The following is a 219100-nucleotide window of genomic DNA, read 5'->3' as shown; positions in this document are numbered from 1 at the left end:
GGACCGGCCGCAGGCCTGACCTCGTGCAGCGAACGGGGCGCCGCTACTCGTGGCGCCCCGTTCGCTTGCCGTGCGCGGATTTCGCCTGCGCCGGACGTTCGTCGTGAATCCCGGGGACCATCGGCACTTCCGCGCGGGGCCGCGGGCGCACCACGATGCCTTCATCCCACAGGTCTCCAGGAGGGTCGCGATGAAGATCGACGAGCTGATCGAGAAGGCGAAGAGCTCGGCCGGTGCGAAGCTCGTGTACACCGAGCCCTACGAGAAGGACGGCATCACGGTGATCGCGGCGGCGAGCGTCGCCAGCGGCGCGGGCGGCGGCGACGGCGTCGACAAGGAGGGGCAGCACGGCGAGGGCGGCGGGTTCGGACTGACCGCCAAGCCGACCGGGGCCTACGTCATCAAGGACGGCACGCTGCGCTGGGAGCCCGCCATCGACGTCAACCGGTTGGTCGGCGTCGTGGGCGCGGTCGTCGTGGCCGTGTTGCTGTTCAGCTCGCGCATCGCGAAGGTCCACGCCCGCCGGGCCATCGCGCGGGCCGCGGCGGTGCCCGCGCCCTGACCGCTGGCCGGCGCGGTGCCGTCAGCGCACCACGGACGCCCCGGGCCGGGGCGCGTCGGCGTGCTCGCCGGTCTGGAGTTTGGCGGCGAGCACGGCCGCCTGGGTGCGGCGTTCCAGTCCGAGTTTGGCCAGCAGCCGGGAGACGTAGTTCTTGATGGTCTTCTCGGCGAGGAACATGCGCTGGGCGATCTGCGCGTTGGTCAGTCCTTCGCCGATGAGGTCGAGCAGGGTGCGCTCGCGGTCGGTGAGGCCGGCCAGCGGCCCGTGGTCGGCGGCGTTCGCCCGCAGTTTGGCCATCAGGGTCGACGCGGCACGCGTGTCGAGCAGGGAGCGGCCGGAGCCGACCTCGCGCACGGCCGACACCAGGTGCAGCCCGGCGATGTCCTTGATGGCGTAGCCGCCCGCGCCGGCGAGGATGGCGTTGAGCATGGCCTCCTCGTCGGTGTAGGAGGTCAGGATGAGGACGTTGAGCCCGGGGATCCGTGACCGCAGCTCACGGCAGAGTTCGATGCCGTTGCCGTCGGGCAGGCGCACGTCGAGCACCGCGACGTCGGGTTTGAGCGCGGGGATCCGGGCCATGGTCTGCGCGGCGGTGGCCGCTTCGCCGACGACCTCGAGTTCGGAGTCGGTGCCGAGCAGCTCGGCGACGCCGCGGCGGACGACCTCGTGGTCGTCGACCAGGAACACGGTGATCACGGCAGGACCCTTTCGCAGGTGACCTCCCCAACCTAGAGCCCACCGGACCTCGCGTGACCCGGCGGAAGTCACCTCCGGCGGGGACCAAGGTCACTTTCGCGTCTCACCACCTGCCCCGGTGCGTTCCCGGCGGTTGTTAACGGGCCGTTTTCCCCGGTCCGCCCGCAGCGCGGGGAGACTGGGCGGATGAGCACCGGAACCGGCTATGTGCTTGGGCACCACGATCCCGAGGTCGAGCGGCTCCTCCTGCAGGGGCGCCTCTACCGCGGCCACACCGAGCACGCCTTGCGCCAGGCCGGGCTCGAACCCGGCATGCGCGTCCTTGACGTCGGCTGCGGCCCGGGCGACGTGTCGATCGCCGCGGCGCACCTCGTCGGGCCCGCGGGGTCGGTGACCGGTGTCGACGCGCAGGCCTCGATCCTCGACCTCGCCGCGCAGCGGGCCGCCGGGGCCGGGCTGTCGAACGTCACATTCCGCCACGCCGCGATCGAGGAGCTGGACGCGCCCCGGCCGTTCGACGCGGTCATCGGCCGCCTGATCCTCATGCACCTGCCGGACCCGGCCGCCGCGCTGCGCCGGCTGGCCGGGCTGGTCCGGCCGGGCGGCCTGGTGTCCTTCCAGGACTTCGACGTCAGCGGCGCCCGCAGTGCCCCGGAGATCTCGCTGTTCGACCGGGTGCGGGACATCATCGTGCAGGCGTTCCGGGGTGCGGGCGCGACCACCGAGACGGGCACGGCGCTCCCGGGGCTCTTCCACGCGGCCGGCCTGCCCATGCCCGCCTTGACGATGGGCGCGTGCCTCGGCCCACTGTCCGATCCGGACATCCTGGGCTTCGTGATGGGCGTGTGGCGCGCCCTGTTGCCGGTGGCCGTCCAACTCGGACTGGACGTCGGCGACCTCGCCGACCTCGACCGCCTGCCCGCCCGGCTGGTCGCCGAGGCGACGGAAGCCGGCGCAATCGCGATCCTGCCGCCGCTGGTCAGCGCCTGGGCGCGGGTGCCAACCGTCTGAGCGTCAGGACAGGCCCAGCCGGCGCAGCGCTTCCGGCAGCCGGTTGAGCAACGGCTGCGGCGCCTGCCCGCCGAGCGTGGCGCGCAGGTACAGCCCGTCGCCCAGCAGTCCCACGATCTCGGCGGTGAGCGGATCGCCGACATGCCCGGCCAGCAGCTCCGACCACAGCCGGCCGACCTCGTTCATCGCGTCGGTGACCTTCGGCTCGCTGCCCAGCAGCCGCAGCGCGGCGATCGACGCGCGGTGGGCGGGCTTGGTCATGTCCGCGTCGGTCACCGAGGAGAGCAGGTAGTAGCGCACCACGCCCTCGGGCGCGGTGCGCGCGTACTCGACGTCCGCGGCCGTCAGCCGCAGCAGCCGGTCGAGGAGGCCGTCGAGCAGGGCGTCCTTCGACCCGAAGTGGTACAGCAGCCCGCCCTTCGACACCTTCGCGCGCGCGGCGACGGCGTCGAGCGTGACCGCGGCCGAACCGCTCTCGATGAGGATGTCCTGGTAGGCGTCGAGGATCTGTTCCCGCGCGGAGGGGCGTCCCATGACGCTTGACTATACCGTCCGGACGGTTTAGTTTCGATCCGAGGGGCAAACTGTACCGTCCGGACTGTTCAGAAAAGGATCGTGATCGTGATGGCCGGGGGACACCGGGACTGGGCCGCGCTGGGCGTGCTGGTCCTGCCGGTGCTGCTGATCAGCGTCGACATGACGGTGCTCGGGTTCGCGCTGCCGTACCTGAGCGAGGACCTCGGCCCGACCGGCGCCGAGCAGCTGTGGATCGTCGACATCTACTCGTTCGTGCTCGGCGGGCTGCTGGTGCTGATGGGCACGCTGGGGGACCGGATCGGGCGGCGCAGGCTGCTGCTGTCCGGCGCCGTCGCCTTCGGCGTCGCGTCCGTGGCCGCGGCGTTCGCGACCAGCCCGGGCATGCTCATCGCGGCGCGGGCGCTGCTCGGTGTCGGCGGGGCGACCCTGATGCCGTCGACGCTGGCGCTGATCCGGTCGATCTTCACGGACCCGGCGCGGCGGCGGACCGCGATCGCGGTGTGGGGCGCCGGGTTCTCCGGCGGGATGGCGCTCGGCCCGGTGCTGGGCGGCTGGCTGCTGGAGCACTTCTGGTGGGGCTCGGTGTTCCTGATCAACGTGCCGGTGATGGTGGTGCTGCTCGTCGCGGGGCCGTTCCTGCTGCCGGAGGCGCGCGACCCGCGGCCCGGCCGCTTCGACCCGCTGTCCGCCGTGCTGTCGCTGGCCGCGGTGCTGCCCGTGGTGTACGGCATCAAACGGTTCGCCGAGCACGGCGCCGATCCGCTCGCGGCCGGGAGCGTGCTGACCGGCGCGGCGTTCGCGGTGGTGTTCGTGCGGCGTCAGCGCGCCCTGCCGGATCCGATGCTGGACCTGGCGCTGTTCCGGGACCGCCGGTTCAGCGCGTCGGTGCTGACCAACATGCTCGGCGTGTTCGCGCTCGTCGGCCTGCTGTTCCTGGTGCCGCAGTACCTCCAGCTGGTGCTGGGGCTGCGGCCGATGACGGCGGCGCTGTGGCTGCTGCCGACGACGGTCACCGGGATCGTGGGCTCGTTCGCCGCCGCCCGGCTCGCCCGGCGCGTTCCGGTCCCGCGGCTGATCGGCGGCGGGCTGCTGGCCGCGGCGGCGGGTTTCGCGGCGCTGGTGACGCTCGGCGTCCACAGTGGACTGGCGATTCTGGTGGCCGGGATGGCGCTGGTCGGCTTTGGGGTGGCGCTGTCCGAGACGCTCACCAACGACCTCATCATCACCGCGGCGCCGCCCTCGCGTGCCGGTGCGGCGTCGGCGATTTCGGAGACGGGGTTCGAGCTGGGTGGCGCGCTCGGCACGGCGGTGCTGGGCAGCATCGCGGCGGCGGTCTACCGGGCCCGCGTGCCGGGCGACGCGGGGGAGACGGCACGCGAAACCCTCGGCGGCGCGGTCGCGGCGGCCGCCGGGCTGCCGCCCGCGCGGGCCGAGGCCCTGCTGGCCGCGGCCAGGGCGGCGTTCGTGCACGGCCTGCAGGTGAGTGCCGTGGCCGGGGCCGCGCTGCTCGCCTACACCGGGGTGCAGGCGCTGGTCCTGCTGCGGTCTAGAGGAACAGGCGCAGCACCCGCGCACGAGCCTCGCCGAGCAGCGGCTCCGCGCGGCTGACGAGGTCGCGCAGTTCGGCGGCCCGCTCGCCGCGCGGGGCGGTGTAGGTGGTCGCGGACCCGTGGGCGAACCAGTTGCTCAGGTCGTTGCGAGCGGTTTCCCGGAGCGGCTCGTCCGGGCCCAGCAGCAGGCGCAGGTCCAGGGCGAGGCGGGGCCAGGTGTCGCGCGCGGACAGCAACTGGAACGCGTTGCGCCTGCGGTGCCCGGGCTGGCCGGGATCGAGCATGCGGCGTAGCGCCGCCTCGTCGATCTCGGTGGCGCACCCGCGCAGCGCGAGCACCACCTGCCGGGCGACGCGCGGGGACGGGTCGGCGAGCAACGGCGCCAGGCGGTCGACCGGGACCACCCGCAGCCGCCGCAAGGCGCGGACGGTTTCGGCGCGCACCTTGGGCCGGGGATCGCCGAGCAGCGGCAGGAGCAGCGCCCCGTCGGCCTCGGTTCCCGTCTCGCCGAGGCCCGCGACCGCACCCGGGCTCGCCGCCGCGGTCACCAGCTTGCGGTAGTGCGGGGCCGGGTCCTCGCCCGCGCGGCGCAGGACGAACTGGGCGTACGCGCGGACCAGCGAAGCGGGGTCGGCCAGCGCCGGCAGCGCGTCAGCGGGGTCGCGGACCGCCCGGGCGCGCAGGGCGGCCGTGCCGCTGCTGCGGAGCAGGTGCAGCACCTCGGGGTCGGTGCTGCCGGCCAGGCGGGCCGCGCAGGCCAGCCGGATCTTCAGGTCCGCGTCCTGGAGCCCGGCCGTCAGCTCGCCGACGTCGGCGCGCCCCGAGGTGTAGACGGTCCGGCGGGTGAGCACGTCGGGGGAGGCGAGGGTGGCCGAGCGGACTTCGGGCGTCCGCAGCATGCCTTCGAGTGTCACGGCCAGCCACTCGCCCTGCGCGCGTGGCCGCAGCAGGCACGCGAACGGGAACAGGTCCACCGCGGTCATCGGGTCCCGGAAGAGGTGGCGGAGGCACTCCCGCCGGGCGCGCTCGCGCACCTGCGGCACCCAGTCCGCCGCGCGGATCGCCAGCACCGGCAGGGCGATCCGCTCGTCGAGCCGTGTCAGCGCGGCTTCGCGGAGGCGGCCGTCCCGGCCGAGCGCCCGGGCCAGCACGCCGCGGTGCCCCTGTGGGTGGCGCCGCGCGCCGTCGTCGACGGCGAGCCACAGGCGCGGGCTCGCCCCCGCCATCGCCGCGACCTCGGCGTCGGCGTTCCGCGCGGCACGCACCGCCGCGAGTCGCTCCGCCACCTCGTCCTGGTTGATCCGCACCCGGCGATCGTCGCGCCTGCGGGACCGTCCGCCAACCGGTTATCGCGTGGTGTGGGCCCCGCCGTTGACGTGCAGGGTCTGTCCCGTGATGTGCCGGGCGCCCTCGGAGGCGAGGAAGAACGTCGTCGCCGCGACGTCGTCCGGGTGGCCCGCCCGGCCGTTGTGCGTGGCCGCGATCAGGGCACTGCGCCGGTCCTCGCTGAGTTTTCCGTGGAAGAAACCGGTTTCCGCGATGTAGCCGGGCGCGATCAGGTTCGCCGTCACGCCCTTCGGCCCGACCTCCGACGACAGCCCGGCCGTCCACGCCGCCAGCGCCGCCTTCGCCGCGCCGTAGGAGGACGCGGCGTACTCCGCGCCGATCGAGCCGATGTTGATGATCGACCCGCCCGGTCGCAGCCGGTCCCGCACGGCGGTGGTGGTGAGCACGGCGCTGAGCAGATTGGCGTCCAGGTTCGCCCGCCACGCCCGCAGCACCTCGCCGAGGCCCTCGCCGGCCGGCGCGGTGAGGTCGGTGTTGCCGCCCGCCATGTTGACCAGCACGTCCAGCTCCGGCCCGAGCTCGTCGGCCATCCGCGCCACCTGCTCCGGATCGGTGGCGTCGCAGGTGATGGCCCGCGCGCCGATCTCGGCCGCGGCCCTGGCGAGCCGTTCGCCGTTGCGGCCGGTGACGACCACGGTGTCCCCGGCCGCGCGGAACCGGGCGGCGACCGCCCTGCCGATTCCGCTCCCGCCGCCGGTGACCAGCACGATCCGACCCACTGAGCATCTCCTCTCTGCTATGTTTAGCTCTAAACGTAGCGGAGGGAGGCAGGCCGTGTCGAACGACCCCGGCGCCGACGGCTACCCGATGGCGTCGATCCTGCGGTGGCCCGCGCACGACATCGCCGAGTCGTGGCGGCGCGAGCTGCCCGGCGTGCGCACCGAATCCATCGAGATCATCACGCCGGTGTGGCGGGTGGCGAAGCTCCTCGCCGACGACCGGCGGCGCACCCTGGCCGAACTCGGCGTCGATCCGTCCACACTGGACCTGCTGAGCGTGATCCGGCGCGCGGGCCCGCCGTACGAGCTGACCACCCGCGAGATCACCCGGCGCACGCTGGTCACCCCCGGGGCGGTGTCCCAGCGCGTGGCCCGCGCCGAGCGGGCCGGGCTCGTCGCACGGGCCCCCTCGTCGGCATCGCGCCGCGCGGTCGCCGTCCGGCTCACCAACGCCGGGCACCGCCTCATCGAAACCACCGTGCGCAGGCTGCTCGAACACGAGGCGGACCTGATCGGCGGGCTCGCCCCGGACGAGCGCCAAGCCCTCACCGGCCTGCTCGCGCGGCTGGAGCGGACACTCGCGCCGGAACCAGGGTGAGCGCGATCAGCACGGCGACGACCAGGAGCCCGGCACCCAGCGCGAGGCCGAACGCGTACCCGTCGACGGGGGTGCCGGATCTGCTGTGCGCGGCCGTGCCGAGCGCGGCCAGCCCGAGCGACGCCCCGATCTGCCGCGAACTGTTGAGCAGACCGGAGGCCGTGCCCGCCTCGCCCGGCGCGACACCGCCCGTGGCCACCGACACCACCGGCCCGAGGCACAGTCCGAAGCCGACACTCGTCACGATCGACGGGCCGAGGACATCGGCCAGGAACGACCCGTCGGCGCTCAGGAAGCCGAACCAGGCGAATCCCGCCGCGGTCAGCACCCCGCCGCCCGCCATCAGCGTCCGCGGCGCGAACCGGTTGCCGAGCTTGACGGCCAGCACCGACCCGGCGACCACCCCGAGCGCGAAGGGCAGGAACTGGACCCCGGCCGCCGCGGGCCCGGTCCCGAGCACCTGCTGCAGGTAGAGCGAGACGAAGTAGAACGCCGACGCCATCGCCGCGCCCAGGAGCAGGTTGTAGAGGTTCGCCCCGGCCACCGCACGGTTGGCGAGCAACCCGGGGCGCACCAGCGGATCGCGGGCTGTCGTCCGTTCGATGTGGACGAACGCGGCGAGCAGCGCGACGGCGAGCGCCAGCGTGACGAGCGTGACCGGCGAGGCCCATCCGTGCTGGTCGGTGCGCACGACGCCGAACACGAGCGTGGTCATGCCCGCGGTGGCCAGGACGGCGCCCAGCACGTCCGGCCTGCCGTCGCGGGCCGGGTGGTCGGCGGCGACGCCCCGCCGTGCCAGCACCAGCGCGACAACCGCCATCGGCGCGCTGACGAACATCACCCACCGCCAGCCCGCGTACTCGGTGAGGACGCCGCCGATGAGCACACCTAGCGCGCCGCCGGCGGCGTTCGTCGCGCTCCACACGCCGAAGGCCCGCACTCGTTCCGGTCCGGCGGGGAAGGTCGAGGTCAGCAGCGCCAGCGCGGCCGGGGCGGCCGCCGCGGCGCCGATGCCCTGCACGGCGCGTGCCGCGACCAGTTGACCGGGGTCCTGAGCGAAACCGCCTGCCAGCGAAGCGATGCCGAACACGGCGAGCCCGGTCAGCAGGACCCGCCTCCGGCCGTGCCGGTCGGCCAGCTTGCCGCCGAGCAGGAGCAGCCCGCCGAAGGTGAGCGCGTAGGCGTGGATCACCCAGGTCAGGCCCACCGCGGTGAAGCCGAGCGCCGCACCGATCCGCGGCAGCCCGACGTTCACCACCGACAGGTCCAGCGACACCGTGAACTGCACGACGGCCACCGCGGCGAGGGTGAGCCCCGCCCGGACAGCCGGCGCCGTCGATTCCGTCTTCGTCATGCCCCAGTCCTCCGGAGTTTTCGAACGCGTTCCGAAAGTAGCATCGGCGGGGTCCGGCTGTCGACCGCGGAGGAGGGCAGCATGATGGACCCGTGCCCCGACCCGATGCAGCGCGCGCCCGGACCGGGCGGCCACCGGTGACGTCCCGCGCGGAGATCCTGGCGGCCGCGCGGCGGCTCATCGACCGCGACGGCTGGGAGAAGCTGAGCGTCCGCAAGCTGGCCGCGGAACTGGGGATCGGGCCGACGACCCTGTACCACCACGTGCGGGACAAGGCGGACCTGCTGGTGCAGCTGCTCAACACCTACACCGGGCAGCTCGACCGGCCCCCGCTGCCCGACGACCCGCGGGAGCGGATCGTCGTGGCGGCCACGGTGATGCACGAGGCTCTCGCGGCGTGGCCGTGGGCCGCGGAGGTCGTCACCGTCGACGGGTTCGTCGGCCTGCTCGACGAACCGGCGCTGTGGATGGTCGAGACGATCGTGGGCGGCGCCGTCGACAGCGGATGCACGCACGCGCAGGCCGTCGGCGTCTTCCGCGGCATCTGGTACTACACGGCGGGCGAGGTCCTCGTCCGCGCCCGCTCCGCGCGCCGGGACGAACGGCCCACGCGCGACGGCGCCTTCCGCTTCGACCCGGCGGAGACGCCGCACCTGGCGGCGATCGGGGACCGCTGGCCGGAGCTGGCGGCACGCGACACCTACGCCGACGGCCTGCGCGCGCTCGTCGACGGCCTGCTCGACCGGCGGTGACGGCGCGGGGCCGGCCAGGGCCGGCCCCGGGCCGCGGGATCAGGCGGTGCCGGTGAACGTCCAGACCGCCGTCGAGCCGGGGCCGACCACCAGGTTCGACTGGCCGATCTGCTCGACGTGCCGCGGCACCGACCGGTTGAGCGTGAACACGACCTGCTTGAGGCCCGCCTGCTCGCGGGGCACCGCGTCGTAGCGGATGGTGGTGCCGCCGCCGCTGGCGATCACGCTGCCGTCGGCCAGGGTGACCACCTTGAAACCGCCCGCGGTCAGCAGCGGCACCGTGATCGCGAGGTCCTCCGGGGTGACCCCGATGCGGATCGCGGCGATGTCCCGCATCAGGTGGTCCTGGTAGCCGTCGGGCAGGTACCGCTCGCGGCTCACGTCGTCGGGCGTGGCGGCGGGCTCGGTGCCGCTGCGCGGATCGGCGAAGTACTCCGGCAGGTACTCCATCGCCCAGCCGTCGAACGCCTGGTACGCGGGCGCGGCGCGCACGGTGTCGAACCAGGGCACCGGGACGCCGTCGCCGAAGTCCCGGGTCTGCCGGTAGTCCACCGGGGTGATGCCCTGGTCCTGGAGGCGCTGCCGCACCTTGGCCAGGTCGCCGGCGCGCTCGCTGGACAGCGCGGTCCCCGCGGCGCCGAACAGGCCGTCGGAGCCGGGCAGGTCGCCGACGCCGAACAGTTCGAGGTAGGTCTCGCGCCCCTTCAGGTAGCGGCCGGTCCAGGTGATGCCGCCGCCGGTGGTGGTGCGGACCTCGAAGTTCGCGAACTCCCGCAGGTAGGCGGAGTGCTCGACGGCGTCCGCGGTCTGTCTGTCCAGCACGTCGTAGGCGTGGTTGTAGAACAGCAGCTGCGGCACGCGTCCGTCTTCGTCGGCCTGGGCGGCGGGCGCGGCCACGGCCGCCCCGGCGACAGCGAGGGTGAGTGCGGCGATCGTCCGCCGGAAACGCAGTTGTCGGATCATGGCGGGATTGAATCCCGACCGGTCAACCGGCACCGTGGTCTACACTGGTGATCGCGGCCCGCACAGTTCTGCCTCGGGCCGCGTTTCGTTGTCGGCCACCACGTGCCGCGACCGTGCCGGTCCGCGCCGGGCAGGACGACCCCCGACGTTCGGAGCCTTCCCCGTGACTTCTGCCCCTGTGTCCGCTTCCGCCGCGCCTTCCTTCGCCGCGCTCGGCGTGCCTCCGGTGCTGGTCGCCGCGCTGGCCGAGCGGGGCATCGACGCGCCGTTCCCGATCCAGGCGGCGACCCTGCCGCACTCGCTGGCCGGCCGGGACGTGCTCGGCCGGGGCCGCACCGGCTCCGGCAAGACCTACGCGTTCGCGCTCCCGGTGCTGACCCGGCTCGCCGCGAGCCGCGCGCCGCGCAGGCCGGGGCGGCCCCGCGCGCTGATCCTCGCGCCGACCCGCGAACTCGCCACCCAGATCGACGCGGCGCTGGCGCCGCTGGCCGAGGCGCTGTCGCTGCGCACCATGACCGTGTTCGGCGGGGTCGGCGCGGCGCCGCAGATCGCCGGGCTGCGCGCCGGGGTCGACGTGCTGGTCGCGTGCCCCGGCCGGCTCGCCGACCACCTCGCGAGCGGGCACGCGCACCTCGACGCCGTCGAGATCACCGTCCTCGACGAGGCCGACCACATGGCCGACCTCGGGTTCCTGCCACAGGTGAAGCGGCTGCTGGACCGCACACCGCGCGACGGTCAGCGGCTGTTGTTCTCGGCCACCCTGGACGCCGGGGTCGACGTGCTCGTGAAGCGGTTCCTCAGCGACCCGGTCACGCACAGCGTCGACTCCGCGCGCTCGCCGGTGGCGACGATGGAGCACCACGTGCTGCACGTCGAGCCGGACACGCGGCTGGACGTGCTGGTGGACCTGGCGGCCGCGCCCGGCCGGACGGTCGTGTTCACCCGCACCAAGCACCGGGCGAAGGCGCTGACGCGCAAGCTCGTCGCGGCGGGCGTGCCCGCGGTGGAGCTGCACGGCAACCTCGGCCAGACCGCGCGGACCCGCAACCTGGCCGCGTTCTCCGACGGCAGCGCGACCACGCTGGTGGCCACCGACATCGCCGCCCGCGGCATCCACGTGGACGACGTGGCGCGGGTCATCCACGCCGACCCGCCGGTCGAGCACAAGGCCTACCTGCACCGTTCCGGCCGCACCGCCCGAGCGGGCGCGGCGGGCGTGGTGATCACGCTGATGACCGACGACCAGATTTCGGACGTCCGCGCCCTGACCAGGAAGGCCGGGATCAGCCCGGTCACGACCCGGCTGGCGCCCGGGCACGAGCTGCTGAGCGAGCTCGCACCGGGCGACCGGGTCTTCCGCAAGCTCCCAGCGCGCAGCGGCGCGGGCGCGGCCGCGGGCCGGGGTGGTGCGGGTGCGTCGCGCCGGTCGGGCGCGGAGCCGCGGGAGAAGCGGGCCGGTGCGGCCGCGCGAGGTTCCGGTGGCGCCCGGCGCAAGCCGGGTGGGGACGTGCGGGAGCAGCCGGGCCGTGGTGAGGCGCGGCAGCGTCCGCGTGGTGACGGTCGGCAAGACCCGGGCGCGGGTGCCGCGCGTGGATCCGGAGGCCGGCGGAAACCGGACGTGCGGCAAGAGCCGGGCGGGTCTGGCGGTGCCGGTCGGCGCGAGCCGGATGTGCGGCAGCCGGGCCGTGGTGCGGGCGCGCGCAGGTCCGGCGGCAGCGCCCGGCAAGAGCCGGGAGCCCGGCAGCCGGGCGGCGAGCGGCAGCAGACGGACCGTGCGGGCGCCACCTCCGCACGGCGGTCGGGCGGGGCCGCGGCCTTCTCCGCGGGTGCCCGCACCGGCCGCCGCCGGGGTGGCTCCTCTCGCTGATCTGCGCTGGGAGCCAACCGCGCCGCGCGCGGGATGAACCAAGCCGGGGGTGCGCCTGGGGGAGTTGCCCCGGGCCCGACGCGTCCTGGGGCCCACTCGGGCGCGCCGCGCCCGAGTGGCCCCGTGCTGGTAGCCACGCCGCCCGGGCGCGGACCTGCGCCGGGCCGCAGCCCCGTCGTGCCCAGGCGCGGCCTGCATCGAGCGTCAAGCGCGCTGGGCTTGGGCGTGAACCCGCGCCAGTGCCTTGTAGTTCTCGGCATTCGCGCGCGTCCCCGCCTGTTCCTCGGCGGTGAGCGGGCGCCGGACCTTCGCCGGGAGTCCGGCGACCAGTGAGCCGGGCGGGATGTCCGCGCCCTCGAGCACCACCGCGCCCGCCGCGACGAGGCTGCCCGCTCCGATCCTCGCGCCGTTGAGCACCACCGCGCCCATCCCGATCAGGCAGTCGTCCTCGATGGTGCAGCCGTGCAGGACCGCGCGGTGCCCGACGCTCACTCCGGAGCCGATCGTGACGGGGAACCCGGGATCGGCGTGCACGATCGTGCCGTCCTGGATGTTGCTGCCCGCCCCGACGGTGATCGTGTCCAGGTCCGCGCGCAGCACGGCCGTGTACCAGACGCCGGCGCCCGCGGCGACGGTGACCGCGCCGGCGACCACCGCGCCCTGCGCGATCCACGCGCCCGCGTCGACGGACGGCTCCGTGCCGTCCACGGTGAGGTGTGCCATGGGTGTCCTTTCCCAACCTGTCTACTGTGGATCAGAGTGCGGACGGCAGGATCGCCGCCGTCCAGGCGAGCAGGGGCGCGCCCGCCACGACGAGCGCGCTGTAGGCGAGCATGCGGCGCTGGAAGACGCGCTTGTCGGGGACCTGGGCCTGCGCGAGCACGATGATCCCGTTGGTGGAGAACGGGCTCACGTCCACGACGGTGGAGCAGAAGCCGAGTGCGACGACGAACCCGGCGGCGCCGAGCTGCCCGAGGTCGAGCAACGGCACGGCCAGCGGAAGCGCGATCCCGAGGGTGCCGATGGACGAGCCGAACGCGGACACGATCGCCACGGCGAAGCACAGCAGCAGCGCGGCGAGCACCGGCGACCCGAGTGCCGCGGCCGCCTCGCCGAGCATCGCCAGGGTGCCGTTCTCCTTCAGCACCGCCATGTACGACAGCATCCCGCACACCAGCAGCACGGCGGGCCAGGCGACCTCGTCGGCCGACGGCTTGTGCCGGTCCGGGGCGAGCAGCAGCAGGACGGCGGCGATGACGAACGCCGCCAGCCCGACGTCGATCCCGAACGCCCCGGTGACCAGCAGCGCGAGCATGCCGGTCAGGGTGATCACCCGCAGCGGGGTGACCCGCGGCTCGGTGACGACGGTGGTCCGGGTCCGCGTGAGCGTGCCGGTGGACCCGCCACCGCCGGCCGGCTGGGCCGGTCCCGCCACGTCCTCGTCGCGGCCGAAGAGGTCGCGCCCGAGGACCGCGAACAGCACCGCGGCGATGAGCACGTTGAGCCCGAACGGCACGGCGAACAGCAGCAGCGGGCTGACGTCCAGGCCGGCGTCGTGCACCATGCCGGTGGTGAACGCGCCGTAGACGGTGATGGGGGAGAACGCGGCCGACAACGCGCCGTGGCTGAGCATCATGCCCATCAGCAGCGGGTTGATCCGGTAGCGGGCCGCGATCGGCATCGCGATGGGTGCGAGCATGCCGACCGCGAGCACCGACCCCAGCGACATGAGCACGGCGGCTAGCGCGAACATCAGCCACACCACCGCCCACCGCCGCCCGCGCACCAGCTTGAGCGATGCGGCGACGACGAGGTCGATCGTGCCGTTGACTTTCGCCACCCCGAACAGCAGCGTGATGCCGACGACGAGGACGAACGTGTCGCCGGGGAAGTACCCGGTGACGTCGTCGACGGAGATGCCGGAGATCGCGCCGACGACGAACGCGGCGACGAACGCGAGGATCCCCATGTTGACGGGCAGGACCGTGGCGAGGGTGAACACCGCCACGAGGACGAGGAGTGAAACGAACTGGACCATTGCGACCTGTTCCGGTCACGCACGCCCGCGGGGCGGGCCACGTCACCATTGACGAGGGACCAGGGGAACGACGCGGCCGGTCAGGCCGGTGCGGGGGCGCGGCGCAGCGCCTCCCGCACGGTGGCGACCGCAGTGGACAGCACGTCTTCGTCGATCCCGGTGGGGATCCCGTGGGCGTGCAGGTGGGCCACGAGATCCTCGGTGGCGATGTTGCCGTGGGCGCCCGGGGCGAACGGGCAGCCGCCGTAGCCGCCCGCGGCGCTGTCGAAGCGGGTGACGCCCGCCTCGATCGCGGCGTCCACTGTGCTCAGTGCCTGACCGTGCGCGTTGTGCAGGTGCAGGGAGAGTTCGACGTCGGGCAGTGCGTCGCGGACGTGCGCGAGCGAGGTCATGACCTGGTCCGGCGTGGCGGTGCCCAGCGTGTCGGCGAGCCCGATGCGGCGGATGCCCATCGCGGCGAACCGCCGGGTGACCGCGACCAGCCGGTCCGGGGCGACCGCGCCGTCGAACGGGCACACGAACGCGGTCGAAATGCCGGCCCGGAAAGCGGTTCCGGGGTGCTCGGCCACCGCGCGGGCCAGGTCGTCCAGCGCGGCGTCGCTGTCCCGGCCGGCGTTGGCGCGGCTGTGCCCGCTGCTGGCGGAGGCGACGACCAGCACGTCGCGGGCGCCCGCGACGACGGCGCGGCGCACGCCGCGGGCGTTCAGCGCGAGGAAGGTGTAGTGCACGGAGTCCTGGTGCGGCAGGGCGGCCACCAGGTCCTCCGCCCCGGCCATCTGCGGCACCTTGTCGGGGTTGACGAACGATCCGGCTTCCAGGTGCCGCAGGCCGGCGGCGACGAGCGCCTCCGCGATCGCGACCCGGTCGGCCACCGGCACCACGGCCGGCTCGTCCTGCAGGCCGTCGCGCAGCACCACGTCGGTGATGGTCACGCTCACCTCAGATCACCTTCCGCTCGCGATAGCCGGACAGGCGGTCGGCGCCGATGCCGAGCAGCCCGCCGAGCACGGCTTCGGTGTGTTCGCCCAGTTCCGGGCCCGCCCACCGGACGTCGCCGGGGGCGCCGGGCAGGCGCGGGACCACACCGGGGAAGCGGATCTCCTCGGGCTCGTCCTCGACCACGACCTTGAGGGGGCGCAGCATGTCCCGCGCGCGGTAGTGCTCGTCCGCGGCGATGGCCCGCGCGTCGTACACCGGCCCCGCAGGCACCCCGGCTTCGTTGAGGATCCGCACCGCCTCCGGCGCGGTGTGCGCGGAGGTCCACGCGGTGATGGCGGTGTCGAGTTCGTCTTCCCGGGCGGAGCGGGCGTCGCCGTCGGCGAGCGCCGGGTCCTCGGCCAGGTCCTGGCGGCCGACCGCGGTCATCAGGCGGCCGAACGCGCCGCTGGAGTTGCCCGCGATCATGACCGACTGCCCGTCGGCGGTGGGGTAGACGCCGCTGGGCACCACACCGGGCAGGTTCCCCGCGGTGCGTTCGCGCACCACGCCGTAGGCGTCGTAGTCCGGGATCAGCGACTCCATCATCATGAACACCGACTCGTAGAGCGCGACGTCGGCGACCCGCGGGCCGTCGTGGGGGAGACCGCGCGCCTTGCCCAGCAACAACATCAGCGCGCCGACGACGCCGTAGAGCCCGGCGGCGGCGTCGGCGATCGGCGCGGCCGGCCGCACCGGGGGACGGTCGGGGTGCCCGGTGACCTGCCGCAGCCCGCCGAAGGCTTCGGCGACGCCGCCGAACCCGGCGCGGTCGCGGTACGGGCCGGTCTGCCCGTAACCGGAGATGCGGACGACCACGAGGTCCGGGTTCACCGTGGTGAGGTCGGCCGGCCCGAGGCCCCAGCGTTCCAGCGTGCCGGGGCGGAAGTTCTCGACCACCACGTCGCACTGCCGCACCAGGTCCAGGACGAGCGCGCGGCCCTCGTCCTGCTTGAGGTCCAGCGTGACCGACTTCTTGTTGCGGGCGATGGTCCGGAACAGCATCGAGGTGCTGCCGCGGGTGCGGCGCCAGCCGCGCAGCTCGTCGCCGACGCCGGGCCGTTCGACCTTGATCACCTCGGCGCCGAAGTCGGCGAAGACGCGGGTGGCGAAGGGGGCGGCGATGAAGTTGCCGAGTTCGAGCACGCGGATGCCGGTCAGGGGAGCGTCGGCCACAACGCCTCCGTTCTCAAATAATGACTAGCACTGTCATTTATCGAGAAGGACCATAAGCCGCGAGAGCCCGGCGCCACAAGACCGGCGCGCAACTTCAGCGGTGGCGCAACGCCCTTTCCAGGGTTTCCGCGGCTGCGACCACGAGGTCGCCGTACTGCGCGCCTGGCCCGTCGTCGGACACCCGGAACACCGGGGCGGCCAGGCAGACCGCGGCGACCACGTCGCCGCGGTAGCGCACGGGCGCGCTGACCGAGCACAGGCCGGGGGTCCGCTCGGACACGCTCTCCACCCAGCCCCGCCCGGCGCCGGTGAGCGCCAGAGCTGCCGATCCCTTGTCCGACAACGGCAGCACCGTGCCCACGGGCACGGCGGCGCGGAGCTCGTGGGGCGACTCCTCGCTGGCCACGCACAGCCGGTCCTCACCGCGCAGCACCCACAGCTGGGCCGTCTCGCCGGTCTCGGCCCGCAGCCCGGTGAGCACCGGCGTCGCGGCGGCCGTCAGCGCGGACGAGGCGAACCGGGGGCCGATGTGGTGGCGGCCGTCGTCGTCGCGGTGCAGCAGGCCGTGCTTGACCATGGCGGACACCAGGCGGTGGGCGGTCGGCACCGACAGTCCCAGCGCGCGGGCGATCTCGCTGGCCCCCATCGGGTTCGCCTCGACCGCGTCCAGGATCGCGACCACCCGGTCCAGCACACCGACCCCGGTCGACACCGTCTCGCGCCGCTGCTCGTCGTCCGCCACGCCGACACCGTAGCGCCGCCGGTACGCGGTCGCCGCGGCGGCTCGCTGGACAAAGTGACCAGTGAAAGCGGCCCAACGCCGGGCAGAACGCGCACAATGATCAGCGTCGGGGGCGACACTTGCGCAGCTTCGGCGCCGCCACGCACCCTTCGGCCATGCACGAAGCTGATCTCCCCGCGCTCCACCGCCTGATGGTCGTGGCGCGCCGGCTCGACGAAGAGGCCATCGCGCTGCAGCGCCAGGGCGTGTTCCCCGCCTACGCGCCCGCCAAGGGCCAGGAGGCAGCGCAGGTCGGCAGCGCCGCCGCGCTCGACCTGACCCGCGACTTCGCCTTCCCCTGCTACCGCGAGCTCGGCGTCGCGGTGGCGATGGGCGTCGACCTCGTCGGCTACCTCGCGACCCACCTCAACGTGTGGCACGGCGGGCTCTACGACCCGAAGGCCTCCCGGCTGGCGCCGTTCAACGCCGTCGTCGGCGGCCCCGTCACCCACGCGGTCGGCTGGGCGATGGGCGCGAAGCTCGACGACACCGGCGGCGCGGCGATCACCTACTTCGGCGACGGCGCCAGCTCACAGGGCGACGTGCACGAGGCGATGAACTTCGCCGGAGTCTACCGGCTGCCGGTGGTCTTCTTCTGCCAGAACAACGGCTGGGCGATCTCGGTGCCGACAGCGGAGCAGGTGGCGGGCGGCTCGGTGGCGGCCCGCGCCGCCGGGTACGGCATCGAGGGCGTGCGCGTCGACGGCAACGACGTGGTCGCGGTGTTCGAGGCGACCCGCGCCGCGCTGGACCGCGCCCGCGACGGCGGCGGCCCGACCGTGATCGAGGCCATGACCTACCGGATGGGCCCGCACTCCACATCGGACGATCCCGGCCGTTACCGTACGCTGGAGGACGAGCGCGCATGGCTCGACCGGGACCCGCTGACCCGCGCGGCCGCGCTGCTGTCCGCCGACGAGGTCGCCGCGGCCGAGGAGCACGCCGCCACGGTGGTGAGCGGTGTCCGCGACGGCCTGCTGGCGCTGAAACCACCGCCCGCCGAGGAGCTGTTCTCGTTCGTCTACCGCGAGCCCACGACGGCCCTGCTGGAGCAGCAGCGGGTGTGGAAGGAGTCCCTCGATGCCTGAGTTCTCGTTGCAGCAGGCGCTGAACCTCGCCCTGCGCCACGCGTGCGAGGACGACGACCGGGTGCTGATCTTCGGCGAGGACGTCGGCACGCTCGGCGGGGTGTTCCGGGTGACCGACGGGCTGCGCGACAAGTTCGGCGAGCACCGCGTGTTCGACACCCCGCTCGCCGAGTCCGCGATCATGGGCATGGCGGTCGGGCTGGCGGTGGCCGGGTGGCGGCCGGTGCCGGAAATCCAGTTCGACGGCTTCAGCTACCCCGCGATCGACCAGATCGTCAACCAGGTCGCGCGCATGCACTACCGCAGCCGGGGCGTGCTGAACATGCCGATCACGTTGCGGCTGCCCAGCTTCGGCGGGATCAAGGCGCCCGAACACCACGGCGAAAGCCTGGAGGCGCTGTTCGCGCACGTGCCGGGCCTCAAGGTCGTCGCGCCCGCCACCCCGAGCGAGGGCTACCGCCTGCTGCGGCAGGCCATCGCCGATCCCGACCCGGTGATCTTCCTCGAACCCAAGTCCCGGTACTGGCACCGCGAGACGTTCGACCCCACCGAGCCGGCCGAGATGCCGCCGCCCGGCACCAGCCGCATCGCCCGGCCCGGCAAGCACGGCACCCTGGTCGCGTGGGGCGCGATGGTCGCCCGCTGCCTGCAGGCCGCCGAACTGGCCGCCGAGGACGGGGTCGAACTGGAAGTCCTCGACCTGCGCTGGCTCAAGCCGATCGACACCGACGGGCTCGCGCGGTCGGTGGCCCGCACCCGCCGCGCGGTCGTCGTGCACGAGGCGCCGCTGACCGCCGGGCTCGGCGCCGAGGTGTCCGCGCTGATCACCGAACGCTGCTTCGCCGACCTGCGCGCCCCCGTGCAGCGGGTCGCCGGGTTCGACGTGCCCTACCCGTCCGGCGCGCTGGAGGACGAGTACCTGCCCAGCGTCGACCGCATCCTGACCGCCGTGCAGACCACCCTGGAGTACCGCCGTGGCTGAAGTGACCTTCCCCCTGCCCGACCTCGGCGAGGGCCTGATCAGCGCCCGCGTGCTGGAGTGGCTCGTCGCCGAGGGCGACTGGGTCGAGCGCAACGCGCCGCTGGTCGAACTGGAGACCACCAAGTCCGCCGTCGAGATCCCCTCGCCCCAGTCCGGCCGCGTCACCCGGCTGCACGTCGGCGAGGACGAGGAACTCGCGGTCGGCGCGCCGCTGGTCACCTTCACCGTGGAGGACGCCGGGATCGTCGGCACCGTCCCGGAGGAGCGCAAGCCGCAGCGGCGCGTCCGCCTGACCCTGCCGGAGGACTGAGGCGTGTTCGCCACCGCCGCAGACGGCACCAAGATCTGGTTCGACCACGCGCCCGGGGCGCGGCCGGTGCTGCTGATCCACGGCTTCGCCTCGGACAGCGCCCGCACCTGGGAGCAGACCGGCTGGGTGCGGGCGCTGGCCGGGGCCGGGCACGTGGCCGTGGACCTGCGCGGGCACGGGCAGAGCGGCAAGCCGGCCTCCGGGTATGCGCCCGGCGGCCTGGCGCGGGACGTCCTCGCCGTGCTCGACGAGGCCGGGTTGTCCACTGTGGATGCCGTGACGTACTCGATGGGCGGTCTGGTCGGGTGGGAGCTGGCGCGGCTCGCCCCGGGACGGATCGGCCGGATGGTGCTCGGCGGCATCGGCGGGCGCCCCATCGCCCGCGAGTCGATGGAGCGCGTGCGCGAGGCGCTGTCCGGCGGCGACCTGGACGCCTGCGTCGACGGGATGGCCGGCCACCGGCTCGACGGCCCGCCGCCGGTGCCCGTGTTGTTCGCCGCCGGTGAGCAGGACGAGATCGCCGCGGACGCGCCGGAGTTCGCGGCGTCGCTGGGTGCGCCGTTCGTGTCGCTCGGACGGCGCACCCACTTCAACGCGGTGTCCAGCCGCAGGTTCAAGGACGCGGCGCTCGCGTTCCTCGCCCCTGCACGATGACCAGCGCCCCGAGGACGAGCACGGCGGCGCCGAGCACCCGCAGCCCGGTGTCCGCGCCGGACACGAACGCCGGGATCACCTGGTGGGCCGGGGCGCGGGTGAGCGCCTCGGCGACGGTGTGCGCGCCGCGCGCGTCCTCGGGGAGCGCGGCGCTGAACTGTGACGTGAGCACCGTGCCGATGACGGCGACGCCCAGTGCGCTGCCGAACTCGCGGGTGGTGGCCTGCAGCCCGGTCGCGACCCCGGCCTGCGCGGCGGGCAGCGAACCGGCGATCACCCCGGACAGCGTCGGCAGCGCCAGCGTCACGCCGATCCCGGTCACGACGAGCCAGGCCGCGTACAGCGTGTACGGGATGGCGGTGTCGCTCGTGGACAGTCCGAGGAGGCCGGCGCCGACGAAGGCGAACGCGAGCGCGGTCACGGCGGTGAGCCCGATCCGCGCCGTCAGCCGGCTGACGTGCCGCGCGCCCAAGATGATCGGCACGGTCAGCGGGATGACCCCGAGGCCGGTCCACAGCACGCCGAACCCCTTGCCGTACTGCAGGAACGACGCGTTGACGTAGAACAACGCGAACATGCCGAAGAAGATCGCCGTCATGCCCAGGCACGCGCTGCGCAGGCCGGCGATCCGGAACAGCCGGGGATCCAGCAGTGGGTGCCGGACCTTCAGCTCGACGACCGTCCACACCGCGAACAACACGGCGGAGCAGACGAACCCGCCGATCACCACTGGGCTGCCCCAGCCGGCCTCCGGGCCCTGCACGATGCCCAGCAGCAGCGCCACCGAAGCGGCGACCAGCAGCACCGCGCCCGGCACGTCGAGGCGGCGGTCGTGGCGCGCCGACACCGGCGCGATCCGGGCCACGAGCGCGGCCAGGACCACCGCGATCGGCACCGCGGCGGCGAACAGCCAGCGCCACGACCCGCCGGTCAGGATCGCGCCGCCGCCCGCGTTGCCGATCACCCCGCCGATGCCGGTCATCGACGCCCAGGCGGCGATGACCGGGCCCGTCCGGTCGGCCGGGACGGCATGCAGCAGCACGGCGAGGGTGTTGGGCAGCACGGCGGCCGCGCCGATCCCGGTGACCGCGCGCCCGGCGAGCAGGAGCGGGATGCCCGGCGCGATGGCGGAGAGCAGTCCGCCCGCCGCGAACAGGGCCAGGCCGGCGAGCAGCACGCCCTTGCGGCCGAAGCGGTCGCCCGCCGCGCCGCCGGGGATCACCAGGCAGGCGAAGAAGACGACGTAGGTGTCGACGATCCAGACCAGCGCCGAGGCCGACGGCCGCAGGGCGCTCGCGGCGAGCATCGGCACGGCCAGGTTGACCGCGGCGACCATGCCGACGACGAGGACGACGCACGCGCACATCACGGTGAGCAGACCCCGGTGCGAAACCCGGGTGAGAACTTGTGGCATGACACGGACGCTAGGGATTCGCGTGGGCTGCCTGCCACGCAACTTTGACAAGGAAACTTTGCGTACCATGCAACTGTGGCCGAGCAGCTCGATCTGAACCTGCTGCGGGTGTTCGACGCCCTCCTCCGGGAGGGCAGCGTGACGGCGGCGGCCGAGCGGCTGCACCTGTCCATCCCGGCCACCAGCCGCGCGCTCGGGAGGCTGCGGCGGGCGATGGACGACCCGATCCTGGTGCGCGCGGGCCGCGGGATGGCGCCGACGCCGTTCGCGCTCCGCACCGCGCCCCGGGTGCGGTCGCTTCTGGAGGAGGCGGCGGCGTTGATCAGCGCCGACCGCGAGGTGCGGCTCGCGGAGCTGGAACGGACCTTCACGATCCGCATCAACGACGGGGTGGCGGCCACACTGGCGGCGGCCGCGGTGGAGGCGGCGTCCGCGGTCGCGCCCGGGGTGACGCTCCGGTTCGTCGCGGAGGGCAGCGAGAGCGCCGAGGCCCTGCGCGACGGCTCGGTGGACCTGGACATCGGGGTGGCGGAGGCGGCGGCGCCGGACATCCGGACGGCCGTGCTGTACCGCGAACGGCTGGTCGGCATCGTGCGGGCGGACAGCCCGCTGGGGCGGCACCGCCGTCCGACGCTGGCCCAGCTGTGCCGTCACCCGCACGTGTCGGCGTCCCGCCGCGGCCGGGCGCGCGGGCCCCTCGACGAGCTGCTCGACGCCGCCGGACTGCGGCGGCACGTCGCCGCGGTGGTGCCGACCTTCGCGGTGGCCGCGTTGCTGGTTTCGTCGAGCGGCTACGTCGGGCTGGTGCCGCAGCGGCTGGCCGCCCAGTACGGCGGGGCGCTGGGCCTGCGGTGGTTCCCGGTCGCGGCGGAGTTGCCGGAGCTGGAGGTGCACCTGCAGTGGCACGCGCGGCTGGACGCCGACCCCGCGCACCGCTGGCTCCGCGGCACCATCCGGGACGCGGTCAACCGAACGTCAGCACCGGCTTGATCACCTCGGCCGCGACCGCACCGTTTCGCTTTCCTCGGACGGGAATTCCGTTCAGCCGTAGCGGGCGAAGCAGCGCCGCGCCGCGCGCAGCAGGCCGGCACGACGATCACCGGGAGGGGTGGCCATGGCCGGAGACTCCAGGCGGTCACCGCCGGGTCAGCCGGACCACCGGGTACTCGCGGTCGCTCTTGCGCTGGTACTTGTCGTAGCGCGGCTGCGCCGCGACGATGCGCTGCCACGCCCGGGCTCGGTCGGCCCCCTCGAGCCGCTGCGGCTTCACCGGCACCCGGTCCGGACCGGACAGCTCGATCGCCGCCCGGTCCGGGTGCGCCATCAGGTTCGCATACCAGTCCGGGTTCCGATTGCCGCCGCCGGAGGCGACGAGCAGCCAGTCGTCGCCGTCGGCGAACCAGGTCACCGGCCTCTCCCGAGGCTGCCCGCTGCGGCGGCCGGTGGTGTGCAGGATCAGGACCTCCATGCCCATCATCCGGCCGCCCTTGCGGCGGATGCGCGTGACGGTGCGGGCGTTCATGCGCCGCTGGAACCAGAGTGAGAGCTTGCTCGCCATGCCGGACAGTCAACCCCGCGGTGCGGGCCGGTGCTTCTCGATTCCTGACCGGTTCGCGGGCGCGACCAGCCCGGACTCGTAGGCGAGCACCACCAGTTGCGCGCGGTCGCGCGCGTGCAGCTTGGTCATCGCGCGGTTGACGTGCGTCTTCGCGGTCAGCGGGCTGATCACCATGCGCTCGGCGATCTCGTCGTTGGACAGTCCCTGCGCGACCAGCGCCACCGCCTCGCGCTCGCGGTTGGTCAGCTCGCCGAGGCCGGGGCCGGGGTGCAGCGGGCGGCTGACGTACCGGTCGATCAGCTTGCGGGTGATCGACGGGGCCAGCAGCGCGTCACCGCGGGCGGCGACCCGCACGGCGTGCAGGAAGTCCTCCGGCTGGATGTCCTTGACCAGGAACCCGGCGGCACCGGCGCGCAGCGCGTCGAACACGTACTCGTCCAGGCCGTAGTTGGTCAGGATGACCACGTGCACCGCCGCCAGCGCCGGGTCCGCGGCGATCCGGCGGGTGGCTTCGATGCCGTCCACGACCGGCATCTGGACGTCGACGAGCGCGATGTCCGGCACGTGCTCGCGGGCGAGCTCGACTCCGGCCGCGCCGTCGGCGGCCTCGGCCACCACCTCGATGTCGTCCTCGTTGTCCAGCAGCGCGCGGAACCCGCTGCGGATGAGCGGCTGGTCGTCCACCAGCAGAACGCGGATCACGGCACCCGCTCCACGGGCAGTTCGGCGTGGACGCGGAACCCGCCGTCGTCCCGGGGCGCGGCGACGAGGCGGCCGCCGAGCGCGGTGACCCGCTCCCGCATGCCGAGCAGCCCGACCCCGGGCGACGGCGGGGCGTCCACTGTGGCCGTTCCGTCGTCGTCCACGCGGATCTCGACCGCGCCGGGCCGGTATCCGATGTGGACCGACGCGCCGGCGGCGCGGGCGTGCCGGGCCACGTTGGTCAGCGATTCCTGGACGATCCGGTAGGCGGTGCGCTGCACGGCGGCGGGGATTTCGTCGCGTTCGCCGTCGATCGTCAGCGTCGTCTCCAGGCCGGTGGACCGCGCGCGCCGCACCAGTTCCGGGACGTCGTCCAGCCCGCGCGGCGGGCTGGTGTCGTCGTCGCGCAGCGCCTCCAGGGTCGCCCGCAGCTCGCGGGCCGCCTCCCGGCCGGCGTCGCGGATCGCCAGCAGCGATTCGGGCACCTCGTCGCCGCGCTTACGGGCGAGGTGCACGGCGACCTCGGCCTGCACCTTGATGACGGAGATCTGGTGGGTGAGCGAATCGTGCAGCTCGCGGGCGATGTGCAGGCGCTCCTCGTCGGCGCGGCGCCGCGCGGTCTCCTCCCTGGTGCGCTCGGCCTCGTCCGCCCGGCGCTCGGCCTGCCGCACCGCCTCGCCCGCCGCACCCGCGGCGACCAGCCACGCCAGCTGGAGCACGTCCCGGGAGTGGGCGAACGCCGCGCCGACGGTCTCCTCGTGCGAGATCAGCAGCACGAACGGCAGCGCGGCCAGCATGACCACGGTGGCGGCCACCGCGACGAGCCGCCGCCCGGCGCGGACGGCGGCGGACACCGCGAACAGGTAGGCCAGCGCCGGCACGTCGACCCCGATCGCCTGGGCGCCCAGCGCGCTCAGCCCGGCCGCCGCCAGCACGGCCACCGGCGCCCGGCGGTGCGCGGCCAGTGCCAGACCACCGGCGGCCAGCAGCGCGTAGCCCAGCGGGGCGAGAGCCGGGGCGGGCGCCGACAGCGCGGTCACCAGGAGGATCGCCGCCATCCCGGCGCCGATCGCCCAATCCCCGGCACGGATCGTCCCGCCCCCGGCGCGGATCGTCCCGTTGCCGGCGCGCATCATCCAGTTCCCGGCGCGGCTCATGCCCGAAACCCTAGCCGGATCGTGGCGCGGGCGAGTCCTGCGCGCGCAGCATCCCGCCACTACCGCGGGCGCAGTACTTCCGCTGTTCCTGCGGCGCCGGCGGCAGCGCGGATTGCCTGCGCCTGCCGGACGACCGGCGGCGTGATCCGGCGCAGGATCACGGTGTCGGAAAAACCGTTGCGGCAGAAGGAGTTCGCCATGATCGTCCAGTACACGCTCGCCCAGTCCGTCGACGCCGGAACGCTCACCACCGGACGGCTCGTCGGAGCAGTCGCCGCACTGGTGGCGCTGGCCGGGGTGGTCGCCGGAGCGCTCGCGGTGGCCCGGCACCGGCGGCGGGGCGCCACCGCGGCACTGGCCACCGGCGTGGCCGGCATGGCGGCCGGCGGGATCGTGGTGGCGATGGCCGAGGGCGGCCCGGGCACCGGGTACGGCATCGTCGGCGGGTTCGCGGCCCTGGCCATCGGGCTGGTCGCCGCCGCGCTGGGCGGGCTCGGGCTCGCCCGCGCCCGTGCCCGTGCCTGAAACCGGTCGCCCGGGCGGGCGGGCGCTGTTAGCTTGCGAAGCGTGGATCTCTTCTCACGCTCGTGGGCGGCGCTGCGGACCGCGGTCGCCGGACTCGCCGACGACGACCTCGCCCGTCCGTCCGGCTGCGCCGGCTGGCTGGTGCGGGACCTGGTGTGCCACCTGGTCATCGACGCGCAGGACGTGCTCATCACGCTCGTCACCCCGGCGGACGAGGAGCCGACCCGGGACGAGCTGACCTACTGGGAGGTCAGCGACGAGCCGCCGACCGGTGAGGACCCGCTCGACGCGCTGACCGTGCGGCTGGCCGCGGCCTACGGGGAGCCGTGGCTGCTGAAGTTCCACCTCGACGACGTCGGCTCCGCGGCCGGGCGCGCCGCGGAGCTGGCCGACCCGTCGACGCGGGTGCGGACGCGCGACCAGGTCCTCACCGTGGCCGCCTACCTGTCCACCTACGTCATGGAGTGGACGCTGCACCACCTCGACCTGGTGGCGCACCTGCCGTCCGTGGCCGGGCCGCCCGCGGAGGGCCTCGCCGCGTCACGCGAAATGCTGGAGAAGATCGCGGGGGCGCCGTTCCCCGAATCGTTCTCCGACACGGACGCGCTCCTGGTCGGCACCGGGCGGCGGGCTCCCACCGAGGCCGAGCGGGCGGCGCTGGGGCCGCTGGCCGCGCGACTCCCGTTCGTGCTCGGATGACGGCCGGGGTGATGCTGCCGCGGGATCTCGCGGCGGCGGAGATCGTGCCGTTCGCCCGGCGGGCCGAGGAACTCGGCTTCGGCGAGGTGTGGATCGTGGAGGACCTCGGCTTCCACGGCGGGATCGCGCAGGCGGCGACGGTGCTGGCGGTGACGTCCCGGATCCGCGTGGGGATCGGCATCCTGCCTGCCGGGGCGCGCAACGTCGCCTTCACCGCGATGGAACTGGCGACGCTGGCGCGGCTCCACCCCGGCCGGCTCGTCGCCGGCATCGGGCACGGGGTGCCGGGGTGGATGCGCCAGGTGGGGGCGTGGCCGGCGAGCCCGCTGACGTTGTTCGCCGAGTACGCGCGGGCGCTGACGGGGTTGCTGCGCGGGGAGCGGGTCCGGGCCGAGGGCCGGTACGTGCGGCTCGACGGCGCCGGACTGGAGACGGCTCCGGAGACCGTCCCGCCGGTGCTCGCCGGGGTGCGCGGCCCGAAGTCGCTCGCCGTGGCCGGGGCCGAGCTGGACGGCGTGATCCTGGCCGAACCGGCGCCCGCCGAGTACATCGCCGCGGCCCGGCGGATCCTGCCGCCGCAAGCGCGGGTAGTGGTGTTCGGGCACGCGGTGGTGGCCCCGGACGCCGAGGCGGCCCGCGCCCGGGTGCGGCCGCTGCTCGCCGCCATCGGGGATCCCGAGCTGTCCGCGCACGTGGACCCGCTGCCGTTCGCCGCCGAGCTGCGTGCGCTGCGTGCGCGGCACCAGGACGGCGACTCGTTCGCGGCGGCGTTGCCGGGGGAGTGGGTGGACGCGCTGACGCTGGCCGGTCCCGCGGACGCCGTGCGGCGGCGGATCGCCGGCCTCGGCGCGGACTCGGTGGTGCTGATCCCGGTGGGAGACGACCGCTTGGCCGCGCTCGACACGCTGGCGACGGCTCTCTGACAGCCCTTACGGCCGAATGGCGCTGCACTTCCCCGGCGCGCGCCGCTAGCGTGGGCAGGTCGCCGCATCGAAGGGGGAGATGGGCGTGCGCATCATCGTCGCCGGGGGTGGCATCGGCGGGCTGACCACCGCGCTCGCGCTCGTGCGGGCCGGGCTGGACGTGCGGGTCGTCGAGCGGGCCGCCGGGTTCGGGGAGATCGGCGCGGGTGTCCAGTTGGGACCGAACGCCACCAGGGTGCTGGACAGCCTCGGCCTCGGGGAAGCGTTGCGGGACACGGCCGTCGAACCGGTGGCCACTCGCTTCCTGCGCTGGGCGGACGATTCCGTCCTCACCGAGTGGCCGCTCGCCGGGCAGGTGCGCGCCCGGTTCGGCGCGCCCTACTACACGCTCTACCGCCCGGACCTCATCGCCGCGCTCGCCGCGGCGATCCCCGCGGGCACGGTGTCCTTCGGCCGTCAGGTGGCGGCCGTCGAGGACGGCCGGACGGTGCGCTTCGCCGACGGCGCCACCGAAACCGCGGACGTGGTGGTCGGCGCCGACGGCATCCACTCCGCCGTCCGCACCAGCACCGTGCCGGAAACCGCGCCGCGGTTCTCCGGCATGTGCGCCTACCGGGCCCTGCTGCCCAACGACACCGAGCCGGTCGTGCGGATCTGGCTCGGCCCGGGACGGCACCTCGTGGCCTACCCGGTCGGCCGCGGCGCCCGCCTGCTCAATGTCGTCTGCGTCGCGCCCGCCGACGACTGGCCGGACGAATCGTGGACCGCGCCGGGCGACGTGACACGCCTGCGCGAGCACTTCGACGGCTGGTCACCCGAGGTGCGCAAGATCCTCGACCGCGTCACCGAACCGGTCTACCGCTGGGGCCTGCACGACCGCGAACCGCTGCCCCGCTGGTCCACGCCGACGACCACGCTCGTCGGCGACGCGTGCCACCCGATGCTGCCGTTCCTGGCCCAGGGCGCCGCCCAGGCCATCGAGGACGCGGCGGTGCTCGCCGCATCCCTCGCCACGGCCGGGCCCGCGGAGGCCCTCCAGCGGTACGAGGCGCGGCGGCTCGACCGGACCGCCCGCATCCAGCGCCAGTCGTGGGGCAACAACGTCAGCTACCACCTGCCCGACGGCCCGGAGCAGGCCCGCCGCGACGAGGCGCTGGCCGGTGGCGCGATCATGAGCCTGGACGCGCTGAGCTGGCTCTTCGGGCACGACGTCCGCGTCGGGGACCGGCCCGGCGTGTGAGGACGCGGCGATGGAACTCCCCACCGCCGCCGTTCGCCCCGCTCGACCCGGCCGGCATCGACGAGGTGCTCACCCCGAGGAGAAGGCCGTCCGCTCCGCCGTGCGGCAGCTGTGCGCCGAGCGCATCGAACCGCACGTCGCGGGCTGGTCCGAACGCGGCCGCATCGACGACGTCCGCGGCCTGGCCAAGGAGCTGGGCGCGCTCGGCGTGCTCGGGATGCACCTGGAGGGCTACGGCTGCGCCGGCATGTCCGCCACCGAGTACGGCCTGGCCTGCCTGGAGCTGGAGGCGGCCGACTCCGGCATCCGCTGCCTGGTGTCGGTGCAGGGCTCGCTGGCGATGTTCACCCTGTGGCGGTGGGGGTCGGCGGAGCAGAAGGCCGGGCAGCACCCCGTCCGCGAGCAGCACCCCGTCCGCCTGCCCGCGGACGGGGTGCTGCCCGGCGTCACCGGCCTGAAAGGTCCGCTGAGCTGCCTAAACGAAGCCCGGTACGGGATCATCTGGGGCCCGCTCGGCGCTGGCCGCCGCGCTGTCTCACGCCGGCGACCGGGTCCAGTTCGGCCGTCCGATCGCCGGGTTCCAGCTGATCCAGCAGACGCTGCACCTCGGCCGCCGCGAGGACGCCGGTGAGCTGCGCCCGGAGCAGGTCAGCCTGGGCAAGCTCAACAACGCGCGGGAGGCGCTGGAGATCTGCCGCGCCGCGCGCACGATCCTCGGCGCGAACGGGATCTCCCTGGAGTACCCCGGTCATCCGGCACGCCAACAACCTCGAATCGGTGCTCACCCACGAGGGCACGGTCGAGATGCACACGCTGGTCGTCGGCCAGGCGATGACCGGGCAGGCCGCGTTCCGCTGGTCAGCCGGCCGCCGCGGTGATCGCGGCGATCACGGCGGGGCCGTCCAGCAGCACCGGGTCGTTGTGGTCCGCGCCGGGCACCTCGACCGCCCGCCCGCCGGCGGCCGCCGCGACGGCCCGGCTCTGCTCCGGCGGCACGATCGAGTCGGCGCCGCCGTAGACCACGGTGACCGGCGCGGGCACCCGCGCCACCTGGTCGGCGACCGGGAAGGTGTCCAGCAGCAACAGCCGCACCGGCAGGAACGGGTAGTGCCGCCGGGCGACCGCGGCGAGGTCGGTGAACGGCGAGCGCAGCACCAGCGCGGCAGGCGGGAAGTCCACGGCGAGCCCGGCCACCACCGCCGCGCCCAGGCTCTCGCCGAAGTAGACCAGCGGCACCCGCGCCTGCGCGGCCAGGAACTCGCGGGCCGCGCGCACGTCCAGCGCGAGCCCCGCCTCGGTCGGCGAGCCCGGGTTGCCGCCGTACCCGCGGTAGTCCAGCAGCAGGGTCGCCACACCCGCCGCGTGCAGGGCCCGGGCGAGCGGCGCGCGCAGCGACCGGTTGCCGGCGTTGCCCGGGGCCACCAGCACCGCCGCGCGCGGCGCGGCGACCGGGAAGTACCAGGAGGTGAGAGTCAGCCCGTCCGCGGTGCGCAGCGCGACGTCCCGGCCGCCCGGGAGGACCTCCGCCGCGGACGGGACCGGGCCGCCGGAGGGCAGGTAGATGAGCCTGCGCTGGAAGGCGAAGGCGCTGCCGAACACCACCGCCACGATGATGACGACCACCGCGGCGCCGATCAACAGCCGCCCGCGCACCACCCCATCATCCCCATGTGGCCGCAGTCACCGGCAGAATCGGGCCATCGTGTTAAAAAGGCTGCGAATATGATCGCGCGCTCCCCGACCGGGGTCGGCCACGGGGGAGCGCGACCAGGAGTACGTCGACGTACGACACCCGGCGTTCGTCGTCCAACCGTGGACGAGGTGATTCGATGCTGGTCGGAGTGCTGAAGGAGGCCACCCCCGGCGAAACCAGGGTGGCCGCGACGCCCGCGACGGTGGCTCAGCTGCTCAAGCTGGGGTACGAGGTCGTGGTGGAGCCGGGCGCCGGGGAGCTGGCGAGCTTCTCCGACGAGGCGTACGCCGAAGCCGGCGCCTCCATCGGGAACGCCGTGCAGGCGGAGATCGTCCTGGGGGTGAACGCGCCGGCCAAGGAGCAGCTGGACGCGATGAAGCCGGGCGCGACGCTGATCAGCCTGCTGGCCCCGGCCCTGAACAAGGAGCTGGTCGACGACCTGGCGAAGCGGCCCATCACCGCGATGGCGATGGACGCGGTGCCGCGGATCTCGCGGGCCCAGTCGCTGGACGTGCTGTCGTCGATGGCCAACATCGCCGGGTACCGCGCGGTGGTCGAGGCGGCGCACACGTTCGGCCGGTTCTTCACCGGGCAGGTCACCGCCGCGGGCAAGGTGCCCCCGGCGAAGGTCCTCGTCGTCGGCGCGGGCGTGGCCGGTCTGGCCGCGATCGGCGCGGCGGGCAGCCTGGGCGCGGTGGTGCGCGCGACCGACCCGCGGCCCGAGGTGGCCGACCAGGTCAAGTCGCTGGGCGGGGAGTACCTGTCCATCGAGGCGCCCGACGTCGAGGTGTCGGCGACCGGCTACGCCAAGGAGATGAGCGACGACTACAAGGCCCGCGAGCGGCAGCTCTACGAGGAGCAGTGCCGCGACGTGGACATCATCATCACCACCGCGCTCATCCCCGGGAAGCCGGCGCCGCGGATCATCACCGCCGACATGGTCGCCTCGATGCGGCCGGGCAGCGTGATCGTGGACATGGCCGCCGCCAACGGCGGCAACGTCGAGGGCACGGTCGCCGGCAAGGCCGTCACCACGGACAACGGGGTGACGATCCTCGGCTACACCGACCTGCCCGGCCGGTTGCCTGCGCAGTCGTCGCAGCTGTACGGCACGAACCTGGTCAACCTGATGAAGCTGGTGACGCCGGGCAAGGACGGCACGCCGGTGTTCGACCTGGAGGACATCGTCATCCGGTCGATGACCGTGGTCCGCGAGGGCGAGCTGCTGTGGCCGCCGCCCCCGGCGCCGGTGTCGGCCGCCCCGGCGCAGGCGGCGCCGAAGGCGGCCGCCAAGGAGCCGGAGCCGGAAAAGAAGAAGCTGTCCCCGGCAGCCCGGATCGGGCTGGTCGCGGTGGCGGGCGCCTTGCTGTTCCTGCTGGTCGCGGCGTCGCCGCCGGCGTTGCAGGGCCACCTGACGGTGTTCGCGATGGCGGTGGTGATCGGGTTCTACGTGATCGGGCACGTGCACCACGCGCTGCACACGCCGCTGATGTCGGTGACCAACGCGATCTCCGGGATCATCGTGGTCGGCGCGCTGTTGCAGGTCGGGCACGGCGGCGGGGCGGTGACCTGGCTGGCGTTCGCGGCGATCCTGCTCGCCTCGATCAACATCTTCGGCGGGTTCGCCGTCACCCGGCGCATGCTCTCGATGTTCTCCCGCAGCTGAGCCCGATCAGGAGACCTGAACTCATGACTCTCGACACGATCGCGCAGGCGGCCTACCTGGTCGCCGCGTTGTTGTTCATCCTGGCGCTGGCGGGGCTGTCCAAGCACGAGACCGCCAAGACCGGCAACGGGTTCGGCATCGCCGGCATGGTCGTCGCGCTGGCCGCGACCATCGCGCTGGCCGTGCACCGCGACATCTCCACCCTCGGCGTGGTGCTGCTGGTGGTGGCGGTGGTGCTCGGCGCCGCCGTGGGCCTGCAGCGCGCCCGCGTGGTGCAGATGACCGGCATGCCCGAGCTCATCGCGCTGCTGCACTCCTTCGTCGGTCTGGCCGCGGTGCTGGTCGGCTGGAACGGCTACCTGGAGGTCGAAGCGCACCCCGACGGGGCCGAGGCGCGGACGCTGGCGGCGCTCGGGCTGGGCGGGATCCACTCGGCCGAGGTGTTCATCGGCGTGTTCATCGGCGCGGTGACGTTCACCGGGTCGATCGTCGCGTTCCTGAAGCTGTCGGCGCGGATCAACTCCAAGCCGTTGATGCTGCCCGGCAAGAACTTCCTCAACCTCGGCGCGCTGGCGGTGTTCGTCGCGCTGACGGTGTGGTTCGTCATCGACCCGCAGCTGTGGTTGCTCGTCGTGGTCACCGCGGTGGCGCTCGCGCTGGGCTGGCACCTGGTCGCCTCGATCGGCGGCGGTGACATGCCGGTGGTGGTGTCCATGCTGAACAGCTACTCCGGCTGGGCGGCCGCCGCGAGCGGGTTCCTGCTGGAGAACAACCTGCTCATCGTCACCGGCGCGCTGGTCGGCTCCTCCGGTGCCTACCTGTCCTACATCATGTGCAAGGCGATGAACCGCTCGTTCATCTCGGTGATCGCGGGCGGGTTCGGAATCGAAGCCGGTCCGGCGGACGACACCGACTACGGCGAGCACAAGGAGATCACCGCCGACGGCGCGGCCGAACTGCTCGCCGACGCGAGCAGCGTGATCATCACCCCCGGCTACGGCATGGCGGTCGCGCAGGCCCAGCACGGCGTCGCCGAGCTGACCCGGCGGCTGCGAGAACGCGGCGTCGAGGTCCGGTTCGGCATCCACCCGGTCGCCGGCCGCCTGCCCGGGCACATGAACGTGCTGCTCGCCGAGGCCAAGGTGCCCTACGACATCGTGCTGGAGATGGACGAGATCAACGACGACTTCGCCGACACCGACGTCGTCCTCGTCATCGGCGCCAACGACACGGTGAACCCGGCCGCGGCCGAGGACCCCGGCTCGCCGATCGCCGGCATGCCGGTGCTGCGGGTGTGGGAGGCCCGCAACGTCGTGGTGTTCAAGCGGTCGATGTCCTCGGGCTACGCCGGCGTGCAGAACCCGCTCTTCTTCCGCGACAACTCCGCCATGCTGTTCGGCGACGCGAAGGAACGGGTCGAGGACCTGCTGCGGGCACTGCCCGCCCCGAGCGCGGCCGGGGCCAGGGCCCGCGCCGGGAGCTGAGGACGGCGAAAGCGCTTCCCCGGCGGACCCGCCGCGCGTGGTCCGCCGGGGAAACGGCAGGTAACAGATCAAGGCCGATCACCCGGTTGATCTACCCACCTGCTATGTTCGCGCTCCCCACCGTCGAGAACTCCACAAGGACAACGACATGGAAACCGAGAGCGACCAGCACGCTGCTTCAACCGACGTGATAAGCAGCGCGGCGCACGCCGCCCGCCTGGTCATGTTGGACACCATGGACGAGAAGATCCGGTACGCGTGCGAGACACTGGGTGAGCCGTCGACCTCCGACGTGCTGGCCTTCCTGGTGACCTACGGCGTGGTCACCAACCCCAAGCGCGAGCGTGCCGCGGTCGCGGAGAAGGTCGGCAAGTGGCGGGAGGAGCGCGGGCTCGGCGACACCGGGGACCTGCCGCGGCTGTCGGTGAAGATGCTGGCCGAGCTGGACGGCCGCAAGGAAGCCGACGCGGCTGCCGAGGCGGAGCCGCAGGGCGACGAGACCGACACGCCCACCGGGGAGATCACGGAGACCGCCGAGGCGGCCAAGCCGGCGAAGCGCAAGTCGCCGGAGGGGTCGCGCGGCTTCTACCTGGTGGCGTTCATGTCGCTGCTGGTCTCGGTGGACACCTCGTGGCGCTTCTTCGGGGAGAAGCTCGGGATCACCAACGTCTACGAGCGGGCCGCGATGTTCGCCGTGGTCGAGGTCGCGCTGATCGCGTGCGGGTTCGCGATGCGCGCCGAGATCCGCAGCCCCAAGGGCAAGCCGGGCCCGGCCCGGCTGATCCTGTGGGCGCTGTGCGCGGCATCCGGCTACATGGCCTTCGACCTGGCCGGCCCGGTGTCCGGCCTGGCGCGGGTCACGCTCGGCCCGGTCCTCGGTGTGGTCATGCTGCACCTGGCCCTGGGCATCGAGCTGCGGCACACCCGCGCCCGCGTCACCACCTGGTCGCGGGTCAGCCGTGAGCTCAAGGAGCGCTTCCTCTCCCGCCTCGGCCTCGGCGACGACGAGCGCGACGCCCTGGCCCGGACCCGGGACCGCGCGGCCCGCCGTGCCGCGCACCTGGCCCGCGCGTCCTGGTTCACGCCGTTCCGCAAGACCCGGCTGGACCGGGCCCTGCGGGCGGCCAACGCCGCGCACGACGACCGGATGCGCGCCCGGCTGATGGCGGAGCTGGCCGCGGTCCAGCACGCCGACGAGCTGCGCAGGCTGGACCTGGCCTCGCCGTGGTCGGACTCGCTGTCCAACAGCCTGAAGTTCCTCAAGCGCTGACAACTCGTCCCGTCCGGAAACGGCCGCGTGCCGCCACGAAATCGTGGCAGCACGCGGCCGTTCCGCTGTGGACGGTCAGCGCCCGGGGTGGTTCCGGCCCGGCTGCTCGGCCGCGCGGTGCCGGCCGGCCGCACGGAGGGGCCCGGCAGGTGGCCGACGTGCTCCGGACCGGACCTAGTCCGGAGTGGGCAGCCCGTGCGCCGCGAGCCAGGCGCTGGCCCGGCGGGGCGACGCGCGCGCCAGCCACGCGTCCTGGACGATCTCGGCCAGCTCGTCGTAGCCGAGCCGGCCGACGTCGGCCTCCCGCAGCAGCACCGACGGGTGCCCGCGGAAGTGGGGCGTGGTGAAGAACGGTGAGCGCTCGTCGGCGACGAGGGCCTCCTTGTCGGCCTCGGAGCCGACCCAGAACACGATCACGTCCGGGTAGCGCTCACCGGTCACCGGGTCGGCGGCGTCCGGGCGCGGGTTGCGGAAGAACACGAACGACCGGCCGCCGACCTGGTAGACGGGCCTGCCCCGGGTGCCTTCGACGCGCTGGACGTGCGGCATCGCCATGGCCAGGTCGTGCACGTCCTGGACCCGGGCGCGCCTGCCGGTCAGCCGACCGCCTCGTCGGTGGGCCCGAGGCCGGTCTCGTCGACCGACGACGTGCCCCCGCCGGCGAGGCGCTGCCGCAGCAGGGCCTTGCCCTGCTCGGCCCCCTTGCGGCTCTCGCCCTGCGCGCGGCGGAAGAACTCGGCCAGTTCGGTGTCGCCGTCCCGCTCGGCGTCGGCGATGTACTGCTCCAGGCGCAGCGCGTTGCTGAGGCAGGCCTCGACGAACCAGATGATGTTGTAATCCTTGTCCTGCGTGCCCGTGACGTGCCCGGTCTCGCTCGTCGACATCGGGTCCTCCTTCCGGGTTGACGGAAGTGGGTACCCACATCGAGCCCGGTCAAGCACGCTCCGGCCGATTTCCTCGCATCACCACCGCGGCGGTCGCCACCGGGCGGCGGCCACCTCGCGGATGACGCCGGCGATCTCGACCGGGTGCGACAGCATCACCAGGTGCGAGGAGTCGATCTACACGGTCGTCGTGCCGGCCCGCTGGTAGCCGAACCGCTCCACGTCCGGGCTGATCGATCTGTCCGAAGTGGACACCACGCCCCAGAGCGCCGGGACGTTCTCCTCGACCCCGGCCCCGGTGATCACCGCGCCGCCGTAGGAGTGGCCGACGAGCACGACCGGCCCGTCGATGGCGCGGACCACCGAGGCGAGGTAGGCGGCGTCGCCGGACAGGCTGCGGTTCGGCGCGGCCCGGACGCGCACGTCGAGGCCGGCGGCGAGCAGCTCGGGCACGACCCGGGCGAAGCTGGAGCCGTCGGCGAAGGCACAACGCCTGCCCGAAGCTCGGCGTGAGCGGGCGGCTGCGGGAGGTCGTCGGCGACCCGCCGTGAACCGGTCAGGAATCGAGAAGCGCAGGTCAGGGCGCGGCGAATACCGTTCCTGTCATGACCTCGATCAACACCATCACCCTGGAAGTGGCCGACACCGCGGCCGCCGAGCGCTTCTACACCGCCGCCTTCGGGCTCGGCTCCCGGCTCCGCCTGCGGGCCGCCCAGGAGCAGACCACCGGCTTCCGCGGTTTCACCCTCTCGCTCATCGTGTCCCAGCCCGCCGACGTGGAGCTGCTGTTCCAGTCCGCGGTGGACGCCGGCGCCACCGTCCTCAAGCCGGTCGCCAAGAACATGTGGGGCTGCGGCGGCGTCGTCCAGGCCCCGGACGGCACGATCTGGAAGATCGCCACCCCGGCGAAGAAGGACACCCGCCCCGCCTCCCGCGAGGTGCAGAACATCGTGTTGCTGCTGGGCGCGTCCGACGTGGCCGCGAGCCGCAAGTTCTACACCGACCACGGCTTCTCCGTGGCGAAGAGCTTCGCCCGCATGTACGTCGAGTTCGCCGCCGGGGAAGGCCCGATCAAGCTGGGCCTGTACCGCCGCCGCGCGTTGGCCAAGGACGCCGGGGTGCCCCCGGAGGGCAGCGGTGCGCACCGCATCGCGATCGGCGGTGACGGCGGCTCGTTCACCGACCCGGACGGGTTCGCCTGGGAGGCCACCACGTCCGCGGCGCTGTCCTGATGTGCCTGCACGAGCCGCCGGCGCACCTGCGGTCGGCGGCCGCCGGGGACGAGGCCCCTCAGCTCGCGGTCAGCGCGGTGACCAGTCCGGCCAGCCCGTCCACCCTCAGGTCGAACGAGTCGGACTCCGCGGGCGGGTCCCCGACCGGGCGGTGCACATAGGCGGTCCGCATGCCCACCGCCTGGGCGCCGCGCAGGTCCCAGGCGTGGGCGGCGACCATCAGCACCCGGTCCGGGGCGCAGCCGGCGACGTCGACGGCGTGCCGGTAGATCTCCGGCGCCGGCTTGTACGCCCGCACGTCGGCGCTGGACAGGGCCTGGTGCCAGCGCAACCCGGCGTGCGCGTTGAGCCGCAGCAGGGCGGCGTGGCTCGCGTTGGACAGGGCGAGCACGGGGAACCGCCGGGACAGCTGTTCGAGACCGGCGGCGGAGTCGGGCCAGGCGGGGTGCCGCTGTCCCGCGCCGGCCAGCCGGGCGATCACCGCTGGATCGCTGAGGCCCGCGCGGCCGGCCACCAGCCGGGCGGCTTCGGCGTCGAGGACCTCGGAGCCGGCGTAGGCGCGTTCGCCCCGCCCGATGCGCGCCTGCTCGGCCTCGATGTGCTCCTGCCACACGGCGAGGAGTTCGTCCCCGGCGGCCGGGGCCGCCTCGCGGATCGCCGCCCGCAGCCCGGACGGCTCGTCGACGAGCGTGCCGAGCACGTCGAAGACGACCACCTCGATGTCGTGGATGCCGGACACACTTCCCCCTCGTCACCAGTCGGCCTGGTGACGATCTTGCCCGTGCCGCGGGCGCCGGTCAAAACCGGCGGTCACTTCCGCACGCGGGCGAGGATCCGGTCGAGCGCGCGCCGCACCGCGTCCGGCATGCCGTCGCCGCGCAGGTCGTCGCGGAACTGCTCGTTCAGGCCGCCCGGCGTGGTGTGCCGGGCGGCCATCACGGTCAGCGAGTCCGGCCGTTCCAGCAGCGACCGGCCCAGCTCGCCGAAGACGTGCGTCACGAAGGCGTTCGCCGCGTCGTGGTCGACGCCCTGCCCGGCCATCCAGTCCACGACGGTCGCCAGGTAGTCCAGGTGCGCGGCGAACGTCGCGGTCGCGCCGAGGAACGTCTCCAGCGCCGCCTCGTCGCCGGGCACCAGCACACTGCCCACGCGCGTGAACAACTCGCGCGCCGCCGCGTTCTCCGGGTACACCACGGTCAGGCTGCGGCGCCGCGTGGCCTGGGGGAGCGGGATGGACCGGACCACCTCGCCTGCCGGCGCGGACCACGCCCGCAGCCGCTCCACCGGCACCCCGGACGTCGCGCTGACCAGCACGTGCTCCGGTCGGAAGGCCAGTTCCGCCAGCACTTCAGGCGCGACCGGCGCGGGCACCCCGAGCACGACCACCGGCGCGTGGTCCAGCACCTCCTGGTTGCTCGCGCACACCCGCACGTTCGGGAACCGCTCGGCGAGCGCGGCCGACACGGCGCGCCCGCGCGGCGACAGGAACACCTCCGGCGGATCCTCGCCCGTGCTCAGGCCCTCCACGATCGCGGCGGTGATCTCGCCCGCGCCCACGAACCCGTATCCCATCGTCAGACCGCCCGGAGATCCTCTTCGACCGCTGCCAGTTCGGCGGGGGTGCCCTGCACCTTGGGCCCGGTGAACCACGTGCGCGCCGAGGCGAACCACCACACCGCCGCGCCACCGAGCACGACGAGGAACGCGATCGGCGTGTAGTTGAACGTGCCGACCGTGACCGGGTAGGCCTGCGGCAGCATGAACAACACGAAGATGACCGCGACCCAAGCGGTCGCGACGACGCCGACCGGACGGCCCCACCGACCCAGGTGCCACGGTCCGCGCTCGAACTCCGTGCCCTTGCGCACCCGCAGGAACACCGGGATGACGTAGGCGACGTACAGCCCGACGGTCGCGATCGAGGTGACCGCGGCGTACGCGGTGGCGCTCCACAGGTAGGGCAGCGCGAGGACCAGCGCGCCGGCCGCGGCCAGCCACACCGAGTTCGTCGGTGTGCGGGTGCGCTTGTTGATGCGGTGCCACACGCGGGAACCCGGGATCGCGCCGTCCCGGGCGAACGCGTAGATCATCCGCGAGTTCGCCGTCACCGACGCCATCCCGCAGAACAGTTGCGCGCCGATCGCGATCAGCAGCAGGAACTTCCCGGTGGTCGCGCCCGCGGCGTCGAGGAAGATCTGCGCGGGCGGCACCCCGGTCGGCGAGTTGACCGCGCCGTCGTAGTCCTGGATCGCGAAGGTGAGGCCCAGCAACAGGATCCAGCCCGCGACGAGCGACACCAGGATCGAGTTGACGATCCCGCGCGGGCCCGCCGTCGCCGCGTTCTTCGTCTCCTCCGTCATGTGCGCCGAGGCGTCGTAGCCGGTGAGCGTGTACTGCGCGACCAGCAGCCCGAGCGCGAACACGTACGGCGCGAAACCCCAGCCGGTGTTGTTCACGAAGTGGCCGAACACGAACGACGCGGATTGGTGCTTCTCGGGCACGAACACCAGCACCCCGACGATCACCAGGACGCCGGCCAGGTGCCACCACACGCTGACGTTGTTCAGCACGGCCACCAGCCGCACGCCGAAGGTGTTCAGCAGCCCGTGCACCGCCAGGATGATCGCCAGCAGCAGGATCGTGTGCCCCGGCGTCGCGGCGAACCCGAACTGCAGGTCCAGGAACGCGTTGAGGAACAACGCGGCGCCGAAGTCGATGCCGGCGGTGACCGCGACCTGGCCGATGAGGTTGAACCACCCGGTGAACCACGACCAGGCCGCGGCCGAGCGCCGCGGCGCGAGCTTCGCCGCCCAGTAGTAGAGCCCGCCCGCGGTGGGATAGCTGGAGCACACCTCCGCCATACCGAGGCCGACGAGCACCACGAACACCCCGACCAGCGGCCAGCCCCAGACCATCGCGGCGGGACCGCCGGTGTCCAGGCCGAACCCGTAGAGCGTGAGGCACCCGGACAGGATCGAGATGATGGTGAAGGAGACGGCGAAGTTGGAGAACGCCGACATCGTCCGCCTGAGTTCCTGGGCGTAGCCGAGCTGGTGCAGCCGGGTGCTGTCGGAGTCCACGGGCTCACCTCGGTGTTCAGTTCACGGGTGCGGAAACGGTAGTGCTCACCCGCGCGGAGCGTCAAGGTCCACCCGGGTGTCCACAACGGACTCCGCTGCGCCGGTCGGCGGAACCTGGCGCAGCAGGCGGACGATCAGCACGGCCACGACGGCGAGCGCGGCGGCGCTGATCGCGGCGACCAGGTGCAGCCCGCCGGTGAACGCCTCGCGCGCCGGGGCGAGCAGCGCCGCGGCCAGGTCCGGGGGCAGGTCGCGGGCGGCGGTGACCGCGTCGGCGAGGCTTTCCCGCGCGGCGCCGGCGGCCCCGGCCGGAACGGTCGCCGGCGGGGTGAAGCGGCTGGTGTAGACCGCGGCGCCGATGCTGCCGAGCGCGGCGAGCCCGAACGCGAACCCGAACTGGCCGCTGGTCTCGTTGAGGGCGGCGGCGGAGCCCGCCTTCTCGGCCGGCGCGGAGCCCATGATCAGGCCGGTGCTCAGGGTGACCAGCGGGCCGGAGCCGAGGAAGATCAGCGCGAACCCGGTCGCCACGGTGCCCGGCCCCGACGCGGCGCCGGTCCGGGTGAGCACGATCAGCCCGCACACCGAGACCACCAGCCCGGCGCCGATCAGGTACGCGGGCCGGAACCGGCGCGCGAGCACCGGCGACACGACGAACGACACGGTGTTCGCGGCGATCGCGGGCATCATCCACAGCGCCGCGCCGAGCGGGGAGAGGCCTTCGACCAGTTGCAGGTCCTGGGTGATGAACAGCATCAGCGCGCCCATCAGCAGCGTGCCGGACATCATCGCGCCCAGCGCCGTGCTGAACGACCGGTTCGCGAACAGCCGCAGGTCCAGCAGCGGGTGCTCCAGGCGGCGTTGCCTGCGGGCGAACAGGACGGCGAACCCGATCCCGGCGGCCAGGCTCGCCAGCGGCAGCGGCCGCCAGCCGTCCTGGGCCAGTTCCTTGAGCCCGTGGATCGCCGGGATCACCGCGGCCAGCGACAACGCGACGCTGACCAGGTCCGGCTTCCCGGCGTCCGGGTCGCGGTACTCGGGCAGCAGGACCGGGCCCGCGACGAGCAGCACCGCCATCGCGGGCACGCCGAGCAGGAACACCGAGCCCCACCAGAAGTGCGCGAGCAGGGCGCCGCCGGCCACCGGGCCGATCACCGCCCCGGCCGAGAAGCACATGCCCCACAGCCCGATCGCCAGCCCCATCTGCCGCGGGTCGCGGAAGAGGGTGCGGATCAGCGACATCGTGGACGGCGCGAGGACGGCGCCGGCGACCCCGAGGACCGCGCGGGCCGCGATCAGCATCGCGGGGGTGGACGCGAAGGCGGCGGCGATCGAGGCGGCCCCGAACGCGGCCGCGCCGATGAGCAGCAGCTTCCGGCGGCCGATGCGGTCGCCGAGCGTGCCCATCGTGATGAGGAACCCGGCCATGAGGAAGCCATAGACGTCGGTGATCCAGAGCTGCTCGACGCTGCTCGCGCCCAGGTCGGCGGTCAGGTGCGGCAGGGCGAGCAGCAGGACGTAGACGTCGATGGAGACGAGCAGGGTGGGCAGGGCGAGCACGGCGAGCGCGAGCCACTCCCGCCGTCCGGCCTTCGCCGGGATCGCGTGGGTCATTCCAGGTCCTTCCGGTCCGCGGTGGTTTCCACGGACAGGTCGGAGCGGCCGCCCGGTTCTCGACATCCGGCGCGTGGCGGGTGGGGTTGGCTGTGTCCGGTGGCGGGCCACCCGGTGGGTGGCAGTGGGGTGGTGCGGGTGGTGTGTCCGGCGGGGCGGCCCGGCTGCCGGGGTCGGGGCGCCCCGCTGCCGGCTCGTCCGGATCCCGCGGATGATCGGTGGTCACTGCCGGGTGTGCGGGAGCCGCGGGGTCACGACATCCGGCGGGGTGGCGGGTTGGGGATCCCGTGTGTTGCCGCCCGGTGGGTGGCCTCGGTGGTGTGTCCGGCGGGGCGGCCCGGCTGCGGGGTCGCGGCGCCCGGCCTGCTGCCGGGTCGTCCGGGTCCCGCGCAGGCGGCGACTGCCGGGTGTGGGCGGCCGCCGGGGCCCCTGCTCCCCGGCGGCCGCCGCGCTCAGTTCGCCGCCACTTGCGCGAACCGCTGAGTTCTCGACACCCGGCGGCCGCGGCTTCGGGCTGGCTGGATCAGGTGTCGTGCCGCCCGGCGGGTGGCCGTCGGTGGTGCGGTGTCGCAGGTGGTGTGTCCGGCGGGGCGGCCCGGCTGCGGGGTCGCGGCGCCCGGCCTGGTGCCGGGTCGTCCGGGTCCCGCGCAGGTGGCGACTGCCGGGTGTGGGCGGCCGCCGGGCCCCTGCTCCCCGGCGGCCGCCCACGCTCAGTTCGCGGCCATCTGCGCGAACCGCCCGGTTCTCGACACCCGGCGGCCGCGGCTTCGGGCTGGCTGGATCCGGTGTCGTGCCGCCCGGCGGGTGGCCGTCGGTGGTGCGGCGTCGCAGGTGGTGTGTCCGGCGCGGCTGCGGGGTCGCGGCGACCGGCCTGCTGCCGGGTCGTCCGGGGCCCGCGCAGGTGGCGACTGCCGGGTGTGGGCGGCCGCCGGGGCCCTTGCTCCCCGGCGGCCGCCGCGCTCAGTTCGCGGCCACCTGCGCGAACCGCCGGGTGACGCGGGCGTCCGTGGACACCACGGGCGACTCCGTGCGCACCCAGCCCTCGCCGCCGAAGTAGCGCCGCACGATCTGCTCCGCCGTGCGGGTCGCCACGGCCTGGCTGGTCAGCGTCGGGTTGGGGCCGCCGAGCGCGTTGGCCAGCGCCGAGTTGTCGGCGACGAACAGGCGCCGCACCCAGCGGGCCTCGGCCGCGTCGTCCAGCACCGAGTCGCGTTCGGACAGTCCCATCCGCATCGACGAGTGGACGTGCAGGATCAGCGGCGGCCAGTCGATCCGGAACACCTTCCGCGCCCCGGCCGCGCGGACCACTTCGACCGCCTTGCGGGCCAGGAACTCCCGGTTCGCCACGGTGCGCGCCGAGCGCGCCCGCTGCCGCATCTCGACCTTCGCCACCGGCCCGTGCTCGTCCGCGGGCAGCGCCGACAGCGTCGCCCGGTTGTGCGGCTCGACGTCGTCGTCGGTCATGATCAGGATGTTGAACAACCGGTCCGCGCCGTGGGTCAGCACCTCCTTGAGCTCCTCGCCCATCAGCCGCCCGGTGGGGCCGTCCCACGGCCCCGTGAAACCGCGTCCGTTGCCGTACTGCCCGCGGATCCCGCTGTCGGAGAAGGTGAGCGCGAACTGCTGGATCGCCGGCGGCAGCCCGACGTTCATGATGCCGCCGCGGCCGGGGAAGTCCGCCCGCGCCGCCGACGCCGCGCCCTTGGTGGACCCGGTGTAGTCGTCGAACAGGCCGATCACCCAGTCGAAGTAGTGGTCGGTGTAGCCGCGGCCGACCCAGTCGTTGGGGTTGGGCAGCCCGCTGTTGAACCACAGCCGCGGGTTCTCGGTGCAGCCCGCGGACAGCACCACGACCCGGGCGTCCTCGGTGTGCTCCTCGCCCGTGGTGACCGAGCGCCACGACACCCCGGTCGCCACCGTCTCGCCGCCGCGCTGCTCGGACCGGATGCGGGTGACGAAGGCGTCGGTGACCAGCGAGACCGGCTTGCCGTGCGGCGACCACGCGTCGGCGGTCAGCGCCATCGGCATGTACGAGTTGTCCGCGGACCGCTTCGCCGCCATCGTGCGCGGCGCGCCCGCCGGGTGCTTGCAGCCCTGGAAGCAGTAGCCGCAGAAGGTGCAGCCGGTGGCCAGCGGCCACTGCACGCGCGGGTCGTCGTGCCCGCTGAACCGGCCCGCGGTGCCGCCCGGCGGCAGGATCGCGTTCTCCTGCGGCCGGTAGGAGTCGGCGGTCGTGGTCTTCGTGGTCTGCAGCGCCATGCCGAGCTTCTCGCAGCCGCGGAAGAACACCGACTCCTTGGTGCCCATCGCCGCGGTGTGCACCGGCAGGGTGGCCTCGACCCATTCGTAGTAGGGCACCAGGTCGGCGTAGGTGAACGGGAAGAGGTGCGCGGTGTCGTAGGCGGCCGCGTCGCTCCCGTCGTACCCGGCGAACACGCCCGGGTAGGCGCGCGGCGAGTTGCCGAAGTAGTGCTGCGTGGTGCCGCCGACCCCGGCCAGCTGCCACAACAGCGAGTTCTGCGGGGTCTCGCGGAACCACGCCGGCCGGGAGCGGTCCGCCGGTCCGAACCGCATGAACCCGGTGAGCGGGTTGTTCGCGTCGTTCTCGTAGTGGGTCCAGTCGGTCTCCGGGTCGGCGTACCCGCCCGCTTCGAGGACGAGCACGTCCAAGCCGCGGCCGGCCAGTTCCTTGGCGACCACCGAGCCGCCCGCCCCGGCGCCGATGACGATGACGTCACGCATCAGACGTTCTCCACCTTCGTGCGGCCCTGGTAGTACCCGAGGAAGTCGTCCCAGCCGTGCACCACGCCGTGCGGCTGGTAGCCGGACAGCTGCCAGCCGACCGGGCGGGCGCTGATCGTCTTCGTGGCCGGGTCGAACACCGCCCACTCGCAGCTGCTGCCGTACGCGGCGAACTCCAGCACCGCGCCGGCCACGAACTGCAGGACCCCGGACACCGAGGCGCGGAGCGGCTCGGGCAGGTTCGCGTCCAGCAGCGCGACGAGCCCGGCGTGCGGGCCTTCGAGCTGTTCGAAGACGCGGCACTTGTCGGCGTAGGACAGCCGCGCGAACGGGGAGAGGAACGCGCCGCCGAGCGCGAGCGGGTTCACCTCGGTGGCGACCAGGTTCAGCAGCATCGCGATCAGCGAGGACAGCGGCAGCGTGTCGTCGTTCTCCAGCAGCGTGCGCAGGGCCGTGTCCAGTGTCCGCACGCCGCTGAGCGGCAGGTCCAGCAGCGCGGACGGCAGTGGCGTGCCGGACAGCCCGGTGGCCAGGCTCTGGGTGAGCGGCGTGGCGAGCTGGTCCGGGAACGGGACGTACTCGTCGAGTGCCTTGATCAGGAAGTCGGTGGCCCTGGCCTCCAGCGCGCCCGGTTCGGTGCGTGGCGTGCCCTGGGCGCGGGAGTAGGCGTCCGGGCCCGGGCAGGTCATCACGACCAGCCCGTTGAGGGTGTCGCGCGCGAGTTCGGCGAGCACCGGGCGGAGGGCGGCGACCACGTCGGTCAGGCCCGCGGCGCGGACCGGTCGCGGTGCGGCCGTGGCGGTCCCGGGGAGCAGGCTCCCCGCGGCGACCGCGGCGCCCAGCACGCCGATCCTGGCCAGGAAGGCCCGGCGGCCGACGTCGTTGTCAGCGTGTGGCATCGATGTTCTCCTGTGGTGGGCGGCGCGTGCCCGGCGGCGGTGCCGGGATTGCGCCGGATGGCGCAATCCTCGGTGAACCGTTCACCGCAGCCCATGTCCCCGGCGACAACTCGTCACCGCGGGGTTTTGTGCCGGGGAACAAAGCGGGCGCATCTAAGCTGCCGGGGTGCCAACGGACAACTCGGGCATCGACGCCCTGGTCACCGCGCTGCTCGGCGAGCTCGACGACCTCGCCGACGCGGTTTCCGAACGCATCCGCCGCGAGGTCGTGCTCTACCAGGCCGGTGATCCGGTGCCTGCCGGGTCGCTGCGGCAGTCGGTGCGGGACAACGCCGAGCTGATCCTGCGGCAGTTCGTCAGCGAGCACGCGCCCGACCTGTCCGCGCCGTGGGCCACCGGACGCGAGCGAGCCCAGCAGGGTGCGCCGTTGCCGGAGGTGGTGCGGGCCTACCGCGTCGGGTTCGCGCACCTGTGGGACGCGCTCGTGGCCAAGGCGCGGGCGTCCGAGGTGGACGACCGGGTTCTGGTCGACTTCGCGGCGACGGTGTGGCGGCTGGTCGGGACCTACACCGACGCGATGGCCGACGCCTACCGGGACACCGCGTCGCAGATCATGCTGGAACGCGAGCACGAGCGGTCGATGCTGGTCGAGGCGCTGTTCACCGGTGTGCTCGGCAGCCAGGACACGCTGTGGGAGGCCGCGCAGACGCTGGGACTGCCGGTGGAGGGCTGCTTCGTGGTCGTGGCCGCCGAGAACCCGGAGCTGGGGAAACGCTCTCTGGTGGGCATCGAGCCGCGGCTGCGGGCGGGCGGGATCCGTTCGGCGTGGCGGCTCTCGCCCGAGGAGCACATCGGTGTGCTGGCGCTGCCGTACCCGTCGCTGGGGGAGCGGCTGCCGGACCTGCTGCGCGGCCGGGCCACCTCGCGGATCGGCCTCAGCCCCGCCTACCCGCACCTGCGGGAAACTCCGCGGGCGTTGCGGCTCGCGCGGCTGGCGCTGGGCACCCTGCCGCCCGGGCGGGCCGACGTCGCGCCCTGGGACGACGCGCCGGTGGCCGTGCTGATCGCCGCCGCGCCCGGGGAGGCCGAGCGGGTCGCGAGCACGGTGTTCGGCCCGCTGCTGGACCTGCCGACCGCCGACCGGAAGGTGCTGGTCGACACCCTCGACGCGTGGTTCGCCTGCGGCGGGTCCGCCGCGGAGGCGGGCAAGCGGCTCTACTGCCACGCCAACACGGTGCGCTACCGGTTGCGGCGGGTCGAAGGGCTCACCGGGCGCGGGCTAGGCGATCCGAAGGCGGTCGCCGAACTGGCGACGGCGCTGCAGGTCGTGCGGCTGCTGCCGGTGCGCGGCTGACGCTACGGTCGGGTGATGACCGATGACGCAGGCTCCCGTCCCGCGGCATGGCGGGACGGGTGGACCGAGGGGCCGGACCCGCTGTTCGGCGAGCCCGGGCAGCGGACCGGGAACTACCGGACCCTGACCTACGAGGTGACCGGGCGGATCGCCCGGATCACGTTCGACCGGCCGGAGCGGGGGAACGCGATCACCGCCGACACCCCGTTCGAACTGGCCGACGCGGTGGAACGCGCCGACCTCGACCCGGGTGTGCACGTGATCCTCGTTTCCGGGCGGGGCAAGGGTTTCTGCGGCGGCTACGACCTGTCGATCTTCGCCGAGCAGGGTGCGGCGCCGGAAGGCCAGGACCGCGCCGGGACCGTGCTGGACGCCGCCGCGCAGGCACGCAACCACGACCCGTCCCGGCAGTGGGACCCGATGGCCGACTACGCGCTGATGAGCCGGTTCAACCGCGGCTACGCCAGCCTGCTGCACGCGAACAAGCCGACGGTGGCGAAGCTGCACGGGTTCTGCGTGGCGGGCGGCACGGACATCGCGCTGCATTGCGACCTGATCGTGGCCGCCGACGACACCCGGATCGGCTACCCGCCCACCCGGGTGTGGGGCGTGCCCGCGACCGGGCTGTGGGCCCACCGGCTCGGCGACCAGCGCGCGAAGCGGCTGCTCTTCACCGGCGACCTCATCACCGGGCGGCAGGCCGCCGAGTGGGGGCTGGCGGTGGAGTCCGCGCCGGCGGACCGCCTGGACGAGGTGACCGAGGAGCTGGTCGCCAGGATCGCGCTGCTGCCGGTGAACCAGCTGATGATGGTGAAGCTCGCGCTGAACAGCGCGCTGACCACGCAAGGCATCCACAACTCGGCGATGATCAGCACCGTGTTCGACGGCATCTCCCGGCACACCCGCGAGGGCTACGCCTTCCAGGAGCGGGCGCGGAGTGAGGGTTTCCGCGCGGCGGTGCGGGAGCGGGACGAGCCGTTCGGGGATCAGAAGCGCGGGTGATCGAGCCGCCGGGCGCGCCGGTCGGTGACGGCGAGCCAGGCGATGGCGAAGGTGTCGCCCTCCGGGAGGCCCACCGCGACGTCGCCCGGACGCGGCGCGCCCGCGACCCACAACCGCCGACGGCGCAACAGTTCGGCCGCGACGTCCGGCGCGCAGTACTCGATGTGGAAGCGACCGCGCAGCCCGTCCGGGAACACCACCCACCCGGACACCGGCCCGTCGACGTCGGTGGCCATCGTCGCGGCGGTGATCGAGGTCCACGGCCCGGCCGCGAGCAGCCGCACCGCGCGCGCAACCCGGGCCCGCCACAGCGCCGCGGCCCCGACGGCGAGCAGGATCGGCGCCGCCAGCACCCACGGCAGAGCCCCGCCGACCAGGACGACGGCGGCACCTTCGAGCGCGACCCCCGCGGCGACGACGGCCGCGAACGCGACCGTGCGCAGACGCAGCCTCCGTTTCAGCGAGGACCGGGACGGGGTGCGGGTCGCGCGGGCGACCCTGAGGGTGGCGCGGGCGAACTCGTCACCCCCGGGCTGTCCGGCCAGGACCTTCCCGGGAGCGGCCGCGGTGACGTGGAGCGTGCCGGCGCGCTCGAACTCCCTGATCAGCTCGCGCGGGCTGTCGTGCAGCGTGAAATACGCCCGCGTGCCGTCCGGGAAGGTCACGGTTCCCGTCTCGCCGGAGCCGGCGTCGAACCGGGCGGGAAGCGCGGTTCGCGGACCGGCGAGCAGCCGGAGCGTCCGCACGGCCCGTCCCCAGCGCACCACCAGGACCACCACCAGGCCCACCGCGAGAGCGGCCACGAACGCGGCGTACAGCACGTCCGTCCCGTGCGGCGGGTGATCGATCAGTCCGATGAGGACGGCCACGACCCCGAGCAGCGCGAACGGGAGCGCGACGATCGTCCGGTTGCGGCTCGCCCGCACCCACGAGCGCGACCACGGCCGCGACTCCCACTCGCCGGTGACCCAGGACGGCACCCGCCGGACGAACACCAGCACCAGCGTCGCGGCGAAGCCCGCCGGAAGCCCCACCGCGGCGGTCGAATCCCACCCGCCGCCGGCCAGGTGCACCGCGGCGACCACGGCGAAGACCGCGAACAGCCACCACCGCGGACGCCACCCGCGTTCCTCCACCGTCTCCTCCACTCGTCTTCGCGCGCAGCCTAACCGGCCGCGCGCGGAGACGAGTGATCATTTTCCGCGGATCAGACCTCGGCCGACTCGACGTTCCGCGCCCTGGCCTTCGCGGGCCGGGTGCGCGGCCCGAAGATCGCCAGCACGACCGCGCCCACCATCCAGGTGCCCGCGATGAACAGGAACACCGCCTGGTACCCGCTGCCGTTGTACAGCGACGACACGATCAGCGGCCCCGCCGCGTTGGACAGCCGTCCGAGTCCGTACGACACGCCGGTGCCCAGGGAGCGGCCGCGCGTGTCGAACAGCTCCGGCGAGTACGCGTACCCGAGTGCGGTGTAGCCGCGCTCGAACAGGTTCACCAGGAACCCGAACACGACGATCAGCAGGGGGTTGAACGTCAGCCCGTAGCACAACCCGCACAGCGCGATGACCGTGCCGAACACCACCAGGCACCACTTGCGCTCGAACCGGTCGGTGACCAGTGCGGCCAGGTACGACCCGAGCGGCGCGCCGACCGTCGTGAGCGCCACGTAGAACACCGACTTCTCGACGCTGAAACCCTCCTTGGCCAGCAGCGTCGGCGCCCAGCTCGAATACCCGAAGAACCCGATGGTCTGCGTCACCCACAGGACGGTCAGCAGCAGCGTCGGCAGCAGGTACTTCTTGCGCAGCAGCAACCGCAACGGCGCCTTGGCCACCGGGGCCTCCTCGACCGGCGGCGCCGGCTCCGGCAGCGGGCCCTTCTCCGCGGCGACCTGCGCCTCGATCTCCCGCAGCACCGCGTCGGCCTTCGCGTGGTCGCCGCGGCTTTCGTACCAGCGCGGCGATTCCTTGAGGTGCCGCGTGAACAGCACCAGCAGCACGCCGAGCGCGCCCCACAGGTACACCAGCCGCCAGGACCAGTCGTTGATCGGCACCACGGCGCTCGCGATCAGGTTGGTCACCGGCGTGCCGCAGATGCCGATCACGATCGCGTAGGCCTGGTACTTGCCGCGGTTGGCCGCCGGGTAGAGCTCGTTGACGTAGATGACCGCGACGACCGTCATCGCCGACAGCCCCGCCGAGGTCAGGACGCGGAACACGCCCAGCGACACGATGTCCCAGGAGAACACGGCCGCGAACGAGAACACGCCGAACCACACGGTGGTCAGCAGCAGCGCGTTCCTGCGGCCCCAGCGGTCGGCGATCGTGCTCGCCACGATCGACCCGAAGAACATGCCCACGAACGACAGCGAGGTCACGTACGCGACCTGGTCGACGGTCACGCCCCACAGCTTGATCAGCTTGGGCGCGGTGGTCGCGAAGCTGTTGATGTCGGCGAACTCGAAGAAGTAGGCGAACGCGACCGCGAACAGGGTCATCTTGTGGAACCGGCCGATCGGCAGGCGGTTCAACCGGTTCAGCGCGTTGGCGTGCTGCATTGCATGCCTTTCCGGGGAAGGGGGAGGCTCAGGCGGTTTCGCCGGGCCAGTAGAGGCGCATCGGGTTGTCGACGAGCAGTTTCCGCTGCAGCGCGGCGGTTTCGGCGATCCGCGGGACGTGGTCGACGAGCAGACCGTCGTCGGGCATGTGGTCGGTGAGGTTGGGGTGCGGCCAGTCCGTGCCCCACAGCACGCGGTCCTCGAACTCGGTCACGACGCGGCGGGCGAAGGGCACCACGTCGGTGTAGGCGTGGCGTTCGCCGTGCAGCGCCGGGGGACCGGACACGCTCAGGCGCTCCGGACAGCTCACCTTCACCCACACGTCGTTGCGCTCGACGAACCGCAGGAACCGGCCGAACTCCGGGCCGTCCACGGGTTTTCGCACGTCCGGCCGTCCCATGTGGTCGACCACGAGCGGCGCGGGCAGCGACCCGAAGAAGTCCGCCAGCTCGGGCAGGTCGGCGGCCTCGAAGTAGAGCACCACGTGCCAGCCGAGCGGCGCGATCTTCCTGGCGATCGTGCTCAGCGCCTCGTGCGGGGCGGCGTCGACGAGCCGTCGCACGAAGTTGAACCGCACACCGCGCACGCCCGCCGCGTCCAGCTCGCGCAGCTCGGCGTCACTCACCTCGGGGCGGACGGTCGCGACCCCGCGGGCCCGCCCGCCGGAGGCCCGGACGGCGTCGACCATCGCGGAGTTGTCCGCGCCGTGACAGGTGGCCTGCACGATGACGTTGCGGCTGACGCCCAGGTGGTCGCGCAGCGCGAAGAGCTGCTCCTTACTCGCGTCGCAGGGCGTGTACTTGCGCTCCGGCGCGAACGGGAACTCCGCCTGCGGGCCGAACACGTGGCAGTGCGCGTCCACGGTGCCCGGCGGCAGCCGGAAGCGCGGGGTGGACGGGTCGGCGTGCCAGTCGAGCCAGCCCGGGGTCTTCGGCGCGGTCACCGGCCCTGGCCTTTCAGCAGCGCGTCCAGCCGGGGGTAGACCCGGCGGGCGTTGTGCTCCCTGATCGCGGCCCAGTCCTCTTCGGACAGGTTCGCGGCTTCGGCGTAGCGCCGGGTGTCGTCGAAGTGGTGGCCGGTGCGCGGGTCGACGCTGCGCACCGCGCCGATCATCTCCGAGGCGAACAGGATGTTGCGGGCCGGGACGACCTCGAAGAGCAGGTCCGACCCCGGCTGGTGGTAGACGCAGGTGTCGAAGAAGACGTTGTTCAGCACGTGCTCCTCCAGTTCCGGCTTGCCCAGCGCCATCGCCAGGCCGCGGAACCGGCCCCAGTGGTAGGGCACCGCGCCGCCGCCGTGCGGGATGACCAGCCGCAGCTGCGGGAAGTCGCGGAACAGGTCGCCCTGCACGAGCTGCATGAACGCGGTGGTGTCGGCGTTGAGGTAGTGCGCGCCGGTGGTGTGGAAGGCGGGGTTCACGCTCGTGCTCACGTGCACCATGGCCGGGATGTCGTATTCGACCATTTTCTCGTAGATCGGGTACCACGAGCGGTCGGTCAGCGGCGGGGCCGTCCAGTGGCCGCCGCTCGGGTCGGGGTTGAGGTTCAGTGCGACGGCGCCGTACTCCTCGACGCAGCGGGTGAGCTCCGGGATGCAGGTCACCGGGTCGACGCCGGGGGACTGGGGGAGCATCGCGGCCGGGACGAACCGCTCCGGGTACAGCGTGCTGACGCGGTAGCACAGCTCGTTGCAGATCGCGGCCCACTCGGCGGAGGTCTCGAACCCGCCGATGTGGTGGGCCATGAACGACGCACGCGGGGAGAAGATCGTGAGGTCGATGCCGCGCTCGTCCATCAGCCGCAGCTGGTTGGGCTCGATCGTCTCCCGCAGCTCGTCGTCGCTGATCCGCAGGCCGGCGCGGGCCGGCGCGGGGCCGGAGCCGTCCAGCGCGGCGATCTGCTGGTCGCGCCACGCCGCGAGGGCGGGCGGGGCGGTCGTGTAGTGGCCGTGGCAGTCGATGATCAAGGTCGTTCCTCGCACGTCGTCGTTCTCTGCCCAGCACACTAACGGTCGACGAAATTGTTCACAATCTCTCCGTCAAAATTGGTGCGACGGATCTGGCTCTTGTGGAGCGGGCACGGACTGGGTTACAGTGGGCCTTGATCTCCCGGATGCTGGCCGAGCCGCCCGCGGGATCGTCCTTCCTCTCTCTGCGACCCCCTCTCTCTGCGAACGCCGAGTCCGGGTCGTCCCGTTCCGGCGCTGTCCGCGCCGTCTTCCCTTGGGAGCACCACCATGCCCTGTCACGGCATTCTCGACATCCACGGCAAGAGCGCCACCCTCGGCGGCACCACTGTCCCCTTCGGACTCGTCCGGGCGCATGGCCTCCGGCGCGGCGACGAGATCCTGCTGGAGGGGCAGGAACTGATTTCCGTCAACGGCGCCGATCCCGGCGGCCGCCGTCCCGAGTTCGACCGGCTCACCCCGGTTCACCCGGACGAGCGGCTCGTGCTGGAGACCGGCCGCCACCAGCTCACCACCCGCGTGCTCGACCTCGCCGCGCCGATCGGCAAGGGACAGCGCGCGCTCGTCGTCGCGCCGCCGCGCACCGGGAAAACCTCTGTCCTGCAAGCGATCGCGCACGGCGTCGCCACCAACCACCCGGACGTGCGTGGGAGGAGCTGGCCGCGCCGCGCACGGCCGTGGCCGCGACCAGCGATGGTGAGGTGGTGTCGTTCTCCGCGCGCTCCCGGGATGACACGGGGGTGTTGCTGTGGCTGCACGCGCGGGAAGACCGCACCGCGGTCGACGTTCTACTGAGGCACGTCCTGGATGAGCTGCGTGAGCACCGGTGGTGGAGGCGTTCAGCTTTGCCACCGCCCTCGGGCTCGGCCTGGAGGCGCTGCCCGTGGGCACCGGCCGGTGACCGCGCGGCGCTGGTCGAGGCCGGGTTCGTCGGCACCGATCTGTGGCGGTCCATGAGGTGCCCGCTACCGAGCTCGGCGCTTCCGAAGTGACCTTGTTCGTCGACGATGACGAGCCTGGCGGTGAGCGGGATCGGACGCCGGCCAACCGGCTCTACGACGCCAGCGGGTTCATCGAGTACCAGATCCGCCGCCGCGATCCCGGGCCGGCCCTGTCCGCCGGGCAGAGCGGGGGACCTTCGGCCCTATGACGCCTCACCGGCCCGGGTGACGCTGAACTGCGGCAGGACTCCCCGACCCGAGGTCGCGGCATGGCGGAACGAGCCGGCACCACCACCAATCGCGGCGCCGGAGCGCTGGAACGCGCCGGACGGCGCTGTGCGGCGCACCCCTGGCGCGTGGTGGCGGTGTGGCTGCTCGTCCTGGTCGGCGCGACGGTGGCGAACGCGCTGGCGGGCGGCATCTACAGCGACGACTTCACGCTCCCCGGGTCCGAGTCCGGCCGTGGGCGCACCGTCCTCACCGAAAACGGCGTCGTCGGCGGGTCGACGACCGCCCGGGTGGTCTTCACCGTGGACACCGGCTCCGTGGGCACCAGCGAAGCCGCCATCGAGCAGTCCGCCGCTGCGGTGCGTGCCGTGCCGCACGTGGTTTCGGTGTCGGATCCGCTCTCCCCCGCGACCACCTCGCCCGACGGGCGTACCGCGTTCGCCACCGTGCAGTTCGACGACAAGCCGGCGAATCTGGGCGAGGACCTGGTCGACAACATCGACAACGCGACGAACCCGGCCCGCGCGGCGGGGGTCGGCGTCGACTATGCCGGCACCCTCGGCGAGGCGGCCGAATCGCACGCCGGTGACCTGCGCTCGGAACTGATCGGCATCGTCGTCGCGCTGCTGGTGTTGCTGGTCGCGTTCGGCAGCGTGCTGGCCGCCGGGCTGCCGGTTCTCACCTCGATCATCGGTGTCATCACGGGTCTTGGCCTGCTCGGGCTGCTCGCCGGCTGGGTCACGTTCGCGACGGCGTCACCCACGCTGGCGATCATGATCGGCCTCGGCGTCGGCATCGACTACGCGCTGTTCCTCACGACCCGGTTCCGCCAGCGCCTCCTCGACGGCGAGGACCCGGTGACGGCGGCCGGCCGCACGGTCGCCACCAGCGGGCGGTCCATCCTCATCGCCGCGACCACCGTGGTGATCGCCTTGATGGGCCTGTTCGCCGTCGGTGTCGCCTTCATCGGCAAACTCGGGCTCGCTGCCGCCATCACCGTCGTCGTGGCCGCCATCGCCGCCACCACCCTCGTCCCCGCGCTGTTGGGCCTGGCCGGACGCCGCATCGACCGCTGGCACGTGCGGCGTCCGGTGGCCGAGCAGTCCGCCGACGGATCCGAAAGCGCCTGGCACCGGTACGCGGTCCGGATCGACCGGCACCCGTGGTGGTACCTGTGCGGCGGCGTCCTGGTCGCGGGTGTGCTGGCGATCCCGGCGTTCTCCATGCAACTCGGGCACATCGACCAGGGCGCCGACCCCGGGGGGAGCACGACACGGCTGGCTTACGACGCGCTCGGCGCCGGGTTCGGTCCCGGTGTGAACGGGCAGTTCACCGTGGTCGTCATGCCCGGTGGAACCGTCTCCCGTGACACGCTGGCGGCATCGGTGCAGCAGGCGCTCGCGACGACCCCCGGCGTCGCCTCGGCCACTCCGCTCACGGCGAGCCCGGACGGTGCCGTCCTGTTGTCGACGGTCACGCCGACGACCGGGCCGCAGGACGCCGCGACCGATGAGCTGCTGACCAGGCTCCGGACGCAGACCCTGCCGCCGGTGCTGGCGGGATCGACCTCCTACGTCACCGGCATGACCGCGGGGCAGCTCGACTTCCGCGACGTGGTGGCCGCCAAGCTGCCGCTCATCATCGGCGTCGTGGTGGCAGCGGCGTTCGTGTTGCTGCTGCTGTCCTTCCGCAGCCCGGTGCTCGCCCTCAAGGCCGCGGTGCTGAACCTGCTGTCGATCGCCGCCTCCTACGGCGTCATCGTCGCGGTGTTCCAGTGGGACTGGCTCGGGTCCGTGTTCGGGGTGCCCGAGCCGGTGCCGATCGAGTCCTACGTGCCGATGATCATGTTCGCGATCGTGTTCGGGCTGTCCATGGACTACGAGGTGTTCCTGCTCTCGCGCGTCCACGAGGCGTGGCTGCGCACGCGGGACACCCACCGGAGCGTCGCCGACGGGCTCGCGGTCACCGCACGTGTGATCACCTCGGCCGCGCTGATCATGATCTGCGTCTTCTTCGCGTTCCTGACCTCACCGAACGTGGTCATCAAGATCCTCGCGCTGGGCCTCGGCGTGAGCGTGCTGATCGACGCCACGCTCATCCGCCTGGTCATCGTCCCGGCGGCGATGTTCCTGCTCGGCAAGTACAGCTGGTGGCTGCCCGGCTGGCTGGACCGCACCCTGCCCCACCTCGAACCGGAACCCGAACTCGAAGCGGCCCGGACCTGAGGTGTGCTGTGCGACGTCTTCGGAACCGACCCGCCCCAGCTCGATCAGTTCTGGACGAACGCGAGCAGAAAGCTCCGCTGAGTCCTCGTTGGTCTTGACGACCAGGACGGATTTGCGGCCTTCGAGGCCGTCGGCGAGGTAGCCGCGGAGCACCGGCAACGCCGAGCTCCGGCTCGACCGCGCCCTCGCCGGCCACCGCGTGTACCCGGCGATCGACCTGTTCGCGTCCGGCACCCGCCGCGACGAGCTCCTGCTGTCGCCCGCGGAGCTGACGGTGATGACGGAGGTCCGGCGCGCGCTGGCGGGCCAGGACCCCCGGCGCGCCACCGGGCAGTTCCTGGAGCAGCTCCGCACGACGCGATCGAACGCGGAGTTCGTCGCGCGGGCGTCGGCGACCCTGCCCGCGCCCGCGGCGGCCTGAGTGCGCCGGAAATAGGAGGAACTCCGGCGGGTCCGCCGCTACGCTCCGGCCCGTGAGCGCACTCTTCTGTGACCTCCCGCTGGCCGAGCGCATCGAACGCGCCGAAGCGCGGCGGATGGCCGAAGCGACCGAGAAGGCGCGGAAACGGCCCGGCTCGGCCGCGTTCGTGCTGCCCGTCGCCGGGGGAGTGGCGACGTTCGCCGAGGCCGGGTCGCCGTTGAACAAGGTCGCCGGTCTCGGGTTCGGCGGCGTGCCGGACGCGGAGTCCCTGGCGGGCGTCGAAAAGGCCTTCGCCGCGGTGGGCTGCCCGGTGCAGGTCGAGCTCGCGCACCTCGTCGATCCCGCGATCGGGGCGGCGCTCACTGCCCGCGGGTACCGGCTGGAGTCCTTCGAGAACGTGCTGGGCCGGGACCTACGGAGTGGACTGGACCGCGTCGCGCCGCCGGGCGTGGAGATCCGGCCGAGCGGCGACGACGAGTTCGCGGCCTGGCTCGACGTCGCGGCGGACGGCTTCGGCCACCCGGACGACCAGGATCCGCCGTCCGACCAGCAGTTCCCGCGCGAAGTCCTCGCGCGGGCGGTGCGCGACCTCGCCGGCGACGGCGTGCGGCGGTACACGGCGGTGTGCGACGGGGTCGTCGCCGGTGTGGCCAGCATGTGCGTGGTGGACGGCCTGGCCCAGTTCACCGGAGCCGCGACCCTGCCCGGCCACCGGCGGCGGGGCGTCCAGACCGCCCTGCTGTCCGCCCGGATCGCCGACGCGGCCGGGGCGGGCTGCGACCTCGCCGTCGTGACCACCCAGCCGGCGTCCCGATCGCAGCACAACGCGCAGCGGCAGGGGTTCGAGCTGCTGTACACCCGGGCGGTGCTGGGTAGGCTGCCCGCAGTTTCGTGAAGGGAACCGTCCAGGGCGAAGATGTTCGACTTGCTGCGCGACTTCCTGCGCGAGCAACCGAGTGGTGCGGTTCGACATCGACTCCCCGGACGTGACCGCCCTGCGCCATGATGCACCGAACCACGGCCCGATCGGCTGCGAACCGGACACCGTCCGTGCTCGCCACGACACTAACGTGGACCCTAACTTGATTTGTTCCAGACAAGTGCTCTAGGGTCTGCCGCGTGACGTCGGAGGACTTCGAGGCGCAGCTGCGGGCTGTCTCGTTGCGCGTGACCCGGCCCCGCCTGGCGGTGCTGTCCGCGCTGCGCGACAACCCGCACGTCGACACCGAGAAGGTGATCGAGCTGGTGCGTGCCGCCCTCCCGACCGTCTCGCACCAGGCCGTCTACGACGTCCTGCGGGCACTCACCGACGCCGGGCTGATCCGGCGCATCCAGCCGGCCGGCGCGAACGCCCGCTACGAGTCCCGGGTGGGCGACAACCACCACCACGTCGTCTGCCGCTCCTGCGGTGCGATCGCCGATGTCGACTGCACCGTCGGCCACGCCCCCTGTCTCACCGCCTCGGACGACCACGGCTTCGTGATCGACCAGGCGGAGGTCGTCTTTTGGGGCGTGTGCCCCGACTGCTCGGCCGCCGCAGTTCCCAACGAAACCGCCAGCTCGGAAGGCAAGTAGATGAGCGACACCCAGGACAACACCCCCTCGAGCGCGCAGGGGGTGGACAAGAAGGCGGCGGCCGGGTGCCCGGTCGCGCACGACTCGGTGACCTCGCACGGCAGCGAGAGCGAGAACCCGGCCATCGACTCGCCGACCCCGAAGTCGAGCGGGCGTCCGCGGACCAACCGCGACTGGTGGCCCAACCAGCTCGACCTGTCGGTGCTGCACGCCCACGACTCCAAGAGCAACCCGCTGGGCAAGGACTTCAACTACGCCAAGGAGTTCGCCAAGCTCGACGTCGACGCCCTCAAGCGCGACATCGAGGAGGTGCTCACCACCTCGCAGGACTGGTGGCCCGCCGACTTCGGCCACTACGGCGGCCTGATGATCCGCATGAGCTGGCACTCCGCGGGCACCTACCGCATCCACGACGGCCGCGGCGGCGCCGGTGACGGCGCGCAGCGCTTCGCCCCGCTGAACAGCTGGCCGGACAACGCCAACCTGGACAAGGCGCGCCGCCTGCTGTGGCCGGTCAAGCAGAAGTACGGCCAGAAGATCTCCTGGGCCGACCTGCTCGTGCTGGCGGGCAACGTGGCACTGGAGTCGATGGGCTTCAAGACCTTCGGCTTTGGCTTCGGCCGCGAGGACGTCTGGGAGACCGAAGAGGTCTACTGGGGCCCCGAGGACGACTGGCTGGGCGACGAGCGCTACGTGACCGACTCGGAGATGGTGCCCGAGCTCGGCGCCACCGAGATGGGCCTCATCTACGTCAACCCGGAGGGCCCGCGCGGCAGCGCCGACTACATGGCGGCGGCGCACTTCATCCGCGAGACCTTCGGCCGCATGGCGATGAACGACGAGGAGACCGTCGCCCTCATCGCCGGTGGTCACACCTTCGGCAAGACCCACGGCGCGGGCGTCGCCGACGACCACGTCGGCCCCGAGCCGGAGGCCGCCCCGCTGGAGGCGCAGGGCCTCGGCTGGCTGAGCACCCACGGCAGCGGCAAGGGCCCGGACACGATCACCAGTGGCCTCGAGGTGACGTGGACCGACAAGCCGACCCAGTGGAGCAACCGCTTCTTCGAGATCCTGTTCGGCTACGAGTGGGAGCTCACCACGAGCCCCGGCGGCGCCAAGCAGTACGTGGCGAAGGACGCTCCGGAGATCATCCCGGACCCCTACGACCCGAACAAGAAGCACAAGCCGACCATGCTGACCACGGACCTGGCGCTGCGGTTCGACCCGGTCTACGGCAAGATCTCGCGCCGGTTCCTGGAGAACCCGGACGAGTTCGCGCTGGCGTTCGCCAAGGCCTGGTACAAGCTGCTGCACCGCGACATGGGCCCGGTCACCCGCTACCTCGGCCCGTGGGTTCCGGAGCCGCAGCTGTGGCAGGACCCGGTGCCTGCCGTCGACCACGAGCTCGTGGGCGAGTCGGACATCGCCGCGCTGAAGGCGAAGGTCCTGGAGTCCGGCCTGACCACCCAGCAGCTGGTCACCACCGCGTGGGCGTCGGCGGCGAGCTTCCGCTCCACCGACAAGCGCGGTGGCGCGAACGGCGCCCGCATCCGGCTCGAGCCGCAGCGCAACTGGGAGGTCAACCAGCCCGAGCAGCTCGCGCCGGTGCTGGAGAAGCTCGAGGCCATCCAGCGCGAGTTCAACGAGGCGGGCGGCGCGAAGATCTCGCTGGCCGACCTGATCGTGCTGGCCGGCTCGGCCGCCGTCGAGAAGGCCGCGCGGGACGCGGGCGTCGAGGTGACCGTGCCGTTCCACCCGGGCCGCACGGACGCCAGCCAGGAGCAGACCGACGTCGAGTCGTTCAAGGTGCTGGAGCCGCGTGCCGACGGGTTCCGCAACTACCTGCGGGCCGGCGAGAAGCTCCAGCCGGAGGTGCTGCTGGTCGACCGCGCCTACATGCTGGACCTGACCGCGCCGGAGATGACCGTCCTGGTCGGCGGCCTGCGTGCGCTGGGCGCCAACTACGGCGGCGCCAAGCACGGTGTGCTCACCGAGCGTCCGGGCGTGCTCAGCAACGACTTCTTCACCAACCTGCTCGCGCCGGGCACCCGGTGGAAGGCGTCGGAGTCGGAGGAGAACGTCTACGAGATCCGCGACGTGGCGACCGACGAGCTGAAGTGGACGGCCACCCCGGTCGACCTGATCTTCGGCTCCAACTCGCAGCTGCGGGCCCTCTCGGAGGTCTACGCCAGCGACGACGCGCGCGAGAAGTTCGTCAACGACTTCGTCGCGGCCTGGACGAAGGTCATGGAACTGGACCGGTTCGACCTGGCCTGATCCAGTCTCCGCAAGGGCGAGCCCGGCTGATCCGCCTCGGATCGGCCGGGCTCGTCCCGTTGTGCCGAGGTTCGCCGGACCGGGCCGTGATGGGGGAGCCGGCCGAGGAGGCCGCCGCCGTCGCGCTGCCGGGCGGGCACGCCTCCAAGGCCGTGGTGATGGCGGCCCGCTGCGAGGCCGCCGAGTTGCCGGCCGGCCGGCTGGGGCTCGGCGCCGGGGTGCTCACCGCCCTGCGGCACGGGCTCGAGCGGTGGGGCGGCAGGGGCAACCGGCCGCGCTGGCCGCGTCCTGACCGGGCGGAGCCACGAGTATGTGCCGTTCGCGGGGCAGTCCGTCGGCCTGATCGGGGATGTCCGTCCCGCGGCACAGGTCGTCCGTGACGTGGTCAGCGAGGCTGAAACGATCCTGTCCGCGCCAGGGCGGGGCCGGGCGCTGCGGCCGGCCGTGGGAGCGACCGTGCCGTCCCGGTGACGCGTGCCAGGATCGACGGTCGCATCAGGGCGGACGGCGGGTCCAGGAACGCGCTCACCCGCATGAACTGCGCCGCCACCACCGGGTCCTCCTCGGCGGCGGTGAGCACCTTCGCCACGTACCGGTTGACCAGCCGCACGGGCAGCGGTCGCGGTGCCTCGACCTGCGGCAGCGTCAGGTCGCTGCCCACCGACAGCTTCCACGCCACGCCGATCGGTTTCGCCGCGGCGCGGAAGAACCGCCGGGCCAGGTGCCGATCGCCCTGGCGCAGGCAGTCCCGCAGCGCCAGCGCCTCCAGCGCGGCGACGGACATGCCCTGCCCGTAGATCGGGTTGAAGCTGCAGATCGCGTCGCCGAACACGAGCAGGCCGTCCGGGAAGCGGCGAAGCTTGTCGTAGCGGCGCCAGCGGCTCGCCGGGAAGGCGAAGGTGGCCACGTCGGACAGCGGCTCGGCCGTCCGCAGCGCCTCGATCAGGTGCGGGGGCGCGCACTGGGCGGCGAAGTCGACCATGGCGTCGTACTGGGGTGACGGGTGGTCACCGGCATAACCGGCGACGGTGAACAACCAGGTGTCGTCCTCGTAGGCGAACAGCGCCATGCCGTTGGGCCGCTCCGGGGTGGCGCCGACGACGACCAGCGTCTCCCGGACCGCGCCGGGCCGCAGCCGCACCAGGCGGCTGGTGTACCGCAGCTGCACCGGGACTTCGACCTCGGCCGGCCGCCGGTAGCCGAGGTCGGCCAGCCAGGCGGGCGTGCGCGCGCCGCGGCCGAGCGCGTCGACGACCAGGTCCGCGCTCAGGGTCTCCGCGGGGCTGCCCGGCGCCCGCCGCTGGAGGCGCACGCCGGTGACGCGGTCCCCGGCCGCGGTGGTGGTCAGGCCGCTCACGTCGCAGCCGTCACGAAGGTCAACAGTGGACAGTCGCCGGAGCCGGTTGCGCACGTGGGTCTCGAGGAACGGCCTGCTCGGCTGGTGCATCGGCGGCAGATCCATCTCCGGCGACAGCCGGTGCCCGCCGGGGGAGAAGTGCAACCGCGAGTAGTCGGTCAGCACCGTGCCGCCGTCGGCGACGAGCTCGCCGAGCAACCCGGGGAACAACTCCTCCACGATCTCCCCGCCGCGCGGCAGCAGCGCGTGGACGTGCCGGCCCTGCGGGATGCCGCGCCGGTGCGCCACCGTCTCGTCGAGGTGGTCCCGCTCGATCACCGTCACCCGGTCGTAGAACCCGGCGAGCACGCGAGCCGCGAGCAGCCCGCCCATCCCCGCGCCCAGCACCACCGCGTGCGTCCGCTCCTGCGTCGTCATCGTCCCGCGCCTCCTCCGTGGTCGCGCCCGTTTCGTCCGGCCAGCGTGACCGGACCGCCGGGGCGATGCATGGAGGAGAGGTGGGGAAAGTGTGGAGACTTGGCGGTGACCGTTGTCCACACCGGACTCGCCGAACTCGCGGGTTTGTTGTCCACGCGGTGCGGGCGCAACCTGGGGGAGCCCTCACGGCGAGGGCCGTGGACGGCCCCGTCGTCACCGTCCACGGCCCTCGCCCGCGGTCACTGGTACAGCGCCGCCTGGATCTTGGGGTCGTTGATGTTGCTCTTGTCGTACCAGTAGTACGCCGTGTCGATCCGCTTCGGCAGCTGCTCGCCGTTGATGGCCTTCAGCGAGGCGTCCACCAGCTGCCTGCCCATGTCCACCGGGTCCTGCGTCACGGCGCCCGCCATCAGGCCGCTGTTGATCGCGTCGATCTGGGCCTTCCCGGAGTCGAACCCGACGATCGTCAGGCCCTGCCGCCCGCTCTCCTGCACGCCCTTGATCACGCCGATCGCCGAGCCCTCGTTGGAGGCGTAGATCCCCTTCAGGTCCGGGTTGGCCGCGATGATCGACTTGGTGATGTTGGCCGACTCCAGCTGGTCGCCGCCGCCGTACTGGGGCGCGAGCACCGTGATGCCGGGCGCGTTCTTCGCCATCCAGTCCAGGAACCCGTCCCGCCGGTCCTTGCCGGACAGGCTGGTCTGGTCGTGCACCACGAGCGCGACCTTGCCCTGCCCGCCGATCTGCTCGGCCAGGTGCTTGGCCGCCTCCGCCGCCGCGGCCTTGTTGTCCGTCGCCACCGTGGTGACCGGGATGTCACTGTCCACACCGGAGTCGAACGCCACCACCGGGACGTTCTGCGCCATCGCCTGCTGGAGCAGGGGAGCGGCGGCGCGGGAGTCCAGCGCCGCGAACCCGAGCGCCTGCGGCGACTTGGCCAGCTCGTTGGTGAGCATGTTGACCTGCTGCTCGACGTCCTTCTCGGTGGCCGGGCCGACGAACGTCGTGCGCGCGCCCTTGGCGGCGGCCTCGTCCTCCGCGCCCTTCTTCACGGCCTGCCAGAACTGGTGCTGGAAGCCCTTCGACACGATGGCGATCAGCGGCCCGTTCCCGCCGCCCGCGGTGCCGCCGCCCTGGCCGCACGCGGTCATCGTCAGCGCCAGCACGGCGCCGGCGACCGCCGCGACGATCTTCTGCGTCCTCATCAAGAACTCCTTTGTTCTCTCAGGCTTCCCGTTTCCGGATCCGGTCGGTGTAGACGGCCACCAGGATCACGCAGCCGAGGATGACGTTCTGCCACTCCTGCGGGATCGACATGATCTGCAGCCCGTTGTTGAGCACCGAGATGATCAGCGCGCCGATCAGGGTGCCGATGATCGACCCCTTGCCGCCGGACAGCGACGTCCCGCCGATCACCACGGCGGCGATGGCCTGCAGCTCGTACCCCATGCCGGTCGCCGGCTGCGCGGAACCGAGCCGGGCGGAGATCATCACGCCGGCCAGGCCGGTGAACAGCCCGGCGAACGCGTAGATCCCGACCTTCCACTTACGGACGTCGATGCCGGACAGTGCGGTCGCTTCCTCGTTGCTGCCGATCGAGTAGGTGTAGCGGCCGAGCACGGTCTTGGTCAGCAGCACCCCGGCGATGATCGCGATCGCGGCGAGGATCAGCACCGCGTTGGGCACGTTGGGGATCAGGTTGCCCGCGGAGATCTCGATGTAGCCGGGCGAGTCGCTGAAGTAGATCGGCGTGCTGTGCGACAGCACCAGCGCCAGCCCCTCGGCGACCAGCATCATCGCCAGCGTCGCGATGAACGGCGGAATCTTCAGCAGCGCCACGTTGATCCCGTTGACCAGCCCCATCAGCCCGCCGAACAGGATCGCCAGCGGCACGCCGATGCCCAGCGGCAGTCCCGAGTTCACGATGAACACGCCGGACATCACCGCGCACAACGCCATGCCGGTGCCGATGGACAGGTCGATGCCGCCGGTGATGATGACGAACGTCGTGCCGATCGCGAGCGTCCCGATCACCACCGTGGAGAACAGGATCGCGATGAAGTTGCCGTAGGAGAAGAAGAACGGGCTGACGATCGAGAAGAACGCGTAGATCACGATGAGGCTGGCGAACGCCAGCAGCTGCTGCAGCCTGCTCCTGATCGCGCCGGTCACTCCGCCGGCCCGCTGCCGCTCCGTCACCGGAGCCTTCACCGTGGTCATGACCGACCTGCCTTCTCTTCGGGGGCGAGACCGAGCTCGGCGGCGTCGGCCGGGTTTTCGTCCGGCCGCAGGGTGGCGTAGTGCATGATGTTCTCCTGGGTCGCCTCGGCGGAGTCGAGCACGCGGGTCACGCGGCCTTCGCTCATCACCACGACGCGGTGGGACATGCGCAGGATCTCCGGGAGCTCCGAGGAGATCATGATGATCGACTTGCCCTGCCCGGTGAGTTCCCGCAGCAACTGGTAGATCTCCTCCTTCGCGCCGACGTCGATGCCGCGCGTCGGCTCGTCGAAGATGAGCACGTCGCAGTCCTTGGCCAGCCACTTGGCGATGACGACCTTCTGCTGGTTGCCGCCGGAGAGGTTCTTCGTGGTCTGGTCGAGCGACGGGGTCTTGATGCGCAGCGCGCCGATGTAGCGGTCGGCGGTCGCGCGCAGCGCGCCGTCGCGCACGAACCCGGCCCTGGTGAACTGCTCCCGCAGCGCGGACAACGCGATGTTGGCCTTGACGTCCTGGTCGAGCAGGAGGCCGAACCGCTTGCGGTCCTCCGACAGGTAGCCGATGCCGAGCTTGGCGGCGTCGGCCGGGTTGCCGATGCGGACCGGCTTGCCGTGCAGGGTGACCGTGCCCGCCTCGGCCTTGTCCGCGCCGACCAGCGCCCGCGCGACCTCGGTGCGGCCGGCGCCCATCAGCCCGGCGAACCCGAGGATCTCGCCCTGCCGCAGGTCGAACGACACGTCCTTGAGCAGGTCCCGGGTGCGCAGGCCCTCGACGCGCAGCACCACCTCGCGGTCCGCGCGCACGCCCTCCGGGCGGGCTTCGGTGTCGATGGCCCGGCCCACCATCAGCGCGATGATGTCCGGGGTGGCCGCGGTGGCGATGTCGAGCGTGTCGATGTATTCGCCGTCGCGGATCACGGTGACCCGGTCGGCGATGCGCTTGATCTCCTCCATGCGGTGGGAGATGTAGATGACGCCGGTGCCCGGCCGCACGAACCGGCGGATCAGCTCGTGCAGCGTCGCCACCTCGGCGTCGTTGAGCGCGGCGGTGGGCTCGTCCATGATCAGCACGCGCGGGTCGTAGGACAGCGCCTTGGCGATCTCCACCATCTGCTGGTTGGCCACGGTCAGCTCGGCGACCACGGCCCGCGGGTCCAGCCGCAGGTGCAGCCGGTCGAGCAGGCCGGCGGCGTCGGCGTTGAGCTTGCGCTCGTCGAGCAGCAGCCGGCCGCGGCGCGGTTCCCGGCCGATGAAGATGTTCTGCGCCACGGTCAGGTGCGGCACCAGGTTGAACTCTTGGTGGATGATGCTGATACCCAGCTCCAGCGCGTGCCGCGGCCCGGCGGGCTGGTAGGGCTCGCCGCCCAGCCGGAACCGGCCCGCGTCGGCGGTGTGGATGCCGGACAGCAGCTTCATCAGGGTGGACTTGCCCGCGCCGTTCTCGCCGACCAGCGCGAGCACCTCGCCGGAGCGCAGCTCCAGCCGCATGTCGTGCAGCGCGCGGACGCCGGGGAAGGTCTTGTCCACGCCTTCGACTTCCAGCAACGGTTCCGTCATCGTCGCGACCTCGCTCATCGCACCCGCTCCGGCGCCCCGTAGACCGCGCTCGCGGTCCCCGACAGCACCTGCGCCCGGTCCGGCGCGGGCAGTTCGCCGATCAACGCGGACAGGACCTCCCAGGCCCGGCCGTACCCGCCGTGCGGGACGGTCATCGGCCAGTCCCCGCCGTACATCAGCCGGTCGGGCCCGAACAGCTCGACCGCCGCCTCGACCGCGGGCCGCGCGGACCCGACGGTCAGCGGCTCGCCGGGCCGCTGCAGCCCGGAGAGCTTCGCGACCGTGTTCGGGTGCGCGGCCACGGCCCGCAGTGTGGTCAGCCAGTCGCGGAATTCGGCCGGGTCCGCGGGCGGCTTGCCGAGGTGGTCGACCACGATCGTCAGCTCCGGCAGGGCGGCCGCGAGGCCGGCGACCTGGCGCAGGTGCCGCGGCCAGGCGTCGGGGACGTCGAACGGCAGGCCGCGTTCGGCGAGCAGGGCCAGCGAGCGGCGCACCGCCGGCAGGTCGAGGAAGTCCGCGCGCGGGTCGTCGTGCACCAGGTGCCGCACGCCGCGGAACGCCGGGTGCCGCTGCCACCGGTCGAGCTGGCGCCGCGCGGTGTCCGGATCGTCCAGGCGGACCCAGCCGACCACGCCGGCGATCCAGTCGTGGGCGTCGGCCTGGGCGAGCATGAACTCGGTGTCGGCCTCGGAGTCCTCGGCCTGCACCAGGACGGCCGTGGCGATCCCGGCGGCGTCCAGTTCCCGCCGCGCCTGTCCGGCGGTGAAGGTCCGGTGCAGCGGGCTGCCGGGCGGCAGCCACGCGTAGCCGCCGACGGTGAGGTCCCACAGGTGCAGGTGGGTGTCCACGACGCGCTCGGTCATGTCCGGATCAGCCCCTTGTCCCGCAGAGTGGTCCACAGGTCGGCGGGCACGGCGGCCGCGAGCCGCCGGGCGTTCTGCCGCACCTCCGCCGGGGTGGCCGCGCCGGCGACCACCGCGCGCACCGCCGGGTCCCGCAGCGGGAAGTGCAGCGCGGCGGTGGGCAGGTCGACGCCGAACTCGGCGCAGATCGCGGCGATTTCCCGTGCGGTGTCGAGAACGTCCGGGGGAGCGGTGGCGTACTCGTAGCGGCCGGCGAGCTCGGGCGTGGCGAGCAGGCCCGAGTTGAACACGCTCGCGACCGCCACGCCGATCGACCGGGCGTGGCACTCGGGCAGCACGTCGTCCAGCGCGGACTGGTCGAGCAGCGTGAACCGGCCCGCGACCATGAGCAGGTCGACGGTGCCGGTGCGGGCGGCCGCGGCGAGCGCGGCGACCGATTTCGACCCCACGCCGATCGCCTGGACGGCGCCCTCGTCGCGCAGGGCGGCGAGCGCGGGCAGGCCGGACGCCAGCGCCGGTCCGAGGTCGTGCTCCTCCGGGTCGTGCAGGTAGACGATGTCGACGGAGTCCAGTCCGAGCCGGGTCAGCGAGTCGCCGAGGCTGCGCCGCACCCCGTCGCCGGAGAAGTCCCACACCCGGCGGTGGTCGGCCGGCACGGCGAAGTGGTTCGCCTCGTCGAGCCGGTTCGCGCCGTCCGGATCCGGCACCAGGAGCCGGCCGACCTTGGTGGACACCACGAACTCGGCGCGCGGCTTGCCGGCGAGGAAGGCGCCCAGCCGGCGTTCGGACAGGCCGAGGCCGTAGTGGGGGGCGGTGTCGAAGTGGCGGATCCCGCTGTCCCACGCGGCTTCCAGCACCGCGTGCGCCTGCTCGTCGCTCATCGGCGCGTACAGGTTGCCCAGGTTCGCGGCGCCGAGCGCGAACGGGCCCGGCACCTCAGCCATGGGCGTACTCCGCGAGCGAGGACGCGTGCATCTCGGTGCCCGCGCCGGGGGCCTTCGGTGCGAAGTAGCGTCCACTGTGGACGTCGACCGGGGTGACGAAGTGCTCGTGCAGGTGGTCGACGAACTCGATCATCCGGTCCTCGGTGGTCCCGGACACCGCGACGAAGTCGAACATCGCCAGGTGCTGCACCGCCTCGCACAGGCCGACCCCGCCGGCGTGCGGGCAGACCCGGACGCCGAACTTGGCGGCCAGCAATAGGATCGCGATGTTCTCGTTGACCCCGGCCACCCGGGTGGCGTCGAGTTGCAGCACCGACAGCGCCCCGGCCTGCAGGAGTTGTTTGAACAGCACCCGGTTGGCGCCGTGCTCACCGGTGGCGACCGGGATCGGCGCGACCGCCTTGGCGATGGCTGCGTGGCCGAGGATGTCGTCGGGGCTGGTGGGCTCCTCGATCCAGGCGAGGTCGAACGGGCGCAGCCGCTCGACCCAGGCGATCGCGTCGCCGACGTCCCAGCGCTGGTTGGCGTCCACCGCGATCCGCACGTCCGGGCCGCACACCTCGCGCGCGATCCGCAGGCGGCGCAGGTCCTCGTCGAGGTCGGCGCCCACCTTGAGCTTGATCTGGCGGAAGCCGTCGTCGACCGCCTCCCGGCACAGACGCGCGAGCTTGTCGTCGTCGTAGCCCAGCCACCCGGGCGTGGTGGTGTAGGCGGGGTAGCCCTGGCTGAGCAGCCGCGCTTCGCGTTCGGCGCGGCCGGGCTGGGCCGCGCGGAGGATCTCCAGCGCCTCGTCGCGGGTCAGCGCGTCGGTCAGGTACCGGAAGTCGAGCAGGTCGACGATCTCCTCCGGGGTGAGCGAGGACAGCAGCCGCCACAACGGTTTGCCCTCCCGTTTGGCGCGCAGGTCCCACAGCGCGTTGACGGCCGCGCCGATGGCCATGTGCATGATCCCCTTTTCGGGGCCGAGCCAGCGCAGCTGCGAATCGTGGACCAGTTCGCGCCACAGCCCGCCCAGGTCCGCGAGCGTGGCGTCCACGTCGCGGCCGAGGAGGTGGCCCTCCAGCGCCCGGAGCGCGGCGACCTGGACATCGTTGCCGCGGCCGATGGTGAAGACGAACCCGTGGCCCTCCAGGCCGTCGCCGGCGTCGGTGACCAGCCGCAGGTAGGCGGCCGAGTAGTCCGGGTCCGGGTTCATCGCGTCGGAGCCGTCGAGCGTCTGCGACGTCGGGAACCGGACGTCGTGCGTGTGCAGGGCGACGATGCGTGCCACGGACCCACTCCCTTGTACGCCTCGGTGACGAGGCCGACGATAGAGATCCGATGTCTCCGCCGTCAAGGCTCGCGCGTGGCCGGAAAGGTGGCCTAGGATCTTGGCGAGCTCGATGAAGAGATCCGACCAATACCGTGAGGAAGTGAACCGTGCACCTCGTCCGCCTCGGTCCCGTGGGCCAGGAACGACCCGCTGTCGTCGCCGGCGGCACGACCTACGACCTGACCGGGCTGACGGCCGACGTCGACGGCGCGTTCCTCGCCGGCGACGGGATGGCGGCGGCGCGGGCCGCTCTGGAGGCAGGCGGGTTGCCGGAGCTGCCGGACGCCGACACGCTGCGGGTGGGCGCGCCGATCGCGCGGCCCGGCGCGATCATCTGCATCGGGATGAACTACGCCGAGCACGCCGCCGAGTCGGGCTCGGCTCCGCCGGACGTGCCGATCATGTTCCTCAAGACGCCGAACACGCTGGCCGGTCCGCACGACCCGGTGACGATCCCGCCCGGCAGCGAGCGCACCGACTGGGAGGTCGAGCTCGGCGTGGTGATCGGCAAGCGGGCGCTGTACCTCGACTCGCCGTCGCAGAGTCTCGCGCACGTCGCCGGTTTCGTGCTCGGCAACGACGTCTCGGAGCGGCAGTACCAGCTCGTCGATTCCGGCGGGCAGTGGAGCAAGGGCAAGTGCGCGCCGGGGTTCAACCCGCTCGGGCCGTGGCTGGTGACGCCGGACGAGGTGGATCACACCGGGCTGCGGTTGCGCAGCTGGGTCAACGGCGAGCCGCGCCAGGACTCCACGACCGCGGACATGATCTTCGGGGTCGAGCACCTGGTGTGGCACCTGAGCCGGTACCTGGCGCTGGAACCGGGCGACGTGATCATGACGGGCACGCCGCAGGGCGTCGCGCTGTCCGGGAAGTACCCCTACCTGCGGCCGGGGGACGTGGTGGAGCTGGAGATCGACGGCCTGGGCAGGCAGCGTCAGGAGTTCGTCGCGGCGGAGGTGGCGTGATGGGCGAGTTCGACGGGCTCGTTGCCGCGGTCACCGGCGGGGCGTCGGGGATCGGCGCGGCGACCGTGGCGGCGCTGCGCGAGCGTGGCGCGCGGGTGGCGGCGCTGGACCTGACCGAGGTCGAAGACGGCGTGCGGGTCGACGTCACCGACGACGAGTCGGTGCGGCAGGGCATCTCCGCGGTGGTGGAGCGTTTCGGCGGGCTGGACATCGTGGTGAACAACGCGGGCATCGGGGCGCAGGGCACGGTCGCCGACAACGATGACGCGGAGTGGCTGCGGGTGCTGGACGTGAACCTGCTCGGGATGGTGCGGGTGAGCCGGGCGGCGCTGCCGCACCTGCGCCGGTCCCGCGCCGCGGCGATCGTGAATGTCGGCTCGATCGCGGCGACGGCCGGGTTGCCGCAGCGCGCGTTGTACAGCGCGTCGAAGGGCGCGGTGGCGGCGTTGACGCGGGCGATGGCCGCGGACCACCTGCGGGAGGGGATCCGGGTCAACTGCGTGCACCCGGGCACCGCCGACACGCCGTGGATCGGGCGGCTGCTCGAGCGGGCGGACGACCCCGAGGCGGAGCGCGCGGCGCTGCAGGCGCGGCAACCCCACGGGCGGCTCGTGTCCCCGGCGGAGGTGGCGCACGCGGTGGTCTACCTGGCGAGCCCGCTGGCGACGTCGACGGCCGGGGTGGGCGTGGCCGTGGACGGCGGGATGCAGGACCTGCGGCTGCGGCCGCGGTGAGTCCGGGGCCGACTTCGCCGCGCGTGCTCGCCGTGGGATTTCGCTGGTTTCGCAGGAACGCGGCGTTCTGGCCGTGTGTCTGGTGGCCGCGGTGAGTGCGTGCCGCTGCTGGGCGGCCCGCGTCCGGCAGGTCGGGGCCCGCACTCGGGCGGGCCGGTCCGCATCCCCCGCCCGCCCTCACTCCACCAAGGTCTGGCGCAGCCACTGCTCCACGCCGGCGATGTGGACGGTCGCGGCGGCGCGGGCCACGTCGGGTTGCCGGGCGGCCAGCGCGTGCAGGATGGCGCGGTGCTCGGCGAGCGTTCGCTCCGCCACGCCCTCCTGCGTGATGCCCCGCCACGTCCGCGCCCGCTGCGTGCGCCCGGACAGGCTTTCCAGCAGCGAGGCCAGCACGGAGTTGCCGCAGCCACCGGCGATGCGGCGGTGGAACTCCAGGTCGTTCTCCACCAGCTGGTCCACCGTGGGCCGGTCGCCGAGCGAGTCGAGCAGCTTCGCGAGGTCCTCGAGGTCGGAGTCGGGCATGTGCCGCGCCGCCATCTCGGTCACCGCGGGTTCGATGACGCGGCGGGCCTCCAGGAACTGCAGCACGGTGTCGTCGCGGTGGAAGTCCACCACGAAACCCATCGCGTCCATCAGCAGCGACGGCTCCAGGCTCGTCACGTACGTCCCGTCGCCGCGGCGCACGTCCAGCACATGGATCAGCGACAACGCGCGCACCGCCTCGCGCAGGGAATTGCGCGACAGGCCGAGCCGGTCGGCGAGGTCGGCCTCCCTGGGCAGGCGGTCGCCGGGGCGCAGCTCGCCGTCCACGATCATCTGCTTGATCGCCTCGATGGCGTCGTCGGTGACGGACATGCCGCTCAGCGTTCCTTCCCGGCCAGCTGCCCGGTGAGGCTCCACAGCAGCGGCAGCCCGTCGTCGGCGCCGGAGTAGTCGTCCGGCGTGGCGTGCAGCGGCCCGACCGTCTCCTGCCAGCGGACGTTGGCCGGGTGGTCCCGCAGCGCGTGCCGCATCCGCCGGTAGTCGTCGACCTCGACGAGGTGGAACAGGTGCGTGCCGTCGCGCCAGATGCGCCAGTTCCGGACGCCACTGCCGACGAGCGCGGCCGCCACATCGGAGGGGATGGACCGGTGCACGGCCTCGTAGTCCAGCTCCGAGCCCGGCTTCAGCTCCGTGTGCAGCGCGATCTCCGGCATACCCGCTCCTTGTCCACGACGTAGACGCAGGATACATCGGATCTTTCGTGGATCAGTGGAGGATGTTCACGGCCCGCGCGACGACCAGCACCACCAGCACGAGGGACACCACCGACTGGGCCAGCATGGTGAGCTTCGCCCACGGCTTCAGCGGCAGCACGTCGGTCGGGCTGAACGCGGTCGCGTTGGTGAACGCCAGGTACAGGTAGTCCACATAGGCGGGTTCCCAGTCGCGCGGTGCGAGCCCGGGGCTGGTCATCTGGGGGAACAGCAGGTCCGGGTACTCCTGGGTGCCCGCCGCCCGCGCGGCCGGGCCACCCCGGTCGAACTCCCAGTACCACAGCGAGAACACCACGACGTTGGTGAGGTAGACACCCGCCCCGGCGGCGAGCAGCGGCCCCGCCTGGTCGCCGATCGAGCCGTCGAGGATGTGGCCGACCAGCAGGACCGCCGAGCCGGCGTTGCCCGCGCTCACCACCAGCAGCAGGGACAACGCCACCTTGCGCGCGTGCCGGTGGTCGCCCGCCGCCCGGCCGGGGCCCAGCGCCACGAGCGTCAGCAACAGCAGCGCCGACAATCCCGGCAGCAACCAGCCCGGCTGGATCACCAGGCGGTCGGGGAGGAGCACCTGGACACCGATCACCGCGGCGATCGTGACCGCGGCAGGCCACCGGTGCGCCCCCGCGGTGGCGCGCCGCCACGCCGGCAGTTCACCGCTGTCGTGCGAACTCATGCGCGGATCATCCCCCACCCGCCCCGGCGGTTCCGGGTCAGCTCTCCAGTTCGGGCAGCTGCTGCGGCAGGCCGATGAGCGGCGCGAGCGGGTCGCCCGCCTCGGCGACGCGGTCGAGGACGGTGCGGACGGTCCAGCGGTCCGGGCGCAGATGCGGGTCGTCGAGCTCGTCCCAGGTGATGGGGACCGAGACCGGCGCGCCGGGCGCCGGGCGCGGGCTGAACGGGGCGACCAGCGTCTTGTTGATCGCGTTCTGGGTGTAGTCGAGGCGGGCCAGACCGCCGCGCTCGTTCTTGTGCCACCGCCAGCTGACCAGGTCCGGCAGCACGCGGCCGACGACCCGGGACAGGGTCTCGACCCAGTTGCGGGTGTCGGTGAAGGTGTAGCCGGGGGCGACCGGCACCCAGATCTGGATGCCGCGCTGCCCGGTGACCTTCGGCATGCCGCGCAGGTTCAGGTGGTCCAGCGCGGTGCGGTAGAGGCGGGCGAGTTCGACGATGTCGTCGAAGCCGGTGGTGGTGCCCGGGTCGATGTCGATCAGCGCCCAGGTGGGCTGGTGCACGTCGGGCAGCCGCGAGGTCCACGGGTGCAGCTCGACGCCGCCGAAGTTGGCCATCCACACCAGGGCGGGCACGCTGTCCAGCACCGCGTAGCACTGCGTCTCGCCGGGGTCGGCTTCGGTGTTGTGCCAGCGGTTGAGCCACTCCAGGGCGTGGCCGGGCACCTCCTTGTGCCAGAAGCCGGGCCGGTCCACGCCGTCGGGGTAGCGGTGCGCGTTGACCGGGCGGCCGGCGAGGTAGGGCAGCATGAACGGGGCGATCCGGGCGCTGTAGCGGATGAGGTCCCGTTTGGTCACCGGAGGTTCGCCGCCCGCGCCGGGGAACAGCACCTTGTCCAGGTTGGTGAGCTTGAGGCGGCGCCCCGCGATCGTCCAGGTGCCGGACTTGCCCAGGTCGTCGAGAGCGGCGAGCTCGTCGTCCGACGGGGGAGTCCACTGTGGAACGAGGGACACTTCGGCTTCGGCGGCGGGCACGTCGCTGCGCCACATCGCCGCCGGCGCGGCGGCGACCTCGTCGTTGGTTCGGCCGGACTTCACCGACCGGGGCAGCTCCTCGGGATCCCAGCCGGGCCGGGCGTCGTCGTCGTGCTTGTGGATCAGCAGCCACTGCTCCTTGCCCCGGCGTTCCGTGCGGACGAGGGCGAACCGGCCGGCGAGCTTCTCGCCGCGCAGGTCGAAGTGCAGCTCGCCGTCGTCGATCGCCCTGGCCGGGTCGGCGCCGTCGGCGGGCTCCCAGGTGCCCCGGTCCCACACGATGACGTCGCCGCCGCCGTACTGGCCCTTCGGGATGACGCCCTCGAAGTCGGCGTATTCGAGCGGATGGTCCTCGACGTGCACGGCGAGCTGCCGCACGCCAGGGTCCAGCGTCGGCCCCTTCGGCACCGCCCAGCTCGCGAGCACGCCGTCGACCTCCAGGCGGAAGTCGTAGTGGAGCCGCCGGGCGCGGTGCCGCTGCACGACGAACCGCCGGCCCGGCGCGCCGCCCGTCCCGGCCCCGGCAGGCTCAGCGGTGACCGAGAAGTCCCGCTTGGCCCGGTACGAGGCGAGCCGGTCGGTCTTCCGTCGGGCAGGGCTCACGTCAGGGTGAGTACCCAGACACGGCCGCGCCCATGCCCGGGCGCGCTGGGCTGCGCCGCAGCTACGTCCAGCGGGTGTGGCAAGGCCACCGTCTTCTGAGGCCGGGTCCGGCATTCGAAACGTATGACAGCGCTGCTCCGTGCGGATGAAAGTCCCTGCCGCGCGCTCGGAGTGGACCGCCCTGCGTCATCATATGAACGCTGATCAACGTCTTGCTCTGGAGGTCGTCGCCGGTGTCAGACGAGGCAGGCAGGATGCCTCGATATGTTGCTTCTCCCGATGTCGTTTCCGATATGGAGACGTTGGTGAGGGGCGCAGTTCGCACGCCTGCTATCGCGTCCGCGCTTGCGGAAGCCCGGTTGTCCGAGCACGTGATCGTGTCCGAGATGATCACCGACCCCTTTCTGGAGGTCCGTGCCCGTCAGCTCTACCGGAAGGTGCTGAGCCGGGCGGCGAAGTTGCGCGAACATGATGCGCGGAAGCCGGAATGGCGCGTCAGCGACTGGCGCCCCACGTACCTGCAGGTGGCCTGCCTCGCCGTGGCGCTCGCCTGGCCGGTGGCCGTCGCTCTCGTGGTGTTCAGCCTCGTCTTCTCGGCGCCGTGGTTGCTGCACGTCGTCACGGTGGTCGGGATGCTGCATTTTGATCCGGTGACCCGTCACTTCCTCAAGAGCGGCGTTCCGGAGTCGGTGTGGCAGCGCATGCAGTGGGGGCGGCAGCGGCGCTTGATGCGTTTGCGTCTTCCGATCTCGCGGGGGGAGTGGCGGCAAGCGGTCAGGGAGGAGGTGGTGCTTCCGGAGCTCCGGCTGAAGATCCACCAGCACCAACAGCTGAAATTCAGTCTCGACCTGCAAATTTTCGACGCATCGGGGCTCCGTTCCGCAGACGATCTGGCGTCGCTTGTGGAAACTGAGCCTGTTAAGCGGTTGATCGAGGAGCTGGAGCGTACCGACGAAGGGGCCATCGCTCTCGCCGGCCAGAGGGGAACCGGTAAGACGACTTTGCTCAGGGCGCTCGCGAAAGATCTGTTCCCGGACCCGAAGCCGCGCCTGACGGTGTCAGCTTCTGCTCCCGTCAACTATGACCCGAGAGACTTCGTGTTGCACTTGCACGCGGTGGTCTGCCGGTCGCTGCTGGACCGGCTGCGAGTGGGCGTCACCGGAGGTGGCGGCGACGAGACCGAGCAGCGGTGGCTCAAGCTCCGATTGCGGGAAAACCGTCGCGCGGCGTGGGTCGATCATTCCGGGCGGGCGGTTCGGAGGCTCGGATGGGTGCTCCTGTACCTGGCGGGCGCCAACATGGTGGACCCAGGCGGGCAGCTGGTTCTCGCCGAATACTTAGAACAGCTGCGCATCCCGATTGGGGTTCCTCGGCAGGATGTTTACGACTGGGCGGGGAGCTTGGCCCCCGAGCGGTTGGTGGCACTGGTGCTTGTCGCAATTGCAGGCGCGGTTGCCGCCAGTTGGGCGCTTGGCGCGCTGTTGCGTGTCGGCGGATGGGGCTTTCGCAGGCTGCTGCGGGGTCTGGCTGGGCGCCTACAGGTGACCTTTCGAGATTTCCGGCGGTCGGACTTGCTTGCCAGGTTCTTCACCTCGCTGGCTCGGGTCCTGTCCGTGTTGGGTCTGGATAGCCTCACACCCCGCTGGCGACCGGTGACCAAGAGGCGGCCGGTCGACTTCTCGCCGCAGTTCCTCCGGTTGGGAAGTGATCTTACGGCACTGCGACGCCTGGCACAGGAGCAGTTGCGACACGTGCGGTACCTGCAGACCCGTACGGCGGGTTGGTCGGGGAAGTTCAGCTCGGTGAAGGGGATTTCCCTTGGATTGGACCGCTCAGTGCAGGAAGCGGAGCAACCGCTCACCTATCCGGAAGTGGTTGATCGTTTCCGGAACTTCGCCAACCACGCGGGCTCGGTGCTGGTCCGCTCCAGGGCATTCGAGGGCATCACAATCGTGATCGACGAAGTGGACAAGGTCGCTGATGCTGAGACCGCGCACAAGTTTATCAACGACATCAAGGGCGTGTTTCTCGATGTCGAGCGCTGCGTGTTCATCGTGTCCGTGTCCGAGGATGCGCTGACCTCGTTCGAGCGACGCGGAGTGCCGGTACGGGATGCGATGGACAGCGCGTTTCACACGATGATTGCCATGACCCCGTTCGACATCCAGGACACGAAAAGCTGGTTGAGCCGTCGTGTGGTGGGACTTTCGCAACCGTACGTTGCGCTTTGTCATTGCTTGAGCGGTGGTGTTCCCCGCGAGCTCTATCGCGTGGCGCGCGCGGTTCTGCGGTTGTACCGGCGTGGCGAAGCGCGGCGATTGGGTGAAACTGCCCATTCGCTCGTGTGGGACGAAATCGAGCGGAAGATCGGTGCCTTTTCGCGCGCCGCCAGGGAGTCGGCAAGTGCCCATAAGGTTCACAAGTTCATCGTGGTGCTCGACGGGTGCCGTGGCCGAGCCGGCGTGTGGAAGTTGCTCGCAGCGTCGAAGCAGTTGCAGGAGATTGCGGAGGCGGATGAGGGTGACGGCGCTGATCTGCGGCGCGAAGCTGCGGCGTACCTCTACCTGTGCGCGACGCTCCTCGAGTACTTTTCCGACGATCTCGAAGAGTCACAGCATGGTGAGGATTGGCTGGATGAGAGTCATGGCCTGCCCAGGCTCGCGTCCGCTCGGACCGCGCTGGCCGTCTCGCCCGCGCTCGCTTGGCAGCACGTCGCGGCTTTCCGTCGGCATCACGAGATGGATACAGCGCCGGCCGGGTAGCGTGCCAGATCGGAAAAATTCACGCGCCGGCGGGGCGAGCATCGGCACTAGGAAGCGGCGCGCGATGTTCCCGCAGCTGCTCCTCGTCGTTCAGGTGGACGAGCAGGCTCGGGTTTGCTCAGGAACGATGCGGAGATCCGCACATCAGCTCCGTGACCAGCTCCGCGGCGCAGCTGGCCCGCCACGAAGCTCCGCACCGTCGCCATCGCGCGGCCGCCGTCGTTCGCGGTCGTCGCGCCGCGGCCACGGCCGCGCCACCGGGAGGATCCGCTCCGCGATCAGGACAGTGGCGCGGCGGAGGTGACCACCGGCTCCGCCGGCCGCAGCAGGCCGGGGCGCGCGGCGGCGAGCCCGCACACCAGCTCGGGCACGACCAGCAGGAGCAGCAGCCAGATCGAGGCGTGCCAGCCACCGGTCGCGGTGTGCAGCAGGCCGAAGGTCAGCGGGCCGGTGGCGGCGAGGAGGTAGCCGCCGGACTGGGCCATGCCGGACAGCCGCGCGGTGATCGCGGCCGTGGGGGACCGCAGGTTGAGGAGGGTGAGGGCGAGCGGGAACGCGCTGCCGGTGGCGATGCCGAACACCGCGGTCCACAGCCAGCCCGCCCCGGGCGCCAGCAGCAGGCCGCCGAGGCCGAGGACCATCAGCGCGGCCACCGCGAGGACGAGCGGGCGCTGGTCCCGCATCCGCGCGGCGACGACCGGCACGGCGAACCCGAGCGGGATGCCGATGACGATGATGACCGAGTTCATCGTGCCCGCGGTGGCGGCCGGGAACCCGTGCTCGCGCATGATCTGCGGCAGCCACGACGTCAGCGTGTAGAACATCAGCGACGCCATGCCCATGAAGACCATCACCGACCAGGCCAGCGGTTCGCGCAGCAGCGAGCCGGCGGCCTGCTGAACGGGTTCGGCCGTGCGCCGGCGGGTGAGCGGGCCCCACGCGAGCGCCGCGACGAGCGCCGGGACCGCCCACGCGACGAGCGCGAGCCGCCAGCCGCCCGCCTGCTCCAGCGGCACCGCCAGGCCCGCGGCGGCCGCGCCGCTGACCGACATCAGCATCATCGCCAGGCCGGTGAACGTGCCCGCGCGGCCGGGGAAGGCGTGCTTGACGACCGCGGGCACCAGCACGTTGCCGGTGGCGACCCCGGCTCCGGCCATCACGGTTCCGGCGAACAATGCCGCCCGGCCGGGGACCGCGCGCAGCAGGAGCCCGGCGGTGAGCACCACGAGCGCCGCGGTGATCGCCGCCTCGGTGCCGATCCGGCGGGCCAGCGCGGGCGCGAGCGCGGAGAAGAGGCCCACGCACAGCTCCGGCAGGGTGGTGAGCACGCTGACCTCGACGCCGGTGAGGCCGAACTCCTCCCGCAGCTCGCCGAGCACCGGCGGGACGCCGGTGATGGCCGCGCGCAGGTTGAGGGCCAGCAGCACCAGGCCGACCACCAGCCAGATCGCCCTCACCGGCGGGCGGACCAGCGGACGAGCGCGGCGGCGATTCCGGTCGCCACCACGGTTTCGGCGAACAACGACAGCCACACGGTGATCATGCGGGCACCTCCTGGTTCCAGCGTGCGTCGCCGGACCGGGTAGGTCCAGGTTGTGTTTCCGGACATGACCGTGAAGAATCAGCTACATGATTGACTTGCGGCGGCTTCACGTGCTCCGCGCGGTGGACCACTACGGCACCGTGCGGGCGGCGGCGGAGGCCCTGCACTTCACCCCGTCGGCCGCGTCGCAGCAGATCCGCCAGCTGGGGCGGGAGCTCGGGGTGGCGCTGCTCGAACCCCACGGCCGCCGGGTGCGGCTCACGCCGGCGGCGCAACGGCTCCTGGCGCACGCGGACGAGATCCAGGCGCGCTGGGAGGTGGCGGAGCGGGACCTGCGCGCCGACGACGACCAGCCCGCCGGGCTGCTGCGGCTGGCCGGGTTCCCGGGCGCGGTGAGCGCGCTGCTCGCCCCGGCCGCCGCCGCGCTCGCCGCCCGTCACCCGCGGCTGACCCCGCGGATCCGCGAGGCCGAGGCCGCGGACTGCTTCGACCTGCTGTTCGACGGCGACGCAGACCTGGCGGTGGTGGAGGCCAAACCGGACGAGCCGCCCCGCGACCGGGCCCGGTTCGACCAGCGGCCGTTGCTGGACGACCCGTTCGACCTGCTGGTCCCGGCGGGCCACCGGCTCGCGGCCCGGGAGCGGGTGGAGCTCGCCGAGGCCGCGGACGAGCCGTGGATCGTGCCCGGCGCGCCGTGCACGTGCCGCACCCACGTGCTCTCCGCCTGCGGCGCGGCCGGTTTCACCCCACCGGTCGCCCACGACGCGGTCAACTGGGAGGCGACGATCGCCCTGGTGGCGCACGGGCTGGGGGTGGCGCTGGTGCCGAGGCTGGCCCGGGTCCCGGAGACCGCCCCGGTGGTCCGGCTGACGTGCGCGGAGGAGCCGCGGCGGAAGATCCTGACGGTGACGCGGCCGGGCGCGCGCGGCGACGCCGCGGTGGCCGCAGCCCTGGCGGAGCTGGAGGGGTTGGTGCCGGCGCTGATCGCCGCGTGAAGGTGGGGTTCCCGGGTGACTTGCCGAGCGCGCGCGGCGACGCCGCGGTGGCCGCCGCGCTAGCTGAGCTGGAGCGGTTGGTGCCGGCGCTGATCGCCGCGTGAAGGTGGGGTTCCCGGGTGACTTGCCGAGCGCGCGCGAGCCGGGGCGGCTGGTGCCGTCGCGTTCTGGTCACCCAGTCGCCTGTCGTCGCACCATTTCGGTGATCCACACCGGTGCGTAGGGGGATGTGCAGTTCGGTGGGGTGGGGTAGTCCTTGAGCACCTCGAGGCGCTCGCCGATGCGAATGGCCCGGTCCCGGTGCTCCGGGTGGGAGATCCCGATTTGCGCCAGGCAGTGGTTGATCGCCTGCTGGAGGCGGTCGGGGCGGCTCGGCCTGGCTACCGCCCCGCGGTTTCATGCCGGGTTGGCCGCGGTGCCTTCCTGTCGTCGCACCATTTCGGTGATCCACACCGGTGCGTAGGGGGATGTGCAGTTCGGTGGGGTGGGGTAGTCCTTGAGCACCTCGAGGCGCTCGCCGATGCCGATGGCCCGGTCCCGGTGCGCCGCGTGGGAGATCCCGATCTGCGCCAGGCAGTGGTTCATCGCCCACTGGAGGCGGTCCGGGGCGTCCTTCATCTCCGCCTCGATGACCTCCAGCAGCTTCCCCAGGTCGAGCCCCTCGGGCCGCTTCGCGGCGCGGTCGGTCGTCAGCGCCCACCCGGCGCTCGCGACGACCGGGTCCGCGTCGGCGAGCCAGGCCAGCCGCAGGTCCTCCGCGTGCGGGCTCTTCTTCACCACGTAGTTCACGAGCCAGTCGTGCACCTTCGGCGCCCGCGCCTCGCGCAGCATCGTGTCCAGCTCGGCGCGCTCGAACGCCTTCGGGCGGCAGATCAGCAGCGCCAGCAGCCGCGCGGCGGTGTCGCCCGTCGCCCACAGCTCGCGCGCCAGGTCGTGCTGCGTCTTCAGCCGCTTGGCGATCGCGCGCAGCTTGCCCAGGTTCACACCGTGGTCGTCACCGTGCTTCTCGTTGACCGCCCGCGCCTTCGGGTCCTCCAGCGCGGCCAGCTCGGCCATCACCTCCGCCACCATCACGCCACCCTACCGGCGCTGGTACACCCGGCGGCCCGCGAACCACGTCTGCTCGGCCCGCGTGCCGGCCAGCTGGTCGGCGGGCACGGCGAACGGATCGCGGTCGAGCACCACGAAATCGGCCGACTTGCCCGCCACCAGCGAACCGGTGACGTCGTCGACGCCCATTGCGCGCGCCGCGCCCAGCGTGTACGCGTGCAGGGCCTCGTCGAGGGTGAGCGCCTGCTCCGGCCACAGCTCGCCGGGATACGTGCCCGTCGGGTCGGCCCGCGTCACCAGTCCCTGGATGCCCGGCCACGGGTCCGGCGAGGGCACCACCGGCCAGTCCGAGCCGCCGGCGATCAGCACCCCGGCGTCGACCAGGTTCCGGTTCGGGTGCAGCTTCTCCGCCCGCTCCCGCGGCACGCACGCGCAGATCGCGTCGAAGATGACGCCCGGGAACCACAGCGCGGGCGACAGGTCCGCGGTCACCCCGAGTTCGGCCAGGCGCGGCACGTCCTCCTCGGCGACGTACTGCCCGTGCGCGATGTGGAACTTCGCGTCATCGTGCCCGGCGGCGCGCACCGCGGCCACGGCGTCCAGCGTCATCCGCACCGACGCGTCCCCGGTGCAGTGGATCTTCGCCGACATGCCCTGCCCGGCCACCCGCAGCAGCCAGCCGGTCAGCTCGTCGGCGGTCATCGTGGTCTCGCCGCGCCAGGACGGCCCGTGCACGTCGTCGGGCAGGTACGGGCGCAGGAACGCGGCGGTCTTCGACGTCGGCACCCCGTCGAGGAAGATCTTGACGAAGTCCGGCCGGTGGTGGGCACTGCGGTAGTCCTCCCGCAGGTCGATGAGGTCCTGCCCGAGCGGGTGCGTGCCGAAGATCTGATCGTTGACCTGCAACGACGTCACCACCCAGGCGTCCAGCCGCCCGGTGTCGTCGAGGTGCCTGAGCGCCCGCAGCATCGGCAGCGACGCGGCGGCGTCCTGGAAGGCGGTGATCCCGAACGAGTGCAGGATCTCGATGCCCCGCAGGGAAGCCCGGGCGTCCTGCTCCACATCGGACGGCGCCGACGCCGCGTACGCCCGCTCGACCGGGATCAGGGCGGACTCGATGAGCAGCCCGCTGTCCGCCGAAATTCCCGCGCGTGCCAGCGCGGCGGAGGACACCCAGCGGTTGTGGCAGCTGTCGTCGCGCAGCAGCACCGGCCGTCCGCCGCAGGCCTCGTCGAGCGCAGCCAGAGCGTCCGGTGTGGACAACTTCGGGATGAGCGTGCTGCCCCACCCGCCGCCGACCACCCACCCGTCCGGCGGCAGCTCCGCCGACCACTTCCGGATGGCGCTCAGCAGGCCGGGCAGGTCCTCGGTGCCGTCGAACTGCAGCTCGAACAGGTCGGCGCGGCCTGCGGTCAGGTGGTGGTTGTGGACGTCGGCGAGCGCGGGCATCAGGAACGCGCCGCCGTGGTCGACGACGGAGTGATCACCGCCGTCGTGAGCCGACAGCAGCTCCTCGTCGCCGACGGCGGTGATCACCCCGTCGGTGACGACGAGGACCGAGGCTTGCGGCCGCGCCGGGTCGAGCGTGCGGATGCGGGCGTCGCGGTGGATCTGGACGGACACGGGAATTCCTCCACTCAGTCGCAGCAGTGTGATCCGCGGGCCCGCGGCACGTCGAGGGCGGGGTTGCGGTCGAAGAACCCGACCGGTTTGAGCTTGAAGCCGGTGTAGTCGACCGGCATGATCGGCCAGTCCTCCGGGCGGGGGAAGTGCGTGAGGCCGAAGGTGTGCCACACGACGAGGTCCTGCCCGTCGAGGTCGCGGTCACCGGCCACGTAGGCGGGCAGCCCGGCGCCACCGGGGTGCTGGTTGACGAAGTCGCCTGCCGCGTAGCGCTGCGCGGGGTCGTAGCGGGTGACCCAGAGGTGCTTGGTGGCGAACGTGGCGCGGGCATGGATGGACGACGCGTCGTCGGCGAGCAGTTCCGGGTTGCCTTCCGGGACGAGTGCGTAGGCGACGGGGTCGCCGAGGCGGTTGCGGGACTCCGGGTTGGTGATGTGCCAGACCCGGCCGCGCCGGTTGTCGGCGAGCCGCTGCGCTTCGGATTCCTTCCGCAGCGGCGTCTTGCGGAGCGTGAAGGCGTTGCCGCGCGGGTTGTCCGGCCCGATCGGCACCCGCTCCACGTCGACCTCTTCGACCAGGTTCGACGGCCCGTCCACGGCCATGTCCAGCCGCGCGCTGAACAGGTGCTGGTGGTACGGGGCGCCGAGGCCGGGCGCGAGTTCGGAGGCGTAGGGGTAGCCCTTGCCGGGGTAGGCGGAGGTGAACACGACGCCGGTGGCCTTGGCCTCGCACTCGATCGTGCCGTCCAGGTAGAGGTACCAGTAGAAGCCGTAGTCGTAGTTGCCGATCGTGGTGAAGAACGAGATCACCATGCGGCGCTGGCGGCGGGTCTCCGCCGAGCCCGCCCACAGGTCGGTGTGCTTCCAGAGGATCCCGTAGTCCTCCTCGTGCAGGCAGATCGCGTTGGGCAGCACGCGGGGGTGGCCGAACTCGTCGGCGATCACCGCGTCCAGGTAGGTGATCTCACCGAGGCAGTCGCAGCCGAGTTCGAGCGCGTTGGCGTAGCGGCCGATGAGGTACTCGCCGGTGTCGAAGTAGTTCTGCCACGAGCGGACGGGGGAGGGGTCGGCGTAGGGCACGACCATTTCCGAGATCGAGGCCCGGTGCACGATCGGCCGGTCCCGGTCGCCGTCGCGGAACGAGATCTCGTGCAGGACAAGGCCTTCGCGGGCGTCGAAGCCGATCCGCAGCGACCAGTTCTCCCACCGCAGCAGGTGCCCGTCGAGGGTGAAGCTGGGACCGTCCGGTTGCGTGATCTCCAGTGGCTTCTGGGAGGTCCGAAGTGGACCGGTGACGGCGGGGTCGTCGAAGTTGCCCGGTTCGGCCGGGATCGGCACCGGGCCGAGGTCGATCACCCGGGTGACCTCGCGGGCCAGGACGTCGACGAACCCGACGAGCCCGTCGACCGGGTGCGCCCACGCGTGGTCCCCAGGGTGTTCCTGCACGAACGCCAGGCCGCGGAGGATGCGCCGCCCGGTCTCCTCCGGGTAGTCGAACACCCCGGCCGACAGCGGCGCGACCCGCACCTTCGCCACGTCCAGGTCGCGGGCGGCCAGCGCCGCCAGCCACCGCTCGTCCTTGGCGAGCACCTCCTCGACCAGGGCGAACTCCTCGTCCAGCACGGGCAGCTGCCCGTCCACGGCCGGGTCGAGGGCGCGCCGCGCGACGACGGACTCCGCGGTGAGCGACACCAGCACGTCCTGGCCGCCGGTGACGTCGTGCAGGAGGACCCGCGCCACGCGCTCGGACCGGTCGGTGTCCTTGGCGGGTTCTTCGAGGCCCAGGTAGACGACCCGGGCGCTGTCCGGGAAGAGGCCGGCGTCGGCGAGGACGCGGCGGGCGGTGGTGATCTCGTCGGCCGTCAACGGGTCGAGCGGGTGCGGAGGCATCGTCGGGCTCCTTTTTTCTCCACTTGTAGACGAAAGGGTGAGGCATCGTCGCCGCGAACGCAAGAGCCCGTTACCGTGAAGGCATGCCGAAGCAGGTCGACCACGCCCAGCGCCGCGCGGAGATCGCCAACGCCGCGTGGCGGGTGATCGCCGAGCGGGGCATCGACGCGGCCACCATGCGGGCCATCGCCGACGAGATGGGCATGGCCAACGGCGCGCTCAAGCACTACTTCCCCGGCAAGAACGCCGTCATCCGCACGGCCTTCACCCGCGTGGTCGACAACACCGACGCCCGCGTGCGGGACCGGCTCGGCGACGCGACCGGGCTGGCCGCGCTGCGCGTGTTCTGCCACGAGGTCATGCCGGTCGAGGACGTCACCCGGCAGGAGGCCCGCGTCGTGCTGCCGTTCTGGCAGCGCGCGCTCGCCGACGCCGAACTGGAGTCGGTCTACGACGCCGCGATGGCCGCCTGGCGCGAGCGGATCGGCGGGTTCCTCCGCGACGCGCGCGCCGCGGGCGAGGTCCGTACGCCCGTGCCGGACGAGGTCGTCGTCGAACAGTTGCTCGCCATGCTCAACGGCGTGCAGGCGCTGGCGCTGCTCACCCCCGGCACGACCACGCCGGACCTGCAGCGCCGGATGATCGACGCCTTCCTGGACGGCCTGGCGTAGGGGAATCCTTCAGCGGGCGAAGGGAAACACCCAATGTCGCCCGGAACCGCCCGTGATTAGCGTTTTCCAGCAACGCTGGCGAAATCACGGGAGGCGTTCGTGCCGTTGGACGAAGACCTGTTGCCCGAAGCGCGGAAATCCTATCGTTACCAGTGGTACGTGGTGGCGATCTGCATGCTCGCCTACGTCTTCTCGTTCGTCGACCGGCAGATCCTGTCGCTGATGATCGAGCCGATCAAGCGCGACCTGCACCTGTCCGACACGCAGTTCAGCCTGCTCAACGGGCTGGCGTTCTCGCTGCTCTACTCGGTGATGGGCCTGCCCATCGCGATACTGGCCGACAAGCGCTCCCGGCCCCTGATCATCTCGATCGGGGTCGCGTTCTGGAGCCTGGCGACCGCGGCCTCCGGCCTGGCGAAGAACTTCGTGCACCTGTTCCTCGCGCGGATCGGCGTCGGCGTCGGGGAGGCCGCGCTGTCGCCCGCAGCGTATTCCATGTTCAGCGACATGTTCCCGAAGAGCAAGCTCGGCCGCGCCTACGGCATCTATTCGCTCGGGTCGTTCATCGGCGGGGCCGCCGCGTTCATCATCGGCGGGTACGTCATCAACCTGCTGAAGTCGGTGGACGCGGTCACGTTGCCGCTGCTCGGCGAGGTGCGCGCGTGGCAGCTGACCTTCCTGATCGTCGGTCTGCCCGGGATCGTCCTGGCGCTGCTGGTGTTCTTCACGGTCCGCGATCCCCGTCGCCGCGGGCTCCGGCGCGACGCCGACGGCGGCGTGCAGAAGGTCGCCCTGCGCCACGTGATCGGGTTCCTGTGGCGGCATCGCCGCACGTTCGCCGCGCACTACCTGGGGTTCTCGCTCTACGCGCTGGTGCTGCTGGGGATGATGGCCTGGACGCCGGCGTTCTACATCCGCGCGTTCTCACTCACCTCCACCCAGGCCGGTTACCTGCTCGGCGTGGTGGTGCTGGTGGCCAACGGCAGCGGCGTGCTCTTCGGCGGCTGGCTGGTCGACCGGCTGGCGCGGCGCGGCCACACCGACGCGGCCATGCGGGCCGGGGTGATCGGCGCGCTGGGCATGACCGTCCCGGTCGTCGCGTTCACCCAGGTCGGTCAGCTGTGGTTGTCGCTGGCGCTGCTGGCCGTGGCGATGTTCTTCGCGTCCTTCCCGATGCCGGCCTCGACCGCCGCGATGCAGGTGCTCAGCCCCAACCAGATGCGGGCCCAGGTGTCGGCGATCTTCCTGCTGATCTCGAACCTGATCGGGCTCGCGCTGGGCACCACGCTCGTCGCGCTCGTCACCGACCGGGTGTTCGGCGACCCGAAGATGGTCGGCTCGTCACTGTCCATTGTCTACGGTCTCGCGTCCGTGCTCACGGTGCTGCTGCTGTGGCGCGGGTGCAGGCACTTCCGGCGCAGCGTCGCGGCGGAACGCGCGTCCGGGGAACGGGCCGCACAACCGGAAGGAGTCAGCTGAATGAGGATCGCAGTGCTGGGCGGTGGCCACGGGTGCTGGGCCGCGGCCGCGGAACTGACCGAGAACGGGCACGACGTGCGGTGGTGGCGGCGCGACGCCGCCGCGCACCAGGCTCTCCGTGACGCCGGTGCGATGACCGTCCGCGACCACCGCGGCACCCGGCAGGTGCGGGTGGGCGAGCTGGTCACCGACCTCGCCGAGGCGGTGCGCGACGCCGCCCTGATCGTCGTCCCACTGCCAGCGACAACGCACGCCGACCTGGCCGCACGGCTCGCCCCGCTGCTCACCGACGGCCAGGTGGTGTTCCTGCCGCCGGGCACGCTCGGGTCGGTCCTGTTCGGCAAGGCGCTGGCGGAGGCGGGCAACCCGGCCGACGTCGCGTTCGCCGAGACCGGCACGCTGCCCTACCTGGCCCGGCGGCACGGCGCCACCGAGGTGGTGGTCAGCGGGTACGCGACCCGCCTGCCCACCGGGGTGTTCCCGGCGCGGCTGGCGGCCAAGGCGTTCGACGTGCTGCGCGCGGCCTACCCGAGCGTCGAGGAGAGCGAGGACGGGCTCAGCGGGGCCCTGATGAACGCCGGCCCGGTGATCCACCCGCCACTGATCCTGATGAACGCCGGGCCGCTGGAGCACTTCGAGGCGTGGGACATCCACAACGAGGGCACCCAGCCCGCGATCCGCCGGGTCACCGACGCGCTGGACGGCGAGCGCATCGCTGTGCGGGAGGCACTGGGCTACGGCGCGCCGCACTTCCCGCTCGCCGACCACTACGCCACCGACGGCGCCGAGTGGATGTACGGCCGGGCCGCGCACGAGAAGCTCACCGACTCCGGCGACTGGCGGGAGAAGATCGACCTGCTGACCCACCGCTACATGCTGGAGGACACGCGGCTGGGCCTGTCACTGCTGGTGTCGGTGGGCCGCTGGGCCGGGGTGCCGACGCCGGTCGCGGCCGGGCTGCTGAGCATCGCCTCCGCGGTCACCGGGCGGGACCTCTACGCGGAGGGCCGGACGCTGGAGAGCCTCGGGCTGGCGGACCTTTCCCGGCCGGAGCTGACGCGACTGCTGCGGGAGGGTTTCACCTCGTGAGCGACGAGATCGCCGTCGTCGGGGCCGGCCGCATGGGGGAGGGCATCGCGCTCACCTGCCTCGCGGCCGGCTTTCCCGTTGTGCTGGCCGACGTCAAGGACCGCACCGACGAGGAACGGCGCGCCTACGCCGACCGGGTCCGCGCCCGGCTCGGGTCCGGAGTGACCATGTGCGGGCGGGAAACGGGCGCGCTGGCCGGCGCCTCGGTGGTGTTCGAGGCCGTGCCTGAGGTGCTGGAGATCAAGCGGGAGGCGCTGGCCTGGGTCTGCGACGAGGTCGCCGCGGACGCGGTGATCGCCTCGACCACGTCGACGTTCCTGGTCACCGAGATCGCCGCACTGGTCGACCGGCCGGAACGGGCGGTCAACGCGCACTGGCTCAACCCGGCGGACGTGATGCCGCTGGTCGAGGTCAGCCGGAGCGACGAGACCGACCCGGCCGCGGTGTCCCGCCTGACCGGCCTGCTGGAGCGCCTCGGCAAGATCCCGGTGGTGTGCGGGCCCGCGGCCGGCTACATCGTGCCGCGGTTGCAGGCGCTGGTGATGAACGAGGCGGCCCGCATGGTCGAGGAGGGCGTGGCGAGCGCCGCCGACATCGACCTCGCCGTGCGCGCCGGGCTCGGCCCCCGGTTTTCGGTGCTCGGCCCGCTGGAGTTCATCGACTGGGGCGGTGGCGACATCCTCTACTACGCCTCCCGCTACCTGGCCGCCCAGCTCGGCGACCGGTTCCGGCATCCGGATGTCATCGAGGAGAACATGGCGGCGGGCCGCCGCGGTCTGCAGGACGGGGTCGGCTTCTACACCTTCGACCCGGACGGCGTCGCCGCCTACCGCGCGGCGCGGATGCGGGAGTTCGCCGAGCTGTTCCGCCTGCGGGAGCCGGAGCTCCGGGCCGGCACGCCGGTGCCGGCCCGGTCCCCGTCAGGACGCGAGGGCCACCGCGGCGGTCGACCGTCGCCGCTGCACGAGGGCGACCACCAGCCCGAGGGCGAACACCGCCGCGACGGACGCCAGTAACGCCGCGGCGGTCGCGCCCGAACCGCCGGTGAGCGTGCCGAAGTTGACGATCAGCAGCACGATCCCCGCCAGGATCAGGACCGCGGCCAGCGCCGGTGAGTACCGCGTGTGCCACGTGGACTCACCGCGCCGGTCGCGGCGGAACCAGGCGAGCACCGACACGCTGGTCAGCACGTACAGCACCAGCAGCCCGACGACGGACACCCCACCGAACCACGAGAACAACGTCAGCACCGGGTCCATGCCCCGCGCCGCGAACGGGACCACCAGCGCGGCCGCGACCACCGTCGAGGCCACGCCGGCGAGGTAGGGCGAGCCGTGCCGGTTGGTCCACGCGAGGCGGCGCGGCAGGACCGTGTTCTCCGCCAGCGAGTGCAGGTACCGGTTGATGGCGTTGTGGAACGCGAGAATCCCGGCGAGCAGCGACGTGGCGAGGATGATCCCGACCGCGTGCGCCGCCCAGCCGCCCAGCGTCGCCTGGATCGCGCCGGCGACCAGACCGCTCGCCTCACCCGCCCCGACCGCCTGGCCCGCGGCGTCCACAACGGACCCGGAGCCGTAGAAGCTGACGACCATCCAGGCCACGAAGGCGAAGAACACCGCCACGACCGCCACCGCGAGGTAGGTGGCCCGGGGGATGGTGCGGCGCGGATCGCGGGCCTCCGGCGCGTACAGGGCCGTCGACTCGAACCCGAACATCGACGCGACGGCGAAGGTGAACGCCACCCCGGGTGCCCCGGAGGCGACCGCGGAGGGGCCGAACGTCGCGCCGAAGTCCAGGCCCTGCGGACCGCCGCCGCGGGCGAAGGTGATCACCGCGAACACCAGCAGGATGCCCATCTCCAGGCCGACCAGGCAGGCCAGGGCGCGGGCGCCGATCTCGATGTTCAGCCAGGCCCACGCCATGACGAGCACCATGGTCACCAGGCCGCACGCCCACCACGGCACGGAGATCCCGGCGTAGGCGGCGAGCAGGCCCGACACGGTCGCGCCGTAGAGGCCGTACATGGCGGCCTGGACGGTGCAGTAGGCGAACAGGGCGACGAAGGCGGACGCGGTGCCGGTCGTCGTGCCGAGGCCGCGGCCGATGTAGGTGTAGAAGGCACCGCCGTCGGTCACGTGCCTGCTCATCGTGATGTAGCCGACGGCGAACAACGCCATGACCACTCCGACGAGCAGGAACGTGGCCGGGGCGGCCGGGCCGTTGCCGAGGGTGATCGCGATCGGCAGCGCGCCCGCGATCCCGGTGAGCGGCGACTGCGCCGACAGCACGAAGAAGACGATCGCCGCGACGCCGAGCGAACCCCGGCGCAGGGCGGTCCCGTGATCCGGTGTGGGGAGAGACATCGTTGTCCTTCCGTGGTTTTCCGGTCAGAGCGGGGAGACGGCGGATTCGGGCATGTGGCCGGCGGTGATCTCGACGCCGGAGAGTGCGCGGGCGAACGCGGTGAACTCGGGGATGTCGCCGGCGCCGGCGTTGGCCTTCTCGGCCGCCTCCTCGGTCCGGTAGATCCACACGTCGGTCCAGGAGCCGTCCTCGCCGCGGCTCAGCGCGGGCACGGACAGCAGGTCCGGATGGGCGTCCCGCACGGCCAGGATCGCGGCCGAGCGCAACGCGACGAGACGGTCCTCGGGCAGGTCCGTGCGGTAGTGGACGAACTCGACGAAGTAGGGCACGGGGGTGTTCCTCTCTGTTGTGGACGGGGTCAGCGGGTGAGCAGCCGGCGGGCGACGGTAAGGCCGGTTTCGATGGCGCCGTCGACGAAGCCGGCCCAGCCGGTCGCGTAACCGCTGCCCGCGAAGTGCAGCGGGCCCTGCGGGCGGCGGAACTCCTCCAGCGCGCGGAGCTGGCCGGGGGCGAGCATCGGCCAGGTTTCGCCGGCGAACTCGTCGGCGACCCAGTCGTGCCCGTCGGCGGCGACGACCTCCAGGTCCGGCCGCCACAACGCGAGGGCCTTGGCCACCGCTTCGGTGTCGTCCGGCCGCAGCGCCGACGCGCGCGGGCCGAACGCGACCAGCAGGGTGTCGCCGTCCACGGTGTACTCGGTCTGGCCGAACGTGAGCGGCGAATCCGGGCCGGCGAACACGATGAACGGCTCGACCTCGCCGCGGACGCGGATCCACGTCTTCATCCCCGTCGACGCCTGCCCGGCGCGGGCCGCGTCCCGCAGGACCGCGGGCAGGCCGGGCTCGAACTCGATCGAGGGAAGGATGTTCTGCGGCAGGGTCACCACGACGTCGCCGGCTTCGAAGGTCTCGCCCGACGCGGTTTCCACGGCGACGCCGGTGTTCGTGCGGCGGACCTTCGTGACGACCGTGCCGAGCCGGATGTCGGCGTCGGTGTCGGCGGCGATCGCGTCGGCGAGTGCCTTGGTGCCGTGCGCGAACTTGAACGTCGCGCACGTCTCGAACATCAGCGGCCAGCTGCCCGAGGCCGCCGCGCACCACCGCAGCGCCTGGGTGAGCGCACCGTCTTCCGGCGGGCTGTTGAAGTTCAGCGCCCACATGCCCGCCAGGAGTTCCCGGTCGGCGGGCGGCAGGCCGAGCGCGTCGATCCGGTCGGTGACGGACTGCCGGTCGAGCGCGTGCAGGGCGTCCGGATCGGGGCGCCGGAACGGTTCCCACGGCCACTCGAACCACTCGCGGCTGTCGGCGAGGAACGCCTGCATCCCCGGGTCGAACCGCGCGAACAGCTCGTCCGCGCTGCCTTCGTGAGCCTGTCCGCCGACTTGCCAGTAGGCGCGGGCGGGGACCGGGCTGCGGGTCAGTTCCAGCTGGTACCGGGAGATCTCGGCCCACACGTGGGGCTGGGTCCAGTGCACCCAGGTGCCGCCGAGTTCGAGCGGGCGGCCCAGCCGCTCGGCGGTCCAGGTGCGGCCACCGATCCGGTCGCGGGCTTCCAGGACGGTGACCGTCGTGCCGCGGTGGGTGAGTTCGCGGGCGGCCGTGAGGCCCGCGAACCCGGCTCCGACCACGACGACATCGGCGCGTTCAGGCATGAGGGAATCCCTTGCGGAAGGAGAGGTCGACGCCGCCGGTGGCAGGCGTCCGGGGTGTGCCCAACTGTGACCCGGCCCGCTGGATTAGTCAAGTGGCTAATTTGGCGGCCGGTACCATTCCGACGGTGACGAACGAGACGGCGGGTGCGTCCCGCGGGCGGGCGCGGCCGCACGGCACGGGCCGGGAGGCCCTGCTGGAGGCGGCGGTGCGGGTCGTGGCGCGCCAGGGGCTCCGGCAGCTCACCTACCGCTCGGTCGCGAAGGAGGCCGGTGTCAACCACGGGCTGGTGACCCACTACTTCGGCAGCATCGACGAGCTGACCGCCCAGGCCCTGCGGCGGTCCCTGGACAGCAGCGTGCCGTCGGTGACCCCCGAGCCGGGCTCGGGCAGGCTCGACCTGCTCGGCGACGGCCTCGCCGAGTTCGTCGCCGAGCAGCCCGAGACCCAGGCGTTCCAGTACGAGCTGACGCTGGAGTCGCGGCGCCGCCCCGAGCTCGCCCCGCAGGTCCGCGAGCTCTACGACGGCTACCGCGCGGCCATCCGCGCCGAGCTCGCCGCCGCCGGGCTGGACGATGAGGGCCTGGCCGCGCTGGTGTTCGCGGCCCTGGACGGCCTGGTCTTCCAGCAGATCTGCGGGGTCGACGAGCTGCCGACCGAACGGGTCCTCGACACCCTGCGCCACGTGCTCACGCGCCTGCGGCCGGAGAGCTGACCGTCACCGGGCCGGCTCCGGCACCGCCGCGTTCCGGCGGCGCGCCCGCACCGGCGCGGTTTCGGGCAGGCAGAGCAGGCACACCAGTGACAGCCCCAGCAGCGCGGCCAGGTAGAAGCCGACGTTGAGCGCGTCCCCGGTGCCTGCGACGATCCGGTTGGCGATCATCGGCGAGATGCCGCCGCCCAGCACGGCGCCGATGTGGTAGCCCACGCCCACCCCGGACTGGCGCTGCTCGCGCGGGAACAGCTCGGAGAAGAACGTGTACATCGGTCCGAAGAGGACACCGGTGGCGCAGAACCCGATGATCACGGCGGTGTTGACCGCGGTGACCGTGCCCGCCGAGCTGAGCGGGAACATCAGCAGCGCCGAGCCCAGCGACAGGACGACACCGGCCAGCATCACCGGTTTGCGGCCGAGCCGGTCGGACAGCCACGCCGCGCCCACGTTGCACAGCGCGTGGCAGACAAGGGCGATCATCGAGCCGTTGACGATGGGCTGGCGGGGCAGACCCAGGCCCTCCGGGGCGCGGGCCGTCGCGTAGGACAGCATGAACGTCGCCAGCGCGAACGTGCTCGCGGTGAGCCCGATGTTGACACCCGCGACCAGCGCGAGCCGCCGCCAGTTCGCCTTCACGACCGCCAGCAGCGGCGCCTTCTCCCGGGCGCCCTCGTGCTCGGCCATCTCCCGGAACACCGGGCTCTCCGCGACGCCCTTGCGGATCCACAGCCCGACCACGAGCACCAGGCCGCCGGCGAGGAACGGGATGCGCCAGCCCCAGCCGGTGACGTCCTCGTCGGGGAGCAGCAGCACCAGCGTGAAGGCCAGGTTGGCGAGGATCGTGCCGACCGGCGAGCCGATCGCGACGAAGGACCCGTACAGGCCGCGGCGCCGCTGCGGGGCGTGCTCGATCGCCAGCACGGCGGCGCTGGAGTTCTCGCCGCCCCTGGCCAGTCCGTGGCACAACCGCAGCAGCACCAGCAGGACGGGGGCCGCGACGCCGACGGCCGCGTAGGTCGGCAGCACGCCCATGCCCAGCGTCGCCAGGCCCATCAGCACGAACGCGCCGAACAGGGCCGTCTTGCGGCCGCGGCGGTCGCCGAGCCAGCCGAAGACGGCGCCGCCCAGCGGGGCCGCGACGAAGCCGATCGCGAACGTCGCGAGGCTCATGAACGTGCCGAACCACGCGTCGCCGGTGGCGAAGAACACCTGGCCGAACACCAGGGCGGCGGCGGTTCCGTAGATCTGGAAGTCGTACAGCTCCAGCGAAGTGCCGACAGCGGCGGCCACTCCGATGCGCGGTAGGCTGGGCTGAGCGGGACCCTGTGTGGTCATCGACCGTCCTCATCGTCCGTGGTGGTTCCCGTTACGGTAGGAAGCGCCCGCCGCGGCTCCCAGTCGCAAATCCCGCAGCCGCATAGGGGAAACCTGCAGCGCGCTTGACAAGGTTCGCGCCGGTGACAGATGGTGTTCGGCATCGCGCCTCCCGCTCGGAGAAGGAGAATCCCGTTGACCGACACCGCTCTCGAAGCACTCGCCCGGCGGGTCGAGGTGCTCGAGGCCGAAGCCGAAATCCGCCGGCTACAGGCTCGTTACATGTTCCTGTGCGACACGCCGCTGCCCGAGTACGGGATCTCCGACGACGCGAAGCGCATCGAGCTGATCCTGGAGCTCTACACCGAAGACGCGGTGTGGGAGGGCGTCGGCGAGTACTACGACGGCCAGTTCGGGCGGGCCGAGGGCAAGCAGGCCATCCGGGAGCACTTCGAGCGGTTCTGGGGCGAGAAGCGGGATCCCGCGCTGCTGTTGAACGCGCACTACCTGACGTCGGAGCAGATCCACGTGCACGGCGGCACCGCGGACGGGCAGTGGATCCACATGCAGCCGTGGCTGTTCTCGGACGGCAGCGCGCTGTTGCGGTCCAGCCGCCTGAACAACGCGTTCCGGAAGGAGGACGGCGGCTGGCGGATCACCCGCACCCGCACGGAGAACGTGTTCGTGGCGCCGCTGCCGGACCACTTCGCCGGCGACCACCCGTCGGTGTCGGTACTGATGAAGCCATGACCGACGCGGTGGTGCACATCGTCGACGACGACGAGGGCCTGCGGCAGTCGCTGGCGTTCCTGCTGGAGAGCGTCGGGATCCAGGCGCTGACCTACCCCGACGCGCCCGCCTTCCTGGCCGAGTTCGACCCGGACGAGCCCGCGGTGGTGATCGTCGACGTGCGGATGCCCGGCATGAGCGGGTTCCAGCTGCAGGAGGAACTGACCGCCCGCGGCTACCCGGCGCCGGTCGTGTTCTGCTCCGCGCACGGCGACATCCCGATGTCGGTGCGCGCCATGACCCGCGGCGCCGTGGATTTCCTGGAGAAACCGTACGAGCCGCAGCGGATCCTGGAAGTGGTGCAGCGGCAGCAGCAGGACGCATGCCGGCGGTTCACCCGCGAGGCGGCGCGCCGGGCGGTGGAGGCGCGTCTGGCGCAGCTGACCCAGCGGGAACGCGAGGTGCTGCGGCTGGTGGTCGAAGGGGTGTCGAGCCAGATGGCGGCGAACCGCCTGGGCACGAGCGTGAAGACGATCGACGTGCACCGGGCGCGGATCAAGGCGAAGACCGGGGCGGAGAGCCTGGGCGCGCTGGTGCACGACATCCTCACGCACCGCGTGGTGGTGTGAGGGTTTTCTGCGGGTCGTGTGTGGAGCCTGCGGGCTCACTACTGAGTGCGGCTCGCCGGTCTGGCGGGCCGCACTGCATTCCGGCGGTGCGTGGTGCCGGGCGGATCGCGCCCCGGGTTTACCGAGCGGGTCGCGCTGCCTCCCGGCGGGAGGTCCTTTGTGGAGCCCGCGCGCCCACCGACGAGCGCGCGATCACTCCGCCAATGCGCGTTCCACCCAGCAAGCCGTTGTCAGCAGTCCGGTCTCCTCCTGCGCCCGGCCGATCAGTTGCACCCCCAGCGGCAGCCCGTCCTCAGTGGACAAGCCCGGCACGGCCACCTGCGGAACACCCAGCGCCTGCCACGGCCGGCTCAGCACCGGGTCTCCCGTGCCGGCCAGGCCCTCCGGTGGGGGACCGGGCGCCGCGGGGCCGAGGATCGCGTCGTAGGAACCCAGGAAATCCGACACCGCCGACGCGGCCGACCGCACGAACTCCCGCGCCCGTCGGTACTCCGCCTCCGGGGTGCGGGCGCCCGTCTGCAGCAGGTTCGCCAGCGGCGCGCTCAACTCCGCCACCCGCGCCAGCTCGGCGGCCCGTTCGCGCGCCGCCTCGTACGCCATCACCACCGGGTGCGCCGCGGTCAGCTCCGCGATCAGCCGCTCGTCCGGGAACGCCTCCACCACGGCGCCCGCGGTCACCAGGCGGTCCCTCGCAACCGCCAGCGCCGCACGCATCGCGGGCCCGGCGATGCCCGTCCACAGCAGCAGCCGCGGGGGACGGGCGGGCAGTCCGGCCGCGTCCGGCGAACCGGTCAGCGCCGCGTGAGCCAGCGCCAGATCCGACACCCGCGCGGTGTAGAAGCCGTGGCTGTCCAGGCTCGGGCTCAGCCCGGTGACCCCGTCGACCGGGAACCGGCCGTGGCTCAGCACCATCGCCGCGACCCCGCAGAACGACGCCGGCCGGATCACCGAACCGGCGGTCTGCGACCCGAGTGCGAGCGGCACCTGCCCCGACGCGACCGCCGCCGCCGAGCCGCTCGACGACCCACCCGGCGTGTGGCCCGGCGCGCTCGGGTTGTCCGTCGGGCCGGGGGAGAAGAACGCGAACTCCGTGGTCACCGTCTTGCCGACCGGCACCGCGCCCGCCCGCCGCCACGCCGTCACGATCGCGGCGTCGGCCGCGGCGGGCGGGCTGCCCGCGCGCAGGCCGGATCCGCACCGGGTGGGCAGGCCGGCCACGTCGATGATGTCCTTCACCCCGAGCGGCACCCCGCCGAGCGGGCCGCCCGCGACCGGCTCCGGCCACGCCAGCTCCACCCACGCCCGCAGCGCCGGCTCCGTCTCGGCGATGCGCTCGCGGGACCGCCGCAGCGCCCCGCCCGCCGAGCCGGTCACCAGCTCACGCAGGGACCACGGCGCGCGCAGCGGGTTCACGCGTCCTCCCAGGCGGCGTCGGCGACCCAGAAATCCATCCCGCTCTCACTCACGCCGTGCCGCCACTCCGAGGTCCGGCGCAACGTCGGCTCGACCTTCCTCGTCACCGCGTCCGCCGCCTCCGGGCCGTCGTCGGGCACCTGCCAGTGCACCCAGTTCAGCTCGCGCCCCTCGGCGTCGTGCACGAACAGGTCCACGTGCCGCCAGCCGTAGCCGTGCGTGTCGTTGTAGCAGGTCAGCGTCATCCGCTCCATGGCCGCTCTCCTACGCCGCAGTGGTGCCGAGGCTGTGGAACCGGCGCTGGAAGTACACCAGCGCCGCGGGGTCGTCCCCGGTGATCACGGTGTCCACCTCGACGAACAGCACCGAGTGCGACCCCGACGCCTGCTCGGCGACGACGGTGCCGACCACCGAGGCGCACGCCCCGGTGAGCACCGGCACCCCGTGCGTCGCCAGGTCCCACCGCCCGTCGGTGAACCGCTCCGCGGTGGGCACACCGGTGGCGCCCGCGAAGTGCAGCGCCAGGTCCTCCTGGCCGGCGCCCAGCACGTTCACCGCCAGCCTGCCGTTGCCGACCAGCACGTCGTGCGAGCGGGCGGTGCGGTTCACGCAGACCAGCACGGTCGGCGGCGAGTCGGTCACCGAACAGGCCGCGCTCACGGTCATGCCGGCGCGGCCACGGGGACCGTCGGTGGTGATGACGGTGACCGCCGCCGAGAGGTTGGCCATCGCGGCGCGGAACTCGGTCTGCTGCCGGGTCAGCTCGGGCACGATTCCTCCAAACGATCGCCGAACAGCTCGAACGTACGCGCGCGGCGGGGCCGCCGGGAAGTGAGAGTTCTTCCCGCCCCGGTAAGGGTTTTCCTTACGTCCCAGCTGTTTCCGCGAGAGGCAGGGCGAACCCGAACCGCGAGCCCGCGCCGTCGCGGGGCTCGGCCCAGATGCGGCCGTGCTGGCGCGTGATGATCCGGTGCGACAGCGCCAGGCCGATGCCGCTGCCGTGCTCCTTCGAGGTGAACGACTCGGCGAACGGGTCCCGCGGCAGGCCCCGTCCCCAGTCCTCCACCGTCAGCACGCCCTCCCCGCCCTCGGCGCGCGTGGTCAGCACGATCTCGCGGCGTTCCGGGCCGAAGGCCGCCACCTCGTCGATGGCGTTGAAGCAGAAGTTGAGGACCACCTGCCCGGTCAGCACCCGTTCGCACCGCACCGGCACCGGACCGGGCGGCTCGCGGACCACCACGTCGACGCCGGCCGCGTCCGCCCGCAGCCGCACGAAGTACAGGCATTCGGTGACGATCTCGGCGAGGTCGGCCACCTGGCGCACGTGCTCGAGGTGCCCGACGAACGCGCGCAGGGCCGCGACGATGGCGCTCGCGCGGTCGATCTGCCGGACCGCGCTGTCGATGCCGAACCGCACCTGCTCCGCGGCCGTCCCGGACGCGTGCCGCGCGGCGCCGCCGAGGAAGTTCGCCGCCGCCGCGAGCGGCTGGCCCAGCTCGTGCGCGATCGCCATCGCCATGTCGCCCATCGCGTTGTAGCGCGCCAGGTAGTTCTCCTGCTGCAGCTCGCGTTCCCGGCGGAGGTCCGCCTGCACGCGGCCGGACACGTCGTGCAGGATCATCAGCAACGCGTCCCCGCCGGTCTCCTGGAGCCGTTCGAGGCTGCCCTCCAGCCACACCGGCTCGTCGGCGCCGGTGAGCGCGAGCTGCACCGTGGTCACCGGATCGGCCCGCTCCAGTACCTCCGGCCAGGACGCCGGGCGGCCGGCCAGCCGCAGCGTGCCGTACCCCGACAGCGGGCCGAGCGGCTGCCCGCTGTCCGCGCCGATCACCTTCAGCGCCGTGTCGGTGGCGAACCGCAGCACGCCGTCGCGGTCCAGCATCAGCGCGATCGTGGACGTGCGGTGCGCCAGCGCGTCCATGTAGGACGCGGTGCGCCGCAGCTCCTGCTCGATCTCCTGCTCCCGCTCGATGTCGCGGAACTGCACCATCACCGCGGGCCCCTGCGCGAGTTCCACGCGGATCGCGATGGCCTCGGTCGGGATCACCCGTCCCGTGCGGGACCGGTAGTGCCACTCGATGCTGTTCGTGCCCTTCTCCACCGCGTCCTGCAGCCACGCGCGGCCGATCACGCGGTCGTACTGGCGCGCGGTGCTGCTCATGTGGTTCGCCTTGAGCGGACGCAGCTCGGCCACGCTCCACTCGAGCATCTCGCACGCCGCCGGGTTGGCCCACAGGATGTTCTTCGTCGCCGCGTCGTGCACCAGCACGCACATGCGGCTGGCGTTGAGCATGGCCACGAAGTCCTCGGTGACCAGTTCGGGCGCGCGTGGATCCACCTGCATCCCGCCAGCGTAAGCCGGGCGCGCCCGGCGCGCGCTGAAGGAATCCCCTACCCGGTGCCAGGAACCACCAATTCCGCGCGGCGGCCCCGCCTGCCTACCGTCGGTGGGCAACCCGCGAGTAGGAGGAGGCGCGATGGTGCACACCCCGCAGGGCGCCGGGTTCGACGACGTCCTGGCCGAGCTCGCGCAGCGGCGGCAGGAGTTCCGCGAGCAGCGCTACGTGCCGAAGGACTTCGTCGCACGGCTCAAGCAGATCGGGATCTACCGGGCGGCGACGCCGGGCAAGTTCGGCGGGCAGCCGCTGCCGCCCGCCGAGTTCCTCGACACCATCGAGCGGATCTCGGTCGTCGACGGTTCCACCGGCTGGGTCGCGAGCTTCGGCTCCGCGCAGGTCTACCTGGCCGCGCTGCCGCTGGACACCCAGGCCGAGCTGTACCGCGACGGCCCGGACGTGGCCTTCGCCGGCGCGTTGTTCCCGATGCAGCGCGCCGCCGCCACCGAGCGCGGCTACCTGGTCGACGGGCACTGGAAGTTCGCCAGCGGCTGCATGGGCGCCGACCTGATCGGCGTCGGCCTGCCCGGCGACGAGGACTCCGGCGGCAAGCCGCGCACCGCGGTCCTGCGGCCGGACCAGGTCGAGATCGTCCAGGACTGGGACGTCGTGGGCATGCGGGCCACCGGCTCGTTCGACATCGTCGTGCGCGGGGTCGAGGTGCCCCGCGAGTGGACCTTCATCCGCGGCGGCGCGCCGACCGTGGACGAGCCGCTGTACCACTACCCGACGATCGCCTACGCCTCCCAGGTCCTCGCCGTGGTCGGCGCGGGCGTGGCGCGGGCGGCCCTGGACCACGCGAAGCAGGTCGGCGGCGGCTACACCGGTGTGACCGGCGCGCCGAAGCTCGCCGACCGGGCCTACTACCGCACCGAGGTCGCCCGCGCCGAGGCGGACCTGAGCTCGGCCCGCGCCTGGTTCTACGACCTGAGCGACCAGGTGTGGCAGCACGTGCTGCGCGGCGACACCGCCACCGACGAGCACAACGCCCGGCTGCGGCTGGCCTCCGCGCACCTGGCCCGCGTGGCCTCCGGCGTGGTGGACCGGCTGGTCGAGATCTCCGGCACCGCCCCGATCTACACCGAGCACCCGCTGCGTGACCTGGCCGGCGACGCGCTGGTGCCCAAGCAGCACGCCTTCCTCGGGCCGGCGATCTTCGACTCCGCCGGGGCCGTCCTCATGGGACTGCCGCCCACCAGCCCCGGCTTCCGCTGACCCGACCACCACCGACGAGGAGGACCGAGATGAGCGCGACGCCCCTGCGCGTGCTGTTCTGCATCGGCATCAACCAGAACTTCTTCGACCTGCCTGCCGACGGCATCACGCCGGGGCACGTGTGGCAGGCCTTCGTGTCCATGATGGACGGCATCAAGGCCTTGCCGGGCGTGGACTTCATCGGCGACATCGACGACGACTCGCACATGGTCGGCCCCTCCGACGGCTGGCCGTGGACCGCCTACATCCTCGCCGACGTGGACACGGCCGAGACCGTCAAGGCCGCCTGCAACCTGTTCCGCACCACCCCGGTCGGCGACGGCGGCGCGAAGCTGTGGCGCTTCGCCAAGGTCGAAGCCCGCATCGGCCGCGCGCTGACGGTGCGCGAAGACGTCGAGCTGCCCGGCTAGGAGAGGACACCATGACCGAGAACATCTTCGCCGACGCGCCCGCGGACCTCGTGCTCGCCGACCGCGTCGCCGGCCGCCTCTACACCGACCCGGAGATCTTCGAGCAGGAGATGACGAGGATCTTCGAGCGCACCTGGGTGTGGGTCGCGCACGAAAGCGAGCTGCCCGGGCCGGGCACCTTCAAGTCCACCTACGTCGGCCGCCAGCCGGTGATCGTGTCGCGGGACCGCAAGGGCGCCCTGCACACGCTGCTCAACCGCTGCCGCCACCGCGGCGCGAGCCTGTGCGAGAAGCCGCGGGGCAAGGCCAACGGGTTCACCTGCCCGTACCACGCGTGGTCCTACGGCCTGGACGGCACGCTGCGCGGCATCCCGTACCCGGACGGGTACGAGGGCGTGGCGGACAAGAAGGACCTGTCGCTGCGCAAGCTGCGCACCGAGTCCTACGGCGGCATGGTGTTCGCCACGTTCGACGAGGGCATCGAGCCGCTGGCGGACTTCCTCGGCGACGCGAAGCTGTGGCTGGACCGGTTCATGAAGCAGGGCGGCGGCTACCCGATCAAGGTGCTGGGCAAGCACCAGTTCCGGTTCCGCGGCAACTGGAAGATCCAGCTCGAGAACACCACCGACGGCTACCACTTCCCGATCGTGCACCGGTCGTGGATGGCGTCGGTGGACGCCGAGACCGCGGACATGATGTCGTTCATGACCGACCCGGCGGCGATCACGCACGCGCTGGGCAACGGCCACAGCGTCATGCAGATGGTGCCCGAGCACTCCGATCTCGACGCCGACGACGGCAGCGAACCGCTGCAGGCCCGCTTCGACCACGTCGTGGCGGAGCTGTCCAAGACGCTCGACGACGCGGCCGTGCGCAAGCTGGTCCGCGCCATGCACGGCACCGGGTTCAACCTCAACCTGTTCCCGAACGTGTCGATGTCGGCGGCGTTCTTCCGCGTCCTGCGGCCGATCTCGGTCGACGAGACGCTGATCGAGCACATCGCGATCGGCCCGGACGGGCCGCCCGAGCTGGACGTCGTCAACCGCGAGCGGCTGCGCATCCACGAGCACTTCCAGGGACCGTTCGGGTTCGGCACCCCGGACGACGCCGAGGGCTGGGACCGCGTGCAGCGTGGCGCCCAGGCCGCGCCGGACATGCCGATCCTGGTCAACCGCGGGCTCGGCAGGGAGAAGGACGACGAGCACGGCTGGCCGACCGCCCACGTGACCGACGAGACCGGGATGCGCGCCGCCTACCGGATGTGGAAGCAGATGATGAGCGATGACTGACACGATCACCGTCCCGCTGACCGACGTCCGGGTGGCAAGGGCGGTCGAGCTGGTCTGGCGGGAGGCCGAGCTGCTCGACCGCAAGGACTACCTGGTGTGGCAGGAGCTCTACACCGACGACGCCCGCTACATCGTGCCGATCGACCCCGACACCGAGGACTTCCCGGGCACGCTCAACATGATCTACGACGACGCGCGGATGCGGGCCATGCGCGTGACCCGCATGACCGAGGGCTACGCCATCGCCGCCGTCGACGCGGCCCGCACCGTGCGCACCGTGTCCCGGTTCGTGCCGGAGACCGTGACCGACACCGAGGTCGTGCTGCGGTCGGCGCAGGTGCTGATCGCCTACAAGCGCGGGCGGCACGACATCTGGGCCGCCGACGTGCGCCACCGCGTCCGGCTGTCGGACTCCGGCGACCGCATCGCCGAGAAGGTCGTGCGGCTGGTGGACAGCGAGGACGCCGTGCCCGCCGCGGGGTTCCTGCTGTGAGCGCGCAGACCGCGGTCGTCACCGGCGGCGCGCACGGTCTCGGCGAGGCGATCGTGCGGCGCCTGCACGCCGACGGCTACCGCGTCGCGATCGCCGACCTCGACGGGGCCGCCGCCGAGGCGCTGGCCAAGGAACTGGGCGAGGCCAAGGGGTACGCCGTCGACGTCGCCGACCGCGCGGCCGTGGACGGCCTGCTCGCCGCTGTGCTGGCCGACTTCGGATCGGTGCACGTGCTGGTCAACAACGCCGCCCGCACGCAGGCGAAGAAGCTGATGGACATCACCGCCGACGAGCTGGACGCCGTGCTGAAGGTGAACCTCGGCGGCACGTTCTCCGCCTGCCAGGTCTTCGGCGCGCACTTCGCCGCGCAGGGCTACGGCCGGATCGTGAACATGGCCTCGCTCGCCGGGCAGAACGGCGGCACCGCGACCGGCGGGCACTACGCGTCCTCCAAGGGCGCGGTCCTGTCCGCCACCAAGGTGTTCGCCCGCGAACTCGCGCCGCACGGGGTGACGGTCAACGCGGTGTCGCCCGGCCCGCAGGACAGCCCGATGGTGCGGTCCATTGTGGACGACGTCGACGGGCTCGCCCGGAGCATCCCGGTCGGCAGGCTCGGCGACCCGGCGTTCATCGCCCGGATGGTCGCCCTGCTCGCCTCGCCCGGGGCCGCCTCCGTCACCGGCGCCTGCTGGGATGCCAACGGCGGGCTCTACCTGCGCTGAACCCGAGGGAGGGACGATGACGAGAACTGTGGTCCGCGTCGCGGAGGTCAGGCAGGAGGCCGCCGGGATCCGCAGCCTGCGCCTGGTCCGCGACGACGGCGCCCCGCTGGGACCGTACGAGGCCGGCGCGCACGTCGACGTCGTCGGCCCGACCGGCCTGGTGCGGCAGTACTCGCTGTGCTCGCCGCCGCACGAGGCTTCGTCGCTGCTGATCGCGGTGAAGAAGGAAGCCGCGTCGCGGGGCGGTTCCGAGGCGCTGCACACCGTCGGGGCCGGGGACACGCTGGAGATCGGCGAGCCCCGCAACCTGCTGCGCGTCGCCGACGGCGCCCGCCACGTCCTGGTGGCGGGCGGCGTCGGCGTCACCCCGCTGCTGAGCCTGGCCTACGAACTGGACCGGCGGGGCGCGGAGTTCGAACTGCACTACTTCGCCCGCGCCCGGGAGCAGGCCGCGTTCGCCGGCCTGCTGGAGCGCGAGTTCGGCGACCGCGTGCACCTGCGGTTCGGCGTGCCGCGCGCCGAGCAGCCGACGATCCTCAAGGAGGTCGCGGCCGGGCTGACCTCGGACGCGCAGGTGTACACGTGCGGGCCGGAGGGGTTCATGGCGCAGGTCGGCGCGGTCTTCGCGCCCGTCGTCGGTGAGTCGCGCGTGCACGTGGAGCATTTCGTCGCGGCGGAGGTCGACACCAGCGGCGACCGGCCGTTCACCGTCGAGCTGGACACCGGCGAGGTGTTCGAGGTGCCCGCGGACAAGTCGATCCTCGCCGTGCTCGGGGAGAACGGCATCGAGGTCTTCAAGTCCTGCGAGGAGGGCATCTGCGGGTCCTGCGTCTCCGGGGTGCTGGAGGGCGTGCCGGAGCACCGGGACAGCTGCCTGTCGGCCGCGGACAAGGCCGCCGGGGACCAGATGGCGCTGTGCGTCTCCCGCGCCAGGACGGCCCGGTTGAAGATCGAGCTGTACTGAGCGCCGGCGCGCGTCAGGAAGCGCTTTCGGCGACGAGGTCGATCGCGGTCGCGGTGACGCGCAGCAGCGAGGGACGCAGCTCGGGCGCCTGCTGTCCGGCCGCCCGCACCTCCTGGGCGAGCCGGTCGGCGTCGGCGGTGCCGGACCGGGTGATCCACAGGTCGTCCGGGCAGAGGATCGCGACCGTCAGCTCGTCCCAGCCGTGGATGCCGGACATCCGCTCGTGGAAGTCGGGCAGCATGACCGCGCCTGCCGCGCCGAAGCCGTCCGGACGGTGCATCCGGATCAGCCGCCCGGTCTCGGTGACGGCCTCCTCCAGGACCAGGCCGTCCTTGACCGAGTCCAGCGCGGTGGTGACGATCCCGGTGAAGTCCGCCTCGCCGTCGAGGTGGTTGTTGAGCACGTGCCGCATCCCCACCGTGCCGTGCGGCGTCAGCGCGGTGTAGGCGAACGTGGCGAACAGGTCGCGCCCGGCCACCGGCAGCCACGGCATCGTCTGCCGCACCACGTCGCTGCCGCCGAGGGATCCGCTGCGCAGCACCGGGAGCAGCTCGCCGCCCGCCTGCTTCTCCCTGGCGCGGCGGGCTTCCGCCGCCAGCTCCTCGGCCTCCTCGGCGCGCAGGATCTCGTCGAGCACCTGCTGCGCCTTCGCCAGCGCTGCGTCCCAGCCCGCCGGCTCCGGCCGTTCGAAGATGAACTGCAGCCCGGCGTCGGCGAAGGTCTCGTCGAGGAACCTGCGGTCCGCGGCGGAGGGCTCCCAGTAGGCGGCGATGCGGGTGACCCGGGCGGCCTCGGCGCCGTGCTCGGCCACGACGCGCTGCCAGGCGCGCCGGTAGCCGTCCTCGTCCCGCGCGCCGACCGGCTCGGTGAAGAACTCGTCGGCCGAACCGAGCGTGAACGAGATGGGGTTGGTGGTGGGGTCACCGAGATCCACGGAAGATGTCTCCTGCCGCTACGACGATGTGTGCGGATCAAGGAAACACCACGCTGTCAAGCCGCCGATCAGGGCTGCCGGTCACCCTGTTCGGTGAGCTGCCGGACCGCTTCGTTGATCGCGGCGTGCCGGGCCGTGCGCACCGCCGTGCGCAACGGGCGCAGGGCGTCGGCGCGGCGCACCGCGGCCGACGACGACAACGCGCCACCCGGCTCGTCGATCTCCGCGATCGCCAGGATCGCGCCCACCTCGTCGGCGCGCTGCAGCACCCGCAGCGCCCGCCCGGGTGTCCCGGCAGGCCAGTTCAGGCGCGGCCGCGCCCGCAGCTTCGCCGCCAGCTCGGCCCGCACGCCCGGCCGGTCCCGCGCGACGTCCAGCGCCTGCAGCGCGCCCGCGGAATCGCGGATCGCGTCGGTCAGGCCGTGTTCCGCCTCGTTCAGCGCCACGTAGTCCGGGCTCAGCGGCACCGCGACCTTGTGGACCGACCAGCGCACCAGCCCCTCGGCGATCGGGACCGGCACCAGCCCGAACCCCAGCCCGGGCAGCAGCACGGCCTCACCGGCCCGCATCGCGGCCTCGGTGAACGGCCCGCCGCCGCCGAGGCCCCGCGGGTCGCCGGGCGCGGGCAGCACCAGCCGGGCCGGGCCGGCGCCGTGCGCGCGCAACGCGGCGAGCAGCTGGACGGGCGTGCCGGGGAAGTCACCGGCGAGCGGGAGGTCGAGCGTCACCGCGGCTTCGGCGTCCGCGGCCACCACCTCGTGGGCCTCGCCCCACGCCAGGAGCGCGTCGAGGACGTCGTCGGACGCGGCGGCGCCGGACAGCCACGCCGAGGCCCACACGGTGAGGGTCGCACTGGGACAGCACACGGCGATCCAGAATACGGCACCCGGACGCTGGAGTTGCTCCACGTCGACGACACCGCGGGACGTGCGTAGCGTCGTAGTCGTGACACCCGCACCCGAGAACCTCCCGCGCACCGCGGGAGCACTGCGCGCGGCCGGGCACCTGCCGCGCAGCATCAAGACCGAGATCCACGACAACCTCCTCGCCGCGCTGCGCGAGGGCCGGAACCCGTGGCCGGGGATCGTCGGGTTCGACCGGACGGTGCTGCCCCAGTTCGAACGCGCCCTGCTGGCCGGGCACGACGTCGTGCTGCTCGGCGAGCGCGGCCAGGGCAAGACGCGCCTGCTGCGCACGCTGGCCGGCCTGCTCGACGAGTGGACCCCCGTGATCGAGGGCTCCGAGCTGGCCGAGCACCCGCTGGAGCCGATCACCCCGGCCTCGCGCCGCCGCGCCGCCGAACTGGGCGACGACCTGCCGGTGGCCTGGCTGCACCGCGATCAGCGCTACACCGAGAAGCTGGCCACACCGGACACGTCGGTCGGCGACCTGATCGGCGACGTCGACCCGGTGAAGGTGGCCGAGGGCCGCAGCCTGGGCGACCCGGAGACCATCCACTTCGGACTCGTGCCGCGCGCGCACCGCGGCATCGTGGCGATCAACGAGCTGCCCGACCTCGCCGAGCGGATCCAGGTCGCGCTGCTCAACGTGATGGAGGAGCGCGACATCCAGATCCGCGGCTACACGCTGCGGCTGCCGCTGGACGTGCTGCTCGTCGCCACCGCCAACCCCGAGGACTACACCAACCGCGGCCGGATCATCACGCCGCTCAAGGACCGCTTCGGCGCCGAGATCCGCACCCACTACCCGCTGACCGTGGCCGCCGAGGTGGACGTGGTGCGCCAGGAGGCGAACCTGGTCGCCGAGGTCGGCGAGCCGCTGCTGGAGGTGCTGGCCCGGTTCGTGCGCAACCTGCGCGAGTCCACCGTGATCGACCAGCGCTCGGGCGTGTCGGCCCGGTTCGCGGTGGCGGCGGCGGAGACCGTCGCCGCGGCGGCGCTGCGCCGGGCCGCGCTGACCGGCGAGCACCCGGCCGTGGCGCGCCCGGTCGACCTGGAGGCCGTGCCCGCCGTGCTGCGCGGCAAGATCGAGTTCGAGCCGGGCGAGGAGGGGCGCGAGACCGAGCACCTGGTGCACCTGCTGCGCCGCGCGGTCGCCGAGACCGCCCGCGAGCGCTTCGGCGGGCTCAACCTGCGCCCGCTGGTCGAGGCGGTGTCCAACGGGCACCTGGTCGCCACCGGCGAGCGCGTGCCGGGCGCGGACCTGCTCGCCGCGCTGCCCGAGCTGCCGGTGCTGCACGAGGTCGCCCAGCGCGCCGGCGTGTCGGCCACCGACGAGCCGGGACGCATCGCGGCGGCCGTCGAGCTGGCACTGGAGTCGCTGTACCTGGCCCGGCAGCTGGCCAAGGACTCCGACGACGCGACCACGGTGTACGGGCCGTGAGCACCGCACCCGAGGGCTGGTCCTACGGCCCGTGGCACGAGGGCCCCGACCCGCTCGCCCCGCCGATCGACCTGCGCGAGGCGCTCGACGAGATCGGCCGCGAGGTCATGGACGGCGCGTCGCCGCGGTCGGCGCTGGAGGAGCTGCTGCGCCGCGGCACCCGCAACACGCGCGGGCTCGACGAGATGACCCGGCGGGTGTGGCAGCGCCGCGCCGAGATCCAGCGGCGCCACCGCCTCGACGGCACGCTGCAGGAGGTGCGGCGCCTGCTCGACGAGGCACTGGACGCCGAGAAGCGGGCGCTGTTCCCCGATCCGTCCGACGACGCCCGCTTCGCCGAGGCGCAGCTCGACGCGCTGCCGCCGGGCACGGCCGCCGCCGTGCGCGAGCTGTCGGAGTACCCGTGGCGGTCCGAGGAGGGCCGGGACAAGTACGACCAGATCCGGGACCTGCTCGGCCGGGAGATGCTCGACGCGCGGTTCGAGGGCATGAAGCAGGCGCTGCAGAGCACCAGCCAGGAGGACGTCGAGCGCGTTCACCAGATGCTGGCTGACCTGAACGCGCTGCTCGACGCCCACGCTCGCGGCGTGGACGACATCGACGAGCGGTTCGACGAGTTCATGCGCCGCCACGGCGAGTTCTTCCCGGAGAACCCGCGCGACGTGGACGAGCTCGTCGACGCGCTGGCCGCGCGGGCGGCCGCCGCGCAGCGGATGCTGAACTCGATGTCGGCCGAGCAGCGGGCGGAGCTGGCCGAGCTGGCGCAGCAGGCGTTCGGCGACCCGCGGATCGGGCAGCAGCTGGCCGGCCTGGACGCGCGGCTGCAGGCGATGCGGCCGGGGGAGGACTGGACGTCCTCGGCGCGGTTCCGCGGCCAGGACCCGCTGGGGCTGGGCGAGGGCGCGCAGGCGATGCAGGACCTCGCGGAGCTGGACGCCCTGGCCGAGCAGCTGGCCCAGTCCTACCCGGGCGCGCGGCTGGAGGACATCGACCTGGAGGCGCTGGAACGCCAGCTCGGCCCGGACGCCGGGGTCGACGCGCGGCGGCTGTCCGAGCTGGAGCGGGAGCTGCGGTCGCAGGGCCTGTTCGAGCGCGCGCCGGACGGTTCGCTGCGGCTGACCCCGAAGGCGTTGCGGCGCCTGGGGGAGACCGCGCTGTCGGACATCGTGCACTCGCTGCGCGGCAAGACCGGCGAGCGGCAGACGGAGTCGGCGGGCGCGGCGGGCGAGCCGACCGGGGCGAGCCGGCCGTGGCAGTTCGGCGACCGGGAACCGTGGGAGGTGTCCCGCACGGTGCGCAACGCGGTGCTGCGGACGGCCTCGACGGGCGGCGGCGCGGTGCGGCTGGACGTGTCCGACGTGGAGGTGGTGGAGACCGAGCTGCGGTCGCGGGCCGCGGTGGCGCTGCTGGTGGACACGTCGTGGTCGATGGTGTCGGAGGGCCGCTGGCTGCCGATGAAGCGCACCGCGCTGGCGTTGCACCAGCTCATTTCCACGCGCTTCCGCAACGACGCGCTGCAGCTGATCACCTTCGGCCGGTACGCGGCGTCGGTGGAGCTGCCGGAGCTGGTCGGGCTGGAGGGGGTGTGGGAGCAGGGCACCAACGCGCACCACGCGCTGCTGCTGGCGGGCCGCCACCTGCGACGGCACCCGGACGCCCAGCCGGTGGTGCTGATGGTGACCGACGGCGAGCCGACCGCCCACCTGGAACCGGACGGCACCGCCGAGTTCGACTACCCGCCGCAGCCTCGCACCCTGGTCAAGACGCTGTCCGAAGTGGACCGCCTGGCGAAGATGGGCGCCTCGGTGTCGGTGTTCCGCCTCGGCGACGACCCGCGGCTGGCGGCGTTCGTGGACCTGATCGCGCGGCGCTCCGGCGGGCGTGTCGTGGCGCCCGAGGTGGACGGCCTGGGCGCCGCGGTGATCAGCGACTACCTCCGCACCCGGCGGCGCTAGCGCGGTTCGCGCCTGTTCCGGCGGTCGGCAGGGCAAGTGGCCCGGGCCGGGTGGCGCGGGCACGGACCCGCTTGCCGGCTGCCGGGGGCCGGTGCTCGCGCGCGACTGGCGGCGCTGGTCACGCCTTGGCGGGACGATCGCCCCCTCTAGCGGTGCCCGATCCGCATTCCCGGGCGGCGGCGGTGCACGGTCAGGTACGACAGGCCCTCCGGGCCCGCCTCGATCGCCCGTGCCTGCCCGTGCGCCAGCCACACCAGCGAGCCCGGGCCGACGTCGAGGGTGTCGTCGCCGGTGGTCAGCTTCCCGGCGCCGGTCACGACCACCAGCAGCAGGTCGAGGTCCGGCTCGGCGTGGGTGCCGATCCGCTCGCCGGCGGGCAGGTGCACCAGGTTCGCGTCGAGCTGGCGGCCCTCCTCGCGCAGCCGCCACAGGATGCCCGGCGCGCCGCCGCCCGCCGCGGCGATCTCCTGGATGTTCGCCGGGAGGGTCTCGCTCGGGCCGTGCCGGTGTGCCGTGGTGCGCAATCCAACCCCGCCCTGTTAGTACGAAAAATCCTTGGATAAATTCAGGACCAGGATAACCCGCGCGCAGGGGAGGCCACGATGACGCACCACGTGCCGGGACGCCGCGCCGAGGTGCTGCGCGCGATCCGGGAGACGGGGCCGGTGGGTGTGGCCGAGCTGGCCGGGCGGCTCGGGCTGCACCCGAACAGCGTGCGCTTCCACCTGGACCAGCTGGTGGCCGACGGGCTGGTCGAGCGGGCGCCGGGCCACGCGCGCGGCCCGGGACGGCCTGCCGCCGAGTACCGGGTGCCGCCGGTGGCGGCGCGGGGCCAGGACCGCCGCTACGAGGTGCTGGCCGAGATCCTGCTGACCGGCGGCACCGGCGACCCGGAGACGGCGGGCACCGCGTGGGGCCGCCGTCTCACCGCCCGTCCGGAGACGCCCGCGCAGGTGGTGCGCCTGCTCGACGAGCTGGGCTTCGAGCCCGAACAGGCCGCCGACCCGCACCGGATCCGCCTGCGGCACTGCCCGTTCCTGGAGCTGGCGTCCCGCCACCGCGACGCGGTCTGCTCGGTGCACCTCGGCATGCTGAACGGCGCCCTCGCGGACGGCCCCCTCCGCGCGAGGCGCCTGCTGCCCTTCGCCGACCCGGACGCATGCGTGGTCGAGCTGGAAGCGGCCGATGGCTGAGCCGACCGCACGCGCGACCCGCCCGCCCAGTGCCGACACCAAAACCCCCGCGGGTGCCGGTCGCTGGTCGGGCTGCGCGGGCGAGCCGCCTGGCCTGCGCCGAACCGGACGCCCTGTCCCGAACCGCCCCAGCGCCGAGTCGAGCCCCCGCGCGGGACTGCAGGCGGCCGATGCCGCACCGGGTGACCCGCGCGCACTCCCCGGCGTGCGCGGAACCGGCCCTCTGCGTCGAATCGAGCCCCTCGCCGAGGTGGTGGCGGCCGATGCCGGACCCGGCGCCCCGTGAACCCCGACCCCGAACTGGAGGTTGTCGATGGCTGAACTCGCCGGTGGTGTCACCTGCCTCTGGCTGGGCATGGTGCTCGGGATCTCGTTCCTCGAGGCGCCGCTGAAGTTCCGCGCTCCCGGCGTGACCGTGCCGCTCGGGCTGGGCATCGGGCGCATCGTCTTCCGCGCGCTCAACCGCGCCGAGGTGGTGCTCGCGGTGCTCGTCGCGGCCGGGGTCGCCCTGTCGGACGTCCGGTGGCCGGTGTACCTGGCCGGCGCCGTCGCCGCGGTCGTGCTCGCCGTGCAGCTCGCCGTGGTCCGGCCGCCGCTGAACCGCCGCTCCGACCGTGTCCTCGCCGGCGAAGACGTCCCGCGGTCCCGGGCGCACGTCGTCTACGTCGTGCTCGAGGCCGTCAAGGTGCTCGCCCTCGTCGCGCTGGGCGGCCTGCTCCTCACCGGGGGATGACCGCGATCCGGGCGCCCCGCCCGGGCACCATCGTGATGTGCCGCGGCTTCGAGTGCTCGCCGCGGGCGCGGTCCGGCTCCACCGCGAACCGGGTCAGCACCGCCCGCAGCACGATCGTCGCCTCCAGCAGCGAGAACCCGGCGCCCAGGCAGCGCCGCACGCCGCCGCCGAACGGGAACCACGTGCCCGACGCCGGGCCGCCGTCGAGGAACCGCTCAGGCCGGAACGCCGCCGGGTCCTCGTGGTGCGCCGCATCGCCCTGGACCAGCGCGATCGAGGGCATCACCGTGTAGCCGGCCGGAATCCGGTAGCCGCCGATCTCGATGTCGCGCGTCAGCCGCCGCGCCACCTCGGAGATCACCGGGTGCTGCCGCATCGCCTCCTTGGCCACCGCCTCCAGGTACTTCTCGTCCCCGGCGTCGGCGGCCTCGATCGCGCGCCGCTGCCGCGCCGGATCGCGCGCCAGCTCGTGGAACGACCAGGCCAGCGCGGTCGCGGTGGTCTCGTGCCCGGCCAGCAGCAGGGTGATCAGCTGGTCCCGCAGCTCCGCGTCGGAGAGCCGGTCGTCCTCGGCGGGCACCGTCAGCAGGCGGGACAGCACGTCGCCGCGGCCGTCGAGGTCGTCGGCCTTGCGGCGGTCGGCGATCTCGGCGTAGAGCAGCTCGTCCACCCGGTCCTGCGCGAGGCTGTAGCGCCGCCACGGGCCGAACCGGCGCAGCTTCGCGTTGTGCCAGCCGAACAGCTCGAGCACCCCGATGTCGACGATCCGGGTGAGCAGGGCGCGCAGCTCGTCCAGCCGCGGCCCCTCGGCGACGCCGAACACCACGCGCAGGATGATCTCCAGCGTCAGCGCCTGCATGCGCTCGTGCGAGCGGAACACCCGGCCGGGCGTCCAGCTCGCGACCTCGGCCTCGGCCAGCTCGGTGATCATCTCCCGGTAGCCGCGCAGCGCCGCGCCGTGGAAGGCGGGCATCAGCAGCTTGCGGGCGCGCAGGTGCACGTCCTCGTCGGTCAGCAGCACCGAGTGCGGGCCCATCAGCGGCTTGAGGATGACGTTGCCCTCACCGGCGTGGAACACGTCGGCCGGTCCGCTGAACACCGCCTTGATGTGCTCGACGTCCGCCAGCTGCACCACGTGCCGCTCGGGGTACAGGTTTAGCCGCACGAGGTCGCCGTAGCGGCGCCGCAGCAGCGGCATCAGCACGTGCCGGAAGTTGCCGAAGAGGACCGTCTGCACGCCCGCCGGGAGCCTCGGGCCCGGCGGCAGCGGCAGCGTGCTCGTCCGGGACGGGGTTTCGACGCTCATCGCGACCTCCTCGACGTGACCGGTGCCTCATTTATACGCACGTGTAACTCGGGTGTCCAGCTAGGGTTCCGGTGTGGGACACCGGGAAGAGCTGCTCGCCGCGGCGCGGCGGCTGCTGGAGGAGAAGGGGTACGCGCACATCACGGCGCGGGACCTGGTCGCGGCGTCGGACACCAACCTGCACTCGATCGGGTACCACTTCGGGTCCAAGGCGGGCCTGCTCAACGCCGCGATCGGCGAGGTGTTCGAGGAGTGGACCGACAAGCTGGCCTCGATCGCGATGGCCGAGCCCGCCGTGCCGCCGATCGAGCGCGGGCGGCGCGCGTGGGCTGCGATGCTGGACAGCCTGCCCGCCAGCCGGGCGCTGCTGCTGTCCTACGTCGAGGCGCTGGCGCAGGCCGAGCGGACGGAGTCGCTGCGGGAGCAGTTCGCCGAGCAGTACCGGCGTTGCCGCGCGAAGGTCGCCGAGCTGGTCGCGCGGTCACTGGCGGACGGCACCACGGCCGACGACCCGCGGTGCCAGGCGGTGGCCAGCTTCGTGATCGCGATCTGCGACGGGCTGGCCGTGCAGTGGCTGCTCGACCCGGACGGGGCGCCGACGTCGGAGCAGCTCACGGCCGGCCTGGAGGCGATGTGGGCCGCCTCGTTCCCGGGCGCCTGACTCACCCGATGCGGTCACGCGCCGCGCGATGACCCGGAAGTGGATCTACGGTCCGAGACGTGGCAGCGAAAACGATCTTCCGGTTGGTGGCGGTGGTGACGGCCCTCGTGGCCGGGTTCGCGCCCGCGGTGGCCTCGGCGCAGCCCGCGGCGCAGATCGCCGGGTTCGACATCAGCGCCTCGCAGGGGGTGCCCGACTTCGCCGCCGCCAAGGCCGCGGGCGCGGGTTTCGTGTTCGTCAAGGACACCGCGGGTGTCGGGTACGTGAACCCGAACTTCCTGGCGCAGTTCCGCGGCGCGAAGGCGGCGGGGCTGTACCGGTCGGCCTACCACTACGCGCGCCCGGACAAGACCGGCGGCGCCGAGCAGGCCGCGTACCTGCACACCCACGACGGCAAGTGGTTCGCCGACGGCATGACCCTGCCGCCGACGCTGGACCTGGAGGACACCCCGAACACCCCCGCCTGCTACGCGAAATCGCCGGCGGACATGGTCGCCTGGATCCGCGACTTCAGCACCGAGCTGAAGCGGCGCACCGGGCACACGCCGATCATCTACACGACGAACCGGTGGTGGAAGGCGTGCACGGCCGACAGCACCGCGTTCGCCGCCGACCACGTCCTCTGGCTGGCCCGCTACAACACCACGATGGGCGAGGTGCCCGGCGGCTGGACGGCGAAGTTCTGGCAGTCCGCCGTCGCCGGCCCGCTGCCCGGCAACCAGGACACGTTCTTCGGCACGATCGACGAACTGCGGTCGCTGACCGCTTCGTGACGCGAAACGTTCCCACCGGGCGGGACGGTTCACCGGAACGCCACTTAGGGTTGGGGTATGAAGACTTGGTCCTCGGTACCCCTGCCCTACGTGCCGGGCACGCCACGCGCGCTGCGGTTGTACGACACGGCCACCGGGCAGGTGCGTCCCACCACGCCGGGCAAGACGGCGCGCATGTACGTCTGCGGCATCACTCCGTACGACGCCACGCACCTCGGTCACGCGGCGACCTACCTCGCGTTCGACCTGGTCAACCGGGTGTGGCGGGATAGCGGGCACACGGTGCACTACGTGCAGAACGTGACCGACATCGACGACCCGCTGCTGGAGCGCGCCGAACGGGACCAGGACGACTGGGTGGTCCTCGGCCTGCGGGAGACCGCCCTGTTCCGCGAGGACATGGAGGCGCTGCGGGTGCTGCCGCCGAAGCAGTTCGTCGGCGCGGTGGAGAGCATCCCGGAGATCGTCGAGGTCATCTCGAAGCTGCTCGCGCACGGCGCGGCCTACCGCGCCGCCGACCCGGAGTACCCGGACATCTACTTCGACCGCTCGGTCACCGGCCGCTTCGGCTACGAGTCGAACTACGACGGCGAAACCATGGCGAAGTTCTTCGCCGAGCGCGGCGGCGACCCGGACCGCCCCGGCAAGCGCGACCCGCTGGACGCGCTGCTGTGGCGCGCCGCCCGGCCGGGTGAGCCGTCCTGGGAGTCCGAGCTGGGCCCCGGACGCCCTGGCTGGCACATCGAGTGCAGTGCGATCGCGGTCAACCGGCTCGGCATGGGCTTCGACGTGCAGGGCGGCGGCTCGGACCTGATCTTCCCGCACCACGAGTACAGCGCCGCGCACGCCGAGGCGCTGTCCGGCGAGCACCCGTTCGCCCGCCACTACGTGCACAGCGGCATGATCGGCCTGGACGGCGAGAAGATGTCCAAGTCGCGCGGCAACCTCGTGTTCGTGTCGCGGTTGCGCGCCGACGGCGTGGACCCGAACGCGATCCGGCTCGCCCTGTTCGCCGGCCACTACCGCAGCGACCGCTCGTGGACCGACGACCTGCTCACCACCGCCCAGCAGCGGCTGGCGCGGTGGCGGGAGGCCGCGGCGCTGCCGGCCGGGCCGGAGGCCGACGACACCGTCGCCCGCCTGCGCGACCACCTGGCCGACGACCTCGACACGGTCAACGCGATGCGGGCGATCGACGCGTGGGCCGACGAGGCGCTGCGGCAGGGCGGGCGCGACACGGGCGCGCCCGGCCTGATCCGCGTCGCGGTCGACGCGCTGCTGGGCGTCGAGCTCTGATCGGCGTATAACGACCTATACGGTGTGGCCCTGTTCCAGTCGCAGGGTCGCACCGTCCCACTCCCGGCGCAGCCACCGGTCGTGGCTGGCGAGGACGACGGCGCCGGGCGCCGAGCCCAGCGCGTCGAACAGCTCCTCGGCGAGCGTGAGCGAGATGTGGTTCGTCGGCTCGTCGAGCAGCAGCAGGTCCGGTGGCCGGGCGATCAGGATCGCGAGCGCGAGCCGCCGCCGCTGCCCGACCGACAGCAGCCCGGCCGGCCGGTCGAGGTCCCGCGGCGCGATCAGGCCGAGGTCGGTCAGCGCGGGGGAGTCCGGGCCGGCCGCCTCGGCGTAGAGCCGGCGCGGCGTCCGCGCCGGATCGGGCAGGGTCACGTCCTGCGCGAGCATCCCGGTGCACAGGCCCTTCCGGCGTTGCACCGCCTGCCGGGCCAGCCCGCCGGCGAGCACGGTGAGCAGCGTCGACTTGCCCGCGCCGTTGCCGCCGGTGACCAGGAGCCGCGCCGACGCCGTGAGGTCCAGTTCGGACAGTTCCAGCCGTCCCGGCACGTGGATCCCGCGGGCGGAGAGGATCAGCTCGTCCTCGCCCGCCGGTGCGGTGAGCGCGCCCGCGAACCGCAGTGGCAGCGGGGGTTTGCGGACCTGGTTGGCGGTGAGCTCGTCGAGCCGCTGCTGCGCGTTGCGGACCCGCCGGGAGATCTGCTTCTGCACCCGGCCGGTCTTGAAGTCGTATAGCGTCTTCGCGTTGTCCCTCGGCGGCCGGTCGTGGGCGACGGCGCGCGCGGTGACCGCGACCGACTCCTTCAGCCGCCTCAGCTCGGCCTGCTCCTCGGCGTGGCGCTGCTCCCACCGGGCGCGTTCGGTGCGCTTGTGCGCCAGGTAGTCCCGGTAGGCGCCGCCGTAGCGGGCCGGCCCGCCGAGCGCGGGATCGAGGTCGACGATCGCCGTGCACACCGCGTCCAGGAAGACCCGGTCGTGCGAGGCGAGCACCACCGTCCCGGACAGCCCGGTGAGGTGGCGTTCGAGGAACTCCATCGCCGGGTCGTCGAGGTGGTTGGTCGGCTCGTCGAGCAGCAGCGTGGCCGGCTGCCGGATGAGCAGCGCGGCCAGCCCGAGCCGGGACCGCTGGCCGCCGGACAGCTCGCCGACCGGCCGGTCGATCCCGCCGAGCCCGAGGCCGTCCAGGACGACCGCGGCACGGCGGTCGGCGTCCCAGATGTCGTGTGCCTGGGCCCATTCCAACGCCTCGCCGTAGTCGGCGAGGACCGCCTCCGACGGATCGGCCGAGACCGCCTCGGCGAGCCGGTCCAGGCGCCGCGCCGCGCGGCGGATGCCGGCCAGCGCGTCCTCGACGACCGCCGAGAGCGGGGTGTGGGCGGGGTAGGGGAGTTCCTGGTGCAGGAACCCCACGTCGGGTCCGGTGTGGACGGTGCCGCCGTGCGGGATCTCGGCGCCCGCCAGGAGTTTCAGCAGCGTGGACTTGCCCGCCCCGTTCTCGCCGACCAGGCCGACCCGCTGGCCGGGGTCGGCGGCGAAGTCGAAGCGGTCGAACAGGACGCGGTAGCCGTAGGAGAAGGACAGCTCGTGAACGCGCAAAGACATGGGACATCACCGGCCGGAGTGCGATGGCGGAACCCGCCGGGCCACCTGGCCTCGGACGCGGGTCGGTCGGGATGTCAGTTCTTCATGGTGCTCCCAGGCTAGCGCGGGAGGGCAACTTGTTTTCCGGCTCGAGATGTGAAAGAGTCCTTTCGAAAGCTTCCTTTCACGTTGGGAGTGCCGATGGCCGCCGAACTGCCGCCGCGACGGCGGGTCCGGGACGCGGAGCTGATGCGGGCGCTGGCGCACCCGCTGCGGTCGGAGCTGCTGAGCTACCTGATGGCCGTCGGGCCGCGGACCGCGACGGAGTGCGCGGAGGCGGTGGACTCGACGGCGTCGAACTGCAGCTGGCACCTGCGGCAACTGGCGCAGTGGGGGCTGGTGGAGCGCGTGGAGGCAGCCGATGGGCGGGAGCGGCCGTGGCGGGCCACGCCGGTCGGGCTGGACTTCGGCGAGTTCGCGACCGACCCGGGGGTGCAGACGGCGCAACTGGCCGCGGCGGGAGCGCGGATCGCCGAGGACGGCGTGCTGGGGCAGCGGTTCCTGGACACGATCGGCTCGTTCGACCGCGAGTGGCAGGAGGCGTCGGCGATCAACACCTATGCCCTGCGGGTGACGCCGGCCGAACTGGCGGCCCTGACCGAGGCGATCGACGAGCTGGTGCGGCCCTACGTGGCGACCATCCGGACCGGGGCGCCGGAGGGAGCGCGGCCGGTCCAGGCGAGCTGGCGGGCATACCCGCGCGTCGAGGCGAACGGGAAGCCGAGTGAGTAGCGCCGGGGCTGCGCGCCCGCGCCGCGGCGCCGACAAGCCCGGCACCGGAGGTGGGCACGCACGCGAGTGGCTGGACTGCCGACGCGGCCCGGCCATCGGCCGGCGAGCCTCCAAGGGCGCGCCCAGCGCCCCGCCACTCGCGAGCAGCATCCCGCGCGGGGTGTGCGTCGTTCCGCGACGCGCGAACAGCAGCCCCCCGCCACGCGCGGGCAGCATCCCGCCTGGCGCGCCCACCGTCCGGCACCCGCGAGCAACGTCCCGCGCGGGGTGCGCATCGTTCCGCGACGCGCGAACAGCAGCCCCCGCCACGCGCGCTCGCCATCCCGCACCGCGCGAACAGCAGATCCGGTGACCGGCGCGAAGCACGCGAGGGAGGAGCGATCATGCCCGGCCCCCTGAGAACCCCCGCCTTCGCGCGTCTCTGGGCCGCCGGGATGTGCGCCGAGACCGCGGAGTGGATGCTGCAGGTCGCGCTGCCGCTGCACATCTTCGCGCTCACCGGCTCGCCCGCGGCGACCGCCGCCACCATGGTCGCCGGGGTGCTGCCCGCCGTCGTGCTCAGCCCGGTCGCCGGGGTGCTCGCCGATCGCCGGAACCGGCGCGCCCTGCTCGCCGCGGTGTGCGCAGGCCAAGCGGTCGTCGCGGTGCCGCTGCTCAGCAGCAGCCTTCCGGTGATCTACCTCGTCATGGCTCTGCAGTCCGGTCTCGCGGCGGTGTTCGAGCCCGCCCGCAGCGCGCTCGTCCCCGTGCTGGCCCCCGGGCAGACGACCGCCGCCAACGGGGCGCTCGGCGTCGGCACCTGCGTCGCCCGGCTCGGGGGCAGCGCACTCGGCGGGGTGCTGCTCGGCTTCGCCGGCCTCGGCGCCGTCGTCGTCGCGTACACCGCCGCCCTCGTGGCCGCGATCGGCTTCCTCGCGCCCCGCTTCGCCGAACCCCGGCCCACGCGCCGGGCCCCGGCGGTCCGGGCCTGGCTCGACGGGCTCGCCGACATCCGCCGCGACCACCGGCTCCGGCTGGTGATCTTCATGACCGCCCTGATGTCCGTGGGGCAGGGGATGTTCGTCGTCCTGTTCGTCCTCTTCGTCAGCGGCCCGCTCGGCCAGGGCGAAGCCGAAACCGGGCTGCTGCGCGGTGTCCAGGCCATCGGCGGGCTCGCCGCGGGCCTCGCCCTCGCCACGATCGCCCGCAACGCCGCCCCCGCGCGGCTGCTCGGCTGGGGCACCGTCGCGTTCGGCCTCACCGCCGCCGTCATCTGGAACGCTCCGGCGCTGACCAGCGCATTCGGCGTCTACATCGGACTGTTCATCGCCGTCGGCGTCCCGGTCGTCGTGCTCAATGCCGGGCTGCTCTCGGTCGTCCAGACCGTCAGCCCGCCCGGCAGCACCGGCCGCGTGCTCAGCACCGGCTTCGCCGTGCAGGCACTGGCCCAGGTCGCCGGCATGCTCGGCGCAGGCGCACTCGTCGGCCCGCTCGGCCTGACCCCGCTGCTGAACTTCCAGGCCGCGCTCAACCTCGTCGCCGGCGCGCTCGGGGTCGCCGTGCTGGTGCGGCGGATGACTACGGTGGACCCGTGCCCCACCTCTACGCCACCAGCGACCTCCACGTCACCCACAACGGCAACGCGCCGCTGATCGACGAAGTCCGCCCGGACTCCCCGGAGGACTGGCTGCTGGTCGCCGGTGACGTCGCCGAGAAGATCGACGCGGTCACCACCACGCTGGCCACCCTCAAACAGCGCTTCGCCGAGGTGGTGTGGGTGCCCGGAAACCACGAACTGTGGACCGTCCCGCGCGACGGCGACGAACTGCGCGGCGAGGCCCGCTACCGGCATCTCGTCGAGCGCTGCCGCGAAATCGGCGTCCGCACCCCGGAGGACGACTACCTGGTCTGGCCCCACGCGGACCGGCCGCTCACCATCGCCCCGCTGTTCCTGCTCTACGACTACAGCTGGCGCACCCCGCAGGCCGAGGACGCGTCCCTGGCCGAGGCGCTCGACCAGGCCCGCGAGGCCGGAGTGGTGTGCACCGACGAGTTCTACCTGCACCCCGACCCGTTCCCCACCCGCCAGGACTGGTGCGCCGACCGGCTCAAGCACAGCGAGCAGCGCCTGGACGCCATCCCCGCCGACCACGGCACGGTCCTGATGTCGCACTGGCCGCTGCACCGCCACCCGACCGCGCCCCTGCGCTGGCCGGAGTTCGCGCTGTGGTGCGGCACCACCCGCACCGAGGACTGGCACCTGCGCTACCGTGCCGAGGTCGCCGTGTTCGGGCACCTGCACATCCCGCGCACCACCTGGGCCGACGGCGTCCGCTTCGAAGAGGTGTCGCTCGGCTACCCGCGCGAATGGCGCAAACGCGCCCGCGGCCCGGTCCCGCTACGCCGCATCCTCTGACCTCGGCCGCAACGCCAGCAGCGGCACCGTCGCGGCCAGCACCCCGGCAGCGACGAGGAAGCTCAGCGCCGGGCTGGTGTGGTAGAGCGCGGTGAACACGGCCGGGGAGGCGGACATGCCGAGGAACCGCAGCGCCGTGACCACCGAGATCGCGCCGCTGCGCCCGTTGCCCTCCCCGGCGAGCACCGTCGCGTTGATCCCGACCAGCACCAGCTGGCCGCACACCCCCCCGACCGCCCACGCGACCGTCACCGCGGGCAGCGACGGGAACAGCCCGATCGAGGCCATCGCCGCCGCGCCCAGCAGCAGCCCGGCGGCCAGCGCCACCCGCGGCCCGAACCGGTCCGATGCCGCGCCCACCAGCCGCGCGGCGACGAACCCGGCGATCCCGTAGGCCGTCAGCACCAGCCCGCGCACGCCCGGCGTCAGCGCGAACAGGTCGTCGACCCGGAACGCCACCAGGAACGGCAGACCGGCCAGGCACGCCCAGGCCAGGAACACCACGCCGCCGGCCCACAGCACGACCGGACGCCACGCGTCCCGCAACCGCGACTCCCGCTCGGCCCCCGGGTCGTCCGGCGGCAGCGGGCTCGCCGCCAGCACCAGCGCGACCACGGCGATCCCGGCGAACGCCCACCGCCAGTCGCCCTCCGCGGCCAGCCCGCCGACCAGCGGCGCGGACGTCTGCCCGAGCGCCTGCATCGCCCCGAACGTGCCGAGCGCCCGGCCGAGCCGGTCCGCCGGGGTGATCGCCGCGAGCTTGGTCAGCAGCAGCGGCGTGGTGAACGCGTTGGCCACGCCCTGCAGCCCGCGGGTGACCTGGAACAGCCAGAACCACGGCGCGAGCGCCGCCAGCGCCGCCGCCAGGACGTAGCCGGCGTAGGCGATCCGGATCGTGCGCACCGGGCCCCAGCGTGCGCCGTAGGTTCCCGACACGAGCATGACCAGCGCGAACGGCAGCAGGTAGGCCGTCAGCGACGACGCCGCGGCGCCCGGCGACACGCCGAAACTCGCCGACAGCTCGGGCAGCATCGACGACACCACCCCGGCCCCGAACGGTCCGAGGAGGCCACCGACGTAGAGCGCGGCGCGGGCGGGCCGCCCGCTCACCGGCCTGCCGGTCCAGGTCCCTCCGCGCCCGGACGGCGCCGCCGCAGGTAACGCTCGAACTCGGCGGCGATCTTCTCGCCGCTGGACTCCTCCAGGGTGATCGCGGTCTCCGCGTCGCCGCGCTCCTCCAGGGACCGGACGTACTCGGCGATCTCCTCGTCCTCCTCGGCCATCTCGCTGACCGTCTGCTGCCACTCCTCGGCCTGCTCGGGCAGCGCGCCCAGCGGGACCTCGACGTCCAGGACGTCCTCGAGCTTGTGCAGCAGCGCCAGCGTCGCCTTCGGCGAGGGCGGGTGGGACACGTAGTGCGGCACCGCGGCCCAGATGGAGATCGCCGGGATGCCCGCCTGCACGCACGCGTCCTGCAGGATGCCGACGATGCCCGTCGGGCCCTGGTAGCGGCTGCGCTCCAGCCCGAACCGGGCCGCGGCCTCCGGGTCGTAGGCGGTGCCGGTGACCGGGACCGGGCGGGTGTGGGCGGTGTCGGCCAGCAGCGCGCCGAGCGTGACGACCGTGGTCACCCCCAGGTCCTCGATGTGGCCGAGCAGCTCGCGGCAGAAGGCGCGCCACCGCATGTTCGGCTCGGGGCCGGTCACCAGCACGATGTCCTGGTCGTAGCCGGGCGGGTGGCAGATCGCCAGTCGCGTGGTCGGCCATTCCACCCTGCGGGTGACACCGTCCACCATCCGGACCGTCGGGCGGCTGACCTGGAAGTCGTAGTAGTCGTCCGGCTCGAGCTCGGCGAGCGGCTTGGCGTCCCAGCTCAGCTGGAGGTGCTCCAGGGCCGTGCTGGCCGCGTCACCTGCGTCGTTCCAGCCTTCGAAGGCCAGGATCATCACCCGGTCCCTGGCCGTGGTGTCCTCCGAGTCCGGGGGCTCGGGCTGTGGGATCGCGTCGGCTGGGTCACTCACCCACCCAGCCTACGACCCGGCGGGCGGTGACGAGACCGTAGCCTGGTGTCATGTCCGGTCGTTTCTCGTCACCGCTGCTGGACGCCCTCGCCGCCCGTGTGGTCGTGGCGGACGGGGCGATGGGCACGGCGCTGCAGGCGCACGAGCTGTCCCTGGACGACTTCGCGGGGCTGGAAGGCTGCAACGAGATCCTGAACGTGACCCGCCCGGACGTGGTGCGGGGCATCCACCGCACCTACCTGGAGGCCGGCGCGGACGCGGTGGAGACGAACACCTTCGGCGCGAACCTGGCCAACCTGGGGGAGTACGGGATCGCCGACCGCATTGCCGAGCTGGCCGAGGCGGGGGCGCGGCTGGCGCGGGAGACCGCCGACGAGCACGCGACGCCGGACCGCCCGCGGTTCGTGCTGGGCTCGGTCGGCCCGGGCACCAAGCTGCCCACGCTCGGCCACGCGCCGTACGCGCGGCTGCGGGACGCCTACGTCGAGCAGGTCACCGGCCTGCTGCACGGCGGGGTGGACGCGGTGCTGGTGGAGACGTCGCAGGACCTGCTGCAGACCAAGGCGGCGATCCTGGGCGCGCGCCGGGCGATGCGCGCCGTGGGCCGCGAGGTGCCGGTGATCGCCTCGATCACGGTGGAGACCACCGGCACGATGCTGCTGGGCACCGAGGTCGCCGCCGCGCTGGCCGCGCTGGAGCCGCTGGGCATCGACGTGATCGGCCTGAACTGCGCGACCGGCCCGGCGGAGATGAGCGAGCACCTGCGGACGCTGTCGAAGTCGGCGCGGGTGCCGCTGTCGGTGATGCCCAACGCCGGCCTGCCCGAGCTGGGCCCGGACGGCGCGGTGTACCCGCTGTCGCCGGAAGGGCTGGCCGAGGCGCTGTCCGGGTTCGTGCGCGAGTTCGGCGTCGGCCTGGTCGGCGGCTGCTGCGGCACCACCGGCGAGCACATCCGCCAGCTCGCCGAGGCGGTGCGGGACGCCGAGCGCGCGCCCCGCCGTCCGCGGCACGAGCCCGGCGTGTCCTCGCTGTACCAGGCGGTGCCGTTCGAGCAGGACGCGTCGGTGCTGATGGTGGGGGAGCGCACCAACGCCAACGGCTCCAAGAAGTTCCGCGAGGCCATGCTCGAAGGCCGCTACGAGGACTGCGTGGAGATCGCCCGCGAGCAGACCCGGGACGGCGCGCACCTGCTGGACCTGTGCGTGGACTACGTCGGCCGGGACGGCGCGGCGGACATGGCCGAGCTGGCCGGGCGGCTGGCGACGGCGTCGACGCTGCCGATCATGCTCGACTCCACCGAGCCCGCGGTGCTCCAGGCCGGCCTGGAACGGCTGGGCGGCCGGTGCGTGGTCAACAGCGTCAACTACGAGGACGGTGACGGCCCGGACTCGCGCTTCCAGAAGATCATGCGGCTGGTGTCCGAGCACGGCGCCGCGGTCGTGGTGATGTGCATCGACGAGGAGGGCCAGGCCCGCACCGCCGAGTGGAAGGTCCGCGTCGCCACCCGCACGATCGAGGACCTGGTCACCAACTGGGGCATGCGCGTCTCCGACATCATCGTCGACTGCCTGACCTTCCCGATCACCACCGGGCAGGAGGAGACCCGCCGCGACGCGCTGGAGACGATCGAGGCGATCCGCGAGCTCAAGCGCCGCTACCCGGAGGTGCAGACGACGCTGGGCATCTCCAACGTCTCCTTCGGGCTCAACGCCGCCGCGCGCCAGGTGCTCAACTCGGTGTTCCTGCACGAGTGTGTCGAAGCCGGGCTGACCACGGCGATCGTGCACGCGTCGAAGATCCTGCCGATGGCGCGGATCCCGGACGAGCAGCGGGAGGTCGCGCTCGACCTGGTCTACGACCGCCGCCGGGAGGGCTACGATCCGCTGCAGAAGCTGATGTCGCTGTTCGAGGGCGTCTCGGCCGCGTCGAGCCGGGCCTCGCGCGCCGAGGAGCTGGCCGCGCTGCCGCTGTTCGAGCGGCTGGAGCGGCGGATCGTCGACGGCGAGCGCACCGGGCTGGAGGCCGACCTCGACGCCGCGCTGGCGGAGAAGCCGGCGCTGGACATCGTCAACGACACCCTGCTGTCCGGCATGAAGACCGTGGGCGAGCTGTTCGGGTCCGGCCAGATGCAGCTGCCGTTCGTGCTGCAGTCGGCCGAGGTCATGAAGACCGCGGTGGCTTACCTCGAACCCCACATCGAAGAGCAGAGTCAAGGCGACATCCAGACCAAGGGGAAGATCGTCCTGGCCACGGTCAAGGGCGACGTGCACGACATCGGCAAGAACCTGGTCGACATCATCCTGTCGAACAACGGTTACGACGTGATCAACTTGGGTATCAAGCAGCCCGTCAACGCGATCCTGGACGCGGCGGACGAACACGGCGCGGACGCGATCGGCATGTCCGGGCTGCTGGTGAAGTCCACGGTGATCATGAAGGAGAACCTGGAGGAGATGAACTCCCGCGGCGTCGCCCAGCGCTGGCCCGTCCTGCTCGGCGGCGCGGCACTGACCCGCACCTACGTGGAGAACGACCTCGCCGAGCTCTACCAGGGCGACGTCCGCTACGCGCGGGACGCGTTCGAGGGCCTGCGGCTGATGGACACGATCATGGCGGCCAAGCACGGCCGGGCGCCGGAGATCAGCGCGGAGGAGGCGGCGAAGAGAGCGGAGCGCAAGGCCCGCCGCGAGCGGTCCCTGCGCATCGCCGAAGCCCGCAAGTCCGCCCGAGAGCCGGAGGCCCCCATTCCCGCCCGTTCCGATGTCGCGACCGACGTGCCCGTGCCCGTGCCGCCCTTCTGGGGCACCCGGGTGGTGAAGGGCATCCCGGTCGCCGAGTACGCCGCACTGCTCGACGAGCGGGCCACCTTCCTCGGCCAGTGGGGCCTGCGCGGCGCCCGCGGCGGACAGGGGCCCAGCTACGAGCAGCTGGTGGAGACCGAAGGGCGCCCACGGCTGCGGTACTGGCTGGACCGGCTGGCCACCGACGGGGTCCTGCAGCACGCTGCCGTGGTGTACGGCTACTTCCCCGCCGTGGCCGAGGGCAACGACCTGGTGGTGCTGGCCGAGGCGCACGCCGACGCGCCCGAGCGGGCCCGGTTCACCTTCCCGAGGCAGACCCGCGACCGCTACCTGTGCCTGGCCGACTTCTTCCGGCCCCGCGCCACCGGCGAGGTCGACGTGCTGCCGCTGACCCTGGTCACCATGGGGCAGCCGATCGCCGACTACGCCAACGAGCTGTTCGCCAACGACGCCTACCGCGACTACCTGGAGGTCCACGGCCTCGGCGTGCAGCTCACCGAGGCGCTGGCCGAGTACTGGCACCGCCGCGTGCGGCAGGAGCTGCACTTCACCAGCGGCCGCGCGGTCGCCGACGAGGACCCGCGCTCGGTCGAGGACTTCTTCAAACTGGGCTACCGCGGCGCCCGCTTCTCCCTCGGCTACGGCGCCTGCCCGAACCTGGAGGACCGCGCGACCATCGTGGAGCTGCTCGACGCGGAACGGATCGGCGTGAAGCTGTCCGAGGAGTTCCAGCTGCACCCCGAGCAGTCCACCGACGCGATCGTGGCCCACCACCCCGAGGCCAAGTACTTCAACACCTGAGCAGAGGGAGAACCACTTGACGGACGGCCTTGCTGCCGTGCTCTGGGACATGGACGGCACGCTCGTCGACTCGGAGAAGCTGTGGGACGTCGCGCTCTACGAGTGCGCGGAGTGGCTGGGCGGGACGCTCACCACCGAGCAGCGGCTCACGCTCGTCGGGTCCAACATGGACGCCACGGCGGGCTTCCTGCTGACGGCGACCGGCCACGAGCCGACCGCCGCGGCGGTCGCGGAGACCGGCGCGTGGATCCGCGACCGGACGGCGAACCTGTTCGCCGACGAGCTGCCGTGGCGGCCCGGCGCCCGCGAAGCGCTGACCGCGGTGCGCCGCGCCGGGGTGCCCTCGGCGCTGGTCACCTCCACCGAGCGGTCGCTGACCGAGCTGGCGCTGGACACCATCGGGCGGGAGTTCTTCGACGTCACCGTCTGCGGTGACGAGGTGGACGGGCTCAACAAGCCGCACCCCGAGCCGTACCTGCGTGCGGCGCGGCTGCTCGGCGCGGACCCGGCACGCTGCGTGGCCGTCGAGGACTCCCCGCCGGGCGCCGCGTCGGCCGCCGCCGCGGGGTGCGTCGTGCTCGTGGTGCCCAACGACGTGTCCGTCGAAGCGGGCCCGCGCCGGGTGTTCCGCACCTCGCTGACCGGGGTGGACGCGGACACGCTGCGCGGCCTGGTGTGACGTCGCCGTCAGCAGCGGCGGCCCGGATCGCCCCCGTGGCGGGCCGGATGGAAGGATCTACAGACCGTGAAGACCTTCGACGAGCTGTTCGCCGAGCTCACCGAGCGGGCCCGCAACCGACCCGAGGGATCGGGCACCGTGGAGGCGCTGGACGCCGGCGTGCATGCCCAGGGCAAGAAGGTGCTCGAGGAGGCCGGTGAGGTCTGGATCGCCGCCGAGCACGAGTCCGACGACCGGCTGGCCGAGGAGATCTCCCAGCTGCTGTACCGGGTTCAGGTGCTGATGCTCGGGCGCGGGCTGACCACCGAGGACGTGTACCGCTACCTGTAGCGGGGCCGAGAACGATTGAGGAGTGAGGGCATGCTGCGGGTTGCGGTGCCGAACAAGGGAGCGCTGGCCGGGCCGGCGTCGGAGATGCTCGGCGAGGCCGGTTACCGCCAGCGGCATGAGCAGCGCGACCTGACCGTGCTCGACCCGAACAACGAGGTCGAGTTCTTCTTCCTGCGCCCCAAGGACATCCCGATCTACGTCGGCTCCGGCGAGCTGGACCTCGGCATCACCGGCCGCGACCTGGCGCTGGACTCCGGCGCCCCGGTCGAGGAGGTGCTGGCGCTGGGCTTCGGCGGCTCCACCTTCCGCTACGCCGCCCCGGCCGGGCAGGACTGGAAGCCGGCCGACCTGCAGGGCAAGCGGCTGGCCACCTCCTACCCGAAGCTGGTGCGCGACGACCTCGCCCGGCAGGGCGTGGAGGCCGAGGTGATCCGGCTCGACGGCGCGGTGGAGATCTCGATCCAGCTCGGCGTGGCCGACGCGATCGCCGACGTGGTCGGCTCCGGGCGGACCCTGCGGCAGCACAACCTGGTCGCGTTCGGCGACCCGATCTGCGTGTCCGAGGCGGTGCTGGTGCAACGCGCCGGCAGCGACGCGCAGAAGGCGAAGTCGCAGCTGACCGCCCGGCTGCAGGGCGTGGTGTTCGCGCAGCAGTACATGATGCTCGACTACGACTGCCCGCGGACCCTGCTGGACAAGGCGGTCGCGATCACGCCGGGCCTGGAGTCGCCGACGGTCGCGCCGCTGGCCGACCCGGATTGGGTCGCGGTGCGGGCGATGGTGCCGCGCAAGAAGGTCAACCAGATCATGGACGAGCTGGCCGAGGTGGGTGCGAAGGCGGTGCTCGCCTCCGACATCCGCTCCTGCCGGCTTTGACCGGCGGTGTCCTGCCGGCGTTCGCGCCGATCTGGGCACTGACCGGACTGGGGTACCTGCTCGGCCGGTTCCGCGTGCTCGGCGAGGGCGCCGAGGCGGCGCTGACGAAGTACGTCTTCGTCGTCGCGATGCCCGCGGTGCTGTTCACCACCATGCAGGACACCCCGCTGACCGCCCTGCTGAACCCGGGCGTGCTCGCGTTCCTGATCGGCACCGTCGTGGTGGGCGCGATCGGGTTCGCGCTGGGCAAGTGGGTGTTCCGGCGCAAGCTGTCGGAGTGGGCGGTCAGCGGGATGGCCTCCTGCTACGCCAACGCCGGCAACCTGGGCATCCCGGTCCTGCTGCAGCTGTTCGGGGACTCCGCGTTCGTCGTGGTGATGATCCTGTTGCAGACGCTGGTGCTGATGCCGTCGCTGCTGGCGCTGCTGGAGGCCGACGCGCGGGAGCCGGGCCGCTCGCGGTGGCGGACGCTGCTGATGCTGCCGGTGCGCACCCCGGTGATCGCCGCGTCGCTGGCCGGGGTGCTGTTCCGGGCGAGCGGACTGCACCTGCCGCACCTGGTGGCGCAGCCGCTGCACCTGCTCGCCTCCGCCGGGGTGGGCACCGCGCTGCTGGTGCTGGGCATGTCCCTCACCTCCGGCGGCGCGCGGGACCCGATGGGGACGCGGCGGGCCGAGATGGCGGCGGTGGTCGGGCTGAAGCTGTTCGCCCAGCCCGCGATCACCCTCGGCGTCGGCCTGCTGCTCGGCGTGCCGCACCCGGCGCTGATGATCGCGACGGTGTGCGCGGGGCTGCCGACCGCGCAGAACATCTTCATCGCGACCAGCCAGTACGCCCTGGACAGCCGGTTCGTGCGGGACTGCGTGCTCGTGTCCACCCTGGTGTCGATGGGGTCGCTGTCCCTGGTGTCCTGGCTGGTCGGCGAGTTCCTCTAGGGCTCCAGATCCAGGGCGGCGGCGAAGGTGCCGTCCATGTGGAACGGTGTGGACTGGTGCTGGTGCGCGATCAGCCACCGGCCGTCGTCGCGGCGCAGGCAGACCGTCGACCGGAACCACAGGGTGAACGGCTCGTCGTGGCCGGCGGGGAGCGCGGACATGCGGTTGAGGCTGTGGGCGAAGGCCAGCTCGCCGTCGACGGTGGCGCGCAGGTCGCGGACCTCGTAGTCCACCGGGCCGTCGAACCCGGCGAACCAGCCGCGCAGGTTGTCCGGGTCGCGCATCTCGGCCGCGTCGTGGGCCAGCGGCGGGGCGAGGGTGAACGCGACGATCTCCGGCGCGTAGCGGGCGACGACCGCGTCCGCGTCGCCGGCCCGGATGGCGGCCGCCTGCTCCTCGATCACCGCGTGGATCTCGTTCGTGCTGGTCATCGTCGTCCTCCCGGCTAGGGTGTGTGCTTCCACCGGTGACGTCGAGACCGCGGGCCCGGTCTCGACATCCCGGGTGAGGAGTCCGGGAGGGCAGATGAAGTTCCTGGTGCTGATCTACCGCAACGCGGCGTCGCAGGCGGTGTGGGAAAGCCTGGCCGACGACGAGAAACGGCAGGGGCTCAAAGCGTACGAGGCGCTGGACCGCGACCTGGCGGAGTCGGGGGAGCTGGTGACCTCGGCGTCGCTGGCGCCGCCGGAGACGGGTAAGCGGGTCCTGGTCTCCGACGGGCAGGTCGTGGCGGGGGACGGGCCGTTCGCCGAGGTCAAGGAGCAGCTGGCCGGGTTCTACGTGCTGGACTGCGGGAGCCTGGAGCGGGCCGTGGAGTGGGCGGCGCGGATCCCGGAGGCGGGGCTCGGCCTGGTCGAGGTGCGCCCCACGCAGGACCTGAGCGTCTTCCTGCCGTGAACGAGGTGCTGCGCGAACTGGCGCCGCAGGTGCTCGCCGCGCTGGTGCGCCGCTACGGCGACTTCGACCTGTGCGAGGACGCGGTGCAGGAGGCGCTGCTCGCGGCCGCGACGCAGTGGCCGGCCCAGGGGATGCCCGACAACCCCAAGGGCTGGCTGATCACCACCGCGTCCCGGCGGCGGATCGAGCTGTGGCGGTCGGAGGCCGCGCGCCGCCGCCGGGAGGAGAACGTCGCGCTGATGACGCCACCGGACCCGGCGCCGGTGCCCGCGGTGGACGACACGCTCACCCTGCTCATGCTGTGCTGCCACCCGTCGCTGACCCCGGCGTCGCAGGTGGCGCTGGCGCTGCGGGCGGTCGGCGGGCTCACCACCGCCGAGATCGCGCGGGCCTACCTGGTGCCGGAATCCACGATCGCGCAACGCATCAGCCGCGCGAAACAGCGGATCAAGGCTGCCGGCGCCCGGTTCCGGCCACCCGCGCCGGAGGAGTACGGCAGGCGACTGGCCGCCGTGCTCAACGTGCTGTACCTGGTCTTCACCGAGGGGCACACGGCGAGTTCGGGGGAGTCGTTGCAGCGCGTGGACCTGACCGCCGAGGCGATCCGCCTGGCCCGGCAGCTGCATGCCCGGCTGCCCGCCGAGGGGGAGGTGACGGGCCTGCTCGCCCTGATGCTCCTGACCGACGCGCGCCGCGCCGCCCGCACCGGCCCCGGTGGTGTACTGGTCCCGCTCGCCGAACAGGACCGGTCGCGGTGGGACCGGGCGATGATCGACGAGGGCACGGCGCTGGTGACGCGGGCGCTGACGACCGCGCCGGTGGGCGCGTACCAGTTGCAGGCCGCGATCGCCGCCGTGCACGGGCAGGCCGGGCGCGCGGAGGACACCGACTGGCGCGAGATCGCCGGGCTGTACGAGCTGCTGGCGGCCGTGGCGCCCGGCCCGATGGTGACGCTGAACCGTGTCGTGGCGGTGGCCGAAGTGGACGGTCCGGAGGCCGGCTTGCGGGAGCTGGCGGTGGCAGCGGAGGACCCGGCGCTGGCCGGGCACCACCGCGTGGACGCGGTGCGGGCGCACCTCCTGGAGCGCACCGGCGATCTCCCCGCGGCGGCGGAGGCATACGACCGCGCCGCGCGGGGCACGTTGAGCGTGCCGGAGCGGCGGTACCTGGAGGCGCGTGCCCGCCGCTGCGCCTCGGGAAGTGTATAACGTCCTATACCGCGCGGCTTGGGCGCGCACCGCTGCCGATGCCGATCCGTCGGCTGTGGACCGTGTTGCCGCCGCTCATCGCCCCGGTTAGGCAGCCAGCGCATCGAGGATGGCGCGGAGCTCGAGGTAGCTCGCCGCGACGCCGTCGGTGTTGCCGAGCCGGTGGCGCTCCAGCCGCACCGCGCCGAGGTGCCGGGCGCGGTAGACCAGCGCCCGCCAGCGGGCCTGCGCAGTGTCCGCCGGCCGCCCGTAACCCACCCAGAACGCGTCCCGGACCGGATCGGGCCGCGACGCGGCGTACAGGCTCCAGTCGGCGGCGGGATCACCCCAGGATGCCCGGTCGTGGTCGAGCACGCCGTCGATCAGCGGCTCCGGCGCGCCAGGGGAGAGGAGCACGTTGGCGGTCCACAGGTCGCCGTGCAGCAGCCGGGGCTCGGTGATCTCGTCGAGCACCACACGGCGTTGCTCGGCCAGCCGGGCGACGGCCAGCACGTCCGAGGCGTCGAGACCGGCGTCGGTGAGGTCCGCGGCGGTGTCCGCGAAGTACGCCAGCACCGCCTCGCTCCACGTGGCGAACGCCGGGCCGGCGACCGGGCCGAAGGCGGGGCCCCGCACCTCGTGCACGGTCCGTGCCAGCGCGCCGAGGCCGCGGTAGAAGGCGGTCCACTGTGGACGTCGGTACGAGCGGAGCCCCTGCGGCGCCGGGATCCCGGGGAGGAAGGTCTGGAACACGTAGTCGCGCCCGGCGATGTCCCGCGTCCAGTCCGCGAACAACGTCCGGGGCATCAGGCGCGCGATCGGCGCGAAGAACGGCAGGCTCACGTGCTCGTTGCGCATCAGCTCCCGCTCGATGCGGAACTGCCGCCCGGGTTCCGGCGCCACCCGCAGGACCACCGTCTCCCGAGAGGGCAACTCCACCCGGTAGGTCGTGTTGTACAGACCACCGCCGAGCTCCACCGCGGACACCGCCGGCGCCCCCAACGCGCGCTCGGTCATCGCGACGATCTCGCCGGCGGAAAGCGGTTGCTGGAACGACCCGGCAGGACGCCCGATCGACCGCGGCTCCACTAGTCGCGGGGGCGTTTGGGCATGAGGTCGTACAGCTTCTTCCGCGCGCCGTTGTCGTTCTCGTTGCGGGTCTGCGCCACCTGGGTGATGAAGTCCTCGAACACGAAGTCGTCCTCGGCGGGGATCGGGGCCGCGGGCTGCTGCCGCGCCAGGTGCCCGTCCAGCACCGCCGCGATCTCGCGGAACGCGAACGCCTGGGTGGTCTCCGGCGCGAACGTCGTGACCGGCATGCCGTGCGCGGCGGCCTCGTTCATCACCACCCCGAGCGGCACGTGCGCCAGCAGCGGGTACCCGAACTGCTTGAGCTCCTCCAGCGCCGCCACCGCGTACCCCGACATCGGCCGCCGGTACAGGCCGGGCACCACCCCGAAATACGGGATCGGCGGGCGGTTCAGCGCGGTCTGCACGTAGTACAGCTGGTCGTTGAGCAGCCGCAGCGCCCGGATGCTGGTGCGGTCCGGCTGCACTGGCACCAGGATGCCGTGCGTCGCCGCGAGGGCGTTGTTCGTCAGCACGTCCAGGGCGGGCGGGCAGTCGATGATGACGTGGTCGTAGTTGGCGAACTGCACGACCCGCGCCAGCTGCCAGCCCGGCACCCGGAACTGGTCGAGCCTGCGCACCAGGTCGAACATGCCGGGCGAGGTCGGGATCACGTCGAACGCGCCGCCGGGGCCGATGTTGCTGCGCCGGTGCGGCACGATCAGCTCCTCGACCGGCCCCTTCCACATCTTGGTGAGCGCCTTGGCCAGGCTCGGCGCCTGCGGGGGCACCTCCTCCAGGCCCAGCATCTCCGTGGTCGCGTGACCCTGCGGGTCGAGGTCGATCAGCAGCACCCGGCGGCCGCGTTCGGCCAGCGCCGCGGCGGCCCCGACGCTCAGCGCCGTCTTGCCGACGCCGCCCTTCTGGTTGACCACCGAGGTGATCTGCACTCGAGCGCTCCCAGGTCAGTCGGTTCTGGCCGCAGAGTAGTGGATCTCGTGCGGCTCGCGGGGGACGGTCACGCCCGTCAGCGTGTCCGCACCATCAGCGCCTGCGCGCCGTGGCCCACCTGGCCCCGTACGTCGGACAGCGTGCTGGTGGCCGTGCCCACCCCGGACGGCCCGACCAGCGTGCGCGCGTCCAGCGCGATCCACTCGCCGACCGGAGCGCGCCGCAGGTGCACGGTCAGCTCGCTGTTGATGAACCACCACTTCGCCGGGTCCAGGAAGTTCGACGCCCCGTTGCCGGTGTCGGCGACCGCGAACAGCCGCTGCAGCGGCGTCGGCTTCTCCCCGGCCACCAGCTCGACCCGCTGCCTGCCCCACACCCACGCGGGGCCCGGCTCCGCGGGCGACCCCGCGATGACCCGCCACTCCATCGCGCCCAGGTAGCCGCCGCGGCCCCACGTGTCGGGCCAGGACGCCGGACGGCAGTCCTCCGGGGACGGTGGCGCCGGCTCCTCGGTGGCCACGTCCGTGGTGTCGGCCTCGGCGATCCGCCACGCGGAGGCCCGCGCGACCGCCCGCGTGCCGTCGTGCAGTTCCGCGCCGAGCAGCTCGACCGACCGCCCCGGACGCTCCACCCAGGACCGTAGTGACAGCTCGGTCAGCGGCGCCGGGCCGAGGATCTCCACGGTGACCCGCGCCAGCAGCCCCGGCCGGTCGGCGGCCAGGTTCTCCAGCGCGCGGGCGAGCAGCGCCGACGGCGGCCCGAAGTGCTGCGCCTCCGGCGTCCACGGCCCGGCCGTGTGCTCGGTCGGCTGGTAGCGGTCGCCGCCCAGCGGCAGGTAGAAAGCGTTCTCCGTCATTCTCAGTCCGCCCACGTCAGTCAGCACGGTCCAATGCTGTTTCCACACCCGGGTCCGGCTCCGGCCAGCCCGGGTACTCCGGTGGCGTGCCGCCGAACGACGGGCACAGCGACTGGTGCGCGCACCAGTCGCAGAGCCGGCTGGGGCTCGGCCGGAAGTCGCCGGTCTTGCCCGCCTTGAGGATCGCCTGCCAGATCGCCTCCAGCGTGCGCTCGAACCGGCGCAGCTCGGCCTCGTCCGGGGCGTAGGCGAGCGACTGGCCGTCGGTGAGGTACATGAGCTTCAGCTGGCGCGGCACCACGCCACGCAGCCGCCACAGCACCACGGCGTAGAACTTCATCTGGAACATCGCCTTGGCCTCGCCGATCTCGCGGGGCGCGGCGCCGGTCTTGTAGTCCACCACGCGGATCTCGCCGGTGGGCGCGACGTCCAGCCGGTCGACGTACCCGCGCAGCCGGACGCCCGACTCGAGCTCCAGCTCGACGTGCAGCTCGCACGCCTCGGGGTCGAACCGGCGCGGGTCCTCCAGCTGGAAGTAGCTGTCCAGCAGCTTGGTGGCCGACTCCAGCCAGCCCTGCACGTCCTCGCCGTCGAACAACTCGGCCCACTCCGGGTTGTCGGCCGACAGTTCGCTCCAGGTGGGCGCGAGCAGTTCGCGGGCGCGATCGGGTTCGCGGTCGGTCTTCGGCAGCGCGAACAGCCGCTCCAGCACCGAGTGCACGAGCGTGCCGCGCAGCTGCGCCTTCGTCGGCACCTCCGGCAGCCGGTCGACCGCCCGGAAGCGGTAGAGCAGCGGGCACTGTTTGAAGTCGCTGGCCCGCGAAGGGGACAGCGCGGGGCGGCGCACGCCGAGCTGGGGATCCGTGGTCGCCGTCTGAGCCATACCCCGCACCCTAAACGAGGGGTCCGACAAGATCGCGACGCCGCGCGCCGCGGCGGGTCACGGCCGTCTGACACCACACGCTCTACCCTGTCCGGCATGGCCGCGACCGGCGAGCACGGAGGAAACCAGCCGAGGCGGGTGCTGACCACCGCCGACGGCGGCCTGCTGCTGTTCCGGGTGCAGGACGTGCCGGTGCTGCTCGCCCCGTCCTGGTGGATCGGCTCGCTGGTGGTGGTCGTGCTCTACCAGCCGCTCGTCGACCGGCTCCTGCCCGGCGCGACCGCGGCCACGTCGTGGGCGCTGGCCGCGGCGTTCGCCGTGCTGCTCGGCCTGTCGGTGTTGGCCCACGAGCTGGGCCACTGCGTGGTGGCGCTGCGGATGGGGATCCCGGTGCGGCGGCTGCGGCTGTTTCTGCTCGGCGGTCTGTCCGAAGTGGCCCGCACCCCGCGACGGCCGGGGCAGGAGGGGCTGATCGCCGCCGCGGGACCGGTCGTGTCCGTGCTGCTCGCGGCGTTCTGCGGCCTGCTGATGTTCGCCGTGCCGCCGGACGGCGCGGTGTGGCTGCTGGTCGCCGAGTGCGCCGTGGCCAACCTCGCGGTCGGCGTGTTCAACCTGCTCCCCGGCCTGCCGCTGGACGGCGGGCGCATGCTGCGCGCCGGGGTGTGGGCGGTCACCGGGCGGCGGGCCAGCGGCACGCGCGCGGCCGTGGTGGGCGGCGGGATCGTCGCGGCCGGGCTGTTGGTGTGGGCGATGGTCGGCATGGTCTCCGGCAGCGAGGACCGCTGGCTGCGGCTGGGTGTCTGCGTGGTCACCGCGTGGTTCGTCGCCGCAGGCGCCGCGTCCGAACTGGCCGCCGACGCCAATCGCGGCTGGCCGGAGGGGCTCGCGGTCACCGAGCTGACCCGGCCGGTGCTGCAGCTGCCCGCGGAGAGCCCGGTGTCGGACGCGCTCGCGGCCGCCGCGGGCAGGGGAGTGGTGCTGGTGCGCGCGGACGGCGTCGCGGCCGGCCTGCTCGACGAGGGCGCCGCCGAGCGGCTCGCGGAGACCTCGCCGCAGGCACCGGCGGAGCTCGCCGCGGAGCCGATCCGCGCCGAGACCGTGCTGCTCGCCTCCGAGCCGGGGGAGGAGATCGCCGAGCGGGTGCGCGAGACCGCCGCGTGGCAGTTCCTCGTGGTCGACGACGAGGGCCGCCCGGCCGGGGTGCTGCGCCGCGAGGACCTGCGCTCGGCGCTGTCGGCCCGCCGCGTCCGCTGACCGGCGGGTCTGCGAAGATCGAGCGCTGCGATCGCGCGAGTTTCGAGGAGTCAATCAAGTGCAGGTGAGCGGGCCGTTCCGCCCGGGCGACAGGGTGCGTCTGACCGATCCGAAGGGGCGGAACTACACGCTGGTGCTCGCCGAGGGGGAGGAGTACCACACCCACCGCGGCGCGCTGAAGCACGACGACCTGATCGGCAAGCCGGAGGGCTCGGTGATCACGTCCGTCGGCGGCACCGCCTACCTGGCGCTGCGGCCACGGCTGGCGGACTACGTGCTGTCCATGCCGCGCGGCGCGCAGGTGATCTACCCCAAGGACGCGGCGCAGATCGTGATGTGGGGCGACATCTTCCCGGGCGCGCGGGTGCTGGAGGCGGGCGCCGGGTCCGGCGCGCTGACCTGCTCCCTGCTGCGCGCGGTGGGCCCGGAGGGCAGCGTGCTGTCCTACGAGGTGCGCGAGGACCACGCCGAGCACGCGGTCAAGAACGTGGAGCGGTTCTTCCGCGAGCGGCCGTCGAACTGGACGCTCAAGGTCGACGACCTGAAAAATCACGAGGGCGAGGTCGACCGGGTCATCCTGGACATGCTGGCGCCGTGGGAGGTGCTCGACACCGTCCACCGCAGCCTCGTCCCCGGCGGGGTGCTGGTCGTGTACGTGGCGACGGTGACCCAGCTGTCGCGCGTCACCGAGGCGCTGCGGGAGATGCAGGGCTGGACCGAGCCCGAGTCGTGGGAGAGCCTCGTGCGGCCCTGGCACGTGGTGGGCCTGGCGGTGCGCCCGGAACACCGGATGGTCGGGCACACCGCCTTCCTGCTCACCACGCGCCGGCTGGCCGACGGGGTGACCCCGCCGCGGCCGCAGCGCAGGCCGAGCCGCGGCTGAGGTCCTCCGTCAGTTGGTCCGGTCGCCCAGGTAGCACCACACGCCGCCCTCGTTGGCGAGGCCGAGCTCGAAGTCGTTGGTGCCGCCGGGGCCGACCGCGTGCACCGGGACGTAGGCGGTGTCGCCGGAGACGTCCGGGCTGCCGGTCACGGTGACGGTGATGCCGGACGGGATGTCCGGCACCGACTGCGGGCGGCTCGCGCACACCATCGACTGGATGGTCGCCTTGTCCCCGGTGCTGTACGCGGTGGCGATCGCCTGCGCGGTCTCCTCCGGCGTGGACTTCCCGCCCGGCGCGGCGGTGCCCTTCGGCGCAGAGGTCGACGTCGGCGTGCGCGAGCTGCTGGGCGCCTTCTCGCTGGAGCTCGCCGGCGGCGCGGCGCTCGTGCTGGGGGCGGCGGAGTTGTTGTTGTCGTCGCCACCGGTCAGCAGCAGGATGGCGGCGACCGCGCCGCCGATGACGACCACCGCGGCGATCGCGATGCCGACGATCAGGCCGGTCTTCTTCTTCGGCGGCTCCCCGCCCGGCCCGCCCGGGAACTGCTGCGTCGCGTAGGAGTCGGCGTAGGGGTTCTGGCCGAACTGCTGCGTGCCGCCGGGGAACCCGGGCGGCGGCGTCTGCGGGTAGCCGGGCTGCCCGCCCTGCGGGTACCCGGGCTGCTGCGGCCCGCCCTGGGGCTGCTGCCCGGGCTGCTGGGGGTAGCCGCCGCCCGGCTGCTGCCCGTAGGGGCCCGGCTGGCCCTGCTGCCCGTAGGGGCCTTGCTGCCCGTAGGGCCCGGGCTGTTGCGGCGGGTAGGTCATGATCGGGTTACCCCTTCTCGGATGGGTGGGCTCAGGACTCGTCGACGCACCAGTTCGACCCCTGTCGTTTCAGCGGCATCTTCGCATTCTGCTGGTCGCCGTTGTAACGCAGCGCGACCGGCACCTTGGCGGTGTCGCCGGTGATCTCGGCCGGGCCGGAGATGGTGGCCTGCAGCTCGGTGGCCGCGTCCCACTGGGACTGCAGCGCGGACACCTCGCTGTCGGTGGCGCCGCCGCAGGTCAGCGCGGCGTACCGGCTGGCGCTGCGGGCGTTCATGGCGTCCACGACCTGCTGGGCGACGCTGTCCGCGCCGCCCGTGGCGCCACCGCCCGCGGCGGTGGAAGCGGACGAGCGGGACGACCGGGACGACGGCGCGGTGGCGGTCGAGGAGTTCGCGCGCCCCGTGGGGCTCGCGGCGGACGAGGAGCCCGCGGCGGCCGTGGTGGTGCCGTGGTCCTCCTCGTTGCCGCCGAGCGTGAGCACCAGCGTGACGGCCACGCCGGCGACCACCACCACAGCTGCCCCGATGGCGGCGATCAGGCCGGTCTTCTTCTTCCTCGGCGGCTCACCGCCAGGACCGCCGAAGCCGCCGGCACCGAAGCCGCTGGTAGCGGGGCCGGGAGCGCCGAACTGCTGCGTCGCGCCGGGAAATCCGGGCGGCGGCGTCTGCGGATGTGGGTGCTGGGGGTGGTGCTGCGGCGCGCCCTGCGGGGAGCCGGGCTGCCGCGGTCCGCCCTGCGGGTGTCCGGGCTGCTGCCCGAACGGGCCCGGCTGTCCGTAGGGGCCTCGCGGGCCCTGCGGCCCGTGGGGCCCGGGCTGGCCCGGGCCGTGCGGCGGGTAGGTCATGGACGGCCGTCTCCTCGTTCACGTCGGGTGTCTGCCTGCCTTCGACGCGCCGAAGCGGCATCCGGTTTCTCCCCGGACGCGAACCGGGGCTGCAACGCGAGCGATCGTAGCCCCGATATCGGACAACTCGATCTTGGCCGCCCGGCGTGGCGGCCCGCGATCCGGTGCGGCGACGTGAAAACCGCCCGGGTTTGAAGAAGGAGGAGAAGGGGAAGACGCCCTGTGAATGTCCTGTAAAGCCTTGGTTGGGTGGTCGTGACATGAGTGAATCGCTCACCGCCCGGATGGCCGCTTTTGGTGGCCGGGTGGCTACTGTCCGTAGTTTTTCGAGCGGTTCGCCGACCGCCCGCCGGGACGCCTGTGTAACGGTTCCGTCCGGGTTCGTGATGCGACGCGCCGATCCTGTGATGCGGATAGGGCTTTTCATGTCGGTGATCGCCGGTACCGTGGGTTAAAAGCACTCCGAGGAGGTGCCGACATGCAACACGACCTTCCCGGAGGTCGGCACGAGGACGCCGACCCTTCAGAGATCAGTGGAGCTGGAACGACGCCGGACGAGCAGGCGCGGCAGGTCCGCTTCCTGGAAGAGGAAGTGGCTCTGCTGCGGCGGAAACTAACCGAATCACCCCGTCAGAACCGTGTGCTGGAACAGCGCCTCGCCGAGGCGTCGGAACGAGTCGCCCAGCTCACGGAGCGGAACAACAAGCTCGTGGAGACCCTCCGCGAGGCGCGGGGACAGCTCCTCGCGCTGCGCGAAGAGGTCGACCGGCTCGCCCAGCCCCCCAGCGGGTACGGCGTGTTCGTCGCCGCGTACGAGGACAACACCGTCGACGTGTTCACGGCGGGCCGCAAGATGCGGGTGTCCGTCTCGCCCGCGGTGGAGGTGGACTCCCTCCAGCGCGGTCAGGCGCTCCGGCTGAACGAGGCCCTGACCGTCGTCGAGGCCGGCGACTTCGAGCTGACCGGCGAGGTCTGCTCGCTGCGCGAGGTCCTGACGCCGGCCACGGAGGGTGGCAGCGCCCGCGCTCTCGTCGTCGGTCACGCCGACGAGGAGCGGGTGGTCTGGCTCTCCGATCCGCTGGCGGCGCAGACGCTCAAGCCGGGCGACTCGCTGCTGGTGGACTCGAAGGCGGGCTACGCCTACGAGCGCGTGCCGAAGGCCGAGGTCGAGGACCTCGTGCTGGAGGAGGTCCCGGACGTCCGGTACGAGGACATCGGTGGTCTCGGACGGCAGATCGAGCAGATCCGCGACGCGGTGGAACTCCCGTTCCTGCACGCCGACCTCTACCGGGAGTACGAGCTGCGGCCGCCCAAGGGCGTCCTGCTCTACGGCCCGCCCGGTTGCGGTAAGACGCTGATCGCGAAGGCGGTCGCCAACTCGCTGGCCAAGAAGGTGGCCGAGGCGCGCGGGGACGGCGACTCGAAGGACGCCAAGTCCTACTTCCTCAACATCAAGGGCCCGGAGCTGCTCAACAAGTTCGTCGGCGAGACCGAGCGGAGCATCCGCCTGATCTTCCAGCGGGCTCGGGAGAAGGCCTCCGACGGCACGCCCGTGATCGTGTTCTTCGACGAGATGGAGTCGATCTTCCGCACCCGCGGCAGCGGCGTCTCCTCGGACGTGGAGACCACGATCGTGCCGCAGCTGCTGGCCGAGATCGACGGTGTCGAGGGGCTGGAGAACGTCATCGTCATCGGCGCCTCCAACCGCGAGGACATGATCGACCCGGCGATCCTGCGGCCGGGCCGGCTGGACGTGAAGATCAAGATCGAGCGGCCGGACGCCGAGGGTGCGAAGGACATCTTCTCCAAGTACCTGACGCCGGGGCTGCCGATCCACGCCGACGACCTCGCCGAGTTCGGCGGGGACGCGCAGGCCACGATCGACGCGATGATCCAGAACACCGTCGAGCGGATGTACGAGGAGACGGACGAGAACCGGTTCCTCGAGGTCACCTACGCCAACGGCGACAAGGAGGTCCTGTACTTCCGCGACTTCAACTCGGGCGCGATGATCCAGAACATCGTGGACCGGGCGAAGAAGGCGGCGATCAAGTCGGTGCTGGAGACCAAGCAGCCCGGTCTGCGGGTGCAGCACCTGCTCGACGCGATCGTCGACGAGTTCGCGGAGAACGAGGACCTGCCCAACACCACCAACCCGGACGACTGGGCCCGGATCTCGGGCAAGAAGGGCGAGCGGATCGTCTACATCCGCACGCTGGTCACCGGGAAGAACCAGGAGTCCGGCCGCGTCATCGACACGGCCACGAACACCGGCCAGTACCTGTAACCGCAGGCGCGAGCCAGGGGAGGCCGCCGATCCGTCCGGGTCGGCGGCCTCCGCCGTGTCAGGGCGTCCTGGGCCGGGCGGCCCTGATCCCGGCGAGTGCGGCGAGGGTGAGACCGGCGAGCACGACGAGCGCGCAGATGATCATCGCCACCACGTTCGGGCCCTCGCAGGACACGGAATCGGCTGTGCAGCTGCGGAACGGCCCGCCCTGCCCGCTGGAGTCGTACCGCCCGGCCGAGAACACGAACATCAGCAGCGCTCCCGCGTGCACGGGCGTGAAGAGGACCGTCACGGCGAGCGCGGCCGCCGCGCCGCGGAGCCGGCGGATGATCTTGTCGGGCACGTGGTGAAGACGCTCCGCGGCGGCTCCGGTTGCCCGGCGTGTCGTCCCCCGACTGCCGTATAACGACCTATACTGCGCGCCATGACCGAGCCCGCGGCCGAAATCCGCGCCCCGATCACCGAAGCCGACGTCCTGGCCTGGCTCGAGGAGACCGCGCAGGCGGTCCGCGCGCACGCCGTCCCGCCGGAGGAGCTGATCCGGCTGCTGGGGGAGTTGCGGCGCGCGTCGGCGGCCTGCGCCGACGCGTCGGACTGGGTGCTGCTGGCGGCGCGGGAGGAGGGGGCCAGCCTGCGTCAGATCGCGCCGGTCTTCGGCAAGGGCTACGTGCGGGCGCCCGCGGCGCGGCTGGAGAAGCTGCACCGGCAGGCGCTGAACTCCGAGCAGTGGCTGGAGATCCTCCGGCAACGAGCATCAGGCGTATAACGACCTATACGCGACGGCTTTCGACGAAAAACCGCCGGTGGCCCGCTCCGCGGGCACCCCGGAAAACCCGCACGGAAAGGACAGTCCCCTGCGAATCGGACTCGGCCTGGCGGCCCTCGGGCGGCCCGCCTACATCAACCTCGGCCGGAGCAGCGAGCTCCCGGTCCGGCGGGACGTGCGGACGATGCGCGAGGCGACGTTCGCGGTCCTCGACGCGGCGTACGCGGCCGGTGTGCGCTGGATCGACGTCGCCCGCTCCTACGGCCGGGCCGAGGAGTTCCTCGCCGGGTGGCTGGCCGAACGCGGCCACGGCGACCTCACCGTGTCCAGCAAGTGGGGCTACACCTACGTCGGCGGGTGGCGCATGGACGCGACGATGCATGAGGTGAAGGAGCACTCGGCGGGCGTGTTCTCCCGTCAGTGGACCGAAAGCCGTTCCTTGCTCGGCAACGCCATCAACCTCTACCAGGTGCACTCGCTCACCGTGGACAGCCCGCTGTTCACCGACGAGGCGCTGCAGCGGGCGCTGGCGGCGCTCAGCGACGACGGCGTGCGCGTCGGGTTCTCCACGTCCGGGCCGCGGCAGGCCGAGGTGATCCGGCGGGCGTTCGAGCTGGAAGTGGCCGGGCGGCCGGTGTTCTCGGCCGTGCAGTCGACCTGGAACCTGCTCGAACCGTCGGCGGGTCCCGCGCTCGCGGAGGCGCACGCGGCCGGGAACCTGGTGCTGGTCAAGGAAACCCTCGCCAACGGCAGGCTGGTGGTCAACCCGCCGCCCGCGATCACCCGCCTGGCGCGACGCTACGGAGTCGGCGCGGACGCCGTCGCGATCGCCGCGGTGCTGGCCCAGCCGTGGGCGGACACGGTCCTCATCGGCCCGTCCAGTCCGCAGCAGCTGGCCGCCAACCTCGCTGCCAACGGCGTCGACCTGCCACGGGGCGAACTGGCGGCGCTGCGGCCGCTGGCCGAGCCGCCGGAACGGTACTGGGATCGGCGATCCTCGCTGCAGTGGCAGTGAAGGCTTCGACTAATCTCAGCGCCCACAACGCATACTGAAGGGAACGTCACCGTGCGTCATGGAGGGATGGTGGTCCTGGCCGCGGTCGTGCTGACCGGGCTCACCGGGTGCGCGGATCGCCCGAACGACCTGGAGACCTACTACGACAAGCCGGCGGACGGGACGACGACGCCGGTGATGACGCCGTCGGCCTCGCCGAGCGTCTCGGTCGGCCAGGCGGCGGCGAACACCCCGGTGAACCACATCGCCGAGGACGTGGCGGCGGCGGTGCTCACCAAGAGCGACCTGTCGGGGGAGGGTGTGCGGGAGGCGGCGGCCCGCGCTGCCAACGGATCCTGCTTCGACGCCGTGCCCGCCGGGGACCCGCGTGGCTCGACCTGGCTCTACAACAGCGGTTCCTCGCTGACGCAGCAGGTCACCGGCTACCTCGACCGCACCGCGGCCGAGGTGCTGGCGCAGGTCGACTGCGACGGTACGGCGCTGACGGTCACCCGCCCGGCGGGCGCGGAGGCCGCGCGCGCCTGGTGTGACGGCACCACCTGCACGTTGCTGCTGGCCGGCGGGCACGTGCTGTCCGGCCTGCAGGTCACCGCGAGCACGCAGAACCGGGCCGCGGAAGCGGTGAAGGGCCTGGCGTCGCTGGCCGCCGGGAAGCTGCCGCGGAGCTGACGCCGGGCCCGGAAAGCGCTACCCGCGGCGGAACCACTCGCGGATCGCGTGCCTGCCGTCGGGCACGAAAGGGCTTTCCGGGTCGTCTGCGAAGGCCCGCAGCTCGTCCAGGGACATCCACCGGCCGGAGACGATTTCCTCCGGCTGGTGGACGACCGGTCCGTCCCACCGGGTCTCGTAGGCGAAGTAGTGGCAGCGCAGCGGCGGCTGGTCGAACGTGAACGTGAACAGGGGTCGCAGGGGCACGCCGCGCACGCCCAGTTCCTCGGCGAGCTCCCGTTCCGCACCCTCGGCGGGGGTTTCGCCCGCGGCGACCACGCCACCCGCCCAGCAGTCGTGCAGCCCGGGGAAGACGTCCTTGTCCGGCGAGCGCCGGTGCACGTACACGCGGGAGCCGTCCCCGGAGCGCACCAGCACCAGCGTCGCGGCGTGCCAGAGCCCCTGTTCGCGCATGTCGGCGCGGCGCACCCGGCCCACGACCGCGCCCGCGGCGTCGTAGTGGGCGACCATTTCCTCAGCACTGCTCACCATCCCCGACAGCATGGCAGAACCAGGTGCTTTACCTGGTCGCAACCGGTGGCCCACTCACCGTTGCCGCCCGCGACCCGTAGGCTTGGGACATGCGGCGGATCATGGGAACCGAAGTCGAGTACGGCATCGCCGTGCCGGGCGACGCGACGGCCAACCCGGTACTGACATCGACGCAGGTCGTGCTGGCCTACGCGGCGGCGGCGGACATCCCGCGGGCGCGCCGCGCGCGGTGGGACTACGAGGTGGAGTCGCCGCTGCGCGACGCCCGTGGGTTCGACCTGGCAGGGCCCGGCGGGCCGGGGCACGACCCGGACGTGGAGGACCTCGGCGCGGCCAACGTCATCCTGACCAACGGCGCCCGGCTCTACGTCGACCACGCGCACCCGGAGTACTCGGCGCCCGAGGTGACCAACCCGCGGGACGGGGTCATCTGGGACAAGGCGGGCGAGCGGGTGATGGAGGAGGCCGCGATGCGGGCGGCCACCGTGCCCGGGCAGCCGGTGCTGCAGCTGTACAAGAACAACGTGGACGGCAAGGGCGCCAGCTACGGCACCCACGAGAACTACCTGATGGCCCGGTCGACGCCGTTCACCTCGGTGATCGCGGGGCTGACGCCGTTCTTCGTGTCGCGGCAGGTGGTCACCGGCTCGGGCCGGGTGGGCATCGGCCCGCAGGGCGAGGAGGCCGGCTTCCAGCTGTCGCAGCGCTCGGACTACATCGAGGTCGAGGTCGGCCTGGAGACGACGCTGAAGCGGGGGATCATCAACACCCGCGACGAGCCGCACGCGGACGCGGACAAGTACCGGCGGCTGCACGTCATCATCGGCGACGCGAACATGGCCGAGTACTCGACGTACCTGAAGCTGGGCACGACGGCGCTGGTGCTGGACATGATCGAGGCCGGTCAGCGGTTCGACGACCTGAAGCTGGACGAGCCGGTGCGGGCGGTGCACCAGATCAGCCACGACCCGACGCTGAAGACGAAGGTGGGGGTGGCGGGCGGCCGCAAGTACACCGGCCTCGACCTGCAGTTCGCCTACCACGAGCTGGCGGCGGCGCACCTGGAGCGCACGGGCGGGGACGCGACGTCCAAGGAGGTGCTGCGGGTCTGGGGCGAGATCCTGGACGCGCTGGCGCGGGACCCGGCGGAGTGCGCGGACCGGCTGGACTGGCCTGCGAAGCTGCGGCTGCTGGAGGGGTACCGGCAGCGGGACAACCTGGGGTGGGCCGCGCCGCGGCTGCACCTGGTGGACCTGCAGTACTCGGACGTGCGGCTGCAGAAGGGCCTGTACAACCGCCTGGTGGCGCGTGGCTCGATGAAGCGGCTGGTCACCGAGGAGGAGGTGCAGGCGGCGATCACGAATCCGCCGGAGGACACGCGCGCCTACTTCCGCGGGCGGGCGCTGGAGAAGTACGCGACGTCGATCGCGGCCGCGTCGTGGGACTCGGTGATTTTCGACGTGGGCAAGGAGTCGCTGGTCAGGATCCCGACACTGGAGCCGCTGCGGGGCACGAAGGCGCACGTCGGGCGGCTGCTGGACGAGTCGGAAACGGCCGAGGAACTGGTCGAGGCGCTGACGGGTTCCGACTGACCGCAGCGGGAAAACCACCGATTGTCGTGGTCTCTGGGTAGGCTAGGGACAAGACTCACCGGGAGGCGAGATGGCTCAGGAGAAGATCGAGAAGCACGGTGGCGGCGGCTCCGACGACGAGGTCGAGGGTGGTGCCCCGGCCGGCCAGGAACGCCGCGAGAAGCTGGGTGAGGACGTCGACACGATCCTGGACGAGATCGACGACGTGCTCGAGGAGAACGCCGAGGACTTCGTGCGCGCCTACGTGCAAAAGGGCGGCGAGTAACCGCTCACCCGCGGCCACTAGGGTGGTCGCACCGAGTAGCTTGTAGTGCCGGCTGTCGCGCTTCCGCGGGTGTTGTGCCCGCGGGAGCGCCACACTTCGTCGATGGGAACCACGAGCACGTATGGAACACACCTCGGGCCCCACGGGCTCCGCGCTGCCCGCTGCCTTCTTCTCGAGCACGACGTCGTCGTTCGCCGAGTTCCTCCGCATGCAGGCGCCTGACCTGCTGCCGGGTCGCCGGCAGCTGCCCAATTCCGGTGCGGGTGAGCTGGACGCGCCGCACGGCACCACGATCGTGGCCGTGTCGTTCTCCGGCGGTGTGCTGATCGCCGGTGACCGGCGGGCGACGTCGGGGAACCTGATCGCGTCCCGGGACATGGAGAAGGTGCACGTCACCGACGGTTATTCCGCGGTGGGCATCGCGGGCAGCGCCGGGATCGCGCTGGAGCTGGTGCGGCTCTACGCGGTCGAGCTGGCGCACTACGAGAAGATCGAGGGCGTTCCGCTGTCGCTGGACGGCAAGACGAACAAGCTCGCGACCATGGTGAAGGGCAACCTGGACGTGGCGATGGCCGGTCTGGCGGCGCTGCCGTTGTTCGTGGGCTACGACATCGAGGCCGACGACCCGAAGCGGGCCGGGCGGATCGTGTCCTACGACGTGACCGGTGGCCGGTACGAGGAGCGCGCGGGCTACCACGCGATCGGGTCGGGGTCGCTGTTCGCGAAGTCGGCGCTGAAGAAGCTGTACGACCCGGAGGCCGACGAGGAGACCGCGGTGCGCACCGCGGTGGAGTCGCTGTACGACGCGGCCGACGACGACAGCGCGACGGGCGGGCCGGACCTGGTGCGCCGGATCTTCCCGACGCTGGTGACGATCACCGCCGAGCGTGGCGCGGTGCGGCTGCCGGACGAGCAGGCCGCCGCGGTGGCGGAGGCGGTCGTCGCGGGCCGGGCCGAGCAGGCCACCCACGGCCGGACCTGATCCGCGCGGTCGCCGTAGCCGAACTTCCCTTCCTTCGAGCATTCTTGGAGCCTCACCGTGACGATGCCGCTGTACGCCTCTCCTGAGCAGTTGATGCGTGAGCGCTCGGAGCTCGCGCGCAAGGGCATCGCGCGCGGCCGGAGCGTGGTCGTGCTGAAGTACCGCAGCGGGGTGCTGTTCGTGGCGGAGAACCCGTCGACGACGCTGCACAAGATCTCCGAGATCTACGACCGGATCGGCTTCGCGGCGGTCGGCCGGTACAGCGAGTACGAGAACCTGCGGGTGGCCGGCATCCGGCACGCGGACCTGAAGGGTTACCAGTACGACCGCCGGGACGTGACGGCGCGTGCGCTGGCGAACGCGTACGCGGCGACGCTGGGCAGCATCTTCACCGAGCAGCTGAAGCCGTACGAGGTGGAGCTGTGCGTGGCGGAGGTGGGGTCGGTTCCGGAGGAGGACCAGCTGTTCCGGCTGACCTACGACGGTTCGATCTTCGACGAGCCGCGGTACGTCGTGACCGGTGGCCAGACGGAGCCGGTGGCGAACAAGCTGAAGGAGATCTACGAGGACGGCCTGGAGCTGCGGGACGCGCTGAAGGTGGCGTTGGACGCGCTGCGGGCGGTCAGCAACAACGGGGACAGCGCGCCGTTGAAGCTGGAGGTCGCGGTGCTGGACCGGGAGCGGCCGGGGCGCAAGTTCCGGCGGATCCAGGGTGCGGCGCTGGACGCGTTGCTGCCGGAGCAGCCGGCCGCCTCCGCCGGGGAGGCGGAGGAGAAGCCGGAGGACGGCGAGACGCCGCCGGCGAGCTGAGCTCGGGTGAGGGGGCCCTCGGACTTCGGTCCGGGGGCCTTTCGCGTTTCCGGACGGTGTGCGGGCCGCTGCGCCGCGCAGTGTCGCCGGGGGTGGCCCGGGGGCACGGGGGCGTCGTGAATGCGGCCCGCGGCCTCGGGTGGACCACGCTGGTCATAGCGGCTGCGCAGGCTTGGCGTGCCGGGTGCCGGGTGTGGTGCGGGCGGTGCGGGCTCGGTTTCTCCGGGTGCGGTGGCGGCGGTGCAGCCGCGGTCCGGCGTAGCGCGATGGCGGGCGGTGGGCGCGCGATGGAGCCGGTCAGGGGCGCCAGTGGGCGGGCCGGTCGAGCCCCTCGGGGAGGCGGGTCGTGCCGTCGCCCTGGGCGGCGTTCACCTGGGCCTGTGTGAGGAACAGGCTGCCGGTGAGGTCCGCGCCCGCGAGGTCGGCCCCGCGGAAGTCCGCGCCGATGAGGTCGGCCTGGCGCAGGTCGGCGCGGCGGAGGTCCGCTCCGATCAGGTAGGCGCCACGCAGGTTGGCGGCCCGCAGGTCGGCGCCGCGGAGTTTGGCGCCGATCAGGTCGGCTCCGCGGCGGTTCTTGCCGCGCTTGCCGCGGACCAGTTCGCTCGCGCGCAGCAGCAGGGCGCTCACCCGCTCGCGGTGGCCGGCGACGTCGAGCCGGACCAGGTCGGCGGGGTCGCTCCCGGCCATGCGGTCGGTCTCCTCGAGCGCGGCCCGCAGGTCGTCGTGGACGGGGTGAGCGGCGGGCAGGGCCAGGGCCTGGGTGAGGTGGAAGAGCAGCTCGTGCAGTTGCCGCATCACGGGGAAGGCGGCGAACATGGCCTCGCGGGTTTCCGGTGCCCGGCGCCAGTCGCGGCCGCCGAAGGTCTCCTGGGAGATGCGCTGCCCGGCGCCGAAGCAGTCGAAGACGGTGCAGCCGGTGAAACCCTCGTCGCGCAGGCGGGCGTGGATGCCGCAGCGGAAGTCGCCGAGCAGGTTGCGGCACGGGGTGCCCGCGTCCTTGTCCACGGCGAAGTCCGCGGAGGCGGCGAAAGGCAGCGCCACGCAGCACAGGCCGAAGCAGTTCGCGCAGTCGGCTCGCAGCGCGTTGCCGGTCACGGTTTCGGATCACCCCTGTCGCAGTCCGGAACGACTCTATCGGGTGGCCCGGACCACAACGTGGGAAACCCCTGGTGACAGCCCTGTCCTCGGTGGCTTGGCACGTGGTGCGACGATCGCCCGGCGTGTCGCCGCCCGAACGGCGCACCGCGCCGGGGCCAAAAGCGCCTAGCATTGAGAGATGCAGCGGCGGATTTTTGGCATCGAGACCGAGTTCGGCGTCACCTGCACGTTCCACGGGCAGCGCCGGCTCTCGCCCGATGAGGTGGCGCGCTACCTGTTCCGGCGGGTCGTGTCGTGGGGGCGCTCGTCCAACGTCTTCCTGTCCAACGGCTCCCGGCTCTACCTGGACGTGGGATCGCACCCCGAGTACGCGACGGCCGAGTGCGACGACCTGGTGCAGCTCGTCACGCACGACAAGGCCGGTGAGCGGATCCTCGAGGACCTGCTGGTCGACGCGGAGCGGCGGCTGGCCGACGAGGGCATCGGCGGGGACATCTTCCTGTTCAAGAACAACACCGACTCGGCGGGCAACTCCTACGGCTGTCACGAGAACTACCTGGTGACGCGCGCGGGCGAGTTCTCGCGGATCGCGGACGTGCTGCTGCCGTTCCTGGTGACCCGTCAGCTGATCTGCGGCGCGGGGAAGGTGCTGCAGACGCCGCGGGGCGCGGTGTACTGCCTGTCGCAGCGGGCCGAGCACATCTGGGAGGGCGTCTCCAGCGCCACGACCCGATCGCGGCCGATCATCAACACGCGGGACGAGCCGCACGCCGACGCGGAGCGGTACCGGCGGCTGCACGTCATCGTGGGTGACTCGAACATGGCGGAGCCGACGACGCTGCTGAAGATCGGCACGGCGAACCTGGTGCTCGAGATGATCGAGCAGGGTGTGCAGTTCCGGGACTTCACGCTGGACAACCCGATCCGGGCGATCCGGGAGATCAGCCACGACCTGACGGGGCGGCGCCCGGTGCGGCTGGCAGGTGGGCGGGAGGCCTCGGCGCTGGACATCCAGCGCGAGTACTACGGGCGCGCGGTGCAGCACGTGCAGGCCAACGACTCGGGCCCGACGGCGCAGCGGGTGGTGGAGCTGTGGGGCCGCGCGCTGGACGCGGTGGAGCAGCAGGACTTCAGCAAGATCGACACCGAGATCGACTGGGCGATCAAGCACCGGCTGGTGGAGCGGTACCGGGCGAAGCACAACCTGGACCTGTCCAGCCCGCGGGTGGCGCAGCTGGATTTGGCCTACCACGACATCCGGCGCGGGCGGGGCCTGTTCGACCTGTTGCAGCGCAAGGGTCTGGTGCGGCGGATCACCGACGACGGGGAGATCGAGCTGGCCAAGGACACGCCGCCGCAGACGACGCGGGCGAAGCTGCGGGGCGATTTCATCGCCGCCGCGCAGGCCGCCGGGCGGGACTTCACGGTCGACTGGGTGCACCTCAAGCTCAACGACCAGGCGCAGCGGACCGTGTTGTGCAAGGACCCGTTCCGCGCCGTGGACGAGCGCGTCGACCGGCTGATCAGCTCGCTGTGACCGGGTTCGAGCAGGCGTGGCGGTCCTGGCACGCCGAGCGGGAGCGGGCGCTCGCGGAGCCGCACGGGTGGCTGAGCATCACGGCGCGGCACTGGCTGACGCCCGAGCCGCAGCGGTTCGACGGAATCCCGGGCACGTGGCACGAGGACGGTGACGCCGCGGTCGTGGTGGTGGATCCGGACGAGGAGTTCGGGGTGTCCGGCACGACGCGGTTCGAGCTGGTCAACAGCGGGCCGGGCGAGATGGTCAAGGCCGGTGACCGGGTCGTCGAGGTGGCGCGGCGCAGCGGGTACCTGCTGCGGTTGCGGGATCCGGCGGCGCCGGTGCGGGCGGCGTTCCGCGGGGTGCCTGCGTACGAGCCGGATCCGGCGTGGGTGCTGCCCGGCCGGTTCGAGCCGTACGACGAGCCGCGGCCGGTGACGGTCGGGGCGGTCGTGGAAGGACTGTCGCATGTGTACTCCTCGCCCGGCGTGCTGCGGTTCGCCCACCGGGGCGAGGAGTTCGCGCTGACCGCGTTCAACGGCAAGGGCGGCGCGGCGTTCTCGGTGCTGTTCACGGACGCGACGTCGGGGGTGACGACGTACGCCGCGAACCGCAGCCTGTCGGTCGCCGGGCCGGACGCGGACGGGCGGGTGGAGCTGGACTTCAACCGGGCCGTGAACCTGCCGTGCGCGTTCATCGACCTCGCGACCTGCCCGCTGCCCCCACCGGAGAACCGGTTGCCGTTCCCGGTGGAGGCGGGCGAGCAGATCCCGTGGGAGCGCCGTTAAGGCACCGCGGCGGGTTGCTTCGGCGACTCGCTGACGCCGATCCGCTCGTGCAGGCGGCGTAGCGGTTCCGGGGCCCACCAGGCGTAGCGGCCGAGCAGCCGCATGCCCGCGGGCAGCAGGACGCCGCGCACGAGGGTCGCGTCGATGAGGATCGCCAGGCCGGTGCCGATCCCGAACATCTGGATGAAGCTCACGCCGCTGGTGCCGAAGGCGAACACGCTGACCGCGAGCAGCAGCGCGGCGGCCGAGACGATGCGCCCGGTGCGGGACAGCCCGTGCACCACCGCTTCGCGCGGGCCGAGTCCGTGGTCGTGGGCTTCCTTGATGCGGCTGACGACGAACACCTCGTAGTCCATGGACAGCCCGAACGCGATGCAGAACAACAGCATCAGCATGCTGGTGTCGAGCGGCAGCGGGGTGAAGCCGAGGAACCCGGCGGCGACGCCCTCCTGGAAGACCAGCACCATCACGCCCATCGTGGCGGACAGGCTGAGCAGGTTGAACAGCAGCGCGCGCAGCGGCTGCAGCACGCTGCCGGTGAACAGGAACAGCAGGATGAACGTGGTGACGGCGATCAGGCCGGCCGCGAGGGGGAGCCTGCTGCCGATGGCGTCCTTGCTGTCCACCAGCGCGGCCGCGTCGCCGCCGACCGCGACGTCCAGCCCGGGCGGCGCGGGCAGCGCGCGGACCTCGGCGACGACGGTTTCGGCTTCGGCGGACCGGGAGTCGGCGGTGGTGACGACGGACAGCTTCTGCGCGGTGGGCGCCGCGAGAGCGGGGTCGGCCGGGCCGTCGGCGCGTCCCTGGCTGAATCCGCCCGCGCTGGAGGACACGTGCGCCACGCCGTCCAGTTCGGACAGCCGGCCGGCATATCCGGCGATCGTGGAGGCGTCGGGTGCGCCGAGCGCGATGACCTCGATGGCGCGGCTGTCGTTGGCCGGGTAGTGCGCGCGCAGCTCGTCGCCGACGACGCGGCTGGACGCGGTGTCCGGCAGGACTCGTTCGTCGGGGGTGCCGAACTGGACGCCGAGCAGGGGAGTGGCGGCCGCGACGAGCACGACGAGCACCGGGACGGCGGCCAGCGCGGGCCGTTTCATCGCGAAGGCGGCCACCCGGCCCCAGAACGCGGACACCGTGCTCGGGGCGCGGCCGCGGGCCCAGGGCAGGCGGGCGGCGTTCACCCGCGGCCCGAGGACGGTCAGCAACGCGGGCAGCACGACCACCGCGGCGAGCATGGCGATCACGATGACGCCGATGCCGGCGTAGGCGAAGGAGCGCAGGAAGTACTGGGGGAACAGCAGCAGCGCGGCGAGCGCGACGGCGACGGTGGCGGCGCTGAAGCTGATCGTGCGCCCGGCGCTGGCCACGGTGCGGATCACGGCGGTGCGGGTGTCCGCGCCGGTGGCGAGTTCCTCCCGGAACCGGCTGACCATGAGCAGGGCGTAGTCGATGCCGAGGCCGAGCCCGAGCGCGGTGGTCAGGTTGATCGCGAACACCGACACGTCGGTCAGCGAGCCGAACACCGACAGCTCGGCGAACGTGCCCAGCACCGCGATGCCGCCGACGACCAGGGGGAGCAGGGCGGCGACGACGCCGCCGAAGACGAGGAACAGCAGGACGAGGATGATCGGCACCGCGATCATCTCGGCGACCAGCAGGTCGCGGCTGACCTGGTCGTTGATGTCGAGCCCGACGACCGCGCCGCCGCCCGCGGTGACGGTGACCGGGCCGTCCTCGCCCTGGTAGCGGTCCACGACGGCCTCGACCGCGTCGGCGGAGGTGTCGGCGGGCTGGGTGACGATCAGCGCGGAGCGGCCGTCGTCGGCGCGCAGCGGCGGGGCGCCGGTGGTCCAGTAGGAGGTGACCGACTCCAGGGCCGGATCGGCGGCGAGGCGTTCGGTCAGGGCGGCGCCCGCGGCGCGGGTGGCGGGGTCGTCGACGGTGCCGTCGCGGGCCTGGACGAGGAACAGCAGGTTGTCCTCGCCGCCGAAGTGCTGTTCGGCGAGGGCTGTGGCGCGGCTGGAGTCGGAGCCGGGGTCGTCGAACCCCTGGGACTGGAGCTTGCCGAACGCGGTCATGCCGAGGACGGCGGCGCCGGCGAGGAGGACGCCGGCGACGACGAGGACGAGCCGTGCGTGGTCGGCGGCGAACCGGCCGAGCCGAGCGAACATGGGATCCCCTCGAATGTTGACGGGCGCAAACTTGACACCCGTCAACTTGCCACCGATGTGCACGGGTGTCAACATCGGGCTGTGAGCTCCTCAGTGTCCGTTCGAACCGGCTACCACCACGGCGACCTCCGCAACGCCCTCATCCACGCCGCCGCCGAACTCGCCCAGGCCGGCGGGCCGTCGTCAGTGACCATCCGGGCGGCCGCACGGGCCGTCGGCGTCACCCCGACCGCCGCCTACCGGCACTTCGCCGGGCACGAGGAGCTGCTGGAGGCGGTCAAGACGCGGGCGATGGAACTGCTGACCGCGGCGATGAACGAGGCGCTGGACCGGCTGGACCAGGCCGACGACCCGGCCGAACGCGGGCTGAGCCGCCTGGCCGCGATCGGGCGCGGGTACTTCACGTTCGCGCTCGCCGAGCCCGGGTTGTTCCGCACCGCGTTCACCGGCGGGATCTCGCCGATGCCGCCGCTGTCCGACGTCGAGGAGTCCAACCCGTTCCGCAAGCTGGTCGACGCCGTCGACGACCTGGCCGCCGCCGGGTACCTGCCCCCGCAGCGCCGCCCGATGGCCGAGTTCGCCGCGTGGGCCTCGGTGCACGGCCTGGCGATGCTGCACCTGGACGGCCCGCTGTCGGCCACCTCGCGCGAGGCCCGCGAACTCGCGCTCGAGCGCACGATCGAGATCATCGCCGAGGGCCTCGGCGGGGTGGCGCTCCCGGACCACCTGAGAAAGACACTGAGCCGCGTAGCCCGCGGCGGTTGAGCCCGCGTAGGCCTGCCCCGGCCACATCTCCGGCGGCGGAAAACCGCGTCTCGCCGCGGTGTGGGTGGGTATCTCGTGAAGATCCCGGGCGCGCCGGGGTGGACCTCGGCGACTCGATCACCAGTGCGAGCTACTGTGGTCGGGTGTCCACCGCCCGCGCCGAGCGCCTGGTCAATCTGGTGCTCGCTCTGCTGTCGACCCGGCAGTACCTCACCGCTGACCGGATCCGCGGGATCGTGCCCGGATACGCCGACGCCGCGAGCGACGAGGCCTTCTCCCGCATGTTCGAACGGGACAAGACCGAGCTGCGTGAACTGGGGATCCCGCTGGAGACCGGCCGCAACTCGGCCTTCGACCCGGCCGACGGATACCGCATCGCCCGTCGCGACTACGAGCTCGGCGAGATCGAGCTGGCCCCGGACGAGGCAGCGGCCGTCGGGCTCGCGGTCCGGCTCTGGGACTCGCCCGAGATGACCGGGCAGGCCCAGGGCGCGCTGGTCAAGCTGCGTGCCGCCGGGGTCGACGTCGACCACACCGAGCCCCCGGTCGTGGAGTCCCGCGTCCGCGCCGAGCCCGCCTTCACCCCGCTGGTCGCCGCCGTGCAGGCCCGCCAGGCCGTCCAGTTCTCCTACCGCCGCTCCGGCTCGGCGGAACGCCTCACCCGCACCCTCGAACCGTGGGGCGTGGTGTCCTGGCGCGCCCGCTGGTACGTCGTGGGCCACGACCGCGACCGCGGCGCGCCGCGGTGCTTCCGGCTCTCCCGCATCGTCGGCGACGTGCGCGCCGTCGGCCGCCCGGGGGAGGTCCAGCGCCCGGACAACGTCAACCTGCTGGAACTGATCGCGGGCACCGGCGACCCCGACCCCTCGCCCGTCACCACCGCCAAGCTGTGGATCGCCGACCAGCGCGCCGCCGGCGTGCGCCGCCGGGCCCGCCTCACCGGGCGGCTCACCGTCGACGGCGTCGAAGGCGACCTCGCCGAGATCGACCTGTACTTCCCGGAGAGCGCCGCCGACTGGATCGCCGGGCACGGGCCGGACGTGCTGGTGCTCGAACCGGACGTGCTGGCCAAAGCGGTGCGCGGCCGTCTGGAGTCCGTGCTCCACCACGAGGTGCGCCGATGAGCGGCTCCACCGACCGGATGCCCCGGCTCCTCGCGCTCGTGCCCTACCTGCTCGCCCGCCCGGGCATCCGCATCGAGGACGCGGCCCGCGACTTCGGCGTCACCGCCCGCCAGCTGCGGCGCGACCTGGAGCTGCTGTGGATGTGCGGGCTGCCCGGCTACGGCCCTGGCGACCTGATCGACCTGTCCTTCGAGGGCGACACCGTGACGGTCACCTTCGACGCGGGCATGAACCGGCCGCTGCGCCTGACCGGCGGGGAGGCCACCGCGCTGCTGGTCGCGCTGCGCGCGGTCGCCGAGACCCCCGGCGTGGTCGACACCGACGCGGTGCACCGCGCCATCGCCAAGATCGAGGCCGCCGCCGGGCAGGCCCAGCCCTCCGGCGTCGTGGTCGGGCTCGCCGTGCGGGAGGGTGAGAAGACCGCCGCCACCCGCCGCGTCGTGCAGAACGCGCTGCGCGCCGGGCGGGCACTGCGGATCCGCTACTACACCGCCTCCCGGGACCAGATCACCGAGCGCACCGTCGACCCGATGCGGCTGCTGATCGTGCAGGCCGTCGGATACCTGGAGGCCTGGTGCCGTCGCGCCGAGGGCGTCCGGCTGTTCCGGCTGGACCGCATCGACGAGGTCGAGGTCCTCGACGAGCGCGCCGCGCCACCCCCGACCGCGCGGCCCACCGACATCTCCGACGGCGTGTTCCGTGCCCGGCCCGGCCAGCCGGAGGCGCAGCTGGTGCTGGAGCCGGACGCGCGCTGGGTCGCCGAGTACTACCCGTGCGAGGAGCTGGCCGAGCTCGACGGCGGGCGGCTGCGGGTGCGCATGCGCTACGGCGACGAGTCGTGGATGGTGCGGCTGGTGCTCGGACTGGGCGGTGACGCGCGCGTGGAAAGCCCGCCCGAGCTGGCCGAAGCCGTCCGTAGCCGGGCCGCCGCCGCGCTGGAAAGGGCACGTCACCTCCCGGCCACCTTGGGCCAGTAGGGTGACGCCGTGTCGTACCTGCCGAGCATTCTGCTCGCCGCCGTGGGCCTCCTGGCTCTGATTCTTGTCCTGATCCGGACATTCGGGGTCTTGCGCCGCTTCCGCAAGGCATCGAGCATGGTTACGGCGAGTGTCACCGACCGCACCGGGCTGTTGAAGGCCCGGACGGCCGGTCTGCGCGTCGCGCTCGAGCAACGGCGGCGTCCCGCCCCTGAGCAAGTAGAGTTGGTCACTAGCAAGGAAGGAGGCCACTGATGCTGAACGGGTTGCAGCCGTGGCACTTGATCATCCTGGTGCTCGTCGTGGTCCTGCTGTTCGGCGCGAAGCGCCTGCCGGATGCCGCACGGTCCATCGGCAAGTCCATGAAGATCTTCAAGGCCGAGACCAAGGACCTCCGTGAGGACGGCAAGGCCGAGGAGCCCGAGAAGAAGCAGATCGCGGCCTCCGAGACGACGCCTTCCGCGGCCGACGACCAGGTCGCGCAGCTGCAGAAGCAGCTCGACGAGCTGAAGCGGCAGCAGGCGGCGGACAAGGCCGACCAGGCTCACAAGCACGCCAGCTGAGGCGAGGACGGAGCCTGTCGTGGCGGACTCCGCCCCCAAGAGCCGGAGGGACCGGCGGCGCAAGCGCAGCCGCCGGCTCAACCCCGACGGCACGATGACGCTCATCGAGCACATCTACGAGTTCCGGCGCCGCCTGGGCTGGGCCCTGCTCGCCGTGCTCGCCGGCGGGATCTTCGGCTTCATCTGGTTCAACACCAGGATGGGTCCGGTCCCGTCGCTCGGGTCGATCATCAACGACCCGTACTGTGCCATCCCGGCCGACCGGCGGCTCGGCAGCACCGAGGGCTGCTACCTGCTGCAGACGGTGCCGTTCGAGGCGTTCATGATCCAGCTGAAGGTCGGTCTCGCCGGGGGCGCGGTGCTGACCTCCCCGCTGTGGCTGTACCAGCTGTGGGCGTTCATCGCCCCCGGCCTGTACACCAAGGAGCGCAAGTACGCGCTCACCTTCGTCGGCTGCGCGAGCGTGCTGTTCGCCGGTGGCGCCGTCCTGGCCTACCTGCTCATCCCGCACGCCCTGCAGCTGCTGATGGGCTTCGGCAGCGACTTCTTCATCACCGGCCTCACCGGCGACAAGTACATCTCGTTCGTGCTGTCGCTGCTGATCATCTTCGGGGTCAGCTTCGAGCTGCCGCTGCTGCTGGTGATGCTGAACTTCGTGGGCGTGCTCAAGTACGCCCAGCTGAAGAAGTGGCGCCGGGGGATCATCTTCCTGGTGTTCGTCTTCGCCGCGTTCGCCACGCCCGGGTCGGACCCGTTCTCGATGCTGGCGCTGGCCGGCGCGCTGACCGTGCTCGCCGAGCTGGCCATCCAGATCGCGCGGGTGCACGACAAGCGCAAGTACCGCGGCAGCGAGAGCGAGGAGTGGGCCGGCCTGTCCGACGACGAGGCCGCGCCGTTCGACTACACCCCGAGCAGCATCGACGAACCCCCCGCGAAGCCCAAGACCGAGGACGTGACCTAGCCGGTCCACCTCGCCCATGGGTATCCGTGCGGCCCTGGCCGTCCACCCCGACACCGGCCGCGGTGCGGCGGCCAGGATCGCCGGCACCGTGGCCGCTCGTCTGCGTGCCGGGGTGGATCGGCTGGAGCTGCTCGGCACCGCGGCCCCGGACAGCCTCCCGGACGGGCTCGACGCGCTGGTCGTCCTCGGCGGCGACGGGGCCGTGCACCACGCCGTCCAGTACTGCGCCGCCACCGGCACCCCGCTCGGGATCATCCCCGCCGGCACCGGCAACGACCTCGCCCGCGGGCTCGGCATCCCCCTCGACCCGCTCCAGGCCGCCGACGCCGTCGTGACCGCCCTGCGCGAACGCCGCCACCGCGCCGTCGACCTCGGCCACCTCGACGGCACCTGGTTCGCCACCGTCCTGTGCACCGGCTTCGACGCCGCCGTCAACGCCCGCGCCGCCCGCCTGCGCTGGCCGTCCGGGCCGCGCCGCTACGACGTCGCCGTGCTCGCCGAACTCGCCGCGTTCCGGGCCCGCCCGGTCACCCTCACCACCGACGGTGCACGCCACCACCTCGACGCCACCCTCGTCGCCGTCGGCAACACCCCCTACTATGGCGCCGGCATGCGGATCTGCCCGCACGCCGACCCCGCCGACGGGCTCTTCGACATCACCGTCGTCGGCCACGCCACGCGCGCCGACCTGCTGCGGATCATGCCCGGCCTGCGCCACGGCCGACACCTGCGCCACCCCGCGGTGCGCACCCTGCGCGCCCGCGAGGTGCGGATCGAGGCCACCGGCTGGCCCCTCTGCGCCGACGGCGAGATGCTCCCCGGCGGCGCGGTCACCGCCCGCTGCGCCCGCGGCGCGCTCACCATCCTGGGCTGACACCCACCGCATGCGTCCCGCACACCGCATGTGACACCCTGACAAGGTGGCCCCACGCCCTTCCGTGTCGCCGGCCGAGGCCTACCAGGCTTCCAAGCGCCGCGCCCAGTACCCCCAGCTGACCCGCTTCGCCGACGAGGCGGAGTTCGGCTTCGACGACTTCCAGATCCGCGGCTGCCGCGCGCTGGAGGACGGCCACGGCGTGCTCGTGTGCGCGCCAACCGGCGCGGGCAAGACCGTGGTCGGCGAGTTCGCCGTGCACCTCGCGCTCGCCGAGGGCCGCAAGTGCTTCTACACCACGCCCATCAAGGCGCTGTCCAACCAGAAGTACGGCGACCTCGTGCAGCGGTACGGCGCCGACACCGTCGGCCTGCTCACCGGGGACACCGCGATCAACGGCAACGCCCAGATCGTCGTGATGACCACCGAGGTCCTGCGCAACATGCTGTACGCGGGCTCGTCGGCCATCAACGACCTCGGCTACGTCGTGATGGACGAGATCCACTACCTCGCCGACCGGTTCCGCGGCGCGGTGTGGGAAGAGGTCATCCTGCACCTGCCCGAGTACGTGCGGGTCGTGGGCCTGTCCGCCACCGTCAGCAACGCCGAGGAGTTCGGCGAATGGCTGGTCACCGTGCGCGGCGACACCACGGTCGTGGTCGACGAGCACCGGCCCGTGCCGCTGTGGCAGCACATGATGGTCGGCAACCGGCTGCTCGACCTGTTCGCCGACGACGGCTCCGACGGCGAGCTGCGCATGAACCCGGGCCTGCTGCGGCGCGTGGAAGAGGTCGGCCGCATGCACGCCCCCGCGGCGCTGCGGCGGGGCCGGGGCGGGCGCACCTACTCGCGCGGCCCCCGGTTCCGGCCGCCGTCCCGGGTGGACATGATCACCCGCCTGGACGCCGCCGGGCTGCTCCCGGCGATCGTGTTCATCTTCTCCCGCGCCGGCTGCGACGCCGCCGTGAGCCAGGTGACCCGCTCCGGGCTGCGCCTGAACACCCCCGAAGAAGCCGCCGAGGTGCGCCGCATCGTCGACACGCGCACCAAGGACCTGCCCGAAGGCGACCTGGGCGTGCTCGGCTACTGGGAATGGCGCGAGGCGCTGGAGAACGGCATCGCCGGGCACCACGCCGGGCTGCTGCCCGCGTTCAAGGAAACCGTCGAGGAACTGTTCGTGCGCGGCCTGGTCAAGGTCGTGTTCGCCACCGAAACCCTCGCGCTGGGCATCAACATGCCCGCCCGCACCGTGGTACTCGAACGGCTCGTCAAGTACAACGGCGAGGCCCACGTCGACCTCACCCCGGGCGAGTACACGCAGCTCACCGGCCGCGCCGGGCGCCGCGGCATCGACGTCGAGGGCCACGCCGTCGTGGTGTGGCAGCCCGGGGTCGACCCGAAGGCCGTCGCCGGGCTGGCCTCGACCCGCACCTACCCGCTGCGGTCGTCGTTCCGGCCCGGCTACAACATGGCGATCAACCTGGTCGCCCAGCTCGGCCACGAACAGGCCCGCGAACTGCTGGAACAGTCCTTCGCCCAGTTCCAGGCCGACCGCTCCGTCGTCGGGTTGTCCCGCCGCATCGAGAAGAACCGCGAGGCGCTCAAGGGCTACGCCGAGGCCGTCAGCGGCGACTTCGACGCGATGCTCGACTACGTGCAGCTGCGCAAGAAGATCTCCGACCGGGAGAAGGCGCTGGCCAGGCAGAACACCGCCGCCCGCCGCGCCGACACCGCGGTGTCGCTGGAGAAGCTGCGCAAGGGCGACGTCATCGCCGTCCCCGCCGGGCGGCGCGCCGGGCTCGCCGTGGTGATCGACCCCGGTCTGGACCCCGTGCGCGAGCCGCGCCCGGTCGTGGTGACCGAGGACCGGTGGTCCGGACCGCTGTCGCTGTCGGACTTCTCCGCGCCGGTGGAGCCGCTGGGCCGGATCAAGCTGCCCAAGCACGTCGAACTGCGCTCGCCCAAGACCCGCCGCGACATCGCCTCCCACCTGCGCGACTCCGGGATTTCCCTGCCCGGCCGCCAGAAACGGCGGTCCGGGGCCAATGAGGACGGTGAACTGGCCGCGCTGCGCCGCGCCCTGCGTGCCCACCCCTGCCACGGGCTGGCCGAGCGCGAGGCCAACATCCGCTGGGTCGAGCGGTACCACCGGCTCGCCGGGGAAACCGAGCAGCTGGAACGTCGCGTCGCCGCCACCACCCACTCGCTGGCGCGGGCGTTCGACCGCATCCGGGCGCTGCTGGCCGAACGCGGCTACCTCGCCGAGGGCGAGGACCGCGTCACCGAGCACGGCGCCCGCCTGGCCCGCCTCTACAGCGAATCCGACCTGCTGGCCGCCGAGTGCATCCGCCACGGCGTCTGGGAAGGACTGACCCCGCCCGAGCTGGCCGCCGTGGTTTCCACGCTCGTGTTCGAGGCCCGCCGCGACTCGCCCGGCGAGCCGCGGCTGCCCGCGGGCGGGGTGCCCAAGGCGTGGCAGGAGACCGCGAAGATCTGGACCGACCTCGCCGAGGACGAACGCCGCCACCGCCTGGACCGCACCCGCGAACCCGACGCCGGGTTCGCCTGGCCGGTGTACCGGTGGGCGCGCGGCGAATCCCTCGAAAAGGTGCTCACCGCCGCCGACGCCAACGGGCAGGAACTGTCCGCGGGGGACTTCGTGCGCTGGTCCCGGCAGGTGGTCGACCTGCTGGACCAGATCAAGACGGTCCTCGGCAAGGCCGATCCGGTCGGCGACGCCGCCGCGCAGGCCGTCAAGGCGCTGCGGCGCGGGGTCGTCGCGGCGGGTGCCGAGTAGCGCGGCCCACCCTGCGTTGTGGTTGGATCGCGCTGAGCGAGGACGATCAGGGGAGGCAGGCAGCATGAGCACGCCCTACGGCGGCACCGACCCGCAGCAGCAGTGGAGCCAGCCCGGGTACGGGCAGCAACCCGGCCAGCCGCAGCAGTACGCCCAGCAACCCCAGTACGGGCAGGCGCCGGGCTACGGCCAGCCGCAGCCGGGACAGTTCCAGCCCGCGCAACCCCAATCCGCACAGCCGCAGTACGGGCAGCAGTACCCGGGCCAGGCCGCGCCCCAATACGCCGGACAGCAGTACGCCGGACAGCAGTACCCGGGGCAGCAGCACGGCGCGCCGGGCGGCTACGGGCAGCAGCAGCCGGCGAAGAAGGGCGGCAAGGGGCTGCTGATCGGGCTGGGTGCGGCGGTCGTGGTGGTGGCCGCGTTCTGCGTCACCGCGTTCCTCGCGCCCGGGTTCCTCAAGACCACCGTGCTGAGCCAGAGCGCGGTGCAGGACGGCGTCAAGCAGGTCCTCATCGGCAACTACCAGCTCACCGAAGTCGGCGACGTGCAGTGCCCCGCCGACCAGGAGGTCAAGTCCGGCGCCACGTTCGACTGCTCCGCGGTCGTCAACGGCCAGGGCAAGACCGTCACGGTGACGATCAAGGACGACGCCGCCAACTACGAGGTCGCCTACCCCCGGTAATTGGCTGGCGTGCGGCCGCACCGTCGGGAACGATCGCGTCGTGAGTGACTACACCGTGCGCACGCTGCGGCCCGACGAGCACCGCGCCGCCGTCGACCTGTTCCGGTCCACCCTCCACGTCGCCGCCACCACCGACGAGACGTGGAAGATCGTCGAACGCGCGCAGCAACCCGGCCGCACGCTGGGCGCCTTCGACACGGAGCTGATCGGCACCGCCCGCTCGTTCGACGCCGAGATCACCCTGCCCGGCGGCGCCCGGGCCGGGGCAGCGGGGGTCACCGGCGTCGGTGTCCGTCCCGACCGGACCCGCCGCGGTGTCCTCACCGAGCTCATGCGCGCCCAGCTCACCGACATCGCCTCCCGCGGCCTGCCCTTCGCGGCGCTGCGCGCCAGTGAAGGCGTCATCTACAACCGGTTCGGCTACGGCGTCACCACGCGCAGCCGCGGCTACGAGATCGACCGGCGCCGCGCCGCGCTCCGCCCCGACGTCCCCGCCGGTGGTCAGGTCGAGCTGTGGCCGCTGGACACCGCGCTGGAGCGGCTGCCCGGCCTGTACGCGGCGCTGCCGCACACCCGCCCCGGCATGATGACCCGCCCGCCGTACTGGTGGCCGGGCTGGGAACGGCACGCCCGCGAAGCCACCAGCCCCGTCCTGACCGCCGTGCACCACGGCGAAGACGGCCCCGACGGCTACGTCGTCTACAGCGTCGAACGCAAGCACTGGAACGACCCGGCGGTGCTGGAGGTCATCAGCCTGCACACCGGCACCGACGAGGCGTTCAACGGGCTGTGGCGCTACCTGCTCGGCGTCGACCTCGTCGACACCCTGCGCGCCGACGAACGCCCGGTGGACGAGCCGGTCGAGCTGCTGTTCACCGACATCCGCGCGGTGAAGGACACCGGCGGCGGGGACGAGCTGTGGCTGCGGCTGGTCGACGTGCCCGCCGCGCTCGCCGCCCGCGCCTACGAGGGCGAACCGGTCGTGCTGGAGGTCGTCGACCCGGTGCTGAACGCCAATACCGGGCGCTACCAGGTGTCCCCGGACGGCGTCCGCCGCACCGACGCCGCCGCCGACCTGCGAATCGGGGTGGACGCGCTGGCCATGATCTACCTCGGCGCCTGGCGGCCCTCGCAGCTGGCCGCGGCCGGGCGGATCCAGCCGGCGAACCCGGCGGCGCTGGAGCGGGCCGACCGGCTCTTCGCCACGCCCGTTCCCGCGTGGTGTGGTACACACTTCTGAGAAGCTCGTTCCGGGGGTGATTGGTGCGGACCACGGTGGCGCTCGCCTGCGCCGCGCTCCTGCTGTCCGGATGCGACAGTGCCCCGGAGCGCCCCGCACCGACCACCCCGCCACCGGTTACCACGTCGTCGCCCACGACAGCGGCGAGCCTCACCCCGGTGCGGCGGGTGTTCGACGCCGCGCAGGTGCAGGACGGCGTCCGGCGGGTGCTCACCGAGTCCTACCTGATCGGCGGCGTCGGCGAGGTGTCCTGCCCGGCCGGTGAGGACGTCGTCGCCGGACACATCTTCGAGTGCACAGTGGACATCGCGGGCGAGAAGGAGAAGGTGACGATCACGGTGCGGGACGCGGCGGGCGGCTACGAGGTCTCCCAACCGGAACCATGACCGGCTTCGAAATCCGGCCGCTGGCGGCGGGGGAGGAGCGGGCGGCGTTCGAGCTGCTCGGCCGGACCCTGCACGTCACCGTCACCGACGAGCTGTGGACGCGCCGCGCGGCATCGTTCCCCGCCGAGCGGCGATTCGGCGCGTTCACGGGCGGGGCACCGGTGGGCGTCGCGGGCTCCTTCGCGACCGGCTCGCCGTGCCCGGCGGGAAAGCGCTTCCCGCCGCCGCCGTGGACGGCGTCGGAGTGCGCGCCGACCACACCCGCCGCGGCATCCTCACCGCGCTGATGGCCGCCCAGCTCGCCGACTGCGCCCGCCGCGGCGACGTGCTGGCCGTCCTGCACGCCAGCGAGGCCACCATCTACGGGCGCTTCGGCTACGGCATGTCCAGCCGGAGCCAGAACCTGCGCGTCACGCGGGCGGCCTTCCGCGCCGACGCCCCGCCCGGCGGGACGGTGCGGCTGCTCGGCACCGCCGAGGCGCAGGAGCTGGTTCCCCGCCTGTACGCGGAGATGGGGCTGCACCGGGCGGGGATGATCGAGCGGCCCGAGGTGTGGTGGTCCTACGCGCGGGACCGGCTGATCGGCGAGCACCAGGTCGCCGTCCACACCGGACCGCACGGCGACGACGGTTTCGTGCTCTACCGCACCGAGGACCTGCGCACCTTCGACCAGCCGAACCTCGGCGCCGCGCTCACGGTCCGCGACCTGCACGCGACGGGCGCCGCGGCGCTGGCCGGGCTGTGGCGGTTCCTGCTGCGGGTCGACCTGGTCTCCGAGGTCCGCGCCCCCGGGCGGCCGCTGGACGACCCGCTCCCCGCGATGCTCACCGACCCGCGCGCGTGCGCGGTGACCGGCGTGGACGACCAGCTGTGGCTGCGGCTGCTCGACGTGCCGGCCGCGCTCGCCGCCCGCGCGTGGGGACCGGGTGCACCGGTGGTGATCGAGGTGACCGACCCGCAGCTGCCCGCCAACACCGGCCGCTACCGCATCACCTCCGGCGGCGCCGAACCCACCACCGCGGCCGCGGACCTGCGGACCGGCCCGGAGACGCTGGCGATGCTCTACCTCGGCGACCGCGTGCCCAGCGCACTCGCCGCCGCGGGCCGGCTCGACGTGGTGAACCCCAGAGCGCTGCCGCGCGCGGACAGCCTGTTCGCCACCGGGGTTCCGCCGTGGTGCGGCACCCCGTTCTGACGTTTCGGGATCCGGCGTGCCGCTAAGGTTGCGCTCGATGACTCAACGACGTGTGACGCGGGGCAGGATCGTCCTGGCGGTGGTGGTCGTGCTCGTCGCGGCCGGCGTGGTTGTCACGATCAAGACGCTCAGCGGTGGCCTGCCCGACCGGGTGTACAAACTGGAGACGGCCTGTGGCGGCACCACCTACGAGGATGCCGCGCCCTACACCGGTCCAGGGCCCCACCCCGTCGCGATCTTCATGCCCACTGAGTTCGGGGAGCTCTTCGTGGTCGGACCCGACATGCCGGACCGATCCGACTGGGCGGCGGCGAACCCGGAAGACCTCGCCGCGGTGCAACTGGTGGCCTGCGGCACCGTCGAGAGCGAGCGGCGATCCGCGGACCTGGTGTGCGGTGGGTACGGCGCCATGGTGGGCCGGTCGACCGCGGTTCCGATGGCACGAGCGACCTACCGGATCCGGGTGTACGAACTGCGCACTCATCGCGAGCTGCGCTCCGTCCTCGTCGAGGGCGAGGACACCCACTGTCCGTTGTCCATCAGCGACCCCCCGGCGGAGCGGCTCCTCAGCGAACTCACGGCTGCCCAGTGGCAGCCCGTGCTGGCCGACCTGGTGGAAGCGGCGGCCAGGTAGAAGACCCGCACGCTGTTGTGCCGGCGCAGCAGCTCACGACCGCGACGCGATGAGCGCCTCGACGCCGTCCAGGATGCGGGCCAGCCCGAACTCGAACGCCTGCGGGTCGGACGGCGCCTGGTAGGCCTCGCCGGCGGCGGAGCCCACGCGGGCGGCCACCGGGAAACGCTCGGGATCGAAGATCTTCTCCAGCAGCGGCGCGTAGGACTCCCACCACTGGACGTCGCTCTGGCCGCTGCGCCGCGCCGCCTGCTCGGCCTCGACCACGCCGCGCATGGCGGCGTGCACGAACCCCAGCACCAGCGTGAGGACCTGGTCCATCTCGATGTCGGTGAGCCCGGTGCCCTCCAGGGCACGCAGTTCGTAGTCGTACTTGGCGATCACGTTCGGGCCCATCGGCGGGCGGCTCGTGGCGACCTGCAGCAGCCACGGGTGCCGCCGGTACACCGCGGCGTTCTCGCGCGCGATCTGCGCCAGCCTGCCCCGCCAGCCGCCGGGCACCTCGGCCGGGCGGGCGGTCTCGCCGACCACCGCGTCGACCATCAGGTCCAGCAGTTCCGCCTTGCCGGGCACGTAGGTGTAGAGCGACATCGTGCCGGCGCCCAGTTCCTCGGCGACCTTCCGCATCGACAGCGCGGCCAGGCCGGCGGTGTCGGCGAGCTTGATCGCGACGCGGGTGATCTCCTCGACGGTGAACCGGGCCTTCGGCCCCTTCGACGGCGGCTCCTGCAGCCCCCAGAGGAGCTCGAGGCTGCGTTTCGGATCGCCACTCGCGCTGAATTCGGTCATCTCGGGGCCCATTCTGCCGGTAACGAACTCCGTACGCTGTACGATAGATTGTCCGTACGGCATACGGAGTAGAAGGAGGGGCGTGTTGACCAGCGAAAACGCCGTGGTCGCGGAGGGACTGCGCAAGCGCTACGGCGACAAGACCGTGCTCGCCGACCTGAACCTGACCGTGCCCGCCGGGACCGTGTTCGGCCTGCTCGGCCCCAACGGCGCGGGCAAGACCACCTGCGTGCGCATCCTGGCCACGCTGCTGCGGCCCGACGCCGGGACGGTCCTGGTCGCGGGGTTCGACGCGCGCCGCCAGGCCGCGCAGGTCCGCTACCGGATCGGGCTGGTCGGGCAGCACGCGGCGGTGGACGAGGTGCTGTCCGGGCGGCAGAACCTGGAGATGTTCGGCCGGCTCTACCACCTCGGCGCGCGCCGGGCGCGGCAGCGGGCCGACGAGCTGCTGGCCCGGATGGGGCTGGGCGACGCGGGGGAGAAGCCGGTGAAGCAGTACTCCGGCGGCATGCGGCGGCGGCTCGACCTCGCCGCCGGGCTGCTGCGCTCGCCCGAGGTGCTGTTCCTCGACGAGCCCACCACCGGCCTGGACCCGCGCGGCCGCAGCGAGGTGTGGGCCGCGGTGCGGGAACTCGTCGCCGACGGCACCACCGTGCTGCTCACCACGCAGTACCTGGACGAGGCCGACCAGCTCGCCGGGCGCATCGCCGTGCTCGACCACGGCGGGATCGTCGACGAGGGCACCCCGGCCCAGCTGAAGTCCCGCATCGGCGGCGACCGGGTCGAGGTGGTCCTGCGGGACGCGGCCGACGTGCCCGCTGCGGCGGCGCTGGCGAGCCGGGTCACCGGAGCGGCGGCCGACCTGACCGACGGCGGGCTGAGCGTGCCGGTGTCCGACCGGGTGCGCGACCTGACCGGGCTCGCCGCGGCCTACGACGAGGCCGGCATCGGCATCGCCGACCTCACCCTGCGCCGCCCCACGCTCGACGAGGTGTTCCTGAAGCTGACCGCACGCGAGGAGGTGCCGGCATGACCACCCTGCGCTGGACGATCGCCGACGGCTGGACCATGACCCGCCGGGAGCTGGCGCACTGGGCGCGACAGCCCGCGGCCGTGATCGTGTCGCTGCTGTTCCCGGTCCTGATGCTGGTGATGTTCGGGTACCTGTTCGGCGGCGCGATGGCCGCCCCCGGCGACTACCGCGAGTTCCTGCTGCCCGGGATGTTCGTGCTGGCCATGGCGTTCGGCATCGAGACCACCTTCACCGGCATCGCCACCGACGTCGCCCGCGGCTCGACCGACCGGTTCCGCTCGCTGCCGATGGCGGCGTCCGCGCCGGTCACCGGCCGCGCGGTGGCCGACCTGCTCAACTCGGTGGCCGGGCTGGTCGTGCTCGCCGCGTGCGGGCTCGCCACCGGGTGGCGCTGGCACAACGGGCTCGGCGCGGCGCTGGCCGCGTTCGGGCTGCTGGTGCTGCTGCGGTTCGCGCTGCTGTGGCTGGGCCTCTACCTCGGACTCGTCGCGAAGGGCCCGGAAAGCGTGGTGGCGCTGCAGATCCTGGTGTGGCCGCTGGGTTTCCTGTCCAACGTGTTCGTCTCACCCGGCACGATGCCCGGCTGGCTCGGCGCGATCGCCGACGCGAACCCGCTGTCGGCGACCGCCGCCGCGACGCGGGAGCTGTTCGGCAACCCGGGGTGGGACAGCGGCGGCTGGTTCGCCGAGCACGCGCTGCTGCTGGCGGTGCTGTGGCCGGCGGCGATGATCGCGGTGTTCCTGCCGCTGTCGGTGCGCCGCTACCGGCGGCTGAGCCGCTAGGACAGGTACTCGCCCGCCCGGGCGCCGAGGACGTTGAGCAGCGCGAGCGACTCGGCGTCCGGGGAGCCCGGCGGCGCGCTGTAGAGCACCAGGTGCTGGTCGCGGTCGGTGAGCGCGAGCGAGTCGCAGTCGACGGTGAGCTCCCCGACCACCGGGTGGCGGAAGGTCTTCGTGAGCGCGGGCACGGCCCGCACGTCGTGCCGCTCCCACAGCCGCGCGAACTCCGGGCTGCCGTCACACAGGTCGCCGACCAGCCCGCTCACCGCGGGATCGGCCGGGTAGCGGGCGAGGGTCGCGCGCAGCTGCATGACGACGTGCTGCCGGAACTCCGCCTCATGGGTGATTCCGTACAGCGGGCCCTCGTCCGCCGGGCGGAGGAACGCGCGGCGCGCGAGGTTGCGCTCGGCCGGGGCGAGGGCGCCGAAGTCCTCCATCAGCGCGGCCGCGAGGTCGTTCCAGGCCAGCACCTCGAACGCGGCGGAGGTCACGATCGCCGCCGTGTCCGGCAGCCGGCCGATCAACGCGCGGATGCTCGGGCGCACGTCGCGCGGGTGCAGGCCGTCGCGGGTGGGCGCGGTGCCTGCGAGGACATGCAGGTGGGCGGACTCGGCGTCGGTGAGCCGCAGCGCCTCCGCGATCCCGGCGAGGACCTCACCCGAGGGTCGCGGCGCGCGGCCCTGCTCCAGCCGGACGTAGTACTCGGTCGAGATGTGAGCCAGCACCGCCACCTCCTCCCGCCGCAGCCCCGGCGTCCGGCGCCGCGGCCCGGAAGGGAGGCCCACGTCCTCCGGCCGGAGCCGCTCGCGGCGGCTGCGGAGGAACGCGCCCAGTTCCTTCTTGTCCACACCCCGAGTGTGCCCGCCCCGCGGCGGCGGATCCTGGTACTGCTTGTGCCTGCATCCGGTGCCGTCGACGGGCCGACACTGCGCTCATGACGACCGACATCGCACCCATCGGCCTGCTCACCGGCAAGGTCGTGTTCATCACCGGCGCCAGCCGCGGCATCGGCGAGGCCGCGGCCAGGCTGTTCGCCCGCGAAGGCGCCGCCGTCGTGCTCGCCGCCCGCGGCGCCGAGGCCCTGGACCGCATCGTCGGCGAGATCCGCGCCGGCGGCGGCACCGCCGACGCCGTGCCACTCGACCTCGCCGACCGCGCCGGCATCCGCGCCGCGGTCGCCCGGGCCGGCGAGCTGCACGGACGACTGGACGGCGCCTTCAACAACGGCGCCGCCATCCAGCGCAGTCCCGGCCCGCTCGACACCACCAGCGACGAGGACATCGACGAGCAGTTCGCGGTGAACTTCCGCGCGCACTGGACCGCCATGACCGCGCAGGCCGAGCTCATGCGCGGCAACGGTGGCGGGGCGATCGTCAACACCTCCAGCATCGGCAGCCGCCGCGCCAACCCCGCCCTGCCCGCCTACGGCGCGATGAAACGCGCCCTCAACAGCATCACCGAGACCGCGGCCGTGACCTGGGCCCGCGACGGCATCCGGGTCAACGGCATCACCCCCGCCGGCACGGTCACGCAGATGATGCAGACGTGGGAGGAGGCCAGCCCCGGCATCATCGAACGGGCCACGGCGTCCATCCCGCTCGGCCGGATGGCCGAGCCGCGCGAGGTCGCCGAGGTGGCCGCGTGGCTGCTCAGCGACCGCGCCTCGATGGTGACCGGCGCGATCGTGCCGGTGGACGGCGGCGCCGGCGCCTGACGAGTGGAATGCCGGCCCCGCCCCCAGGCGGGGCCGGCTCACCTCCGACCCTAGAACCCGCCGGCCCGCCGGTCTTCTCCGTTCTTGCGCTCCTACGCCGCGCGCAGCGCCTCGCGGAAACCGACCTTCGCGCCGGTGCGCAGGACGGCGTTGCGGTAGATCCGCGCCGACAGCCACACCAGCACCGGGATCAGCGCCACGACCAGGGCGACCGAGAGGATCGCCTCCCACGGCGCCACCCCGCCCATCGCCAGGCGCATCGGCATCAGCGTCGGCGCGAACACCGGGATCACCGACAGCAGCGCCACCAGCCCGCTGCCCGGGTCGCTCGGCAGCACCGAAATCCCCACCACGTACCCGGCGATGACGAAGAACAGCGCCGGTGTGACCGCGCCGCCCACGTCCTCCTGCCGGGACACCAGCGCGCCCAGCCCGGCGAACACGATCGAGTACATCAGGAACCCCAGCAGGTACCACACGATCAGCCACACCACGGTGCCCGCCGCGGCCGACACCGAAATCGTCAGCACGTCGGTGGCCAGTCCCGCGACGATCCCGACCACCCCGATCAGGACCATCTGGATCAGCCCGACCGCGCCGATGCCCAGCACCTTCCCAGCCATCAGCTGCCACGGCCGCACCGTCGCCAGCAGCAGTTCGACGACGCGGCTGGTCTTCTCCTCGACCACGCCCTGCGCCACCGACTGCCCGTTGAGCAGCAGTGACATGTAGATCAGGATGCCGGCGACGATCCCGAGCACCAGTTGCTGGCTGTTGTAGGGGTAGGGCTGCTCCATCGGCGACACCTCGACCCCGGCGCCCGACACCGCCGCGTTGACCTGCGCCGGATCGCCGCCGAGCGCGGTGATCTGCTGGTTGAGCGCGAGCTGCCCGGCCAGCACGTTCAGCGCGGTGCGCAGGTTCTCGTCGAGGTCCTTCTTCACCACGACCTGCACCCGCGAGCCGTCACCGACCAGCAGGGCGTCCAGGTCGCCGTCGCTCACCTGGGCGCGCCCCGCGGCCTCGTCGGGCAGCGTGCGCACCTCGACGGTCTCGCCGACCGCCTGCCCGGCCGCCTGCAGCGGCGCGGCCAGCGCCGACGTCGGCCCGGTGACGCCGACCGTGGCGTCCGCGCCGCTGCCGCCGCCGATCAGCTTCATCACGACCGCGAACCCGACGATCACCACCAGCAGCGCCAGCGTGCTCAGCCGGTAGGCCTTGGACCGCAACCGGATGCCGATCTCGCGTGACGCGACGAGCGAAACGCCCGTCCAGCCGTCCCGGTTCACGCCGCCACCTCCTCGGTCGTCACGACGTGCCGGAACAGCTCGGTCAGCGACTGCCGCCGCCGCGCGAACTCGTGCACCGGCCCGCTCGCCAGCGCCGCGCGCAGCACCGCCTGGTCGTCGGCGCCGTCGGCCAGTTCCAGCTCGGTGCGGCCGTCCTCCTGCCGGACCACCGACACCCCGGGCAGCCCGTCCGCCCAGCCGGGCGCCGCGGCCGGCGCCTCCACCAGCAGCCGCACCGTCGAGCCTGCCTGCAGTTCGCCGACCGTGCCGCAGGCGACCATCCGCCCGTCCCGCACGATGCCGATCCGGTCGCACAACCGCTCGACCAGGTCCAGCTGGTGGCTGGAGAACACCACCGGCACGCCCTCGGCGGCCTTCTCGCGCAGCACCTGGCTCATCACGTCGACCGCGACCGGGTCCAGCCCGGAGAACGGCTCGTCGAGCACCAGGATCGCCGGGTCGTGCACCAGCGCGGCGGCCAGCTGCACCCGCTGCTGGTTGCCCAGGCTCAGCTTCTGCACCTCGTCGTCGAGGCGGGCGGCGACCCCGAGCCGCTCGGTCCAGTTCGCCACCGACCGGCGCGCCTCCGCGGCCGGCATGCCGTGCAGCCGCGCCAGGTAGACCAGCTGCTCGCCGACCTTCATCTTCGGGTAGAGCCCGCGTTCCTCGGGCATGTAGCCGATGTGCCGCCGGGTCTCCAGCGTCACCGGCGCGCCGTCCCAGCGCACCTGCCCGTCGTCGGCCGCCAGGACCCCCAGCACGATCCGCATCGTCGTGGTCTTGCCCGCGCCGTTGCTGCCCACGAACCCGAACAGCTCCCCGGCGCGCACGTCGAACGTCATGTCCGACAACGCGAGCCGCTCGCCGTACCGCTTCGTCAGGCCGTCGATCTCCAGTTGCCTGTCCGCCACCGTGCCCCCCTTCCGTGTAGCGCTGAAAAAGTGATATCACTATGCTACATTGATGCCATCGAGGCAAGGAACTGAGGGGAGCGGTCATGGAAACCGTCGTGGACATGCCGGCGCCGCAGACGCGGGAACGCCTGGTGCGCGCGGTCAACGGGTTCGTGATGCTGGGCGTCGCGGTGGTGCTGGTGGCGGGCGGGGTCGTGCTGCTGGCCACCGGCGACGGCTCGGCCGGCATGCTCGCCGGGGGCGTGGTCGCCGCGCTCGCCGGGCTCGTGCTCCTCGGCGGGCTGACCCCGGTCGCGCCGGGCGAGGCGCGGGTGGTGCAGCTGCTCGGCCGCTACGTGGGGACGCTGCGCACCACCGGGTTGCAGTGGGTCAACCCGTTCACCCAGCGGCGCAAAGTCTCCACGCGCATCCGCAACCACGAGACCGGGGTGGCGAAGGTCAACGAGGCCGACGGCAACCCGATCGAGATCGCGGCGGTCGTGGTGTGGCAGGTCGCCGACACCGCGCAGGCCGTGTTCGAGGTCGACGACTTCGTCGAGTTCGTGGCCATCCAGAGCGAGACCGCGGTCCGGCACATCGCCAACGCCTACCCCTACGACAACGCCGACACCGCCCGCTTGTCGTTGCGGGACAACGCCGACGAGATCACCGAGAAGCTGTCCGCGGAGATCGCCACGCGCGTCGCCTCGGCCGGTGTGAAGATCATCGAATCCCGCATCACCCACCTGGCCTACGCCCCGGAGATCGCGCAGGCGATGCTGCGGCGCCAGCAGGCCGGGGCCGTGGTGGCCGCGCGCCAGCGCATCGTGGAAGGCGCGGTCGGCATGGTGGAGATGGCGCTGGACCGGCTCGCCCGGCACGAGGTCGTCGAGCTCGACGAGGAACGCAAGGCCACGATGGTGAGCAACCTGCTCGTGGTGCTCGTCGGCGACCGCGACGCGCAGCCGGTCGTCAACACCGGGACCCTGTACCAGTAGATGCCGGCCGAACGGAAGAAGATCCTGCTGCGGCTCGACCCGGCCGTGCACGACGCGCTGGCGCGCTGGGCGGGTGAAGAGCTGCGCAGCACCAACGCGCAGATCGAGTTCCTGCTGCGCAAGGCACTCGCGGACGCCGGGCGGCTGCCCCGCGAGGTGGGCCGCATGCGCCCGCGGGGACGCCCGAAGAAGGGGGACGAGGATGGACAAGCCTGACTCGCTGGCCGCGCGGCTCTTCCTGCTGGCCTACGACACGGACAAGAAACGCCTGACGTCGCGGTCCGAACTGGGCTACGCCCTGCGGGCCGCGGCGCTGGCCGACCTGGTGCTCGGCGGCTTCCTCGTCGACGACGGCGGCAAGGCGGCTCCGGCCGCGCCCGCGCCCGGGCTGGACCCGGTGCTCGACCTGGTCCTGCTGGAGATCGGCGACAGCGCGCCCCGGTCGTGGCGGCGGTGGGTGTCCCGCCGCGCCAGCCGGATAGTGCCCCTGGTGCGGGAGCACCTGGCCGCCGAGCAGGTGATCAAGGTCGACTCGCGGCGCGTGCTCGGCCTGTTCCCGGTGCACCGGGTGACGCTGCGCCGGCCGCACGAAACCAAGCGGCTGGCCGAAGAGGTGCGGCGCACCGTGCGCGGCGGGCAGCCGGCCTACCGGGTGGATCCACGCCTCGGCGCGCTGTGCGCCCTGGCCGGCACCGCCGAACTGCGCACGGTCTTCACCCGCGCCGAACGGCGCCAGTACAAGGGGCGGCTGGCCGAGCTGGGCCGCCCGGTGGAGCCGGTGGTGAAAGCGCTGCGGAAGACGATCCAGTCCCAGCGCGCGGCGGCCGCCTCCGGCGGCTGACCGCCGCGGCCGCCGCGCTGGGCTCGGAGAGCGCGGCGGCCCGGTGGTTGAGCCGCGGCAGCCCGCCACCCAGCCGGGTGCCAGGCCGGGTCAGCGGGCGTTCGCGGTGAGCGCCTTGACCAGGCGGGTCGCCGAGCTGCCCAGATTCCACCGTTCGGCCAGCTCCAGCACCCGGTCCGGGTCCGCGGGCGAGGCGGGCACCGCGTCGGAACCGGACAGCGACACCGGCGCGTCGGCGGCGACCTTGACCACCGTGGGCGCCGCCCGCAGGTACTCCTCGGCCTCGGCGAGCCGCTGCCGCGTCTTCTGCGGCACGTCCTTGCTGCCCGCGGTGGCCGCGGCGATCAGCCCGTCGAGCGAACCGAACTGGGTGATCAGCTTCGCCGCGGTCTTCTCGCCGATCCCGGCCACCCCCGGCAGCCCGTCGGACGGGTCGCCGCGCAGCACGGCCATCTCCGCGTACGCCTGCCCGGCACCCTCCACCGGCACGCCGTAGCGCTCGGCGATCTCCGGCGGCCCCAGCACCTCGGCCTTCGCCCAGCCCTTGCCCACGTAGACCACCGACGCCGGGGTCGGCTCGGTGCGCACCAGCTGGAACAGGTCCCGGTCGCCGGTGATCACCTCCACCGGGTCGGTCTTCTCCCGCGCGGTCAGGGCCCCGATCACGTCGTCGGCCTCGTACCCGGCGGCCTCGGCGGTGGCGAACCCGAACGCCTGCAGCACTTCCAGGATGATCGGCACCTGCGGGGTGAGCGTGTCCGGCACCTCCTCCGCGTTCGCGTCGGCGTCGGCCACCCGGTGCGCCTTGTAGCTGGGCAGCAGGTCGGTGCGGAACTTCGGGCGCCAGTCCGCGTCCAGGCACGCGACGAGCCGCGTCGGGCGCCGGTCGGTGACGATCCGGGCCAGCGTGTCGGTGAACCCGCGCACCGCGTTGACCGGCGTCCCGTCCGGCGCGGTCATCGACTCGGGCAGCGCGTGGAACGAGCGGAAGTACAGGCTCGCGGAATCCAGCAGGGCAAGTGTCACGGACCACAGCCTGCCAGACGCGGTCCCGGCCGGGGCCAGATACGCTGCGTGGCATGTCGTCCCGCTCACCCGAGATCCCAGCACCCGCCCCGGAAACCCTGCGCGCCCGCCTGGAGCGGGCCCGCGCGGCCACCGCCGACGCCGGCGCCGACGCCCTGCTCATCGCGCCGGGCTCGGACCTGCGGTACCTGCTCGGCGAGGCCGGTGGCTCCTTCGAGCGGCTGACGACCCTCGTGGTGCCGGCCGAGGGCACCCCGGCGCTGGTCGTGCCGAAGCTGGAGGCCCCCGGCTACGCGGCGGTGCCCACCGGCGAGCTGGGCGTCGAGGTGGTCACCTGGGTCGACGGCGAGGACCCCTACCGCATGGTCGCCGACCGGCTCGGCAAGCCCGGCCGCGTCGCGGTCAGCGACGGGCTCATCGCGCTGCACGTGCTCGCGTTCCGCGCCGCGCTCGGCTCCGCCGAGCAGACGCTGGCCGGCCCGGTGATCCGCGAGCTGCGGATGCGCAAGGACGCCGCCGAGATCGACGCGCTGCGCCGCGCCGGCGCCGCCATCGACCGGGTGCACGCCCGCATCGCCGAGTGGCTGCGCCCCGGCCGCACCGAGGCCGAGGTGGGCGCCGACATCGCCGCCGCGATCGTCGAGGAGGGGCACCTGCACGCCGACTTCGTGATCGTCGGCTCCGGCCCCAACGGCGCCAGCCCGCACCACGACGTGTCCGGCCGGGTCATCGAGCGCGGCGACGTGGTGGTGGTCGACATCGGCGGCCCGATCCCCGAGGGCTACAACTCCGACTCCACCCGCACCTACGCGGTGGGCGAGCCGCGCGACGCCGACGTGGCCGAGACCTACGCCGTGCTGCAGCGCGCGCAGCAGGCCGCGGTCGAGGCGGTGCGGCCGGGCGTCACCGCCCAGTCCGTCGACGCCGCGGCGCGCGAGATCATCGCCGACGCCGGGTACGGGGAGTTCTTCATCCACCGCACCGGGCACGGCATCGGGCTCGACGTGCACGAGGAGCCCTACATCGTGGCGGGCAACGACCTGGCCCTGGAGCCGGGGATGGCGTTCAGCGTCGAGCCGGGCATCTACCAGCCGAGCCGGTGGGGCGCCCGCATCGAGGACATCGTCGTGGTCACCGCCGACGGCGTCGAAGCACTCAACCAGCGCCCGCACGAGCTCGTCGTGCTCGACTCGTGAGCGGGCCGCTGGAGCCGCTGGACCAGGCGATCGCGCGGGAGCTGGCCGGCGACGGCCGCTGCTCCTTCACCGACCTGGCCGAGCGGGTGGGGCTATCGGTGTCGGCGGTGCACCAGCGCGTGCGGCGGCTGGAGCAGCGCGGCGTGATCCAGGGGTACGTGGCGCGGCTGGACAGCGAGCAGATCGGGCTGCCGCTGACCGCGCTGATCTCGCTGACCCCCAACGATCCGGCCGCGCCGGACGACTACCCGCAGCGCATCGAGCACATCCGGGAGATCGAGTCGTGTTACTCGGTCGCCGGCGACGAGTCCTACATCCTGCTGGTGCGCGTGGCGTCGCCGCGGGACCTGGAGGACCTGCTGCGCCGGATCCGGGAGGCGGCGAAGGTGTCGACGCGGACGACCGTGGTGCTGTCCACGCCGTTCGAGGGCCGTCCGCCGACGGTGTGACAAACGCCGGGCGAAGGGTACGATAAAAGGTATGGCAACTCGTAAGGTCACGCTCTCGCTCGACACGGCGGCGATCGAGTACGCCGAGCGCGCGGCGAAGGCGCACGGCATCTCGTTGTCGGCGTGGCTGTCCCGCGCCGCCCGGCGCGAGGCCGTCCGCACCGGCTACCGCGCCCCGGCCCGGCACGACGCGGAGGCGCTGGCCGCGGCCGACGAGGCGGAACTGGCCGCGGCGGAGAAGGACCTGGGTGCGTAAAGGCGAGATCTGGGCGTACAAGCCGCCCACCCAGCCGTCCCGGGAACGCACGGTGCTGCTGCTGTCCTCCGACGGCGTCAACGAGTCGGAACGCCCCTGGCTCATCGGCACCGAACTGCTGGAAGAGGACCCGCAGGACATCCTCGGCGTCGCGCTGGACAGCCGGTTCTGGATCTCCACGCTGTTCCTGACCCGCCTCTACCGCGGGTGGCTCGTGGAACGGATCGCCGAGATCGACCAGCAGACGCAGGAGCAGGTGGACATCGCGCTGCGCGCGGCGCTCGATCTCTGAGCAGCGCTACCCGGCGGTGACGGTGGCCGCCGGGTGGAGGTTGCCGTCCTGGCCCTTCAGGCACGCCGCCGCCGGGCCGGACGTCGCCAGGAACTCGGTCAGGCAGCGGCCGAACTGGGCGTGCCCGTTCGCGTTAGGGTGGAACGATTCCTGAATGGCATGACTCGCGCGGTCGGCGTCGGCGAGGTCGTTGAGCTGCAGCGTCAGCCGGCTGAACCACTCCGTCGACGGGTCGGCCCCGCCGCTGCACGCCTCGTGCCCCAGCCCGGCGCGGGACAGGTCCAGGAACCGCGCCCCGGCCTGCGCCGCCGCCGAGGCCAGCCCGCGGGACAGCACCGGCACGCCCTCGTTGACCACCCACTGCAGGTCCTCGGTGCGGAACGGGCACCCGTTGAGGTTCTGCAGGTTCGCCGGGATCCCCGGCCCGATCGGCGCCGCGTAGGACTGGAGCACCAGCTGGTAGTCCTCCGGCTCGTACCCGGCGCGGGCGAGCACCGTCTTGATGTCGCCGAGCGCGCTCACCACTTTCGGCACCATCGCGTCGATCCGCTGCTGCCAGGTCGGCGCGATCGTGGTGCGGCAGGGCGCGTTGCCGGAGATGAACCACGCCTGGAAGCACTGCGAGATCAGCTGCGAGAAACGCGGGTCGTCGTTGGCGCCCACCGCGACCACGACCGCCGCGACCCGGTGGGTCTTCACCAGTTCCGCCAGCTGCCCGGCCTGGGACGGCTCGGTCCACTGCCTGGTGTCGCCCAGCCCGACCTGCGCGGCGGGGGCGCCGGAGCAGGCGAGGTTGACCTTCTCCACGATGCCCGGCACGTCGGTCTTCTCCACCGTCGCGTTGGGGGAGCGGTGGCACCAGTCCCCGTTGGCGCCGTTGGTGTCGGCGGTGTAACTGCCCGCGCCCTCACCGGACAGCGTGCTGTCGCCCATGGACACGATCGTCAGCGGACCGGTGCCGGGCGGGCCGGGGCGCTCGATGGGGCCGGGTGGCGTGCTCGGTCCCGTGAACACGAAGATCCCCACCAGCACCAGGACGAAGAGCAGAACGCCCCCGCCGATCCACCACCGAAACCGTCGCACCGGTGGCAGTTTAGAGAAGCCCGGCCGAAGCCCTTGTGAACCCGGCCCCCGGTGATCGTCCCGCCGCTACCGTGAAAGTGACCACCGAGGGGGCGAGGTGCCGACGGGACCGAGCGCTTGGGCGGTGGCCGTGCCCGCCGCGGTCGCCGGGGCCGCCCTGATGGGCCTGGCCAGTGCCGCGCAGGCGCGCGCCACCAAACAGGTCGAGACCGCCCGCACACTCGACCCGGCGCTGCTGTCCCGCCTCGCGCGCCGTCCGCTGTGGCTGGCCGGGATGGCGGCGACGGTCGCCGGCCTGCTGCTGCAACTGGTCGCACTGGCGTTCGCGCCGCTGCTGGTGGTGCAGCCCCTGCTGGTGACATCGCTGATCTTCGCCGGGTTCTTCGCCGACCGGCTGGCCGACCGCCGCCCGGACGCCGTGCTCGGCGCCGGCTCGCTGATGTGCGTGTGCGGGCTGGCCGCGGTGCTGCTGCTGGCACGCCCGGGCGAGGAGAGCACGACGTTCGTCCGCGGCCCGGCACCGGTGGTGCTGGCGCTGACCCTGGCCGCGCTGACCGTGCTGGGGCTCGCGGTGTCGGTGCTGGCGCCCGGCGCGCTGCGGGTCCTCGGGCTCGCCGTCGCCACCGGCGTGCTCTACGGCGTCACCGCCGGGCTGATGAAGGTCGTGGCCGGGCAGGCGCGGGACGGCCTCGCCGCACCGTTCACCCACCCGGTGCTGTACGTGGGGTGCGTGGTCGGGCCGCTGGGGTTCCTGCTCAGCCAGAACACCTTCCAGCGCGGCGAGTTCCTCACCCCGGCGCTGGCCGTGATCACCGCGCTGGACCCGCTCGTCGGTGTCGCCATCGGCGTGTGGTGGCTCGGCGAGAGCGTGACCGCCGACCCGGCCGCGCTCGCCGGCGCCGGCCTGGCCGGTCTCGTCGTGATCGCCGGCATCGTCGTGCTGTCCGCCAGGGCGGCGCGCCTGACTCCACGGGAGGTCCGGTGAAACAGGTGCTCGTGGTGTCCGCGACGATGGGCGAAGGGCACAACGCGACCGGCCGCGCCCTCGCCGAGGCCGTGCACCGGCTGTGGCCCAGTGCGGAAATCCGCTGGCTCGACGCCCTCGACGTGATGGGTCCCGGCGTCGGCCCGCTGTTCCGGCAGATCTACGTCACCAACGTGCGCCGCACGCCGTGGCTGTACGAGTTCTTCTACGCGGCGCTGTGGCGCTCCCGCTGGTTCGCCGCCGCCTGCAAGCGCTTCACGGGCGCCTGGTGCGGCCGCCGCCTGGCGCGGGTCGTCGGGGAACCGGACCTGGTGCTGTCCACCTACCCACTGGGCACCGCAGGCCTGGAGTGGCTGCGCCGCCGCGGCCTGCTGCGCGCCCCGGTGGGCGCGTGGATCTCCGACTTCGCGCCGCACCCGTTCTGGGTGTGCGGGCGGATCGACCGCAACCTCGTCATGCACCCGGTCGCGATCCCGCCCGCCGTGCGGTGCGTGCCCGACGCGCCCGTCGCGGTGTCCGCGCCGCCGGTGCGCGGCGAGTTCCGGCCCGGCGACCGTAACGCCGCGCGCCGCAGGCTGGGGCTGCCGCCGGATACGTTCGTGGCCTTGGTGTCCTGCGGTTCGCTCGGGTTCGGCCAGGTCTCCTCCGCCGCCCGCGAACTGCTCGCCGCAGACCCCTCGGTGGTGCCCGTGGTGGTGTGCGGCCGCAACGAGCGCCTGGCGCGGTCACTGCGGCGGCTCGCCGACCCGCGCCTGCGCGTGCTCGCCTGGACCGACGAAATGGCCGCCTGGACCGTCGCCGCCGACGTGGTGGTCACCAATGCCGGCGGCGCCACCGGGCTGGAAGCGCTGGCCTGCGGCCGTCCCGTGCTGATGCACCGGCCGATCGCCGCGCACGGCCGAGCGAACGCCCGTCTCATGGCCGAAGCCGGGCTCGCGGTCGTGTGCGAGGCCGACGGCGAACTCGCGGCGGCGGTCCGGCGGATGCTCGACACCCCGGAACTGCGGAAGTCGATGGCCGAGTCCGCGGCCCGGCACCTGGAGTCCGCCGGCGACCTCGGCTCCGCGCTACGCGCGCTCGCGGCGGTGTGACCCCAGGAAGTGGTCCAGCACCATCGACGCGCCGATGCCGAACATCCACACGTCCTTGGCGATCGCGACGCCCTGCTCGGTGGGCTGGATCGAGCCCTCCTGCCGCAGGCCCGGCGTGCGCGCGTACAGGCCGAGCAGCCCGGCCGAGAACGCGGTGAGGCCGGCGCCTGCCACCAGCGGCGGCACCGCCGGGATCAGCAGCATCGCGCCCAGCGCGATCTCGCCGGCCGACAGCGCCCGGACGAACTTCTCCGGCGGCACGCGCTTCACCGGCGGGTACGTGCCCGCGGCGAACCCGTGCAGCTGCGCCGTCGTCGTCTCGTCGGCCTTCCGCTTGGCCAAGCCCGAGTTCAGGACGAAGGCCCCGGTCACCAGCCGGACCGGGATGTGCCACGCCTCGATCCGAACCCAGCGTGCCCGACGTCTCGTGCGCATCGCTCACCTCCGTTGGTGATTGCTGTCCAAGCCCAACCTACGCGCTTGCCAGAACCAGGCGGGCCGTCACATCCTGGAGGTTTCCGGGCAGCGCGGAGGTGCGAACGGCCGGTGCTGCCCACACCGGAGGTGGTCGCGACGTGACCGAAGTGCTGTTCCCGATGCTGTCGGAGAAGGACCCGGACGCCGAGGGTGTGGTGGCGACCTGGTTCGTGCAGGACGGCGAGCGCGTCGCCGAGGGCGACCTGCTCGCGGAGGTCGCCGTGGACAAGGTCGACGTCGAGATCTCCTCGCCCGCCGCCGGGGTCGTGCGGCTGCTGGCCAAGGAGGGCGACGCCCTCGTGCAGGGCGCGCTGATCGCCCGCGTCGAGTGAACGGGTTTCCGGTGCCACCCGATCGGGAAGACCGGACGATGCGGTGCAGGTTCTGCGACACCCCGCCCGCGGCCGGTGAGCGCCGCGTCCCCGGGCCGGCCGGCCCGATCTGCGCGCGCTGCGTGGAAACCGGTCTCGGTCTCGTCCGCGACGGACAGCCGCGCACCAGCCGCGGCGGCACCGACCTGGAACGGCTGCGGAGCGGGGGAGAGCCGTGCGAGTTCTGCGACCGCACCGACCGGCGCACCTTCCTCGGCTTCACCCGCAGCCTCCCGCGCATGCGGTGCGCCCAGACGGGCGCCGTGATCTGCGACGACTGCCTCGACCGCAGCGGCAACCTGCTCAACCAGGCGCTGCGCCACGTGTGAGGAACCCGCTGGGCGCGGACCCGGTCTCGCGGCGGAACATCACGGCGAACGCGGCCGGCGTGTCGTACCCGAGCGCCGAGGCCACCGCCGTCACGGTGGCGCCGGCGGCGAGCAGCCGGATCGCGTGCAGGGCGCAGGCGCGCTGGCGCCACCGCTGGTAGGTCAGCCCGGTCTCGGCGCGGAAGAGCCGGTTGAGGGTGCGCTCGGACAGGTGCAGGCGGGCCGCCCACGCAGACAGCGGCACATGCACGTCCGGGCGCCGGTGGAAATCCAGGCACAGCGCGCGTAGCCGGGCGTGGCGGGGCAACGGCAGGTCGAACGGCAGCGGGGCGAGGGCCTGGATCTCGTGCCGGATCAGCTCCATCACCGCGGCGTCGCGCCCGTGCCGCGGGTACTCCGGTTCGGCGTCGACGGCGGCGCGCAGCAGTTCCCGCAGCAGCGGTGAGACCGCGACGACCCGGCAGCGGGTGGGGAACCACGGCACCGCCGCGGGTTCGAGGTAGAGGCTGCGGGTGCTGACGCCGCGCATCAGGACCTGGTGGCGAGTCCGCGGCGGGATGAGGACCGCGCGGTCGGCGGGCACGGTCCAGGTGCCGTCGGCGGTTTCCACCTCCATCAGCCCGGTCGCGCCGTGCAGGAACTGGGCGCGCCGGTGCTCGTGGAACTCCAGCAGGTGGTCCGGCGGGTAGTCGGTGCCGATCGCCAGCACGTCCCGGTCGAGGCCGTCGACGTCGGCGAGGGGAACGTTGCGCACCTGTCGGATTCTCGATGACCGGTGGCGGTTCGTCGAATGCCCGCCACCGCGGCCGGGTCCTAGCGTGCCGGACGTGGTGTCCTTCTCCGTCCTGCTCGCGTTCGGCTGCCTCACCGGCGTGACCACCGTGTTGTTCGGCTTCGGCGGCGGCTTCCTCACGGTGCCCGTGGTGTTCGCCGTGACCGGGCAGATGCATGTCGCGGTCGCGACCTCGGCGGCGGTGATGGTGGTCAACTCATTGGCCGCCACGCTCGCCCAGGCCAGGGCGGGCCGCCTGCGCCGGGACCGAGTGTGGCCGCTGGCCGGGTTCATCGCGGCCGGCGCGGCGCTCGGCGCGCTGACCACGACCCGCCTGCCGGAACCCATCCTGCACGCCGCGTTCGTCGCCTACCTGCTGATCACGATCGCGGATTGCTTGCTGCGCAGCGGATTCCTCGACCGCGGCGCCGGTCCCGGCGGGCTGGGCCCGGTCGCCCGCACGGCAGGCGGGGTCGGGATCGGCGTGGTCGCCAGCGCGCTCGGCGTCGGCGGGAGCGTGCTGACCGTGCCCCTGTTGCGGCGCAGCGGCCTGCCGATGACCGAGGCGACCGCGATCGCGAACCCGCTCAGCGCGCCGGTCGCCGTCGTCGCCACGGTGGTCTACGCCGTGTCGGCGGACGGCCCCACCGGGTACGTCGACGTCGCCGCCGCGGGCCTGCTGCTCGCCGGTTCGCTGCCCGCGATCGCGATCACCCGCCGCGTGACCGGCCGGATCCCGGACCGCGTGCACGCCATCGCCTACGTGGCGCTGCTGGTGGCCGTGACGATCGCGGTGATCGTCACGGCCTGAGCGCTCAGCCCCGCGCCGTCCACCAGGCGCGGCCCTGTTCGGGCAGCGTGGAGATCGGGTCGTAGAACGGGTAGCGGCGGCGCAGCGCCTCGGGGTCGTCGTGTTCGATTCCGGTGCGGTAGTTCTTCGTCCAGTAGGAGATGCCGCGCTCGCGGTCGTACTCGGCGACCTGGTGCACCCAGCGCTTCCCGACGTAGGGCACGTCGCACACGATGCGGGGCGTCGCGTAGCCCGGGAGGTAGCCCATGATCGCGTGCTGCAGCTCCTGCGCCTCCCACACCGCCAGCCGCCAGTGCTCGGCGTTGGGGATCATGTCGCACAGGTAGAAGTAGTACGGCAGGATGTTCGCCTCGCCCTGCAGCGCGAAGCACAGGTCCAGCAGCGCGGCCGGGGTCGCGTTCACCCCGCGCATCAGCACCCCCTGGTTGCGCACGTCCCGCACCCCGACCTCCAGCGCGGTCCGCGCCGCCTCGGCGACGAGCGGCGTCACCGACTGGACGTGGTTGACGTGCGTGTGGATCGCCAGGTTCACCCCGCGCCGCCGCGCCGTGCCCGCCACCCGCTCCAGCCCCTCGACGATCTTGGGCTGCAGCCAGTGCTGCGGCAGCCCGGCCAGCGCCTTGGTCGCCAGCCGGATGTCACGCACCGTCTCGATGTCCAGCAGTCGCATCAGGAACGACTCCAGCTGGTGCCACGGCACGTTCGCCACGTCCCCGCCGGAGACCACCACGTCCCGCACGCCCGGCGTGCGGCGCAGGTAATCGATCATCGCGTCCTGGCGGTCCACCGGCTTGAGGTCCAGCTTGTGCTTGACCACCTGCTCGGTCGAGTTGCCCACCAGGTCCATCCGGGTGCAGTGGCCGCAGTACTGGGGGCAGGTCGACAGCAGCTCGGCCAGCACCTTGGTGGGGTAGCGGTGGGTCAGGCCCTCCACCACCCACATCTCGGCCTCGTGCAGCGAGTCGCGCGCCGAGTGCGGGTGGCTGGGCCACTCCGGGTCGCGGTCGCTGCGCACCGGCAGCATGTAGCGGCGGACGGGGTCGGCGTAGAACGCCTCGGTCGAGTCCACCGTCATCGTGTTGAGCATCTGCGGCGGCACCAGCATCGACATCGTCGCCAGCTCGCGCTGGTCGGCGGCCAGGTCGTCGTAGAACCGCTCCTCGACCAGGTCCCCGAGCACCGCGCGCAGCTGCTTGATGTTGCGCACGCAGTGCACGCGCTGCCACTGGGCGTCCCGCCACTGCGCCTCGGTCACCTCCCGCCACCCGGGGAACCGGCGCCAGTCCGGTTCGGCCAGCTCGGTGCGGCGGTAGGCGTAGGGCTGCTCGGCGACATCGGTGTCGGCGGGGGAGACTTCCTGGATCGCAGTCATCTCTGCTCCTCGTCGGCGCTGTGGCGTCAAAACTTCCGGTGAAAGTGACAATACGACGTAAAAGCTTTCGTCGCGACCCATCGTGCACACTCGACACCGTGACCGACGACAGCACCACGCTCCTGCTGGGCGGGCGGATCCATTCGCCCAGCAACCCCGACGCCACCGCGATGGCGGTCAAGGACGGCACCATCGTCTGGATCGGCCAGGACGGCCCCGGCCGCGCCCTGCACCCGGACGCCCGCGTCGAAGACCTCGACGGCGCGTTCGTCGCCCCCGGCTTCGTCGACGCCCACGTGCACGCCACCGCCACCGGCCTCCACCTGGCCGGAGTCGACCTCGGCGGGATCACCGACGCCGCCGGCCTGCTCGCCGCGATCCGCGCCGCCGCCCGCCCCGGCGAGGTCCTGATCGCCCACGGCTGGGACGAGACCACCTGGACCGCGGACCGGCTGCCCAGCCGCGCCGAGATCGACGAAGCCGCCGCAGGGGTCCCCGTCTACCTCAGCCGCGTCGACGTCCACTCCGCCCTGGTTTCCACCGCGCTGGTCGAACTCGCCCCCGCCGCCCCCGCCGCCCGCGACGCCGCAGGCTGGTCCCCGGACGGGCCGCTGACCCGCGACGCGCACCACCACGTCCGCGCCGCCGTGCGCGCCGCGCTCACCCGCGAGCAACGCCGCCGCGCCCAGGAGGCCTTCCTCCGCCTGGCCGCCGCCCGCGGCATCGTCAGCGTCCACGAATGCGCCGGGCCCGACATCTCCGGCGAGGACGACCTCGCCGACCTCCTCGCCCTCGCCGCCGAACCCGGCCATCCCGAGGTGATCGGCTACTGGGGTGAGCTCGACGCCGTCGACACCGCCCGCCGCCTCGGCGCACGCGGCCTGGCCGGCGACCTGTTCGCCGACGGCGCGCTGGGCTCCCACACCGCCGCCCTGCACGAGCCCTACCTCGACGAACCCGGCTCCACCGGCGCCCGCTACCTCGACGCCGACACCATCGCCGGGCACCTGATCGCCTGCACCGAAGCCGGACTGCAGGCCGGATTCCACGTCATCGGCGACGCCGCCGTGGCCGAGGTCGTGCGCGGCTTCGAGCTCGCCGAGAAGACCGTCGGGCAGCGGGCGCTGGCCGGTGGCCGCCACCGCCTCGAGCACCTCGAAATGATCGACGCCGAGCAGGCCAAGGCGCTGGCCGGCTGGGGCGTCACCGGCTCCATGCAGCCCCAGTTCGACGCCCTGTGGGGCGGGACGGCGGGCATGTACGCCCAGCGGCTGGGCCCCGGGCGCGCCGCGGCCATGAACCCGTTCGCGATGCTCGCCGCCGAGGGGGTCCTGCTCGCGTTCGGCTCCGACTGCCCGGTCACCCCGCTGCAGCCCTGGGACAGCGTCCGCGCGGCCGTCCACCACCGCACGCCCGGCTCCGGCCTGTCCGCGCGCGCCGCCTTCACCGCCCACACCCGGGGCGGCCACCGCGCGGCGGGCGTCAACGACGGCCTCACCGGCAGCCTGGTGCCCGGCGCACCCGCGCACTACGCCGTCTGGGACGCCGCCGACCTCGTCGTCGCCGCGCCGGACTCCCGGGTCCAGCGCTGGTCCACCGACCCGCGCTCGCGCGTCCCCGCGCTGCCGCCGCTCGACCCGGACGCTCCGCTGCCCACCTGCCTGCGCACGGTCCGGGGCGGTGAGGTGCTCTACGACGCGTTCACCTCCGCGGCCTAGAGTTCATCGCGTGGCAGCACCAGTGGCCGAGTCCGCCGAGCCGTCGGCACCCACCCAGAAGAAGCGGCAGTGGCGGCCTTGGCTGCTGCGCCTCGCGCTCGCCGCGGCGTCGGGGTTCGTGTTCTACCTCGCCTTCGCGCCCCGCGACCTGTGGTGGCTCGCGCCGCTGGGCTTCGCCGGTCTAGGTCTGGCGCTGCGCGGGCGGCGGTTCTGGGGCGGCCTCGGCTACGGCTTCACGTTCGGGCTCGGCCTGTACCTGCCGCTGCTGTTCTGGCTGCAGGACTTCCTCGGCCGCGGCTTCGGCCCCGCACCGTGGGTCGCGTTGTCCGCCGCGCTGGCCGCCTACCTCGGGCTCGCCGCCGCCCTCTGCACCGTCGTCGCCCGCCTGCCCGGCGCTCCGGTGTGGATGGCGGCGGTGATCATCGCCAGCGAGACCCCGCGCAGCTGGTGGCCCTTCGGCGGGTTCCCGTGGGGCCGCGTCGCGTTCAGCCAGCCCGAGGGGGCGTTCACCCCGCTCGCCTCGATCGGCGGCGCGCCGCTGACCGGGTTCGCCGTCGTGCTCACCGGGTTCGGGCTGGCCGCGCTGCTCGCGCACGCCGCCCGCCGCGACCGGCGCGCGCTCCGCCTGCCCGTGATCGCCACGGTCGTCCCGGTGATCGCCGGGCTCGCGCTGTGGCCCACGATCGGCACCGGCGCCCAGGCCGGCAGCCGCACGGTGGCCACGGTGCAGGGCAACGCGCCCGACGTCGGCCTCGACCTGATCAACGAGTCGGCCACCCTGCGCGCCAACCACCTCGCCCAGAGCGAGGTCCTGCGCGCGGCGATCCGCTCCGGCGCCGTGCCCACGCCGGACCTCATCGCGTGGCCGGAGACCGCCACCGACCTCACCACCACCGACCCGGTGCTCGACCAGATGGTGCGGGAACTCGGCATCCCCACCCTGATCGGCGCCCGCTACCGCGAGCCGGGGCAGCGCACCCGCAACACCGAGTTCGTGTGGGACCCGGCCACCGGCCGCGGCGAGAACTACACCAAGCAGGAACTGGTGCCCTTCGCCGAGTTCGTCCCGGCCCGCTCGATCGCCCGCTGGTTCACGCCCTTCGTCGACGACACCGGCGACATGCAGGCCGGGTCCACCCCGGCGGTGCTCGACATCGCCGGCACCCGGGTCGCCGTGCCCATCTGCTACGAGATCGCCTACGACTACGTCTCCCGCGACGCGGTGAACGACGGCGCCCAGCTGATCGTGCTGCCCACCAACAACGCCTGGTACGGCCACAGCGAAATGACCTACCAGCAGCTGGCGATGGCGCGGCTGCGGGCCGTCGAGCACGGCCGCGCGGTCGTCGTGTCGGCCACCAGCGGGGTCAGCGCCCTGGTCGAACCGGACGGCACCGTCACCCAGTCGACCAGCCAGTTCACCGCCGCGTCCCTGGTCGGAGATGTGCCGCTGCGCACACAGGCTACGCTGTCGGATCGACTCGGGGCGTCCACGGAGTACGGGCTGGTCGGGGCGGCGCTCGCCGCCATCCTGGCCGGGCTCGTCCTGCGCGTCCGCACCCGGGCGACGAGCACGACGGCGACCAGGGCGGAGTGAGGTTCTCCGCGGGGGAGGAACAAGGGGATGGCGCACGCGCCACGGGCGGCCCGACCGATCGATCCGGTGCTGGTGGTGATCCCGACCTACAACGAGCGGGACAACCTGCCACTCATCCTGGACCGGCTGCACCGGGCGCTGCCCGAGGTGCACGCCCTGGTGGTCGACGACGGCAGCCCGGACGGCACCGGGGAGCTCGCGGACAAGATCGCCGCCGGCGACGACCGCGTCCACGTGCTGCACCGCACCGAGAAGGCCGGCCTCGGCGCCGCCTACGTGGCCGGGTTCCGATGGGGCCTGGAACGCGACTACCGCACGATCGTCGAGATGGACGCCGACGGCTCCCACGCGCCCGAGGACCTGCCGCGGATGCTGGCCGCCCTCGGCGACACCGACCTGGTGCTCGGCTCCCGCTACGTGCCCGGTGGCAGCCTGGTGAACTGGCCCAAGCACCGGGAACTGCTCTCCCGCGCGGCCAACCTGTACTCGCGGCTCGCCCTGGGCGTGCGGATCAAGGACGTGACCGCGGGGTTCCGCGCCTACCGGCGTGAGGTGCTGGAGAAGCTCCCGCTGGACGAGATCGCCTCGCGCGGCTACTGCTTCCAGATCGACCTCGCCTGGCGCACCGTCCGCACCGGCTTCGACGTGGTCGAGGTGCCGATCACCTTCACCGAGCGGGAGATCGGCCAGTCGAAGATGAGCAGCGCCATCATCCGCGAGGCCCTGCTGCGCGTGGGGTTGTGGGGTGCCCGCTACCGGGCCGAGCAGGTGCGGTCGCTGCTGCGCCGCCGCTGACCCGTCGGCCCCGTTTCGCGCCAGAACCGCGCACTACTGTCCGTGTGCCGTCGCCCGGTCGGCCCCGTGCCGACGGGCGACGGCGGGGGCGTTTTCTACTGTCGGTCGTCGAACGCGACCTGCTGTTCTGCGCCATTGCGGTGACATTCCGGCTGGTCCGATAACCGATCACTGCCGAGGGTAACTGGAGGTCGAGCCGCCGAGCCCGTTGCGGCGACATCGATGGACCCGACTGAGCAGAACGACGTCTTCGTCGGCGTCGGGTTCCCCTCAAACCGCCGGCCGTCCGCCGGCGCCTCCAGTGAAGGAACCACCATGACCGAAATCGGCACGCGCTACTTCGCGGACTGGGCCGGGCACACCCTCTACCACACCAGCGGGGAGAAGATCGGCCACGTCGAGGAGCTGTGGACCGACGACGAGCAGGGCCACCCCACCTGGCTCACGGTGCGCACCGGCCTGTTCGGCACCCACGACTCCCTGGTGCCCGTCCAGGGGGTGCGCCCACGCGACGACGGCGACCTGGAGACGACCTACCCCAAGGACCTGATCAAGGACGCGCCGCGGGTGACGCCCGACCCGACGGCCCAGGGCCGCCACATCGACGAGAGCGAGGAGCAGCGGCTCTACCGCCACTACCAGGTGCCGCAGCAGGCGGAACCCGCGCGGGAGACGACCGGCCGGGACATCTCCGGCCCCGCCACCGACGACGCCATGACACGGTCGGAGGAGCGGCTACGGGTCGGCACCGAGCAGCGCGAACGCGGCCGCGCCCGGCTGCGCAAGTACGTGGTCACCGAGACCGAGCAGGTCCAAGTCCCGGTGACCCGGGAGGAAGTGCGCGTCGAGCGGGAACCGATCACCGACGCCAACCGGGGCCAGGCCATGGACGGGCCCGCCATCTCCGAGGAGGAGCACGAGGTCGTTCTGCGCGAAGAGCGGCCGGTGGTCGACACCGAAGCCGTGCCGGTCGAGCGGGTGCGGCTGGCCAAGGAAGAGGTTCAGGACACCGAGACCGTGGCGGGCGAAGTCCGCAAGGAGCACATCGAAGCCGACACCGGGCGGGAGCGCCGCGCCTGAGCGGGCTGCCCTGGACAGGCGAAGGCCCCCGTGGCGGGAGGACACGGGGGCCTTCGGTGTGGTGGGAGAGGCAGAAGCGCTACGCCGACTTGGACGTACGCCGTCCCTTCAGCTCAGCGAGACGCTCGTTCAGCAGTTCCTCGAGCTCGGGAATGCTCCGCCGCTCGAGCAGCATGTCCCAGTGCGTGCGCGGCGGCTTGACCTTCTTCTGCTCGGGCTGCGCGCCATCGACGATCTCGGACTCGCTGCCGTGCAGGCGGCACTCCCACACCGAGGGGATCTCGGCGTCGTCGGAGAAGGGCACCTCGAACTCGTGGTTCTTCGGACACGCGTATCGCACCGTACGGCGCGGGGCCAGATCGTGATTGCGGTCGGTCTCGTAGCTGACCGCTCCCAGCCGGCTTCCACGGAGAACACGGTCGGCCATGATGACGTCCTTTCAGTCGGCTCCGGGTCTAGAGCCAGGGTGATGCTCACCCTATGCAACGGCTACTGGCAACTGGGAATTCCCACAGCACCATGTCGTTACTCACGATGAGCTGAATCACCCCTCGGCAACAGCTTCCTCTGTTGAGAGTCGATTCGGTGCGCGACGTGACGCGGATGTGGGGGTCTTCTTGGCATATTCCCCCGTGCGGGGGAAGGGCTGATCCGTTCAGGTCAGCCGCAGCTGACCGTGTTGCGGCGACGCGGGCCCCAGGTCGCCGAGGCGGAAGTGGCGGCGACATAGTACTTGATAACGCAAGGTAGCCAATTCCGTCTCCCAGTGTGGTGAACTTGCGTTTTCAACTACCCCCGGAGCGGTGTCGGCGACCACCACGGTGTCACCCTCCCGGAGGACTTCGCCGTCAGCCACCCGGGCGTTGAACCGCCCCGGCGCGCCACACCAGCACAGCACCTCCACCTGCACCGGCTGCAGGTCGTCGGCCAGTTCGAACAACCGCTGGGCGCCGGGGAAGAGACGGCTGCGGAAGTCGGTGGCGATCCCGAAGCAGTACACGTCCAGGGACACCTCGTCGGCCAGTTCGGCCAGCTGCTCGACCTGCGCCGCGGACAGGAACTGCGCCTCGTCCACGATCAGGTAATCCAGCGGGCGCCCGGCGACCCACTCGCGGCGCACCAGCTGCCGCAGGTCGGTGTCCGCGCCCACCTCGGTCGCCTCGCGGGTGATCCCGATCCGGCTGCTGATCCGCGGCTCACCCGACCGGTCGTGCCGCACCAGCAGCATCCCGCGCCTGCCCTGCCGGGCGTGGTTGTGGTTGATCTGCAGCGCGAGCGTGGACTTGCCGCAGTCCATCGGGCCGTAGCAGAACCGCAGCCTGCCCCGCGCCGGCGTGCCCGACCCGTTGCGGGAGGGCAGCGGGGACAGGGCGTCGGTCGGGTCCGGATCGGTGTCGCCAAGGGTGCTCACGACCGACGACCCTATCCAGCCCCGCGACGGGCTCCCTTGATCGGGTGAAAACAGCGGAGCAGCCGCGTCCGGTTGCCGATGACAGGGGAGCGGGGAGCAAGGGGAGGGTTTTTGTCCGGTTTCCGGGGTGTTCGCAGGCCTGCGCGCGTGTCACCGACCCCCTGCGACCCGTCGATGCTGGTACTGCTGAGGCTGGTGTGACAGTTGAGGTTCGTGGTGCGCGAACTTACGGTGACCGCATGAGAAAGCCCCGCTGGAGACCCTCGGCCCGCGCCGGAGCCCGTCTCGCGCTCGCCGCGCTGCTGGCCCTGGGGGCCCAGCTGGTCGCCGTCCCGTCCGCGTCGGCCGACCCCAGCGCCGCGACCTGGCTCAAGCTGCGCATGTGCGAGTCCAGCAACCGCTACACCGTCAACACCGGCAACGGGTACTACGGCGCCTACCAGTTCGACCTGCCCACCTGGCGCAGCGTCGGCGGCCAGGGCCGCCCGGACCTCGCCACCCCCGCCGAGCAGGACTACCGCGCCCTCTACCTCTACCGCATGCGCGGTTGGCAGCCCTGGGAGTGCGCCGGCATGCTCGGGCTGCGCAACGACAAGGACGCCCGCAGCAAACGCGTCCCCACCTACGCCGAGAGCGCCTACATCGGCGGCGGCCCCGTCCCGGCCCCGGTCGCCGGCGCCAAGCCCGCCTGGCCCGGCGTCGTCTACGCCTACGGCGACTGCGCCGAAGCCCTCAAGACCTTCCAGCTGCGGATGAACGCCTTCGGCTACGGCTTCACCGGCACCGGCTGCTACTACGACAAGACCCGCGACGCGGTGCTGGACCTGCAGCGCGCCAACGGCATCAACGACTCCGGCCGCCTCGGCCCCAAGACGTGGAACGCGGCGTGGGAGGGCAAACCGCCCCGTTAGGTCTCCCCGCGGCAGAGGTGGGCGCGGGTGGCTAAGTGGCGCCGTGGAGCCGGGGCGGGCGCGAGGTGGCTAGTCGGCGGGCGGCCAGGCGCCGCGCTCGGTGAGCACCTCACGCAGCACGTCCGGCCGGTCGGTGACGATGCCGTGCACCCCGAGGCCGAGCAGCCGCTCCATGTGCGCCCGCTCGTTGATCGTCCACGCGTGCACCTCGACACCGGCCCGCTCGGCGCTGCGCACGAACCCGCGGTCGATCACCGTCATCGCGCCCTGCCGGGACGGCACCTGCGCCATCTCGCCCCGGCGCAGGAAGCCCAGCCGCGCCCACGGCAGCCACCCGCTGGCCCACAGCACGGCCGCCGACCGCGGGCCCATCGAAGTGATCAGCTTCGGCCCGGCCAGTTTGCGGATCGCGGCCAGCCGGTTGTCGGAGAACGCCGCCGCCGCGACCCGGTCGATCGCGCCCATCCGCTCGACAGTCTTGACGAACGGCACGATCGCCCGGTCGCTCTTGACGTCGATGTTGAACCGCGTCTGCGGCAGCTCCTCCAGGACGTCCTCCAGCCGCGACACCGGCACCCGGCCGCCGACCTTCGCGCGGGAGACCGCGGACCAGGTCTGCTTCGCGATCGGGCCGTGGGCGTCGGTGGTCCGGTCCAGCAGCGCGTCGTGGTGCACCACGACCACGCCGTCGGCCGTGGCGTGCACGTCGGTCTCGACGTAGGCGTAGCCCTCGGCGACCGCGCGCTGGAAGGCGGGCAGCGAGTTCTCCAGCCCGTCGAGCTCGTCCAGGTGCCACCCGCGGTGGGCGAACGCGCGGGGAAGGGTGCCGCTCAGGTACGGGTGGTTGATCTGCACCCGACCAGTGTGGGGCATCGGCGTGGCCGAGGCATGAGTTCCGCGTGGCCGGTTAGGGTCTGCTGCGTGAGCGGACAGGTGGACCAGATCGAAGCGTCACGTGACGTTTCCGCGCGCCGGCGGCGGCCCGGCGCCGTCCTGCACTGCGGCTGGTGCGGCCGGCCGATCGAGCAGGGGAGCACCGGCCGTCGCCGCCGGTACTGCGGCCAGTCCTGCCGCCAGCGCGCCTACGAACGCCGGGTCGCCGTCCAGCGCAGCGGCCTGCCCGAGGACGCCGTGGTGCTGTCCGACACCGAGCTGACCGCGCTGCAGGACCGCCTCTTCCAGCTGCGCTGCGCCGCCGAAGACGTCGTCACGGCCGTCGACGACGGCGCCGACCCCGGCGAGTTGCGCCGCATGGCACTCGAACTCGCCGAAACGGCCCGCGACCTCGAACGGCTGCGCTGAACCCACCCGCCACCACGGGCCGCGGCGGCCAGTGACCGGCGACATCCGCGCGCGATGTGCCGAACCGGCCGCACGAGGCCGCCCGTTATGGCACGATTCGGCAGTGACCAGGAGTTCCACCCAGGCTCAGCGCCTCCGCGACCTCGCGATGCTGCGCCGGGTCAAGGACCGGATCGACCGCGAGTACGCCCAGCCCCTCGACGTCGAGGCGCTCGCCCGCGGGGTGAACGTCTCCGCCGGGCACCTCAGCCGCGAGTTCAAGCGCGCCTACGGCGAATCGCCCTACTCCTACCTCATGACCCGGCGCATCGAACGCGCGATGGCGCTGCTGCGCCGCGGCGACATGAGCGTCACCGAGGTCTGCTTCGCCGTCGGCAGCTCGTCGCTGGGCACCTTCAGCACCCGCTTCACCGAGCTGGTCGGCATGCCGCCCAGCGCCTACCGCGCCGAGGCCGCGGAGGCGACCGTGGGCATGCCGCCGTGCGTCGCGAAACAGGTCACCAGACCGATCAGGAATCGAGAAGCGCCGCCCGTGGCCCGCAAATAACCTGACGGCCATGGACATCAGCATTCACGCCACCTACCTCCCGCACAACGACCGGGACGCCGCCATCGCCTTCTACCGCGACGTCCTCGGCTTCGAGGTCCGCAACGACGTCGGCTACAACGGCATGCACTGGATCACCGTCGGCCCGCCCGGGCAGGACGTCTCCATCGTGCTGTACCCGCCGGAGGCCACCCCCGGCATCACCGACAGCGAGCGCGCGGCCATCACCGAGATGATGGCCAAGGGCACCTTCGCCAGCATCAACCTGGCCACCAAGGACCTCGACGGCGTCTTCGAGCGCCTGCAGGCCCGCGACGCCGAGGTCGTCCAGGAACCGGTCGACCAGCCCTACGGCGTGCGCGACTGCGCCTTCCGCGACCCGGCGGGCAACATGGTCCGCCTCCAGCAGCTCGCCTGACACCCCCACCCGTGGTGGCGGCCGCCCGGCCGCCACCACCCACCGCACACCACGGGAGACCCGATGACCAAGGCCACCAGGAAGAACACGCAGGGGCCTGCCACCCACGCCGCCGACAGCCACGACCGCATCCGGGTCCACGGCGCGCGGGAGAACAACCTCAAGGACGTCAGCGTCGAGCTGCCCAAGCGCAGGCTGACCGTGTTCACCGGCGTGTCCGGCTCGGGCAAGAGCTCCCTGGTGTTCGGCACGATCGCCGCGGAGTCGCAGCGGCTCATCAACGAGACCTACAGCGCCTTCGTTCAGGGCTTCATGCCGACGCTGTCCAGACCCGAGGTCGACGTCCTCGACGGCCTCACCACCGCGATCATCGTCGACCAGGAGCGGATGGGCGCCAACCCGCGCTCCACCGTGGGCACCGCCACCGACGCCAACGCGATGCTGCGCATCCTGTTCAGCCGCCTCGGCAAGCCGCACATCGGCTCACCCCAGGCGTTCTCCTTCAACGTCGCCTCCATCAGCGGCGCGGGCGCGGTCACCGTGGAACGCGGCGGCCGCACGGTCAAGGAACGCCGCAGCTTCAACATCACCGGCGGCATGTGCCTGCGCTGCGAGGGCATGGGCCGGGTCTCCGACATCGACCTGACCCAGCTCTACGACGAGAACAAGTCCCTCAACGAGGGCGCGGTCACCATCCCCGGCTACAGCATGGACGGCTGGTACGGCCGCATCTTCCGCGGCTGCGGGTTCTTCGACCCGGACAAGCCGATCAAGAAGTTCACCAAGAAGCAGCTCGACGACCTGCTCTACAAGGAACCGACCAAGATCAAGGTCGACGGCATCAACCTGACCTACTCCGGCCTGGTCCCGACCATCCAGAAGTCGATGCTGTCCAAGGACAAGGAGGCGATGCAGCCGCACATCCGCGCCTTCGTGGAACGCGCGGTCACCTTCGCCACCTGCCCCGAGTGCGACGGCACCCGCCTGTCCGCCGAGGCCCGGTCGTCGAAGATCGCGGGCAAGAACATCGCCGACGTGTGCGCCATGCAGATCAGCGACCTCGCCGAGTGGGTCAAGGGCCTGGACGAGCCGTCGGTGGCGCCGCTGCTGGAATCCCTGCGCCACACCCTGGACTCGTTCGTCGAGATCGGACTCGGCTACCTCAGCCTCGACCGGCCCGCGGGCACGCTCTCCGGCGGCGAAGCGCAGCGCACCAAGATGATCCGCCACCTCGGCTCCTCGCTCACCGACGTCACCTACGTCTTCGACGAGCCGACGATCGGGCTGCACCCGCACGACATCGAACGCATGAACAACCTGCTGCTGCAGCTGCGCGACAAGGGCAACACCGTGCTCGTCGTCGAGCACAAGCCGGAGGCCATCGCCATCGCCGACCACGTCGTCGACCTCGGCCCGCGCGCCGGCACCGAGGGCGGGGAAGTGGTGTACGAGGGCACCGTCGAGGGGCTGCGGGCCAGCGGCACGCTCACCGGGCGGCACCTGGACGACCGGGCGAGGCTGAAGCCGTCGGTGCGTGAGCCGTCCGGCGCGCTGGAGGTCCGGGGCGCGAACACCCACAACCTGCGTGACGTCGACGTGGACATCCCGCTCGGCGTGCTGGTCGTCGTCACCGGTGTCGCGGGCTCGGGCAAGAGCTCGCTCATCAACGGCTCGGTGTCCGGCCGCGACGGTGTCGTGACCGTCGACCAGGGCGCCATCAAGGGCTCGCGGCGCAGCAACCCCGCCACCTACACCGGGCTGCTCGAACCCATCCGCAAAGCCTTCGCCAAGGTCAACGGCGTCAAGCCCGCCCTGTTCAGCGCGAACTCCGAGGGCGCCTGCCCGACCTGCAACGGCGCCGGCGTGATCTACACCGACCTCGCGATGATGGCCGGCGTGGCCACCACCTGCGAGGAGTGCGAAGGCAAGCGGTTCCAGGCCGAGGTGCTGGAGTACAAGCTCGGCGGGCGCGACATCAGCGAGGTGCTCGCGATGCCGGTGGCCGAGGCGCTGGAGTTCTTCGGCGACGGCGAGGCGAAGGTGCCCGCCGCCCACAGGATCCTCACCCACCTGGCCGACGTCGGCCTCGGGTACCTGACGCTGGGGCAGCCGCTGACCACGCTGTCCGGCGGCGAGCGCCAGCGGCTCAAGCTGGCCACGCACATGGGGGAGAAGGGCGGCGTGCTGGTCCTCGACGAGCCGACCACCGGCCTGCACCTGGCCGACGTCGAGCAGCTGCTGGCCCTGCTGGACCGGCTCGTGGACTCCGGCAAGTCGGTCATCGTGATCGAACACCACCAGGCGGTGATGGCCCACGCGGACTGGATCATCGACCTGGGGCCCGGCGCGGGCCACGACGGCGGGCAGATCGTGTTCGAGGGCACCCCGGCCGAGCTGGTCGCCAAGAAGTCCACCCTCACCGGCGAGCACCTCGCCGAGTACGTGGCCTGATCGCGCCCCCGGGCATCCGGCCGCACGCCGGATGCCCGGGCGGTCGGACGACCGCGGCCGGCTCCCGCCACTGCGTGCAGCGCGGTGCGCAGCCCGACGCTCCAGACACCGATCCGTCCCAGGTCCACGGCGCTCACACTTGGTTCGCGCCGCCGTCGACGAACATCTCGATGCCCGTGACGAAGCTGCTGTGGCCGGAGGCGAGGAACACCCCGACGTCGGCGACCTCATCGGGCCGCCCCATCCGTCCCAACGGGACGGTGCCGGCGAGCGTCCGCTTCAACTCCACCGCTTCCTCGTCGCCGGCCGCGAGCCCGGTGATGCCCGGGGTGTCGATCGGGCCCGGGCTGATCGTGTTCACCCGGATCCCGCGGCCCTTGAGCTCGTTGGCCCAGGTCCGCGCGAACGAGCGGATCGCGGCCTTGGAGGCGCCGTAGACGCCGAACGCCTCGGTGCCCACGGTCGCGGCCGTCGACCCGGTGAGGATGACCGACGCGCCGTCGTTGAGCAGGGGGAGTGCCTTTTGGACGGTGAAGAGCGTGCCGCGCACGTTGGTGCCGAAGATTTCGTCGAAGTGCTGTTCGGTCACCTGGTCCAGGGTGGCGAACGAGCCGCCGCCCGCGTTGGCCCACAGCACGTCGATGCGCAGGCCCTGCTCGCCGATCGTGGCGTAGAGCCGGTCGAGGTCGGCGAGATCGGCGCTGTCCACGCGTACGGCGGTGACCTCGCCGTCGATCGTGGCGGCCGCCTCCTTCAGCGCGTCTTCGCGGCGGCCGGTGATGAACAGCCGGGCGCCTTCGGCGGCGAAGCGCCGCGCCGCGGCGAGGCCGATGCCGCTGGTGGCGCCGGTGATGACCGCGGTTTTACCGGTGAGAACCGTCATTTCCTCATTCCTGTCCGAAGGGGGCGGGCAGCGCGCCGTCGCGGCGACCGGTACGGGAAAATCGCCTGGCAACGCCGCCGTTCGCCCACGATCGACAGGTTACGAGACATGTCACCTAAACGCAACGAGCCGGACTGGCTCACCCCGGAGCAGCAGCGCGCCTGGCTCGCCTACATCCGCGTCCAGCTGCGTCTTCGCTACGAGATGAACCGCCAGTTGCAGGCCGACAGTGACATCTCTCTCGCCGACTACGACGTGCTGACCGCGTTGAGCGTCGCGCCCGAAGGGCGCCTGCAGATGACGGCGCTGGCGAACCACATCGGCTGGGAACGCACCCGCACCTCGCACCACGCCCGCCGCATGGAGGGCCGCGGGCTGCTCCGACTGCGACAGTCCACCGTGGACCGCCGCGCGATCGAGGTGAGCCTCAGCGACAAGGGGCGCGCCCTGCTCGCGGACGCCGCGCCCGGCCACGTGAAACTGGTGAAGGACCTGTTCTTCGCCGGCCTGTCCGAGGACCTGCTGCCGTCGCTGACCGAAGCGATGGAGGGCGTCTACGAGACCCTCCTGGCCCGCGGAACGCTGCCGCCACCCCCGGTGTAGCCCGGCACGCGGACGTCGTTCGTCTGGCGCCGCGAAGTCGTGGTGTTCACCCGGCCAGGGGGAGGAGTTGTCGCCGCGGATCCCGGATCGTGGGAGTAGACGGCGAGTGAGGGGGAGACATGACCGGCGAGCGCAGCGCCCCACCCCGGAGTCCGGGCCGATGACGTTCTCCGGGGTGATGGAGCACGTCGCACAGGGTTTCGAGGCGGCGGGGGCATTCGCGCTGGTCGCCGGACTGCTGTGGTCGCTGGTCGTCGCGGCTCGGCTGTGGCGGAAGGAGGGCAACCGCAGGGGGTACCGCGCGCTGCGGGAGACGTTCGGCGGGGTGCTGTTGCTGGGGCTGGAGATCCTCGTCGCGGCGGACCTGATCCGGACGGTAGCGGTCACGCCGACCCTGGAGAGCGTCGCCGTCCTAGGGCTGATCGTGCTGATCCGCACCTTCCTCAGTTTCTCCTTGCAGGTCGAAATCGACGGGGTCCCGCCCTGGCGGCGCGCCCTCGCCAGTGGGGCCACCACAATCGCCCGCGCCGCGCAGGCCAACCGGAGCACACCGGCTGTCAGCCGTAGCGCGGCCGTCACGGCATCGACGCAGGAGGAGTCATGATCAGGGCGGTCGGCGAGATCCTGGCCTTCGCGGCCGACCGGGCGTTCAGCCCACTTCCCGTCGGCACCATCGTGCTCGTGATGGTCTCCCGCCGGGCCAGGCGCCTGCAGGTCGCAGCGCTCGGGTTGTGGGTCCTCCTGGTAGCCACGTGAGGCCTCAGTCCCTCCCCGTCGCAGCCTCCCCGTCATGCGCCGATAATGCACATTATGTCAAGTAGAGTGCCGAGAGGGCTGGTGCGGGGCTTCCCCGGTGAAGATGACCCCGCCTCGCGACGGGGCCCGTGGCACAGTCTTCACCGTGGTGCTGGACGACCTGCCGGACTGGTTACCGGCGTGGTGCCGGGACCATCTGGGGCACCACGCCGGCCGCCGTGCTGTTCCGGCGGCGGTCGATGTCCGCGGTGGCCGGTCGTTCACCGCGGAAGAACAGCAGATCGCGTGGGCGGCGGGCCTGTGGCCGGCCGCCCACGACATCCGTTGGGAAGCTCTCCACGGCTACACCGCAATCCCAGGGAAAGCGCTCTGGGCCCAAGTCGCCGAACGCCTCCGCCGCGCGCACGCCTGACCGATATGCCGGCGATACGCGTGCACTCCTATCGTCGAGGCCATGCGTGTGCTGGACGACCGAGGTGGCCGGGACTGTGAATAAGCGGGCAGGGCTGAGCGCCCGCGCCAAGCTGACCCTCAGCTACGCCGGGTTCCTCATGATCGCGGGTGTCCTGCTCCTCACGGCGGTGTGGCTGTTCCTGCCGATGGGGTCCGGCGGCATCCAGTTTCCTGAGCCGGCCGACTTCGCCCGGGTCTTCAACCCGGGCAACCGCGGGCCGGTGGTGTTCGTCCCGGCCGCGATCCTGGTGCTCGCGTTCATGCTGGTGTTCGGCCTGGTGGGCGGCTGGGTCCTCGCGGGCCGCATGCTCGCTCCCCTGTCCCGCATCACCGACGCGACGCGCACCGCCGCGCGGGGGTCGCTCTCCCACCGCATCGGGTTGCAGGGCCGCTCCGACGAGTTCGGCGAACTCGCCGACGCCTTCGACCGGATGCTGGCCCGGCTCGAGGCGCACGTCGCCGAGCAGCGGCGGTTCGCCGCCAACGCCTCCCACGAACTGCGCACCCCGCTCGCGATCACGCAGACGCTGCTCGATCTCGCCCGCAACGATCCGGACCGCCCGGACAGCGAGCTCGACGAACGTCTCCGCGTCGTCAACGCCAGGGCGATCGAGCTGACCGAAGCACTGCTGCTGCTCAGCCGCACCGACCAGCGGTCCTTCACCCGCGAAGACGTCGACCTGTCCCTCATCGCGGAAGAAGCGACCGAGATGCTCCTCCCGCTCGCCGAAAAGCACGACGTCGCCATCGAGACCTGTGGGGAAGTCACCCACACGATCGGCTCCGCCGCGCTCTTGCTGCAGCTGACCACCAACCTCATGCACAACGCGATCGTCCACAACTCCCCCGACGGCGGCACCGTCCAGGTCCGCACCGCTTCCACGCCGGGGTCGGTGACGCTGACCGTGGAGAACACCGGCGACAAGCTCGACCCGCAGCTGGTCTCGACACTCGCCGAGCCGTTCCAGCGCGGCGCCGAGCGCACCCGGACCGATCACGCGGGGGTCGGCCTCGGCCTGACGATCGTCAAGAGCATCGCGCAGGCGCATGACGGCACGCTCTCGCTCAGCCCCCGCCCCGGCGGCGGGCTGCGCGCCACCGTGCGGCTCCCGACGGCAGGCAGGTCACCGGTTCCCCACGGCTGAGGCGAGTGCTCGCCGCCCGTCGACCACGGCGAGCACATGGCGGGCCAGGGCGACGTCCGCCGCCGGTGCCCCGGCCGCGGAGGCGCGAGCCGCCATGTCCGCGATGCGCCCGGGATCGGTGAGAACCGGGATCAGGGTGGTTTCGATCCAGGCCGGGTCGAGTTCGGCGTCGTCGACGATCAGCGCCGCACCGGCCGCGGCGAGCGGCTCGGCGTTCGACCGCTGCTCACCGCCGCGCAGCGGCAGCGGGACGTAGGCGGCGGGCAGTCCGACGGCAGCCAGTTCGGCGCAGGTCATCGCCCCGGCGCGGCAGAGCGCGAAATCGGCCGCGGCGTAGGCGTAGCGCATCTCGTCGACGTAGGGGACGACGACGTGCGGCGGGTCGCCCTCGGGCACCTCGACCCGATGCCGCGGCCCGGAGATGTGCAGGATCTGCACCCCGCTCCCCCGCAACGCCGCGCTCGCGCCGGACACCGCGGTGTTGATCGTCGCCGCGCCCTGCGAACCACCGGTGACGAGCAGCACGGGACCGTCGGGCCGCAGCCCGAACCGCCGCCGCGCGGCAGCCCGCAGTGCGGCCCGGTCGAGTCCGCTGATCGCCGGACGCAGTGGAATCCCGATCGGGGTCGCGTGCGGCAGCCGGACGCCTGGCGCGGCGGTGAACACGTGCGTCGTCATCCTGGCCGCCAGCCGGTTCGCCACGCCCGGGCTGGCGTTCGCTTCGTGCACGACGATCGGCAGGCCTCGCCGCCGGGCGGCGAGACAGGCGGGCAGGGCGACGTAGCCGCCGAAGCCCACCACGACCTCGGCGCGCGTGCGGTCGAGAACCGCGCCGGCCGCTCGCACCGATTCCGCCAGGGTGGCGGGCATCCGCAGCAGCGCCCGGTCTGGCCGGCGTGGCAGTGGCGCCGGCGGGATGAGTTCCAGCGGGTAGCCGCGCCCGGGGATCAGCGCCGTGTCCAGACCGCGGACGGTCCCGAGCGCGGTGATCTCGGCCGTGGGTTCCAGCCTGCGCAGCGCGTCGGCCAGGTTCATCGCGGGCTCGATGTGCCCGGCGGAATGGCCGCCGGCGACCACAATGCGCGGCGCCGCTCCGGCCGCCGTCACGACGGCCTCGTGATCAGGATCCCGCGGTCGGCGTGGAACCGCTGGAACACCCCCATGGGCAGGGTCGCCGAGTCCGAGTTGTGGGTGTAGCCCGAGGGGTTGTGGAACCGCACGACGCCGCCGTGGACCGCGTGCACGAGAACGAGGTGGCCTCCCCGGCACGGCTCGGGGGTGGCCGGGTCGCGGATCTCGGGTGACACGGAGGCGATCAGGACCTGGCCGGGCCGGACCTCTCGGCTGGACACGTGGATCGGGGTGCGCTCGACGAGCCGGCAGCCGAATCCGAACCGCGCGTTGACCCAGGCCATGAACGGCCGGTAGATCAGTCCCTGGACCGTGCCCGAGGGCTCGACCACGTAGCAGCCCCAGTCGAGAGCTTGCGCGAGGAGCTCGCCCATGGCGAGCCGGACGTCGGTCCAGCCGTGCAGCAGCGACTGCAGGCACGCCAGGCCGCAGACCTTGCGGGACCAGAACAGGTACTCCTCGCGTGAGCGGTACCCGTGGGCCGCCCAGTCGTCCCGGTCGGTGTGCGGCAGGAAGACCTCCAGGCCCGACGGGGTGGTCCGGCGCATCACGACGTCGTCGTTGCGCTCCAGACGTCCCCACTGCGAGACGCACGGGAGAACGACGTCAGGTGATGGGGAAATCGAAGTAGACATCGGGAAAGGGCTCGTTCCTCAGCGTGTAGTGCCACCACTCGCGGTCGTACCGGTCGAACCCGCAGTCCTCCATGATCGACCGGAGGTGCTCGCGGTTCTGGAACTCGGCCGGCGCGATTTCCGTGGCGCGGTGGCGTGAGACCGGGTCCATGAGGTCGTGCCGGCCACCCATGGCGGCGAGCTCACCGGTGGCCAGGTGGTAGAGCGTCAGGTCGACGGTGCTGCCCCGGGTGTGGCCCGACTTGGCGGCCACGTACCCCTTCTCGACCATGTCGGCCCGGTCGATGTTCGGGTAGTGCCGCGCTTTGGTGCGGCCGTCCTCCGGTTGTCCGGACCAGCGGAGGAAGCGGTCGACGGCGCGCTGGGGGCGGTATCCGTCCCAGAGCAGCAGTCCGAAGCCGAGGGAGGCCGCCTTGTCGCGTGCTTGTTCGAGGGCCGCGCACAGTGCCCGGGTGCCGACGATGCGGTTCGCGAGGTAGCCGTCGACCGGTTTGCCGGTGAAGTTGTCCCAGGTGGCGTACTTGGCGTCCCAGCGGATGCCGGGTACGAGCTCGTCGACGTAGGCGAAGTCGTCGTTCATCGCCTCATCCGCAGGGTCGCCGAGACGAGCCGGTCGATCACGTCGGCGAGCGGGAGTCCCGCGGCGTTCATCATCCGCGGGTAGCGGCTGTAGGAGGTCATGCCGGGCATGGTGTTGACCTCGTTGAGGACCACCTGGCCGTCCGCGGTGAGGAACACGTCCACACGGGCCAGCCCGGTGCAGCCGAGGGTGCGGTAGATGGTCTTGGCGGTCTCCTGGACGAGGGTGCGGGAGGCGTCGGGGATGTCGGCGGGGACGATGAAGGTGGCGTTCTCCGATCCGGTCTCGGGCGAGTCCTCCTGGTGGATCCGGAAGAACCCGTGGGTGAGGTCGACGCGGTCCACCTCGCCCACGACCAGGCCGGACGGTTCCTCCAGGACCGCGCAGCCGATCTCGTCGCCGGCGACGGCCTCCTCGATCAGGACCTTCGCGTCGTACTGTCGTGCGTCCTCCAGCGCGGCCGGCAGCTCGTCCGCTCCGGTGACCTTGCTGACGCCGAACGACGAGCCCGATCGGGCCGGCTTCACGAAGACCGGATACGGAAGGCCGCCGGGGTCGACCTTGTCGTCCTCCGTGACGATCCAGAACCTCGGCGTGGTGATGCCCGCGTTCGCGGCGACGGTGTAGGCCAGGGACTTGTCCATGCACACGGCCGAGCCCTGGATGCCGCAGCCGACGTAGGGGATGCCGGCGAGTTCCAGCAGCCCTTGGATGGCGCCGTCCTCGCCGAGCTTGCCGTGCAGCACCGGGAAAACCACGTCGAGGCACACGGTTTCGTAGCTCCCCTGTTCCATCACCAGCAGGCCGTGCACGCCGCGGTCCGGTGACAGCGCGGCCGGGCGGGTGTCGGTGGTTTCCCAGCCCTCGCCGGGACCGTCACAGAGTTTCCACTCGCCTTCGGTCGTGATGCCGATCCAGAACGGTTCGTACTTGCCGGGGTCGAGGTGCTTGGCGACCTCACGCGCGGACTTGACGGAAACCGGGTGTTCTTCACCGGCGCCGCCGAAGATGATCCCGAGCTTCAACCTGGTCATGCTGTGGTCCCGCTTTCGAAGTTCAGGCAGTTGAGGAGGGTGTTCTCGACGATGTCGTGCAGGGCCCGCTCGGTGTGGTAGGCGGAGTGCGGGCTGATCAGCACGTTCGGCAACCGCTGGAGCCGTGCCAGGGCCTCGTTGCCGATGTGCTTGCCGCGGCAGTCGGCGTAGAAGATCCCTTCCTCGCCTTCGACGACGTCCAGCGCCGCTCCGCCCAGCCGGCCGTTCTCCAGTGCGGACAACAGGGCCGCGGTGTCGAGAAGCGGTCCGCGGCCGGTGTTGACGACGTACGCGCCGGGTTTCATCCGCTCGATGCGCCTGCGGTCGAGGAGGTGGTGTGTCTCCGCGGTGAGCGGGGTGTGCAGTGTGACGATGTCGCTGCGCTCGATCAGGTCGTCGAGCGGAACGTAGGTCGCGGAGGCGCGAGGGTGCGTGTCGTGGGCGAGCACGCGGCAGCCGAAGCCGCGCAGCCGGTCGATGACTGCCGCGCCGATGCGCCCGGTGCCGATCACGCCGACGGTCAGGTCGCGCAGTTCTTTGCCGCGCGTTTCGCTGAGCCGGTAGTCGAACGAGTCGGTGCGGTGGATGGTGGTCTTGGCGTGGCGCACGGCCATCAGCATCAACATCAGGGTGTAGTCGGCAACGCTGTCCGGCGAGTAGGCGACGTTGCCGACCGACATGCCGAGGCGGTCGGCGCAGCGCAGGTCGATGTGGTCGAAGCCGATGCTCCGGGTGCAGATGTATTCCACGCCGGCCCGGCTGAGTGCCAGCAGGGTGGCGCCGGTGATCCGGGTCTTGTGGCTGACGCTGACGCACCGGTGGCCGCGCGCCAGTTCGGCGTTGGTCGCGCAGACGGCCGCCTCGACCGGGGTCACGGGCATTCCGAGGCGGGCGCCCATGTCCCGGAACGCGGCGGCTTCGTCCTGGCTGCAGCCGAACGCCGTGAGCCCGGCCCGGTGGGATGGCCGAGGCTCCGTTCCCGCGCGCGTCTCGCCGCGTCTCAAACCCAATTCGCTGGAAGCCATGCGGCGAGTCAAGACGACGCGGTGTTGCCGGTGCGTATGCGGTTTTCGATATGCGGACGATATCCGGCGGTGAGCGGGCGCGCGGCCGTTTCACCGCCGGCTGCGTAACCGTCTGGTCAGCTCTGCGGCATGTTCTCCCACAGGCCCACGACGTTGCCCTCGCTGTCGGTGAAGTACGCGTAGAACCCCATGCCCGGGATCTCGGTGCGCCCGACCACCTTGGAACCGCCGAGCTGCTCGATCTTCTGCAGCGTCTCGTCGATGCTCGCCACGTCGATGGTGATCACCGGGCTCTTGGGCGCGGACTCCGCGCGCGCGAACATGCCGCCGTTGATGAAACCGGGCTCGCTCGGCATGCCCTGCTCGGAGGTGGGGCCGGTGGCCACGCTGGTGTAGTTCATCTCGGGCATCTCGGTGACGTTCCAGCCGAACGCCTCGCGGTAGAAGCCGCGGGCTCGCTCGCCGTCGTCGAAGGGGATCTCGAAGTGGACGATCCTGCCGCTCATCGAAGCCTCCTGCCTTGGCTCGAACCGGGCCATCGACGCTAGGCCCGGCTGCCCGGCGGCGGACAGAGGATTTGGTCCCACGCGTCACCCGGTCAGGTCGTTGTGCCGGCACGGACGGGTGTCGCAGGCGCTGTCGATCTTCCGGCGGCCGAGCATGGGTACCGGAGCGACGACGCGAAAGGACCGTGGGATGGCGATGAAGCTGCAGAGCCGCTGGCGGCGTCTCCTCGACCAGCACCCGGTCTGGCAGGACGAGGACGACCTGGACAACCTCGCCTTCGACCCGCCGCGCGAGTCCCACAAGGACCACACTGATTGCCCGATCGCCCCCACGTGCGACGGCTGCGGCGCGACCGCGGGCCTGCGGGTGGCGACGTCGATGTTCAGCCGCCCCGGCGGCGGGTACGACGTGGCGTGCGCGACGGTGTGCGAGCAGTGCGCGGGGCGGCCGTTCCTGTTCCTGCTGACCGAGCGGCAACTGCGCTGCGCCTTCGACGCGCACAGCACACACCTCCCTCGCGCCTAACCGACCGGCACCTGATCCACCGGCAGCGGATACGGCGAGATCACCGGCAGATACGGCTCGGCGTCCCACCCGAGCGCGCGGATCCGGGCTTCGCTGCGGCGGCCGCTGATCACCGCGAACAGCTCGGCCCGCGACGCGGTCAGGGTCGCGGCCGGCTCGCCATCCCCCAGCACCCACTCCTCGTCGCCGTCGGTGAGGCGCAGCGCCGGCAGGCCCCGCCGCACGAGGCGGGTGTGCAGCCAGTTCCGGAAGACCGCGAACCCGAGCCGGGTGACCGGCGCCGCCGGGTCGCTCGCCGCGCCGAGGGCTTCGCGCAGGTCTTCCAGGTGCACGGCGAGGTCGGCGACCGGGGAGGTCAGCATCCATGGCGGACCGTCCGGCGCCTCGCCGCGGCGCAGTGCGGCCACCAGGCGCGCGCCGTGGTCGTCGAACTCGCGCAGCAGCGCCGCGGGGTCGAGGTGGGCGCGGCGGGCCACCTGGTCGGCTGTCCAGCGGTCACGAGCCGCGGCCAGCCCGGGGTCGGTCCAGGCGTCGGCGGCTTCGGGGAAGTACGTGCCCCGCACGGTTTCCTCCGCGACACCGGTGAGGTGCGCCAGCAGGTCCCGTACGGTCCACTCCGGACAGGCGGGCACCGGCGCGGCCAGGGCGCCGGGCCGGTCCTCGACCAGCGCGCGCACCCGGCGGAGCCCGTCCTGGTAGGCCCACGCGGCCTTCCACCGCGCGATCCGGGCCGGGGTGTGCACCACGGAGGGCCGGACGCGCTTGGTGAAGGTGTCCAGGAACCCTTGCGCCGCCACGGGATCGGCGGCGAGCCCGGCGTAGTGCGCGTTCGCGCCGGGCGAGGAGAACCGGGCCAGCCGGAAGGACCACTCGTAGTGCTCGGCGGCCCGCTCGTCGCGCCACGCGCCGTACCCGGACAGGCCGGACCCATCGGCCAGGGCCGCAGCGAGGTACCAGGCCTGGTGCACGGCGTCGCCGATGCCCTGCGCGGTGGACGGGTGCTTGAAGTGCCCGGCGTCGCCGAGCAGCGCCCAGCCGGGGCCCGCGGCCTGGCGGTAGTGGCCGCGCATCATCGTTTCCGGCACCACGACCAGCGGCGACACGCGTTCGGCGCGGTCGAGCAGGCGCGGGTTGAGCACGGCCGGGAACTGCCGCAGCCCGTCCCGGTAGCGGGCCTCGCGGACGTCGGCGGAGCCGCGGGTCGTCTCGGGGGGCCCGGCGAGCGAGAGGAGGTGGATGCCGTCCTCGTTCGGCACGGACATCAGCGCGGCGTGGTCGTGCAGGTCGATGTGGCACCACTCGGACGGCGGCAGGCCACGCCAGTAGGCCAGGAGGAAGGCCATGTCGCCGCGCAGTTCGTGGGTGGTGGGCAGGCCGAGGCGCCGGGCCACGGTGGACATCCGCCCGTCGGCGCCGAACACCCAGTGCGCCTCGACGCGCTCGCCGGTGCCGAGGACCACGCCGCGGACGGGGTCGTCGTCGGTGCCGGCGCCGATCAGGCCGGTGATGGCGGTGCCGTACCGGATTTCGGCGCCGGCGTCGCGGGCGGTGTCGGCGATCGCGGCGTCCAGCGTGATGCGCCGGATGGAGGCGCCGCGCTCGAAGCGGCCGACCGGGGTGAAGTCGCCGGCCACCTCGTGGCCGAGGACGCGCCAGCTGAAGTGCACGAACGGGATGTCGTGCGTGGCCAGCAGGCGGGGCAGGACGCCGAGGGCCTGCAGGCGGTCGAGGGTGTCGGGGAACATCATGTGGGTGGAGACGGTGTCACTGGGGAACCGGTCCCGTTCGACCACCAGCACGTGCTTGCCCTGGCGGGCCAGCAGCGTGGCGAGGGTCGACCCGGCGCAGCGGGCGCCGACCACGATGGCGTCGTACATCAGGCACCTGCCTTCACCAGTCGCGAAACCGGTCGCCGTGCGACGGTCGCGGTCGCGGCCAGGGTCAGTGCGGCGAGCACGACCCCGAGCCCGGTCCAGCCGGCGACGGCGAGCCCGGCGCCGCCCAGCACCGATCCGGCCAGGTAGCCCAGTTGCACCGAGGTCGCGCGCAGGCTCATCGACTGCAACGGGCCGACGCCGTCGAGGTCAAGCCCGACGGCGCTGCCCGCGATCACCCGGGCGCCGGACAGCAGCGCGACCAGGGCGAACGCGGCGACGGAGAACGCGAACGACGGCCGGAGCGCGCCGAACACCAGTGTCATGACCGCCAGGGCCGGTCCGACGGCGAGCAGCAGCGGCCGGGCGGCGCGGTCGACCCAGCGGCGGGCCAGCATGGTGCCCACCACGAAGCCCGCGGCTCCCCCGCCCAGGGCGAGGCCGGCGGCGGCGACGGACACGCCGTGGGCGCCGGTCAGGAGGCTGCCGCAGTAGACGAGCACCCCGGCCCAGCCGCCGTAGGCCAGCAGCTCGCCGAGGGCCCAGCGGGCCGCGCCGGGGCGGCGGACGAGCGCGCGGGCCGGGTGTGGTTCGGGTTCGGGCACGCCGGTTTCGCGGCGGATGGTGCCGGCGAGGGCGAGCAGGCTCGCGGTCATCGGGACCAGCCACGCGAGCCGCCAGTTCTGCTGGCCGAGGATCCCGATGACCGGCATGCCGGCGATCCACGCGCTCGGCTGGCCGACCAGTGCCCAGGAGAGGACCTGCGCGCGACGGCCCGGTGGGGCCCAGCGCGCGGCCGCGGCCATGCCGCTTGCCAGGACGATCGCGACGCCGGCGCCGAGCGCGACCTGCGCGGCGGCCAGGACCAGGTAGGTCGGGGCGACGGCGCTGGCGAGCGCGGAGCCGGCGAGCAGCGTCAGGCCGGCGATGAGGAGTTCCCGCAGCCGGCGGCGTCGGCGGGTGGCGACGAGCGCGATCGCGACGGCCGCGGCGGCGGCTCCGGACACGGCGCGCAGCAGGCCCGCCGCGGTGTCCGGGACGCCGAGGTCCTGGGCCACCGGGGTGAGGATGGGCGTGAGGGCCAGCAGGCTGGCCTGCACGGCGAACAGGCATGCGAAGAGGGTCGCGCTGGTGGCGACGGGTCCGGTTGGTGGTCGTGGCAGTAGTGGCATCTGATCTCACCTTCTTGTTCGAGCAGGTGAGGCTGACGTTCCTCCGTGGTTGTTGAAGTTCTGTGGAACGCGTGTCGAGTCAGCGGCGCCAGCGCGGGTGCGCGCCGATCTCGTCGTGGATCCGCCGCGCGGCAGCGAGCTTCTCCCCCGCTTCCGCCCGGCGGCCGGTCGTGTCGAGCGCGGACGCCCAGGCGCGCAGGGCGTCCGCGCGGTGCCACGGCAGGCCGGCGAACAGCCGCAGCGCGGTCTGGTACGCGGTGTCGTCACCGGTGACGGCGGCGCGGGCGAGCGCGACGGTGCCGGCGCGGCCGCGCCAGTCCTCGCCGCCGGCGAGGATCTCGTCGCAGCGGGCGAGGTGCCGGGCTGCTTCGCCGGGATCGGTGGCCGCGAGCAGGCGGGCCAGCTCGGCGCGGGCGATCAGCTCGGTCGGCACCTGGGGTCCGGCGACGGCGAGGTCCAGCGCCTGCCGCAGGGCCGTGACGGCACCGCCGGTGTCGCCGAGGAGGGTGCGGGTCGTGGCCAGCCAGCGGGCGTGGAAGGCGGCGTCGTGCCGGTCGCCTGCCGCTTCGTCGGCGGCCCGCGCCTGCGACCAGGCGTGTTCGGCGGCTTCCCAGTCGCCGTCGAGGAGCAGCAGGAGCCGCCTGCTGACCGCGTCGGCGGGCAGCGGTCCGGCGGCGCGGCGGGCGGCGTCGAGGTCACCGGCCAGTGCCAGGGCGAGGACGAGCTGGTCGGCGACGGCGTCGTGCGGGTAGCCGAGCGTGTCGAACCGGGCCTGCGACAGGCCGCGACGGCACCAGCGACGGCCGGCCGCGGGGTCGAGCAGGTACTCGGTGGCGGTCAGGGCGGCCATGTTGACCGGGCCCCAGCCGACGTAGGGGTCGCCGAGGTCCTGGACGCGGGCCCACATGTCCTCCTCGATCGCGGCGGCCGCGGCCAGTTCGCCCCGGTTGAAGCGGAACCACGCGGCGGCCCAGGACGCCAAGACGGTGAGGTCGCGCCTGCCCAGCCGGGCCGCCAGTTCGCGGGCCTGGTCGGCGGCGGCGCCGAGCGTGGCGGTGCGCAGCCCGTACATGGCGGCCTGGGCGCGGCCGCGGTGCAGGTGGAAGCCCGCGCGGCCGTCGGGCAGGACGCGCCGGGCGGCGGCGAAGTGGTCGAGGGCGCGCGGGATGTCCATGATCGAGTGGTGCGTGCACAGCGCGCCGCCGAGTCGCGCGTGGACGGTCGCGACCGCCTCGTCGTTGCCGCGGTAGAGCTCGAGGGCGTGTTCGAGCAGCCGCACCGCTTCCGGGAATCCGGTGCTGGCCCGCAGCCGCAGGATCGCGGTGCGCACCGCCGCGTCGGCGCGGGTGGGCGCGGGGGCGCCGGCCTGGTCGAGGATCGCGACGGCGGCTTCGGCGTGGGCGATGGCTTCGTCCCACGCGTACATCCGCTGCGCGTCGCCGGCGGCGGCCAGGCTCAGCTCGGCCGCGTCGAGGGGGTCGGCGGCCGGTCCCGCGGCGCGCAGGTGCACGGCGGCGGACGCGGTCTCGGCCGGGCGGTCCCGCAGGAGTTGGGCGGCGCGCAGGTGCAGGCGCTGCCGGCGCGGGACGGGCAGGTCGGCGTGGACGGCGTCGCGCAGCAGGTCGTGCGGGAAGGCGTAGGCGACCTGCCACGACCGGCCTGCTTCGACGAGGAACCCGGCGGCGACGGCGGCCTCGAGCGCGTCGATGAGCTGTTCTTCGGGCTGGTCGGCGAGGTGGGCGAGCAGTTCGTACCCGGCCTCTGGGCCGAGGACGGCGGCGCAGCGCACCACGTGCTGGGCGGGTTCGGGCAGGGTGCGCAGCCGGTGCCGGACGACGTCGCGCACGCCGGCGGGCACCTGGCCGCGTTGCCAGTCCTCGCGGGTCCTGCGGTCGCGGGCCACCTCGGCGGCGTAGAACGGGTTGCCGCCGGTGGCACGCCAGAGCCGCGGCACGAACCCGGCGGGCACGTCGCCGGCGACGGCGGTGACCAGCTCGGCGAGTTCGGTTTCGGTGAGCGGGCCGAGGGTGAGGCGGTCGGCGAGGCCTTCGGTGGCGGCGATGAGGTCGAGCAGCGGCGGGTGGTGCCCGCCTGGCGGGTCGCGGAAGCAGAGGACCAGCAGCACCCGGGCGGGCAGGTGCTCGACGAGGTGGCGCAGCAGCAGCGAGCTGGCGCGGTCGAGGCGTTCGGCCTCCTCGACGACGAGCGCGACGGGCGCGGTGTCGGCGAGGTGGGTGAGCACCCAGGTGGCGGCCTCGAACAGGGCGTGCCGGTCGTCGGGCCCGGGGGTGGTGTCGGCGGGGCGGGACAGCAGCGGGGTGAGGCGGGCCCGCAGGGCGGGCGGGGCGAGGTCGAGGCAGGCGTCGACCTCGGCGCTGGCGCGGAAGGCCGAGGCGATCGGGTGGTACGGCAGCATCGCGGCGGGATCGCAGCGCCCGACGAGGACGTGCGCGTCGGCGGCGGCTTCGTGGGCGAATTCGGCGACGAGCCGGGTCTTGCCTACCCCGCCTTCGCCGGAGACGAGCGCGACGCGGCGGCCGCCGTCGCGGACGTCGTGCCACAGGCTGCGCAGGTGGGCCAGTTCGGCGGAGCGGCCGGCCATCGGGACGCGCCGCACGACCGTGAACAGGGCGTCCGGCGGTGGCTGGACGCGGGGCGCCGGGGTGCCGGTGGGCGCGACCAGGCGCGGTGCGGGCAGCAGTGCCGGGTCGTGGCGGAGGATGCTGGTTTCCAGGCCGGCCAGGGCGGGGCCGGGGTCGAGCCCGAGTTCGTCGGCGAGGCGCCGCCGGGCGCGGGCGGCCACGTCGAGGGCGTCGACCTGCCGCCCGGTCCGGTAGAGGGCGAGCATCAGCTGGCCGGTGAGGCGTTCGCGGAACGGGTGTGCGGCGACCAGGCGTTCCAGTTCGGGCACGGCCTCGGCGTGCCGGCCGAGGGCGAGGTCGGCTTCGATGCGGCTTTCGGTGCCGACCAGGCGGAGTTCGTCCAAGCGGGCGGTCTCGGCCTCGGCGAACAGCGGCGCGTGGAGGTCCTCGAGTACCGGGCCGCGCCACAGGTCGAGCGCCTGCCGCAGCAGCGTGGCGGCCCGGGGCGCGTCGCCAAGGCCGAGTGCTTCCCGCCCGAGCCCGACGAGCTGTTCGAAGCGCGCCGCGTCGAGCTGGGCGGGGTCGGCCAGCAGGCCGTAGCCGGAGCGGCGGGTGGCCAGCGCGCCGGACGCCCCGGCTTCGGCGAGGCGGCGGCGCAGGTGCGAGACGTGGGTGCGGAGGGTGACTTCGGCTCCGGCCGGTGGCGCCGCGCCCCAAAGCGCCTCGGCGAGACGGCCCGGCGGGACGAACTGGTTGAGGTGGAGCAGCAGGACGGCCAGCAGCTCCCGCTGTTTCGGCCCGCCGAGCGCGAGGGACTCGCCGCCGGCGGCGACGTCGAGCGGGCCGAGGATCCCGAACCGCAGGGCCGCCGGTGAGGAGGTGTCACCGGAGGTGGCCGCCGCGCTGGTTCGGGGCGTCATCAGAGCAAACTACGTCGCGGGACGGTGCTCCGGGAGGGGGGCGGCTGGTTGAGGTGATGCTGGACGGTCTGCGGGAAGCGGCGTTCACCTACGGCGAGGTGGGGCGCACCCGGGGCGAGCTGCCCGCGGGGTACCGCCACTTGCGGCGGCGGGCCGTGAACGGCCGGGGTCGCGGCCGGTTCGAGGAAGCGGCCGGGGTTCTGCTCGCCTGGGGTGTCCAGCGCAGGGCCGGGCCGCGGGTCCAGGCCACCGGCGAAACCGTGGCCGAAGGTGTCGTCGCGCTGGTCCACCTGGGGCTCGGGCCGGGGCTGGATGGCCAGGCGGGTACCTCCACGCCTTCCACGGCTGAGTCCTCAGACGTCTGCGGTGCTACCGTGCGCGCATGACGGAGCTGCGCCGTGGACCGGTCGTGCCCCAGGTGGCGAGCCTCCTGCGGCAGCGGATCCAGCGCGGCGACTGGCGTCCCGGCGACCGTCTGCCCAACGAGGTCCAGCTCGCCGCCGAGTTCGGGGTGGGGCGGTCCTCGGTGCGGGAGGCGGTGCGCCTGCTCGCGCAGGACGGGCTCCTGGACGTCCGGCACGGCTCCGGCACCTTCGTCGCCGCCGGGACGTCCGACACCAGCGACGTGCGCCGGCTGGTGCGGCGCGCGCGGGTGCTGGAGGTGTACGAGGTGCGCCGCGCGCTGGAGGTGGAGGCAGCACGGCTCGCGGCGCAGCGGGTCCGGCCGGAGGACGTCGAGCGCCTGCGCGCGGACCTGCGGAAGCGGCAGGACGAGCGCGGCGGGGACCCGGCGGTGTTCGTCGACGCCGACCTCGCCTTCCACCGCGCCGTCGTGGAGCTGTCCGGCAACGCGCTCCTGCTGACCCTGTTCACGGCCGCCGAGCCGGTGCTGCGGGAGATCCTCACCGACCTGGTCCGCCACGAGACGCAGCTGCCGGACTCCTCCGCCGCCCACGCCGACCTCCTGGACGCCCTCGAACGCGGCGACCCCGACGCGGCCGTCGCGGCCACGGTCGCCAACCTCGACCCCGTCCTCCGCGGCCTCGGCTCAACTGTCGCCTAATCCGGCCAGCACGTCCGCGGCGGGCAGGCACGCGATGCCCATCCCGGCCAGCTCACGGTCGGCGGCCCCGGCCCAGCCGGAGATCGCGTCGCGCACCGCGACCGTGCGGAAGTCCCGCTCGGTCGCGTCGACGAGCGTCGAGCGCGGGCAGTTCGGGTAGTTGCAGCCGGCCACCACGACGGTCGTCACACCAGCGGCACGCAGGTGCTCGCGCAGCCGCGTGCCGTAGAAGGCGCTCCACCGCGGCTTGTACATCGCGTGCTCCCCCGGCCCGAACTCCTGGAACTGCCCCGCCAGCAGCCGCTCGTGGTCCAGCTCCCCGCCGAGGCCGCCCGCGAGCTGCGAACCCGCCGACCCCGGCACCGCGCCCCGGGCCGCGGATGCGCGCCGGCACAGGTCGGCGTTGCTGCCATCGGGCAGGTAGAGGCGCACGACGTGCACGACCGGCCGCCCCGCGGCGCGGAACGCCGCGGTCAGCCGCTGCACGGCCGGCAGCACCGCGCGGGTGCCGGGGATGTCCAGGAAATCGCGTTGCAGGTCGATGGTCAGCAAGGCGCTGCGGGAGAACTCCGGTCTCGTGTGATCGTCCATGGCTCGCGACGCTACGAGCCGCGCCGCCGTCCGGCTTGTACGTCGTTGCGCGCGAAACTGCCCGGTGTGGCCCCGAAAACCCGGCGGAAGTGCCGGTGCAGGTGCGACTGGTCGTGGAACCCGCTGTCCGCGGCCGCCCGCGCGACCGGGTGTCCCGCGGCGAGCAACTGCTGCGCGTGCCGCAGGCGCAACTGCAGCAGGTAGCCGTGCGGGGTCACGCCCGTGGCCCGCCGGAACGCACGCAGCAACCGGAAACGCGGCATCCCCGCCAGCGCCGCGAGCTCATCGAGACTCGGCGTGTGCTGGAGGTCTTCCGCCAGCGCCCGCCGCACCCGCCGGACCGTCGCGGGTTCCGCCGGCTCTGCCACCGCAGCGTCGGAATACCGCGCCAGCACCGATGACAACGCTTCCTCGAGAGCGGGCAGTGGCGCCGCGGCGCGGTGCAGGCGGACCAGCCGTCGTGCGAGCGCGGGGTCGTGCGGGGTGACCGCGGTGAACCGCGGCCGGTGCCCGGCCAATTCCGCCAGCAGCTCGGGCGGCACGTAGAAGACGCGGTAGTCCCAGCCTTCCGCGACGGCGGGGCGGCCGGCGTGGATGGCCTCGGCGTCGAGGAGCAGCAGGCTGCCCGCGGGCGCGTGCTCGGTGCCGCCGCGGTAGCGCACCGCCTCGACTCCGCGTTCCACGGCCGCTATCGCGTACTCGCTGTGGGCGTGCGGGACGAAGTGGTGGCTGTGGAAGGACGCGGTGACGAGCCGGATGCCCGCCGGTCCGTAGCGGTGTTCGACCCGGTCAGGCACGGCGGGCCACGAGCGCGGTCGCGTCCAGCTCCTCCGACGTCACGGTTCGCGCCGTCAGCCCGGCGCCGCTGGCCGCCCGCACGAGCGCGGGGGCCTGCCGTTCGCTGGTCTCGATCAGCAGGTGACCGCCGGGGGCGAGCCAGTCCGGCGCACCGGCGACCACACGGCGCGCGATGTCCAGCCCGTCCGCGCCGCCGTCGAGGGCGAGCTGCGGTTCGTGCAGACGGGCTTCCGGCGGCATCAGCGCGACCGCGTCGGTGGGCACGTACGGCACGTTGACCACCAGCAGGTCCACGCGCCCGCGCAGCCCGGCGGGCAACGCCTCGTACAGATCGCCCTCGTGGACCTCGCCCGGCACGTTGCGGCGCGCGCACCGCACCGCCGCCGGGTCGAGGTCGGCGGCGTGCAGCTCGGCGAGGTCGAGCTCCGCGGCCAGCGCGGCACCCAGCGCGCCCGAACCACAGCACAGATCCACCGCCACCGGCCGCGGCGGGGCCAGCCGCGCCGCCTCCTCGACGAGCAGCTCGGTGCGGCGCCGGGGCACGAACACGCCCGGCTCGACGTGGATGCGCAGGCCGCGGAACCCGGCCCAGCCGAGGACCTGCTCGAGCGGCTCGCCGGCGACCCGCCGGGCGGTCAGGGCGTCCAGCTCGGGACCGGAGGCGGCCTCCAGCAGCAGCCGGGCTTCATCCTCGGCGAACACACAGCCGGCCGCCCGCAGACGGCTTACGAGAACGGTTTCGACATCGACGGACACGACAAGCGCCTTTCCGGGAACGGGCGCCCGCGACTCACTCGTCGCCGGAGGGGAGCACCCGGGTTGCTGGAACGGAAACGGGTCTCACCTCCTCGATCGGTCGTGTGATCACCGTACCGCGCCGCCTCAGCGGTGGTGCACGGAGGCGACGCGGTACAGCACCGGCTCGAACGAGCTGATCTGCGCGGCCGCGCGCATGTGCTCCTGGCACTCCGGGTTGGCGAGCATCGCGCGGAACGCCTCCTCGCTCTCCCACTGCGCGTAGTTGGCGACGTGGGTGCCGTCGAGGCCGGCGTGGATGTTGGCCGCGATGAACCCCGGCTGGTGCCGCATGACCTGCTCGGTCGCCTGGTCGAGCACGTCGATGAGCTCCTGCTGGCGCTCGGGCGCCACGGTGAACTGGTTGATCAGCGTGGTGACCCCGGCGGTGGCGTCGATGGTGGAGACGGGCATGGCTTCCTCCTTATGTCAGGACCCTTACATCATGTGTAAGGTACCTGACATGAGTCAAGGGGACGTCACCACCCGGCCCGGCTACCTCGTCAAGCGGGTCCAGCAGCTGTTCCGCCAGGCCGGCGACGAGCGCCTGCGCGCGGCCGGACTGTCGATGGCCCAGTACGCGGTGCTGCGCCAGCTGGCCGACCACCCGGAGGTCTCCTCCGCCGAGCTCGCGCGGCTGTGCTTCGTCACCCGGCAGTCGCTCGGCGAGGTGCTCGCCGGGCTACGCCGCGCCGGCCTGGTCACCGTGGGCGAAGGCGGCTCCGGCCGGGTGCGTCCCGTGCGCCTGAGCGACACCGGGCGCGCCCGGCTGGCCGACGCCGAGGCCGCGGTCGCCGGCGTCGAGGACCGGATGCTCGCCGGGCTCGGCGACGGCGACCGGCGGCGCCTGGCCGAGCTGCTCGCCCGCTGCGCGGACAACCTCACTCCGGGCGGCGGATCTCCGGCCGGTCGATGACCCGCAGCCAGGTGCCGTCCGGCTGCCGCCGCGCGACCTGCACCCGTCCCCCGGTGTTGTCGGCGGGCCGGGTCGAGCACAACGCCAGGTCGCCGTAGTAGACCGTCGGCATCGGCTCCTCGACCTGGAACTCGCCGCCCTGTTCCACCAGCCGCTCCAGCACCTCGCGGATCGCGTCCCGGCCGACCGTCTGCGACCCGGGCGGGAACGCGAGCACCGCGTCCTCCGCGTACAGCTCGGACAGCGCTTTCGCGTCCCGGGCGTTGGCCCGCTCCACGAACATCACGGCGAGGTCCTCGGGTGTCCTGGCCTTGTCGATCACTTGTCGCTCCTTTCCTCTGACCCCAGCCTGTCCCCAGCTCGACCAGAAGTCCAAGAGCTGGTAGGTCTCGCAACTAGAATCAACGCTTATGGAACTGCGCCAGCTCGAGTACTTCGTGACGGTCGCCGAGGAGGGCAACTTCACCCGCGCCGCCGAACGCGTGCACGTCGCCCAGCCCGGCGTGTCGGCGCAGGTCAGGCGGTTGGAGCGGGAGCTGGGGCACGAGCTGCTGGACCGGTCGGGGCGCACGGTCCGGCTCACCGAGGTCGGCGCCGCGGTCCTCCCCTACGCGCGCGCGGCGCTGGCCGCCGTCGCCGGGGCGCGGCTGGTCGCCGACGAGTTCCGCGGCCTCGTCCGGGGCAGGGTCGCGTTCGGCATGGTCACCTCGCACAACTTCGACGTGCCCGGCCTGCTCGCGAGCTTCCACGAAGACCACCCCGGCGTGGAGATCACGCTCGTCGAAGGCCGCTCCGGCGAGCTGGCCGCCGGCATCCGGGACGGCCGCCTCGACGTGGCGATCATCAGCCTCGCCACCGACGAACGCCCACCCGGCCTGGACGTCCTCGTCCTCACCGACCAGGCCATCACCGCCGCCGTCGGCCTGGACGACGAGTGGGCCGGGCGGGCCGAGGTCCCGCTCGCGGACCTGCGGGAGCGGCCGCTCATCAGCCTGCCCGCGGGCACCGGCCTGCGCGCACGCCTGGACGAAGCCTGCGCCGCGCGCGGCATCACCCCGCGGATCGGGTTCGAGGCCGGTCACCCCACGGTCCTGGCCGACCTCGCCGCCCGCGGGCTGGGCGTGGCGATCCTGCCGGACTCGGTGGCCACCGCACGCCCCGACCTGCACCCGATCCCGATCACCGACCCGCCGCTGCGGGGCTGCCTGGCCCTCGCGTGGCGTGCTGCCGGCCCGGCCAGCCCCGCGGCGCGAGTGTTCCTCGACCGCGCCCGCGCGGCGCTGTGAACTCGGAAAAAGGGTTCGCCCCGCTGGCTAGGGTGAGGACCATGCCCGCCTGGCGGCCCTCCGACACCGAGTTGTTCACCACCTACGGCAACGCGTTCGTCTCGCACCGGCGCGAGGAGATCACGACCGTCTGCGACCTGCTCGACGGCATGCCGGGGCACGCGATCTTCACCGCCACCCGCCCCTGAAAGGACGACGCATGTTCACCGGCCTGTCCGCCTTCCCGCTCACCCCGGTCACCGGATCCGGCATCGACACCACCGCCTACGCGCGGCTTGTCTCCCGGCTCGCCGCGGCCGGGGTCGAGTCGATCGGCGCGCTGGGCTCCACCGGCTCGTACCCGTACCTGACCCGCGAACAACGCGCCGAAGCGGCGAAGATCGCCGTCGACGCGGCGGCGGGCACCCCGGTGCTGGTCGGCATCGGCGACACGGCCACCAGCGAGGTCCTCGCGCTGGCCGAGGACGCCCAGAACGCGGGCGCGGCCGCGGTGCTGCTCGCCCCGGTCAGCTACCAGCCCCTCACCGACGACGAAGTGTTCGGGCTCTACGAAGACGTGACCCGCGAACTGTCGCTGCCGCTGTGCGTCTACGACAACCCGCGCACCACGCACTTCCAGTTCAGCGACGAACTGCACGGCCGCATCGCCGCGCTGCCGAACGTCGGCTCCATCAAGATCCCCGGCGTGCCCGCCGACGCCAAGGCCCGCGTGGACGCCCTGCGCGCCCGCATCCCGGACACCGTCACGATCGGCATCAGCGGCGACGCCGTCGCGGCCGAGGGGCTGGCCGCCGGCTGCGACGTCTGGTACTCGGTCCTGGGCGGCCTGTTCCCCGACACCGCGCGGGCCGTCATGCGCGACACGGCCGAGTCCGAGCGCCTGCGGCCGCTGTGGGACCTGTTCGCCCGCCACGGCAGCATCCGGGTCGTCGCCGCCGCGGCCACCCACCTGGGCCTGACCGGCGAACGCGTCCTGCCCCGCCCGCTCCGCGAACTCGACGGTGCCGCGCGCCGCGAGGTGATCGACACCCTGCGGCAGCTCAACCTGTGACCCGCCGCGCCCGCAGCACGGTGTCCCGCGTGTACCGGGCGGGCCGGGCGCGCGGCCGGATCTCGTCGGCCACCACCGTCCACTCCGGACCGAGGAGCGCCGCGACGTCGGCCGGGTGGTAGTAGTCGGCCGGGTCGAAACCCTCGCGTGGCGTCAGCTCCGCGGGGTCGTGGCTCGCCACCAGCAACGTGCCGCCCGGCGCGACCGCGGCGAGCAGACCGCGCAGCACACCGGGTTCCGCCCTGCGCAGCGGGACGTAGTGCGCCGACACCAGGTCGAAGCAGCCCGCCGGCGGTGCCATCGCCGTCAGGTCCGCGTGCATCCACGCCACGCGTCCGGTGTCGTCGGCGGCGGCCGCCCGTTCCAGCGCCACGCGGGAGACGTCGATCGCCGTGACGTGCCAGCCCCGCCGCGCCAGCCACAACGCGTCGGCCCCTTCCCCGCACCCCACGTCCAGCGCCTGCCCCGGCGCCAGATCGGCCACTTCCGTGACCAGCACCTCGTTGGGTTCGCCGCTGAACACCCGCTCGCGGCCGCGGTACATCTCGTCCCAGTCCATGCCCCCACCGTGCCCGGCAACTCGCCGGATTGACAAAATTCTTTGCGGAATCCGCAAAAGCGGGAGCACAGTGGGGGCATGAGCGACGAGTTCGACGCCGTGCTCGGCGCCGTCGGGCCGCGGCTGCGTGAGCTGCGCCGGCGCCGCGGCACCACCCTGACCGCCCTGTCGCAGGCCACCGGCATTCCGGTCAGCACGCTGTCCCGCCTGGAATCCGGGCAGCGCACCCCCGGCCTGAAACTGCTGCTGCCCCTGGCCAAGGCCTACCAGGTGGCGCTCGACGACCTGGTTGGCGCGCCGGCCACCGGCGACCCGCGCGTCTACCCGCGGCCCAGGACCCACCACGGCATGACCGTCATCCCGCTCACCCGCAAACCCGGCGGACTGCAGGCCGTCAAGCACATCCTGCCCGCCGGGCCGTCCGACCTCGAGCCCGATCCCCGCTCGCACGAGGGCTACCACTGGCTCTACGTCCTCAACGGACGGCTCCGCCTCGTGCTCGGCGAGCAGGACCTGGTCCTGTCCGCCGGGGAGGTCGCCGAGTTCGACACCCACCTGCCGCACTGGTTCGGCAACGCCGATGGCCACCCGGCCGAGTTCCTGAGCATCCTCGGTCCGCAGGGCGAGCGCTTCCACATCCGGGCCCGCTACCGGCCCTGCTGATCCTCCGGCGGGTTGCGCCGCACCCGGCGGGTGCGCCACGCGCTCGCCAGCCGGGAGTGCGGCTGCCACTCCAGCCCGTTGGGCAGGTTCCACCCGAACTTCACCGCCGCCAGCCGGAACAGCAGCGCGCCCACCACCCCGGCCACGACGCCCACCAGCGGGGCGCCCAGGTAGTGGCACACGACCATCGTGGCCGCGACCGCCGCCGCCACCGTGCCGTACAGCGCGTTGCCGCCGAACACCGCCGGCACGCGCCGGAGCATGATGTCACGCAGCGCGCCGCCGCCGACCGCGGTCGTCGTGCCCAGCAGGATCGCCGGCAGCCAGCCCAGCCCGGCGGCCAGCGTCTTCTGCGCCCCGGTGACCGCCCAGAACCCGATCACCGCCGCGTCCAGCGCCGTGAACAACTTGTCCCACGCGTTCTCGCTGATCGAGATCACGAACGACAGCAGCGCGCCGGCCAGCGCGGTCGGCAGGTAGGCGTAATCGGTCAGCGCGACCGGTGTGCCGTGCTGCAGCAGCGTGTCCCGGATGACCCCGCCGCCCAGCCCGGACACGCTGCCCACCACGAGGAACCCGAACAGGTCCAGCCGCTCGCTGCGGGCGATCGCACCGCCGAGGATCGCGCAGGCGAACACGCCCGCCAGATCCAGGTAGCGCGTCACCTGGTTGATCGCTTCGACCGCCGTTCCAGCCACACCCGGCACCCTAGTCCGCAGTGGACGGACGATCAGGACACCGCGAGGCACTCCGCGCAACGCGGCACGTCCGCACCACCGGGCACGTGCTCGATCGCCGTCCAGATGCGGCGCCGCTCACCACACCGCGCGATCCGGTACCCCAGGTACGGCTGCTCGTCGGCGAACAGGTGCGCCCGCCGCTCGTCCGCGAACGGGGCGGGCACGTCCGGGACGAACCACGGCAGCGCCTCGAACAGGCTGAGCTGGTCCTTCGCCGTCACCGCCGGTCGTACTCCGCGCGCGCCCGGTCCACCTCGGGCATGTGTTCCTCGGCCCACTCCTTGAGGTGGCGCATGATGCCGAGCAGCGACCGGCCCAGCGGCGTGAGCTCGTAGTCGACCCGCACCGGCACCGACGGGGTCACCGTGCGGCTCACCAGCCCGTCCCGCTC

General features: G+C 72.8%; 228 protein-coding genes and 2 pseudogenes (2 of these 230 cut by a window edge). 127 read left to right on the top strand and 103 right to left on the bottom strand.

Features of this window, described 5'->3' with window-relative positions:
* Both AMYTH_RS0108670 and AMYTH_RS0108665 read left to right on the top strand, forming a co-directional pair.
* Window positions 1–19: the final stretch of a mechanosensitive ion channel family protein gene (locus AMYTH_RS0108670; RefSeq protein WP_027929983.1), read on the top strand. Its footprint begins 818 nt before the window's first position; the window shows 19 of its 837 coding nt (coding positions 819–837); its start codon lies beyond the left edge, outside the window; it ends in the stop codon at window positions 17–19.
* A gap of 171 nt (window positions 20–190) precedes the next feature.
* The gene (locus AMYTH_RS0108665; RefSeq protein WP_027929982.1) at window positions 191–562 is read left to right on the top strand and encodes a sporulation protein; all 372 of its coding nucleotides are present in this window, start codon (window positions 191–193) and stop codon (window positions 560–562) included.
* Between the two features lie 21 nt (window positions 563–583).
* On the opposite strand, the gene AMYTH_RS0108660 is transcribed toward AMYTH_RS0108665, so the two are convergent.
* On the bottom strand, window positions 584–1258 hold the full coding sequence (locus tag AMYTH_RS0108660) for a response regulator (protein ID WP_027929981.1): 675 nt from the start codon (window positions 1256–1258) through the stop codon (window positions 584–586).
* Between the two features lie 186 nt (window positions 1259–1444).
* Here AMYTH_RS0108660 and AMYTH_RS0108655 point away from each other — a divergent pair, with 186 nt between their 5' ends.
* Entirely contained in the window at window positions 1445–2269 is an 825-nt protein-coding gene (locus tag AMYTH_RS0108655) for a class I SAM-dependent methyltransferase (protein ID WP_037322423.1), read from the top strand.
* Between the two features lie 3 nt (window positions 2270–2272).
* Here the strand turns inward: AMYTH_RS0108655 and AMYTH_RS0108650 are convergent, their stop codons facing one another.
* On the bottom strand, window positions 2273–2803 hold the full coding sequence (locus tag AMYTH_RS0108650) for a TetR/AcrR family transcriptional regulator (protein WP_027929979.1): 531 nt from the start codon (window positions 2801–2803) through the stop codon (window positions 2273–2275).
* Between the two features lie 90 nt (window positions 2804–2893).
* On the opposite strand from AMYTH_RS0108650, the gene AMYTH_RS0108645 reads away from it, so the two are divergent.
* On the top strand, window positions 2894–4414 hold the full coding sequence (locus tag AMYTH_RS0108645) for an MFS transporter (protein WP_037323522.1): 1521 nt from the start codon (window positions 2894–2896) through the stop codon (window positions 4412–4414).
* Here AMYTH_RS0108645 and AMYTH_RS0108640 read toward each other — a convergent pair.
* Together AMYTH_RS0108640 and AMYTH_RS0108635 are read right to left on the bottom strand one after the other, a co-directional pair.
* On the bottom strand, window positions 4353–5663 hold the full coding sequence (locus AMYTH_RS0108640; protein WP_027929977.1) for a HEAT repeat domain-containing protein: 1311 nt from the start codon (window positions 5661–5663) through the stop codon (window positions 4353–4355). The genes AMYTH_RS0108645 and AMYTH_RS0108640 overlap by 62 nt on opposite strands.
* 39 nt (window positions 5664–5702) lie before the next feature.
* Window positions 5703–6422: an SDR family NAD(P)-dependent oxidoreductase gene (locus AMYTH_RS0108635; protein WP_027929976.1), complete on the bottom strand. Its 720-nt coding sequence runs from the start codon at window positions 6420–6422 to the stop codon at window positions 5703–5705.
* A gap of 55 nt (window positions 6423–6477) precedes the next feature.
* Between AMYTH_RS0108635 and AMYTH_RS0108630 the strand changes: the two genes are divergently transcribed.
* Window positions 6478–7020 (top strand): MarR family winged helix-turn-helix transcriptional regulator, encoded by a 543-nt coding sequence (locus AMYTH_RS0108630; protein ID WP_027929975.1) that lies wholly within the window; start codon window positions 6478–6480, stop codon window positions 7018–7020.
* Here AMYTH_RS0108630 and AMYTH_RS44305 read toward each other — a convergent pair.
* Entirely contained in the window at window positions 6968–8374 is a 1407-nt protein-coding gene (locus AMYTH_RS44305; protein WP_051362592.1) for an MFS transporter, read from the bottom strand. The genes AMYTH_RS0108630 and AMYTH_RS44305 overlap by 53 nt on opposite strands.
* 92 nt (window positions 8375–8466) lie before the next feature.
* Between AMYTH_RS44305 and AMYTH_RS0108620 the strand changes: the two genes are divergently transcribed.
* Complete coding sequence (locus tag AMYTH_RS0108620) at window positions 8467–9126, top strand: TetR/AcrR family transcriptional regulator (RefSeq protein ID WP_027929974.1); 660 nt, start codon at window positions 8467–8469, stop codon at window positions 9124–9126.
* Between the two features lie 39 nt (window positions 9127–9165).
* On the opposite strand, the gene AMYTH_RS0108615 is transcribed toward AMYTH_RS0108620, so the two are convergent.
* Window positions 9166–10089, bottom strand: a complete 924-nt coding sequence (locus AMYTH_RS0108615; RefSeq protein ID WP_051362591.1) for a DUF5829 family protein — start codon at window positions 10087–10089, stop codon at window positions 9166–9168.
* 163 nt (window positions 10090–10252) lie between these two features.
* Here AMYTH_RS0108615 and AMYTH_RS0108610 point away from each other — a divergent pair, with 163 nt between their 5' ends.
* Complete coding sequence (locus AMYTH_RS0108610) at window positions 10253–11956, top strand: DEAD/DEAH box helicase (RefSeq protein WP_228684646.1); 1704 nt, start codon at window positions 10253–10255, stop codon at window positions 11954–11956.
* A gap of 204 nt (window positions 11957–12160) precedes the next feature.
* On the opposite strand, the gene AMYTH_RS0108605 is transcribed toward AMYTH_RS0108610, so the two are convergent.
* The 5 genes from AMYTH_RS0108605 to AMYTH_RS0108585 form a co-directional block, all read right to left on the bottom strand.
* Entirely contained in the window at window positions 12161–12679 is a 519-nt protein-coding gene (locus tag AMYTH_RS0108605) for a gamma carbonic anhydrase family protein (protein WP_027929971.1), read from the bottom strand.
* Between the two features lie 31 nt (window positions 12680–12710).
* Window positions 12711–13994 (bottom strand): SLC13 family permease, encoded by a 1284-nt coding sequence (locus AMYTH_RS0108600; protein ID WP_027929970.1) that lies wholly within the window; start codon window positions 13992–13994, stop codon window positions 12711–12713.
* Window positions 13995–14074: 80 nt separating this feature from the next.
* Complete coding sequence (locus AMYTH_RS0108595) at window positions 14075–14932, bottom strand: hydroxymethylglutaryl-CoA lyase (RefSeq protein ID WP_027929969.1); 858 nt, start codon at window positions 14930–14932, stop codon at window positions 14075–14077.
* A 1-nt stretch (window position 14933) separates the two neighbouring features.
* Entirely contained in the window at window positions 14934–16145 is a 1212-nt protein-coding gene (locus tag AMYTH_RS0108590) for a CaiB/BaiF CoA transferase family protein (protein WP_027929968.1), read from the bottom strand.
* A gap of 94 nt (window positions 16146–16239) precedes the next feature.
* Window positions 16240–16887: an IclR family transcriptional regulator gene (locus tag AMYTH_RS0108585; protein ID WP_037322416.1), complete on the bottom strand. Its 648-nt coding sequence runs from the start codon at window positions 16885–16887 to the stop codon at window positions 16240–16242.
* Window positions 16888–17042: 155 nt separating this feature from the next.
* Between AMYTH_RS0108585 and AMYTH_RS0108580 the strand changes: the two genes are divergently transcribed.
* From AMYTH_RS0108580 to AMYTH_RS0108565, 4 genes are read left to right on the top strand one after another with little or no spacing between them, the layout of a single operon-like run.
* Window positions 17043–18014, top strand: a complete 972-nt coding sequence (locus tag AMYTH_RS0108580; RefSeq protein WP_051363037.1) for a thiamine pyrophosphate-dependent enzyme — start codon at window positions 17043–17045, stop codon at window positions 18012–18014.
* Window positions 18007–18996 (top strand): alpha-ketoacid dehydrogenase subunit beta, encoded by a 990-nt coding sequence (locus AMYTH_RS0108575; protein ID WP_027929965.1) that lies wholly within the window; start codon window positions 18007–18009, stop codon window positions 18994–18996. Before AMYTH_RS0108580 ends, AMYTH_RS0108575 begins: the two co-directional genes overlap by 8 nt.
* Window positions 18989–19306 carry a biotin/lipoyl-containing protein gene (locus AMYTH_RS0108570; RefSeq protein WP_020418037.1) on the top strand — a complete coding sequence of 106 codons (318 nt, stop codon included), beginning with the start codon at window positions 18989–18991 and terminating at the stop codon, window positions 19304–19306. The genes AMYTH_RS0108575 and AMYTH_RS0108570 overlap by 8 nt, the downstream gene beginning before the upstream one ends.
* A gap of 3 nt (window positions 19307–19309) precedes the next feature.
* Window positions 19310–19960, top strand: a complete 651-nt coding sequence (locus AMYTH_RS0108565) for an alpha/beta fold hydrolase (protein ID WP_027929964.1) — start codon at window positions 19310–19312, stop codon at window positions 19958–19960.
* Here AMYTH_RS0108565 and AMYTH_RS0108560 read toward each other — a convergent pair.
* Window positions 19920–21326 carry an MFS transporter gene (locus AMYTH_RS0108560; protein ID WP_027929963.1) on the bottom strand — a complete coding sequence of 469 codons (1407 nt, stop codon included), beginning with the start codon at window positions 21324–21326 and terminating at the stop codon, window positions 19920–19922. The genes AMYTH_RS0108565 and AMYTH_RS0108560 overlap by 41 nt on opposite strands.
* Before the next feature lie 123 nt (window positions 21327–21449).
* Between AMYTH_RS0108560 and AMYTH_RS0108555 the strand changes: the two genes are divergently transcribed.
* Window positions 21450–22364, top strand: a complete 915-nt coding sequence (locus AMYTH_RS0108555; protein WP_027929962.1) for a LysR family transcriptional regulator — start codon at window positions 21450–21452, stop codon at window positions 22362–22364.
* Window positions 22365–22509: 145 nt separating this feature from the next.
* Here the strand turns inward: AMYTH_RS0108555 and AMYTH_RS0108550 are convergent, their stop codons facing one another.
* The 4 genes from AMYTH_RS0108550 to AMYTH_RS48730 form a co-directional block, all read right to left on the bottom strand.
* Window positions 22510–22932 carry a nitroreductase/quinone reductase family protein gene (locus tag AMYTH_RS0108550; RefSeq protein ID WP_037322414.1) on the bottom strand — a complete coding sequence of 141 codons (423 nt, stop codon included), beginning with the start codon at window positions 22930–22932 and terminating at the stop codon, window positions 22510–22512.
* A 9-nt stretch (window positions 22933–22941) separates the two neighbouring features.
* Window positions 22942–23634: a response regulator gene (locus tag AMYTH_RS0108545; protein WP_027929960.1), complete on the bottom strand. Its 693-nt coding sequence runs from the start codon at window positions 23632–23634 to the stop codon at window positions 22942–22944.
* Window positions 23631–24692, bottom strand: coding sequence for a sensor histidine kinase (locus AMYTH_RS0108540; protein ID WP_209440842.1), 1062 nt, complete (start codon window positions 24690–24692; stop codon window positions 23631–23633). Before AMYTH_RS0108540 ends, AMYTH_RS0108545 begins: the two co-directional genes overlap by 4 nt.
* Before the next feature lie 158 nt (window positions 24693–24850).
* Window positions 24851–24991 (bottom strand): hypothetical protein, encoded by a 141-nt coding sequence (locus AMYTH_RS48730; protein WP_157360561.1) that lies wholly within the window; start codon window positions 24989–24991, stop codon window positions 24851–24853.
* On the opposite strand from AMYTH_RS48730, the gene AMYTH_RS0108535 reads away from it, so the two are divergent.
* From AMYTH_RS0108535 to AMYTH_RS50220, 5 genes and pseudogenes are all read left to right on the top strand, one after another.
* The gene (locus AMYTH_RS0108535; protein WP_037323515.1) at window positions 24990–25316 is read left to right on the top strand and encodes a DUF6223 family protein; all 327 of its coding nucleotides are present in this window, start codon (window positions 24990–24992) and stop codon (window positions 25314–25316) included. The genes AMYTH_RS48730 and AMYTH_RS0108535 overlap by 2 nt on opposite strands.
* 42 nt (window positions 25317–25358) lie before the next feature.
* Window positions 25359–26015: a maleylpyruvate isomerase N-terminal domain-containing protein gene (locus AMYTH_RS0108530; protein ID WP_027929957.1), complete on the top strand. Its 657-nt coding sequence runs from the start codon at window positions 25359–25361 to the stop codon at window positions 26013–26015.
* Window positions 26012–26938: an LLM class flavin-dependent oxidoreductase gene (locus AMYTH_RS0108525; RefSeq protein WP_027929956.1), complete on the top strand. Its 927-nt coding sequence runs from the start codon at window positions 26012–26014 to the stop codon at window positions 26936–26938. Before AMYTH_RS0108530 ends, AMYTH_RS0108525 begins: the two co-directional genes overlap by 4 nt.
* 85 nt (window positions 26939–27023) lie before the next feature.
* Window positions 27024–28178, top strand: coding sequence for an FAD-dependent monooxygenase (locus AMYTH_RS0108520; RefSeq protein WP_027929955.1), 1155 nt, complete (start codon window positions 27024–27026; stop codon window positions 28176–28178).
* A 65-nt stretch (window positions 28179–28243) separates the two neighbouring features.
* A pseudogene (locus tag AMYTH_RS50220) lies at window positions 28244–29033 on the top strand (acyl-CoA dehydrogenase family protein); the annotation flags it as partial.
* Window positions 29034–29036: 3 nt separating this feature from the next.
* Here AMYTH_RS50220 and AMYTH_RS50215 read toward each other — a convergent pair.
* Window positions 29037–29831, bottom strand: coding sequence for an alpha/beta hydrolase (locus tag AMYTH_RS50215; protein WP_037323513.1), 795 nt, complete (start codon window positions 29829–29831; stop codon window positions 29037–29039).
* A 176-nt stretch (window positions 29832–30007) separates the two neighbouring features.
* On the opposite strand from AMYTH_RS50215, the gene AMYTH_RS0108505 reads away from it, so the two are divergent.
* From AMYTH_RS0108505 to AMYTH_RS0108495, 3 genes are all read left to right on the top strand, one after another.
* Complete coding sequence (locus AMYTH_RS0108505) at window positions 30008–31537, top strand: Re/Si-specific NAD(P)(+) transhydrogenase subunit alpha (RefSeq protein ID WP_027929952.1); 1530 nt, start codon at window positions 30008–30010, stop codon at window positions 31535–31537.
* A gap of 23 nt (window positions 31538–31560) precedes the next feature.
* Window positions 31561–33021 (top strand): Re/Si-specific NAD(P)(+) transhydrogenase subunit beta, encoded by a 1461-nt coding sequence (pntB, locus tag AMYTH_RS0108500; RefSeq protein ID WP_027929951.1) that lies wholly within the window; start codon window positions 31561–31563, stop codon window positions 33019–33021.
* A gap of 235 nt (window positions 33022–33256) precedes the next feature.
* The gene (locus AMYTH_RS0108495) at window positions 33257–34291 is read left to right on the top strand and encodes a hypothetical protein (RefSeq protein ID WP_228684644.1); all 1035 of its coding nucleotides are present in this window, start codon (window positions 33257–33259) and stop codon (window positions 34289–34291) included.
* Between the two features lie 174 nt (window positions 34292–34465).
* Here the strand turns inward: AMYTH_RS0108495 and AMYTH_RS0108490 are convergent, their stop codons facing one another.
* From AMYTH_RS0108490 to AMYTH_RS49475, 3 genes are all read right to left on the bottom strand, one after another.
* Window positions 34466–34861 carry an MmcQ/YjbR family DNA-binding protein gene (locus AMYTH_RS0108490; RefSeq protein WP_208722495.1) on the bottom strand — a complete coding sequence of 132 codons (396 nt, stop codon included), beginning with the start codon at window positions 34859–34861 and terminating at the stop codon, window positions 34466–34468.
* A gap of 26 nt (window positions 34862–34887) precedes the next feature.
* Complete coding sequence (locus AMYTH_RS0108485) at window positions 34888–35175, bottom strand: hypothetical protein (protein ID WP_027929950.1); 288 nt, start codon at window positions 35173–35175, stop codon at window positions 34888–34890.
* 177 nt (window positions 35176–35352) lie between these two features.
* Window positions 35353–35628 carry an alpha/beta fold hydrolase gene (locus AMYTH_RS49475; RefSeq protein ID WP_051362590.1) on the bottom strand — a complete coding sequence of 92 codons (276 nt, stop codon included), beginning with the start codon at window positions 35626–35628 and terminating at the stop codon, window positions 35353–35355.
* A 152-nt stretch (window positions 35629–35780) separates the two neighbouring features.
* On the opposite strand from AMYTH_RS49475, the gene AMYTH_RS0108475 reads away from it, so the two are divergent.
* Window positions 35781–36407, top strand: coding sequence for a VOC family protein (locus AMYTH_RS0108475; RefSeq protein WP_027929949.1), 627 nt, complete (start codon window positions 35781–35783; stop codon window positions 36405–36407).
* Between the two features lie 58 nt (window positions 36408–36465).
* Here AMYTH_RS0108475 and AMYTH_RS0108470 read toward each other — a convergent pair whose 3' ends face one another.
* The 6 genes from AMYTH_RS0108470 to AMYTH_RS0108445 form a co-directional block, all read right to left on the bottom strand.
* Window positions 36466–37146, bottom strand: a complete 681-nt coding sequence (locus AMYTH_RS0108470; protein ID WP_027929948.1) for a haloacid dehalogenase type II — start codon at window positions 37144–37146, stop codon at window positions 36466–36468.
* Between the two features lie 71 nt (window positions 37147–37217).
* On the bottom strand, window positions 37218–37979 hold the full coding sequence (locus tag AMYTH_RS0108465; protein ID WP_037322410.1) for an NAD(P)-binding domain-containing protein: 762 nt from the start codon (window positions 37977–37979) through the stop codon (window positions 37218–37220).
* 2 nt (window positions 37980–37981) lie between these two features.
* Window positions 37982–39487, bottom strand: coding sequence for an amino acid permease (locus AMYTH_RS0108460; RefSeq protein WP_027929946.1), 1506 nt, complete (start codon window positions 39485–39487; stop codon window positions 37982–37984).
* Window positions 39488–39532: 45 nt separating this feature from the next.
* A complete protein-coding gene (locus AMYTH_RS0108455) occupies window positions 39533–41098 on the bottom strand; it encodes an MFS transporter (RefSeq protein ID WP_027929945.1) in 1566 nt (521 codons plus the stop codon).
* Window positions 41099–42058: 960 nt separating this feature from the next.
* Window positions 42059–43840 carry a GMC family oxidoreductase N-terminal domain-containing protein gene (locus tag AMYTH_RS0108450; RefSeq protein ID WP_027929944.1) on the bottom strand — a complete coding sequence of 594 codons (1782 nt, stop codon included), beginning with the start codon at window positions 43838–43840 and terminating at the stop codon, window positions 42059–42061.
* A complete protein-coding gene (locus AMYTH_RS0108445) occupies window positions 43840–44739 on the bottom strand; it encodes a hypothetical protein (protein ID WP_027929943.1) in 900 nt (299 codons plus the stop codon). The genes AMYTH_RS0108450 and AMYTH_RS0108445 overlap by 1 nt, the downstream gene beginning before the upstream one ends.
* 166 nt (window positions 44740–44905) lie before the next feature.
* Between AMYTH_RS0108445 and AMYTH_RS0108440 the strand changes: the two genes are divergently transcribed.
* Together AMYTH_RS0108440 and AMYTH_RS0108435 are read left to right on the top strand one after the other, a co-directional pair.
* Window positions 44906–46093, top strand: coding sequence for a PucR family transcriptional regulator (locus tag AMYTH_RS0108440; protein ID WP_027929942.1), 1188 nt, complete (start codon window positions 44906–44908; stop codon window positions 46091–46093).
* 15 nt (window positions 46094–46108) lie between these two features.
* Window positions 46109–47095 carry a crotonase/enoyl-CoA hydratase family protein gene (locus tag AMYTH_RS0108435; RefSeq protein ID WP_027929941.1) on the top strand — a complete coding sequence of 329 codons (987 nt, stop codon included), beginning with the start codon at window positions 46109–46111 and terminating at the stop codon, window positions 47093–47095.
* Here the strand turns inward: AMYTH_RS0108435 and AMYTH_RS0108430 are convergent.
* The 4 genes from AMYTH_RS0108430 to AMYTH_RS0108415 all read right to left on the bottom strand — a co-directional run bounded on the left by AMYTH_RS0108430 (window position 47080) and on the right by AMYTH_RS0108415 (window position 51635).
* Window positions 47080–48231 (bottom strand): hypothetical protein, encoded by a 1152-nt coding sequence (locus AMYTH_RS0108430; RefSeq protein WP_228684642.1) that lies wholly within the window; start codon window positions 48229–48231, stop codon window positions 47080–47082. The two genes, AMYTH_RS0108435 and AMYTH_RS0108430, sit on opposite strands and share 16 nt — an antisense overlap.
* A 71-nt stretch (window positions 48232–48302) precedes the next feature.
* Window positions 48303–49655, bottom strand: a complete 1353-nt coding sequence (locus tag AMYTH_RS0108425) for an MFS transporter (protein ID WP_027929939.1) — start codon at window positions 49653–49655, stop codon at window positions 48303–48305.
* 28 nt (window positions 49656–49683) lie between these two features.
* Window positions 49684–50598 (bottom strand): amidohydrolase family protein, encoded by a 915-nt coding sequence (locus AMYTH_RS0108420; RefSeq protein WP_027929938.1) that lies wholly within the window; start codon window positions 50596–50598, stop codon window positions 49684–49686.
* Window positions 50595–51635, bottom strand: coding sequence for an amidohydrolase family protein (locus tag AMYTH_RS0108415; protein WP_228684640.1), 1041 nt, complete (start codon window positions 51633–51635; stop codon window positions 50595–50597). The genes AMYTH_RS0108420 and AMYTH_RS0108415 overlap by 4 nt, the downstream gene beginning before the upstream one ends.
* Before the next feature lie 255 nt (window positions 51636–51890).
* Between AMYTH_RS0108415 and AMYTH_RS44290 the strand changes: the two genes are divergently transcribed.
* The 7 genes from AMYTH_RS44290 to katG all read left to right on the top strand — a co-directional run bounded on the left by AMYTH_RS44290 (window position 51891) and on the right by katG (window position 59287).
* A complete protein-coding gene (locus tag AMYTH_RS44290; RefSeq protein ID WP_228684638.1) occupies window positions 51891–52415 on the top strand; it encodes a hypothetical protein in 525 nt (174 codons plus the stop codon).
* Between the two features lie 193 nt (window positions 52416–52608).
* Window positions 52609–52770 (top strand): hypothetical protein, encoded by a 162-nt coding sequence (locus AMYTH_RS49865; RefSeq protein WP_157360560.1) that lies wholly within the window; start codon window positions 52609–52611, stop codon window positions 52768–52770.
* 60 nt (window positions 52771–52830) lie between these two features.
* On the top strand, window positions 52831–55014 hold the full coding sequence (locus AMYTH_RS0108400) for an MMPL family transporter (RefSeq protein ID WP_027929936.1): 2184 nt from the start codon (window positions 52831–52833) through the stop codon (window positions 55012–55014).
* Window positions 55015–55213: 199 nt separating this feature from the next.
* A complete protein-coding gene (locus tag AMYTH_RS0108395) occupies window positions 55214–55435 on the top strand; it encodes a hypothetical protein (protein WP_027929935.1) in 222 nt (73 codons plus the stop codon).
* Window positions 55436–55487: 52 nt separating this feature from the next.
* Window positions 55488–56330 (top strand): GNAT family N-acetyltransferase, encoded by an 843-nt coding sequence (locus tag AMYTH_RS0108390; RefSeq protein WP_027929934.1) that lies wholly within the window; start codon window positions 55488–55490, stop codon window positions 56328–56330.
* A 224-nt stretch (window positions 56331–56554) separates the two neighbouring features.
* The gene (locus tag AMYTH_RS0108385; protein ID WP_027929933.1) at window positions 56555–57010 is read left to right on the top strand and encodes a Fur family transcriptional regulator; all 456 of its coding nucleotides are present in this window, start codon (window positions 56555–56557) and stop codon (window positions 57008–57010) included.
* The gene (katG, locus tag AMYTH_RS0108380; RefSeq protein ID WP_027929932.1) at window positions 57011–59287 is read left to right on the top strand and encodes a catalase/peroxidase HPI; all 2277 of its coding nucleotides are present in this window, start codon (window positions 57011–57013) and stop codon (window positions 59285–59287) included. It begins immediately after the preceding gene.
* Between the two features lie 385 nt (window positions 59288–59672).
* Here katG and AMYTH_RS0108375 read toward each other — a convergent pair whose 3' ends face one another.
* The 7 genes from AMYTH_RS0108375 to AMYTH_RS0108345 form a co-directional block, all read right to left on the bottom strand.
* Window positions 59673–61061: an FAD-dependent oxidoreductase gene (locus AMYTH_RS0108375; protein WP_027929931.1), complete on the bottom strand. Its 1389-nt coding sequence runs from the start codon at window positions 61059–61061 to the stop codon at window positions 59673–59675.
* Between the two features lie 239 nt (window positions 61062–61300).
* Window positions 61301–62266, bottom strand: coding sequence for an ABC transporter substrate-binding protein (locus tag AMYTH_RS0108370; protein WP_027929930.1), 966 nt, complete (start codon window positions 62264–62266; stop codon window positions 61301–61303).
* 19 nt (window positions 62267–62285) lie between these two features.
* Complete coding sequence (locus AMYTH_RS0108365; protein ID WP_017982524.1) at window positions 62286–63281, bottom strand: ABC transporter permease; 996 nt, start codon at window positions 63279–63281, stop codon at window positions 62286–62288.
* A complete protein-coding gene (locus AMYTH_RS0108360; protein WP_027929929.1) occupies window positions 63278–64855 on the bottom strand; it encodes a sugar ABC transporter ATP-binding protein in 1578 nt (525 codons plus the stop codon). The genes AMYTH_RS0108365 and AMYTH_RS0108360 overlap by 4 nt, the downstream gene beginning before the upstream one ends.
* Window positions 64852–65700 carry an amidohydrolase family protein gene (locus AMYTH_RS0108355; protein WP_027929928.1) on the bottom strand — a complete coding sequence of 283 codons (849 nt, stop codon included), beginning with the start codon at window positions 65698–65700 and terminating at the stop codon, window positions 64852–64854. The genes AMYTH_RS0108360 and AMYTH_RS0108355 overlap by 4 nt, the downstream gene beginning before the upstream one ends.
* A complete protein-coding gene (locus tag AMYTH_RS0108350) occupies window positions 65697–66644 on the bottom strand; it encodes an aldo/keto reductase (RefSeq protein WP_027929927.1) in 948 nt (315 codons plus the stop codon). The genes AMYTH_RS0108355 and AMYTH_RS0108350 overlap by 4 nt, the downstream gene beginning before the upstream one ends.
* On the bottom strand, window positions 66637–67914 hold the full coding sequence (locus tag AMYTH_RS0108345) for an L-fuconate dehydratase (RefSeq protein WP_027929926.1): 1278 nt from the start codon (window positions 67912–67914) through the stop codon (window positions 66637–66639). Before AMYTH_RS0108345 ends, AMYTH_RS0108350 begins: the two co-directional genes overlap by 8 nt.
* Before the next feature lie 149 nt (window positions 67915–68063).
* Here AMYTH_RS0108345 and AMYTH_RS0108340 point away from each other — a divergent pair, with 149 nt between their 5' ends.
* A complete protein-coding gene (locus tag AMYTH_RS0108340; protein WP_027929925.1) occupies window positions 68064–68921 on the top strand; it encodes a fumarylacetoacetate hydrolase family protein in 858 nt (285 codons plus the stop codon).
* On the top strand, window positions 68921–69655 hold the full coding sequence (locus AMYTH_RS0108335) for an SDR family NAD(P)-dependent oxidoreductase (protein WP_027929924.1): 735 nt from the start codon (window positions 68921–68923) through the stop codon (window positions 69653–69655). Before AMYTH_RS0108340 ends, AMYTH_RS0108335 begins: the two co-directional genes overlap by 1 nt.
* 177 nt (window positions 69656–69832) lie before the next feature.
* On the opposite strand, the gene AMYTH_RS0108330 is transcribed toward AMYTH_RS0108335, so the two are convergent.
* The 4 genes from AMYTH_RS0108330 to AMYTH_RS0108315 are packed head-to-tail and all read right to left on the bottom strand — an operon-like array spanning window position 69833 to window position 73220.
* Entirely contained in the window at window positions 69833–70510 is a 678-nt protein-coding gene (locus tag AMYTH_RS0108330) for a FadR/GntR family transcriptional regulator (protein WP_020419175.1), read from the bottom strand.
* Window positions 70511–70515: 5 nt separating this feature from the next.
* On the bottom strand, window positions 70516–70851 hold the full coding sequence (locus AMYTH_RS0108325) for an L-rhamnose mutarotase (protein WP_027929923.1): 336 nt from the start codon (window positions 70849–70851) through the stop codon (window positions 70516–70518).
* A 52-nt stretch (window positions 70852–70903) separates the two neighbouring features.
* Window positions 70904–71584, bottom strand: a complete 681-nt coding sequence (locus AMYTH_RS0108320; RefSeq protein WP_027929922.1) for a DUF1345 domain-containing protein — start codon at window positions 71582–71584, stop codon at window positions 70904–70906.
* Between the two features lie 37 nt (window positions 71585–71621).
* On the bottom strand, window positions 71622–73220 hold the full coding sequence (locus AMYTH_RS0108315) for a non-homologous end-joining DNA ligase LigD (protein WP_027929921.1): 1599 nt from the start codon (window positions 73218–73220) through the stop codon (window positions 71622–71624).
* Between the two features lie 293 nt (window positions 73221–73513).
* Here AMYTH_RS0108315 and AMYTH_RS46950 point away from each other — a divergent pair, with 293 nt between their 5' ends.
* Complete coding sequence (locus AMYTH_RS46950; RefSeq protein WP_027929920.1) at window positions 73514–75982, top strand: P-loop NTPase family protein; 2469 nt, start codon at window positions 73514–73516, stop codon at window positions 75980–75982.
* A gap of 278 nt (window positions 75983–76260) precedes the next feature.
* Here the strand turns inward: AMYTH_RS46950 and AMYTH_RS44280 are convergent, their stop codons facing one another.
* A complete protein-coding gene (locus AMYTH_RS44280) occupies window positions 76261–77439 on the bottom strand; it encodes a CynX/NimT family MFS transporter (RefSeq protein ID WP_037322405.1) in 1179 nt (392 codons plus the stop codon).
* A gap of 172 nt (window positions 77440–77611) precedes the next feature.
* Between AMYTH_RS44280 and AMYTH_RS0108295 the strand changes: the two genes are divergently transcribed.
* A complete protein-coding gene (locus AMYTH_RS0108295; RefSeq protein ID WP_027929919.1) occupies window positions 77612–78520 on the top strand; it encodes a LysR family transcriptional regulator in 909 nt (302 codons plus the stop codon).
* A gap of 171 nt (window positions 78521–78691) precedes the next feature.
* Here AMYTH_RS0108295 and AMYTH_RS50210 read toward each other — a convergent pair.
* The 4 genes and pseudogenes from AMYTH_RS50210 to AMYTH_RS0108275 form a co-directional block, all read right to left on the bottom strand.
* Window positions 78692–78886: pseudogene (locus tag AMYTH_RS50210) on the bottom strand (DNA alkylation repair protein); the annotation flags it as partial.
* 30 nt (window positions 78887–78916) lie between these two features.
* Window positions 78917–79591 (bottom strand): DNA alkylation repair protein, encoded by a 675-nt coding sequence (locus AMYTH_RS0108285; protein WP_027929918.1) that lies wholly within the window; start codon window positions 79589–79591, stop codon window positions 78917–78919.
* 9 nt (window positions 79592–79600) lie between these two features.
* Window positions 79601–81193, bottom strand: a complete 1593-nt coding sequence (locus tag AMYTH_RS0108280) for an amidohydrolase (protein WP_027929917.1) — start codon at window positions 81191–81193, stop codon at window positions 79601–79603.
* A 14-nt stretch (window positions 81194–81207) separates the two neighbouring features.
* Window positions 81208–83145, bottom strand: a complete 1938-nt coding sequence (locus AMYTH_RS0108275) for a primary-amine oxidase (protein ID WP_267283885.1) — start codon at window positions 83143–83145, stop codon at window positions 81208–81210.
* A gap of 20 nt (window positions 83146–83165) precedes the next feature.
* Between AMYTH_RS0108275 and AMYTH_RS0108270 the strand changes: the two genes are divergently transcribed.
* The 4 genes from AMYTH_RS0108270 (at window position 83166) to AMYTH_RS0108255 (ending at window position 87337) form a co-directional block, all read left to right on the top strand.
* Window positions 83166–83753 carry a TetR/AcrR family transcriptional regulator gene (locus AMYTH_RS0108270; RefSeq protein ID WP_027929915.1) on the top strand — a complete coding sequence of 196 codons (588 nt, stop codon included), beginning with the start codon at window positions 83166–83168 and terminating at the stop codon, window positions 83751–83753.
* 99 nt (window positions 83754–83852) lie between these two features.
* The gene (locus AMYTH_RS0108265) at window positions 83853–85232 is read left to right on the top strand and encodes a spinster family MFS transporter (RefSeq protein WP_027929914.1); all 1380 of its coding nucleotides are present in this window, start codon (window positions 83853–83855) and stop codon (window positions 85230–85232) included.
* Entirely contained in the window at window positions 85233–86321 is a 1089-nt protein-coding gene (locus AMYTH_RS0108260) for an NAD/NADP-dependent octopine/nopaline dehydrogenase family protein (protein WP_027929913.1), read from the top strand. It abuts the gene before it with no gap.
* Window positions 86318–87337, top strand: coding sequence for a 3-hydroxyacyl-CoA dehydrogenase NAD-binding domain-containing protein (locus AMYTH_RS0108255; protein ID WP_027929912.1), 1020 nt, complete (start codon window positions 86318–86320; stop codon window positions 87335–87337). The genes AMYTH_RS0108260 and AMYTH_RS0108255 overlap by 4 nt, the downstream gene beginning before the upstream one ends.
* Here the strand turns inward: AMYTH_RS0108255 and AMYTH_RS0108250 are convergent.
* Genes AMYTH_RS0108250 through AMYTH_RS0108240 form a run of 3 tightly spaced genes read right to left on the bottom strand, consistent with a single transcriptional unit; the run spans window position 87242 to window position 90336 of the window.
* The gene (locus AMYTH_RS0108250; protein WP_027929911.1) at window positions 87242–88684 is read right to left on the bottom strand and encodes an APC family permease; all 1443 of its coding nucleotides are present in this window, start codon (window positions 88682–88684) and stop codon (window positions 87242–87244) included. The genes AMYTH_RS0108255 and AMYTH_RS0108250 overlap by 96 nt on opposite strands.
* 24 nt (window positions 88685–88708) lie before the next feature.
* Window positions 88709–89014 (bottom strand): hypothetical protein, encoded by a 306-nt coding sequence (locus AMYTH_RS0108245; RefSeq protein ID WP_027929910.1) that lies wholly within the window; start codon window positions 89012–89014, stop codon window positions 88709–88711.
* A gap of 29 nt (window positions 89015–89043) precedes the next feature.
* The gene (locus AMYTH_RS0108240; protein WP_027929909.1) at window positions 89044–90336 is read right to left on the bottom strand and encodes a flavin monoamine oxidase family protein; all 1293 of its coding nucleotides are present in this window, start codon (window positions 90334–90336) and stop codon (window positions 89044–89046) included.
* A gap of 125 nt (window positions 90337–90461) precedes the next feature.
* Between AMYTH_RS0108240 and AMYTH_RS0108235 the strand changes: the two genes are divergently transcribed.
* A complete protein-coding gene (locus AMYTH_RS0108235; protein ID WP_027929908.1) occupies window positions 90462–91049 on the top strand; it encodes a TetR/AcrR family transcriptional regulator in 588 nt (195 codons plus the stop codon).
* 3 nt (window positions 91050–91052) lie between these two features.
* Here the strand turns inward: AMYTH_RS0108235 and AMYTH_RS0108230 are convergent, their stop codons facing one another.
* On the bottom strand, window positions 91053–92384 hold the full coding sequence (locus AMYTH_RS0108230; RefSeq protein ID WP_027929907.1) for an MFS transporter: 1332 nt from the start codon (window positions 92382–92384) through the stop codon (window positions 91053–91055).
* A 174-nt stretch (window positions 92385–92558) separates the two neighbouring features.
* On the opposite strand from AMYTH_RS0108230, the gene AMYTH_RS0108225 reads away from it, so the two are divergent.
* Both AMYTH_RS0108225 and AMYTH_RS50835 read left to right on the top strand, forming a co-directional pair.
* Entirely contained in the window at window positions 92559–93113 is a 555-nt protein-coding gene (locus tag AMYTH_RS0108225; protein ID WP_027929906.1) for a nuclear transport factor 2 family protein, read from the top strand.
* Window positions 93110–93721, top strand: coding sequence for a response regulator transcription factor (locus AMYTH_RS50835; protein ID WP_020419217.1), 612 nt, complete (start codon window positions 93110–93112; stop codon window positions 93719–93721). The genes AMYTH_RS0108225 and AMYTH_RS50835 overlap by 4 nt, the downstream gene beginning before the upstream one ends.
* A gap of 192 nt (window positions 93722–93913) precedes the next feature.
* Here AMYTH_RS50835 and AMYTH_RS0108215 read toward each other — a convergent pair whose 3' ends face one another.
* The 4 genes from AMYTH_RS0108215 to AMYTH_RS0108200 all read right to left on the bottom strand — a co-directional run bounded on the left by AMYTH_RS0108215 (window position 93914) and on the right by AMYTH_RS0108200 (window position 97478).
* Complete coding sequence (locus AMYTH_RS0108215; protein WP_027929905.1) at window positions 93914–95134, bottom strand: amidase family protein; 1221 nt, start codon at window positions 95132–95134, stop codon at window positions 93914–93916.
* Window positions 95131–95388, bottom strand: a complete 258-nt coding sequence (locus tag AMYTH_RS0108210) for a hypothetical protein (RefSeq protein WP_027929904.1) — start codon at window positions 95386–95388, stop codon at window positions 95131–95133. Before AMYTH_RS0108210 ends, AMYTH_RS0108215 begins: the two co-directional genes overlap by 4 nt.
* A 10-nt stretch (window positions 95389–95398) precedes the next feature.
* The gene (locus tag AMYTH_RS0108205; RefSeq protein ID WP_027929903.1) at window positions 95399–95905 is read right to left on the bottom strand and encodes a flavin reductase; all 507 of its coding nucleotides are present in this window, start codon (window positions 95903–95905) and stop codon (window positions 95399–95401) included.
* Between the two features lie 94 nt (window positions 95906–95999).
* Window positions 96000–97478 (bottom strand): PAS domain-containing sensor histidine kinase, encoded by a 1479-nt coding sequence (locus AMYTH_RS0108200; protein WP_027929902.1) that lies wholly within the window; start codon window positions 97476–97478, stop codon window positions 96000–96002.
* A gap of 133 nt (window positions 97479–97611) precedes the next feature.
* On the opposite strand from AMYTH_RS0108200, the gene AMYTH_RS0108195 reads away from it, so the two are divergent.
* From AMYTH_RS0108195 to AMYTH_RS0108170, 6 genes are read left to right on the top strand one after another with little or no spacing between them, the layout of a single operon-like run.
* Window positions 97612–98745 (top strand): acyl-CoA dehydrogenase family protein, encoded by a 1134-nt coding sequence (locus AMYTH_RS0108195; protein WP_027929901.1) that lies wholly within the window; start codon window positions 97612–97614, stop codon window positions 98743–98745.
* Between the two features lie 29 nt (window positions 98746–98774).
* Window positions 98775–99155, top strand: coding sequence for a hypothetical protein (locus tag AMYTH_RS0108190; protein ID WP_027929900.1), 381 nt, complete (start codon window positions 98775–98777; stop codon window positions 99153–99155).
* A gap of 11 nt (window positions 99156–99166) precedes the next feature.
* Entirely contained in the window at window positions 99167–100444 is a 1278-nt protein-coding gene (locus tag AMYTH_RS0108185; protein ID WP_027929899.1) for an aromatic ring-hydroxylating oxygenase subunit alpha, read from the top strand.
* Window positions 100437–100937 (top strand): aromatic-ring-hydroxylating dioxygenase subunit beta, encoded by a 501-nt coding sequence (locus AMYTH_RS0108180; RefSeq protein WP_027929898.1) that lies wholly within the window; start codon window positions 100437–100439, stop codon window positions 100935–100937. Before AMYTH_RS0108185 ends, AMYTH_RS0108180 begins: the two co-directional genes overlap by 8 nt.
* Complete coding sequence (locus AMYTH_RS0108175) at window positions 100934–101659, top strand: SDR family NAD(P)-dependent oxidoreductase (protein ID WP_027929897.1); 726 nt, start codon at window positions 100934–100936, stop codon at window positions 101657–101659. Before AMYTH_RS0108180 ends, AMYTH_RS0108175 begins: the two co-directional genes overlap by 4 nt.
* A 16-nt stretch (window positions 101660–101675) precedes the next feature.
* The gene (locus tag AMYTH_RS0108170; RefSeq protein ID WP_027929896.1) at window positions 101676–102623 is read left to right on the top strand and encodes a PDR/VanB family oxidoreductase; all 948 of its coding nucleotides are present in this window, start codon (window positions 101676–101678) and stop codon (window positions 102621–102623) included.
* 13 nt (window positions 102624–102636) lie between these two features.
* On the opposite strand, the gene AMYTH_RS0108165 is transcribed toward AMYTH_RS0108170, so the two are convergent.
* Both AMYTH_RS0108165 and AMYTH_RS0108160 read right to left on the bottom strand, forming a co-directional pair.
* Window positions 102637–103557, bottom strand: a complete 921-nt coding sequence (locus tag AMYTH_RS0108165; protein WP_027929895.1) for a hypothetical protein — start codon at window positions 103555–103557, stop codon at window positions 102637–102639.
* A gap of 68 nt (window positions 103558–103625) precedes the next feature.
* On the bottom strand, window positions 103626–104423 hold the full coding sequence (locus AMYTH_RS0108160) for a hypothetical protein (protein WP_027929894.1): 798 nt from the start codon (window positions 104421–104423) through the stop codon (window positions 103626–103628).
* Between the two features lie 79 nt (window positions 104424–104502).
* Between AMYTH_RS0108160 and AMYTH_RS0108155 the strand changes: the two genes are divergently transcribed.
* Window positions 104503–105900 (top strand): ATP-binding protein, encoded by a 1398-nt coding sequence (locus AMYTH_RS0108155; RefSeq protein WP_027929893.1) that lies wholly within the window; start codon window positions 104503–104505, stop codon window positions 105898–105900.
* Window positions 105897–107855: a VWA domain-containing protein gene (locus AMYTH_RS0108150; RefSeq protein ID WP_027929892.1), complete on the top strand. Its 1959-nt coding sequence runs from the start codon at window positions 105897–105899 to the stop codon at window positions 107853–107855. The genes AMYTH_RS0108155 and AMYTH_RS0108150 overlap by 4 nt, the downstream gene beginning before the upstream one ends.
* Window positions 107856–108001: 146 nt before the next feature.
* Here AMYTH_RS0108150 and AMYTH_RS0108145 read toward each other — a convergent pair whose 3' ends face one another.
* Window positions 108002–108379, bottom strand: a complete 378-nt coding sequence (locus tag AMYTH_RS0108145; protein WP_027929891.1) for a cupin domain-containing protein — start codon at window positions 108377–108379, stop codon at window positions 108002–108004.
* Between the two features lie 78 nt (window positions 108380–108457).
* On the opposite strand from AMYTH_RS0108145, the gene AMYTH_RS0108140 reads away from it, so the two are divergent.
* Together AMYTH_RS0108140 and AMYTH_RS0108135 are read left to right on the top strand one after the other, a co-directional pair.
* On the top strand, window positions 108458–109048 hold the full coding sequence (locus tag AMYTH_RS0108140) for a helix-turn-helix transcriptional regulator (RefSeq protein ID WP_027929890.1): 591 nt from the start codon (window positions 108458–108460) through the stop codon (window positions 109046–109048).
* Between the two features lie 313 nt (window positions 109049–109361).
* A complete protein-coding gene (locus tag AMYTH_RS0108135; RefSeq protein WP_027929889.1) occupies window positions 109362–109781 on the top strand; it encodes a hypothetical protein in 420 nt (139 codons plus the stop codon).
* On the opposite strand, the gene AMYTH_RS0108130 is transcribed toward AMYTH_RS0108135, so the two are convergent.
* Window positions 109768–111087 carry a cytochrome P450 gene (locus AMYTH_RS0108130; protein WP_027929888.1) on the bottom strand — a complete coding sequence of 440 codons (1320 nt, stop codon included), beginning with the start codon at window positions 111085–111087 and terminating at the stop codon, window positions 109768–109770. The genes AMYTH_RS0108135 and AMYTH_RS0108130 overlap by 14 nt on opposite strands.
* Before the next feature lie 73 nt (window positions 111088–111160).
* Here AMYTH_RS0108130 and AMYTH_RS0108125 point away from each other — a divergent pair, with 73 nt between their 5' ends.
* From AMYTH_RS0108125 to mshC, 3 genes are read left to right on the top strand one after another with little or no spacing between them, the layout of a single operon-like run.
* Window positions 111161–111748: a TetR/AcrR family transcriptional regulator gene (locus tag AMYTH_RS0108125; protein WP_020422761.1), complete on the top strand. Its 588-nt coding sequence runs from the start codon at window positions 111161–111163 to the stop codon at window positions 111746–111748.
* Between the two features lie 59 nt (window positions 111749–111807).
* Window positions 111808–112521 carry a GH25 family lysozyme gene (locus tag AMYTH_RS0108120; protein WP_228684636.1) on the top strand — a complete coding sequence of 238 codons (714 nt, stop codon included), beginning with the start codon at window positions 111808–111810 and terminating at the stop codon, window positions 112519–112521.
* A gap of 57 nt (window positions 112522–112578) precedes the next feature.
* Window positions 112579–113817, top strand: coding sequence for a cysteine--1-D-myo-inosityl 2-amino-2-deoxy-alpha-D-glucopyranoside ligase (gene mshC, locus AMYTH_RS0108115; protein ID WP_027929887.1), 1239 nt, complete (start codon window positions 112579–112581; stop codon window positions 113815–113817).
* 15 nt (window positions 113818–113832) lie between these two features.
* Here mshC and AMYTH_RS0108110 read toward each other — a convergent pair whose 3' ends face one another.
* Entirely contained in the window at window positions 113833–115416 is a 1584-nt protein-coding gene (locus tag AMYTH_RS0108110) for an ABC-F family ATP-binding cassette domain-containing protein (protein WP_027929886.1), read from the bottom strand.
* Between the two features lie 180 nt (window positions 115417–115596).
* Between AMYTH_RS0108110 and AMYTH_RS0108105 the strand changes: the two genes are divergently transcribed.
* The 3 genes from AMYTH_RS0108105 to AMYTH_RS0108095 all read left to right on the top strand — a co-directional run bounded on the left by AMYTH_RS0108105 (window position 115597) and on the right by AMYTH_RS0108095 (window position 118582).
* Window positions 115597–116187: an ArsR/SmtB family transcription factor gene (locus tag AMYTH_RS0108105; protein WP_027929885.1), complete on the top strand. Its 591-nt coding sequence runs from the start codon at window positions 115597–115599 to the stop codon at window positions 116185–116187.
* A 383-nt stretch (window positions 116188–116570) separates the two neighbouring features.
* Entirely contained in the window at window positions 116571–117818 is a 1248-nt protein-coding gene (locus AMYTH_RS0108100) for an MFS transporter (RefSeq protein ID WP_027929884.1), read from the top strand.
* The gene (locus tag AMYTH_RS0108095; protein WP_027929883.1) at window positions 117758–118582 is read left to right on the top strand and encodes a metallophosphoesterase family protein; all 825 of its coding nucleotides are present in this window, start codon (window positions 117758–117760) and stop codon (window positions 118580–118582) included. The genes AMYTH_RS0108100 and AMYTH_RS0108095 overlap by 61 nt, the downstream gene beginning before the upstream one ends.
* Here the strand turns inward: AMYTH_RS0108095 and AMYTH_RS0108090 are convergent.
* Complete coding sequence (locus AMYTH_RS0108090; protein WP_027929882.1) at window positions 118565–119692, bottom strand: MFS transporter; 1128 nt, start codon at window positions 119690–119692, stop codon at window positions 118565–118567. The genes AMYTH_RS0108095 and AMYTH_RS0108090 overlap by 18 nt on opposite strands.
* Entirely contained in the window at window positions 119689–120528 is an 840-nt protein-coding gene (locus AMYTH_RS0108085; protein WP_017982487.1) for a PAC2 family protein, read from the bottom strand. Before AMYTH_RS0108085 ends, AMYTH_RS0108090 begins: the two co-directional genes overlap by 4 nt.
* 125 nt (window positions 120529–120653) lie before the next feature.
* Here AMYTH_RS0108085 and metH point away from each other — a divergent pair, with 125 nt between their 5' ends.
* From metH to AMYTH_RS0108060, 5 genes are all read left to right on the top strand, one after another.
* Window positions 120654–124205 carry a methionine synthase gene (gene metH, locus AMYTH_RS0108080; RefSeq protein ID WP_027929881.1) on the top strand — a complete coding sequence of 1184 codons (3552 nt, stop codon included), beginning with the start codon at window positions 120654–120656 and terminating at the stop codon, window positions 124203–124205.
* Between the two features lie 16 nt (window positions 124206–124221).
* Entirely contained in the window at window positions 124222–124884 is a 663-nt protein-coding gene (locus AMYTH_RS0108075) for an HAD family hydrolase (protein WP_157360559.1), read from the top strand.
* A gap of 66 nt (window positions 124885–124950) precedes the next feature.
* Complete coding sequence (locus AMYTH_RS0108070; protein ID WP_027929879.1) at window positions 124951–125214, top strand: phosphoribosyl-ATP diphosphatase; 264 nt, start codon at window positions 124951–124953, stop codon at window positions 125212–125214.
* Between the two features lie 30 nt (window positions 125215–125244).
* Window positions 125245–126090: an ATP phosphoribosyltransferase gene (hisG, locus tag AMYTH_RS0108065; protein ID WP_027929878.1), complete on the top strand. Its 846-nt coding sequence runs from the start codon at window positions 125245–125247 to the stop codon at window positions 126088–126090.
* Window positions 126087–127025 (top strand): AEC family transporter, encoded by a 939-nt coding sequence (locus tag AMYTH_RS0108060; RefSeq protein WP_027929877.1) that lies wholly within the window; start codon window positions 126087–126089, stop codon window positions 127023–127025. The genes hisG and AMYTH_RS0108060 overlap by 4 nt, the downstream gene beginning before the upstream one ends.
* Here the strand turns inward: AMYTH_RS0108060 and AMYTH_RS0108055 are convergent.
* Window positions 127022–127456: a YybH family protein gene (locus tag AMYTH_RS0108055; RefSeq protein WP_027929876.1), complete on the bottom strand. Its 435-nt coding sequence runs from the start codon at window positions 127454–127456 to the stop codon at window positions 127022–127024. The two genes, AMYTH_RS0108060 and AMYTH_RS0108055, sit on opposite strands and share 4 nt — an antisense overlap.
* Window positions 127457–127550: 94 nt before the next feature.
* Between AMYTH_RS0108055 and AMYTH_RS0108050 the strand changes: the two genes are divergently transcribed.
* Both AMYTH_RS0108050 and AMYTH_RS0108045 read left to right on the top strand, forming a co-directional pair.
* Entirely contained in the window at window positions 127551–127922 is a 372-nt protein-coding gene (locus AMYTH_RS0108050; RefSeq protein WP_027929875.1) for a YciI family protein, read from the top strand.
* Window positions 127919–129130 carry an RNA polymerase sigma factor gene (locus AMYTH_RS0108045; RefSeq protein ID WP_027929874.1) on the top strand — a complete coding sequence of 404 codons (1212 nt, stop codon included), beginning with the start codon at window positions 127919–127921 and terminating at the stop codon, window positions 129128–129130. Before AMYTH_RS0108050 ends, AMYTH_RS0108045 begins: the two co-directional genes overlap by 4 nt.
* An 87-nt stretch (window positions 129131–129217) precedes the next feature.
* Here the strand turns inward: AMYTH_RS0108045 and AMYTH_RS0108040 are convergent, their stop codons facing one another.
* The 4 genes from AMYTH_RS0108040 to AMYTH_RS0108025 form a co-directional block, all read right to left on the bottom strand.
* A complete protein-coding gene (locus AMYTH_RS0108040) occupies window positions 129218–130126 on the bottom strand; it encodes a phosphotransferase family protein (RefSeq protein WP_228684634.1) in 909 nt (302 codons plus the stop codon).
* A gap of 71 nt (window positions 130127–130197) precedes the next feature.
* Window positions 130198–131127 carry a ParA family protein gene (locus AMYTH_RS0108035; protein WP_027929872.1) on the bottom strand — a complete coding sequence of 310 codons (930 nt, stop codon included), beginning with the start codon at window positions 131125–131127 and terminating at the stop codon, window positions 130198–130200.
* A 77-nt stretch (window positions 131128–131204) separates the two neighbouring features.
* Window positions 131205–131984, bottom strand: coding sequence for a thioesterase family protein (locus tag AMYTH_RS0108030; RefSeq protein ID WP_027929871.1), 780 nt, complete (start codon window positions 131982–131984; stop codon window positions 131205–131207).
* 16 nt (window positions 131985–132000) lie between these two features.
* Complete coding sequence (locus AMYTH_RS0108025) at window positions 132001–132867, bottom strand: RecB family exonuclease (protein WP_017982475.1); 867 nt, start codon at window positions 132865–132867, stop codon at window positions 132001–132003.
* A 96-nt stretch (window positions 132868–132963) separates the two neighbouring features.
* Here AMYTH_RS0108025 and AMYTH_RS0108020 point away from each other — a divergent pair, with 96 nt between their 5' ends.
* A complete protein-coding gene (locus AMYTH_RS0108020) occupies window positions 132964–134121 on the top strand; it encodes a site-2 protease family protein (RefSeq protein WP_157360558.1) in 1158 nt (385 codons plus the stop codon).
* A 58-nt stretch (window positions 134122–134179) separates the two neighbouring features.
* On the top strand, window positions 134180–135004 hold the full coding sequence (locus AMYTH_RS0108015) for a tRNA (adenine-N1)-methyltransferase (protein ID WP_027929869.1): 825 nt from the start codon (window positions 134180–134182) through the stop codon (window positions 135002–135004).
* A gap of 9 nt (window positions 135005–135013) precedes the next feature.
* On the opposite strand, the gene AMYTH_RS0108010 is transcribed toward AMYTH_RS0108015, so the two are convergent.
* Window positions 135014–135805, bottom strand: coding sequence for a flagellar basal body-associated FliL family protein (locus AMYTH_RS0108010; RefSeq protein ID WP_027929868.1), 792 nt, complete (start codon window positions 135803–135805; stop codon window positions 135014–135016).
* A gap of 31 nt (window positions 135806–135836) precedes the next feature.
* Window positions 135837–136652, bottom strand: coding sequence for a hypothetical protein (locus AMYTH_RS0108005; protein WP_027929867.1), 816 nt, complete (start codon window positions 136650–136652; stop codon window positions 135837–135839).
* 478 nt (window positions 136653–137130) lie between these two features.
* Between AMYTH_RS0108005 and arc the strand changes: the two genes are divergently transcribed.
* Window positions 137131–138939, top strand: a complete 1809-nt coding sequence (gene arc, locus AMYTH_RS0108000; protein WP_026153131.1) for a proteasome ATPase — start codon at window positions 137131–137133, stop codon at window positions 138937–138939.
* A gap of 58 nt (window positions 138940–138997) precedes the next feature.
* Here arc and AMYTH_RS0107995 read toward each other — a convergent pair whose 3' ends face one another.
* On the bottom strand, window positions 138998–139282 hold the full coding sequence (locus AMYTH_RS0107995) for a hypothetical protein (RefSeq protein ID WP_027929866.1): 285 nt from the start codon (window positions 139280–139282) through the stop codon (window positions 138998–139000).
* An 81-nt stretch (window positions 139283–139363) separates the two neighbouring features.
* Between AMYTH_RS0107995 and AMYTH_RS0107990 the strand changes: the two genes are divergently transcribed.
* The 3 genes from AMYTH_RS0107990 (at window position 139364) to AMYTH_RS0107980 (ending at window position 141389) form a co-directional block, all read left to right on the top strand.
* A complete protein-coding gene (locus AMYTH_RS0107990; protein ID WP_017982468.1) occupies window positions 139364–139705 on the top strand; it encodes a hypothetical protein in 342 nt (113 codons plus the stop codon).
* 37 nt (window positions 139706–139742) lie between these two features.
* Complete coding sequence (locus AMYTH_RS0107985) at window positions 139743–140720, top strand: aldo/keto reductase (RefSeq protein ID WP_378335268.1); 978 nt, start codon at window positions 139743–139745, stop codon at window positions 140718–140720.
* Window positions 140721–140786: 66 nt separating this feature from the next.
* Window positions 140787–141389 (top strand): hypothetical protein, encoded by a 603-nt coding sequence (locus AMYTH_RS0107980; protein WP_027929864.1) that lies wholly within the window; start codon window positions 140787–140789, stop codon window positions 141387–141389.
* 18 nt (window positions 141390–141407) lie between these two features.
* Here the strand turns inward: AMYTH_RS0107980 and AMYTH_RS0107975 are convergent, their stop codons facing one another.
* Window positions 141408–141920, bottom strand: coding sequence for an NUDIX hydrolase (locus tag AMYTH_RS0107975; protein ID WP_037323500.1), 513 nt, complete (start codon window positions 141918–141920; stop codon window positions 141408–141410).
* 89 nt (window positions 141921–142009) lie between these two features.
* Between AMYTH_RS0107975 and dop the strand changes: the two genes are divergently transcribed.
* The 4 genes from dop to prcA all read left to right on the top strand — a co-directional run bounded on the left by dop (window position 142010) and on the right by prcA (window position 145569).
* Window positions 142010–143512, top strand: coding sequence for a depupylase/deamidase Dop (gene dop, locus AMYTH_RS0107970; protein WP_027929862.1), 1503 nt, complete (start codon window positions 142010–142012; stop codon window positions 143510–143512).
* 70 nt (window positions 143513–143582) lie between these two features.
* Entirely contained in the window at window positions 143583–143777 is a 195-nt protein-coding gene (locus AMYTH_RS0107965; RefSeq protein ID WP_017982463.1) for a ubiquitin-like protein Pup, read from the top strand.
* A 121-nt stretch (window positions 143778–143898) separates the two neighbouring features.
* A complete protein-coding gene (gene prcB, locus AMYTH_RS0107960; RefSeq protein WP_017982462.1) occupies window positions 143899–144759 on the top strand; it encodes a proteasome subunit beta in 861 nt (286 codons plus the stop codon).
* A gap of 57 nt (window positions 144760–144816) precedes the next feature.
* Window positions 144817–145569: a proteasome subunit alpha gene (prcA, locus tag AMYTH_RS0107955; protein ID WP_027929861.1), complete on the top strand. Its 753-nt coding sequence runs from the start codon at window positions 144817–144819 to the stop codon at window positions 145567–145569.
* 297 nt (window positions 145570–145866) lie between these two features.
* Here prcA and AMYTH_RS0107950 read toward each other — a convergent pair whose 3' ends face one another.
* A complete protein-coding gene (locus AMYTH_RS0107950; RefSeq protein ID WP_027929860.1) occupies window positions 145867–146664 on the bottom strand; it encodes a pentapeptide repeat-containing protein in 798 nt (265 codons plus the stop codon).
* Between the two features lie 181 nt (window positions 146665–146845).
* Here AMYTH_RS0107950 and pafA point away from each other — a divergent pair, with 181 nt between their 5' ends.
* Together pafA and AMYTH_RS0107940 are read left to right on the top strand one after the other, a co-directional pair.
* Window positions 146846–148204, top strand: coding sequence for a Pup--protein ligase (pafA, locus tag AMYTH_RS0107945; protein ID WP_020417824.1), 1359 nt, complete (start codon window positions 146846–146848; stop codon window positions 148202–148204).
* Entirely contained in the window at window positions 148201–148974 is a 774-nt protein-coding gene (locus tag AMYTH_RS0107940) for a DUF1684 domain-containing protein (protein WP_027929859.1), read from the top strand. Before pafA ends, AMYTH_RS0107940 begins: the two co-directional genes overlap by 4 nt.
* On the opposite strand, the gene AMYTH_RS0107935 is transcribed toward AMYTH_RS0107940, so the two are convergent.
* Window positions 148971–151145, bottom strand: a complete 2175-nt coding sequence (locus AMYTH_RS0107935; protein ID WP_027929858.1) for an MMPL family transporter — start codon at window positions 151143–151145, stop codon at window positions 148971–148973. The two genes, AMYTH_RS0107940 and AMYTH_RS0107935, sit on opposite strands and share 4 nt — an antisense overlap.
* 81 nt (window positions 151146–151226) lie before the next feature.
* Here AMYTH_RS0107935 and AMYTH_RS0107930 point away from each other — a divergent pair, with 81 nt between their 5' ends.
* From AMYTH_RS0107930 to AMYTH_RS0107870, 14 genes are all read left to right on the top strand, one after another.
* Window positions 151227–151910, top strand: coding sequence for a TetR/AcrR family transcriptional regulator (locus AMYTH_RS0107930; protein WP_027929857.1), 684 nt, complete (start codon window positions 151227–151229; stop codon window positions 151908–151910).
* A gap of 143 nt (window positions 151911–152053) precedes the next feature.
* The gene (locus tag AMYTH_RS0107925) at window positions 152054–153034 is read left to right on the top strand and encodes a helix-turn-helix transcriptional regulator (RefSeq protein ID WP_027929856.1); all 981 of its coding nucleotides are present in this window, start codon (window positions 152054–152056) and stop codon (window positions 153032–153034) included.
* The gene (locus tag AMYTH_RS0107920) at window positions 153031–154011 is read left to right on the top strand and encodes a helix-turn-helix transcriptional regulator (RefSeq protein ID WP_020417829.1); all 981 of its coding nucleotides are present in this window, start codon (window positions 153031–153033) and stop codon (window positions 154009–154011) included. Before AMYTH_RS0107925 ends, AMYTH_RS0107920 begins: the two co-directional genes overlap by 4 nt.
* A gap of 9 nt (window positions 154012–154020) precedes the next feature.
* The gene (locus AMYTH_RS0107915) at window positions 154021–154266 is read left to right on the top strand and encodes a bacteriophage holin (RefSeq protein WP_027929855.1); all 246 of its coding nucleotides are present in this window, start codon (window positions 154021–154023) and stop codon (window positions 154264–154266) included.
* Window positions 154266–154574: a Sec-independent protein translocase subunit TatA gene (gene tatA, locus AMYTH_RS0107910; RefSeq protein WP_027929854.1), complete on the top strand. Its 309-nt coding sequence runs from the start codon at window positions 154266–154268 to the stop codon at window positions 154572–154574. The genes AMYTH_RS0107915 and tatA overlap by 1 nt, the downstream gene beginning before the upstream one ends.
* A 19-nt stretch (window positions 154575–154593) precedes the next feature.
* Window positions 154594–155535, top strand: a complete 942-nt coding sequence (gene tatC, locus AMYTH_RS0107905; protein WP_027929853.1) for a twin-arginine translocase subunit TatC — start codon at window positions 154594–154596, stop codon at window positions 155533–155535.
* Window positions 155536–155551: 16 nt separating this feature from the next.
* Window positions 155552–156409 (top strand): diacylglycerol/lipid kinase family protein, encoded by an 858-nt coding sequence (locus AMYTH_RS0107900; RefSeq protein ID WP_027929852.1) that lies wholly within the window; start codon window positions 155552–155554, stop codon window positions 156407–156409.
* A gap of 46 nt (window positions 156410–156455) precedes the next feature.
* Complete coding sequence (locus AMYTH_RS0107895) at window positions 156456–159206, top strand: DEAD/DEAH box helicase (protein ID WP_027929851.1); 2751 nt, start codon at window positions 156456–156458, stop codon at window positions 159204–159206.
* Window positions 159207–159270: 64 nt separating this feature from the next.
* Window positions 159271–159891 (top strand): DUF4333 domain-containing protein, encoded by a 621-nt coding sequence (locus AMYTH_RS0107890; RefSeq protein ID WP_027929850.1) that lies wholly within the window; start codon window positions 159271–159273, stop codon window positions 159889–159891.
* Window positions 159892–159931: 40 nt separating this feature from the next.
* On the top strand, window positions 159932–161131 hold the full coding sequence (locus tag AMYTH_RS0107885; protein ID WP_027929849.1) for a GNAT family N-acetyltransferase: 1200 nt from the start codon (window positions 159932–159934) through the stop codon (window positions 161129–161131).
* A 23-nt stretch (window positions 161132–161154) separates the two neighbouring features.
* A complete protein-coding gene (locus AMYTH_RS0107880) occupies window positions 161155–161517 on the top strand; it encodes a DUF4333 domain-containing protein (protein ID WP_228684632.1) in 363 nt (120 codons plus the stop codon).
* The gene (locus AMYTH_RS51060; RefSeq protein WP_323807228.1) at window positions 161514–161804 is read left to right on the top strand and encodes a hypothetical protein; all 291 of its coding nucleotides are present in this window, start codon (window positions 161514–161516) and stop codon (window positions 161802–161804) included. Before AMYTH_RS0107880 ends, AMYTH_RS51060 begins: the two co-directional genes overlap by 4 nt.
* A complete protein-coding gene (locus AMYTH_RS44275) occupies window positions 161714–162712 on the top strand; it encodes a GNAT family N-acetyltransferase (RefSeq protein ID WP_323807227.1) in 999 nt (332 codons plus the stop codon). The genes AMYTH_RS51060 and AMYTH_RS44275 overlap by 91 nt, the downstream gene beginning before the upstream one ends.
* A 37-nt stretch (window positions 162713–162749) precedes the next feature.
* Window positions 162750–163346 carry a hypothetical protein gene (locus AMYTH_RS0107870; RefSeq protein ID WP_157360557.1) on the top strand — a complete coding sequence of 199 codons (597 nt, stop codon included), beginning with the start codon at window positions 162750–162752 and terminating at the stop codon, window positions 163344–163346.
* Window positions 163347–163379: 33 nt separating this feature from the next.
* Here the strand turns inward: AMYTH_RS0107870 and AMYTH_RS0107865 are convergent, their stop codons facing one another.
* Window positions 163380–164135, bottom strand: a complete 756-nt coding sequence (locus tag AMYTH_RS0107865) for a TetR/AcrR family transcriptional regulator (protein ID WP_037323498.1) — start codon at window positions 164133–164135, stop codon at window positions 163380–163382.
* An 85-nt stretch (window positions 164136–164220) separates the two neighbouring features.
* Between AMYTH_RS0107865 and AMYTH_RS0107860 the strand changes: the two genes are divergently transcribed.
* Together AMYTH_RS0107860 and AMYTH_RS0107855 are read left to right on the top strand one after the other, a co-directional pair.
* Window positions 164221–165168: an ATP-binding cassette domain-containing protein gene (locus AMYTH_RS0107860; RefSeq protein ID WP_323807254.1), complete on the top strand. Its 948-nt coding sequence runs from the start codon at window positions 164221–164223 to the stop codon at window positions 165166–165168.
* Window positions 165165–165950: an ABC transporter permease gene (locus AMYTH_RS0107855; RefSeq protein WP_027929844.1), complete on the top strand. Its 786-nt coding sequence runs from the start codon at window positions 165165–165167 to the stop codon at window positions 165948–165950. The genes AMYTH_RS0107860 and AMYTH_RS0107855 overlap by 4 nt, the downstream gene beginning before the upstream one ends.
* Here AMYTH_RS0107855 and AMYTH_RS0107850 read toward each other — a convergent pair.
* Window positions 165947–166795: a helix-turn-helix transcriptional regulator gene (locus AMYTH_RS0107850; protein ID WP_027929843.1), complete on the bottom strand. Its 849-nt coding sequence runs from the start codon at window positions 166793–166795 to the stop codon at window positions 165947–165949. The genes AMYTH_RS0107855 and AMYTH_RS0107850 overlap by 4 nt on opposite strands.
* A gap of 86 nt (window positions 166796–166881) precedes the next feature.
* On the opposite strand from AMYTH_RS0107850, the gene AMYTH_RS0107845 reads away from it, so the two are divergent.
* Window positions 166882–167661 (top strand): SDR family NAD(P)-dependent oxidoreductase, encoded by a 780-nt coding sequence (locus AMYTH_RS0107845; protein WP_027929842.1) that lies wholly within the window; start codon window positions 166882–166884, stop codon window positions 167659–167661.
* A gap of 92 nt (window positions 167662–167753) precedes the next feature.
* Here the strand turns inward: AMYTH_RS0107845 and AMYTH_RS0107840 are convergent, their stop codons facing one another.
* Both AMYTH_RS0107840 and AMYTH_RS0107835 read right to left on the bottom strand, forming a co-directional pair.
* Window positions 167754–168950 (bottom strand): ABC transporter permease, encoded by a 1197-nt coding sequence (locus AMYTH_RS0107840; protein ID WP_027929841.1) that lies wholly within the window; start codon window positions 168948–168950, stop codon window positions 167754–167756.
* The gene (locus AMYTH_RS0107835; protein WP_027929840.1) at window positions 168947–169861 is read right to left on the bottom strand and encodes an ABC transporter ATP-binding protein; all 915 of its coding nucleotides are present in this window, start codon (window positions 169859–169861) and stop codon (window positions 168947–168949) included. Before AMYTH_RS0107835 ends, AMYTH_RS0107840 begins: the two co-directional genes overlap by 4 nt.
* 86 nt (window positions 169862–169947) lie before the next feature.
* On the opposite strand from AMYTH_RS0107835, the gene AMYTH_RS0107830 reads away from it, so the two are divergent.
* Genes AMYTH_RS0107830 through AMYTH_RS0107820 form a run of 3 tightly spaced genes read left to right on the top strand, consistent with a single transcriptional unit; the run spans window position 169948 to window position 171682 of the window.
* Window positions 169948–170841, top strand: a complete 894-nt coding sequence (locus AMYTH_RS0107830; RefSeq protein ID WP_027929839.1) for an SPFH domain-containing protein — start codon at window positions 169948–169950, stop codon at window positions 170839–170841.
* Window positions 170842–171057: a type II toxin-antitoxin system antitoxin gene (locus tag AMYTH_RS0107825; RefSeq protein ID WP_027929838.1), complete on the top strand. Its 216-nt coding sequence runs from the start codon at window positions 170842–170844 to the stop codon at window positions 171055–171057. It begins immediately after the preceding gene.
* The gene (locus AMYTH_RS0107820) at window positions 171044–171682 is read left to right on the top strand and encodes a GOLPH3/VPS74 family protein (RefSeq protein ID WP_027929837.1); all 639 of its coding nucleotides are present in this window, start codon (window positions 171044–171046) and stop codon (window positions 171680–171682) included. The genes AMYTH_RS0107825 and AMYTH_RS0107820 overlap by 14 nt, the downstream gene beginning before the upstream one ends.
* Before the next feature lie 90 nt (window positions 171683–171772).
* Here AMYTH_RS0107820 and AMYTH_RS0107815 read toward each other — a convergent pair whose 3' ends face one another.
* Window positions 171773–172708, bottom strand: coding sequence for a 5'-3' exonuclease (locus tag AMYTH_RS0107815; RefSeq protein ID WP_027929836.1), 936 nt, complete (start codon window positions 172706–172708; stop codon window positions 171773–171775).
* Between the two features lie 53 nt (window positions 172709–172761).
* Between AMYTH_RS0107815 and AMYTH_RS0107810 the strand changes: the two genes are divergently transcribed.
* The 4 genes from AMYTH_RS0107810 to AMYTH_RS0107795 are packed head-to-tail and all read left to right on the top strand — an operon-like array spanning window position 172762 to window position 174901.
* Window positions 172762–173904 (top strand): M24 family metallopeptidase, encoded by a 1143-nt coding sequence (locus AMYTH_RS0107810; RefSeq protein ID WP_027929835.1) that lies wholly within the window; start codon window positions 172762–172764, stop codon window positions 173902–173904.
* Entirely contained in the window at window positions 173901–174353 is a 453-nt protein-coding gene (locus AMYTH_RS0107805; RefSeq protein WP_017982434.1) for an Lrp/AsnC family transcriptional regulator, read from the top strand. Before AMYTH_RS0107810 ends, AMYTH_RS0107805 begins: the two co-directional genes overlap by 4 nt.
* Window positions 174354–174384: 31 nt before the next feature.
* Entirely contained in the window at window positions 174385–174609 is a 225-nt protein-coding gene (locus AMYTH_RS0107800) for a hypothetical protein (protein ID WP_027929834.1), read from the top strand.
* The gene (locus AMYTH_RS0107795; protein ID WP_020417852.1) at window positions 174602–174901 is read left to right on the top strand and encodes a hypothetical protein; all 300 of its coding nucleotides are present in this window, start codon (window positions 174602–174604) and stop codon (window positions 174899–174901) included. Before AMYTH_RS0107800 ends, AMYTH_RS0107795 begins: the two co-directional genes overlap by 8 nt.
* Window positions 174902–174907: 6 nt before the next feature.
* Here AMYTH_RS0107795 and AMYTH_RS0107790 read toward each other — a convergent pair whose 3' ends face one another.
* Entirely contained in the window at window positions 174908–175984 is a 1077-nt protein-coding gene (locus tag AMYTH_RS0107790; protein ID WP_084022538.1) for a GDSL-type esterase/lipase family protein, read from the bottom strand.
* Between the two features lie 97 nt (window positions 175985–176081).
* Here AMYTH_RS0107790 and AMYTH_RS0107785 point away from each other — a divergent pair, with 97 nt between their 5' ends.
* Window positions 176082–176969, top strand: coding sequence for a DMT family transporter (locus tag AMYTH_RS0107785; RefSeq protein ID WP_228684630.1), 888 nt, complete (start codon window positions 176082–176084; stop codon window positions 176967–176969).
* Complete coding sequence (locus AMYTH_RS0107780; RefSeq protein WP_037322398.1) at window positions 176966–178060, top strand: MGDG synthase family glycosyltransferase; 1095 nt, start codon at window positions 176966–176968, stop codon at window positions 178058–178060. Before AMYTH_RS0107785 ends, AMYTH_RS0107780 begins: the two co-directional genes overlap by 4 nt.
* Here the strand turns inward: AMYTH_RS0107780 and AMYTH_RS0107775 are convergent.
* Complete coding sequence (locus AMYTH_RS0107775) at window positions 178037–178495, bottom strand: membrane protein (protein WP_037322396.1); 459 nt, start codon at window positions 178493–178495, stop codon at window positions 178037–178039. The two genes, AMYTH_RS0107780 and AMYTH_RS0107775, sit on opposite strands and share 24 nt — an antisense overlap.
* Window positions 178496–178635: 140 nt before the next feature.
* On the opposite strand from AMYTH_RS0107775, the gene AMYTH_RS0107770 reads away from it, so the two are divergent.
* Together AMYTH_RS0107770 and AMYTH_RS0107765 are read left to right on the top strand one after the other, a co-directional pair.
* Window positions 178636–178869 (top strand): DUF2118 domain-containing protein, encoded by a 234-nt coding sequence (locus AMYTH_RS0107770; RefSeq protein ID WP_027929829.1) that lies wholly within the window; start codon window positions 178636–178638, stop codon window positions 178867–178869.
* 38 nt (window positions 178870–178907) lie between these two features.
* Window positions 178908–179237 (top strand): hypothetical protein, encoded by a 330-nt coding sequence (locus AMYTH_RS0107765; protein WP_051362587.1) that lies wholly within the window; start codon window positions 178908–178910, stop codon window positions 179235–179237.
* Here the strand turns inward: AMYTH_RS0107765 and AMYTH_RS0107760 are convergent.
* Complete coding sequence (locus AMYTH_RS0107760; protein ID WP_027929827.1) at window positions 179212–179991, bottom strand: AraC family transcriptional regulator; 780 nt, start codon at window positions 179989–179991, stop codon at window positions 179212–179214. The genes AMYTH_RS0107765 and AMYTH_RS0107760 overlap by 26 nt on opposite strands.
* A 64-nt stretch (window positions 179992–180055) precedes the next feature.
* Between AMYTH_RS0107760 and AMYTH_RS0107755 the strand changes: the two genes are divergently transcribed.
* On the top strand, window positions 180056–180820 hold the full coding sequence (locus AMYTH_RS0107755) for a sulfite exporter TauE/SafE family protein (RefSeq protein WP_027929826.1): 765 nt from the start codon (window positions 180056–180058) through the stop codon (window positions 180818–180820).
* A gap of 4 nt (window positions 180821–180824) precedes the next feature.
* On the opposite strand, the gene AMYTH_RS0107750 is transcribed toward AMYTH_RS0107755, so the two are convergent.
* The gene (locus AMYTH_RS0107750) at window positions 180825–182192 is read right to left on the bottom strand and encodes a KamA family radical SAM protein (protein WP_027929825.1); all 1368 of its coding nucleotides are present in this window, start codon (window positions 182190–182192) and stop codon (window positions 180825–180827) included.
* 98 nt (window positions 182193–182290) lie between these two features.
* Here AMYTH_RS0107750 and AMYTH_RS0107745 point away from each other — a divergent pair, with 98 nt between their 5' ends.
* The 4 genes from AMYTH_RS0107745 (at window position 182291) to AMYTH_RS0107730 (ending at window position 187382) form a co-directional block, all read left to right on the top strand.
* Window positions 182291–183910: an amidohydrolase gene (locus AMYTH_RS0107745; protein WP_027929824.1), complete on the top strand. Its 1620-nt coding sequence runs from the start codon at window positions 182291–182293 to the stop codon at window positions 183908–183910.
* Window positions 183911–183920: 10 nt separating this feature from the next.
* Window positions 183921–185507 carry an apolipoprotein N-acyltransferase gene (lnt, locus tag AMYTH_RS0107740; RefSeq protein ID WP_037322393.1) on the top strand — a complete coding sequence of 529 codons (1587 nt, stop codon included), beginning with the start codon at window positions 183921–183923 and terminating at the stop codon, window positions 185505–185507.
* Between the two features lie 27 nt (window positions 185508–185534).
* The gene (locus AMYTH_RS0107735; protein ID WP_027929822.1) at window positions 185535–186302 is read left to right on the top strand and encodes a polyprenol monophosphomannose synthase; all 768 of its coding nucleotides are present in this window, start codon (window positions 185535–185537) and stop codon (window positions 186300–186302) included.
* A 315-nt stretch (window positions 186303–186617) separates the two neighbouring features.
* On the top strand, window positions 186618–187382 hold the full coding sequence (locus AMYTH_RS0107730; protein WP_027929821.1) for a DUF2382 domain-containing protein: 765 nt from the start codon (window positions 186618–186620) through the stop codon (window positions 187380–187382).
* Between the two features lie 79 nt (window positions 187383–187461).
* Here the strand turns inward: AMYTH_RS0107730 and AMYTH_RS0107725 are convergent, their stop codons facing one another.
* On the bottom strand, window positions 187462–187809 hold the full coding sequence (locus tag AMYTH_RS0107725) for an RNA polymerase-binding protein RbpA (protein ID WP_017982421.1): 348 nt from the start codon (window positions 187807–187809) through the stop codon (window positions 187462–187464).
* Window positions 187810–188037: 228 nt separating this feature from the next.
* Entirely contained in the window at window positions 188038–188793 is a 756-nt protein-coding gene (locus AMYTH_RS0107720) for a thymidine kinase (RefSeq protein ID WP_027929820.1), read from the bottom strand.
* Window positions 188794–189032: 239 nt separating this feature from the next.
* Between AMYTH_RS0107720 and AMYTH_RS0107715 the strand changes: the two genes are divergently transcribed.
* On the top strand, window positions 189033–189704 hold the full coding sequence (locus AMYTH_RS0107715) for a transglycosylase family protein (RefSeq protein WP_027929819.1): 672 nt from the start codon (window positions 189033–189035) through the stop codon (window positions 189702–189704).
* A gap of 69 nt (window positions 189705–189773) precedes the next feature.
* On the opposite strand, the gene AMYTH_RS0107710 is transcribed toward AMYTH_RS0107715, so the two are convergent.
* Window positions 189774–190577, bottom strand: a complete 804-nt coding sequence (locus AMYTH_RS0107710; RefSeq protein ID WP_037322391.1) for a glycerophosphodiester phosphodiesterase — start codon at window positions 190575–190577, stop codon at window positions 189774–189776.
* A 48-nt stretch (window positions 190578–190625) separates the two neighbouring features.
* Between AMYTH_RS0107710 and AMYTH_RS0107705 the strand changes: the two genes are divergently transcribed.
* The 4 genes from AMYTH_RS0107705 (at window position 190626) to AMYTH_RS0107690 (ending at window position 194422) form a co-directional block, all read left to right on the top strand.
* Window positions 190626–191006, top strand: a complete 381-nt coding sequence (locus tag AMYTH_RS0107705; RefSeq protein WP_037322389.1) for a hypothetical protein — start codon at window positions 190626–190628, stop codon at window positions 191004–191006.
* A gap of 148 nt (window positions 191007–191154) precedes the next feature.
* Entirely contained in the window at window positions 191155–191553 is a 399-nt protein-coding gene (locus AMYTH_RS0107700) for a helix-turn-helix transcriptional regulator (protein WP_123686839.1), read from the top strand.
* A gap of 10 nt (window positions 191554–191563) precedes the next feature.
* Window positions 191564–191971 (top strand): VOC family protein, encoded by a 408-nt coding sequence (locus AMYTH_RS0107695; protein ID WP_017982415.1) that lies wholly within the window; start codon window positions 191564–191566, stop codon window positions 191969–191971.
* A 63-nt stretch (window positions 191972–192034) separates the two neighbouring features.
* Window positions 192035–194422 carry an ATP-binding cassette domain-containing protein gene (locus tag AMYTH_RS0107690; RefSeq protein WP_027929815.1) on the top strand — a complete coding sequence of 796 codons (2388 nt, stop codon included), beginning with the start codon at window positions 192035–192037 and terminating at the stop codon, window positions 194420–194422.
* Between the two features lie 133 nt (window positions 194423–194555).
* Here AMYTH_RS0107690 and AMYTH_RS0107685 read toward each other — a convergent pair whose 3' ends face one another.
* Window positions 194556–195305 (bottom strand): SDR family oxidoreductase, encoded by a 750-nt coding sequence (locus AMYTH_RS0107685; RefSeq protein ID WP_027929814.1) that lies wholly within the window; start codon window positions 195303–195305, stop codon window positions 194556–194558.
* 108 nt (window positions 195306–195413) lie between these two features.
* Here AMYTH_RS0107685 and AMYTH_RS0107680 point away from each other — a divergent pair, with 108 nt between their 5' ends.
* From AMYTH_RS0107680 to AMYTH_RS0107660, 5 genes are all read left to right on the top strand, one after another.
* Window positions 195414–195908: a MarR family winged helix-turn-helix transcriptional regulator gene (locus tag AMYTH_RS0107680; RefSeq protein WP_027929813.1), complete on the top strand. Its 495-nt coding sequence runs from the start codon at window positions 195414–195416 to the stop codon at window positions 195906–195908.
* Between the two features lie 160 nt (window positions 195909–196068).
* On the top strand, window positions 196069–196512 hold the full coding sequence (locus AMYTH_RS0107675; RefSeq protein ID WP_027929812.1) for a DUF1622 domain-containing protein: 444 nt from the start codon (window positions 196069–196071) through the stop codon (window positions 196510–196512).
* On the top strand, window positions 196509–196664 hold the full coding sequence (locus tag AMYTH_RS48710) for a hypothetical protein (protein WP_157360556.1): 156 nt from the start codon (window positions 196509–196511) through the stop codon (window positions 196662–196664). Before AMYTH_RS0107675 ends, AMYTH_RS48710 begins: the two co-directional genes overlap by 4 nt.
* 145 nt (window positions 196665–196809) lie before the next feature.
* Window positions 196810–197076, top strand: a complete 267-nt coding sequence (locus AMYTH_RS47735) for a hypothetical protein (protein ID WP_157360555.1) — start codon at window positions 196810–196812, stop codon at window positions 197074–197076.
* 94 nt (window positions 197077–197170) lie between these two features.
* Window positions 197171–198262: a sensor histidine kinase gene (locus AMYTH_RS0107660; protein WP_410468332.1), complete on the top strand. Its 1092-nt coding sequence runs from the start codon at window positions 197171–197173 to the stop codon at window positions 198260–198262.
* Here AMYTH_RS0107660 and AMYTH_RS44270 read toward each other — a convergent pair.
* From AMYTH_RS44270 to AMYTH_RS0107630, 6 genes are all read right to left on the bottom strand, one after another.
* Complete coding sequence (locus AMYTH_RS44270; protein ID WP_037322387.1) at window positions 198242–199369, bottom strand: UDP-N-acetylglucosamine--N-acetylmuramyl-(pentapeptide) pyrophosphoryl-undecaprenol N-acetylglucosamine transferase; 1128 nt, start codon at window positions 199367–199369, stop codon at window positions 198242–198244. The two genes, AMYTH_RS0107660 and AMYTH_RS44270, sit on opposite strands and share 21 nt — an antisense overlap.
* Window positions 199366–200028 (bottom strand): hypothetical protein, encoded by a 663-nt coding sequence (locus tag AMYTH_RS44265; RefSeq protein WP_157360554.1) that lies wholly within the window; start codon window positions 200026–200028, stop codon window positions 199366–199368. Before AMYTH_RS44265 ends, AMYTH_RS44270 begins: the two co-directional genes overlap by 4 nt.
* The gene (gene vanX, locus AMYTH_RS0107645) at window positions 200000–200608 is read right to left on the bottom strand and encodes a D-Ala-D-Ala dipeptidase VanX (protein ID WP_027929810.1); all 609 of its coding nucleotides are present in this window, start codon (window positions 200606–200608) and stop codon (window positions 200000–200002) included. Before vanX ends, AMYTH_RS44265 begins: the two co-directional genes overlap by 29 nt.
* A complete protein-coding gene (vanA, locus tag AMYTH_RS0107640) occupies window positions 200605–201642 on the bottom strand; it encodes a D-alanine--(R)-lactate ligase (protein WP_027929809.1) in 1038 nt (345 codons plus the stop codon). Before vanA ends, vanX begins: the two co-directional genes overlap by 4 nt.
* A complete protein-coding gene (locus AMYTH_RS0107635) occupies window positions 201639–202541 on the bottom strand; it encodes an NAD(P)-dependent oxidoreductase (protein WP_027929808.1) in 903 nt (300 codons plus the stop codon). Before AMYTH_RS0107635 ends, vanA begins: the two co-directional genes overlap by 4 nt.
* 242 nt (window positions 202542–202783) lie before the next feature.
* Window positions 202784–203173, bottom strand: a complete 390-nt coding sequence (locus AMYTH_RS0107630; protein ID WP_027929807.1) for a VOC family protein — start codon at window positions 203171–203173, stop codon at window positions 202784–202786.
* Between the two features lie 190 nt (window positions 203174–203363).
* On the opposite strand from AMYTH_RS0107630, the gene AMYTH_RS0107625 reads away from it, so the two are divergent.
* Entirely contained in the window at window positions 203364–203699 is a 336-nt protein-coding gene (locus tag AMYTH_RS0107625; protein WP_027929806.1) for a hypothetical protein, read from the top strand.
* On the opposite strand, the gene AMYTH_RS46945 is transcribed toward AMYTH_RS0107625, so the two are convergent.
* From AMYTH_RS46945 to AMYTH_RS44255, 3 genes are all read right to left on the bottom strand, one after another.
* Window positions 203696–205576 carry an FAD-dependent monooxygenase gene (locus AMYTH_RS46945; RefSeq protein WP_027929805.1) on the bottom strand — a complete coding sequence of 627 codons (1881 nt, stop codon included), beginning with the start codon at window positions 205574–205576 and terminating at the stop codon, window positions 203696–203698. The two genes, AMYTH_RS0107625 and AMYTH_RS46945, sit on opposite strands and share 4 nt — an antisense overlap.
* On the bottom strand, window positions 205576–206745 hold the full coding sequence (locus AMYTH_RS0107615; protein WP_084022536.1) for an MFS transporter: 1170 nt from the start codon (window positions 206743–206745) through the stop codon (window positions 205576–205578). The genes AMYTH_RS46945 and AMYTH_RS0107615 overlap by 1 nt, the downstream gene beginning before the upstream one ends.
* 79 nt (window positions 206746–206824) lie before the next feature.
* Window positions 206825–210247 (bottom strand): BTAD domain-containing putative transcriptional regulator, encoded by a 3423-nt coding sequence (locus tag AMYTH_RS44255; RefSeq protein WP_027929803.1) that lies wholly within the window; start codon window positions 210245–210247, stop codon window positions 206825–206827.
* 56 nt (window positions 210248–210303) lie between these two features.
* On the opposite strand from AMYTH_RS44255, the gene AMYTH_RS44240 reads away from it, so the two are divergent.
* The gene (locus AMYTH_RS44240) at window positions 210304–210633 is read left to right on the top strand and encodes a DUF1990 family protein (RefSeq protein WP_084022535.1); all 330 of its coding nucleotides are present in this window, start codon (window positions 210304–210306) and stop codon (window positions 210631–210633) included.
* The gene (locus AMYTH_RS0107600; RefSeq protein WP_027929802.1) at window positions 210630–211310 is read left to right on the top strand and encodes a FadR/GntR family transcriptional regulator; all 681 of its coding nucleotides are present in this window, start codon (window positions 210630–210632) and stop codon (window positions 211308–211310) included. The genes AMYTH_RS44240 and AMYTH_RS0107600 overlap by 4 nt, the downstream gene beginning before the upstream one ends.
* Here the strand turns inward: AMYTH_RS0107600 and AMYTH_RS44235 are convergent.
* From AMYTH_RS44235 to AMYTH_RS0107580, 4 genes are all read right to left on the bottom strand, one after another.
* On the bottom strand, window positions 211296–211901 hold the full coding sequence (locus AMYTH_RS44235; protein ID WP_037322377.1) for a cysteine hydrolase family protein: 606 nt from the start codon (window positions 211899–211901) through the stop codon (window positions 211296–211298). The two genes, AMYTH_RS0107600 and AMYTH_RS44235, sit on opposite strands and share 15 nt — an antisense overlap.
* Window positions 211902–211912: 11 nt before the next feature.
* Window positions 211913–212698 carry an AraC family transcriptional regulator gene (locus AMYTH_RS0107590; protein WP_027929801.1) on the bottom strand — a complete coding sequence of 262 codons (786 nt, stop codon included), beginning with the start codon at window positions 212696–212698 and terminating at the stop codon, window positions 211913–211915.
* Window positions 212691–213455 carry a putative protein N(5)-glutamine methyltransferase gene (locus tag AMYTH_RS0107585; protein ID WP_027929800.1) on the bottom strand — a complete coding sequence of 255 codons (765 nt, stop codon included), beginning with the start codon at window positions 213453–213455 and terminating at the stop codon, window positions 212691–212693. The genes AMYTH_RS0107590 and AMYTH_RS0107585 overlap by 8 nt, the downstream gene beginning before the upstream one ends.
* 126 nt (window positions 213456–213581) lie before the next feature.
* On the bottom strand, window positions 213582–213908 hold the full coding sequence (locus AMYTH_RS0107580; protein WP_027929799.1) for an antibiotic biosynthesis monooxygenase family protein: 327 nt from the start codon (window positions 213906–213908) through the stop codon (window positions 213582–213584).
* A gap of 49 nt (window positions 213909–213957) precedes the next feature.
* On the opposite strand from AMYTH_RS0107580, the gene AMYTH_RS0107575 reads away from it, so the two are divergent.
* Window positions 213958–214410: a MarR family winged helix-turn-helix transcriptional regulator gene (locus AMYTH_RS0107575; protein ID WP_027929798.1), complete on the top strand. Its 453-nt coding sequence runs from the start codon at window positions 213958–213960 to the stop codon at window positions 214408–214410.
* Here AMYTH_RS0107575 and AMYTH_RS0107570 read toward each other — a convergent pair.
* On the bottom strand, window positions 214376–214732 hold the full coding sequence (locus AMYTH_RS0107570; protein ID WP_027929797.1) for a YybH family protein: 357 nt from the start codon (window positions 214730–214732) through the stop codon (window positions 214376–214378). The two genes, AMYTH_RS0107575 and AMYTH_RS0107570, sit on opposite strands and share 35 nt — an antisense overlap.
* A gap of 88 nt (window positions 214733–214820) precedes the next feature.
* Here AMYTH_RS0107570 and AMYTH_RS0107565 point away from each other — a divergent pair, with 88 nt between their 5' ends.
* The 3 genes from AMYTH_RS0107565 to AMYTH_RS0107555 are packed head-to-tail and all read left to right on the top strand — an operon-like array spanning window position 214821 to window position 216747.
* Window positions 214821–215696 carry a LysR family transcriptional regulator gene (locus tag AMYTH_RS0107565; protein WP_027929796.1) on the top strand — a complete coding sequence of 292 codons (876 nt, stop codon included), beginning with the start codon at window positions 214821–214823 and terminating at the stop codon, window positions 215694–215696.
* Between the two features lie 41 nt (window positions 215697–215737).
* On the top strand, window positions 215738–215884 hold the full coding sequence (locus tag AMYTH_RS48705) for a hypothetical protein (RefSeq protein ID WP_228684628.1): 147 nt from the start codon (window positions 215738–215740) through the stop codon (window positions 215882–215884).
* Window positions 215885–215895: 11 nt separating this feature from the next.
* A complete protein-coding gene (locus AMYTH_RS0107555) occupies window positions 215896–216747 on the top strand; it encodes a dihydrodipicolinate synthase family protein (RefSeq protein ID WP_027929795.1) in 852 nt (283 codons plus the stop codon).
* Here AMYTH_RS0107555 and AMYTH_RS0107550 read toward each other — a convergent pair.
* Window positions 216737–217306: a class I SAM-dependent methyltransferase gene (locus AMYTH_RS0107550; protein ID WP_027929794.1), complete on the bottom strand. Its 570-nt coding sequence runs from the start codon at window positions 217304–217306 to the stop codon at window positions 216737–216739. The two genes, AMYTH_RS0107555 and AMYTH_RS0107550, sit on opposite strands and share 11 nt — an antisense overlap.
* A gap of 78 nt (window positions 217307–217384) precedes the next feature.
* Here AMYTH_RS0107550 and AMYTH_RS0107545 point away from each other — a divergent pair, with 78 nt between their 5' ends.
* Window positions 217385–217969 carry a helix-turn-helix domain-containing protein gene (locus AMYTH_RS0107545; RefSeq protein WP_027929793.1) on the top strand — a complete coding sequence of 195 codons (585 nt, stop codon included), beginning with the start codon at window positions 217385–217387 and terminating at the stop codon, window positions 217967–217969.
* On the opposite strand, the gene AMYTH_RS0107540 is transcribed toward AMYTH_RS0107545, so the two are convergent.
* The 3 genes in view from AMYTH_RS0107540 to AMYTH_RS0107530 are tightly spaced (at most 32 nt apart) and all read right to left on the bottom strand, a layout consistent with a single transcriptional unit that may run on beyond the window.
* Window positions 217954–218667 (bottom strand): trimeric intracellular cation channel family protein, encoded by a 714-nt coding sequence (locus AMYTH_RS0107540; RefSeq protein ID WP_027929792.1) that lies wholly within the window; start codon window positions 218665–218667, stop codon window positions 217954–217956. The genes AMYTH_RS0107545 and AMYTH_RS0107540 overlap by 16 nt on opposite strands.
* 32 nt (window positions 218668–218699) lie before the next feature.
* Window positions 218700–218930: a hypothetical protein gene (locus tag AMYTH_RS0107535; protein WP_027929791.1), complete on the bottom strand. Its 231-nt coding sequence runs from the start codon at window positions 218928–218930 to the stop codon at window positions 218700–218702.
* Window positions 218927–219100 carry the 3' portion of a winged helix-turn-helix transcriptional regulator gene (locus AMYTH_RS0107530; protein WP_017982396.1) on the bottom strand. It continues 204 nt past the right edge of the window, so the window shows 174 of its 378 coding nt (coding positions 205–378); its start codon lies beyond the right edge, outside the window; the stop codon is at window positions 218927–218929. Before AMYTH_RS0107530 ends, AMYTH_RS0107535 begins: the two co-directional genes overlap by 4 nt.

This window comes from Amycolatopsis thermoflava N1165, from assembly GCF_000473265.1.
Taxonomy (GTDB): Bacteria; Actinomycetota; Actinomycetes; order Mycobacteriales; family Pseudonocardiaceae; genus Amycolatopsis_E; species Amycolatopsis_E thermoflava.
Note: the sequence above shows the minus strand (reverse complement) of the source record. Positions and strands in the feature narration are given on the sequence as shown.

Excerpts from the sequence above, each read along its gene's own strand:
- hisG (WP_027929878.1), top strand. The coding sequence starts at position 125,245 with ATGCTGCGGGTTGCGGTGCCGAACAAGGGAGCGCTGGCCGGGCCGGCG.
- AMYTH_RS0108600 (WP_027929970.1), bottom strand. The coding sequence starts at position 13,994 with ATGGTCCAGTTCGTTTCACTCCTCGTCCTCGTGGCGGTGTTCACCCTC.
- AMYTH_RS0107695 (WP_017982415.1), top strand. The coding sequence starts at position 191,564 with ATGGACATCAGCATTCACGCCACCTACCTCCCGCACAACGACCGGGAC.
- AMYTH_RS0108360 (WP_027929929.1), bottom strand. The coding sequence starts at position 64,855 with ATGAGCGAGGTCGCGACGATGACGGAACCGTTGCTGGAAGTCGAAGGC.
- AMYTH_RS0107800 (WP_027929834.1), top strand. The coding sequence starts at position 174,385 with ATGGCAACTCGTAAGGTCACGCTCTCGCTCGACACGGCGGCGATCGAG.
- AMYTH_RS0108425 (WP_027929939.1), bottom strand. The coding sequence starts at position 49,655 with ATGCAGCACGCCAACGCGCTGAACCGGTTGAACCGCCTGCCGATCGGC.
- AMYTH_RS0107635 (WP_027929808.1), bottom strand. The coding sequence starts at position 202,541 with ATGGGCGCCCGCCTCGGAATGCCCGTGACCCCGGTCGAGGCGGCCGTC.
- AMYTH_RS44265 (WP_157360554.1), bottom strand. The coding sequence starts at position 200,028 with ATGTCTACTTCGATTTCCCCATCACCTGACGTCGTTCTCCCGTGCGTC.
- prcB (WP_017982462.1), top strand. The coding sequence starts at position 143,899 with ATGGAACACACCTCGGGCCCCACGGGCTCCGCGCTGCCCGCTGCCTTC.
- AMYTH_RS0108105 (WP_027929885.1), top strand. The coding sequence starts at position 115,597 with ATGGCCGCCGAACTGCCGCCGCGACGGCGGGTCCGGGACGCGGAGCTG.
- AMYTH_RS0107685 (WP_027929814.1), bottom strand. The coding sequence starts at position 195,305 with ATGACGGTTCTCACCGGTAAAACCGCGGTCATCACCGGCGCCACCAGC.
- AMYTH_RS0108320 (WP_027929922.1), bottom strand. The coding sequence starts at position 71,584 with ATGAGTTCGCACGACAGCGGTGAACTGCCGGCGTGGCGGCGCGCCACC.
- AMYTH_RS0107580 (WP_027929799.1), bottom strand. The coding sequence starts at position 213,908 with ATGCCCGTCTCCACCATCGACGCCACCGCCGGGGTCACCACGCTGATC.
- dop (WP_027929862.1), top strand. The coding sequence starts at position 142,010 with ATGCGGCGGATCATGGGAACCGAAGTCGAGTACGGCATCGCCGTGCCG.
- AMYTH_RS0108135 (WP_027929889.1), top strand. The coding sequence starts at position 109,362 with ATGGCTGAACTCGCCGGTGGTGTCACCTGCCTCTGGCTGGGCATGGTG.
- AMYTH_RS44240 (WP_084022535.1), top strand. The coding sequence starts at position 210,304 with ATGCTGGACGGTCTGCGGGAAGCGGCGTTCACCTACGGCGAGGTGGGG.
- AMYTH_RS0108025 (WP_017982475.1), bottom strand. The coding sequence starts at position 132,867 with ATGGCTCAGACGGCGACCACGGATCCCCAGCTCGGCGTGCGCCGCCCC.
- AMYTH_RS0107565 (WP_027929796.1), top strand. The coding sequence starts at position 214,821 with ATGGAACTGCGCCAGCTCGAGTACTTCGTGACGGTCGCCGAGGAGGGC.
- AMYTH_RS0108110 (WP_027929886.1), bottom strand. The coding sequence starts at position 115,416 with ATGTCTTTGCGCGTTCACGAGCTGTCCTTCTCCTACGGCTACCGCGTC.
- AMYTH_RS48705 (WP_228684628.1), top strand. The coding sequence starts at position 215,738 with ATGCCCGCCTGGCGGCCCTCCGACACCGAGTTGTTCACCACCTACGGC.
- pntB (WP_027929951.1), top strand. The coding sequence starts at position 31,561 with ATGACTCTCGACACGATCGCGCAGGCGGCCTACCTGGTCGCCGCGTTG.
- AMYTH_RS0108100 (WP_027929884.1), top strand. The coding sequence starts at position 116,571 with ATGCCCGGCCCCCTGAGAACCCCCGCCTTCGCGCGTCTCTGGGCCGCC.
- AMYTH_RS0107975 (WP_037323500.1), bottom strand. The coding sequence starts at position 141,920 with ATGGTGAGCAGTGCTGAGGAAATGGTCGCCCACTACGACGCCGCGGGC.
- AMYTH_RS0108330 (WP_020419175.1), bottom strand. The coding sequence starts at position 70,510 with ATGTCCGTCACCGACGACGCCATCGAGGCGATCAAGCAGATGATCGTG.
- AMYTH_RS0108485 (WP_027929950.1), bottom strand. The coding sequence starts at position 35,175 with ATGTCGACGAGCGAGACCGGGCACGTCACGGGCACGCAGGACAAGGAT.
- AMYTH_RS0108055 (WP_027929876.1), bottom strand. The coding sequence starts at position 127,456 with ATGACCAGCACGAACGAGATCCACGCGGTGATCGAGGAGCAGGCGGCC.
- AMYTH_RS0108195 (WP_027929901.1), top strand. The coding sequence starts at position 97,612 with ATGGTGCACACCCCGCAGGGCGCCGGGTTCGACGACGTCCTGGCCGAG.
- AMYTH_RS0107890 (WP_027929850.1), top strand. The coding sequence starts at position 159,271 with ATGAGCACGCCCTACGGCGGCACCGACCCGCAGCAGCAGTGGAGCCAG.
- AMYTH_RS0108365 (WP_017982524.1), bottom strand. The coding sequence starts at position 63,281 with ATGACCACGGTGAAGGCTCCGGTGACGGAGCGGCAGCGGGCCGGCGGA.
- AMYTH_RS0108550 (WP_037322414.1), bottom strand. The coding sequence starts at position 22,932 with ATGGCGAGCAAGCTCTCACTCTGGTTCCAGCGGCGCATGAACGCCCGC.
- AMYTH_RS0108665 (WP_027929982.1), top strand. The coding sequence starts at position 191 with ATGAAGATCGACGAGCTGATCGAGAAGGCGAAGAGCTCGGCCGGTGCG.
- AMYTH_RS0108650 (WP_027929979.1), bottom strand. The coding sequence starts at position 2,803 with ATGGGACGCCCCTCCGCGCGGGAACAGATCCTCGACGCCTACCAGGAC.
- AMYTH_RS44290 (WP_228684638.1), top strand. The coding sequence starts at position 51,891 with ATGCCCTGTCACGGCATTCTCGACATCCACGGCAAGAGCGCCACCCTC.
- AMYTH_RS0108085 (WP_017982487.1), bottom strand. The coding sequence starts at position 120,528 with ATGATCCTGGCCTTCGAAGGCTGGAACGACGCAGGTGACGCGGCCAGC.
- AMYTH_RS0108645 (WP_037323522.1), top strand. The coding sequence starts at position 2,894 with ATGGCCGGGGGACACCGGGACTGGGCCGCGCTGGGCGTGCTGGTCCTG.
- mshC (WP_027929887.1), top strand. The coding sequence starts at position 112,579 with ATGAAGACTTGGTCCTCGGTACCCCTGCCCTACGTGCCGGGCACGCCA.
- AMYTH_RS0108455 (WP_027929945.1), bottom strand. The coding sequence starts at position 41,098 with ATGACCCACGCGATCCCGGCGAAGGCCGGACGGCGGGAGTGGCTCGCG.
- AMYTH_RS0107870 (WP_157360557.1), top strand. The coding sequence starts at position 162,750 with ATGACTCAACGACGTGTGACGCGGGGCAGGATCGTCCTGGCGGTGGTG.
- AMYTH_RS44255 (WP_027929803.1), bottom strand. The coding sequence starts at position 210,247 with ATGACGCCCCGAACCAGCGCGGCGGCCACCTCCGGTGACACCTCCTCA.
- AMYTH_RS0107990 (WP_017982468.1), top strand. The coding sequence starts at position 139,364 with ATGACCGAGCCCGCGGCCGAAATCCGCGCCCCGATCACCGAAGCCGAC.
- AMYTH_RS0107725 (WP_017982421.1), bottom strand. The coding sequence starts at position 187,809 with ATGGCCGACCGTGTTCTCCGTGGAAGCCGGCTGGGAGCGGTCAGCTAC.
- AMYTH_RS0107810 (WP_027929835.1), top strand. The coding sequence starts at position 172,762 with ATGTCGTCCCGCTCACCCGAGATCCCAGCACCCGCCCCGGAAACCCTG.
- AMYTH_RS0108450 (WP_027929944.1), bottom strand. The coding sequence starts at position 43,840 with ATGCGTGACGTCATCGTCATCGGCGCCGGGGCGGGCGGCTCGGTGGTC.
- vanA (WP_027929809.1), bottom strand. The coding sequence starts at position 201,642 with ATGACCAGGTTGAAGCTCGGGATCATCTTCGGCGGCGCCGGTGAAGAA.
- AMYTH_RS0108020 (WP_157360558.1), top strand. The coding sequence starts at position 132,964 with ATGGCCGCGACCGGCGAGCACGGAGGAAACCAGCCGAGGCGGGTGCTG.
- AMYTH_RS0108005 (WP_027929867.1), bottom strand. The coding sequence starts at position 136,652 with ATGACCTACCCGCCGCACGGCCCGGGCCAGCCCGGGCCCCACGGGCCG.
- AMYTH_RS0107715 (WP_027929819.1), top strand. The coding sequence starts at position 189,033 with ATGAGAAAGCCCCGCTGGAGACCCTCGGCCCGCGCCGGAGCCCGTCTC.
- AMYTH_RS0107775 (WP_037322396.1), bottom strand. The coding sequence starts at position 178,495 with ATGCGCACGAGACGTCGGGCACGCTGGGTTCGGATCGAGGCGTGGCAC.
- AMYTH_RS0107820 (WP_027929837.1), top strand. The coding sequence starts at position 171,044 with ATGGACAAGCCTGACTCGCTGGCCGCGCGGCTCTTCCTGCTGGCCTAC.
- AMYTH_RS0108465 (WP_037322410.1), bottom strand. The coding sequence starts at position 37,979 with ATGGGATACGGGTTCGTGGGCGCGGGCGAGATCACCGCCGCGATCGTG.
- AMYTH_RS0107765 (WP_051362587.1), top strand. The coding sequence starts at position 178,908 with ATGCGGTGCAGGTTCTGCGACACCCCGCCCGCGGCCGGTGAGCGCCGC.
- AMYTH_RS0108375 (WP_027929931.1), bottom strand. The coding sequence starts at position 61,061 with ATGACGACGCAGGAGCGGACGCACGCGGTGGTGCTGGGCGCGGGGATG.
- AMYTH_RS50835 (WP_020419217.1), top strand. The coding sequence starts at position 93,110 with ATGACCGACGCGGTGGTGCACATCGTCGACGACGACGAGGGCCTGCGG.
- AMYTH_RS0107735 (WP_027929822.1), top strand. The coding sequence starts at position 185,535 with ATGGCGCACGCGCCACGGGCGGCCCGACCGATCGATCCGGTGCTGGTG.
- AMYTH_RS0107555 (WP_027929795.1), top strand. The coding sequence starts at position 215,896 with ATGTTCACCGGCCTGTCCGCCTTCCCGCTCACCCCGGTCACCGGATCC.
- AMYTH_RS0107855 (WP_027929844.1), top strand. The coding sequence starts at position 165,165 with ATGACCACCCTGCGCTGGACGATCGCCGACGGCTGGACCATGACCCGC.
- AMYTH_RS0108350 (WP_027929927.1), bottom strand. The coding sequence starts at position 66,644 with ATGGCTGAGGTGCCGGGCCCGTTCGCGCTCGGCGCCGCGAACCTGGGC.
- AMYTH_RS0107900 (WP_027929852.1), top strand. The coding sequence starts at position 155,552 with ATGGGTATCCGTGCGGCCCTGGCCGTCCACCCCGACACCGGCCGCGGT.
- AMYTH_RS44235 (WP_037322377.1), bottom strand. The coding sequence starts at position 211,901 with ATGGACGATCACACGAGACCGGAGTTCTCCCGCAGCGCCTTGCTGACC.
- AMYTH_RS0108185 (WP_027929899.1), top strand. The coding sequence starts at position 99,167 with ATGACCGAGAACATCTTCGCCGACGCGCCCGCGGACCTCGTGCTCGCC.
- AMYTH_RS0107865 (WP_037323498.1), bottom strand. The coding sequence starts at position 164,135 with ATGACCGAATTCAGCGCGAGTGGCGATCCGAAACGCAGCCTCGAGCTC.
- AMYTH_RS0108540 (WP_209440842.1), bottom strand. The coding sequence starts at position 24,692 with ATGGCGGCGATCCTCCTGGTGACCGCGCTGTCGGCGCCCGCCCCGGCT.
- AMYTH_RS0107625 (WP_027929806.1), top strand. The coding sequence starts at position 203,364 with ATGGCGATGAAGCTGCAGAGCCGCTGGCGGCGTCTCCTCGACCAGCAC.
- AMYTH_RS0107630 (WP_027929807.1), bottom strand. The coding sequence starts at position 203,173 with ATGAGCGGCAGGATCGTCCACTTCGAGATCCCCTTCGACGACGGCGAG.
- AMYTH_RS0107600 (WP_027929802.1), top strand. The coding sequence starts at position 210,630 with ATGACGGAGCTGCGCCGTGGACCGGTCGTGCCCCAGGTGGCGAGCCTC.
- AMYTH_RS0108010 (WP_027929868.1), bottom strand. The coding sequence starts at position 135,805 with ATGACCTACCCGCCGCAACAGCCCGGGCCCTACGGGCAGCAAGGCCCC.
- AMYTH_RS0107825 (WP_027929838.1), top strand. The coding sequence starts at position 170,842 with ATGCCGGCCGAACGGAAGAAGATCCTGCTGCGGCTCGACCCGGCCGTG.
- katG (WP_027929932.1), top strand. The coding sequence starts at position 57,011 with ATGAGCGACACCCAGGACAACACCCCCTCGAGCGCGCAGGGGGTGGAC.
- AMYTH_RS0108030 (WP_027929871.1), bottom strand. The coding sequence starts at position 131,984 with ATGACGGAGAACGCTTTCTACCTGCCGCTGGGCGGCGACCGCTACCAG.
- AMYTH_RS48730 (WP_157360561.1), bottom strand. The coding sequence starts at position 24,991 with ATGGCGAACTCCTTCTGCCGCAACGGTTTTTCCGACACCGTGATCCTG.
- AMYTH_RS0108325 (WP_027929923.1), bottom strand. The coding sequence starts at position 70,851 with ATGCCGGAGATCGCGCTGCACACGGAGCTGAAGCCGGGCTCGGAGCTG.
- AMYTH_RS0108200 (WP_027929902.1), bottom strand. The coding sequence starts at position 97,478 with ATGCAGGTGGATCCACGCGCGCCCGAACTGGTCACCGAGGACTTCGTG.
- AMYTH_RS0108170 (WP_027929896.1), top strand. The coding sequence starts at position 101,676 with ATGACGAGAACTGTGGTCCGCGTCGCGGAGGTCAGGCAGGAGGCCGCC.
- AMYTH_RS46945 (WP_027929805.1), bottom strand. The coding sequence starts at position 205,576 with ATGTACGACGCCATCGTGGTCGGCGCCCGCTGCGCCGGGTCGACCCTC.
- AMYTH_RS0108285 (WP_027929918.1), bottom strand. The coding sequence starts at position 79,591 with ATGGTGGCGGAGGTGATGGCCGAGCTGGCCGCGCTGGAGGACCCGAAG.
- AMYTH_RS0108250 (WP_027929911.1), bottom strand. The coding sequence starts at position 88,684 with ATGTCTCTCCCCACACCGGATCACGGGACCGCCCTGCGCCGGGGTTCG.
- AMYTH_RS0107615 (WP_084022536.1), bottom strand. The coding sequence starts at position 206,745 with ATGCCACTACTGCCACGACCACCAACCGGACCCGTCGCCACCAGCGCG.
- AMYTH_RS0108535 (WP_037323515.1), top strand. The coding sequence starts at position 24,990 with ATGATCGTCCAGTACACGCTCGCCCAGTCCGTCGACGCCGGAACGCTC.
- AMYTH_RS46950 (WP_027929920.1), top strand. The coding sequence starts at position 73,514 with ATGGAGACGTTGGTGAGGGGCGCAGTTCGCACGCCTGCTATCGCGTCC.
- AMYTH_RS0107750 (WP_027929825.1), bottom strand. The coding sequence starts at position 182,192 with ATGACTGCGATCCAGGAAGTCTCCCCCGCCGACACCGATGTCGCCGAG.
- AMYTH_RS0108615 (WP_051362591.1), bottom strand. The coding sequence starts at position 10,089 with ATGATCCGACAACTGCGTTTCCGGCGGACGATCGCCGCACTCACCCTC.
- AMYTH_RS0108210 (WP_027929904.1), bottom strand. The coding sequence starts at position 95,388 with ATGGAGCGGATGACGCTGACCTGCTACAACGACACGCACGGCTACGGC.
- AMYTH_RS0107575 (WP_027929798.1), top strand. The coding sequence starts at position 213,958 with ATGAGTCAAGGGGACGTCACCACCCGGCCCGGCTACCTCGTCAAGCGG.
- AMYTH_RS0108655 (WP_037322423.1), top strand. The coding sequence starts at position 1,445 with ATGAGCACCGGAACCGGCTATGTGCTTGGGCACCACGATCCCGAGGTC.
- AMYTH_RS44305 (WP_051362592.1), bottom strand. The coding sequence starts at position 8,374 with ATGACGAAGACGGAATCGACGGCGCCGGCTGTCCGGGCGGGGCTCACC.
- AMYTH_RS0108130 (WP_027929888.1), bottom strand. The coding sequence starts at position 111,087 with ATGAGCGTCGAAACCCCGTCCCGGACGAGCACGCTGCCGCTGCCGCCG.
- AMYTH_RS0108580 (WP_051363037.1), top strand. The coding sequence starts at position 17,043 with ATGCACGAAGCTGATCTCCCCGCGCTCCACCGCCTGATGGTCGTGGCG.
- AMYTH_RS0108295 (WP_027929919.1), top strand. The coding sequence starts at position 77,612 with ATGATTGACTTGCGGCGGCTTCACGTGCTCCGCGCGGTGGACCACTAC.
- AMYTH_RS0108575 (WP_027929965.1), top strand. The coding sequence starts at position 18,007 with ATGCCTGAGTTCTCGTTGCAGCAGGCGCTGAACCTCGCCCTGCGCCAC.
- metH (WP_027929881.1), top strand. The coding sequence starts at position 120,654 with ATGTCCGGTCGTTTCTCGTCACCGCTGCTGGACGCCCTCGCCGCCCGT.
- AMYTH_RS0108335 (WP_027929924.1), top strand. The coding sequence starts at position 68,921 with ATGGGCGAGTTCGACGGGCTCGTTGCCGCGGTCACCGGCGGGGCGTCG.
- AMYTH_RS0107965 (WP_017982463.1), top strand. The coding sequence starts at position 143,583 with ATGGCTCAGGAGAAGATCGAGAAGCACGGTGGCGGCGGCTCCGACGAC.
- AMYTH_RS0107675 (WP_027929812.1), top strand. The coding sequence starts at position 196,069 with ATGACGTTCTCCGGGGTGATGGAGCACGTCGCACAGGGTTTCGAGGCG.
- AMYTH_RS0108560 (WP_027929963.1), bottom strand. The coding sequence starts at position 21,326 with ATGTGCGCGTGCGTCGTCCTCGTCGTCGGCATGGTCGCCGCGGTCAAC.
- AMYTH_RS0108190 (WP_027929900.1), top strand. The coding sequence starts at position 98,775 with ATGAGCGCGACGCCCCTGCGCGTGCTGTTCTGCATCGGCATCAACCAG.
- AMYTH_RS0108040 (WP_228684634.1), bottom strand. The coding sequence starts at position 130,126 with ATGACCGAGCGCGCGTTGGGGGCGCCGGCGGTGTCCGCGGTGGAGCTC.
- AMYTH_RS0107545 (WP_027929793.1), top strand. The coding sequence starts at position 217,385 with ATGAGCGACGAGTTCGACGCCGTGCTCGGCGCCGTCGGGCCGCGGCTG.
- AMYTH_RS0108495 (WP_228684644.1), top strand. The coding sequence starts at position 33,257 with ATGGACGAGAAGATCCGGTACGCGTGCGAGACACTGGGTGAGCCGTCG.
- AMYTH_RS0107845 (WP_027929842.1), top strand. The coding sequence starts at position 166,882 with ATGACGACCGACATCGCACCCATCGGCCTGCTCACCGGCAAGGTCGTG.
- AMYTH_RS0108260 (WP_027929913.1), top strand. The coding sequence starts at position 85,233 with ATGAGGATCGCAGTGCTGGGCGGTGGCCACGGGTGCTGGGCCGCGGCC.
- AMYTH_RS48710 (WP_157360556.1), top strand. The coding sequence starts at position 196,509 with ATGATCAGGGCGGTCGGCGAGATCCTGGCCTTCGCGGCCGACCGGGCG.
- pafA (WP_020417824.1), top strand. The coding sequence starts at position 146,846 with ATGCAGCGGCGGATTTTTGGCATCGAGACCGAGTTCGGCGTCACCTGC.
- AMYTH_RS0108050 (WP_027929875.1), top strand. The coding sequence starts at position 127,551 with ATGAAGTTCCTGGTGCTGATCTACCGCAACGCGGCGTCGCAGGCGGTG.
- AMYTH_RS0108525 (WP_027929956.1), top strand. The coding sequence starts at position 26,012 with ATGACGGCCGGGGTGATGCTGCCGCGGGATCTCGCGGCGGCGGAGATC.
- AMYTH_RS0107550 (WP_027929794.1), bottom strand. The coding sequence starts at position 217,306 with ATGGACTGGGACGAGATGTACCGCGGCCGCGAGCGGGTGTTCAGCGGC.
- AMYTH_RS0108270 (WP_027929915.1), top strand. The coding sequence starts at position 83,166 with ATGCCGAAGCAGGTCGACCACGCCCAGCGCCGCGCGGAGATCGCCAAC.
- AMYTH_RS0107730 (WP_027929821.1), top strand. The coding sequence starts at position 186,618 with ATGACCGAAATCGGCACGCGCTACTTCGCGGACTGGGCCGGGCACACC.
- AMYTH_RS51060 (WP_323807228.1), top strand. The coding sequence starts at position 161,514 with ATGACCGGCTTCGAAATCCGGCCGCTGGCGGCGGGGGAGGAGCGGGCG.
- AMYTH_RS0108140 (WP_027929890.1), top strand. The coding sequence starts at position 108,458 with ATGACGCACCACGTGCCGGGACGCCGCGCCGAGGTGCTGCGCGCGATC.
- AMYTH_RS0107690 (WP_027929815.1), top strand. The coding sequence starts at position 192,035 with ATGACCAAGGCCACCAGGAAGAACACGCAGGGGCCTGCCACCCACGCC.
- AMYTH_RS0107700 (WP_123686839.1), top strand. The coding sequence starts at position 191,155 with ATGCTGCGCCGGGTCAAGGACCGGATCGACCGCGAGTACGCCCAGCCC.
- AMYTH_RS0108475 (WP_027929949.1), top strand. The coding sequence starts at position 35,781 with ATGACCTCGATCAACACCATCACCCTGGAAGTGGCCGACACCGCGGCC.
- AMYTH_RS0108400 (WP_027929936.1), top strand. The coding sequence starts at position 52,831 with ATGGCGGAACGAGCCGGCACCACCACCAATCGCGGCGCCGGAGCGCTG.
- AMYTH_RS0108505 (WP_027929952.1), top strand. The coding sequence starts at position 30,008 with ATGCTGGTCGGAGTGCTGAAGGAGGCCACCCCCGGCGAAACCAGGGTG.
- AMYTH_RS0108355 (WP_027929928.1), bottom strand. The coding sequence starts at position 65,700 with ATGACCGAGCGCGTCGTGGACACCCACCTGCACCTGTGGGACCTCACC.
- arc (WP_026153131.1), top strand. The coding sequence starts at position 137,131 with ATGCAACACGACCTTCCCGGAGGTCGGCACGAGGACGCCGACCCTTCA.
- AMYTH_RS0107935 (WP_027929858.1), bottom strand. The coding sequence starts at position 151,145 with ATGTTCGCTCGGCTCGGCCGGTTCGCCGCCGACCACGCACGGCTCGTC.
- AMYTH_RS0108370 (WP_027929930.1), bottom strand. The coding sequence starts at position 62,266 with ATGAGGACGCAGAAGATCGTCGCGGCGGTCGCCGGCGCCGTGCTGGCG.
- AMYTH_RS0108230 (WP_027929907.1), bottom strand. The coding sequence starts at position 92,384 with ATGACCACACAGGGTCCCGCTCAGCCCAGCCTACCGCGCATCGGAGTG.
- AMYTH_RS0107710 (WP_037322391.1), bottom strand. The coding sequence starts at position 190,577 with ATGCCCCACACTGGTCGGGTGCAGATCAACCACCCGTACCTGAGCGGC.
- vanX (WP_027929810.1), bottom strand. The coding sequence starts at position 200,608 with ATGAACGACGACTTCGCCTACGTCGACGAGCTCGTACCCGGCATCCGC.
- AMYTH_RS0108435 (WP_027929941.1), top strand. The coding sequence starts at position 46,109 with ATGACCGATGACGCAGGCTCCCGTCCCGCGGCATGGCGGGACGGGTGG.
- AMYTH_RS0108180 (WP_027929898.1), top strand. The coding sequence starts at position 100,437 with ATGACTGACACGATCACCGTCCCGCTGACCGACGTCCGGGTGGCAAGG.
- AMYTH_RS0108605 (WP_027929971.1), bottom strand. The coding sequence starts at position 12,679 with ATGGCACACCTCACCGTGGACGGCACGGAGCCGTCCGTCGACGCGGGC.
- AMYTH_RS0107920 (WP_020417829.1), top strand. The coding sequence starts at position 153,031 with ATGAGCGGCTCCACCGACCGGATGCCCCGGCTCCTCGCGCTCGTGCCC.
- AMYTH_RS0108445 (WP_027929943.1), bottom strand. The coding sequence starts at position 44,739 with ATGCCACACGCTGACAACGACGTCGGCCGCCGGGCCTTCCTGGCCAGG.
- AMYTH_RS0107680 (WP_027929813.1), top strand. The coding sequence starts at position 195,414 with ATGTCACCTAAACGCAACGAGCCGGACTGGCTCACCCCGGAGCAGCAG.
- AMYTH_RS0107830 (WP_027929839.1), top strand. The coding sequence starts at position 169,948 with ATGGAAACCGTCGTGGACATGCCGGCGCCGCAGACGCGGGAACGCCTG.
- tatA (WP_027929854.1), top strand. The coding sequence starts at position 154,266 with ATGCTGAACGGGTTGCAGCCGTGGCACTTGATCATCCTGGTGCTCGTC.
- AMYTH_RS0108240 (WP_027929909.1), bottom strand. The coding sequence starts at position 90,336 with ATGCCTGAACGCGCCGATGTCGTCGTGGTCGGAGCCGGGTTCGCGGGC.
- AMYTH_RS0107980 (WP_027929864.1), top strand. The coding sequence starts at position 140,787 with ATGGTGGTCCTGGCCGCGGTCGTGCTGACCGGGCTCACCGGGTGCGCG.